Raw genomic sequence first — 230686 nt, forward strand, 5'->3', positions numbered from 1 at the left:
TGGTAGCCCGACGCGTCGGCGCGCTCGCCATGGGACTGTACTCAGCCCCGGATATGGCCCGGCCCATTGAGGAGGGGCAAGCCCGCCTCGTAACGGTGCTCGACGATCAGGCGCATTTGCCGGAGGCCAAATGGCTGCGGGATGCCTTCCCCGATGCGCTTATCGGTTTTCGCTCCAACAGCCGCGAAGTGCAGGTTCACGCGACTCTTGCAGGGGCCGGGGTTGCGGCGCTCGCCCGCTATCGTGCCGATGGGGAGCCCGGGCTAATTCGCCTGTACCCCGACAGACCTGACCTTGTTCGAGACATCTGGATAGGTGTGCATGTGGACATGCGCCACATGCCGAGAGTGCGGGCAGTGACCGATACAGTTGTCGAAGCACTGCGGAAAAACGCCGCGATTCTCAATCCGGGTCACTGAACCCTAGGTGTTGATAGAGCAAGACAGGCTCGAGCACACGCTGGAGCCAGCTTTTCGTCGCAATACCTTGATCAACCGTCGCCGGATCCGCTGCTACCTAGAGAGCTACCTAGCGATCTGCGAGCGGAAATCCGGTTGGCCCAAGGGCCATTTAATACGTTGAAATATATGGAGAAATTGGTGGACGCACTTGGGCTCGAACCAAGGACCCGCTGATTAAGAGTCAGCTGCTCTACCAACTGAGCTATGCGTCCACATTGCCTGGAAAGTCCGCCGCAGACCGGCGGTTCCGTTGGTCAGGGCGCGGCAATTACCATCATGGGCGGGGTTTGCAAGCATCAAATCGCTATGTCCCGCACTTTTTAGGGATCGAGCCGCTCAACCCCAGTTACTGCGGGTCTGGCGGCGCGAACGGTCGATCGCCATTATCATGCCGATGCACAACATCACGGTCAGCATAGACGATCCGCCATAGGACATGAAGGGCAGGGGGATGCCCACGACCGGTGCCAATCCCATCACCATCATCAGGTTGATCGCGAGATAGAAGAATATCGTCGTCGTCAGGCCCGACGCCGCCAGCCGCGCAAACTTGTCCTCCGTGCGCAGCGCCACGCGGATGCCCCAGCGGAACACCAGCATGAACGCGGCGATCAGGCATATTCCGCCCACCAGGCCCCATTCCTCGGCCATGGTGGCAAAGACGAAGTCAGTATGGCCTTCGGGCAGGTAATCGAGATGGCTTTGGGTGCCATTGAGGAAGCCTTTGCCGAAAATACCGCCCGATCCGATGGCGATCTTCGACTGGCTGATATGATAACCCGCGCCCAGCGGATCGCTCTCGGGGTCCATGAAGATAAGGACGCGCTTTTGCTGATATTCGTGCAGAAAGCTGAACGCGACTGGAATGATCGCGGCGCCCGCGATGCCCGTTCCAATGAATAGGCGCAGCGGCAGTCCGGCAAGAAACATGACCGTTACACCACCCGCCAGAATCATCGTAGCAGTGCCTAGATCGGGCTGTACGAGCACCAACGCCCATGGCAGGCCGATGAGCACCAGCGCAGGCCATATCGCGCTCCAGCGGCGCAATTCACCCACTGGAAGCCGCGCATAGAATTGCGCCACGGCCAGCACGATCACCGGCTTCATGAATTCGGAAGGTTGCAACTGCATGAAGCCGAGATTGATCCACCGCTGGCTCCCCCCCGCGACACCGCCGATAAGCTCGACCAGCACCAGCGATACCAGGACGGCGATATAGGCCGGAAAGGCCAGCGTGCTCATAAGTTGCACGGGTATGCGAGCAATCGTCAGCGCCATTGCCATGAAGATTGCGAAGCGCACCGCCTGATTGATCGCCCAGGGCGTGATGCTGCCCCCGGCAGAGCTGTACAGAACGACGCAGCCGAAGAATGCGATGGCCGTCAGCAATCCAATGACGCGCCATGGCAAGGCGGAGATAGGGGCAGGGACTATGCTCAATCGGGTTGCTCCGCTGCGGCATTATCGGTCTGCGCCATCACATTGGCCACGGTGGCGACTGTCGTATTAGCCGCGTCCATTTCCTCGGGGGTTAATGTGGTTTCCAGCCCCTTCGACGCTCGGAAAGCGGCCATTTGCGCGGCCATGCGCTGTGTGGGGGGGCCGCCCCATTCCGCTTCGAGCGTTTCGAGCTTTTCCATCGCTTTCTTGGGATCGAACAGGAACGAGAGCGTGTCGCTGGCAATCGGCCCAGCATCCTGCGCGCGGATCAAATGCCCACCATGCTCTAGGATGCAGGCAACGGCGTAGCGGGGATTGTCATAGGGGGCAAAGCCTTGAAACAGCGAGTGGTCGCGCAATTTGAACGGCAGCGAAGCGTCCCTGCGGACACCGCCTGCACGCTCCGCCATGGTGATGCGCCTGACCTGCGCCGTGCCAGTCTTGCCGGCCAGCAGCACGTCGGGCACCTGCATCCGCGCGGCGCCCCCTGTGCCGCCGCCGTTCACCACTGCGCTCATAGCTTCGTGGATGATCGTCAGATGATCGGGACGCACTTGAATGGAAGGGGCCTCGGGACGCTTTTTATCCATGATGAAATGCGGCATCAGCATCTTGCCGGAGGCAAGACGCGCGGCCATCACCGCCATCTGGATCGGGTTGATCAGCATATAACCCTGTCCGATGGTGGCATTGACCGTGTCGTAGACTTGCCACTCTTCCTTATATTTCTTCAGCTTCCATGCCGGGTCCGGCACCGTGCCATAGCTTTGGCTGGGGAAGGGCATTTCGAATTTCTGCCCCATGCCCAGCCGCCGCGCCATATCCGCGATCACATCCATGCCGACACGCTGCGCCATTTGATAGAAATAGATGTCGCAGCTTTGGGCGATGGCGCGTTCCATGTTGACGCTGCCGTGGCCGCGCCGCTTATGGCAGTGGAACAATGTGTTGCCGACCCGGATCGCGCCGGAACAATTCACGCTGTCATTGGGGCTGATGCCCGTTTCCAGCAGGGCGAGCGCCACCATTGGCTTTACCGTCGAACCGGGCGGATACAGCCCTTTCAGCGTCTTGTTGCGGAGCGGCACATGGTCGTCCTGCGACAGCATGTCCCATTCCAACTGACTGATCCCGTCGGAAAAACTGTTGGGATCGAAACTGGGCATGGATGCCATCGCCAGCACATCGCCATTTTTGCAGTCGATCACCACTACCGATCCGGACTGGGTGGCAAGACGACGGCCCGCATATTCCTGCAACCCGGCGTCGATCGTCAGTTGCACGGTGTGGCCCGGCTCATCAGGCCGCGTAGTCAGTTCGCGCACAACCTTGCCGCGCGCCGTTACTTCGACACGCTTTGCGCCGGGCTTGCCGGTCAGTTGCCGGTCGAAGGATTTCTCCAGCCCGTCCTTGCCCAACTTATATCCGGGCGTGATCAGCAGCGGGTTCTTGTTTTCTTCATAATCCTTGGCCGAAGCGGTGCCGACATAGCCCAGCAGATGCCCAACGGTCGCACCGCCCGGATAGAAGCGGGAGAAGCCCTGCGTCGGTGCAACGCCCGGCATCTCGGGCAAACGCACGCTAATCGCTGCGAACTGATCGTAGGTCAGGCTTTCGGCAACCTGCACGGGCTGAAACCCATGCGCTTTGCCAAGGTCGCCTTCGATCCGCTCGACTTCATCGGCGGGCAGGTCGAGCAGGCGCGCCAGCGTCGCAACCGTACCCTTGGGGTCACGCAGCCGGTCGGGAATGATATCGACACGGAAATCGGTGCGATTATTGGCCAGCGGGCGCCCATGCCGGTCAATGATCCAGCCCCGGCGCGGCGGGATCAGGGTCAGGTTGACGCGATTGCTCTCTGACAGAAGCTGATACTTCTCGTTCTCCGCCACGCTGATCCACGCCATGCGCGTCGCCAACAGCAGCCCTATGCCACCCTGTATGCCACCCAGCACCATCGCGCGGCGCGTAAAGGAAAAGGACTGGCTGGCTTCGGTAACGGTCTTGCGGGTCGGCTTTTGAAACTTCATGCCATGATGCGCCAGCGGTCGAGCCACGCGCATTGTCGCGCGACGAAGGGATACAGAAGGACGGACCACAGGATTTGCGGCGCAACCAGCGCAATGGTGCCGCCACCGCCAGTCAGCCGCGCGAACCATAACCCGCCGGTAAGACAGAAAATAACCGCAATTCCAGCAATTAGCCAGTCCTGCCAGTAATCGCGCCAGATAAGTCGCCGCTCGGCAAAATCGATACCAATCATCGTCAGCGTCCACAGGCACATCGCACTGCCCAGCGGCTGCCCACTCATCATGTCATCGAAGAAACCGAGCGGGAGCGCGATCCACGCAGGCCACAGCTCGGGCCGCAGCAACCGCCATGACAGCAGCAGCAGCAAGCCGACAGGTGGCAGCACCGGCGACTGCGCAATGATCGGCAGCGCCGTCAGCATGGACCCCAGCATGACCGTGATGAGCGGCGTCGCCTTCAACCGAAAGCGTGAGGGGTTCCCGCCCAGCCGTGGTCCCTCGGGGATCATGGCGCTGCCGGGGCGGCGGGTGCGGCCTCATCCGCCGGGGCTGGGGCTGCAGGCCGCGTCACCGTCGCTTCGAAAGGACGCTGCACGATGACAGCCTCCACGCGCGCAGGATTGGCCAGCGGCGCGGCAATCGACTTGTCGCCTTCCACCCGCACGATGATCGCGACCGGAATATTGGGGCGATACAATCCACCCGTGCCGGACGTCACCATGATGTCACCTGGTTTGAACGGGTTGTTCCCGGCATTGAGCGAGCGGATCTCCAGCGATCCATCGTCCAAACCTGTGCAGATCGCCGCAATATTGTCCTTCGCCCGCCGCACCGGCACGATGCTCTGGCTGTCGGTCAGCAACAGCACCTCGGCAGTGTTCGGCCCAGCCGTCTGGATACGCCCGATCAGCCCTTCGGGCGCACGCACCGGCATCCCGGCATAGGCACCTTGCGATTTGCCGGCATTCAGCCGCGCCATCCGTCGCGAACTGCTGGACGAGGAACTGATGAGACGCGCGGCAACGACTTCGCCGTCCTCGTCCTCCACCAGCTTGAGCAACTTTTTGAGGCGCAGGTTCTCTTGCTCGATGGCCGCTGCTTCGATCAGACGCGTGCGATTGGCATCGACTTGCCGCCGCAAACCGACATTCTGCGATCCTGCCCGGAAATAGGCGACGATCTGTTCGTCCACGGTGCCCACGCCGCTGACCAACTGACGCATCGTGGCAGAAATGGGTCGGGTGATTTCGCCCGCAGTGGACCGGATCGCGGCAAACCCCGTCGGGTCGAACATGGCAACGACGATCAGCAACAGGCCGACCGCTGCCCCCGACACCGCTACGACATAGCCGGCGAACAAGCCATATTGCGCTTTCCGGTCATAGCCGGGGCGCCGGCTGGGTGGCCGCGCCATCGCTCAATTCTCCAATCAGCCGGTTTGCAGCACGCCCCGGAACATCGGATCTTCCATCGCGCGACCAGTGCCGATCGCAACGCAGGTAAGCGGATCTTCCGCGATGGTGACGGGCAGGCCGGTTTCGTCGCGCAATTCGTCGTCCAGACCTTTGAGCAGCGCGCCGCCGCCAGTCAGGACGATGCCCTGATCCACGATATCGGCGGCCAGTTCAGGCGCAGTGTTTTCCAGCGCAATACGCACACCTTCGACGATGGTGCTGATCGGCTCGGCCAGCGCATCGGCGATCTGGCCCTGATTGATCGAGATTTCCTTGGGCACGCCGTTCACCAGATCGCGACCCTTGATGTGGATCGTCTCGCCCACGCCATCGGCGGGCGACTGCGCCACGCCATATTCCTTCTTGATCCGCTCTGCGGTGGCTTCACCGATCAGCAGGTTGTGGTGACGACGCACATAGGAAACGATGGCTTCGTCCATCTTGTCCCCGCCGACACGCACCGACGTCGTATAGGCCAGACCGCGCAGCGAAAGCACCGCGACTTCGGTCGTACCGCCGCCAATATCCACAACCATCGAACCGATCGGCTCGGTCACCGGCATGTCGGCACCGATCGCGGCTGCCATCGGCTCTTCGATCAGGAACACCTGAGAGGCACCGGCATTGCTGGCCGCGTCGCGAATGGCGCGCCGCTCGACCTTGGTGGAGCCGCTGGGAACGCAGATCACGATTTCGGGGAAGCGCCATGGGCGTGCTTTGCCGCCATGCACCTTGGTAATGAAATGCTTGATCATCTGCTCGGCGACATCGATGTCGGCGATCACACCGTCGCGCAGGGGGCGAATCGCTTCGATGCTGTCGGGGGTCTTGCCCATCATCAGCTTCGCGTCGTCACCGACCGCCTTCACCCGCTTGATGCCGTTCAGCGTTTCGACCGCCACGACCGAAGGTTCATTCAGAACGATGCCGCGCCCACGGACGTAGACCACCGTATTGGCGGTGCCCAGATCGATGGCCATATCTTGGGAGGAGAATTTGAATAAACGCGAAAAGATCGACATACTTTTCCCTAGTCCTGACGACCCACCCGCAATTGGACAGGCAGCCGCGAAATATCTGTGTCCCCGCCAGCGCCCGGTCGCCTTTCAATATGGAAAAAATGTCAGGCTGCGGGTCGCGGAAGGCGTTCGCTTGGGCTACTCACTAACCAATGTCAATACGCCGCCTCCCCGAACATCTGGTCAATCGCATCGCTGCGGGCGAAGTCGTCGAAAGACCGGCGAGCGCGCTCAAGGAACTGGTGGAGAACGCCGTCGACGCCGGATCACGCCGCATTCACATACGCTTGGCGGCCGGCGGTCTGGACCGGATCGAGGTGCTGGACGACGGATGCGGCATGTCGCGCGACGATATGGCCCTCGCGCTGGAGCGTCACGCCACGTCGAAGCTGCCGGATGACGCGATAGAGAACGTCGCAACGCTCGGTTTTCGCGGCGAAGCGTTGCCCTCTATTGCCAGCGTAGCGACCGTCACCATCGAAAGCCGCACCCGAAAAGGCGACGGCTGGCAACGGATCATCGACAATGGCGCGTTGCTGTCGGAAGGCCCGGCGGCGATTCCCCCCGGCACCCGGATTCGTGTCGAGCAGCTTTTCGGGAAGGTGCCGGCCCGCCGCAAGTTCCTGCGGTCGGCTCGGTCGGAATATGCCGCCTGCCTCGATGTCATCCGCCGCCTCGCCATGGCGCGCCCCGACATTGCCTTCACGCTGGAACATGACGGACGCCGCGCCATATCGGTGCAGGAGGACGAAAGCCGGGAGGACCGCGTCGCCGCGCTCACCGATCGCGCCCTTGCCGACAACCACGTCGTCATCGCGCTGGAGCGGGAAGGGATCAGGCTCACGGGCGTCGCCGGGTTGCCGACCTATCATCGCGGCGTCGCCGATCATCAGTTCCTGTTCGTCAACGGTCGCCCCGTGCGCGACCGCTTGCTGGTCGGCGCTGTGCGCGGCGCTTATGCCGATCTGCTTGCGCGACACAGGCATCCCGTGGTCGCCCTGTTTCTGGATCTGCCGCCGGGCGAAGTCGACGTGAACGTCCACCCCGCCAAGACCGAAGTGCGCTTTCGCGAGCCCGCGATGATCCGCGGCATGATCGTCAGCGGCCTCAAGCGCGCGCTCGATGAAGCGGGCTTCCGCTCGGTCCAGCGCGCCGACCCTTCTGCCTTCGCCGCGTGGCAGCAGGAACCGGTCTCGCCCACGCCCATCGGCGCGATGCCGATCTTCGAGGCGGCAGGCGATCTGCCGCCCACCACCTACGCACCCAGTCTGGGCGACCGCCGCGCGTCCTTCCTCACCCCGCCGCCCATGGCCCGCGCCGAACCGGCGGCGCAGGCACCGCCCCAAGTGCACAGCTTCCCGCTCGGCGTCGCGCGCGGACAAGTCGCCAAAACCTATATCGTCGCTGAAGCCGAAGACGGCCTCGTCATCGTCGATCAGCACGCAGCCCACGAACGCCTCGTGCTGGAACGGATGCGCCGCGCGCTCGACGGGGCAGGGGTCGCGTCGCAAGCACTGCTCCTGCCCGAAGTCGTCGAACTGGACGAACCTGCCTGCGACCGGCTGGAAGCGCGCATCGCGGAACTCTCCGAATTTGGCCTGGACCTCGAACGCTTCGGCCCCTCCGCCATGCTCGTCCGCTCGACACCTGCGATGCTGGGGGCAGGGGACGTGCACGGCCTCGTCACCGATCTGGCCGACGACCTCGCCGCCTATGACAGCGCCTTGTCGCTCAAAGCTCGCCTCGATCTCGTCGCCGCGACGATGGCCTGCCACGGATCGGTGCGGGCAGGGCGGGTGCTCTCCGTCGCGGAAATGAACGCGCTCCTCCGCGAAATGGAAATCACCCCCCACAGCGGCCAATGCAACCACGGCCGCCCGACCTGGGTGAAACTGGGGCATGGCGATATCGAGAAGCTGTTCGGGCGGAAGTGAGAGGGCAGAATCTTACCATTGGCCCTTCGGCATCGACACTTTAGCGAACGCGGGGGGGAGGGGGGCTCATTCGGTGGAGGAATTAGGCTTTAGCAAAGCGCCAATCTCCGCCGTCGTGCGCTTCCGTCAGAGATGCCAGCATTCGCTGGCATGAGGAGATTGCCCCGTCCTTGTAGGTCTGGAGGACATGCTCCCCTTCGCGGGCTGCCCGTTCGCGACAAATTCAAAGCCGATCCTTAAGTGATGTCCATGTTGTTGGTCGCGGAATAACGGGAAATGCGGATGATTTTGGGTTCCCCTCAATCCCGGGATCGGTGAGGTTCGATGCGGGTGAACGTCGTATCCCCGTCTATAGTTGGCAGGTAGCAATCCGGATCATTATCGCTCGCAGCGGCGAAGCTATCAGGGGGAGCCTACTGGTTACCCTTTTTATGCCCGAATTCTGGCCGAGCACCCCGTAAAACTGAACCGCCGCTGACCGATCGCACAAGGCCTCCTCCGGCCCGCAGAATTCGGAGAATCCTCAATGATGGGGCAAAGGAACATCGCGTGCAAAGTCCAGGGGAGATGCAACAGGTTTCAGTCCGGCTGCATCCTCCTCCAGCAGATAGCCTTCTGCCACCGACTGACGTTTCGCTTCTTCAAACTGGCGCGCATAATTATCGTAGCTGCCGTATAGTTGGCGCAAGCGCACGGCCGAATAAGGCCGTTTGCTGTCGTAGATGACACCGCAGCCTGTTTCATAATCGGTCCAGTATTCAGCCGCAGGAACTTGTATCCACGGCGGACGCACACCACCGTCGATGTTCCCGGTCCTCGTATCACGTCGAACGCCTTTATTCAGGCGCTGAACCCGATTGGCTTTGGGCATGGGGACGTTAAGGCGGACCGCGCGATCCATGGCATCCAGAATGGCCGAAAAGGGCAGTTCAGACGGCTCGTCATAAATGAACTGGCATCGCGGATCGTCCGGTTTGCCGGCTTCATTAGGCCACGCCTCGATCTCACCTGTACCCAGGTCGGCTTCGCGAAGGTGCGGCGTGCCCATAACCTCATAATAACGCAGGAGCGGCCTGTCGGTATCGCTTGGGAGAGTGATGCCTTCAATAGCGTCGTGCAACGTCTCGGACTGGCTGTACACCGTAACGAAAGGGGCATCGTCCGGCATATGCGCAGGAACCCTGATCGGGTCTCCCGCTACCTCGCCATAAGCTAGCTTTCCCGTCATATAGGCGTCGATCAAGGGTCTGCCATCGGGCATTCGCCACTGCTGGTGGCGCCCCTGGTCAAGATAATCGAGCCAGACCTGCGCGGTGACCGCCCAACTGTTCACATAGACGCGCTGGACCCGTAGTCCTCTGGCAGGTCCGTCGGGCAGATTGGATTTAAGCACCAGCGCCAGTTGCGCCCCAATCGCTTGCGACTGCGGCACGAACGGGTCTGGCGCGCCGCCCCGTTGAAAGCGTTTCGCGTCGTAATAGCTGCCGAGCGGCGCATAGCGCGCATAGTCGAACCGGCGCATAAAATCGAAATTTACGATTCCGCCGTATTGGCGAATACTATCCTGTTGTTGCTTGGGATTGACGGGTGTTGGCGGAAATTTGGGGTCATCGGCTAGGCCGTTGATATTAAGCGTGTAGCCCACGAAGGCGTAGCCCCGGCGCAGCAGATAGTCCCGCGTGAGAATCCATCCTGCGGCGCGCTCGCCGAACCAACTAAACGGCTCGATTATAACCGTGCCATTGAATCGTGCCGCATCCTTAGGTTTGCGAATTAAAAACCGCGTCACGTAAGGGGCATCGACCACAATAGTCCCTTCCGCATTGATCGCTGGCGCAAGCCCGGAAAGATAATATTCCTCTTCAACATAATGGGCGTCTTCAAGATTAGCGTGCTCGGTGCCCCTGCGGAGTGCGGACGACAGCGGCAACAGGCCGCTTTGCGGCACCAAAGAGATATTGGGCATCCGCGGCGTTTCGGCACATGCCGGGTAAACGATCCCCATTCCCATGACGACCATAACGAAATGGCAGCGCGTCTGCCGGCCAACCTTCCAATGGCACCTGCTCATCGGGAAAGGCCAAGGATGAAGAATGACGGTCCCACCTTATAGAAGGTCGGGAAGCACTGTTGCAATTGTCGAACTATCATTAAGATATGGTAATCTTTGTTGCCAGCAAGGCAATTTAAATGATCTCGCTTCCGCGAGGATTGTGTTGGTGAGAACACCTATCAAATGCGCGGACTGGCGAAAGTTAATGCGTCCGCGAATGCAACGCGATGAGCGTTCTTTTAGCCCTAATGCGCACCAAGTCGTCGTGTAGAGCAAGATTTCGGGTTTTCTTGCAATCTCAGAGCCCGGAATAACGATCGCCGGGTTCCGTGCCCTGAGTACTCCTAGGACGGATCATCGCCGAAACGACGATCCGTCAGCTCGGTTATTGGCGGCCAAAAGGTACCCGCAGCGTAGCGCCGTAGGTGGCCGGTGGCGCATAGATCGACGTGGTGCCCAAAATGCCGAGGTTCAGAGCATAAGCACGAAACGCCTTGTTGAAGACATTTTTGCCCCAGGCCGTTAAGGCGATCCCGGTCCGCTTGTCGGTGTAGGTCAGAGATGCGTTGGTAACGTTGTATGCTTTTTGCAGCGATGAAGGGCCGTTGGTCACTTCCAGATACTGATCATCATACCAGACGCCGTCGACCTGCGCCGCGACATTCCCGGCACCCATATCGAGATTGTAACGCAGCAGGTAATTCAGGCTGAACCGAGGTGCATTCGGGAATTTCGCATTGTCGATCGTCTTTTGCGGAAAATCGCACAGGAAGAAGCCGCCCTGATTCTTGCAATATTGGGTGTCAGGGGCACCGGGGAAGAACTCCGGTCCGATCTGTGTGCCGGTGGCCGGCACGCTCTTGACCTTGGACACTTGCCAAGTCGCACCCACGACCGCATCGAAACGGGGCGATGGTGACCAGAAGCTCTCCAACTCCGCGCCCGTGGACGTCGCGTCACTATTGTAGATATGGGGTACGCCGCCTGCCAGCGAGAAGGCCTGGTAGTCATCGTACATATAGTGGAACAACGTGCCGTTAAGCCGCAGGGTTCGGCCCATCATCGCTGTCTTGAATCCCGCTTCCAGGCTGTTGAGCGTTTCAGGACGATGTTTGAAATCGGCAGGGTTGATGTTGGACGACAAGGACCAGTTTCCGCCCTTGATACCGCGATTCCAGGAGGCGAACAGGAGCGTATCGGATGTTGCCTGGTAATTGAGCGATACGCGCGCGGCCCAATCCCTGTACACTTCCCGATTAACGCCGGGCACGACCTGGGCCAACGCCCCGTCCGTAATCAGGGTCACCGGATTGGGATTAATCGCCGGATCGAGCAATATCGCGGCATAGTTGATCGATTTGTGATCGACGGAATAGCGACCACCCACCGTCAGCGTCAGCTTGTCCGTCATCGTCACATCGCCCTGTGCAAACAGCGACCAGTTGCGCGACGGCGTTCTGTAGGGCTGATCTACGCTGGGTGAATTGAAAGCCCCATTCGCAGCGATGGCCAGATCGATAACCGGCGCGCCGGTCACCTGATGATGCCCGTTATAGAGCATGTTGAGGTAATAGCCGCCAACCTGCCATTTCAGACCGGGCAAGTCGCCGGACAGTCGAACTTCCTGAGAAAACTGATGAAAGCGGATGCCGGTATCCACATTGGCGGTCAGGAAAGGCGTACCATCGCCATCCTCGTCATAATCTTTGTTGAGCGTCAGATAGTTGGTGATGGACGTCAGCGACAGCGAGTCAGACAGTTTCCAGTTCAGTTCGCCCTGATAGCTGTTCACTACGCGATCGAGATTACCTTTGCGCTCACCGAAATGCTCCCACGGGGAAGCGCGTGTGCCGGTAATGCCATTGACGACGCCGCCAGTGCCATCGCTGAGACCAGCAGCATTAGTGTGACAATAGCCATTGGCTTCGAAATCGCAATTTTCAAAGACATAGCCCCCAGTGGCGACGTGATTGTCCTCCGCATGTTTGTACCAGAGGCTGATCGTGGCATCGGGGGATACATCATATTGGATGTTGATGCGCGCGGCCCAGCCGTTGCGGCCACCCAAATCCTGGCCGCTGCCGTTCAATATCGTCCCGTCGGCGAGGGCCGTGTCGCGCGATTTGATATAGCCATCGGCTTTTTCGATTCGGCCTGCGGCGCGCACGCGCAGACCGGGCGCTATCGCGCCACCGATACCGCCTTCCAGCGACCACGCATTGTAGCGGCCATAGTCGCCCTGAGCATAGCCATTGAATTCATTCTCGCTGGCGTCGTTGCTAAGATAATGGATGAGGCCACCCGTGGCGTTGCGACCAAACAGCGTGCCTTGCGGCCCACGCAACACTTCCACCCGCTTGATATCAAAAAGCTGCCCCGACAGCGCATTCATCGACCCCACATAGGCGTTGTCCTGATAAACTGCGACAGGCGCTTCCAGATTGTCAGTGAAGTTGTTCTGCGAAATGCCGCGCAGGCTAAAGATGGTCAGGTTGGGCGACCAGGCGTTGAAATGCAGGGCCGGGATCTGTTGAGTGATCTGCGTGGTTTCGCGGATGCCGAGACGCTGGATCTGCTCTCCCGAAAAAGCGCTGATGGAGATCGGCACCTTTTGAAGACTTTCACCACGCTTCGTCGCGGTAACGACAATCTCACCCAGCATGCTGCTGCTCTACGTCTCGGTGGTGTCCTGCGACGGTGGCGACTCGGTGGACTGCGCCCGGGCTGGTGCCGCGCTCGCCAATGCGACACTACCCAGAGCCAAAGCCAAGAGGCTCACCTTGGCATGATCAAACCCTGTCATATTTATCTCCCCATTTATTGAACGATAGCCAAAGAGGCTGCTTTGCTCCGTTCCTTCCTGCATCGCCCGATTGCCTCTTTTGAGGTCTACTAAATCAAACGATGAAGATGGTATTACTATTATTGTTGCATACGAACAACGAAAATCATTCAACACGTTGCAACCAAACAATTTCATGCTTAAACTAATTTTGGGCCTCAATATATTGCGTTATAGTATTGATTTTAAGAGATAATTTACAAGAATTGGTGATGATCGAAGGTTTATTATTGGGAACAATAAGGTGTATATTGATGTATTGTCACGATATAGTGCACGGCGTATAAGGCTGAACAATCGCTGATGAAATAGGGAGGGTTTATGCCAGAGAAGGTCGCAATGGCTGCCGTGGAGCCCGTCGGGATACCGACGCCGGACACGCTGATTAAACGCGCGCGCGCGCTTGTCCCGGTTCTCCGTGAACGCGAAGCAGCGACTTGTGATGCGGGACAAGTATCCGCTCAGACGATACAGGATTTCACCGACGCTGGCTTTTTCCGCGTCCTCCAGCCCGCTCGGTTTGGCGGCTACGAGATGGCACCGGATCTTTATTGCAGTATCAGTCGCATATTGGCTGAAGGCTGCATGAGCAGCGCATGGGTCTATGGCGTGGTCGCGGTCCATAATTGGCAACTCGCCCTGTTCGACGCGCGAGCGGCAGAGGATGTCTGGGGAACCGATAGCGATGTCCGCATCAGTTCTTCTTACATGCCATGCGGCAAGGTCGTGCGCGTTGAGGGTGGCTATCGACTGAGCGGTCGCTGGGCCTTCTCCAGTGGATCGGCGCATTGTGACTGGGTCATTCTGGGCGTCCACATCCCCTCGCCCGATGGCGGTGCACCCGATCCCTGCAATTTCCTGGTGCCCCGAAGCGATTATACCATTATCGACACCTGGGACGTCATGGGTCTGCGCGGTACCGGCAGCAACGACATCGTCGTTGAAGACGCATTCGTACCAGATCATCGCATCATCCGCGAAATGGACATGTTCGAATTGAACTGCCCGGGGCATGCGGTGCATCAAGCAAGCCTCTATAAAATTCCTTTTGCCCAACTGTTCAACCGCACGGTATCGACCACGTCATTGGGCAGTCTCAAGCGGGCCCTGGATCTATTTATCGAAGGCATGCGCACCAAGCGCGCGACCTATACCGGACTTAAACTGGCCAGCGACAGCACAATCCAGGAAGCGGTCGCCGAAGTCGTGTTGACGCTGGACGATATGGAACTACGACTGGCGCGCGATTTGGCGGAATTATCCGATCGAGCGGCGCGCGACGACTGGAGCGATGAGCGGCGCGCGGCGCTGGGCTTGTCGACTACCACCATGGTGAGCCGATGCGTGAAGGCGATCGACCTGCTGATGCAATTCAGCGGTGGCAAGGCGATCTATCGGGGCAACGTCGTCCAACGCGCGTTCCTCGACATCCACTGCGCCCGCGCCCACGTCGCGAACAATCCCTACCCCTATGCACGTAATTTTGGCGCCATGGCATTCGGCGCACCTAATGATTGCTACGATATCTAGACGGGGGACCTATAGCGGATAGGGACATGTGCATGGCCCTATCCGCATCGGCCGACCTGTAGAAAATCGCCTATAGCACTATCAACGCACCGCTCGCCGGACTGGATATTGGCGCGCGGATAATCGAGCCACACCCGGCGTTGCACTCGATGCGGCCACCCACCGTTAGGACACCTTCACCCAAAGTAACGCTCCAGCCCCTCAGATCGGGCGTGTCCGCCACATCGCGATGGGCATTAACGTCATCACCGGCTCGTCATCCTGATTTAACACCGTTATCTTCGACTTGACGATACCCATTTCCGGGCGGCGCCGCGACGGCGTCTTTTCGACCACTTCCGCTTCGCAGCGCAGGACATCGCCGGGGTAACAGGGGCGCAGCCACCGCAGTTCATCCACGCCCAATGCACCCAGGCTGGCTTCCTGCCGCTCCGGCTGTTGCTGAATATGCGCGACGAACATCGCCATGAACATGCTAGCGGTGTGCCATCCGCTGGCCGCGATACGTTGGAAATGAGTGCGCGCAGCGGCTTCGTCGGACAAGTGGAAGGGTTGCGGATCATATTTCCCCGCAAAGTCGATCACCTCGTCGCGCGCGACCGTGTAACTGCCGAAGCGCTCGACTTCGCCAATTGCGATGTCTTCGAAATAATGGGTCATATCAGTTTCAACCTGCAACGTGATGAGGCAGGTCTATGCGCGCTTTCCGTGCGCGTCAACCCGCCTCGCGCTACACGTTGAACCGGAACATCATGATGTCGCCATCTTGCGTTACATATTCCTTGCCTTCGGACCGCCACTTGCCCGCTTCCTTGGCCCCGGCTTCGCCGCCGAACTTGACGTAGTCGTCAAACGCCATGGTCTCCGCCCGGATGAAGCCCTTCTCGAAGTCACTATGGATCGCGCCTGCAGCCTGCGGTGCCTTCGATCCCCTGTCGACCGTCCACGCACGCGCTTCCTTCGGTCCAACGGTGAAGAAGGTGATGAGGCCCAGCAGCTCATATCCCGCCCGGATGATCCGCGCGAGACCGGCCTCGGCCAGCCCCAGCGCTTCCAGATACTCGCCACGTTCCTCGACCGGCATGGTGATCAGTTCCGCTTCGATGGCCGCCGACACGATGACGGCACTCGCGCCTTCGCTCTTCGCCTTCTCGAACACCCGCGCGCTGAACGCATTGCCCTCGGCGGCACTGGCTTCGTCCACGTTGCAGACATACAGAACCGGCTTGCTGGTCAGCAACTGCGCCTGCGCGAACAGGCGCTCTTCTTCTTCGTCGCGCGGCTTGGTGAGGCGCGCAGGCTTGCCTTCGCGCAGCAGGTCGAGTGCCTGTCCCAGCACGGCTGCTGCGGCCTTGGCTTCCTTGTCGCCTTGCTGCCCTTTCTTGAGCAGCGCCGGAACCCGCTTTTCCAGGCTCTCCAGATCCGACAGCATCAACTCGGTCTCGACTGTCTCCGCGTCGGCGATCGGATCGATCTTTCCTTCGACATGGGTAATGTCGTCATCCTCGAAGCAGCGCAGCACATGAACGATGGCATCGACTTCGCGAATATTGGCGAGGAACTGGTTGCCCAGACCTTCGCCCTTCGATGCGCCGCGCACGAGGCCCGCAATGTCGACGAACGCCAACTGCGTCTCGATGATCTTCCCGCTGCCGCCGATCTTGGCGATCTGGTCGAGCCGCGGGTCGGGGACTGCGACGTTGCCGACATTCGGCTCGATCGTGCAGAACGGATAATTGGCCGCCTGCGCCGCCTGCGTCTCCGTCAGCGCGTTGAACAAAGTGGACTTGCCGACATTGGGCAGCCCGACGATACCGCATTTGAAACCCATATTTCTGGTCCCGCCTTACTTGAAAAATCAATCCGCCAGCCGAACGGCGACGTCATTCATGAACCGCACATCGTCGCCTTCCGCCAGCCAGTGCGATTCTGCGCCGATGGCCCCCAGCATATCCGAAAGCGGGTCCATTTCCGCCTTCGCATAATTGCCCAGCACATAGCCATGGACCCGGTCTTTGTGCCCCGGATGTCCGATGCCGATCCGCACCCGGCGAAACTCCGGCCCGATATGCGCATCCATCGACCGAAGGCCATTATGCCCCGCCGTCCCGCCGCCGCGCTTCACCTTCACCTTGAAAGGCGCAAGGTCCAGCTCGTCGTGGAACACAGTGACGTCCTGTGGCTCCAGCTTGTAGAAGCGCATGGCCTCGCCAACCGCGCGGCCGCTTTCGTTCATGAACGTCGCGGGCTTCAACAGCAGCAGCTTTTCGCTGCCAATCCGGCCTTCGCTGGCCCAACCCTGAAACTTGCGCGATGGGGCGGTGAAGTTGTGCAACTCGGCAATGATGTCCGCCGCCATGAAGCCCACATTATGCCGGTTAAGTGCATATTGCGGACCAGGATTGCCGAGGCCGACCCAGAGCTGCATTGGTTCATTCGCTCCAAAACACAAACCCCGCCCGTTCTCCAAGGAACGAACGGGGCTGGGTTAGCGTCACAAAAGACAAGCAGCTTATGCCGCTGCTTCGCCTTCTTCGCCCTCGGCTGCTTCGCCATCGCTGCTCTTCAGCGCGGAGGGAGCAACGATCGTGGCGATCGTGAAGTCACGGTCGTCAATGGCCGACTTCGCGCCCTTGGGTAGCTTCACGGCGCTGATGTGGATCGAATCGCCCACTTCAAAGCCGGTCAGGTCGACAACGATATCGTCAGGGATGTCCGACGCATCAACGATCAGTTCCAGCTCATGACGGACGACGTTGAGAACGCCGCCACGCTTCAGGCCGGGTGCTGCTTCTTCGTTTTCGAAGCGGACAGGCACGTTCACATGCACTTCTGCGTGTTCGGAAACGCGCAGGAAATCGACATGCAGCGGGCGATCGCTGACGGGATGGAATGCGACGTCCTTGGGAAGCGTGCGGACTTTCTTGCCGTTTGCTTCGACCATGATGACGCTGTTCATGAAGTGGCCGGTGCCCAGCAGCTTGTTCAGCGCCTTTTCTTCAACATGAACCAAAACAGGTTCTTCGTTCATTCCGTATATGACGGCGGGTACGCGGCCCTCGCGGCGGAGAGCGCGGGAGGCTCCCTTGCCTGCCCGATCGCGTGCCTCGGCCGACAGCGTAAGCTGATCGCTCATTGCGTGTCTCCAAAACTGGTAAGTGGTTACAATATTCCCGTCACGCCTCCAGGGATGACCATAACGGGAGCGGGGCCATTAGCAGAAATCGCGCGAAAGGCAAGGGTGCGTGTCGACGCCGCGCGCCTACTGTATCTTCGTAACTTTGTACCCTTGCTGCTCCAACAGGGTCAGTAGATTGTCCGGCCCAGCCAGATGCGCGGCACCCACCGCTATGAAGGGACGTCCGGGCAGCAACGGGATACGCGCCGCCCATTTCCGGTTGCGATCCGTCAGCAGCGGTCCCGCCAGTTCCGGCTCCGGCGCAAGGTCGGCCACGAAATCGCGCGCAATCACCTTCATGTCGCCGGCCAGCCATGCGCGCAGCATCTGGACGTAATCGTCCTTGCCCGCATTCCCCTGTTCCACAGTGTCCCGCAAAAGCCGACGTTGCACCTCTTCGGGCAGGCGGTCGAACAGCGCGAACTGGTCCTCGACCGTTTCCAATCCCAAGATCGGTTTGTCTTCCGCCTTGAATGCCTTGGTCAGCGTCGGCTCCACGCCATCGTCACCCGAAACACCGCTGTCGCTCTGCCCCACAGTTGCGAGCCGCAGAGCCGCAGCCCAGCTTTCATAACGGGACAGATCGTCGGTTCGCATCCCCCCACGCTCAGCCAGTGCTTCCAGCGCAGGTCTGTCGGACGCCGGAACACGGGCCGCAAGCGGCGGCAAGCCAGCGCTCAAACCCATCTCGTCGAAAATCTTCTGTGTTTTCGCTACGTCGTCCAGTCCCGATGCTTCCAGAACCAGTCTGTCGGACGATGCCATTGCCTGCCGCAGCGCCTGCGTTTGCCAGTCTGTATCTCGCGGGAGAACATGGATCGTCCCAAATATAAAGCCCTTCTGTCCGTCCTTCTCGATTTTCCAAAGGGCCGGTCCGGTCTGTCGACTGGCTTCGCGCTCATCGGCTTTACATGCTCCCAGCAGGAGCAGGACTAGCCCGATGACGGTAATGAACGGCTTGCGGATCAAGAGCGGATCACTTCAATCCGAAATCGGCTTTGGTCACCCGCTGCGTCTTTATGCCCAGCGTTTCGAGCTGATCCTGCACATCCTTCGGCCCCGCCAGATGTCCCGCACCCACCGCGATAAACACGGTGCCCGGATTGTCCAGCCGTGCCTTGATCCACTTTGCCCAATTGGCATTGCGATTGAACAGCAGCACCTGCGCCAGCTCTGGCGTGGTCTCCAGCGAGGCATTCATCTCGCGCCCCAGCGCTTCGGTCTCGCCCTTCTTCCAGCTTGCGATCATCTGGTCGAATGTCTTCTGCATGTCGGGCAATTCCGCGACGGTCGCATTCAGGAACGCCACCTGCTGTTCTTCTGGCAGGCCCGCGAAATAGCCAAGCTGCTGATCGACCGTCTCCAGCCCCTCGACCGGCTTGCCTGCCTGCTTCGCAGCCGCAGTCAGTATCTTTTCCACGCCCTGATCGGCGGCGAAGCCCATTTTGCTCAGCGGCGCAACGGCCAGTGTAACGCCCGCCATCCAGGGATAAAACTGCTCCAGCGCCTGCCACGGAATGCCGTTGGCGGTCATCGCGGCGATGTAAGCGGGCCGCTTGTCCGCCGCCAGCTTTTCACTGAGCGGCGGCCCATCAGGGTCTACGCCCAGCGTTGTGACCTTCTGCATCATCGTCGCCTGATCCGGCTCGACCATTTCGAGTACGAGCGTGTCGGCTTTGTCGAAAGCTGCCTTCACTTCGTCGTCGAACCATACCATGCCCGGCTTCAACACATGCACGCTGCCGAACAGATAGATGGTGGTGTCCGCGTCCTTCACCACCCAAAGGGCCGGGTCGGCGCTTGGTTCTGGCGTCTGCGCCGCGACGGGCGCCGAGAGCGCCAGCAGCGCAGAAGAAAGCAGGGTCGACAGCGACCATTTGAAACGAAGGTGCACGCAGGGGATCTTTCCGGTTGGGAATATTGCTGCATAGATGCGGTCGCGCCTCCGCCGGAACAAGGCCTTTTACCATCTTCATGGCGCCGCATCGACTTGACCCATAAGCGCCCATGCGCCAAGGCACCGCCACGCGAATTGCAGCGCAGGTGCGCCAAGGAAATACAGAGGGAACATGGCCGCAAAGCCCGATACGCTCAGCTTTCAGGACTTGATCCTGACCCTCCATGCCTATTGGAGCAAGCAAGGCTGTGTGATCCTGCAACCATATGACATGGAAGTGGGGGCAGGGACGTTCCATCCCGCGACCACGCTCCGCGCGCTTGGCCCCAACCCGTGGAACGCCGCCTATGTGCAGCCTTCGCGCCGCCCGACCGATGGCCGCTATGGCGAAAACCCCAACCGGCTCCAGCATTATTACCAGTATCAGGTCATCATGAAGCCGTCCCCGCCAGACCTTCAGGATTTGTATCTGAACAGCCTGCGCGAAATCGGGATCGACCCGCTGCTCCACGATATCCGTTTTGTCGAGGATGACTGGGAAAGCCCGACGCTCGGCGCTTGGGGGCTGGGCTGGGAAGTGTGGTGCGACGGCATGGAAGTCACGCAGTTCACCTATTTCCAGCAGATGGGCGGTTACGACTGCAAGCCCGTCGCGGGCGAACTGACCTACGGTCTTGAACGTCTCGCCATGTATATTCAGGGTGTCGGCAGCGTCTATGACCTGCGTTTCAATGATGCGGGCGTCACCTATGGCGACGTGTTCCTTGAGAACGAGAAGCAGATGTCGAAATGGAATTTCGAGATCGCCGACACCGAAAAGCTGTTCCGCTGGTTCAAGGATGCCGAGGCCGAATGCCAGGCCAGCATCGCCGCCGACGTCCCCCTCGCGGCCTACGATCAGGCGATCAAGGCCAGCCACGTGTTCAACCTGCTGCAGGCACGCGGCGTCATCTCCGTACAGGAACGCGCCAGCTACATGGGCCGCGTCCGCGACATGGCCAAGGGAAGTTGTGAAGCGTGGATGAAGACCAACGGATGGGCCGCGTGATGACCGATTTCCTGCTCGAACTCCTGTGCGAAGAAATCCCCGCGCGGATGCAGATCAAGGCATCCGAAGACCTTGCGCGCCTATTCGCGGAAAAGCTGGCCGAAGCCGGATTGAAACCCGACAGCATCCAATCCTTCGTCACGCCCCGCCGCCTCGCCCTGATCGCGCGCGGCCTCCCGCTTCAGACTGAAGCGGGGAACGAGGAATTGAAAGGCCCGCGCGCCGATGCGCCGCCACAGGCGCTGGCAGGGTTTCTGGGCAAGACGGGCCTCACCCGCGAACAACTGGTCGAGCGTCCCGACGCCAAGGGCAACGTGATCCTGTTCGCGATCATCGAAAAGCCGGGCCGCGCCACCGCCGACGTGCTGGCCGAAGCGATCCCTGCCATCGTCCGCGCCTTTCCCTGGCCCAAATCCATGCGCTGGGGCACAGCCAGCCAGAGTACTGAAAGCCGGCGCTGGGTCCGCCCGCTGCAGGGGATTGTCGCGATCCTTGGCGAGCAACTGGTCGATATCGACGTCGAGGGCATCCGTTCCGGCTACGCCACGCGCGGCCATCGCTTTCATCATCCCGATGGCATTACCATCGGCGGCGCAAACGACTATGTCGAAAAGCTGCGCGCCTGCCACGTCATCGTCGATCATTCCGAGCGCATGGCGCTTATCGAGGCGAAGGCGCAGGACGCCGCCGCCGCGCTCGGCTTGACGCTGGTCGAGGACGAGGGACTGGTCGCGGAGAATGCCGGATTGACCGAATGGCCGGTGCCGCTGCTGGGCGATTTTGACCCCGATTTCCTTGAGGTGCCACCCGAAGTCATTCAGCTAACCCTGCGCACCAACCAGAAATATTTCGTGCTGCGCGACGCATCCGGCAAACTGGCGCCTGCCTTTATCTGCACCGCCAATATCGACGCCATAGACGGGGGCGCTGCTATCGTCGCGGGTAACCGCAAAGTCCTCGCCGCCCGCCTGAGCGACGCGCGCTTCTTCTGGGAACAGGATAAGAAGACGCGGCTTGAGGATCACGCGAAGAAGCTGGAACGCATCACCTTCCACGAAAAGCTGGGCACCGTCGCCGATAAGGTCGAGCGGGTGGCGAAGCTGGCGCGCTGGCTGGTTGAAGAGGGCATAGTAAAATCCTCTCCCACAACCCAAACCGTCGCCCCAGCGAAAGCTGGGGTCTCAAGCGAAGGCGCTTCAACGCCTGAGATGCCAGCCTACGCTGGCATGACGAAGGGTGAGTTGGCGGACATGGCCGAACAGGCCGCCCGCCTGTGCAAAGCCGACCTCGTCACCGAAATGGTCGGCGAGTTCCCCGAATTGCAAGGCATCATGGGCGGCTACTACGCCCGCGCCGAAGGCCTGCCGGATGCCGTAGCTGACGCCATCCGCGACCACTACAAACCGGTCGGGCAGGGTGATGACGTGCCGACTGCGCCAGTGACGGTGGCGGTGAGTTTGGCGGATAAGCTGGACACGGTCGTATCATTCTTCGGTATCGGCGAGTTTCCAAGTGGAAGCCGTGATCCGTTTGCGCTGAGGCGTGCTGCGTTATCTGTGCTTTCTCTTCTGCAACGCAACGGGCTGGATCTCAATTTGAGAATGGCCTTTGAGAAAGCATTTGAGCCTGTCGGTTGGATATTTCTTCTTCAAGCCACAGATGAGGATGCAGATGATTGGCAATTTTGGATTAGTCGGTTACTGAAAAGTAAATCAGTAAAATTCAAATATGACAACGTCACCAATTTTGAAATACAAGCAGATGGTGAAGTTCTCCTTGGCTCATTCGGCGACCCAATTGAGGTTGTGCCTGCTCCAATCACTGCACAAGATGTATTTCCAGCCTTTCAAACCTTCTTCGCTGACCGCCTCAAAGTCCAGCAACGGGAAGCCGGTGTTCGTCACGACCTAATCGACGCGGTATTTGCCCTCGGCGGAGAGGACAACCTCGTCCGCCTCCTTGCCCGCGTGAAGGCATTGCAGGCGTTTGTTGAAACGCCCGACGGCGTCAATCTCCTTGCTGGATACAAGCGCGCGACGAATATCCTCAAGAAAGAGGTGCCTTCCCCCACAGTCGTCACCCCAGCGAAGGCTGGGGTCTCAGGCGATGGCGCGCCTCCTCATGAGATGCCAGCCTACGCTGGCATGACGGAATTAGGATATCTCCCCGAACCCGCAGAAGCCGCCCTCATCGCCGCACTAGATGCCGCCGAACCGCGTGCCACAGCCGCCATTGCCAGCGAAGACTTCGCCGCCGCAATGGCCGCTCTGGCTACCTTGCGCGAACCCATCGATGCGTTTTTCGAAAGCGTCACCGTGAACGACGCCGATCCCGTCAAACGCGCCGCCCGCCTCGCCCTGCTGGCGCGGATGCGCGACGCGGTGCATGGCGTTGCCGATTTCTCGCGCATCGAAGGTTGATTTGTAATAATATTTCGCGAAATGCGAGGGAATGGCAAGCGAATGGGGTGACCCGATACGATACGGGTTGCAAAACGCGCCAACTCCTGCCTTGAACGAATCTGTGTTGCAGCGCACAATGCGCGAACGTGATAAGACATAATTGCCCAGTGCAGAGGGACGACCATGGCTACCGTTATCGACAAGACCACCGACACTTCCGGCACGGGCGATGCCCGCTATGTCTATCGCTTCGGCGGCGGCGTGGACGATGGCGGCAAGGGTAACAAGAACCTGCTGGGTGGCAAGGGCGCCAATCTGGATGGCATGGCATCTATCGGGCTGCCGGTTCCGCCGGGTTTCACCATTACGACCGAAATGTGCACCCGTTATTATGTCGATGGGCAGAAATTCCCCGACAGCCTGCGCGTCGAAGTTGCCAACGGCATCGCCCATATCGAAGGCGTGACGGGCAAGATCTTCGGCAATGCGGCCGATCCGCTGCTCGTATCGGTCCGTTCGGGCGCGCGCGTGTCGATGCCGGGCATGATGGACACCGTGCTGAACCTTGGCCTCAATGACGAAACGGTCGAGGGGTTGGCCAACACATCGGGCGATGCGCGGTTCGCGTGGGACAGCTATCGCCGCTTCATTCAGATGTATTCCGACGTGGTGCTGGAACTCGATCATGGCGCGTTCGAGGAAGCCCTCGAAATCGCCAAGGAAGATCATGGCTACACGCTCGATACCGAACTGAGCGCTGACGACTGGAAGGCGCTGGTCACTGAATATAAGAAGATCGTTGTCGATCAGTGGAAAAAGCCTTTCCCGCAGGATGTGCACGATCAGCTTTGGGGCGCGATCAGCGCAGTGTTCGGATCATGGCAGGCGGACCGCGCGAAGGTCTATCGGCGCCTAAACGACATCCCCGGTGACTGGGGCACGGCGGTCAATGTGCAGGCGATGGTGTTCGGCAATATGGGCGACACGTCCGCCACCGGCGTCGCTTTCACCCGCGATCCCTCGACCGGCGAGAACGTGTATTACGGCGAATTTCTGATCAACGCGCAGGGTGAGGATGTCGTCGCGGGCATCCGTACCCCGCAATATCTGACGCTCGCCGCGCGCGAACGGGCAGGGGCGAAGGCTGCTTCGATGGAAGAAGCGATGCCCGAAACCTACGCCGAACTGGCGCGAGTGTTCCAGATATTGGAACAGCATTATCGCGACATGCAAGACATTGAGTTCACGGTGCAGCAGGGCAAGCTCTGGATGCTTCAGACGCGCTCGGGCAAGCGTACTGCCAAGGCGGCACTGAAAATGGCCGTCGACATGGCAGGCGAAGGTCTCATCACGGAAGAGGAAGCCGTTGCCCGCGTCGATCCTTCGGCGCTGGATCAGTTGCTGCATCCCACGCTCGATCCGACGGCTGTGCGCGATGTACTCACGAAGGGGCTTCCGGCCTCTCCGGGTGCCGCCTCCGGCATGGTCGTGTTCGACGCCGATACAGCTGAGCGTCGCAACGAAATGGGCGACGCGGTCATCCTCGTCCGCACGGAAACCAGCCCTGAAGACATTCACGGCATGCACGCGGCCAAGGGCATCCTGACGGCGCGTGGCGGCATGACGTCGCACGCTGCCGTGGTAGCGCGCGGCATGGGGCGTCCCTGCGTTTCCGGCGCTGGCAGCATTTCGATCGATGCGAAGGCCAAGATTCTGCGCGTCGCCGGTCGTGAACTGGTCGAAGGCGACATCGTCACCATCGACGGCTCCACCGGCGAAGTCATGTCCGGCGCGGTGCCAACCGTACAGCCTGAACTGGCGGGCGACTTCGGTACGCTGATGGTCTGGGCCGATAAGGTCCGCCGCTTGAAGGTTCGCGCTAACGCCGAAACTCCGCTCGACTGCAAGACGGCGCGTGAATTCGGTGCGGAAGGTGTCGGCTTATGCCGTACCGAACATATGTTCTTCGATGCGGCCCGCATTACCGCTGTACGTCAGATGATTCTGGCCGACAGCGAAAAGGGCCGCCGCGAAGCGCTCGAAAAGCTGCTTCCCGAACAGCGTAGCGATTTCACCGAGATTTTCCTGGTGATGGCAGGCCTGCCTGTCACGATCCGCTTGCTCGATCCGCCGCTGCACGAATTCCTGCCGCATGAGGAAGCTGAGTTCGAGGAAGTGGCCAAGGCAGCAGGCGTCGGCATCGACGTGTTGAAGCGTCGGGCTTCGGAACTGCATGAGTTCAACCCGATGCTGGGCCATCGCGGTTGTCGTCTGGGCGTCACCTATCCTGAGATCTACGAAATGCAGGCGCGTGCCATATTCGAGGCAGCAATCGACGTTGCCGAGCATAGCGGCGCTGCCCCGATTCCTGAAGTCATGATACCGCTCGTCGCCACGGCGAAGGAACTGGAGCTGATGAAGGCGATCGTCGACGCGCAGGCGCAGCTTGTGTTCGCCGAGCGTGGCAAGACCATCGAATATCTGGTCGGCACCATGATCGAACTGCCACGCGCAGCGCTCAAGGCAGGGGAAATCGCGGTGGCCGCCGAATTCTTTTCCTTCGGCACCAACGATCTGACGCAGACCACAATTGGCATCAGCCGTGATGACGCCAGCCGGTTCCTGGGTACGTATGTCGATAAGGGCATCTTCCCGCGCGACCCGTTCGTCAGCATTGATGTGGAAGGCGTGGGCGAACTGATCCAGATCGCTGCCGAGCGCGGTCGAAAGACCCGCCCCGACATCAAGCTGGGCATTTGCGGTGAACATGGCGGCGATCCTGCCTCTATAGCCTTCTGCGAAGCGACAGGTCTCGATTACGTATCTGCCTCGCCATACCGCGTGCCAATCGCCCGTTTGGCGGCGGCGCAGGCGGCATTGAAGGCGCGGGGATAAGGGCTGAATAAATAAAGCGCGCTAAACGGTAAAAGGGGGTTGCCAGAACTCCATCCCCCTTCTATCTGCGCACTTCCCTGACGCACCCGTAGCTCAGCTGGATAGAGCATCAGACTACGAATCTGAGGGCCGGGCGTTCGAATCGCTCCGGGTGCACCAGGGGACTTATACCGCGCAAGCGGAGCAGGGGCTGACCGAAAGGTCGGCCCTTTTGCTTAAGCGGGCCAGCGGCCTCGTACGCATCCTTGCGTCGCGCGATGCGTTAGGCGACATACAGATCTGGAGAAGATGTATGACCAGTGATAAAGACGTTCCTGCCACACCTGCGCCAGCCTCCACAGAGGCCAACAAGGGCTCGACCAAGAAGAATGTCGCGATTGGTGCAGCGGTCGGCATTGGCTCGGCGGCAATCGTGGCAGCGTTGCTCTATACGCGGCGTAAGTAGCTGCATTTGAAGGCGCAGGTTTCTAAACGCTTTGGCAACCATCGCGGTGCTAAGGCTTTGGAGTAATCGCCGGAGCAAACACGTGGTCGAACCGTCTTATTCTCTGCCAGAAGGCACGCCGGGCCAGCAGCCACGGCGGCAAGCGCGTAAACCGCTGTTCCTGCGTATCGCCGATTCGGGTCCGGATACGGCAGTTATCATGGATATTTCTGTGGGCGGTGCATTGCTTCGCGCGTCGCGACCGCTCGCCGTTGGCGATCCGATCACGATCACGCTGCCGCGCGGCGCCGCTACTGAAGCCCGCGTAACGTGGAGCAGCGGCGCGCTTGCAGGTTGTCAGTTCCTGACTCCCATCACCGAAGCCATGGTCAGCGCCGCCCTCCTGAAAAGCGAGCCGACGCCTGCCGACGATCTTGTCGTTGCACCGGGCAATGCGTTCGATCAGGATGCGCCGGACGCCCGCCGCATGGCCTATGGCATCCCCGTCATCGTCGGGGCCTCGCTCATACTGTGGGCGGGGATCGCCGTTGGGATCGTCGCGATCCTCTGATCGCTATAGCCATCCGACTCGCTTGAACCTGACGTACAAGGCGGTGCAAATCGCCGCGATGACTATCAGCACGGCGGGATAGCCATAGACGCTCTTCAATTCGGGCATATGCTCGAAATTCATGCCGTATATGCCCGCAATCGCCGTAGGAACTGCCAGGATGGCCGCCCACGCTGCCAACTGCCGCGTAATAGCGCCCTGTCGCTGCTGCTCCAGCAAGGTGCTGACTTCGAACACCGACGTCAGCACGTCGCGCAAGCCGCCGGTCATGTTCTCTACCCGTCGCACATGGTCCAGCACGTCGCGGAAATAGGGCCGCGTCTCTATATCGACGCACGGCATCTCCAGATTGACCAACTTGCTGCATAGCTCGCCCATGGGCCCCAATATGCGCTGGAACCGGATCAATTCCCGCCGCAGATTGAAGATGCGGGTCACGTCTTCCCGAACCAGAAAAGCATCCATCGCCCGCTGTTCGATCTGCAGGACTTCCTCCTCGATCGACTCGACGATAGGCAGATAGCCGTCGACGATGAAGTCCAGGATCGCGTGCAGCACATAATCCACCCCATGCGCCAGCAATGCGGGGGCTGCCTCCAGATGGCTGCGCAGTTCGGTATGCGCGCGGGCGGAGCCATGACGCACCGATATGATGTGGTTCGTGCCAACGAAGATCGACGTTTCGCCATAATGGATCGTCTCCCCCTCCAGATGCGCAGTGCGGGCGACGACGAACAACTGTTCGCCGTAGATGTCCACCTTGGGAAGCTGATGCGCCTTCAACGCATCCTCGACCGCTAACGGGTGGAGCCTGAACTGCGTCTGGAGCGTGCGCAATTCGCCTTCGGACGGTTCGACAAGCCCGATCCAGACGAATTCGGACGCGCCGCCGTGGCAGGGGTTGATCTCATCGATGGCAATGGGACGTACCTGACGCCCGTCACGGTACAGATAGGCAGCAACGACGGTCACGAGCACCTCTTGGCAGTGGCAGAACTGGCGGCGTAGCAGAACGTATGATCGACGCAAATGTCGCAGCCTCCTTCGATAAAAATCGCTGTGCCCCGTTGAACCGTTACACCTGCGTCCTAGCTATGTCGGGACAGCGTGGCCCACCGCCGCGTATCGAAGGAGCCTCCCCGCGATGATCGATCTGTATTACTGGCCCACCCCCAATGGGCATAAGGTGACTCTTTTCCTGGAGGAAGCGGGCATTCCCTACACCCTCCACGGCATCAACATCGGCAAGGGCGAGCAGTTCACGCCCGAGTTTCTGGCGATCTCCCCCAACAACAAGATGCCCGCGATAGTCGACAACGCGCCGAAGGACGGCAGCGGATCTGTTGCGCTATTCGAATCGGGTGCGATCCTGCTGTATCTGGCGGAAAAGACCGGCCAGTTCCTGCCCACCGACGCGCACGGTCGCAATGAAGTGCTGCAATGGCTGTTCTGGCAAGTCGGCGGACTTGGCCCGATGGCTGGGCAGACCCATCATTTCCGTAACTATGCGCCGGAGAAAATCCCCTACGCTGTTGATCGCTACGTCAACGAAACCAATCGCTTGTACGGCGTTTTGAACAAGCGCCTCGCGGATCGGGCGTTCGTTGCAGGCGAGGCGTATTCGATTGCCGACATGGCGATCTATCCGTGGATCGTTCCGTTTGAAGCGCAGGGACAGGATCTCGCAGAGTTCCCCAATGTGCATCGCTGGTTCGATGCAATCGCGGCGCGGCCTGCGACAACACGCGCCTATGCGCGCGGGCCGGAGATCAATCCCAACCCGTCGGGCATCCGCACGGAGGAAGAACGCAAGATTCTGTTCGGGCAGAGCGCAAAATCGATCGAATCCGCGAAAAACTGACGATTTGGCCTTCGGCTCTGGCCCTTCGCGGGGGCTTGCTCTATGTTTGCGTGCATCCCATCCACCGCAAGGGGCCAGAGCCGGACCATGTTCCAGACGTTTTTCCTCGATCATCCACGCCGGGTCGGCGAGACCTATTGGGGCCATGCGCATACCGCCGGATCATTCGGCGTGCGGATGGTGATCGGGGGCGTCGCGTGCATGATCCACGGGCTGCTCCCTGCTTTCTTCGTCAAGACCGGCAGCACAACTGTCCGCAACCTGTATGGCGAGATGCAGCCGCGTAGCGAACGCGCCAGCCGCGCCGAAATGCCTCCGCTGCAGTTTCTGCCGGAGTATGAGATTTAGGGGCGTAGGGGTGCGGAAGGTGACACAGGTGACGCCAGGTTAGCACTCATAGGTGTTCGGGCGTGGTGTTCGGTGGGCGTGCGCGGTGCCGGTTTAAGGCCGCAGATTTTGCGAAAAGCCTCAAAAGCCTCACTACGTCACCACCCATTTGCGTTTTCCTTGGGGAATGTGCGCTGCCGTTTTCCTGCGAAAACAGGAGTCCATAGTGTTGGGCACGACCTTCGCGATACGCCCTGGGCTCCTGCCTGCGCAGGAGCACGGTGGAGAGTTGGGTTTCGCCAGGAAACGGTGAAATAGGTGCCCATACTTCCACTCTTCCTTCTCCGAAAAAATTCAGACCAGCCGACAGGCTCCCCGCCTGAAACAAACATAGTGGTGCAGCATCAGGCGCTGCGGTCCCGCTGGTGCCGCTTCGTCATCGCCAGTACACATAGTGAAATCGAACTACCGCTCGGCTGTCCTGCCCCAAGGGCGGAAGGGGAGCGCGGCATGGACTTCGTGCAGTGCGTCAGGTTGGGCACGCGCGGGGGTTTAGCGGAGCGGGTGGGGTGTAGGACAGGGTAATGTGGGGGTTGGATGGGGGGGGGGGGCAGCGACCCTCCACCCTTCGTCATTCCCGCAAAAGCGGGAATCCATTTCCGATCATTTCGACCAAATCTGACGGCCGGGATGACGATGACGGGCGGATGGCAGAAGTTTAGCGATGATGCTCCTGACACAGTTTCAGGGCGTTCGGTTCCATCGACAGATCGCCTTCGCTGGCCATCAAGCACCCGCGTCCAGCATGCGCCATCCCCAAGGCAATATCCTCGCCACTATGCTCGAACACGCCAAGGTCGACCTGATCCGAGCGTGACTGTGCTTTCGATTCTGCTATTGCCCGAACGCGGGCGCCGTTCAATCATGACATGGCCCGAGTAGGAGAAGATGCATGCTTTTTCACACGATGGTTGGATCGAACGACATCGAACGGGCAAAGCGCTTTTACGACGCGGTACTTGGCACCCTCGGAGTTGGGGAAGCGATCGTTAACGTAGCCGACAGTGGCCACACGCGCCTGATCTACAACAGTGGGAATGGCGCGAATTTCATTGTTACCCAGCCGATCAACGACGAACCGGCAACCGTCGCGAACGGCAGCACCGTTGCATTCTCCTGCAACTCGCCAGAGCAGGTGAAGCAGTTCCACGATGCCGCAGTCGCCAATGGCGGCGCGTCGATTGAGGCAGCGCCCGGTCCGCGCGAAACAGCGTCTATGGGTACAATCAACCTCGCCTATTTCCGCGATCCAGATGGCAACAAGCTTTGCGGAATCTATCTCCCTAAGTAATCCTGCGTTTCATGGTTAGCTGCCCGCCAGTGCTCTGGTCGGGCAGCTAATATCGTCTGATAAAGATCAAGACAGCGATGAGCCTGTTGTATCTCTCAAGGTGACGTTGGGGTGCATTAGCTCCCTTACTCGGGCCTAGTGAAGACGAGATAGCGGGTTGACGAAAGCGGGTTTCGTGAGGGGGCATCGTCGACCTTGACCCGACTTTTGCCGACGCCCGAAGGTCAACCCTTGCTTTAGAACTGCCACCGCCGCTGCATGTCCACTGCGTCCAGAACCTTGCCGCCTGCCATGAACACCGCGCCGGTGCAGCAGAGTGCCAGCAACCGCCCACCGACGCCGGGATACTGGTCCATATACACCATCCCGCGCTCGGTCGCGCCCAGCGCGAGCGCGTAGATCACGAGGAACGCTTCGAACTTGGTCTTGATCGTGAAAAGGCGTTTGATCTTTTGCATGGCGATCCCGGATCCAGCGAGACAAGCGGGACGATGGAGAGCGATTGCCGCCGCCCGATCAGTCCGTCTCAGCCTCAACACATAGGTCGCGGGAAAGCTGCAAATGGTCAACAAGGGTTAACCACGATTGTTCGACTTTTGCGATCAGATGAGCGTCGGAGAGGTCCGCGGGGGCAATCTTTTCGGGCCAATGGTCTGCGATCACGGCGGCTATGCCGTCCAGCTTTGCGTCAGTGACGAGAAACCGCTCGTCTATGTCGAGCGGATCGGCGACGACGCGCAGGCGCAGGCAGGCGGGGCCGCCGCCATTGGCCATGGATTGCCGCACGTCGACCGGGATCACTTGCCGGATCGGGCCGTTGCCGGTCAGCAGCGTTTCGAGCCATTGCCATACGGCGGGGGTCGCCTGCGCTTCGGTGGGGACGATCAGGGCCATGCCCGCGCCATCGGGCAGGGTCACGAGCTGCGCGTTGAAGAGGTAGCTTTTGATCGCATCGGACAGGCTGACCGCACTGTCGGGCACTTCGACGATCTCGACCGAGGGGAGCAGGCGGCGCAGGTCGGTGAAAAAGCTGTGCTTGTGGGCAAAGGCGCGTTCGTGGGCGAACAGCACCCGCTCGTTGGCGACGGCGACGACATCGTTGTGGAAGGCGCCTGCAGCGATGGCTTCTTCGGACTGTTCGACGAAGAGGGTGCGGGCGAGGTCAAGGCCGTGGATGCGCGCGACGGCCTTGCTCGCCTCGACATGCTGACGCGCGGGGAAGGCGCCGCCTGCACGACCGTATACGAATATCTCGACGCCGGGGGCAGCGTGGGTGTCGCACAGGCGCATGTGATTCGCTGCGCCTTCGTCGCCGAACGGGGCGGGGACGGGGGCGTGGACAGCGAACCGATCCGAGCGGAAGGCGACGCGCAATTGCGCCAGCGTCTGCGGCCATTCGTGGCTGCGGTGGGGCATGGTGACGAGGTTGGCAACAGTCAGGTGGCATCGGCCGTCGCCGGTGTCGGTGGCGGGGGAGACAGTCGCGGCGTTGGCGGCCCACATCGACGAAGCGGAGAAGGCGGCGGCGCGCATATGCGGCTCAGCACTCGCCATGTCGGTGCCGAGGCTGGCAAGCCATGGGTGGTCGGGGCGGCGCTGCGGCAGGAAGATGCCCTGACGCAGGCCGAGCGCGATGTTGGCGCGCATCTTGGCGATGCCCTCCAGCGCGGCACGGCGCGGGAAGGAGGGCGCGCCGGCATTATTGGCGGAAGCAAGATTGCCGAGGCTGAGGCCCGCATAATTGTGGCTGGGGCCGATGATGCCGTCGAAATTGATTTCGGTGACTGCCATGGATCAGCGCCCGACCATCGAAAAGCTGTCACCCGGCGAAAGGCCGAGTAGCGCGATGCTGGCGGCGTCGAGTGCGGCGGTGCCGTCTTCCCCCTCGACCACCTGACCGTAGGCGCAGCGATAGTCAGCGCGTTTGCCGCGGGCGATCAGCACCTTGTCGCCGCGCTCCGTATGCGTGCCGGACAGAGTGACGTTGCGCGCTTCGGCGACGGTGCGCAGGCTGTCGATCTGCCCCACCATCGTCGGGCCGCCATCGAAAATGTCGACATAGCCAGCGTTCTTGAATCCTTCCGCCTCCAGCATTCGCATTGCGGCGCGGCCATTGGGATGGGGCAGGCCGATGACCGAACGCGCGTGATCGGTCAGCATCGCGGTGTAGATCGGCGTCTTGGGCATCAGGTCGGCAATGAACTGATAGCCGTTGATGGCATTGAACTCATCGGCTTCCTGAAAGCTCATGCCGAAAAAGCGACCGGCGAGACCGTCCCAGAAGGGCGAGCCGCCCGCTTCGTCGATCACGCCGCGCAATTCGGCGATTACGCGGTCACCAAAGCGGGCGCGATGCTGGCGGATGTAGAGATAGCGGCTGCGAGCGAGCAAAAGCCCCAGCCCTTCGGCGCGTTCGCGCGGGTGGAGGAACAGGCCGCCGACTTCGGTCGATCCTTCCAGATCGGTCGTGAGGGTGAGCATTTCGGCGCGGAATGTGCGGCCCAATTCCCGGCTGTGCTGGGTCAGGGTGCCGAGGCGGTAGGAATAGAAGGGGTGCTTCTGCCCGACTTCGCTGAAGAGCTGGCAGGTACCGCGTACTTGGCCCGTCTCGCTGTTTTCCAGCACGAGGACGATCATTTCATCGGTCATGCTGTCGTCGGGGCGGGCAAGCGCCTCTGCAGTGCGCTCCAGCTTGGCCGAGAGGGACTTGCGATCGGGCGGCAGATTCGTGAAACCGCCGCCGGTTAGCTTTGCCATTTCGTACAATGTCTGAAGATCGTCCGGTCGCGCCGGTCGCATGAAGAATGTCACTCTATCCCCCCGTTATTATCGAATTGCCCCGCCGCGATCCGCATCAGCGTCAGCGCCGAAAGTCGTGCGCGTTCGGACAGGCTGTCGGTTATCAGAAATTCGTCATGGCTGTGGATGCTGCCGCCGCGCGCGCCCATCGTATCGACGACTGGCACGCCGCAGGCCGCGATGTTGTTGCCATCGCACACGCCGCCGGTATCGCGCCACGCAATCGGCAAGCCAAGATCCGCGCCGCATCGTTTTACCAGGCCGAAGAGCCGCTCCGCTTTGTCGTCCATCGGCTTGGGCGGACGACCGAAGCCGCCATGGCGCTGAATGAGGACGTCATGCTCCAGAGCGACGTCGGCGATCACGCGGTCAATGAGTGCGCTCGCCGCCACTTCGTCAGCCGGGGTGCGGGGGCGGAAATTGACGCGCAGCACCGCCTGATCGGGCACGACGTTGTTCGGTCCACCGCCGTCGATCTTCGCGGGGTTGCAGGAAAAGCCCCGCCCATCGGGTGTCACGCCACTTGCGGCCTTCAGGCGCAGGGCAATGTCGGCGGCGGCGAGCAGGGCATTACGGCCATCCTCCGGATTGCGGCCCGCATGGGCGCTGCGCCCGAAAACGATGATCGAGAAATTGCCGCTACCGGCCCGCGCACCGGCCAGCGTACCGTCGGGCAAAGCGGAGGGTTCATAGGTGAGGGCCGCGACCTTGCCTCGCGCGGCGCGCGCGATCAGCGCGGCGGAGGCGGGGCTGCCCACTTCCTCGTCGCTGTTGATGACGACTTCATAGCCGATGCTAGCCGCAGTCGGGCTGCGTTCCAGCGCGGTCAGCGCCGCCAGCATGATCGCGATCCCGCTTTTCATGTCCGCGACACCGGGGCCGTTCAGCACCCCCGACTCCAGCCATCGCAATCCCTGAAAACTGTCAGAGGCGGCAAAGACCGTATCCATATGCCCGGTCAGCAGTACTTGCACGGGCGCATCGGGGCGGACCTTCAGATGCAGATGCTGGCCATGAAGCAGGGGCACGACCTGCCCATCGGCAGCCACGGCATCCACCGGGGCTGGATCGATCAGCGCGAGATCGCCGGGCAGAATGGCAAAGGCATCGGCCAGCAGCCCGGCCATCGTCGCCAGTCCAGCCAGATTGCGCGACCCGGTGTTCACTGCCGACCACTGTTCGACCTGCGCCAGCATCGGCGCGGCGGCGGCAGCGTCAATCACGATCTGCTCGGATAAGGATATTGCGCTCATCGGCAACACTCTAACAGAGGGGAGCGTGCGCCTCCACCCCCGTCAATTGTCAGAAATCGTAGACGAGCGTCACTTTGCTGAGGGTATCGGTTCGACCGTCGGTCAGCAGCGTTTCCGCTTCGCGTTGCACGTTATATGACAGCCGCGCGGTGACACGCGAAATAAGGCGCGCGTCTAATGATGTGAGCAAAGTCGCGCTCTTCAATTCATCCTCAAGATAGGCGGACCCATTCTGGCGGAAGGTCACTGCGGGGGTCAGCTTCCATGCCAGATCGTAGGAAGATCGGGCACCGACCTTACTTTCCGTCTCATCGAGCGTGTAATCCACGAAGCGCACGGATGGGCCGAGGTTCATTGAGAGATCGAGGGATTTGTTCTGCACCACGCGGTAACCGACGCCGAAGGATGCCGTGTAGCGGCTTTCATAGCCGAGGAAGGGATCGCGTTCGAACTGACCCAGCCCATAAGTATAGCCCTTGGGATCGAACTGATAGCGGGTTTCATAGGAACCCACGAAGCGTTCGCGCGATGTCGCGCCATTGGCGCGGCGATAGTCGGCGCTGCCCTGAATTTTATGGAGCCATTTGAGCCCTTGCCGCTGGATGCTGATCCCAGCGCTGATGCCCACTTCCTCCGCGCTGCCGGTGGACAGGAACCCGCCCAGTTCGCCGCGTCCGTCCCATAAAGCCAGCATATTGGGATCGCTCAGCTTTTCCTGGCGGGCGGTTGCAACGGTCGCACGATGCGCGTTCACCATTGCGGCAATTTCAGCGCTGGCTTCGGGGTTGGTCTGCTGCGCGATTTTCGAAACGGCGGAGATGTCGCCTTCATTGCCGCTGGCAATCGCCGTTTCGAGCATTTTGCGCACCGCTTCGGGAAGGGGCGGCGGGGCAGGGGACTTTGCGGCTGGGGGCGGCCCGTCAACCGTTCCCGCGTTAACGGCAGGCGCCGTCAGTAAGGCAGCACAGAGCAGTACGGGAACGCGAAAACCATGATGCATTGCGGCATAGTACAGTTTTCTGCCGATATTTGAACCCACTTGGTCGGCTGGAACGACCATTCCAGCGCAAAGACGGCGATCAGATAAGGTGGCCGAACTCTTTCAGCAGGTCGCGATACAGCTTCTTCTTGAACGGCACGATCAGTTCGGGAAGCGTTTCAGGCGGCGTCCATTGCCAAGCCCGAAATTCGGGATGGGCCGTCTGAATATTGACGTCGTCGTCGCTCCCGCCGAAGCGTGCGAGATACCACACTTGCCGCTGGCCGCGATATTTCCCGCCCCATATCTTTCCGACCAACTCGTCGGGCAGATCGTAGAAATAGTCTTCTTTCGATTGGGCGATGATGTTGACGTGCGCCGCGTCGATACCGGTTTCCTCGTTCAACTCACGCAGTGCGGTCTCGCGAGGTTCCTCGCCGGGGTCGATCCCGCCCTGCGGCATCTGCCAGGCTTCCACCCTGTTGTCGATCCGCTGGCCCACGAACACATGCCCGTGCATGTTGACCAGCATGATCCCCACGCAGGGCCGATAGGGAAGGTCGGTTTTCTTAGGCATAAGTCCTGATGTCTCTGTCGGATCGGCCAAATCGGTGTGCCACCGGGCCGATGGATAAATGTTGGACGAACGGAGGGAATCGGCGCAAACACCAATGCCCTCCTGTTGCTGGGTAGATAGGCTGCATGTTCCCGCTCGTCCATCATCAGGATTACAGTTTGCGGCAGGATGCCGATCCGTCGCGTGCAATCCGCTTTCCGTGGGACAAATATACGCTGGTGCGCGACATCCTTCGGGCCGATCCCGACCCGCCGACGGAGCATGAGGCCCCGCTGATATCGCAGGGATGGGTCGAGGCGGTGCATGATTCCGGCTATGTCGGAGAAGTGCTGAGTGCCGCTGTCCCTACAGAAAAGGCGCGGCGCATCGGCTTTCCGATCACGCTGTCCCTTGCCCGCCGTGCATTGCGTACCAGCGGGGGGACGTGGATGGCGGCACGGCTGGCGCTTGAGCGCGGCTATGCGGCGAACGGGGCGGGGGGTAGCCATCATGCGCTGTACGATACCGGCGCGGGCTATTGCATTTTCAACGATCTGGCGATTGCCGCCCACCGATTGCTGACGGAAAAGCAGGTGCGGCATGTCCTGATCGTCGATCTCGACGTGCATCAGGGCGATGGAACGGCATCGTTGTTAGCCGGGCGGCATGACGTCACGACCTTCTCCATGCATGCGGAGAAGAACTTCCCGGCGCGCAAGGCGCAATCGACGCTCGATCTGGAATTGCCCGATGGCACGGACGATGACGCCTATCTCGATGCGCTGGAAGACGCGCTGCCGCGCCTGATCGATCGATGCCGTCCCGATATCATTCTGTATCAGGCGGGTGTGGATGCCCATGAAGACGACCGGCTGGGACGGCTTGCTCTGACGGATGTCGGTTTGGCCGCGCGTGACAGTTTCGTCGGTGGGGAAGCAAGGCGGCGCGGCATCCCGCTCGCGTCGGCATTGGGGGGTGGCTATGGCCTCGACCAGCACGCCGTGGCGCGCCGGCATGCCGACGCCATGCGTGTGCTGGCGATGAGCTATTATCGATGACGGCACGTGCTGGAAACTTCCCCATGGGCCGTGCCCACGAAAACTATTTTGTATAGGCCGTCCGTCGGGCGTAGGAAAGCCATACCGGATGGCCGGACATCGAGCACAGGACCGCGTTTATGGCGACCGTCGCACAGATCACGCCCGACATTATACCGATGGCCCCCATCGCGCCCGACGCGGTCGTTGTCCGCTTTGCTGGCGACTCCGGTGACGGGATGCAACTGACCGGGGGGCAATTCACGCTTTCGACGGCGCTGGCCGGGAACGACTTGTCAACCTTTCCCGATTTCCCGGCGGAAATTCGCGCGCCGCAAGGGACGCTGTTCGGCGTCTCGGCGTTTCAGATCAATTTCGGATCGACCGACATTACCACTGCGGGCGATGCACCCGATGTGCTGGTGGCGATGAACCCTGCGGCGCTCAAGACCAATGTGATCGACTTGAAGCCGGGCGGCTTGATCATTGCCGATACGGGAGAGTTCAACGACCGCAATCTGGCCAAGGCAAAGTATACGGCCAACCCGCTGGAAGATGGGAGCCTTGCCAAATGGCAGTTGCTCTCGTTCGACATTTCGCAGCGTACGCTGGAAAGCGTGAAACCCTTCGGTCTGGGCAACAAGGAAGCGTTGCGCTGCAAGAACATGTGGACGCTGGGGCTCGCCCTCTGGATGTTCGATCGCGACCGCCAGCCAATCGTCGACTGGCTCACGAGCAAGTTCGCCAAAAGCCCCGTACTGGCAGACGCCAACATCGCCGCGCTGAATGCGGGTCACGCCTATGGCGAAACGGCGGAAATCGGCGGCGGGGGGCTCGATCTCAAGCAGCTTCATGTGGCCGCGGCGCCTGCGCCTGCTGGCCTGTATCGCACCGTCACGGGCGCGGAAGCGATTTCGCTGGGCTTGGTTGCGGGGACGCAACTTGCCAGCCTGCCGATGTTCTTTGGCGGCTATCCCATCACGCCAGCGTCGGCAATCCTGCACCACCTTTCGCGGCTCAAGGAATATGGGGTCACCACCTTCCAGGCCGAAGATGAGATTGCGGCCATATCGTCGGCCATTGGCGCAAGCTATGCCGGGCAACTGGGCGTCACCTCGTCATCGGGGCCGGGTATCGCGCTGAAAGGCGAAGCGATGGGTTTGGCGATCATGACCGAGCTGCCGCTGGTGATCGTCAATTCGCAGCGCGGTGGGCCGTCGACCGGGCTTCCCACCAAGACCGAGCAGTCCGATCTGTATCAGGCAGTGTACGGGCGCAATGGCGATGCGCCGATGCCCGTCATCGCTGCGCGCTCGCCAGCCGATGCGTTCGATTGCGCCATCGAAGCGGTGCGGATCGCTACGCGCTACATGACGCCGGTCATACTGCTGACCGACGGTTATATCGCCAACGCGGCCGAGCCGTGGAAAGTGCCGGACATGGCCAGCTACACACCGTTTCCCGTGACGTTCATGGAAAAGCCGCAGGAAGGCGGATTCCTGCCTTATGGTCGCGACGAAAAGCTGGCGCGTCCCTGGGTGAAGCCCGGAACGCCGGGTCTGATGCACCGCATTGGCGGCATCGAAAAGCAGGTCGATACCGGCCATATCGAATATTCCCCCGCAAACCATCAGGCGATGACCGAACTCCGCCGGGACAAGGTCTTGGGCATTGCGAACGACATTCCCGATCAGGCGGTGGAAATCGGGCAGGCAGGCGGGAAGCTCGCCATCGTTGGCTGGGGATCGACTTTCGGGCCGATCTATCAGGCGGTGCGCCGCGCGCGGGCAAAGGGGTTGGACGTCAGCCATATCCACCTGCGCTACATATGGCCCATGCCGAGAAATTTGGGCGATCTTCTAAAGTCTTACGATACGATCCTCGTGCCGGAAATGAACACCGGACAATTGAAGACGGTGCTGCGCGACCAGTATCTGGTCGACGCCAGGCCGCTCAACAAAGTGTCCGGCCAACCCTTCCGCATCGCCGAAATAGAGGCCGCTATCGACGCCGCGCTCGCCTGACCGAACCCCGTGCATATGCGCGACCTTAGGGAAGTTTGCCATGAACGACATGACGCCCATCACGCTGACGCCCAAGGATTGGGAAACCGATCAGGAAGTGCGCTGGTGTCCCGGTTGCGGCGATTACGCAATCCTCAAGGCCGTGCAGCGCACCTTGCCGGAGATCGGTGCGACGCCCGCGAACACTGTGTTCGTCAGCGGTATTGGTTGCTCCTCGCGCTTTCCCTACTACATCGAAAGCTACGGCTTCCACACCATTCACGGGCGTGCCCCTGCTTTTGCTACGGGCGTAAAGCTGGCGAACCCTAGCCTCGACGTATGGATTGTCACCGGCGACGGCGACGGGCTGTCCATCGGTGGCAATCACATGATGCACATCCTGCGTCGCAACCTCGATTGCCAGATTCTGCTTTTCAACAATGAGATCTACGGCCTGACCAAGGGGCAATACTCGCCCACCAGCCGCGAAGGCACCAGGAGCCCTTCGACGCCCTTCGGATCGGTCGACCACCCCGCTAAGCCGGCAGCGTTCGCACTGGGTAGCGGCGCGCGGTTCGTGGCGCGGGGCTTCGACGTGTCGAAGAAGCTGCCCGATGTCCTCAAAGCCGCCCACGCCCATAAAGGCGCGGCGTTCGTGGAAATCTTCCAGAACTGCATCGTTTATAACAAGGACGTCTTCGCTGACTTCACCGAGAAGAAGAAAGCGGACGACGGGCAGCTTTGGCTGGAGAATGGCAAGCCGATGCTGTTCGGCAATATGAAGGTCGGCAGTACGAAGGGGATTGCGCTGGACCGGCAGAAGCTGACGCTCAAGGTCGTCGATGTGGTGGATGGCGACTGGCAGGCGGCGGACGTGATCGTCCATGATGTCACGAACCGTTCGCTCGCGCACATGCTGGTGGAAATGCCGTTCGGCCTGTTCCCGATGGCGCTGGGCGTCCTGTATGACGATCCCGCGCCGACTTTCGAAAGCGCTGTGATCGCGCAGAACGCGATGGCAGCGAAGGGGAAGGTGCCGGACATTCAGAAACTGGTGTCGCAGGGTCAGACCTGGACCGTGGCGAAGGCTTAGGGCCGCAATCTCCGATAGAGGTGGAACGTAGCGCCGCATCCGGGCATTGGGCGGTGGATGACGACTCCTGTGTTGCTATGGTTCCGCCGCGATCTGCGCCTTTCCGATCAGGCCGCTTTGCTGGCGGCGGTGGAGGAGGGGCCGGTTATCCCGGTTTACATACTGGACGACGATACGCCCAAGCATCGCAAGATGGGCGGTGCCTCGCGCTGGTGGCTGCACCATAGCCTCGAAAGTCTGGATGCATCGTTGCGGGAGAAGGGGTCGCGGCTGATCCTGCGGCAGGGCAATAGCGTCGAGGTTCTGGCGGCGCTCGCCGAAGAGACTGGCGCCACCCGCGTACATGCCTTGCATCATTACGAACCCTGGTGGCTGAATGCGGAAAAGCAGGTGGGCGAAGCGCTCGACCTGTGCCTGCATGACGGCAATTACCTACTGCCGCCCGGAACGGTGCGGACGGGGAGCGGGGGGCTGTTCAAGATCTATACGCCGTTCTGGCGGGCACTTAGTCAGCACATGCCGCCGCCCGAGCCGCGCGCTGCGCCCAAGGCAATCCCTGCGCCGGCGAAGTGGCCGGAGAGCGATGTGCTTGAGGACTGGGCGTTGCTGCCGAGCAAGCCGGATTGGGCGAAGGGCTTTGCCGATGAATGGTCCCCCGGGGAAGCGGACGCAGCGCGCCGTTTGGAGGACTTTGCGCCTGAGGCGGTGGCCTATGACGAGGCGCGCAATTTGCCGTCGCAGGAAGGGACTTCGCGGCTGTCGCCGCATCTGCATTTCGGTGAAATTTCGCCTGCGGCGGTGTGGCACACGATATCCAAGGTGCGGGGTAACCCCGAGACTTATTTGAAGGAAATCGTTTGGCGGGATTATGCGCAGAACGTGATCGTGCAGCTGCCGACCTATGGCAAGGACAATGGCCGACCGCAGTTCGATGCTATGCCGTGGCGCGATTTGCGCGAGGCAGGCGCGGATTTCAAGGCGTGGACCGAAGGGCGCACAGGCTATCCCATCGTCGATGCCGGGATGCGGCAGCTTTGGGCGACCGGCTGGATGCACAACCGCGTGCGGATGATTACCGCGAGCTTCCTCATCAAGCATCTGCTGATCGATTGGCGACATGGCGAGCAATGGTTCTGGGATACGCTGGTCGATGCCGATTACGGCAGCAACGCCACGAACTGGCAATGGGTGGCGGGCAGCGGTGTAGACGCGAATATGTTCGTGCGGATTATGGCGCCGCTGACCCAGTCGCCAAAATTCGATGCTGGGGACTATATTCGCCAATGGGTTCCAGAGCTTGCGGGCGTAAGCGGAGACGCGGTGCACGATCCTGAGGCGCATGGTTGCCGACCTTCCGCTTATCCCAAGAAGATCATCGGCCATCGTGAAGCGCGCGAAAGAGCGCTTGCCGCGCATGCCCATGTCAAAGCCTGATTGATCCCGACCCTCACCCGGCGCTAGAGAGCCATCATGAACGCACAGCCCCCCAAGCGCGGCCGCCATATGGTCACGGCCGGCGGCGCCATTTTGCCCGGCGGTGGCCCGTTTGCGCGGATGATCGCCGGACGGTTTCAGGGCGTGCTCGACCGGATCGATGCGGGATTGGTTACGGGATCGCTGGAGGCGTATCTGCCCGATGGCACTACGCGGATATTGGGCGGTCGCGCCGATGGGCCATATTGTATCGTCCATCTGCGCGATTGGCGTGCGCTGGTGCGGCTGGGTCTGGGTGGATCGGTCGGATTTTATCGCGCCTGGACGCTGGGGGAATGGAGCAGCCCCGATCCGGTGCCGTTGTTTGCACTGTTCATGGCGAATGGGCGAACGTTGGGAACAACGGCCCGGGCGCGTGGGATCAACCGGTGGATCGGTAAAGCGGTCCAGTTCCTGCGGCGGAACAACCTTACCGGGTCCCGGCGTAATATCGCCTTTCACTATGACTTGGGTAATGACTTCTATCGGTTGTGGCTCGACAAAGAGTTGCATTATTCCAGTGGGTTGTTCGATGATCCCGCCGATACATTGGAGATGGCGCAGCAGCGCAAAGCGCGCGCCATTCTGGACCGACTGACGCTCAAGGATGGCGACGCGCTGCTGGAAATCGGGTGCGGATGGGGCGCGTTGGCGCAGGCGGCGCTGGAGACGGCGGACATCCGATATGACGGGCTGACCTTATCGTCGGAGCAGCAAGTGTTCGCCAGGGATCGGCTGGCCGATGCAGGCTTTGGCGACAAGGCGCAGGTGCATCTGACCGACTATCGGGACGCCATCGGCACATATGACGCGGTTGCGAGCGTCGAGATGGTGGAAGCGGTCGGGCAACGATATTGGCCCGATTATCTTGCTGCGATCCATCGGTTGCTGAAACCGGGCGGGCGGGCGGCGATCCAGTATATCTGCATCGATGATGCCTTGTTCGATCGATATGCGAGCAGCATCGATTTCATTCAGGCCTATGTCTTCCCCGGCGGGCTGCTGTTGTCGGAAAGCCGGTTTCGGGCGCTGGCGGAGGCGCAGGGGTTTGCCTGGCAGGATCAGCGTAATTTCGGGCAGGACTATGCCGAAACGCTGCGCATCTGGCGCGAACGGTTCGATGTGGCGGTGGACTCTGGGCAGCTTCCCGGCAGCTTCGACGCGGAGTTCGTGAACCTGTGGCGATACTATCTGATGTATTGCGAAGGCGGGTTCCGCGGCGGCGGGATCGACGTGGCGCAGGTGACTTTGGTGCGGGGCAGTTAACCTCTAACCCGTTCGGGCTGAGCCTGTCGAAGCCTTCTGCTTAGCGCAAGCGAAGCACATGCTTCACTGTCTTTCAGTAGCACCTTCGACAAGCTCAGGGCGAACGGGTTGAGACTTCAGCGTCACTCTGACGCTTCGGTCGTCGCACCCTCCGCCTCATCCTCGTCGTTATCTTCGATCCGCGCAGCGCTGACGACATGCTCGTTGTCCGCCACGTTGAACAGGCGCACGCCCGCCGAATTGCGGCCGATCACGCGCATCGTGGAAAGGCCCATGCGGATCAGCTTTGCCTGATCGGTGACCAGCATCAGATGATCGTCATGGACGACCGCAAAGCTGGCGACGACCGGTCCGTTGCGGCCGATATTGTCGATGTTGGTAATGCCCTGACCGCCGCGATTGGTGCGGCGATAGTCATAGGCCGAGGATAGCTTGCCATAGCCGTTGGCGCAGACCGTCAGGATGAATTGTTCATGTTCACGCATCATATTGAAGCGTTCCTGATCGCGCATTTCGCCTTCTTTTTCTGGCTTCCAAGGTGCGAAGCGCAGATATTCCTCACGATCTTCCTGTGTCGCGCCGGAGCGGTGCAGGATCGAAAGCGAAATCACTTCATCGCCTTCTTTGAGCACCATGCCGCGCACGCCGGTCGAGGTGCGGCTCTGGAACTCGCGCACGTCTGTCGAGGCAAAGCGGATCGCTTTTCCCTGACGAGTGGCCAGCAGCGCGTCATCGTTTTCTGCCAGCAGCGCGACGCCGATCAGCCGATCCGTGGCGTCTTCGTCGAAACGCATCGCGAATTTACCGTTGCTCGGGATATTCGCGAACGCATCCATGCTGTTGCGGCGAACATTGCCGTGTGCAGTCGCGAATACGACCGACAGGTCTTTCCAGCTTTCCTCGTCTTCAGGCAGCGGCAGGACGGTGCGGATCGTTTCGCCAGTCGCCAACGGCAACAGATTGATCATCGGTCGCCCGCGTGTTGCGGGGCCACCTTCGGGCAGACGCCACACTTTCATGCGGTACACCTTGCCATGGGTGGAGAAGAACAGCACCGGCGTGTGGGTCGAGGTGACGAACAGGTTGGTGACGGCGTCCTCATCCTTGGTCGCCATGCCAGAGCGGCCCTTGCCGCCCTTGTTCTGCGCGCGGAAGCTGTCGAGCGGAGTGCGCTTGATATAGCCTTGGTGCGTGACGGTCACGACCATCTCTTCGCGTTCGATCAGGTCTTCGTCATCGATGCCATCGGCGGCGGCAGTGATCGTCGAACGGCGCGGCGTGGCGAATTCGTCGCGCACGGCGACAAGCTCATCGCGCATGACGGCGTAAAGTTTCGCGCGGTCTTCCAGGATCGAGAGATATTCGGCGATGTTGGTCGCCAAGCCAGCCAGTTCATTGCCGATTTCATCGCGACCCAGTGCGGTCAGGCGATGCAAGCGCAGATCAAGAATGGCGCGGACCTGCAATTCGGACAGGCGATAGATGTCACCCGAAATCTCCGTCTCGATAGCTTCGACCAGACGAATATAGGGCGCAACCTGTTCGGCGGGCCATTCGCGTGTCAGCAGCTTTTCGCGGGCTTCGGCAGGGCTGGACGATGCGCGGATCATCCGCACGACTTCGTCGAGATTGGTCACCGCGACGACGAGGCCGAGCAAAAGATGCGCCCGCTCGCGTGCCTTGTTCAGTTCGAACTTGGTGCGGCGGGTGATGACCTCCTCGCGGAACTTCACGAAGGCTTCGATGATGTCGCGCAGGTTCAGCGTTTCAGGGCGACCACCGCGAATCGCGAGCATGTTCGCGGGGAAGCTCGCCTGCGCAGGCGTGTGACGCCACAACTGGTTAAGCACGACTTCCGCTGTGGCATCGCGCTTAAGCTCGATGACGATGCGTACGCCCAGACGGCTCGATTCGTCGCGAATGTCGCTGACGCCTTCGATCCGCTTGTCCTTGGCAGCTTCGGCGATCTTCTCGACCAGACCGTTCTTGCCGGTCTGATAGGGGATTTCCGTCAGAATGATCGACTGACGGTCGTTGCGGCCTTCCTCGATCACATGGCGCGAGCGCATGATGATCGATCCGCGCCCTTCATGATAGGCGCGGCGCGCACCGGACTGGCCCAGAATCAGCGCACCGGTCGGGAAGTCGGGGCCGGGAACGATCTCGATCAGCTCATCGATAGTGATGCCGCCATTGTCGATATAGGCAAGGCAGGCGTTGATGACTTCGCCGAGGTTATGCGGCGGGATATTGGTGGCCATGCCGACGGCAATGCCGCCCGCGCCGTTGACCAGCAGGTTGGGGAAGCGCGCCGGCAACACCTGCGGCTCGCTTTCCGATGCGTCGTAGTTCGGCGTGAAGTCGACGGTATCCTTGTCGAGATCTTCGAGCAGGCTGTTCGACACCTTGGCCAGTCGCGCTTCGGTGTAACGCATGGCTGCGGGCATGTCCGGGTCCATCGACCCGAAATTGCCCTGGCCGTCGATCAGCATGACGCGCATCGACCAGTCCTGCGCCAGACGGGCCAACGCCATGTAGATCGCGCTGTCGCCATGCGGGTGATATTTACCCATTACGTCGCCGACGATACGGCTGCACTTGCGATAGGGGCGTCCAGCGACATAGCCTGCTTCATGCGCAGCGTAGAGGATGCGGCGGTGAACAGGCTTCAGGCCGTCGCGCACGTCGGGCAGCGCACGGCTCACGATTACCGACATGGCGTAGTCGAGGTAGCTGGTCTTCATCTCGTCGACGATGCTGATCGGGCTGATGTCCGATGGGTCGGCGAGGAGGGTCTCGTCGGTCAATGCGATTCTCTTTTTTGGGTGGTGGATTACATTTCTATGTCGTTCCGACCCTAGCGTAGCGCAAACGCCCTGTCACCCCTCGCGCACGCGCGTACGCGCGCGGAATCATGCGGTGGGACCGCCATAGGCGCGATGAGTGGGTAATTTGTGCCGCCAGATCGCAGCATCACCCATGACAGAGCGCTCTCTGCGCTCTATATCGCCGTTCAACGGGTATTCACGCGCGCCTGCCTAATTCCCAAGGGAACATGGCAAGGCGCGCGGGGTTTTCCCTTTGTAGGTTTAAAACCGATTCTATGCGTCGTTGTTCTTGAGGAGAGTAGTCTTATGGGTTCTGTTTCCAAATTGACCGCAGGTCTGATGCTTGGCGTGGCCGGTCTCGCGATGACCGCTGCTCCTGCGTTCGCTCAAAAGGCAAAGAAGGAAAAGGCAGCGCCCGCCCCGAAGATGAGCAAGGAGTTCGCTGCTCCCGCAGTGGCCGCGCAGGATCTGGTCAAGGCGGGCAATTTTGAAGGTGCAAAGGCGAAGATCGCTGAGGCCGAGCCATTCGCCAAAACGCCGGATGAGTTGTTCAACCTGAATGTCATTCGTCTGAACATTGGACTGGGCGCAAAGGACGCTGCCGTTCAGCGACAGGCTATCGAGGGCATGCTCGCCAGCGGCGGTGCGCCTGCAGAGGAGTTGCCGAAGTACGAGTTCTTCGCAGGCGATTTTGCGATGAAGGCCAAGGATTACGACGCTTCAATCGCCCATTTCCAGAAAGCGGTTGAACTGAACTATCCTGGCAGCAATCCGCATCTCATGCTGGCTGAGGCATATTTTCAAAAGGCTGCTTCACAAGCAACGCCCAATGGCCAGTTGCCCCCGGCAGCAAAGCCGATCGCGGCTCAGGGCTTGCCGCATCTGAAGAAGGCGATTGAAATCGAAAAGGCTGCAGGCGCTGCTGTTCCGGCAGGCTGGTACAACCGCGGGTTCACCATGGCGTACACGAGCGGTTCGCCAGACGCACCCCAATGGGCGCTGTATCAGGTGGACGGCGATCCATCGGGCAAGAACTGGCGTCAGTTGTTGCGCACCTTCCAGGATCGCAACCGCTCCATGACATCGGGTGAAAATCTCGATGTATTGCGCTTGATGTCGCAGACTAGCGCGCTGGAAAGCGAATATGACTACGCCGAATATGCCGATACGGCGTCCAAACTGGCGCTGTTCGGTGAAGTCAAATCGGTCATCGATCAGGGACGCTCAAGCGGAAAGCTCCCTGCTGGCAAGCTGAGTGATTTCTATACGCAGGCTACCGCGAAAATCGCATCCGATAAGGCCTCGCTACCGTCTGCGGCTGCCGAAGCGGCGAAGGCTGCGAATGGCCGCACGGCGGCTTTCACCGCGGGTGCTTATCAGGGCTATGGCGATTACGCCAAGGCTGCTGAACTGTACAAGCTGGCCCTTCAGAAGGGATCGGTCGATGCCGGTGAAGTGAACACGCGTCTGGGCATAGCACTGGCGATGTCTGGTGATCTGGCTGGCGCCAAGTCCGCCTTCGAACAGGTGACGACCGGTACGCGGAAGGAAATTGCGCAATTCTGGTTGTTGTGGCTGAGTAAGAAATCGGCTGCCTGATTGCGAACGTAAAAAAAGGCGCGGCATCGGATATGATGTCGCGCCCTTTTTTTGTCTTGCGGAGGGTAAGGGACTGATCGACAACCACTTGTGCCCGCTGGGGTGAAGGACTAGCACTGCACCATTCGCGTATCGGCTTATGCTGCGCAGGGTTAAGGAGAGTATATGCGGATCGGTCGCATGGGTTACGGACGTAATATTGCAGCAATTTGTTTCGCCCTCGCTGCGGTGGCCATCTCGGCAACGCCGGCGCAAGCCGCGAAGAAGATCAAGGACAAGGAATCCGAGGTCGCCATGGCCGACGCTTTCCGGTCTACGGCAAATGCTGCCAAGTCGGCCCTTGCGTCTGGCGATATGTCCACCGCCAATTCCCAGATCGTGGGGCTGCAGCCCACCAACGCGCTCGAAAAATACGTCACGGCGTCTCTGAAGTTTCAGTATGCCGAACGTCGCAACGATCCACAGGCGATCCGCCGCGCGTTGACCGATATGCTGGAGAGCGGCGCTGCCCCTGAAGCGCAGGTTCCCTATCTGCGTTACCTGGCAGGATATTATTCCTATTATCTGGGCGAACATAACGACGCGATCGCGCAGGTCAATTATGCGCGCCAGTTGGGCTATACCCCGGTCGAGACGACAATCATTCTGGCCGATGCAAATATCAAAAAGAAGAAGCAGGCCGAGGGGCTGGAATTTCTTGAACAGGCCGTCGCCCAGCAGCAGGCGAGCGGGCAGGCGGTTCCTGAAGCATGGTTCGACCGGGCGATATCTCTTTCCTATCAGAACAAGAAATGGGCGGATGTCGCGAAGTGGACCCAGCAGAAGCTGGCATTGTATCCGACGGCAGGTAACTGGCGCTCTGGCCTGATCAATTTTCAGGCAGCTCCGGGGCTTGATCATCAGGCACAACTGGACCTCTATCGGCTGCAGTCCGCGACAGGCGCCATTGCCAGCGAACGCGACGTGCAGGCTTATGCTGCCCTCGCCGCAAAGAGCGGCTATGAAGCGGAAGCAATGTCCGTGATCGAAGCGGCGCGGTCCAATGGGAAGCTGACGGCAACCGAGGGTGTGACCTCAGCGCTGCTGAAGTCGATCAGCGTCAAAGCGAAGAAGGACATTGCCGCGCTTCCCGCCCAGGTGAAGAAAGCGACTGCGGCGAAGGATGGCAGTGCAGCGGCCTCGGCTGGTGATGCCTATTTCTCGCTCAGCCAGTTCCCGCTTGCCGTGGCGCAATATCAATTGGCGCTGAGCAAGGGCGGGGTCGACGCAGCCCGGGTCAATAGCCGTCTGGGGGTAGCGCTTGCGCGTTCCGGCGATTTGCCGGGCGCCAAAGCTGCGCTGGCGCAAACCAGCGGCAACTGGGCGACGGTGGCAAATTTCTGGACCGTGTGGGTCAATCAGCAGGCGCAACGGACAGCTTCGCTCGGTACTCCCGTCACGACAAACCCGACACTTTAAGGCGCAATCCATGGTTCCCCGATCCGGTGTCGGGGAACCTCAGCCTCTGATCCATCAGCCGAAATTGGCCGTGTAGAGCAAGTCTGCTCCGGCCACTGCCGCCGCTCGCAACCCAAGCGCTTCGGGTACGACATGGCCAAGATAATAGGCGGCGGTCGTTTGTTTGGCTTTTAGAAAAGCCGGATCGCCTTCGCCCGACGCCAGCATTTCGGCAGCCATTCGTCCCTGCCGCTCCATCAGCCAGCCGCAGGTTGCCGTCGAGAGCATGGTCAGGAAAGGATAGCTGCCCGCCAGTCGGTCGTTGACCGACGCATCGGCCAGCATCCATGACGCTACGCCTTCCACCGCATCGACGAGCGATAGCAGTACGCCATCCTTTGATTCCGCCCGTATATCGGCAAGCAAGCTGCGCAGCCCGGTGCCGCCATCGCCGCTCAGCTTGCGGCCAACCAGATCGGCGGCCTGGATGCCGTTCGTGCCTTCGTATATCGGTGCGATCCGCGCATCGCGATAATATCGCGCCGCCCCGGTTTCTTCGATGAAGCCCATGCCGCCGTGCACCTGTATGCCCAGTGACGACACCTCGCAGCCGATGTCCGTGCCATGGGCCTTGGCCAACGGCGTGACGAGATCGAGCCGGGTTTTCGCCGCGGGGTCTCCCGTGCGGGCAAGGTCGACCTGTCCGGCCGCGTAGTAGATCAAGGCTCGCGCCGCCTGAGTCTGCGCCATCATACGCAGAAGCATCCGACGCACATCCGGATGCTCGATGATCGGGACGGGCGATCCACCCGAACTACCGTCGGCACGGGGCGTCTGGATGCGGTCGCGAGCATAAGTCAGCGCCATCTGCGTCGCGGCTTCGCCGATCTGCACACCCTGGCTGCCGACATTCAGCCGCGCGTTGTTCATCATCGTAAACATGCCGCGCATTCCGCCCATTTCCGGGCCGACCAGTTCGCCTATGCAATCGTCATTGTCGCCGAAGGACAGAACGCATGTTGGCGAAGCGTGGATGCCCAGCTTATGCTCGATGGAAACGCAGCGTACGTCATTTGTGGCGCCCGGCTTCCCGTCGGCATCCAGCCTGAATTTCGGTACGAGAAAGAGCGATATGCCCTTTGTCCCTGCGGGCGCGCCGGGTGTTCGTGCGAGCACAAGGTGGACGATATTGTCGGAAAGGTCATGCTCACCGAAGGTTATATAAATCTTCTGACCCTTGATCCGATAAGTGCCATCGCCGACCGGGGTTGCGCTCGTGCGCAGCGCCCCAACATCGGACCCAGCTTGCGGCTCGGTCAGGTTCATCGTGGCAGGCCATTCGCCCGTAATGATCCGTGGCAGCCATAAAGCTTGCTGTTCCGGCGTGCCGTGATGGTCGAGCGCTTCGATGGCGCCCATCGACAGCATGTTGATGAGCGAGAAGCCCATGTTGGCGCTGCCCAGATCTTCCATGACCACGGTGGTCAACGCAAAAGGCAGACCCTGTCCACCAAACGCTGTCGGACCGTCGATGGTGCCCCACCCATTGGCCACGAAGGCCTGATAGGCTCCGCGAAAGCCCGCTGGCATGGTCACTACGCCATCCTGCCACTGCGCGCCTACGGTGTCGCCGATCTTCGCCAGCGGCGCATATTCGGATTCAGCGAATTGAGCGATCCCCTCTACGATGGCATCGACCATATCGGCATCGGCTGCGGCATAGCGCGGGTGTTCCGCCAGCGCTTCGATACCGGCGATGTGCTTTAGGACGAATTTTTGCTCGGTCGTGGGGGCGATGTAGGTCAAAACGGCCACTCCTTGGTATGTATCCGGTCCCTCAAAACACAGGATCGAAGCCAAGACAACAACGGTATCGGCAATGATTCAAGCGGTGCGGTGTGCACATCAGGATGCCCTAACGTCAGGCGTGTTCAACTTTACGTTTTCCGCACTTGCTCCAATCGCGACTACTGTTAGGAATGCGCCATGCCTACTGCGCTGACGCTCGATAATTTCCTTCCGTACCGGTTGTCTTATACATCCAATCTGGTCAGCGATGTCGTGGCGCACAGCTATGACGCGCTGTTCGGACTCAAGATACCCGAATGGCGGATGATCGCGGTCGTTGCCGAACATGATGGTGTAACCCAGCAGCAGATCAGTGCGCGAACGCGGATGGACAAAGTGACGGTCAGTCGTGCCGCCATCGCGCTTGCCGAAAGGGGCTTGCTCGACCGCAAACCCAACCCTGCAGACAAGCGCTCGCATATGTTGGTGCTCACAGACGCTGGGCAATCGCTTTATGCGGAGGTGGCGCCACGCGCGCAGGCGCTGGAAAAGGCGTTGTTCGCAGAGTTCGACCCGGAAGACATGGCGCTGTTCGTCGCGACGCTGCGCCGGATAGATGCCGCTGCGCTGGCGATGGAAGAAACGCATGGCCGACCGACAAAGGTCGACCGTTGAAAGCCCTTAAATCCCTGCTCGATCCGTTTGTCCTGCTATTGCTGGCGATGGTGGCGCTCGCATCCGTTTTTCCGGTGCAGGGAGAGGCTGCACGGATCGCCGATGGCATAGCGGACGCCGGGATTATCCTGCTGTTCTTTCTTCACGGAGCCAAGCTGTCGCGCGAAGCGATCATCGCAGGGGCCGCAAACTGGCGGCTGCAGACTGCAACGCTGGCGATTACTTTTGCGCTGTTCCCGCTGTTCGGGTTCGGCTTGTCGCAAGCGATGAACCTTACGCAACTTGGCGACCCTATGCTGGCAAGCGGCATATTGTTTATGACCTTATTGCCCTCGACCGTGCAATCGTCGATTGCATTCACGTCGATCGCTGGCGGCAATGTGGCGGGTGCAGTCTGCGCGGCATCCATTTCCAACATTGTAGGCATCATATTGACGCCCCTTCTTGTCGGCGTTCTGATGCATCTTTCTGCGGCGGGGCAGGGGGATATCTGGGCTTCGGCGCAGACCATTGCCCTCCATCTGTTGCTTCCCTTTGTCGTCGGTCATTTATCCAGACCGCTGGTGGGCGCGTTTGTGGCGCGACATAAAACGATGGTCGGGCGTGTGGATCGCGGTGCGATCCTGCTCATCGTCTACACGGCTTTCAGCGCTGCTGTGGTAGAGGGATTGTGGCAGCGTCTTTCGCTGCTCACCATATTCGCGATCATGGGCATCTGCATCCTTTTGCTCGGCGTGGTGCTGGTGCTTAGCTGGCGGGCGGGGCGGACACTGGGTCTGTCGCGCGAGGACCGGATCGTACTGTTATTCTGCGGATCGAAGAAAAGTCTGGCGTCGGGTGTGCCAATGGCGGGCGCGCTGTTTCCCGCGTCACAAGTCGGCCTGTTGATCCTGCCGCTGATGCTGTTTCATCAGATACAGTTGATAGTCTGCGCTATGATTGCCCGGCATCTCGCGAGCGAATAACGCGGTCCAGATCGTCCGGCGTATTGATGTTGGGTATGACGCTATCCAGAGCAATCCGCCGTGCACCGACAACATCGGCCCAGCGCATGACCGAACGATTGCCGCCAGCGGCCAAGTGCGCGTCTAGGCGATTTGCCAAGGCGACTGGCCAATAGCCGATGATGGGGATGTTCGCGACAATGGCCGCGCCTGGCAGGGCGCCAAGCTGTGCGACAAGGTTGGTTGGCAGCAATGGTGTGTCGCAGCCTGCCGTCACGACGGCATCGAAACCGTTATGCTGCGCGTAGTGCAAGGCAGCGTTCAATCCCCCCAGCGGACCCATATCCCGATCCGGCCGGTCGGGTAGGGCGATTCCTTGCGCCCATTCCCGTCCGCATATGACGACACATGCCGTTTGTGATTCGAGCGCCGCAACAACATGCGACAGCAGGGTTTGCCCATGCAGAGACGCTTCCGCCTTGTCAGATCCGAAACGCTGGGCGCGGCCACCCGCTAATATCGCCCCAAGAACGGAGGGAGGCACCCCGGGATCGGTCATAGGCAAACTCCAAGTCGGGAACACCTGTCGCACATAAACGTCAGGTGAACGACGGTGCAATGTAGACATTTCGCCCTCGCGCCGGAACGTCCTGCCGCGATTGCTGCGGTGCAGTACGACTAAATCTGACTATGCAGCGTTGGTTGGTTGCTATGATGAAACAACCTACCGTTCGCCCGGCGAGGGCCGCGATTGCCGCTGTTCTCGCATTTGCTCCAACCAGCTTGCTGGCGCAGGAATTGGCTCCCGCTGGTCCGCCGCCCGTTACAGTGACGCAGACAGCGCCGCCGCCCGTTGTGGCAGCGCCGCCAGCAGTTGCGCCAACCGCCGCTCCTGCGCCGGTTATGGCCGCACCCGCTCCGGTGGTTCAGTCAACGCCTGCACCTGTGATTGCGGAAGCGGCGCCTGAAGCGCCACAGCCCCGCGCTGAGCGTCCAACGCCTGCACGTGCAGCGCCAGCAGCGTCGCGGGCCGTGGCAGCGCCGCAATCGGTTGCTCCCGTTCCGATTGAAGCGACGCCGGTTGAGGCACCTGCCCCAGCATCTATCGTATCGGCTGAGCCTGTTCAGGATACCGCACCCGTAGACTCTGCACCCGTAACGTCGGCGTCGGCAGAAACCGGTGACGGTCTGGAATGGGGGCTCGCAGGTGGTGCGCTTGTACTGGTCGCAGGCGTAGGCCTAATGGCGATGCGTCGCCGCCGTCGTAAGGATGACACGGCTATGCTAAGCGATCCCATGATATCGACACAGCCGCTTGCGCAAGCCGATGATCAGGTGGCTTACGTACCTGAACGACAGCCCACTTTGGCACTTACGCCAACTATGGGCGGATCGCCGGTCCGTACAAACAGCGCGGAGCATGGTTCGCTGGAATCGATGGCAGCGGCGGCGCCCAGTCGGGAGAACCCGTTCCTTACGCGGAAGAACCGTCTGCGCCGGGCGCATTTCCTGCTTCGTCAGCAGCAAGCGCCTATCGCTAACGCTGCTCCGGCCGAAGTCGTCACCGCGCAAACACAGACGGACCGTCGTCAGTCGGTGACCTATGATTTCGGCAAGACCAGCATGAGCCAGCGTCGCGGATTTCGTCCAGTTACGACCTGATTGCTGAATAGCCTATATTGAGGTCTAAGTTACAAGCCGGAAGCTCTGCAGGGTTTCCGGCTTTTGGCTGTTCACACTTATCCTGCGACCTTCGCCAGCCCTTTGGAAAGTTGCACCGCTGCGTTAAGCCGCGCTGCCGGATCAGCCCATGTGCGCGTGATGACCAATTTGCTGTCTGGGCGTAGTTTTGCGGTTCCGTCCAGCCGCTGCACATAAGCCAGCAGCCCGGTGAGATTGGGGAAGCTGTCACCATGGAAGCTGACCAGCGCGCCTTTACCGCCGACATCCATCTTCGCGATGTTGGCTTTCACGCAATTCTGCTTGATCTCGATGAGCTTGAGCAGGTTTTGCGTTGGCGCGGGTAGCTTGCCGAAACGGTCGATCAGTTCGGCGGCAAAGGCTTCGATACCGTTGCGGTCTTCCAGTTCGTTGATGCGGCGATACAGCCCCATACGCAGATCGAGATCCGGCACATAGTCTTCCGGGATCATGATCGGCGCGTCGATGGTGATCTGCGGCGAGAAGCTGTCGCGCGCCTTTTCTGCGGCGATGCCGCCTGCCTTGGCATCGAGGATCGCTTCCTCCAGCATCGACTGATAAAGTTCGAAGCCGACTTCACGGATATGCCCGGACTGTTCATCGCCTACGAGATTGCCTGCGCCGCGAATGTCGAGATCGTGGCTGGCCAACTGGAACCCTGCGCCGAGCGTGTCGAGGTCGGACAAGACCTTGAGCCGCTTTTCGGCGGTTTCGGTGATGATCCGGTCGGCGGGCGTCGTCATATAGGCATAGGCGCGCGTCTTCGAGCGCCCGACGCGGCCACGCAACTGATAAAGCTGCGCCAGCCCGAAACGGTCGGCGCGATGGATGATGAGTGTGTTGGCGCTCGGGATATCGAGGCCGCTTTCTACGATGGTGGTCGAGAGGAGGACGTCGTAACGCTTGTCGTAGAAGGCCGACATGCGCTCTTCGACTTCGGTTGGTGCCATTTGGCCATGCGCGACGACGGCGCGGACTTCGGGCACTTCCTCGCGGAGAAATTCTTCGATTTCGGTCAGGTCGGAGATGCGCGGGACCACGAAGAAGCTCTGCCCGCCGCGATAATGCTCCCGCAGCAACGCCTCGCGGATCACCACGCCGTCCCACGGCATGATGTAGGTGCGGACGGCAAGGCGGTCGACCGGCGGGGTCTGGATGACCGACAATTCACGCAGGCCGGACATCGCCATCTGCAATGTGCGGGGGATTGGCGTGGCCGTGAGTGTCAGCACATGCACGTCGGCCTTTAGCTGCTTCAGCCGTTCCTTGTGGACGACGCCGAAGCGCTGTTCCTCATCGACTATGACGAGGCCTAGCCGCTTGAACTCCAGCCCCTTGGTCAGCAGCGCATGGGTGCCGACGACGATATCCATTGTTCCGTCGGCCAGCGCAGCCTTGGTCGCTTTCGCTTCGGCGGCGGGGACGAGGCGCGAGAGCCGTCCGACTTTCAGCGGGAAGCCACGGAAGCGTTCCTCGAAATTGTTGTAATGTTGGCGGGCAAGCAAGGTCGTCGGACCGATCAGTGCGACCTGCATTCCTGCCATGGCGGCGACGAATGCGGCGCGCAAGGCGACTTCGGTCTTCCCGAAACCCACATCGCCGCAGACGAGGCGATCCATAGGCGTTCCCGCCGCAAGATCGGCGAGCACATCGGCGATGGCTTTGTCCTGATCGTCGGTTTCCTGATAGGGGAAGCGGTCGACGAATGCGGGGTATCCCGCAGCATCGGGTTCGGCGATGTCGGCAGGGCGCAGCGCGCGGGCCGCTGCCGTCTTGAGCAGTTCGCCTGCAATCTCCCGGATGCGCTCGCGCATCTTCGCCTTGCGCCGCTGCCATGCTTCGCCACCGAGGCGGTCGAGCGGTACGCCGTCTGTCTCCGACCCATAGCGCGAGAGGACGTCGAGATTTTCGACGGGCACATACAGCTTGTCGCCGCCCGCATAGCCCAAGGCCACGCAATCGTGCGGGGCATTGCCGACTGGGATCGACGTCAGGCCGTCATAGCGCCCAATGCCGTGATCGGCATGAACCACCAGATCGCCGGGTGTCAGCGTTGCCAGTTCGGAGAGGAAGGCGTCGGCGCTCTTCTTGCGCTTGGCCCGCCGTACGAGACGGTCGCCGAGCATGTCCTGTTCGGTCAGTACCGCGACATCGGGTGCCGCAAAGCCGTGGTCGAGCGGCAGGACTGTCAGGGCCACCGTGCCGGTTGCGGCCAGTCCCAGCGCTTCCTGCCAACCGTCGGCCATCGCGATGCGCTTGACGCCATGATCGGCCAGCAGGCCCGACAGCCGTTCGCGCGCGCCGACCGAATAGCTGGCGATCACGACCTTGCGGTTCTTGCCCAGCTTGGCGACGTGCTTGCCGACCGCTTCGTAGACATTCGCGTTCTGCGCGCGTTCGGGTGCGAAATCGCGGGGGCCATCGACGCCGAAGTCTACGACGCTAGCGCTTTCCGGCTCGTGGAAGGGGCTGGTGATATGGATCGCACGATCGGTAATGGCCTGCGTCCACTCGTCGGCTTTGAGGTAAAGCTGTGCCGGGTCGAGGGGGCGATAGGAGCCGGGATCGCTCGATCGCGCTTCGATGCGATTGGCGTGGTAATCGCGGATCGCCTCCAGCCGCGATTCGGCGGCGGCGGTGACGCCGTGATCCTGTATGAAGACTGCGTCGTCGCCCAAATGCTCGAACATCGGCACCAGCCGTTCCTCGAACAGCGGCAGCCAATGTTCCATGCCCGCCAGACGCCGCCCGTCGCTCACCGCCTGATAGAGCGGATCGCCGGTTGCAGTCGCGCCGAAGGTTTCGCGATAGCGACCGCGAAAGCGCTTGATCGTGTCTTCGTCCAGCAAGGTTTCGGAGGCGGGGAGGAGGGTGAAGCCCTCCACCGGCCCGGTCGTCCGCTGATCGCCCGGATCGAACCGGCGGAGCGTTTCTATCTCATCGCCGAAGAAGTCGAGCCGCAGGGGCTGGGCTTCGCCGCCGGGATACAGATCGACGATGCCGCCCCGGATCGCAAATTCGCCTGCGTCATGCACGGTGTCGGTGCGGACATAGCCGTTGGATTGAAGCAATTCGGCAAGCTTCGATATCGCGATCCGCTCGCCCGGCGCGAGGCGTGCGACCAACTGACGCACGCGGAACGGCGTCAGCGTGCGTTGCGTGACGGCATTGATCGTCGTGAGGACAAGCTGCGCGGCCTTTGGCTTGGCTTGCAGGGCGTGTAGCCCCGCGAGCCGTTCCGATGCCGTCCGCAGCGACGGCGATGCACGGTCGTAGGGCAGGCAATCCCACGCCGGGATGCGAATGATCTCCAGCTCCGGCGCGAAATAATGCGCGGTGTCCGCCACGGCCTGCATCAGTTGTTCGTCCGGCGCGATGAAGACGGCACGGGTCGATGCGGCGCGGGCCATGTCGGCCAGCAGCCATGGCTGGAACCCCGCCGGCACGCCGGAAAGCGTCAGCGGCGATTTGGCACGGAGGATTTTCTGAAGGTCGGTCACAATGTGGGGAAAGGTCTCACTTGGCGATGGGTACGAAATCAAGCTTGCGCATCGCATCCATCATCGGGCTTTGATACTGCGGCGGGATTGGCTGGGTGCCAAGCGCCCATGCCATGATATCGACATCCTGCTCCTCCAGCAGCGCTTCGAACCAGACGAGCTGTTCCTCGGTCCAGGTTGCGCCATAGGTGTCGAAGAAACCGCCGATCATCAAATCGGCTTCCTTGGTGCCGCGATGCGATGCACGGAAACTCAGACGGCGCAGGCGGGGGTCTTCATGCATGGCGATACTATTTCCGATAAAACGGCGGTGGCACAAATGCGAATAGCGGACGGGGTGTTTGCATCAACCCCCTCCGCTGCGATAGTGGACCGCAGATAGTCATGCGACCCGATATTCTCAATCCGCTGTTTGCCGAAATCTCGGCATTGAAAGGCATTGGCGCTGCGCTCGCCCGTCCGCTCGAACGGCTGGGGCTGGCGCGTGCGGTCGATGTCGCGTTCCATTTGCCGGTGGCTTGGGTCGATCGGCTTATCGTCGATGAGCTGGATATGAGCCAATCCGGGCGGATCGTGGGGACGGTCCTGACCCCGGTGGACTACAAGGCAGGGGGCGGAATGCGTGCGCCGTTCCGCGTACATGCGACGGATAGTCGGGGGAACTACGTCTCGCTGATTTACTTCGGCAAGAATAGCGGCTGGCCCCGCAAGATGCTGCCGCTGGGTGAGCCGAAATTCGTGTCTGGCAAGCTGGAACTGTACGGGCAGGAATTGCAGATGGTCCATCCAGACCATGTGCTGCCGCTGGAGGAAGCCGGGACGCTGCCGGAACGCGAGCCGGTCTATCGCTTGTCCGAAGGGCTGTCGAACAACCGGATGCGCGATTTCGTTGGGCAAGCGCTGGATCGCGCGCCGGACCTTTCGGAATGGATCGAGCCGAGCCTGCTGGCGCAGCGGGCGTGGCCGGGCTGGCGCGTAGCGTTGAGCGATGTGCATCGCGCGCCTGATGCGGCAAAGGCGCGGGAGCGGCTGGCCTATGATGAGATATTCGCGGGGCAACTGGCGCTGATGCTGGTGCGCGCGTCGTCTCGCAGGCGGCGGGGCGTGCCGATCCATGGTGACGGACATTTGCGCGATGCGTTGATGCTGCCCTTTGCGCCGACAGGTGCGCAACGGCGGAGCATCGGCGAGATCGAAGGGGATATGGCGCAGGCGACGCCGATGCTCCGGCTGCTGCAGGGGGATGTGGGGTCGGGCAAGACGCTGGTGGCGCTGATGGCGTTGCTCAATGCGGTCGAGGCGGGGAAGCAGGGGGCGATGCTCGCGCCCACCGAGATATTGGCGCGGCAGCATTTCGCGACATTGCAGAAGATGCTTATCGGCTTGCCCGTGACGATTGCGATCCTGACCGGGCGTGAAAAGGGTCGCGCGCGGGAATCGACGCTGATGGGATTGGCGGATGGGAGCATCGACATATTGGTCGGCACCCATGCCATTTTTCAGGAGGCTGTGCAGTATAAGGCACTGGCACTGGCGGTGATCGACGAGCAGCATCGTTTCGGTGTTGCGCAGCGCATGATGCTGGCGGCGAAAGCCGAGCGGACACCGCATTTGCTGGTGATGACCGCTACGCCGATCCCGCGCACGCTGACGCTCACCTATTACGGCGAGATGGACGTTTCGCGGCTGGATGAGATGCCGCCGGGTCGCCAGCCTATCGAAACGCGCGTGCTGTCGGCCGAGCGGGTGGACGAAGTGATCGAGGCGCTGGGGCGGCATATCGCGGCTGGCGGGCAAGCCTATTGGGTATGTCCGCTGGTCGAGGAAAGTGAACTTAGCGATCAGACGGCAGCGGAAGTGCGGGCCGAGACGCTTCGGATGCGGTTTGGCGATGCGGTCGCATTGGTCCACGGTCGTATGAAGGGGCCGGAAAAAGACGCGGTGATGGACGGCTTTTCCCGCAACCTTACCAAAGTGCTGGTTGCGACGACCGTGATCGAAGTCGGCGTCGACGTCCCAAATGCGACGCTGATGATCATCGAAGGGGCTGATCGCTTCGGTCTGGCCCAGTTACATCAGTTGCGCGGTCGCGTGGGACGGGGGGACAAGGCATCCATATGTCTTCTGCTGCGCGGCAATGCCTTGTCCGAGACATCGCGGGCTCGGCTGGCACTGATGCGGGAAACGAACGACGGCTTTCGGATTGCGGAAGAAGATTTGCGGTTACGCGGGGCAGGTGAGTTGCTGGGCACGCGGCAATCCGGTGAGGCGCAATTGCGATTGGCAACACCGGAGCATCTGGCCGACCTGATAGACTCGGCGCGGGATGATGCCCGCCTGTTGATCGAGAGGGATGGCGGTCTGGATTCTGCTCGCGGGCAAGCGGCGCGCGCGTGCCTTTATCTGTTCGAGCGGGATGCGGCGGTGGGATTGCTGCGCAGCGGATGACGGCAGACCGCGACCTCTCGCGAGGACGGCCGCATATTCCACCTTCGCATTTTTTTAAGATAATTCTCGTATCTCGAAATAATTGTGCTGAATCCGCCGGTATTTGGCGAGGAGTTGAATGATAGCCGACTAACGAGAGAGGACGAACCGTGGATCGAGAGACAAATACAGAGCGGCGCGTGGAAGATCGCCGAATAGCGGATCGCAGGCAGGGCGCGGATCCCCGCTATGCTGGACCGGAGCGTCGTCAAGACGAACGCCGCAGCGGCGACCGCCGTCAGACCGACTAGATCAAGCCAGCTTCAGCTTATCCCACCCGAATACGATGCCCGGTCGGGGCGTCTTCCTGTACGAGCGCCAATATGGCGTCGGCCACGGTTTCCGGGCCTTTAAGCGTCGCGGGGTCTTCCCCGGGATAGGCGCGCGCGCGCATGGCAGTGCGGGTCGCGCCAGGATCGACGATATGCGTCCGAATATTGGAAATGTTCTTCACTTCCGCACCATAAGCCGTCACGAGCACCTCGACCGCCGCCTTCGAAGCCCCATAAGCGCCCCAATAAGGGCGGGCGACCGTTCCCACGGAACTGGTGATTGCCAAAACGCGCGCGTCGCTACTGGCCCGAAGCATTGCGTCGAATGCCGCGATCAGCGCCTGTTGTGCGCCGACGTTCAGAGTCAGCAGTTTGGCAAATTCCTTGGGATCGATTGACTGAACGGCAGCCAGACTGCCCAAAGTCGCGGCGTTGAGAACGAGATAGTCCAGCGCCTTCCATCGGCCGGCAATCGCTGACGCAAGGCGTCCGATGCTATCGCCATCGGTCAGGTCGAGCGGGGCGATAGTCGCGCTTCCGCCCGCCTGATGAATACGATCCTCGACCTCTTCCAATCCGCCAGTGGTGCGCGCCGTCAGCACGACATGCGCCCCGGCTTTACCCAAAGCTTCGGCAGTGGCGGCGCCAATGCCGCGGCTTGCTCCGGTGACGAGCGCGAGCTTGCCGGCGAGGGGGAGAGAAGTCATTTCCATGTCCGTTTGCAAAGCTCTTGCCTAAGTGCCCATCTGAAAGGCGGGCAGTATTAAAAAAGGGTCAAACCACCCGTTCTGCCAAAAGCTCGAACTGATCGCGAACAACCGCCTCATCTTGATCGGTGAGTTTCGTAGGATAATCCCCGGTGAAACATGCGTCGCAATATTGCGGGCGAATATCAGCGCGCTTTGCTTCGCCCAGCGCCTTGTACAGACCGTCTATCGACAGGAACGAAAGGCTGTCGGCGTGGATGAAATCCTGCATCCCCGGCACGTCCAGCTTGTGGGCGAGCAGCTTGGTACGTTCCGGCGTGTCGACACCATAATAGCAGCTATGCTTGGTTGGAGGGCTGGCGATCCGCATATGCACTTCGGCGGCACCGGCTTCGCGCATCATCTGGACGATCTTGAGTGAGGTCGTGCCGCGCACAATGGAGTCGTCGATCAGCACGATCCGCTTGCCTGCGATCAACGCGCGATTGGCGTTATGCTTCAGCTTCACACCCAGATGGCGTACCTTGTCGCTCGGCTGGATGAACGTCCGCCCGACATAGTGCGACCGGATGATCCCCAGTTCGAACGGTATGCCCGATTGCTGCGCGTATCCGATGGCCGCAGGCACACCGCTGTCGGGAACAGGAATGACATAATCGGCATCGACCGGGTTCTCGACAGCAAGCTGCGCGCCGATGGCCTTGCGTACCGAATAGACGCTGTTGCCGTCCACAATGGAGTCGGGACGGGAGAAATAGACATGCTCGAAGATGCAGGGGCGGGGAGATACTTCACCGAAGGGGCGATGGCTGCGTACTTCACCCGTGCCGGTTACGATCACCAGCTCACCGGGATCGATGGAGCGGACATAGTCTGCGCCCACGACATCCAGCGCGACGGTTTCCGATGCGAAGATAGGCGACTCGCCCATCATGCCCATGACAAGAGGGCGAATGCCCAGTGGATCGCGACACGCAATCATGCCTTCCGGCGTCATGCAAATCAGGGAGTAGGCGCCTTCGACTTGCTTCAACGCATCGATGAACTTGTCGAGCAGCGTCCGGTAGGTCGATGTCGCGACCAGATGAATGATCACTTCGGTGTCGGATGTCGACTGGAAGATCGACCCGCGCCGCACCAGTTCGCGGCGCAGCTTGCCCGCGTTCGAGATATTGCCGTTATGCGCAATGGCGAACCCACCCGACGCCAGTTCGGCATAGAGCGGCTGCACGTTGCGGAGCGAGGTTTCCCCAGTGGTCGAATATCGGACATGACCGCAGGCCGCATCGCCGGGCAAAGCGCGAATCACTTCGTCGCGGTCAAAATTCCCGGCCACATGTCCCATTGCCCGATGGGTATGGAAATCATGGCCGTCCCAGCTAGTGATTCCGGCTGCTTCCTGCCCCCGATGCTGGAGCGCATGGAGACCAAGGGCAACGATGGCCGAAGCTGTGTCTGCGCCGGAAATGCCGAAAATACCGCATTCCTCCCGCAACTTGTCGTCATCGAAAGGGTTCGTTGTAAGCATGTGCTATTGGGTCCGCTGCCAATGCTGTGGACACCCCCGCGGGGCATCTGCTGGGGCGGCATATAGGGTGTCGAGTCCGGTTTGTCGCCTCCCTGTAACAAAAATCGTCATCCAACCCGCCAGAAAGTGGCCGTGCTGTGTCTTGTTAACCTGACAGGGAAACTGTCTATCAAATTTGCTTTCTCGTTCTCTAAGCCCACTGGCCTTGATCTGCAGGCGCGGCTAAAGACATCGCAACATGCACGCATTCGCGAATCCTACCCGCTTCCTTTCCATCGCTCGGCCGTTGACGCCTTGGCTCTTTTGGATCGGGTTGGCCCTGTTGATCGCAGGCTGCGTATTCGGATTGATTCTGACACCCGCCGATTATCTTCAGGGTGAGACCGTTCGCATTCTCTACATCCATGTCCCGGCGGCGTGGCTCGGCATGGCGGGGTGGAGCGGGATTGCGATTGCAGCGATCATGCAACTTGTTTGGCGGCATCCGCTGGCTGCGATCGCCGGTCGCGCCGTCGCTGCGCCCGGCGCGTTGTTTACAGCAATCTGCCTGATTACGGGATCCATATGGGGTCGACCGACATGGGGCACCTGGTGGGAATGGGATGGCCGCATGACATCGATGCTTGTGCTGTTCTTCCTGTACCTGGGCTATATCGCGCTCGCCAACGCAAGCGCGGGCAATAATGGCGCCGGTGGCGTCAGCCGGGTTGCGGCAATTTTCGGATTGGTCGGCGCGGTCAATATCCCGATCATCAACCGATCCGTAGTGTGGTGGAACAGCCTGCATCAAGGGCCGAGCATCACCCTGCGTGGATCCACCATCGATGGCTCCATTCTCTGGCCACTGGCGTTTACGCTCATCGGCTTTTCGCTCTGGTTCGCCGCGATCGTGCTTATGCGCATGCGCGCCATTCTGGCCGAAACAAAGGTCGAAGCCCGTATGCAAAGGCTGGCGCGCGGATGAATCCCTGGCCCTTCGTGATCGGTGCTTATGTATTGACGGCTGTCGGAACGCTTGGGTTGTCCATAGCAAGCTGGCGTGCGATGACCGCCGCCGAACGGCGTGCCGACACGTTGAAACGGGATCGCTGAAACAATGGCCGTAGTCATGAAAGCCAAGCATCAACGGCTTGTCCTTGCGCTGGTTGCCCTCGCGGCGTTGATCGGCGCGGGCTTGCTGGCTGCATCGGCTTTGCGCGACGAGGCAGCCTATTTCTACACGCCGCAGGATGCCAAGACGAAGCATATCGAGCCGGGGAAGGCCATCCGGCTAGGCGGGATGGTCGTGAAGGGCAGCCTCAAGCGTGCCCCGGATGGCGTGACGATCAATTTCGATGTTACGGACAACAAGGCTGTTGTCCCTGCGACATTCAACGGTATCGCGCCGGATTTGTTCAAGGAAGGTACCGGCGTGGTGGCTGAAGGGTCTTTCAACCCACAAGGTACGTTTGTGGCAACCAACCTGCTTGCCAAGCATGACGAGCGGTACATGCCTCGGGAACTCAAAGGCATGAAATATGATGAAAAGTCACGTAAGTTGACCGCCAATTCTTCGCCCGTTGCACAGCCATGATCGCAGAGGCAGGACTTGCGGCTCTGTGGCTGGCTGCTGCGCTGGCCTTTTTGCAACTGGGGCTGGTATGGTTCGGTCTGACCACGGACAAGCCTGAGCTGCTTGCCAGCGTGCGCCCGGTTGCCGTGGCGCAGGGGGTGCTTACGGCCCTGTCGTTTGCTCTTCTGGTTACCTTGTTTCTGCGATCCGATATGTCGGTCGCGCTGGTGGCGACGAATAGCCACTCGGCCAAGCCCTGGCTGTACAAGTTCGCCGGTACATGGGGCAATCATGAAGGCTCCATGCTGTTGTGGGTCATGGTGATGGGCATAGCCGGCATGGGCGTGGCGCTGTTCGAGCGCGCCTTGCGTCGGGATACGCATATGGCCACGCTGGGGGCGCAGGCGATGATCAGCCTTGGCTTTTATGCGTTTCTGCTGTTCTCTTCCAATCCGTTTGCCCGCGCCAATCCTGCGCCGCCGGATGGGCAGGGGCTTAACCCGCTGCTGCAAGACCCCGGTTTGGCGTTCCATCCGCCGACCCTGTATCTGGGTTATGTAGGTCTCTCGGTGGCATTTTCCTTTGCTGTCGGCGCGTTGTTGACGCGGAATGTCGATGCAGTGTTTGCGCGTGCCATGCGGCCGTGGATATTGGCGGCGTGGATATTACTGACGCTGGGCATTACGGCGGGGAGTTACTGGGCCTATTATGAACTCGGCTGGGGCGGCTGGTGGTTCTGGGATCCAGTCGAAAATGCCTCGCTGATGCCTTGGCTGGCCGCAACGGCTTTGCTGCATAGCGTTACAGTGCTGGCGACGCGCGATGCGCTGCGGGCATGGACCATCATGCTGGCGGTGGTGGCCTTCTCGATGTCTATGGTCGGCACCTTCCTGGTTCGGTCCGGCATCCTGACGAGCGTGCATGCCTTCGCGGTCGATCCTGAGCGTGGGACATTCATCCTCGGGCTGTTGGCCCTGTATATCGGGGGTGCGCTTGCGCTGTTCGGTTGGCGTATCGGCACGGTGCGCGAAGGTGCGCAGTTCGAACTGGTCAGTCGTGAGACGATGCTGGTGGTCAACAACCTGCTACTTTCCGTCATTCTGGGCCTCGTACTGATCGGTACGCTATATCCGCTGATGACCGAGGCTTTCGGGCATAAGGTATCGGTCGGACCGCCTTATTTCGATCGGATTGCCGGACCCGCTGCGTTGGCACTGGTGATTGCAATGGCGGCAGGGCCGCTGACTCGCTGGCGGAAAGATCACGCGCGGGCTGTTGCGGGAAGACTGCTGGTGCCAGCCATCGTTTTGTTGCTGGCTTTTGCAGTGGTTTCGGTGCTGGCATGGGGCCGTATCGGTGTTTTGCCGTTCTTGGGGCTGGTAATAGCGGCAGGCGTTGCTGTTGGTAGTGTTGCCCCGCTGTGGAAACGCAATCTGCGCCGTACTCCATTGTTCACCTACGGCATGGTGATCGCGCATCTTGGTTGTGCCGTCAGTCTGGCGGGCATGGCTGCGGACTCTGCTTTCACGGTGGAGAAACTGGTCGCTGCGCGTCCAGGGGATGTCATCGAAACGGCCGGATGGAAGGTGCGCTTCGATGCCATCACCCCCATTGCCGGGGACAATTGGACGGCGTTGCAGGGTGACATGACCGCGTCTCGTGGCAGCGGGAGCCCAATCGATATCCATCCGCAAGCACGGTTCTTTACCGCCCCGCCGACCAATACGACCGAAGCGGCCCTGCTGACACGCTGGGATGGCCAGCTCTATGTTGTTCTGGGTCAAGAGGCCGATGATGGCCGGTGGCAAGTAAGGATCTGGTGGAAGCCGTTCGTAACGCTCATCTGGTTGGGTGGGATGATGATCGCTCTGGGCGGCACGTTATCGTTGCTTGGTCGCGAGCGGCGGGGTTGGCTGCAAAAGCTGCGGCGTCGTTCTGCGGTGGCGGCCGCATGAGCCGTTGGGCGATCTGGTTGCCGCTGGGGTTGTTTCTGGCCTTTTTCGCGTTGTTCGCGAGCGGGCTGTTGAAGCCTGACGATAGGGTAATCGCGTCGAAAATGGTCGGAAAGCCGATCCCTGCTTTCACCTTGCCTGCTGCCGCGAGCGACAGGCCCGCTTTATCCAGCGCCGATTTGGCAACGGGCAAGCCGCGCCTTCTCAACATCTTTGCCAGTTGGTGCGTGCCATGCGCTGCCGAAGCGCCGCAGTTAATGGCGCTTAAACAGGCGGGCGCGGAAATCGATGCCGTTGCCATTCGCGATGCGCGTGCCGATGTCGATCAGTTCCTCGGGCGATGGGGCAATCCTTATGCTCGTATCGGCCTGGATGCGCGCAGCAGCTTGCAGATTGCGATGGGGTCGTCGGGCGTTCCGGAGACCTTCGTGATCGACGGCAAAGGGACAATCGTGCACCAGCACATCGGCGATATCCGTGCCGAAGACGTGCCGACGATCCTGGAAAAGCTCAAGGAAGCAGGCCGATGAGAACCCTCATCGCGCTGATCCTGATGCTGTTTGCAGCGCCGGTACTGGCGCAGTCTGCACTGCCGCCTGCGCCCTATGCCGACCGACAACTCGACGATCCGCGGTTGGAAGCAAAGGCGCGTGACTTGATGATGACCATTCGGTGCCTGACCTGCCAAAGCCAGTCGATTGCAGACAGCAACGCCAGCATGGCGGGGGATATGCGATCCCAGATTCGGGAAAGGATTGCCGCCGGGGAAGATCCTGAAGCCATCCGATCCTGGCTGATAGAGCGCTATGGAGATTGGGTGAGCTACGAACCGACCGCGTCGCCTATCCTTTGGCCTCTGTGGGCCGCGCCGGTGATACTACTCGCACTAGGATTTTGGTTGATGCGGGGGCGCATCCGACGGCGGAAGGCATCGTCATGACGGGATGGATAATCGCGGGGCTGCTTGCGATCCTGACTATGGGGGCGCTGCTCTGGCTGGGGCGTGCACCTCGACCGACCTGGGAGCTGCTGGGGGCGGCGGTCCTGTTCGGCATTGCTGGCTATGCGTGGCAGGGTTCCCCCGGATTGGCTGGGTCCCCTCGCTTCGTGAAGGACGAGCCTGCCGAGTTCGATGAAGAGATCGCTTCACAACGTCGGGCATTGGGCGAGCGATTCGGGAAGGCCGGGCAGTGGTTGGTGTTGTCCGACGGATTGGGGCGGCAAGGCAAGACACAGGAAGCCGCCAATGTGCTGGTTGCGGCTGTTCGACAAGATCCAAAGGATCCCAATCTTTGGCTCGGACTTGGTAACGCATTAGTAGCGCACGGCGAGGGTGTGCTTTCGCCATCGGCGGAATTTGCTTTCCGAAAGGCCATGGCCATCGATCCGGCAGGTTTTGCGGCACCCTATTTCTACGGACTGGCCCTCGCACAATCGGGCCAACTGGATGGCGCGCGTAAAATCTGGGCACCTTTGGCGGCGCGGTTGCCGGAAGGCAGCAAATTGCGCACGGAGTTGGAGCAGAATCTCTCGATGATCGATCAGCGTGTTGGTGGATCGTAACGTCTGCGCACTATATTCGTTATATTGCGCTGCATGACAGTGCGTGATAGGCGCACCTCCAACAGTCCGGGATCATTCCGTTGGCGCTGTTTCCGGGGTCGGGCAATCACTATCATGACTTTTGTCGCTGTGTTTCATGACTGATACCGGAGCTGAACCTGCCGCTTCCAATGGCGGATCGCACGACCTTGACGCGCATGTCGGTCATGGGCACGAAAGCGCGACCGTAAAGCTCGTCGTTGGCGCGATTGGCATCGTCTTTGGCGACATCGGCACCAGCCCGCTCTATGCGTTTCGGGAAACCTTTGCCGGTCATCACAAGCTGACGCTGGATCCCGATCATATTCTCAGTGTCGTCAGCCTGATGTTCTGGTCGATGATGCTCGTCGTTACGCTCAAATATGTTTCGATCATTATGCGCGCGGATAACAAGGGAGAGGGCGGCAGCCTTGCCTTGCTCGCACTCATCAGCGGCCAGACGAAAACGCGCCGGTGGTCTTCCGGGATTGTGCTGCTGGGGGTCTTTGCGACCGCTTTGTTCTATGGCGATTCGATGATTACCCCGGCGGTGTCCGTATTGTCGGCGGTCGAGGGTCTGGCCGTTTATAACCATGCTCTTGCTCCCCTGATCTTGCCATGCGCAGTTATTATTCTGGTGGGCCTTTTCTGGATACAAAGCGCAGGCACCAACCGCGTTGCCGCGCTTTTCGGTCCTATTATGCTGCTTTATTTTGTGGTCATTTCCACATTGGGGGTGCTGAGCATTTGGCAGACTCCGGGCATTTTGGTCGCTTTCAACCCTTATTGGGCAGTGATGTTCTTTGTGACGGACCCGCTGCCAGCGTTCCTGGCATTGGGCTCTGTGGTACTCGCAGTGACGGGAGCCGAAGCGCTTTATGCCGACATGGGGCATTTCGGGCGGAATCCTATCCGGATCTCCTGGCTCTTCTTCGTGCTGCCGGCCTTGATGCTCAACTATATGGGGCAGGGCGCCTTGCTGTTTCGCGAAGGGCACGATGCGCTGGCCAGCCCGTTCTACAATCTTGCGCCGCAGTGGTTTCAGTTGCCCCTGATCGGCATTGCTACACTGGCTGCGATCATCGCTTCCCAAGCCGTTATTTCCGGCGCTTTCTCTGTGACGCAACAGGCCATCCAGTTGGGCTTCATGCCACGATTGCGTATCGCACACACCAGCGCTTCGACTGCGGGCCAGATTTACATTCCCCTCGTCAACTGGGGGCTGATGGTGATGGTAATCCTGCTGGTGCTCAGCTTCCGCACCTCGTCCAGCCTTACCTCTGCCTATGGCATCGCGGTGACGGGAGCGATGTTCATCGACAATGTCCTACTCACGGTTCTGATATTCCGTCTTTGGAAGTGGAACCGGATTTGGGCAGTCATGCTGCTGTCCGTGTTCTACATTGTCGATGGCGCCTATCTGGCGGCGAATCTGACCAAAATCCCCGATGGTGGATGGTTCCCGCTGTTGATCGGCTTCATCATCTTCACCCTGCTGACGACCTGGTCGCGGGGCCGCAAGCTGATGATCGAGCGTATGCGGGAGTCTGCAATGCCTATCCCGGTGTTTATTGCGTCTGCGGCTAACAGCGCGGTGCGTGTGCCGGGTACCGCAGTGTTCATGACATCGACGCCCGACGGCGTTCCCCATGCTCTGCTGCATAACCTCAAGCACAACAAGGTGCTGCATGAGCGTGTGGTTCTGTTGACGGTCAAGATTGTAGGTGTGCCGGTCGTCGCCGAGGAAAGCCGCGCGAAGCTTGAGGATTTGGGGCGCGGGTTCTTCCGCCTCGTGCTGCATTATGGCTTTATGCAGGAGCCCGACGTGCCTCTGGCTCTCAAGAACGTTACGCAATGCGGTCAGGCGTTCAAGATGATGGAAACCAGCTTCTTCCTGGCACGTCAGACACTGCTGCCATCGGCTCGCCCAGGCATGCCGATCTGGCGTGAAAAGATCTTCGCATGGATGCTGCGTAACGCAGAAAGCGCGATGGAGTTTTTCCGCTTGCCTACCAACCGGGTGGTCGAATTGGGAAGTCAGGTCGAAATCTAGTCCCCGGTTCGCCACCCAGTTTTGCTGGGTGACGAACCGTAGTGGCGATTTTATCCTTTGCGTGCGGCCAAGCCGTTTGCGGCGGACAGAACAGCCTGTACCGAGGCTGTGGCGACGTCGGCGTCCATCCCGACCCCGAACACCGTCACGCCGTCTGGCGTGCGACATTCGACATAGGCGGCTGCATTGACGTTAGATCCTGCGCCGATGGCGTGTTCGTTATAGTCGACGACGTCGAGTTCAATCCCGAGTTCATCGCGCAACGCCGCGAGGACGCCGGAAATGAGGCCGTTGCCGCGACCGGAAATGCTGCGCTCGCCGCCTTCGTGACCGATCTTGCCCACGAACACACGGTCACCCGATGCGCCGGTCTCGTGGTAATCGAGCAGCTTATAGGGCTGATCCGATCCCAATGCGTAGTGCTTCTCGAACGCTTCCCAAATGTCTGCGGCAACCAGTTCGCGGCTCGTGCTATCTGCGACATTCTGAACGACGCGACTGAAATCGGCCTGCATCCGTTTGGGAAGCTTCAGCCCCTTGTCCTGTTGCAGAACCCAGGCGACACCGCCCTTGCCTGACTGCGAATTGACGCGAATGACAGCTTCATAGCTCCGACCCAGATCGGCGGGGTCGATCGGGAGATAGGGCACGTCCCAGAATTCGTCATTCCGCACTTCCTGTGCGGCAAAGCCCTTCTTGATGGCATCCTGATGGCTGCCGGAAAAGGCCGTGAACACCAGTTCGCCTGCATAGGGATGCCGGGGGTGGACGGGCAGTTGATTGCAATATTCGACCGTCTGAATGACATCGTCGATATCCGAGAAGTCGAGATCAGGGTTCACGCCCTGCGTGTAGAGATTGAGGCCCAAGGTCACCAGATCGACATTGCCGGTCCGCTCCCCATTGCCGAACAGGCAACCTTCGACGCGATCCGCGCCCGCCATCAAACCAAGTTCAGCCGCCGCGACGCCCGTGCCGCGATCGTTATGCGGGTGGAGAGAGATGACGACATGATCCCGCTTGCTGATATGCTTGCTCATCCATTCGATCTGATCGGCATAGATATTGGCGGTTGCCGCCTCAACCGTAGCAGGCAGGTTCAGGATCAATGGCTTGTCAGCGGTGGGCTGAAGAATGTCCATCACCGCCTCGCAACATTCCAGGCTGAAATCGAGCTCGGCGGTTGAGAAGGTTTCCGGGCTGTATTCGAAGCGCCAATCGGTATTCGGCTGCTTGGCAGCTTCGTCGCGCAGAATTTTTGCAGCATCGATGGCGATCTGCTTCACTTGGCTGCGTTCCATGCCAAACACGATGCGGCGCCAGGCAGGGGAGACGGCATTATACACGTGAACGATGGCCGATCGCGCGCCCTGGAGGCTTTCGAAGGTCTTTTCGATGAGGTCGTGGCGGGCCTGCGTCAGCACCTGAATGGTGACATCGTCGGGGATCGTGCCGGACTTCACCAGTCCGCTGATGAAATCGAATTCGGTCGCGCCTGCGGAGGGAAAGCCGACTTCGATTTCCTTGACGCCGACACGCAGGAGCAGGTCAAAGAAACGCTGTTTCTTCTCTGCGTTCATCGGATCGATCAGCGCCTGATTGCCATCGCGCAAGTCGGTGGAAAGCCAGCGGGGCGCGTGGGTGATCGTGCGGGTCGGCCACTGGCGGTCTGGCAAATCGACCTGAGGGAAGGGGCGGTATTTCTGAGAAGGATCTTTCAGCATCATGGGAACGGCATTCCTGGCGATCGGACGCACATATCTGGCATCCGGGTGTCACGACTATTTGCGATTATGCCCTTAGGCGAAATGTGCGACCGCGCAAGGCAGCACAAAAACCACGCCTAAGGGCGTGTAAGTCGTAGCAGGAAAGATAGCGCGCGCTGCATGATGCGGCGCTTGTAACGGCAAACGACAGAGAACGTCCAGCATTTTCATCGAAAGGGGGGGAGAGAAACCCTCTCTCCCCCAAGGTCAACTTAGTCTTTCTGGAATGCGACGGTCATCTTCAGTTCGATTTCGTCGCCCACCATCGGCACGGCATAGCCCATGCCGAAATCGCTACGCTTGATGGCGGTGGTGGCGTTGAAACCGACATTTTCCTTGCCGCCCATTTGCGCGGGGCCTTTGCCTGCGCCATAAAATGCGGCTTCCAGCACCACTGGCTTTGTAATGCCCTTGATCGTCAAATTGCCGCTGATGTCGGCAGTCGTGCCGTCGACCTTCACTGCAGTAGATACGAAAGTGGCCGTCGGGAATTTCGCGCTGTCGAAGAAGTCGGCCTTCATCAGATGCTCGTCCAGCTTGGGAATGCCAGTCGTCAGATTAGCGATGGGAATGGTCACCGAAAGCTTCGCTGCCGTCGGGTTCTTCGGATCGAGCGACAATGTGCCCGTCGGCGCTGAAATCAACCCCATATTGTTGCTGAAGCCCATATGGTCATAGGCAAACAGAATTTGCGTGTGGCTCGATTCGACCGTGTAGTTGCCACCGGTCACCAACGCGGGGTTGGGAGAACCCGGCTTTGCAGGAGCGTTTTGGGCGACGACGGCGGCGCTACCGAGCAGTGCAAGCACGGCAGCGGCGGGGAGCAGAGTCTTGTACATCGGCTATCTCCAGTCAGGGCAATAAAAAGGGACGCCGCCAGAATAGGCGACGTCCCCCAAACATGCCAGATGCTAATGCGAAACGGATCGTTCCGCATTTAAGCGTCGGTCAGTTCTTTTCCTTGTCCACCAGCGCGTTTTTGCCAATCCATGGCATCATGGCGCGGAGTTCGGCACCCGTCTTTTCGATGGGATGGGCGGCAGCAAGCTTGCGCGCTGCCTTCAGTTCCGGCTGACCGGCGCGGTTGTCGAGGATGAAGCGCTTGACGAAGCGGCCAGCCTGAATGTCTTCCAGAACGCGCTTCATTTCCTTCTTCGTTTCATCGGTGATGATGCGCGGACCGGTGTGGATGTCGCCATATTCGGCGGTGTTGCTGATTGAATAGCGCATGTTGGCGATGCCGCCTTCATACATCAGGTCGACGATCAGCTTCACTTCATGCAGACATTCGAAATAGGCCATTTCCGGGGCATAACCTGCTTCGGTCAGTGTTTCGAAACCCGCCTGGATAAGGTGGGTCAGACCACCGCAGAGCACGGCTTGCTCACCGAACAGATCGGTTTCGCACTCTTCGCGGAACGTCGTTTCAATGACGCCCGAACGCCCGCCACCCACAGCCGATGCATAGGACAGCGCCACGTCATGTGCATTGCCGGTCGAATCCTGAGCGATAGCGATCAGGCAGGGAACGCCGCCGCCGCGCACATATTCGCTGCGTACGGTGTGGCCCGGACCTTTGGGTGCGATCATGAATACATCGAGATCGGCGCGAGGCTCGATCAGGCCGAAATGGACGTTGAGACCATGTGCAAATGCCAGCGCGGCACCCTGCTTCATGTTGGCGTGCAGATCATCGGCGTAAATGGCAGCCTGATGCTCATCGGGCGCCAGGATCATGACGATATCGGCCCATGCCGCCGCTTCGGCGTTGCTGAGAACCTTGAACCCTGCGCCTTCGGCTTTCTTCGCGGTGGCCGAACCGGGACGCAGGGCAATCGCGACTTCGGTCACGCCGCTGTCGCGCAGGTTCTGGGCATGGGCATGGCCCTGGCTGCCATAGCCGACGATAGCGATCTTCTTGCCCTTGATCAGGCCGATGTCCGCATCACGATCATAATAAACGCGCATGATAAGTGTCTTCCCTCTGTATCGTACTTGGAGTTGAAATGGATGCCCGAATGGGCGGAAATTCAGATCGGATCTTTGCCGCGGATCAAGCCGACTACGCCCGTGCGTCCGATTTCCACGAGGCCGATCTGACGCATCAATCCGACGAATGTGTCGATCTTTTCGGTCGTGCCGGTAATTTCGAAGATAAAGCTCTCAATGGTCGTGTCGACCACCTTGGCCCGGAAAACCTCAGCAAGACGCAAGGCTTCGATCCGGTGATCGCCGGTGCCAGCCACCTTCACCAGTGCGAGTTCGCGTTCGACATATGGCCCGGCTTCCGTCAGGTCGACAACCCGATGGACGGGTACCAACCGGTCAAGTTGGGCAATGATCTGATCGATTACCCGGGGCGGGCCGTTGGTCACGATCGTGATACGGCTGATCGAATGATCCTGCGTGATGTCAGCCACGGTCAGGCTTTCGATATTATAGCCGCGCGCCGTAAACATGCCTGCGATACGCGCAAGGATGCCCGCTTCGTTAGCAACGGTCAGCGAAAGGACGTGCCGTTCGCTTTGTTCTTCGGTGATATGCATCAGGATGGCGTCTCTTCCTTGGCCTTGTCTTCGGTGTCGCGGCGAACGGACAGCATGCCGGCATACGCATAATGCCAGCCGCCATCGCCGCTGCGATGCGCTATACGGACGGGGAAACCCACGACCGCGTCGAAAATCCTCTCCAGATGTTCCCCAACGTAGCGGGCGCTGACCAACAGGCGTGCGAAACGTCGCCCATTATAGTCAAAGCCTTCGTCTAACGTCACTTCCCACTCCTGGTTGTTGTCATCGGTACCATCCGACGCATGATCGATAGTCCATCCGGTAAGCTCGTCCACGCCTGTGATGCGCTCAAAATCCCACGGCTCCGTGACGTGGATGCGCAGCTTTAGATGAGTGGTCACGATACTCTCCTTATGGACGACCCATGCTGCCGCTTTTGCGGTCAGACCAGGGCTTTCGCTTCGTCGTCCATCGTGCCTGACACCATGCTGGGGTCAAGCAACATATCGGTATGCGCCGCGCCCGATGGTATCATCGGGAAACAGTTGGACAGTTTTGCCACACGGCAGTCGACCAGAACGGGGCCGGGCGTATCGATCATACGCTGAATACCCGATGCCAGATCTGCATGACTTTCGATCCGAATGGCTGTCCAGCCATAGGCTTCAGCCAGCTTCACGAAGTCGGGAAGACTGTCGCTGTAGCTTTCCGAATAACGGCTCTCGTAGGTCAATTCCTGCCATTGCCGGACCATGCCCATATATTCATTGTTCAGGATGAAAATCTTGACCGGCAGTCGGTACTGCGTTGCGGTGCCGAGTTCCTGAATATTCATCTGGATGGAAGCATCACCGGCAATGTCGATGACCAGCGCGTCGGGGTTGCCCAATTGCGCGCCGATAGCAGCAGGAAGGCCATAGCCCATAGTGCCGAGGCCACCGGAGGTGAGCCATTTGTTGGGATCATCGAAATGGAAGTGCTGTGCCGCCCACATCTGATGCTGGCCGACTTCCGTCGTGATGATGACGTTCTTGCCCCGCGTCGCAGTGAACAGGTCCGCAATCGCGCGTTGTGGCATGATCTCCTCGCCACCTTCGACATAGTCGAGGCTGCGACGGGCGCGCCATCCTTCGATCCGCGCCCACCATTCCGAAAAATCGGGCTTGGCATAGCCGCGCTTCTTCAGCATCGCGATCATGTCTGCCATGACGCTGCCAACGTCACCGATGACGGGCAGGTCGACCAGCACGTTCTTGTTCACCGAACTGCGATCGATATCGACGTGGATCTTCTTGCTGTTTGGCGAGAAGGCGTCGAGCCGTCCGGTAACGCGATCGTCGAAGCGCGCGCCGAGGCAGAGGATCAAGTCCGCCTTATTCATAGCGAAATTGGCTTCGTAGGTGCCGTGCATACCCAGCATGCCAAGCCATTGACTGCCTGACGCGGGGTAAGATCCAAGACCCATCAGCGTCGAGGTGACAGGTGCACCCGTCATCTCGGCCAGTTCCCGCAACAACGTGCTGGCTTCCGGCCCCGAGTTGATGATGCCGCCGCCGGTGTAGAGAATGGGGCGTTCGGCAGCCATCAGCATTTCGACGGCGGATTCGATCAGGCGCGGATCAGCTTTGACCTGCGGGCGGTAGCTCGGATGATCGATCGGTTCCGGGCGAGCATAAGGCGCGGTGGCGACCTGAACGTCCTTGGGAATGTCGATGACGACCGGGCCGGGACGACCTGATGTTGCGATATGAAACGCCTCATGGATGACATGCGCGAGTTTGGTCGGCGATTTCACCAGATAATTATGCTTGGTGCAGTGGCGCGTCAGGCCAACTGTGTCGGCTTCCTGAAATGCGTCGGTGCCGATCAGATGCGTGGCAACCTGGCCGGTGATGACGACCATCGGGATCGAGTCCATCAGCGCATCGGTGATGCCGGTGATTGCATTGGTTGCGCCGGGACCGGACGTGACAAGAACGACGCCGGGTTTGCCCGTAGAGCGCGCATAGCCTTCCGCAGCATGGGTGGCCGCCTGTTCATGCCGAACCAGAATATGCTTGATCCTGGGATGCGCGTAGAGCGCATCGTAAATGGGGAGCACCGCGCCGCCGGGATAGCCGAACACCACTTCAACGCCCAGGTCGACCAGGCATTCGCACAAGATGTCGGCACCGCTACGTTCTTTATGGGTGGTCTTCGGGCGATTGCCCGCGCCAGCGTTCCCCTGCGTAACGGCCTGAGAGTCGGCCACGATAAATCTCCTGTCTGCCTGTCAGCGCGCAATGGGCCACTCCCACGCGGATGACAAGTCCGGTCTAGGAGGCGCGCTCTATGTGTTATAATATGCCGTGTCAACCCAATCTATCGCAATAATGTTACGATATCATCGGCATTATTGTTATGGATAATATCGCGATGGCGCGGCCATGTTGCGGGCGGCTGGTTCGAAAACCATGTATATTGGCGCTTTGCATATTGCCGGGTGGCGAGCCGACCGCGTTCGAGCATCTCGGTTCGTTCTATCTCTCCGGCTTCCCATGCCGCGATTTCGCGCACGCCTATGGCGCGCATGACTGGCAGGAGGGGGGGGAGATTACGTGCGACCAGCGTGCGTACCTCCTCGATAGCGCCTTGTTCCACCATCAGGTCAAAACGGGTGTCGCAGCGCGCGATAAGCCAGTCTCGCGGGGGTAGAAGGATGAGTGGACGTAGAGATATCCGATCGCCTATGCCGCCTTCCTTATGGGCCTGCCATTCGGCCAGCGGACGACCCGTTGCGCGGACGACTTCGAGAGCGCGGGCAACGCGCGTCGTGTCTGCGGGTGCCAGGCGCAACGCTGCTGCGGGATCTTCTTTAGCAAGGGCAGCGTGGGCATCGGCGACGGGAAGGGCGCGGACATGAGCACGCACCGCCGCGTCGATTTCCGGAACGGGCGCGATGCCATCCAGAAGCGTGCGGATGTAAAGGCCCGTGCCGCCGACAAGGATGGGGAGTTTCCCGCTGGCATGCGCGGCCGCGATTTCGGCGCGGGCTTCGGCGGCCCAGCGTGGTGCGGAACAGGCCTCCGCACCGTCGATATGGCCGAACAGGCGGTGAGGTGCGCGGGCCATATCGTCGGGTGATGGGCGCGCAGACAGGATCGAGAGGTCTTGGTATACCTGGCTGGCGTCGGCGTTGATGACGATGCCGCCGGTCTCTTCGGCCAAGGCGATGGCAAGCGCACTCTTGCCGCTGGCGGTCGGCCCGGCAATAAGCGCGAGCGGGGGGCGGGATTCGCCGCGATCTGTTTCAGGAGTATCCATGTTCGTTGTAACCTTAGTGGCAAGTGAGGCCATCGGGCAGGGGGATATTGCAGAAGCGCGCGACCGCCTGAACGCGGCGAGTTGTGCGGCGGGCGAATGGCGCTGGATCGATCAGGATAAGGCCGCAGATATCTTCTTCGCAGATAATGCGGTTGCGGCGCGCGCGGCTCTTGTCGAGATAGGGCAAGGGATCGACGTTGTCGTGCAGCCGGTGGCTTCGCGTGAGAAGAAGCTGATCGTGGCGGATATGGATTCGACGATGATTACGGTCGAATGCATCGATGAGCTTGCCGATTATGCGGGGATCAAGGATCAGATCGCGGAGATCACCGAGCGGGCGATGCAAGGCGAACTGGACTTTGCGGAGGCGTTGCGGGCGCGCGTGGCATTGCTCAAGGGGCTGGACGATGCGGTGATCGATCAATGCCGCCTTGAGCGGGTCAAGATCATGCCGGGTGCGAAGGCGCTGATCGGCACTATGCGCTCCCGGGGCGCGCGTGCGATTTTGGTGTCGGGTGGGTTCACGCGGTTCACCGGGCCGGTGGCGGCGGAGATTGGCTTCGATACGGCTTTCGCTAATGTGCTGGATATTGTCGATGGCAAGTTGACGGGAACGGTATGCGATCCCATTGTCGATGCAGCGCGCAAGCGGTTCGAGCTGGGAGCCGCAATGGCGCAGCACCGATTGCCACGGGAGGCTACGTTGGCCGTGGGAGACGGGGCGAACGACATTCCGATGATCGAGGCGGCGGGACTGGGCGTGGCCTATCATGCGAAGGCGAAAGCCCGGGCGGTCGCGGATGCGGAGATCGTGTATGGCGACCTGAGCGTGTTGCTGTATGCACAGGGCATCGGGCGGAGCGATTGGGTGAAACTTCCCTAAGGTCGCGCAACTGGCTTTCCGTTGGCGCCGGGCACGATCTCCACGATCTGGTCTCCGGCCTGTAGGATTTTTGCGCGCTCTTCCCAGTAACCGATGGGCGATTCGTTGCGGTAAATCCGCAGGGCGATGCCCGTCGTGACGCTTTGCAGCGGCTTGCCGACTTCGTCCGGCAGAACGGCGCGTTCGGACAGTTTCACGCCGCCGCCTGCCGCTGCGAGGTCCGCCATATAGTCGGCGATGTGATGTCCCGAACAGCTTCCCGCCAGCAAAAGGCCGGCAAAGCTGACCGGGTTGATAACGGTCGTTGCTCCCGCCTGACGGGCCGGTAACTCATTGTCTTCATTGCGAACGACGATGCTGATGGGAACGTCGGGCGCCAGATGGCGCGCCGTCAGGGTGATGAGAATGGAGGAATCGTCGCGCCCTGCCGACACGATCATCGAACAGGCGCGGTCGATCTGTACATCGGTCAGTGTCCGGTCGCGCGTCGCGTCGCCGCAGAGGATGTTGCAGCCCAGTGCTTCGGCTTCGGCTAGCGCGCTTTCGCTGCCATCAATGACCACGATGGAATGTGGATCGTGGCCACGCGCGATGAGTTCCCGCACAGCCTCGCTATTGCTGGTGCCGAACCCGGCAACGACGATGTGCTTGTCGAGCGCTTTTTGAATGCGGGCCATACGCCACCTGTAAAATGTGTTGCGAAGGAAGAAGTTATAGGCCGTGCCCAGAAAAATAAGCCACACGAACAGCCGGATCGGCGTGACGATGAATGTTTCGAACAGGCGCGTCTGCGGGCTGACCGGCACGATATCGCCATAGCCGACGGTGGTTACCGTGACCGTCGTGAAATACAGCACGTCGATGAAGCTGATGTGATTATCGAGATTGTCTTTCAGGCCGTCGCGGTCGATCCAGTGGATCGCAAGGACGATGGTGATCAGGACGAAGATCGCCCCCACCCGCCACGCAAGATCCATCCATGCCGGAAGCGAAGAACGGCGGCGCAGGAAATGCGCGACGCCGGGACCGACCGGGCGACGGTCAAGACGCATCAAGGAACCGATATCTTTGAAGAACCCAAGGCCATGTCAGCTATGATAGCAGCCCCGTGCCATCATGCTACGTATTTGAAAAGGCCGCTGCAACGGCGTCCATCGACCCGTCATGGGTCAGGTCGTAGTGGAGGGGGGTGACAGTGATATAGCCTTGCGAAATGGCTTCCAGATCGGTCCCCGCAGGCACAGCATCGCTATTGCCCAGGCCGAACCAGTAATAGCGATAGCCGCGTGGGTCGGTGCCTTCGATGATGCGGGTGCGATCGACATCATGGAACCCCTGACGCACCACCCGGACGCCTTTGACTTCGGTCGGTTCGATGGCGGGGAAGTTGACGTTCAGCAGCATCCGCTTGCCTGCGGGCATCGCGATCAGGGGGCGGAGAACCTTTTCGCCCCATGCCTCTGCGCAGGCAAAGGGTACGCTGTCCCCCATGCCTTCGCGCGAATAGACCTGGCTGAGCGCGATGGAGCGAATGCCCGAAATCGCGCCTTCCATGGCTGCTGCCACCGTGCCGCTATAGGTCACGTCCTCGGCCAGATTTGCGCCGCGATTGACGCCTGAAAGGATGAGGTCGGGCGGGCAGTCGTTCATCAACTGCCCCACCGCCATCATCACCGCGTCGGTAGGCGTTCCGGTGACGCTGTAATGTTTATCGGCATGTTTGCGAATGCGGAGCGGGCGCGACAGCGTGAGGCTGTGGCCTGCGCCGGACTGTTCTTCCGATGGCGCGACGATCCAGATGTCGTCGGACAAGGTGCGGGCGATAGCCTCCAATACCTTTAGGCCGGGGGCGTGGACGCCGTCGTCATTGGTCAGGAGGATGCGCATTGGAAACTTTCGAGCAGCGAATGGAATGTCGGCGAATGGACTAACGCGGTTCCAGCTTGGTCACGCCGCCCATATAGCGCGCAAGCACCTCTGGGATGACGACGCTGCCGTCGGCTTGCTGATAGTTTTCCAGCACGGCCACCAGCGTCCGGCCCACGGCAAGGCCGGAACCGTTGAGGGTGTGCAGGAAGCGCGTCGCCTTTTCGCCTTCGGGTTTGAAGCGGGCGTTCATCCGGCGCGCCTGAAAATCGCCGCAGTTGGAGATGCTGGATATTTCGCGATAGGTCTGTTGGCTGGGCAACCAGACTTCCAGATCGAAGGTCTTGCGCGCAGAGAACCCCATGTCGCCGGTGCAGAGCAGCACCTTGCGATAGGGCAGGTCCAGAGCCTGCAATATGCCTTCGGCGGCGGCGACCATGCGTTCATGCTCGGCTTCCGATTGATCGGGCGGGCAGATGGCGACCAGTTCGACCTTCTCGAACTGATGCTGGCGGATATAGCCGCGCGTGTCGCGCCCCGCCGACCCGGCTTCGGAGCGGAAGCAGGGAGTGAGCGCCGTGAAGCGCAACGGCAGGGTGTCGAGCGGGACGATCTGCTCGCGGACGAGATTGGTAAGACTGACTTCAGCTGTCGGGATCAGCCAGCGACCGTCGGTGGTGTGGAAAAGATCTTCCGCGAATTTGGGTAGCTGACCTGTGCCATACAGCGCCTCGTCGCGCACCAGCAGTGGCGGATTGACTTCCTCATAGGCATTGGTGCCGGTTTGCGTGTCCAGCATGAACTGCGCCAGTGCGCGGTGCAGTCGCGCTATCGGACCGCGAAGGGCTGCGAAGCGCGCACCGGCCATTTTGGCGGCACCTTCAAAATCAAGGCCGATAGCCGGTCCGAAATCGGCATGATCGCGCGGGGTAAAGTCGAAGTCACGCGGCCTGCCCCAGCGGGCGACTTCGACATTGTCGGCTTCGTCGGCACCCTGTGGCACATCGTCGGCGGGCAGGTTGGGGATTGCCAACAGCATCGCCTCGACTGCGGCGGTCGTGTCCCGCTCCTCCTGTTCCATTTCCGGCAGGCGCTCTTTCAGCGCGGCGACTTCCGCCTTGATCGCGTCTGCGCGGGCGCTGTCCTTGGCGGCCATGGCCTGGCCGATGGCCTTGCTGGCTTCGTTGCGGCTCGCCTGATTGACTTGCAGCTCGGTCGCAATCGCGCGCCGCTTCTCATCCGCTTGAACAATCTCGGCGGAGAGCGGCGCCAGTCCGCGCTTGGCGAGGGCGGCGTCGAAGGTGGCGGGATTGTCCCGTATGGCGCGAATATCATGCATGGGGTCACCCTATGCCGCCGGGCGATGAGGCGTGCAAGAGCGGTTCGCGCCTGCGGCGCGGTTCATGGAAAAAGGGCGGACCTGTAACACAGGCCCGCACTTGAACTTTCCCCCACGGAAACTTGATCAGGCTGCTTCTTGAGCCTCTTCGTCCGCCTTCGTTGCAAAGCGGCGGCGGGCGACAAGGGCTGCCGCTGCTGCGCCGAACAGAAGAACCATCGGCGGCGCGGGAACGTCGGTCCCGCCGCTGCTGCTCGACGTGCCGCCGCTGCTGCTGGACGAGGATGACGACGAGGAGCTGGAGCTGGACGACGAGGAAGACGAACTGCTGCTGGTCGCGCCGAAGCTGGACGAGGAAGTCGAGGACGACACATTGCCCGAAGAGGACGAGCTTACATTGCCCGATGAAGAGGAGGTCGAGCTGACGCCGCCAGTGGACGTGGATGAAGTCGAACTCACGCCGCCAGTGGATGTCGAAGAGGTAGAGCTGACCCCGCCCGACGTGGAGCTGACCCCGCCGGTCGAAGTCGAGGAGCCGCCAGACGTGGAGCTGACACCCCCTGTGGAGCTGCTCGATCCGCCTGAGCTGGTGGAGCTGGAACCGCCGCTGGTCGATGTGGAGCCGCCGCTGGTGGTGGACGACACAACGACGCTGCCGCCGCCCCCGCCGCTGCCGCCGAAGAACCCACCGAAGAAACCGCCGCCGCTGCCGCCAAAGCCGCCGCTACCGCCGATAATCACGGGCGCGCCGCCGCCGCCGCCAGAAACGAAGCCTGGATCGGAAGCCATGGCCATCGGCATGGGGATGGGCGGGTTCTGGGTGGTGACGGTGACGGTCTGCGGGGCACAATTGGCAGCGGTACGCACAACACGCTTTTTAACCGGGCGCTGTGCATAGTGCTGCCGCGGCTTAGCGTGCTTGACCATCTTGAGGCTTTGAACGTTCGCAGGGCGCGGCTTTTCCGCTACATGCACAGCGCCACCACCTATTATGGCTCCACCGCAAGCGCAGGCGCAGAGTTTGGCGAGGGCCATACGAACGGACATAGCGTAACACTCTTTTTGTTTCTTGCCGATCGCCCCGTTCGCTAATCACGAACAAGCGAGGCGGCAGTCGGTATGTGAATAAACGCAAAAGAAAGCGTTAACTGCAACGCTGTTAACCCCGTTTGTCTGTCCGTAAGCAAGAAAAACGTAAACGGGGAATGAACGAAGCTGGTTAACGTCCCAATTCGATACAGTGTTTTAGGTAAAGGCTGGCCCGATCCGCCTCACGATACATGTGCATGACCTCAGTTGGTGCATGTTGACGCTACGGCAGGGCAGGGGGGATTCGTCGATTTTAAACGCACATGGCGAGCGAGGAATGGCGCTTGTGTCCGCCTTGCCCGCTGGCTATACGCCCGCTCAAACTTTATCAGGCGGTCGGGTTCCCGCCCCGATCAGCCATCCTGTCGGAGAGCCCAATGGCATTGGTCCTGAATTCCGGAAAAGACGACGGCGACTCTGCAAAAGCCGCCGTTCCACTTCCGGCAGATTACCGCCCTTCGGCGGACGAAGATTTCATGAATCCGCAACAACTGGAATATTTCCGTCAGCGTTTGCTCGATTGGAAAAAGCAGATATTGGCGGAAGCGGAAGGTACGCTTGCGGTTCTGCAAAACGAGCCGTTGCGCGAACCCGATCTCAACGATCGTGCGTCCAGCGAGACCGACTGGTCCATTGAACTGCGTACGCGCGACCGGCAACGCAAGCTGATTTCCAAGATCGATGCGGCGCTGCGTCGGATCGACGATGGCGAATATGGCTATTGCGAAGTTACGGGCGAACCGATTTCCCTTGGCCGACTGGAAGCCCGTCCCATCGCAACGATGACTGTCGAAGCGCAGGAACGGCATGAGCGCCAGGAAAAGGTTTCGCGCGACGATTAACTGTTCGTCTACTTTATGGGGTTAAGGCTGCCAGACCGACGTTTTTTCGATCTGGATGCCTGCATATCATGACCATAAATGTAGAAGACGCTGATGACCGTGGCCCCGCTCGCGGTGCGCGGCGCGATAGCCTCTTCCTGTTGACGGTGATAAGCGATCCCGATGGTCGCGCGATGGGCAGCGCACGAGTGCGGAACCTGTCCGCGACGGGGCTCATGGCCGACTGCGAAAAGCCCTTTTCGGTGGGTGACCGCATTTCAACGAAGTTGCGCGGCGTCGGCGAGGTTACTGGCAAAATCACTTGGGTAAAAGACGACCGGGTCGGCGTGAGTTTTGACGCGCCGATAGATCCAAAGCTGGCACGGCGCGCTGTTGCTGCACCGCAAAGCACACTGCCCGGTTATCTGCGTCCGACGATAACATTGTCGCGCAAATAAGTTCTATATTCACGACGACTTATGACTGACCCCATAACTGGGGCCAGCCATGTCGCGACGGCAATGTGACGATGGTGTCTAGTGAGACGAGGAAATCTCTTCTTTCACTCGCAGTTTTCGCTTTTTGAGCGTGGCTAACAGCACTGGATCGGGCATGGGGCGGCTGGTTTCCGCCTTAATACGCGCTTCGATTCCCGCATGCTTGGCTTGCAGGGCAGAGATGTGGCTATTTTCCATATTGGTCTCCTTCACTTCATGTGCCGGATGACGGAATAGATCATGATTCGCGGCGCCTGTCTCGCACGATTTTGTGCGCTGCGACCGAAGCCTTTTCTTTTGCGACGATCTGCATTTGGCATGTCGGGGCGCAAGATGCATTGCGTGGAAAGAACCGATCGGCGATGATGGGCAAATGACCGCTGAAGACACCATGCGCAGGCTGGAACTGCTCCGACTCGAGCACCGCGATATGGACATGGCTATAGGGGCCTTGATCGTCAGCGGAACGGGCGATCAGTTGCAACTCTCGCGGCTGAAGAAACGCAAGCTGCGGCTGCGCGACGAAATCGCGATGCTTGAGGACAGCCTGATACCTGACATCATCGCATGATCCGGATTGATACAGTCGACGCATCGTATTGAAATTTAGGGTTAACGCCCCTGACAAGCCTGAGTGCCTGTGACACAGGAAGCGATGCGCAATGCTCCCTACGTTCTGGATGCCGGACTCCACCGTCGGCTGGTCGATAGTTTGTATGTCGAAGCTATGGTCATGGCGGACGAAGCGCGCGGCTATTTCGACAAGCTGGGCGCCGTCGATCGGGAAAATCTGGAGCCGATGCAGCGCATCCTGTTTTCCTGCGAGTCGCTAAAAGTGACGACGCGGCTGATGCATGTGATCGCGTGGTTGCTGGCACAGCGGGCCTGGCAGCGCGGCGAAATCGATTCCGAGGCTCTGGCAGACGAGCGTTTTCGTTTGGGCGACGCGGCGGCGACGGATGGAGAGAGCATTGCCGCCTTTCCGTTTGCAGCCAAGGCGCTGATCGAAGGAAGCACGGACCTCTACGATCGCGTTGCGCGTTTCGAAACGCAAATGATTGCCGGGCGCAATAGTGCCCATGACGGCCGACAAAGTCCCGCCCAGGACCTGATCGACAGGCTGGTGCGCTCGTTGTGACGCGATCTGCGCGCGCGAATTGTAAAAGCGTTGTTCCTAAGTATCTTGACTGGCGCGGGGCCAAGAACATCGGCTAGAGCGAGACAATGTCGCACGGCACGTTGCCCAATACATCTGAACTACTCTGTCCGCACTCCGCCTGGCTTACGCTTGTCACGCTGGCGTTGCTGCCCGTGGGGGCATGGGCGCAAGAGACGGTCGCGCACCCGCGCGCGGTTATGCCCGCCCAAATATACGCACCGCCGCCCGTGCGAAGCACGCTGGATATCGACCCGAACGCCACCTTGGCGCCGATGCCGGATCTGGGCGTTGACTGGCCCGACATGGACGCGCCGGACACTATGGCACCGCTAATGGCGGAAGTGCCGGATGCGCAGGCACCTGTTGCCACGTCCGAAGTGGACACTCCGACCGTCACTGTCGATGCTGCCGCTACGCCCGCCGATCCGCCGCCTGAACAGGACGTTGAGTTCGACGCCGGTGCCGAGCGCCGGTATCGCGTGACGCTGGCGGGGTTGGAGAATATCTCCGATACTGTTTTCGCCACCCGGTTCGATGAACTGTCCGTGCTGAAGCAGGGCGATGGCAAGCCCGCCAATCTGGCGCAGATCAACCGGCGGATCAAAGAAGATACCGCGCTGCTTGACCGGCTGATGCGTGCCAAAGGCTATTATGACGCGCGCATTCGCGGATCGGTTTCTGCGCCGACAGCGGGCGATCAGCGGTTACAGGTCAGCCTGGATGTCGTGCCGGGGCCGCTATATGTACTCGCGTCCGTCGATCTGGAAGGATTGCAGGACACCGGCCCCAAAGAGCCGGTATTGCGTGACGCCTTTTCGGTGAAGGTCGGCGATCCGATCGATGCGGACAAGATTGTCGGTGCGCAGGCGGCGTTGACAGCGGCGCTTGGCAACAACGGCTTTCCCTTTGCCAAGGTCGAAGAGCCGGTCGTCCGGGTCGATCATGAAGCCGACAAGGGCGATCTGGATCTGATCATCGCGACCGGCGGATATCGTACCTTCGGGCGGATCGTGCTGCCCGATGACGACTTGTTCAGCGCGCGTCATGTCCAGCGGATTGCACGCTTTCGTCCAGGCGACACCTATACCGCGTCCGACGTGGAGGATCTTCGGCGGGCGCTGGTCGCTACGGGGCTGGTATCCTCGGTCAAATTGACGCCCAAGGACGCAGGCGATGGCGAGCATGTTGATCTCGCGGTCGATGTGACTGCCGCGCCGCCGCGGACCATTGCCGGTGAAATCGGCTATGGCACGGGCGAAGGCTATCGCATCGAAGCAAGCTGGCAGCATCGCAATTTCTTCCCGCCCGAAGGCGCGCTGACAGTGCGCGGGGTAGCCGGAACGCAGGAGCAGACCGGATCGGTTACCTACCGTCGCAATAACTTCAGAAAGCGCGATCAGGTTCTGACGGGCCTGCTGTCTGTAAGTAACATTAACCGCAACGCTTTTGACGCGCGGACAGTGCAGTTGTCCGGCACATTGGAACGCCAGACCAATATCATATTCCAGAAGAAGTGGGTTTGGAGTGTCGGCGGGGAGTTGGTGGCGTCCGACGAACGTGACAGCTTCAGTCAGTTACGCGGAGGGCGGCGCACCTTCTTCATCGGTGCATTGCCGACAGGCTTGACCTATGACGGCAGTGATGACCTTCTGAACCCCACCACAGGGTTCCGACTGGGTGGTCGCCTGAGCCCGGAGCTGTCTTTCCAAAACAGCACTTTCGGATACATCCGGGCGCAGATCGACGGCAGCATATATCAGCCCATGTCCGATCGGATCACACTGGCAGGACGCGCGCGGCTGGGCACGATTTTCGGTTCGACCGTCAGCCGGATTGCACCGTCCCGGCGCTTTTATGCGGGCGGTGGCGGATCGGTGCGCGGTTATGGTTATCAGGCCATCGGGCCGCGTGACGCGAATAACGATCCTATCGGCGGCAAGAGCCTGGCGGAATTTTCACTGGAGGCTCGCGTACGGTTCGGTAATTTCGGCGTTGTGCCGTTTGTGGATGCGGGCAACATCTCGACGGCGGCGCTGCCACGTTTCAACGATCTGCGCATCGGTGCGGGTGTCGGTGTGCGCTATTACAGCAATTTCGGTCCGATCCGCATCGACGTAGGCACGCCCATCAATCCGCAGCGCGGCGATTCGAAGATTGCGGTGTATGTTTCGCTTGGGCAGGCCTTCTGATGGACGAGCCTACACCCGAAGCTGAGGTCCAGCCCGTCGCGCGCAAAGCGAAGCGCGGGCGGTGGCAGCGATGGGTGCTGGGCGTACTATTGACGCTGGCCGTGGCGCTTGTCGGGGCGGTCGTCTGGCTCGACACCGACGCAGGCCATCGTTTCGTCATCAGCCGCATAGAGCGCGTCGCGCCCCAATCCGGCTTGCGGATCAAGGTCGGCGGGATCGACGGCAGTATCTATAGCAAGGCCCGGTTGCGCGACCTGCGCCTGTACGATCCCAACGGGCTGTTCTTTTCCGCGCCGGACGTTCAACTCGACTGGTGGCCGGTCGCGTGGATATCGAACCGGCTGGACATCGATCGCCTGTTTATACCGCGCGCAACGCTGCATCAGTTGCCCAAATTGCGGCCGACCAAGGTGCAGGGGCCGATCCTGCCCGATCTCGACATCCGGCTGATGCAGTTCAAGGTGGAGCGGTTGACGCTCGCCCAAAAGGTCACCGGGCGGGAGCAGGTCGCTACCCTGGGTGGGGATGCCGACATCCGTTCCGGCCGTGCCGTGATCGACTTGCAAGCCCGTGTGCTGGGCGGGTCCGATGCCGTCATTCTGTCGCTGGATAGCCGCCCGGACGACAACAGGTTCGATGTAGACGTCACCGTCAATGCGCCCAAGGGTGGCGTGCTGGCGATGATGGCCGGGTTGAAACAGGACGCCAATGTCCGCGTGCAGGGGGATGGCACCTGGGCGAAATGGAACGGGACGGCGATTGCTTCGCTGGATAAGGTTCCGGCGGTTTCGCTGCGGCTGGCGGCGACGAAGGGGCAGTATCAACTGACCGGCGATGTTGAGGGGCAAGCCATAGCGGGCAACGGCCTGATCCAGCGTCTCTCGGCCCCCCGGCTCGATCTGACCGCGACCGGGACGTTGGAAAACCGGGTGCTGGACGGCACCATGAAGCTGCGCTCTGCGGCCATCGATCTGACGGCGGACGGCGCGTTCGATCTGCGCAACAGCAGTCTCGACAACATGCGGATCGACGCGAAGCTGGCACGGCCGCAGGCGTTGCTCAAGACGATGACGGGGCGCGATGTCGTTGCGCGGGTGCGGCTGGATGGGCCGATATCGACGGTGGGTTTCGAATATCTGCTGTCCGCCAAGCAACTGGCGTTCGGCAAGACGATATTGCGCGATGTCCGGGCGCAGGGTGAGGGGCGGCGCGCAAAGGGTGGTCCTGCCATCGTGCCCATCAAATTGTCCGCGCGTCAGCTTGACGGGCAAGGCGATGTGGTGGCGGGCATCGTCCGCAATTTTTCGCTGGCCGGTGCGCTGCAGATCAATGGACAGAAGATCACGTCCACCCCGCTGCAGGTGCGATCCGACAAGTTGAAGGGCGCGCTTATCGTTATCGCGGACCTGAAGACCGGGCGGTATGATATCGGGCTGACGGGTGACATTAACGGATTGCTGATCCCTGGCCTGGGCATTGTGGATGTGCGGTCGAAGGTGCAGGCGGTGCCCGGAGCCAATGGCGCATTTACGCTGAAAGGGCAGGCGCTGGCGACGATGCGGCGGCTGGACAACAGCTTCTTCCGGACATTGGGAGGCGGGTTGCCGCGTCTGCGATCCGGCTTGTCGCTGGGGCCGGATGGTCGATTGATCCTGAGCGGTTTGAAGCTGGATACGCCGCTTTTGTCGCTGTCGGCCAATGGCTACAGGCGGCCCGACAAGACGTTCCATTTCGAAGGGGGCGGGTCTCACAAGACGTACGGGCCGGTCAAACTTGTGATCGACGGGATAATCGACCGGCCGACGGTGGACGTGCTGCTGGCGCGGCCGATGGATGCCGCCGGGCTGGCTAATGTGAAGGTGCACCTTGATCCCAACGTCCTTGGCTATGCTTTCACGACCGAGGGCATGTCGACCCTTGGCATGTTCACGGGCAATGGGACCATTTCGCTGCCGAAGGGTGCGCAGAGCGTGATATTCGTCGACCGGCTGGCCGTGGCCGGATCGGTTGCGCGGGGACGTATCCTGCCGGTGACTGGCGGACTGGACGGAAGGCTGGATGTTAGCGGCGCTCTGGCGGGATTCGTGGCTCTGGCGCCTGTGGGCGGCGATCAACAGATCAAGACCGAGTTGACGGCGACCGATGCAACTTTCGATGGGCCAACCAGCATCCGGGTGCGTCGCGGGAAGTTAACTGCGACGGCTTTGCTGGAACCGACCGGCACGACCATCGACGCGACGGTGACGGCGCGCGGGCTGCAAGTGGGGCCCATGCGGATCAACCGGCTCGATGGAAACGCCAAGCTGGTGGATGGGAGCGGCAAGGTGACTGCCAGCGTTCTGGGGCAGCGCGGAAGGTTGTTCGATCTGAAGTTCGATGCGGACGTTACGCCGGGTCGGGTGTCGATCATGGCGGCGGGAACGCTTGATCGGCGACCGATCACCCTGACGCGCGCTGCGGTGCTGACGAAGACCGATGACGGCTGGCGATTGGCGCCGACGACGGTCAACTATCGCGGCGGCACGTCGCAATTTGCGGGGCGTCTGGGCGGTGAGTCGACGGAGATCGAGGCACGGCTCAACAAGCTGCCGCTGGCATTGCTGGACATTGCTTATGATACGCTGGGCCTTGGCGGGGCCGCGACGGGGACGCTAAGCTATGTGAAACCGCGTGGGGGCGTGCCGACGGGAACGGCGAATTTGCGGATAAGGGGGCTGACACGGTCCGGGCTGGCGTTGACGTCCCGTCCGGTGGATGTGGGCGTCAATGCCGTGCTGTCCGCGACCCGGCTTGCTGCGCGGGCGACGATCAACGCCGATGGCAAGACGATTGGACGGGCGCAGGCGCTGCTGACGCCGCTGGGGTCGGGCGATCTGATGCAGCGGCTTCATGCTGCGCCGTTGTTCGCGCAGATGCGGTATAACGGTACGGCGGATACCTTGTGGCGGCTTACGGGGATCGAGATTATCGATCTGACCGGTCCGGCGGCGGTGGCTGCGGACGTGCGCGGTACGCTGGACAATCCGGTCATCAACGGAACGCTCGCCAGCGACAATGCGACTATCGACAGCCCGATCACGGGAATGCGGCTTTCCGGTGTGAAAGCGCGCGGTCGCTTTGGCGGATCGCAACTGGTCATCTCCAGCTTCTCCGGCAATGCGCGCGGCGGCGGGAGTGTCACCGGCACCGGACGCTTCGACTTTGCAGGGGGCAAGGGCGTCGCGATGGATCTGTCGATGCAGGCGACCAATGCGGCGTTGCTGGAGCGGGACGATATTGGGGCGACGGTGACCGGGCCGATCACGATTACGTCCGATGGCGTGGGCGGCACGATTGCGGGGAATGTCGATCTTATCCGTAGCCGCTTTACGCTGGGGCAGGCCGCTGCGGTGGCCGCTATTCCGGAATTGCGGGTGATCGAAGTCAACCGGCGCGGTGAGGAGTTCGAGAAGGCGACGGCAAGTGCGCCTTGGAAGCTGGATATCAAGGCGAACGCGCGCAATCGGCTGACCGTGACGGGCCTTGGCCTCAACAGCGAGTGGCGCGCCAAGCTGGACATTGGTGGCACGGTGACGGCACCTGCCATTCAGGGGACGGTCGATCTGGTGCGCGGCGGATATGAGTTTGCCGGTCGCCGCTTTGACCTGAGCGAAGGACGTATCCGGTTCGATGGCTCTACGCCTGCTGACCCGACGCTGGATATCGAAGCGGCAGCAAGCCTTAATGGGATCAATGCGACTATCCGGGTGACGGGGAGCAGCCTGAAACCTGTCATCAACTTCACCAGCATACCGGCGCTGCCGGAGGACGAGTTGTTGTCTCGCCTGCTGTTCGGAACGTCGATCACCAATTTGTCTGCGCCCGAAGCGCTGCAATTGGCGACAGCGGTCACATCGTTGCGGGGCGGGGGCGGTGGTCTGGACCCCATCAACGCCGTGCGCAAAGCAGCGGGCCTCGATCGCCTGCGTATCCTGCCCGCCGATCCGACCATCGGTCAGGGGACGTCCGTTGCGGCTGGCAAATATCTCACCCGGAAGACCTATGTCGAGTTGATCACCGATGGGCAGGGCTATTCGGCAACGCGCATAGAATATCAGGTAACACGGTGGTTATCTTTGCTGTCGAGCGTTTCCACCATCGGACGGCAAAGCGCCAATGTTCGCGTATCGAAGGACTATTGATGTGACCACTACCGATGCAGATTCCGTGCTTGCTGAAGCGCGGCCCCGGCAACGGTCGCGCATCGATAGCAGCGCGGCGATCAGCGTGGTCGATCTGTTCACCATCGGCATAGGGCCGTCCAGTTCGCATACTGTAGGTCCGATGCGGGCGGCACTGATGTTCATGGAGGTGCTGCCGGAACAGCCCAAAAATGTGACGTGCGAACTGTTCGGGTCGCTCGCGCTGACGGGGCATGGTCACGCGACCGACACCGCCATCTTGCTGGGACTATCCGGGGAGCGGCCGGAGACAGCCGATCCCGAAACGATAGCCCCACAGATCGCCGAAATCCGCAAGGCACAGGTCATTCGCTTTGGCGACTGGTCGGTCCCTTTCGTGGAAGACCGCGATCTGCTGTTCCACAAGGGCGTGTTTCTGGAGCAGCACAGCAACGGTATGCGCTTCACTGCACAGATGGCCGACGGCAGCGAAATCGTTCGCGAATATTTCTCCGTCGGCGGTGGTGCGGTGTTGGGCGGGGATGCCATCGCCGATGCGTCTTCGGGCGGAGGGAAGATCGGGCATAATCTCGTTCAGCCGCTGCCCTTTTCGTCCGGAGCCGAGATGCTTTCCCAAGGGGAAGAGACCGGACTGTGCATCGCGACATTGGTAATGCGTAATGAGGCGGCGTGGCGTCCGCAGGCGGAGACCGAAGCGTTTCTGGACGATGTGATCGACGCCATGAATGCGTCGATCGATCGGGGCATGAAGCAGGAAGGGATGCTTCCCGGGGGTCTTAAGGTTCGGCGTCGGGCAAAGGCGATCCATGCACGGTTGCGCGCGGGGCAGGAAGGTATGCAGCCTGCGGCGGTATTTGAGTGGGTGAGCCTGTTCGCTCTGGCGGTGAATGAGGAGAACGCTGCGGGGGGCAGAGTTGTTACCGCGCCGACCAATGGCGCAGCGGGGGTCATTCCTGCGGTACTGCGTTACTATCGCAAGTTTGTGCCGGGTGCGGACCGGGAAGGCGAGCGGCAGCTTTTGATGACTGCGGCGGCTATCGGCTTTCTGTACAAGAAGCGCGCCTCCATTTCGGCGGCGGAGATGGGATGTCAGGGCGAAGTGGGCGTCGCGTGCTCCATGGCGGCGGCGGGTTTGGCGGCGGTGCTGGGCGGCACCAATCAGCAAGTCGAGAATGCTGCGGAAATCGGCATGGAGCATAATTTGGGGCTGACCTGCGATCCCATTGGCGGGCTGGTCCAAATTCCTTGTATCGAGCGGAATACGATGGGCGCGGTGAAGGCGATCAACGCGGCCTATCTCGCGCTGCAAGGCGACGGTCGGCATATCGTCAGTCTGGATGCGGTCATCGAAACGATGCGCCAGACGGGCGAGGACATGGCGAGCCGGTACAAGGAAACGAGCCTTGGCGGGCTGGCCGTCAATGTCGTGGAGTGCTGATCGCAGGATATCGCCATTTGCACGGTCGCTCCGGTCGGCTACATCGCGCGCATGACGATGCCCGCTCCCTATGCCGCAAAGCCCGATGACAGCCGCGGACGACTGCACCCTGAACCCGGCGGCGAGACGCGCGGGCCGCGCGACATGTTTCAGCGCGACCGGGACCGGATCATCCATTCGATTTCTTTCCGCCGCCTGCGCCACAAGACGCAGGTGTTCGTGGCACCGGATGGGGACCATTATCGGGTAAGACTGACACACAGTCTGGAAGTCGCGCAGATCGGGCGGACTATTGCGCGGGTGCTGGGCCTCAACGAAGATCTGACCGAAGCCTTGTGCCTTGCGCACGATATCGGCCATCCGCCGTTCGGTCATGCGGGGGAAGATGCGCTGGAGGAAGCGCTGGCGGAGCAGGGTGGGTTCGACCACAACGCCCATACGCTGCGCACGCTGATGCTGTTGGAAAGCCCCTATCCGCGTTTTGCCGGACTGAACCTGAGTTGGGACATGCTGGAGGGGTTGGCCAAGCATAACGGCCCGATCGATCGGCCCAGTTGGGCGATGGCGGAAATCGATGCGATGATGCCGCTCGACCTGCATAGCTGGCCATCGCTGGAGGCGCAGGTCGCCGCGATTGCAGACGACATCGCCTATGACAATCATGACATCGACGATGGATTGCGTGCCGGATTGCTGACGCTCGACCAGTTGCTCGAAGTGCCGATGGTTGCGCGATGCTGGGAACGGGTACGGACGCGGCATCCCGATGTCGCTGAGGCGCGATTACTCCGTGAACTGGTGCGCGACCAGATCGGCCTGATGGTGAACGATGTGCTGGAAACGAGCAGGGCCGCCATTGCTTCGGCGGGCGTGACAAGTGTTGCGGATGTACGCGCAGCGGGACGTGCGCTCATCGGCTTTTCGCCGGAAATGGCCGCCGAGGAACGGGCATTGAAGCGTTTCATGTATGCAGAGCTTTATCATCATCCAGAACAGCTCGCCGCCGCCGAGCGCGCTCGCGCTATCGTCACCGGTCTGTTTGCCGCCTATCGGGAAGACCCGACGCGAATGGCGGATGGATGGTCCGAGGACTGTGGCGCGCATGAGCCGGAACGCAGCCGCCATATCGCCGACTTCATTGCCGGCATGACCGACCGTTATGCAGAAAACTGTTACCAAGCGTTATTCGGGCGGCGCGTACCACTTCTGATGGATTGACGCGCTGACGGAATTGGGGAAAGGACGAATCGTCTCCGCGCCGGATTCGGTGCGGGCATGATACGGGAGAGTGTCGCTGCGGGGTAAAAGCCGGAGCGACCGCCGAAGGAGCAACCGCCCCGGAATCTCTCAGGCGACAAGGACCGTCTCATGTTCAGACACTCTGGAAAGCGAGCGGCGTAAATCCGCTCCACCGAAGGTGTAAGCCGCTGGATACCCTGAGTTTGGGGTCGATGTGGTCAAATCTCTCAGGTTCCGCGACAGAGGGGGTGGTGACATGATGGGCCACGCGTGTTGGTTCGTTATGCCATTACATGGACCCTATTGTTTTGTCGGAGACCAGGATGACCACCCAACCCAGTGAAATTCTGGACGACTCAGCGCCCGAAACGGCGAGTCCCGAACGCCTGCCGCTGGATGCATGGCATCGTTCGCGCGGCGGACGGATGGTCGAATTTGCCAGCTATGAAATGCCGATCCAGTATGAAGGGATCATGGCGGAACATGCCTGGACACGCACCCATGCCGGTCTGTTCGATGTGAGCCATATGGGGCAGTTGGCCTTCAGCGGCGACGATGTGGATGCTGCTCTCGAAACGGTGCTGCCGGGCGATATTCTGGGTCTCAAGACATTCCGCCAGAAATATTCGCTGCTGCTCGATGAGGATGGCGGCATATTGGATGACCTGATGGTGAGCCGTCGCCCCGATGACTTCTACATGGTCGTCAATGGCGCGATGAAGTTCGAGGATATCGGGTGGCTGCGCGAACATCTGCCTGACGATATCACCATGAACCATATGGAAGACCACTCGCTGCTGGCGCTGCAGGGGCCGGAGGCTGGCGCCGCGCTGGCGGAGCTTATCCCTGAGACCGCCGACCTTTATTTCATGCAGTGCAATGCGTTCACCTTTGGTGGCCACGATCTTTGGATTTCCCGGTCCGGTTATACGGGTGAGGACGGGTTCGAGATCAGCGTTCCGGCGGAAGCCGCCGAGGCTTTGGCCGATGCGTTGTGCGCTTTGCCGCAGGTGAAGCCTATCGGCCTTGGCGCACGCGACTCCTTGCGGCTTGAGGCAGGGTTGCCGCTGTACGGGCATGATATCGATACGAAGGTCAGCGCCATCGCCGCCGATCTGGGATTCGCGATTTCGAAGCGTCGCCGGGAGCAGGGCGGTTTTATCGGTCATGGGCGTATAGCCAAGGAACTGACCGATGGTGTGCCGTCTCGCCGCGTCGGCCTTTCGATCGACGGGCGTTTGCCCGCTCGTGAAGGTTCGCTCATTTTTGTTGGCGATGCGCAGGTTGGCATGGTCACTTCCGGTGGTTTTGCCCCTACTGTCGGCGCGCCCATCGCAATGGGTTGGGTTGCGACCCCGCATTGCGCCATCGGCACTGCGCTGGAAATCGAAGTCCGCGGCAAGCGCCTTGCGGCCAAGGTCGCGCCCATGCCATTCGTCCCCCACAATTATCGCCGTCTTAAACCGGGAGCCTGAAAATGAGCCGTTACTTTACTGAAGAGCATGAATGGATCGATGTCGATGGCGACATCGCCACTGTCGGCATCACCGAATATGCGCAGGAACAACTGGGCGACATCGTGTTCGTCGAGTTGCCCGCCGAAGGGGCGAAGTTCGACAAGGGCGATGATGCCGCTGTGGTCGAGTCCGTCAAGGCGGCGTCCGATGTCTATGCGCCAATCTCCGGCGAAGTCGTCGAAGCCAATGGCGCTTTGGAAGAAGAACCTGCGCTGGTGAACAGCGATCCGGAAGAGGATGGCTGGTTCTTCAAACTGCGGGTTGCGGACAGCAGCGAGTTCGAAGGGCTGATGAACGAAGCCGATTATCGCAAGTTCATCGCTGGTCTGTAATTTACGCATAAGGAATTAGAATGCGTTATCTTCCCCTGACCGATGCCGACCGCAGCGAAATGCTGAATGTCATCGGTGTGTCCTCGATCGACGACCTGTTTGTGGATGTGCCTGCCGAGGCGCGACTGACGGCCAAGATCGCCGATCTGCCCGATCACGCTAGCGAGCTTTCGGTGGAGCGGCACATGGGGAAGCTGGCGCGGCAGAATATGGTCGCAGGCGACGTGCCTTTCTTCCTGGGGGCAGGGGCATATCGCCATCATGTTCCCGCCAGCGTCGATCACCTGATCCAGCGCGGCGAGTTCCTGACGGCCTATACTCCCTATCAGCCGGAAATCGCGCAGGGGACGTTGCAGGTCCTGTTCGAGTTCCAGACGCAGGTCGCGCGGCTGTTCGGGTGCGACGTGGCGAATGCTTCGATGTACGACGGTTCGACCGCCTGCTGGGAAGCGATTGGCATGGCGCGGCGGATTACCAAGCGCGGCAAGGCGCTGCTGTCGTCGGGTCTGCACCCGCATTATGTGTCGGTCGCCAAGACGATGGCGAAATTTACCGGCGACCAGTTGGTGTACGATACGCCCACGGCGGAAGCCGCGACGGACATGGAAGCGCTGATGGCCGGGATTGACCGGGACACGAGCTGTGTCGTGGTGCAATATCCCGACATTCTGGGGCGCATTGCGGATCTGTCGGCTCTGGCGGACAAGGTGCATGAGGTCGGCGCGTTGCTGGTCGCCGTGGTGACCGAGCCGGTCGCGTTGGGGGCAATCACGCCTCCGGGCGATATGGGCGCGGACATCGTGGTGGGCGAGGGCCAGTCGATTGGCGTCGGCCTTCAATTCGGTGGGCCGTATCTGGGCCTGTTCGCGTGCAAGCAGAAATATGTGCGGCAGATGCCGGGACGCTTGTGCGGCGAGACTGTCGATGCGGAGGGCAAGCGCGGCTTTGTGCTGACGCTTTCGACGCGCGAGCAGCATATCCGCCGCGAAAAGGCGACGTCGAACATTTGCACCAATTCCGGGCTGTGCGCTCTGGCCTTCTCGATCCACATGACATTGCTGGGTGAGAAGGGGCTGACCGATCTGGCGGCGCTCAACCATGGGCGTGCCGTTCAGACGGCAGAGGCACTGGAGAAGGTGCCCGGTGTGACTGTTGTGAACGACAGCTTCTTCAACGAATTTACCGTGACGCTGAACAAGGATGCGCGCGAAGTAGCGCGGACCTTGGCAGATCGCGGGATACTGGGCGGCGTGTCGCTGGGACGCCTGTTCCCGGAAGCTGCTGATTTGGCAAATGGCCTGATCGTCGCGGTGACCGAGACGACGACCGAGGAAGACATCGACGCTCTGTGCGCGGCGCTCAAGGAGATACTGGCATGACCATGCTCAAGGAAGGTCGCCCGACGCGGCCGGTAGCCGTAGCGCATGAGGGTCGGCCCACGACCACGGGCAACAAGGCGTTGATGCTGGAAGAGGCGCTGATCTTCGAGATCGGGTCGCACGACACGACTGGCGTCGATATTGCGGTCGCGCCTGAAGTTAAGAGCCGTTTGGGCGGGCTGGAACGGCGTAAAGCGCTGGCATTGCCGGGGCTGTCCGAACCGGAGGCGGTGCGGCACTATACGCGGCTGTCGCGGCAGAATTACGGGATCGATCTGGGCTTCTTTCCGCTCGGCTCCTGCACGATGAAGCATAATCCGCGCCTCAATGAGAAGGTCGCGCGGATGCCCGGATTTGCGGATATTCATCCGCTTGCTCCGGTAGCGACTGTGCAGGGTGCGCTGGGCGTTATCCATGAACTGGCCGAATGGCTCAAGACGCTGACGGGCATGGCGGCTGTGGCGATGAGCCCCAAGGCTGGCGCGCATGGCGAGCTATGCGGCTTGCTCGCCATTCGGGCTGCGCTGGAGGCGCGCGGCGATGCGCGTTCGGTCGTGCTGGTGCCGGAAAGTGCCCATGGCACCAATCCGGCTACGGCCGCCTTCTGTGGCTATGCGGTGGAGGACATCCCCGCAACGCCGGAAGGGCGCGTCGATCTGGCTGCGCTTGAGGCGCGGCTGGGGCCAGATGTGGCTGCCGTGATGATTACCAACCCCAATACGTGCGGACTGTTCGAGCGCGATCTCAAGAAGATCGCCGATGCCGTTCATGGGGTTGGCGGATTTGTGTATTGCGACGGCGCGAATTTCAACGCCATCGTCGGTCGGGTGCGCCCGGGCGACCTGGGCGTCGATGCCATGCATATCAACCTGCACAAGACGTTCTCCACCCCCCATGGCGGCGGTGGGCCGGGCAGTGGGCCGGTTGTGTTCAGCGCGGCATTGGCGCCGTTCGCACCGTTGCCATTCGTTGAGAAAACGGACGATGGCTATGTGCTGGTCGAAGAGGAAACGGCTGGCGAGCATCACGCCGGCAGCTTCGGACGCATGGTCGCGTTTCATGGCCAGATGGGCATGTTCACACGCGCGCTGACATATATCATGAGCCATGGGTCCGACGGGCTGCGGCAGGTGAGTGGCGATGCGGTGTTGAACGCCAATTATATCCTGCGCAGTCTGGAAGGCGCATTGGACGCGCCGTTCGCAGGATCGGGGCCGTGTATGCATGAAGCGCTTTTCAGCGATAAGGGCATGGCCGAGGGCTTCACCACGCTGGATATCGCGAAAGGCCTCATCGACGAAGGCTTCCACCCGATGACGGTGTATTTCCCGCTGGTGGTGCATGGTGCCATGCTGGTGGAGCCTACCGAAACCGAAAGCAAGGCAGCGCTCGACCAGTTCATCACGGCGTTCCGCTCGGTTGCGGAGCGGGCCAAGGTGGGAGACGAAGCGTTGAAGGGTGCGCCCTATTTTGCGCCGCGTCGCCGTCTGGATGAGACCCTTGCAGCGCGCAAGCCTGTGCTGGTGTGGACGGAGCCCGCCGCTGCCGTTGCTGAGGCTGCCGAATAAGTCTGTTTTAGAGGGCCAGTTCCTCGCTCGCCGCATCGTGCACAGATGATATGTCTGCTGCATGATGCGGCGAGTCTAATGTCGGAACCGCTTCGGGCGGGGCCATGGATGGCGGAACGGCCGTATCCCGATGCGCCGATTGCGGCATGATGTCCGTAGGCTGTGCGATCATTGTATCGCTGGCCGCATACTCTTGATCGTCGCGATAAATCGAATCGAGTTGGCGGCTATATTCGTCGCCATAATAGCTGGCGTTTTTACGTTCGTCCAAAGTGGGGCCGCACCCCTTTCTGCAGACCGGAATATGATCGGGGGCTAGCATCTCTGCTGTCGTACCGATGGGCGATTTTTGCGCACTGTCGAAACTGTCCGCAGTATCGCTCACGTCCGCTTCCTTGATTGCGCCCGAGCTATGTGGCGTCGTGGCGTATCGGCCCAGAGCGATGCCCGAAATAGACCCGACCGCTATGAACGAGGCAGCGAAGATAGCAAGTTTGCTGTTCAATTCGTGTCTCCTCGGGATGGTCCAACCACAATAACCCGACACGCGCCACGATGTTCCAATCCGCGACAGACACGAAAAAGCCGCCGAGTTCTCACCCGGCGGCTTGTTCATTTTACCCACTGCGCTCCTTGAGAAGCGCGGTCGCTATCCTATCACTCCATGTCGCTCGTGGTGAATTCTTCGCCCTGAACGGCACCCAGCGGATCGTCGCCAATCGCGGCTTCCGGACCCTGCTGCAATTCGGCAGCATGTTCTTCGGCGGCAGTCTGCGGCGCGATCAGATGTGTCTGAAGCCCCTTGATCTGCGCGCGCAGGGCGGCGTCGCGGCTGGAAGCCGCCACGCGCAGGCGGTTCATGCCTGCGCCCGTACCCGCGGGGATCAGACGACCCACGATGACGTTTTCCTTCAGGCCGATCAGCGTGTCCTTCTTTCCCTGAACCGCCGCTTCGGTAAGGACGCGGGTGGTTTCCTGGAAAGACGCTGCCGAGATGAAGCTGCGGGTTTGCAGCGACGCCTTGGTGATGCCGAGCAACACGGGCTTGCCGATGGCGGGCTGTTGCCCTGCGGAAAGCTTCGCATTGATTTCGTGCATCTCTTCGGCATCGACCTGTTCGCCAGCCAGCAACGTGGTCTCGCCGCCATCGGTGATCTCAACCTTCTGCAGCATCTGACGAACGATCGTTTCGATGTGCTTGTCGTTGATCTTCACGCCCTGCAGACGATAGACTTCCTGAATTTCCGACACGAGATATTCAGCCAGCGGCTCGATGCCGAGCACTTCGAGAATATCGTGCGGATCAGGCGAGCCGCCGATCAGGTTATCGCCGCGCTTCACGAAGTCGCCTTCCTGAACGTCGATCACCTTGCTCTTGGGGATCAGATACTCGACTGGCTCACCGCCATCCTCGGGACGAATGGCGATCTTGCGCTTCGCCTTATAGTCCTTGAGGAATTCGACGCGACCGCTGATCTTCGCGATGATCGCATTGTCCTTGGGCTTACGCGCTTCGAACAATTCGGCAACGCGCGGCAGACCACCAGTAATGTCGCGGGTCTTGGCAGCTTCGCGAGACACACGTGCCAGCACGTCACCAGCCGCAACCTGCTGGCCATCTTCGACCGACAGGGTGGCACCGATGGCGAGCATGTAGCGTGCCGCTTCACCCGAACCGTCGTCCAGCAGGGTCAGGCGCGGACGCAGATCCTCCTTCGTACGGGCCGAACCACGATGCTCCGTGACGACGCGCTGGGCGATACCCGTTGCTTCGTCGGTCTGCTCGGTCAGCGTCTTGCCGTCGATCAGGTCGACATACTTCACGATACCCGGACGTTCTGTGATCACCGGCATGGTGAACGGATCCCACTCGGCGATACGATCGCCCAGCTTCACCTTGGCGTTGTTCTCGAACAGGATCGTCGCACCATAAGGCAGACGATGGACCGCACGTTCGCGGCCTTCCTGATCGATGATCGCCAGTTCGCCGTTGCGGGCGAGCGACAGGCGACGGCCACGGCTGTCCGTGATCGTCGGCATGTCACGCAGTTCCAGCGTACCGTCGGCAACCGCTTCGAGGTTGGACGTTTCGTTGAGCTGCGCCGCGCCGCCGATGTGGAAGGTACGCATGGTAAGCTGCGTACCCGGTTCACCGATGGACTGTGCCGCGATGACGCCGACGGCTTCACCGATGTTAACCGGCGTACCACGGGCGAGGTCACGACCGTAGCACTTGCCGCAGACGCCCATCTTGCTTTCGCAGATCAGCGGGCTGCGGATTTTCACGGCCTGCGTGCCGATGCCTTCGATCTGCGTGATCAGGGCTTCGTCAAGCAAGGTGCCTTCGGGGATCGCGATGCTGTTGTCCTTGGGATCGACGATATCCTCTGCGGTCGTACGACCCAGGATACGCTCACCCAGCGACGCGATAACCGTACCGCCCTGAACGATGGCCTTCATTTCCAGAGCGCGGTTGGTACCGCAATCTTCCTCGACGATGGTGCAATCCTGCGACACGTCGACCAGACGGCGGGTCAGGTAACCCGAGTTTGCCGTCTTGAGCGCGGTGTCGGCCAGACCCTTACGGGCGCCGTGGGTGGAGTTGAAGTATTCAAGAACGGTCAAACCTTCCTTGAAGTTCGAGATGATCGGCGTTTCGATGATCTCGCCCGACGGCTTGGCCATGAGGCCACGCATACCGGCAAGCTGTTTCATCTGTGCCTGCGAACCACGCGCACCCGAATGTGCCATCATGTAGATGGAGTTGATCGGGGCCATGCGGCCATTCGCGTCCTTTGGCTGGGCGCGAATTTCGTCCATCATCGCGTTGGCGACGACGTCACCGCAACGCGACCAGGCGTCGATCACCTTGTTGTACTTTTCCTGCTGGGTAATGAGACCATCCTGATACTGCTGCTCATAGTCAGCAACCATCGCCTTGGTTTCATCGACCGTGCCGACCTTCGAGTCTGGAATGACCATGTCATCCTTGCCGAAGGAGATGCCGGCCTGGAACGCGTGGCGGAAGCCCAGCGCCATGATGGCGTCGGCGAACAGCACGGTGTCCTTCTGACCGGTGTGGCGATAGACCTGATCGATCACGTCGCCGATTTCCTTCTTGGTGAGAAGGCGGTTGATGACGTCGAAAGGCACCTTGAAGCTCTTGGGCAGCGTTTCGCCCAGCAGCATACGACCGGGGGTCGTTTCAAAGCGCTTCATGTACTGCTTACCGGCTTCGTCGGTCTGCGGCACGCGGGTGATGATCTTCGAGTGAAGCGTCACGGCCTTTGCGAACAGTGCCTGATGCACTTCCTGCATGTCCGACAGCATCATGCCTTCGCCCGGTTCGCCTTCACGTTCCATCGAAAGATAATAGATACCAAGGACCATGTCCTGCGACGGCACGATGATCGGCTTGCCGTTCGCGGGGGACAGGATGTTGTTGGTGGACATCATCAGCACGCGTGCTTCAAGCTGGGCTTCCAGCGAAAGCGGAACGTGGACGGCCATCTGATCGCCATCGAAGTCGGCGTTGAAGGCCGAGCAGACGAGCGGGTGAAGCTGGATAGCCTTGCCTTCGATCAGGACGGGTTCGAACGCCTGAATGCCAAGACGGTGAAGCGTAGGCGCGCGGTTCAGCATGACCGGGTGCTCACGGATCACTTCGTCCAGGATGTCCCAGACTTCCTTGCGTTCCTTTTCGACCCACTTCTTCGCCTGCTTCAGGGTCATCGAAAGACCCTTGGCATCGAGGCGCGCGTAGATGAACGGCTTGAACAGTTCGAGCGCCATCTTCTTCGGCAGGCCGCACTGATGCAGCTTCAATTCCGGACCGGTGACGATTACGGAACGACCCGAATAGTCGACGCGCTTGCCGAGCAGGTTCTGACGGAAGCGGCCCTGCTTGCCCTTGAGCATGTCGGACAGCGACTTCAATGGACGCTTGTTCGCGCCGGTGATGACGCGACCACGGCGGCCGTTGTCGAACAGGGCATCGACGGCTTCCTGCAACATGCGCTTTTCGTTGCGGACGATGATGTCCGGCGCGCGCAGTTCCATGAGGCGCTTCAAACGGTTGTTACGGTTGATGACGCGGCGATACAGATCGTTGAGATCCGACGTCGCGAAACGACCACCGTCCAGCGGGACCAGCGGGCGCAGTTCTGGCGGAATGACCGGAACGACGTCCAGGATCATCCATTCGGGGCGGTTGCCCGATTCCAGGAAGCTCTCAACCACCTTCAGGCGCTTGATGATCTTCTTTGGCTTCAGTTCCGACTTGGTGACGGCCAGTTCTTCGAGAAGAACCTTCTTTTCGCCTTCCAGATCAAGATCCATCAGCATCTGCTTGACGGCTTCTGCGCCGATGCCGGCCGAGAAGGCGTCTTCGCCATACTCGTCCTGCGCGTCGAGCAGTTCGTCTTCGTTCAAAAGCTGATATTTATCGAGCGGGGTCAGGCCCGGTTCGATAACGATATAGCTTTCGAAATAGAGGACGCGCTCAAGCTGCTTGAGCTGCATGTCGAGCAATAAGCCGATACGCGAAGGCAGCGATTTCAGGAACCAGATGTGCGCGACAGGCGCGGCCAGTTCGATATGGCCCATGCGCTCACGGCGCACCTTCGACACGGTAACTTCAACGCCGCACTTTTCGCAGACGATGCCCTTGTACTTCATGCGCTTGTACTTGCCGCACAGGCATTCGTAATCCTTGATCGGACCGAAGATGCGCGCACAGAACAGGCCGTCGCGCTCAGGCTTGAACGTGCGGTAGTTGATGGTTTCCGGCTTCTTGATCTCACCGAAGGACCACGAACGGATGCGTTCGGGCGAAGCGAGACCGATCTGGATCTGGTCGAAGGTTTCCGGCTTTACGACCGGGTTTGCGAAGTTGGTCAGTTCGTTCATTCTAGTTCTCCAGTTCCCCTCCCGCTTGCGGGAGGGGGTAGGGGAGGGGATATTCGGTTCCGAGATCAGACCTGCTTACAGGCCCTCCCCCGACCCCCTCCCGCATGCGGGAGGGGAGAGAGCTTATTCCGCCGCCAGAGCCGGGCTGTCGTCTTCGGTGAGCTCATCGATCGACGTCAGTTCGACGTTCAGACCCAGCGAGCGCATTTCCTTAACGAGCACGTTGAAGCTTTCCGGGATGCCAGCTTCGAAGGTGTCGTCGCCCTTGACGATCGCTTCGTAAACCTTGGTACGGCCGACAACGTCGTCCGACTTCACGGTCAGCATTTCCTGCAGCGTATAGGCGGCACCATAAGCCTGGAGCGCCCAGACTTCCATTTCCCCGAAGCGCTGGCCACCGAACTGCGCCTTACCACCCAGCGGCTGCTGCGTGACGAGCGAGTAGGGACCGATCGAGCGGGCATGGATCTTGTCGTCGACAAGGTGATGCAGCTTGAGCATGTAGATGTAGCCCACAGTAACCTTACGGTCGAACTTGTCGCCCGTACGGCCATCGAACAGATCGCTCTGACCCGAAGTGTCCAGACCGGCCAGTTCCAGCATCGCCGACACGTCGGCTTCGCGGGCACCGTCGAACACGGGGGTAGCCATCGGCACGCCATGCGTCAGGTTGGAGGCCAGTTCGATGATCTGATCGGCGCTGCGTGCTTCGATCTCGTCATGATACTTTTCGCCATAGACTGTCTTGAGGCGTTCCTTGACCGCTTCGGGCGGCGCCGCGCTCTCAGGGTTGGGGTTCGCTTCACGCCAATCTTCCAGCGCTGCCTTGATCTGCTGACCCAGACCGCGTGCGGCCCAGCCCAGATGCGTTTCGAAGATCTGACCGACGTTCATGCGCGAAGGCACGCCCAGCGGGTTCAGCACGATGTCGACATGCGTACCGTCCGCAAGGAACGGCATGTCTTCGATCAGCAGGATGCGCGAGATGACACCCTTGTTTCCGTGACGACCGGCCATCTTGTCACCCGGCTGCAGCTTACGCTTCACAGCCACGAACACCTTGACCATCTTGAGCACGCCCGGGGGCAGCTCATCGCCGCGCTGCAGCTTCTCTACGCGATCTTCGAACCGGTCGACGATGGTCTTCACCGCTTCGTCATACTGGCCCTTGATGGCTTCGAGCGAAACCTGAACGCTGTCGTCCGCAACCGCGAACTTCCACCATTCATGACGTTCGACTTCATCGAGAAGCGCGTCGTCGATGACGATGCCCTTCTTGATGCCCTTGGGCGCTGCGGTCGCGGTCTGGCCGAGAAGTTGTTCCTTCAGGCGATTGAAGGTCGCACGGTTGAGGATGCCGCGTTCGTCTTCGCGATCCTTTGCGAGACGGTCGATTTCTTCGCGTTCGATGGCCATCGCACGCTCATCCTTGTCGATGCCGTGGCGATTGAACACGCGCACTTCAACGACCGTACCGGCAACGCCCGGCGGGAGACGGAGCGAAGTGTCGCGTACGTCCGAAGCCTTTTCACCGAAGATCGCGCGGAGGAGCTTTTCTTCCGGCGTCATTGGCGATTCACCCTTGGGGGTGATCTTGCCGCACAAGATGTCACCCGGCTCCACTTCGGCGCCGATGTAGACGATGCCTGCTTCGTCGAGGTTGCGAAGGGCTTCTTCACCGACGTTGGGAATGTCGCGGGTGATGTCTTCCGGACCCAGCTTCGTATCGCGGGCCATGACTTCGAATTCCTCGATATGGATCGAGGTGAAGACGTCGTCCTTAACGATCCGCTCGGAGATCAGGATACTATCTTCGTAGTTGTAGCCATTCCACGGCATGAACGCGACGAGGGTGTTGCGACCCAGCGCCAGTTCACCGAATTCCGTCGAAGGACCGTCGGCAATCACGTCGCCGCCGTTGATCAGGTCACCGACCTTCACCAGCGGACGCTGGTTGATGCAGGTGTCCTGGTTGGACCGCTGGAACTTCTGCAGCGTGTAGATATCGACGCCCGACTTGCCGGGTTCGACATCGTCGGTGGCGCGGATCACGATGCGGGTGGCGTCCACCTGATCGACGACGCCCGAACGCTTGGCCGAGATGGCCGCGCCGGAGTCACGTGCGACGGTTTCTTCCATGCCGGTGCCGACGAAGGGCGCTTCGGCACGTACCAGAGGCACGGCCTGACGCTGCATGTTCGATCCCATGAGTGCGCGGTTGGCGTCATCGTTTTCCAGGAACGGAATGAGCGATGCGGCGACCGAGACGAGCTGCTTGGGGCTGACGTCCATCAGCGTGATCTGATCGCGCGGGGCCATCAGGAATTCACCGGCTTCACGCGAGGACACGAGGTCTTCGATGAACTGACCTTCGCCATCGGTGTCGGCGTTAGCCTGCGCGATGGTGTGCTTGGCTTCTTCCATTGCCGACAGGTAAACGACGTCGTCGGTTACCTTGTGGTCGATGACCTTGCGGTACGGCGTTTCGATGAAGCCGTACTTGTTCACGCGGCTGAAGGTCGCGAGGCTGTTGATCAGACCGATGTTTGGGCCTTCCGGCGTTTCAATCGGGCAGATACGGCCATAGTGGGTCGGGTGAACGTCGCGGACTTCGAAGCCTGCGCGCTCACGGGTAAGACCGCCGGGGCCCAAGGCCGAAACGCGGCGCTTATGAGTGACTTCCGACAGCGGGTTGGTCTGATCCATGAACTGCGAAAGCTGCGAGGAGCCGAAGAACTCACGCACGGCAGCCACGGCGGGCTTCGCGTTGATGAGGTCGTTGGGCATGACCGTCGATACGTCGACCGAGGACATACGCTCCTTGACGGCGCGCTCCATGCGGAGAAGACCGACGCGATACTGGTTTTCCAGAAGCTCACCGACCGAACGCACACGACGGTTGCCGAGGTTGTCGATGTCGTCGATTTCACCCTTGCCGTCCTTCAGGTTCACCAGCTCCTTGACGACCGCGAGAATATCTTCGCGGCGCAGGGTGGTGACCGTGTCTTCGGCATCGAGTTCGAGGCGCATGTTGAGCTTCACGCGGCCAACAGCCGAGAGGTCGTAGCGCTCCGGATCGAAGAACAGGCCGTCGAACAGCGACTCTGCGGTTTCGCGCGTTGGCGGTTCGCCGGGGCGCATGACGCGGTAGATGTCGGACAGAGCGTGGTCGCGATCTTCGGCCTTGTCGGCCTTCAGCGTGTTGCGGATCCACGGGCCGGTCGTGACATGATCGATGTCGAGCAGTTCGAGCGTTTCGATGCCAGCCTTGTCGAGCTTTTCGAGGTTCTCGGGGCTGATTTCATCGCCAGCTTCAACATAGATTTCGCCGGTCGCGTCGTTGACGAGATCATAAGCGCTGTAGCGGCCGAAGATTTCTTCGGTCGGGATCAGCAGCGTTTCGAGGCCGTCCTTCTGTGCCTTGTTGGCGGCGCGCGGCGAGATTTTCGCAGCGGCGGGGAACACGACTTCGCCGGACTTTGCGTCAACGATGTCGAACGCAGGCTTCTGACCGCGCCATGCTTCGGGCGTGAACGGGATCTGCCAGCCGCCCTGACCGCGGACGAAGGTGACCTTGCTGTAGAATTCACCCAGAATGTCTTCGGCATTGAGGCCGAGCGCGAACAGCAGCGCCGTGACCGGCAACTTGCGCTTGCGGTCGATACGGACGTTGACGATGTCCTTGGCGTCGAATTCGAAATCGAGCCAGGAACCGCGATACGGAATGACGCGGGCAGCGAAGAGATACTTGCCCGATGCGTGGGTCTTGCCACGGTCATGGTCGAACAGGACGCCCGGCGAACGGTGCATCTGGCTGACGATAACGCGCTCTGTGCCGTTGATGATGAAGGTGCCGTTGCCCGTCATCAGGGGCATGTCGCCCATGTAGACGTCCTGCTCCTTGATATCGAGGACCGAGCGGGTGTCGGTGTCCTGATCGACTTCGAACACGATCAGGCGAAGGGTAACGCGCATCGGCGCCGCGTAGGTGATCCCGCGCTGGCGGCATTCCTCAGTATCGTACTTGGGATCTTCCAGCACATACTGGACGAAATCCATTTCCGCCGTGCCGGCGAAATCGCGGATCGGGAAAACGCTGCGCAACGTCTTTTCCAGGCCCGAAACATAACCGATCGAGGGGTCTGAGCGGAGGAACTGTTCATAGCTCTCACGCTGCACTTCGATGAGGTTCGGCATCTGCACCACTTCGTGGATGTTGCCGAAAACCTTGCGGATGCGCTTCTTTGCGCCCGTCATGGTGCTTGCGGGGGGAGCTGCTTTGGTCGCCATGCTTGGTCCTGCCTTTAATCACGATTTATTTTCGCATTGCAGCGAAAGTTCAGCCGATTCGCGCAGCCATGAGACGCAAAAAAGTGCGGGTCGGGGCTGTCCGATCCGCACTGTCAGCGTCTGGCATTACCTTCCGATTTCTGCCCTATTCGTCTCGGTTCGAGCGCAAATCGAACCGGGTCCCGGGCAGTTGGAAGGTTGGCCCATTTCCACCGGGGAGGCGGAAGCGGGCCGATAACTCTTGAGCGCCATATAGCGACGATGTTGGAGTTTGTTAAGAGGGTAAACGCGGGAACGACCCATATCAGATGAATTGGGCGAAGAACGGCACGACGATCTGCGTCGCCCAAAGCAACAGGAAAGCACAAACCCAATGCTTCACGGTCGGCCTGTGCGCACGTGTCATCCGATCACCGGTTCTTCAGCGCTTCGGTCACCTTCTTCACATTCTGCGACTGTCCACGACGCAGGATCATGATGTCGCCATGCGCGACGACGACGATCAGATCCTCGACACCGACCATCGCCACGCGCGGTCCATCGCTATGGACGAGACAGCGTGCCGTATCGAGCGTCAGCACGTCGCCACGGACGGCATTACCATTGTCGTCTTTATCGCTGATGGCGTGGAGGGAGTCCCAGCTTCCGACGTCCGACCATCCCATGTCTACGGGAACGCACGCGACCTTCGCTGCCTTTTCCATGACGGCGTAGTCGATTGAGTCCGAAGGGCAGGCCTCGAACGATGTCGCGTCGGGATAGAAGCGCTGTCCGTCCTTGCGACCTTTTTCCAGCGATGCCTTCGCAGCGACGAGCATGTCTGGCTGAAACTCTTCGAGAGCGGCAAGGTAGGCGCCAGCCCTGAAAAGGAATATCCCCGCGTTCCAGGCATAGCCCCCTTCGGCAAGCATGTCCGCCGCGCGCACTGCATCGGGCTTTTCCACGAAGCGGGTAACTGCCTTGACGGTCCCCTGCACGGCATCGCCCATCTGAATGTAGCCATAGCCGGTTTCGGGAGCGTCGGGCGTGATACCGAATGTTACCAGCCAGCCTTCCGACACAAGCGGAAGCGCTTGCGCGATGGCGGCGTGAAAGGCGGGAAGATCGAGAATGACGTGATCGCTGGGCATGACCAGCAAAGCGTCGGCAGGATTGTCCGCCACCAATGCGGCGAGGGCGATGGCAGGCGCCGTGTTGCGGCCAAAGGGTTCAAGCAGGATCTGGCTATCGGTAATACCGATTTCCGCCAGTTGCTCCTCGATCACGTCGGCATGGTTGGCGTTGGCCACAAGAATCGGAGCGCCGAAGGAAATGTAGGACGCTGCGGTCGCATCGGTGCGACGAGCGGTCAGTTGCAGCATGGTCTCAGCCGCGGTCAAGGCCAGCAATTGCTTGGGTCGTTCAGGGCGTGAAACAGGCCAAAGGCGCGTTCCCGACCCACCAGAAAGGATAACCGGAACAACAGATGCTGTCATGAAGAGTAGTCCTGCCTTTTCGAAAGTGGCGACCCCTTAGCATGTGCAGCATAATCTAAGAAGCCGCGATTAAAGGGCTGTGAAGGAATTTAGGGCATAACGGCGGGAAACGCTATTAGTTACACATCAGGGGTTTCGATGAAGATATTGTGCGTATTCGGAACCCGGCCCGAAGCGATCAAGCTGTTCCCGGTAATCCATGCGCTGCGCGATGCACCCGGCGTTGACGTTCGTGTTTGCGTCACTGCGCAGCACCGGGGGTTACTCGACCAGGTATTGGAGATCGCAGGAATCTTACCGGATATAGATTTGGACGTCATGACGCCGGACCAGACGCTCGATGGGCTTACGGCGCGACTCATTGTGGAACTGGGCAAGGCATTTGACAGTGAAAAGCCCGACCGGGTGCTGGTACATGGCGATACGTTGACGACGATGGTGGCCAGTCTTGCGGCCTATTATCGCAAAATCCCGGTGGCGCATGTCGAAGCGGGGCTTCGCAGCGGCGATATTCATCACCCCTGGCCTGAGGAAGTGAACCGGCGTGTGGTAGCCTGCATCGCGGATATGAACTTCGCGCCAACGCAGACGGCGGCCGACGCTCTATTGGCGGAAGGGCGCGATCCTGCTGGCATCTATGTGACGGGCAACACCGTGATTGACGCATTGCTCGCGACAAAGGCGCGCATATCTCTGGAGCCTGCGCTAGCCGGCGGCCTTGACGACTTGGCGACACGCTTTGCAGGCAAGCGCATTGTCGCCATCACCAGCCATCGGCGGGAGAATTTCGGCGGAGGTATGGAAGCGATTGCCAAAGCCGTCCGCGACATTGCAGCGCGATCTGATGTCGCCATCATCTTCCCGGTGCATCCCAATCCCAACGTGCGCAAGGTGATGGACGCGGAACTCGCGGGGCTGGCTAACGTCGCCATGATCGATCCGCTGGACTATCCGCATTTCGTCCGCCTTCTCGACATGTGCCACATCGTCCTGACCGATAGCGGCGGCGTACAGGAGGAAGCGCCTTCGCTGGGTAAGCCGGTGCTCGTCATGCGGGAGACCACAGAGCGACCAGAAGGGGTTGCAGCGGGAACGGCGAAGTTGGTCGGTACGGATCGTCACAGGATCGTGGCAGAGGTTTTCGCCTTACTGGACGACGATGCGGCTTATCGCGAAATGTCGCGGGCGCATAATCCGTTCGGGGATGGAGAGGCGAGCGCGCGGATAGCTGGCGTGATCGGAGCGAATGCGCACCAAAGTGCTCAAGGGGATAACATCGCCGCCTGACGCTGGCCTTCCGATGGGCAAATCCGATGCTGGCCCATTACCGAAATATTCAGCTTTTCAAGGCAGGAATGTCCGCAAATCCACCTACCACGGGAATTTGCATTTCATGCCGGTCGACATCGAACAACAGGTTTCCGTTATCGGTCTTGGCTATATCGGGCTGCCAACCGCTGCATTGATTGCACGGTCCGGGGCAAGGGTCCTGGGCATAGACGTGTCGCAGACCGTTGTGGATACGGTCAACAATGGCCGAGTGCATATCGAAGAAGTCGATTTGGACGGGCTGGTACAGGGTGTAGTCGCGCGTGGATTGCTGCGCGCATCCACCCAAGTCGAGCCGAGCGATGTATTCGTGATCGCAGTGCCGACCCCTGTTTCGGAAGATCATGCGCCCGACATCAGCTTTGTCCTGTCGGCAGCAAGGACGATCGCACCGGTATTGAAAGCGGGCGACACAGTCATTCTGGAATCGACCTCGCCGGTTGGCACTACTGAAGCCATGCGGGATTTGCTGGGGACGCTGCGCGCCGATCTCAAGATGCCGGGGCAGGGCGGGGTGCCGGACGTCTCCATCGCCTATTGCCCGGAACGGGTTCTTCCGGGCCGTATTCTGGTCGAGTTGATCGACAACGACCGATGCATCGGGGGCATAACGCCGCGTTGCGCACGAAAGGCGCTGGGCTTCTATCGCCAGTTCGTTCGCGGGCAATGTATCACTACGACTGCGCGGGCGGCGGAGATGGTTAAGCTGGTCGAGAACAGCTTCCGTGACGTGAACATTGCGTTCGCCAACGAACTGTCGGTCATTGCCGAGGGCATGGGGATTGACGTTTGGGAAGTGATACGTCTGGCCAATCGTCATCCACGTGTGAACATATTGTCGCCCGGTCCTGGTGTGGGCGGTCATTGCATTGCCGTCGATCCGTGGTTCATCGTGCATGGCGACCCTGAAAATGCGAAGATCATCCGCACGGCACGGGAAGTGAACGACGCGAAAACCGATTATGTCGTTGCGAAGGCGTCAGACCTGATCGACACCTATCCGGGTGCGGAAATTGCGTGCCTCGGCCTAGCGTTCAAAGCCAACATCGACGACTTCCGTGAAAGCCCTGCGGTCAAGGTCGCAGCCCGATTGGCGCGACGCTATGGTCGGCGGATCAAACTCGTCGAACCTTATGCTGCTGACCTACCTGTGGATTTTGTCGGTACGGGGGCAGAGTTGATCGATATCGATAGTGCGTTGGAACGCTGCGATGTATTCATCGTGCTTGTCGATCACGACATCTTCAAGTCCGTTCCTGTCGAAGAGCGGGCGAGCAAAACGGTCTACGACACGCGGGGCATTTGGCCCGATCAGCCAATGGCCACCACTCAACTCATCCGGATCGCGGGCGCAGCGTAAGTCTGATCGACTTGCCATTCTGACGATTGGAAGGCTGGCGATGCTCTGCTAAAGGGCTGGAATGTTGATGCGTTTCGTGATCGCCCTGTTCTTTGCTTCGCTGGCTGCCAACGTTGCCTTTGTGCTGCGCGATCCCAGTTGGTGGGTGTTTCCCGCCATGCTCGTCGGGTGGTATGGTGCGGATATGCTGTCTGGCGCAGTTCATATGTATATGGACTATCGGCCCTGCGTGACGGGCGTCGGTTTGGATCGGCTATATTTTTATGGCGGATCGCGTGAATCGCAGGAATATCAAACTATGTTTCGCAGCGCGATGAAGCGCATCAATCCGCTCGAACGGTTGGTTTATGATTTCAAGAACCACCATCCACGGCCCGATGCACTGGGCAGGCGCGGGGTCGTGCGCTTGATCGGATCGACGGTTCTTGCTGGGGCGCTGCCACTTTCTCTACTGATGAATGCCGCGGCCGTCATGTTCCCGGTCCCCGGCTGGGCTATCGCAGCTATGGTCGCATTACTGCTAGGCGGCGCTTTCGCCCAATATTTCCACGGCACATTACATCGCGCCGACAATGTCTGGATAGTGCGGGTCATGCGGCAAACAGGACTGCTGATGACGCCCGCAGCGCATCAATTGCATCACGATACCCTGAAACGCGATTTCAGCACCAATTGCGGTTGGAGTAATCCGCTTTTGAACCGGGTTTTCAAGATTGCGTATGAAAAGCAATGGTTGCGGGACGAGGGGCTTGAGCCCGTTGGCTAAGCAACAAGATCGTTCATAGGACGTTTCTGTCCCGAACGGTTGGAAGCCACGCATCTACCTTGGTAAAATGCTCATCCCATGTGGGAGCATGAAACCCCTCCATACGCTCCACCTGTTTGTGTCGCGCCGGACTATATTTCGGCAAGTACGCCTCAATCGTTTGGCGCCAACCGAGACCATCGATCGGACTAAGATATTCGGGGATATCATCGGCCAATTCCCGAAAGACTCCGATGTCGCTGGCGATAACAGGCAGTCCTGTTGCTAACGCTTCGATCAGTGGCATTCCATAACCTTCGGTGAAGGAGGGGAACAGTAAGGCGCGCGCATGATGGAAATAGCGGGCCACTTCCTCGTCCGGACAATGCGGTAGCTCCAGGACATGGCGCGAAAGCCCCGGACATCTTTCAAGCAGATCTACAGCTTGTTCGCTTTCCCAGCCTCGTTTTCCTATGATCACCAGAACAGGCGCATTCTCGCCCCTGTCGGCAACCATGTCGCGCCAGATGTTCAACATGAGGATGTGGTTTTTTCGGCCTTCGATCGTACCCAGCATGACGAAATAGGGGCGGTCGATAGGGCTGGGCGTCTGATCGGGACGTGTCATCAAACGTGTCCCAAGATAGGCAGTCAAGGTGGGCGGCATAGGGTGATCGTGCGCGCCAGCAAACTGCTGCAGTGCTTTTACGGTGTCATTGGAATTGGCTATCACACCGTGACCGCGATTGAGGATCGTTCGGACACGTTCAGTATGACGGACGTCTTCGCCTGCGCGACAATATTCCGGATGGGTTATCGGGATCAGGTCGTGGAGCAGGTAAATCGGGCTAACCTCTAAAGAGGCCGCACTCGATTTTGAGTCCAGCCCGGTGTGGCCGACATTGAGATATGGTCTTCCCATGCCGCGGCTCGCATCACCGAAATTCGAGAGGATCGCACGGATCCCCAATATGGACATGTCCCGCTTAAATCCGCCTATGCCGAAACGAAGGATCGCGAAAAGGCGGTCGGACTGTTCCGGCGACAAGATACGCCGAAAGCGACCGCGCTCTACGACTGCCTGGGCTTGGGGGCCAAAATGTTTGAGATAGGCAAGGCACACATGGTCTACCCCCGTAGGCATTCCGCCAACCCAGATGCGCCAGATCAGGCGGCGTACGTCTAACAATAATGGACGAGAACGCACTCTAACTTCACCTGACGCCGATATTGAATGGCAGTTGCCACATATTGTTTCCGAAAAAAAGCGATACAACTTTGACTAACTGTCAGAAGAAAATACCTGTCATCACAAGATTTCTACGACAAAATTCTTCTGGACACGGATTCTATCAATATGGAAACCGCGGTGTTGCTCGCAAAGCCGCCCCTGACTAGGCAATCATTATGCAGCACTTGGCGAAAGGAACGCCACGTAGCATCGTCCGGCGTTTGTGGATCGGTCCAGAACCGGTCGAGTTCTCCCTGATGCGTAATACCCTGAATATCGTATATCGCATCACCAAGAACAGTAACGGGAATTCTGGATTCAAGCGCAAAAGTACCCGATGTTGAGTTGACCGTGACCATTCCAACGGAATGTTTTGCCAAATAAGCCAAATCGCCGCCCGCAAGGTGAACCACTCGATCGACCAGGTTTTGCCGTGTGGCTTCGCGCTTAACAAACCTGGACCAGATCGTCGTCCCGGCGTCCAGTGGATGCTCCTTGATAAGGAGCATGGCGTCGGCGGTTGCATGGTGCGCAAAACTGTCGAGCACATAGTGCACCGCGCTTGCCATGTCGGGAAAGGGGCTGTGTTCGCGGATCTGATAGTCCGAGCTGAGCTGAAGGGGGAAAAGAAAGTAGCGTTTTCCTTCAACCCGGGCGAGCGCGCGCTTTGTGCGTTGCTCTGCGAGTCTTTTGGTTACGACCAGCTTCCATCCCCACCGCACCCCTTCAATCAATACAGATCCAGGTCGGTGCGAACGATAATGGGGAAAGCGCCAGCATTGCGTGACGACATGATGAAAATAGCGATAGCTGTCTCTGATACGCCTATCGAAGCTCGCCGTTATGGGGGGCAGTTCGGGGACGGGGGGCAGGGTGCGAGCCTGTTCGAGAAACCATTTCGGGTCACGCGGCAATGTAGAGTGACCGTTCACGCCATCCAGTTCCATTGTCACCCAGTCGGGACGAATATAGCCTTCCTCGAACACATGAATATTGATGTCGCGCAGTTTCGCCATTCCGTGTGCGGCGCGATGCATAGGGCGACAGTCGCCGAAGAGCATGACATCGGTAATGCCCTTGTCGCGAAGGAAATGATCGAAAAAACGAGGCCACTTGGCGAAGCGATCGCGAAAATCAACGGCGCCTTCGCCCGGCCAGTCGATCCGGTCGCCGCCATTGAAGTTGATGCGATGCACCGCGGCACCCAACGCGCGCAGCCGCTCACCCAGTAAGCAGAAAAAGGGGCCGGGCGGTCCCTGAAGCATGACAAATACACGGCCGGCTAATGACGGCTGCGCTGCCGGCGGAAGATCGCGACTTACATCGCGAAGATGCGACTTGGCCGTAGGGCTGCTGCGAAAGCCGACGGTGGGCTCATTGCCAATATCAAACTTCTTCAACGGAACCCGCCCGGAATCGCCAGCGATTCACTTTTCCCTGAAGCCTGCGTAGCGGCACGATGAATCGGCTTTCCTTCTTTACCCCTGCAACCAGCCGCCTCACCAGTATCTCAGGGGGGCAGGGCAGGCCAGTGACCGGGTCTAAATAGCGGGGATAAAGCAACAGCACGGCTGCCGCTAGTTCATTGATGACGATGCGTCTTTTACGGCGCGTAGGTGTTGCTGCAAGGTCACGGGTCAAGCCCCAGCCAGCATAAAATGGGGTGCCGTGACACGTGACATCCTTACCCCGCAACAGCGCTTCGAATCCTGCGAGCGATGATAGCACGTGCACAGCATCGACCATATCCAGCAGCGCCGAAATGGCCGTGCCCCGATCTATAGAGTCAGCGTAAGCCAGCGCCGCCTCATCCGAAACATGGCCTTTGCGATGCCCGGCATCCACATCGGGATGCGGGCGATAGATTATGTAGGCGTCGGGTTCCGCAGCACGCGCACGCCGCAAAAGATCAAGATTGCCGCGCACATCGCCCCGCGCTGCCAATACCGAACGGTCGTCCTCAACCTGCCCCGGCACAAGCAGATGCCGCTTGTCTCCACCCGGCCGGTCCAGCGTACCGCTGCCTACGCCATATTTCGACAAGCCTGAAGATACGATCAGTTCGCGTATGGCCGCCGCTCTGGCCAACTGTTCCGGCATAATGTCTGCATCATTCAACAATCGCTCCAGAGCGCTTTCTTGTGCCGGATCGAAGTGAACGCCTATGGAATCGACCGTGATGGAAAGAGGGGGAACGCAGTCAGCGCCAAGGCCGATCGAACGGATGAACCCGTCCTCAACCTCATGCAGCAGGGCAGGGTTACGGGCCGCGCGCTGCTCTATAGCGTTTAGCAGGTCGGGCGGTGTCTTCGCTTTCCACACCGCAACCGCCGCATCCGGGGGCAAGGACTGGAGCGCATCGAGTGACGCAATATGGTGAACGTTCGAACATCCGTTCCAGAGCAGCGGTTCGACCGTCTCGCGCTTCCAGAAAGCCATGCCTGCAGCCGCTGCAATCGTCCGATTGGCATCAATGATGCTGCGCCAATACGCTAATAGTTCAATCGTTTGGGCCATGCCGACAGGTTCGGTGGTGAATGGGTCGATGTGCACCCATTGCTGGCAGTATTCGTGCAGCGTTGCGATGGCATCGGGATAGGGTGTTCCGTCCATCCCCTCGACTGCGCGCCCTGCCAAAGCCGCGATAAGCAAGCGCTCATCGTCGCAATTGCCCCAGAACATCGATGCTCTATCGGTCATGTGCCAAGGGTCAGCGTCGCCGATGACCACCGCGATGTGCGACGTATCGACTTGCTGTACGACAGTCTTATCCTTCGCCCACAGGACGAACGGCTTGTCTATGGTGGTGGCACGTTCAACCATGCTCCTCGCACTGACCGTATCCCACGGGCACCCGACGACAGCGCCAGCGGGTATAGCGGGCTGAGCAGCCCAGAATGTGCCGCCTACTTTTGCATCCCGTAGCAGCGGCAGGATGATTTCGGATTCATCCGTACCTTTACCAGCACGGACTAGCTGCGTGACTTTGCTGCCGGGAAAGGGCGGGATGCGGAGCAACGGTATCATGGCCGATGCACACCCTCTATCGCCCAGTGTTCCGGCAATGGCGGTAGCGGAGTGCCTTCCCCCTTTGCAAGAGCCTCGATGGCTTCGGCCACCCACGGGCCCATTGTCTGCATCACAGGCTTATGCGCCCAGTTTGCAATTGCTATGGCCGTCGCCGGTCCACCGCTGCTTTTTAGAAGAACGGCAGCACTGCTGGGCGCAACGATCCGGTCTTCGGCACCCTGCAGGATAAGGAGTGGCGCAGTAACGCAATGCGCCGTGCGACGATTGTCCCATTGGTCGGGCAAAAAGGACCGCAGGAGCGGCGGGGCGGCTTCGCGGATATCCGAGAACGCGCTGATTGCGATGACGCCTGCCTCGTGCCCGTCCGTGCATGCAGCTTGCAATGCCACCGCGGCGCCCAAAGAATGTCCCACGAACCATAAGCGCGCATCTGGCCCGGCAAGCTGCCGCGCCTTTGCGACAAAGGCAGTCGCGTCTGTCAGTAGTCCTTCGCGCGAAGGATGGCCGGGATTGCCGCCGAAGCCGCGATAAGACGCCACGAGTACGGCATCGCCCCCCGCTGCGAGATACTGCGCATATTTTGCGCCTACGCCTTGGTGCGCGCCGCGACCGTGGAAAAAGATAAATATATCGCGATCATCCGCGCGGGCGGGTGGCCAGTAAAACCCTTCCAGTATCAAGCCATCGGGGGTCGAAACGGTGAGCCTCTCCGGCTGGGCTTTGGTCCATTCGGCGATCGCGATAGGTTCGGTGCGCGGTGCATAAAGGGCATTGCGAGCGATGCTGCATCCCGAGACGGCCAATAAAGCAACAGCCAAAGGCACCGCCAAAATACGCGCCTTCATCGTTCAGCTCACGGAGCGGGGAACCCGCGACAAAGCAAGCAGATCGCTAAGCAACGCCTCCGCCTTGTCCAGTGGCCAGGCATTGGGCCCGTCTGAAAGCGCATTTTCCGGATTTGGATGCGTTTCCATGAAAAGCCCATTTATACCAGCAGCAACCGCTGCGCGCGCCAGCAGTGGCACAAACTCCCGGTCGCCACCCGACCGGTCGCCCAGTCCGCCGGGCCTTTGTACGGAATGGGTGGCATCGAACACTACCGGACAACCCGTTTGCGCCATCGTAGCAAGGCCACGCATATCCACGACCAGATTATTGTAGCCAAAGGTGGTGCCGCGCTCACACACTGCGATGCAATCGGTATCGAGACCGGCGCGGGCAGCAGCAGCGCGCCCCTTTGCGACGACCTGCGTCATGTCGCTGGGCGCCATGAACTGGGCTTTCTTGATGTTCACGGGCTTCCCGGTCGACGATGCCGCTTCTATCAGATCTGTCTGGCGAGCAAGAAACGCCGGGGTCTGGAGCATGTCGACCGCATCAGCGGCAGCGCGGCATTGTTCGGGGGTGTGGATGTCGGTCAGGACCGGCAGGCCGGTTTCTGTGCGAACCTTTTCCAATATCCGCAGGCCTTCGTCCATTCCCGGCCCACGAAAGGTCGCGCCAGAGGAACGGTTGGCTTTGTCGAAGCTGCTTTTGAAGATCAAAACGATGCCCAGCCGGTCGGCAATCGCACGCAACGTTTCCGCAACGGACAGAACAAGACCTTCGGACTCGATTACGCAGGGGCCAGCAATGACGAACAAAGGCGCGTCACCGCCTATCGATTTTCCCGCAATCTTCATGGATCGGCCTATACTATCCCACGCGCGGACAAGATAGCCTCGATTGGTCCGGTATCCGATGGGTTATTAAGTTCGATGGCGTCCCATTCCGGTGGGTCGGCAACGACCACCGCGACAGGGATCCCGTAAAACAGGAACCGCAGTTGCTCCAGCCCTTCAATGGCTTCCAAGTCCGTTGTCGGAAGAGCCGCATAACGCTCCAAAGCCGAACGGCGATAAGCGTAAAGACCTAGATGCAACAGCACGGGAGGCGAGTCTTCATATGTGCTGCCAACGGCAATGTGCGGCAACACGCGCTTCGAGAAATACAGCGCCTCGTTCCTGGCATTGCACACCACTGTCGTGCCGCCCACTCGACCATGTGCCTGATCGTTCACCAGATGGGCATAGACCGTTGGCGAACAGCGCACGGCGACTGTAGCGACTTCGCAGTTCGGATGCTCGTGCATATGCGCGATGAGCATAGATACCAGATCGGGCGGGGTAAGCAGCGCATCACCCTGAAAATTGACGATAACATCGACGTCTTCAGGCAGCGAAGGCAGAGCCGCCCCCACACGTTCTGAGCCATTGGCGCATTCCGGCGGCGTCATTGCGATCTGTGCACCGCATTCCAACGCTACGTTGGCGATGCGCTCATCGTCGGTCGCGACGAACAGGTGATCTACACCTTGAACGGTACGCGCAGCCTCGATGCTCCGCTGGACCAATGGTTTTGAAAGGCCGCTTGCGCCTTTCAACGGCGCCAGAGGTTTTCCCGGAAAGCGCGAAGACGCATATCGCGCAGGAATGATGATCGCCGTAGTCATGGGAATGTTCTGAATCGCTGAGAAGCGGTCAGAGGCTCATTGCCATGCTGTGGATATGGAGCAACCCCAGAGGCTGCCGGGGGTTTTCGCTGCTCATCACGAACACCACCGTAATGGCGGCCTCAGACAACAGCGTCAGTGCATCTTCGATCGGCGTGCCGCTCGGCACCGTGATCGGATTGCACGTCATCACATCGCCTGCCGTCGCAATCAACATCTGATCGAATGAACGCCGCAAATCGCCATCGGTAATGATGCCGATCAGATTGCCATCGTCGTCGACGACCCCCGCCGCCCCTTTGCCGGTCGATGTCATTTCCAGCACGACGTCGCGCATCCCCGTCGTGGGGCGGACGAGCGGAAGCGGGTCTTCACTACGGAGCAGGGTGTCCACCGGCATCAGCTTCCACCCGATGTTTCCGCCGGGGTGGAGCCGCATCAGGTCCGTTCGCGACGTCCCGCGCATCTCCATCACAGCGATCGCCAACGCATCGCCTAGCGCAAGCATCATTGTAGTGGATGTTGTGGGGGCTATTTTGACGGGGCAGGCTTCCGCCATTCGCGGCAGGCAAATGGCTACAGTGGATTGGCGCACTATCGGCGAGTCTGCCTTGGACGCCATCGCAACGATTGGAATCCCGATCTGTCGCGCATGGCCAACGATGGCGCGTAGCTCAACGGTAGCGCCTGAATTCGACAGAACAACGAGGCTATCGACCGATTTGAGCATCCCGAGGTCGCCGTGCGACGCTTCGGCGGGGTGAACGAAGAAAGCCGGTGTTCCTGTCGAGGCCAATGTCGCAGCTATCTTTCGCGCGATGTGGCCTGATTTGCCGATGCCGGTAACGATTACGCGTCCAGCGGTGGCGGCAACGATCCGGACGGCAGCGGAGAAATTCTCATCCAGAGCCGCGCTCAAGGCATTCAAGCCAGATGCTTCTTGCTCTATGACGCGCCGTCCACTTTCGATGGATGAAATCCGAGTGGCTATGTTCATACGCGGGTGTCCCTGCACAAATCACTTTATGTTTTACAATCCCGCCCCGCCCGCGTTTGTAGTTTAGGAAGCCGGTATTGCAAGCACGTTTTCGCGCTGCACAATTTTGTTAACTATAACGAGTAAGTAAATATGCTGTTATGACAATCGCTTGATTAGCGGGATGCTATCAACCATCCGATGGCCGCTTTACGCCGACGTCGGTCCAAGGCTGGCCAATCCAGCGGGCCAGTCGATCGCGGGCCAGCCACATTAACGAGATACGCCGAAACGCAATTCCCGGGAGCGAGAGCGGGTCAAGCCCTGTCCACGGGATAAACGGATTGCGCCGTGCATATGCCCATATCTCCACCCGCGTCGTCGGTCGCACGGAAGCGCCGCGGGCATGAAAACCACATGTGTCCGCAACCACCAGCGTATTTGCTTTGACCGCAAGTTTGACCGGCTCTGGAAGCCCCATTGCGCGCAGTTCATCCCGATCGACGCGCATCGATCCGCGCGCGGAAAGATGATCCACGCCTTCGGGCGCTATCATGCTGCGCGCTTTCTCCCATGCCAGACGCTGCTGGGTCAGGCGATGGGAGCCGGGAACATAAGTGAATGGGCCTTCGTCCTCCGCAACGTCAGTCAGAAAGAACCAGGCTTTCATCGTGGGATGGAAGGTATCCGCGTGCAGCAGCTCCTGCGGATCTGGCGGAGCTTCCGCGCGATGCGAGAGGATGGTCTGAATATAATATAGCGGTTCGCTGGCATAGCTTGCCACATATTGCATCAACCCGTGCCAGCGAGGCGTTGTAAAGAGCTTGGCCAAGCCTGGCACCTCACGCATCAGCTTGGCATCGATCGCGATACGCCGGGTGATCGTATCGCCTTGCAACATTTCCCGCGCAGGATATGCGCGGTCCAGCAATGTGGACCGTAATATCTCGAACTGCGCGGGGCCAAGGAAATTGGGGATAGCAACGTAACCGAGTGCATCGAACTGAATGCGATCTTCCGCCGAAACCCCTCGCGCAAGCTTACGGCGTCGATAGGCTGCTGCCCGGTGAGCAAGCGCCATTCGCTTCACATGCAACCCATAGCCGTTCAAGCGCTTCGATCCGATGAACGGATTGTCCTTGAACGACTTGGCCCCTGTCGCAAGCTGGAGAAGGTGCCATGGGCTTGCTGTTATCGAGCGAAGAGAGGTGCGCATCAATGCCATCGTGACAGATGCAATGCCGCTGGCTCGTCGCGGAGTAAAGATGTGTTACGAATTCTTTCTCGGAAGTGGATGTTGTTTGTGTTCGGAAGCCGCTTCTGTTCCGGAACAATTATCAGCGATATTCCGATACGCCGATAATAGTGCTACGAGCCTGCTCGGCATGATGATTTTAGGGAAGTTCAGGTGAATGCACCTGTCCATCAGATGATAACGCAACAGCGTGGCCCGACACTTTCGGCGTTGCGTGTGCGATTGTATCTGATCAGCTTGATCGCGGACATCGCCATTTTGTTCGCTGCGTTTGCGCTCGCCAACCTGCTCGTCATTGGCGAGTTCGTAGGCGAGCCTGCAAAGCCGCACGGCCTGGTCATGTTCGCCATGATCGCCCCGGTCTATGCCTTGCTGGCTGTGCAGGCGGGCGTATATGGGGTGCGCAGTCTGGCGACGCCGCGCGCTACCGCCATGCGTGCCTGTTGGGCGCTGATGCAGGCAATCATGCTGATGCTCGTGATCATATACTTCGGGAAGATCGCCGAGCAGCTTTCACGCCTGACCTTTCTCGTCGGCGTCGGTTTCAGCATGGCTGGGCTTGTCGCGCTACGGCCTATTCTGGCGCGGGTTGTCCCTGCGCTGATAGGGGAAATGCCTGCGGTCGCAGTTGTGATCGTGGATGGCGTTCCGTTCTCATCTACGGCGCAGGCCAGCGTTTTGGATGCCTCACAACTGGGCATAGACCCCGCACGCCACGATGCCGAGATGGCGGCCCGCCTTGCCGGAGCGATCGGGCATGCTGAACGCGTTATCGTCGCTTGCCCCAGCGCGCGTATCAACGATTGGTCGATAGCCTTGAAATCGCTTGAGGCGCGTGGCGAAATTCTTGTGCCCGAGTTGATGCGTTTCGCACCGGCCAAGCTTGACGAATATGAGCGGCATCCGACATTGGTCGTGGCGGGCGGCCCACTGCAATATCGTGACCGCATCATCAAGCGCCTGTTCGATATGATCGTCGCGAGCGCGGGTACTGTCCTGCTGTCCCCTATTTTTATCGCCGTGGCTATCGCCATCAAGCTGACCAGTCCCGGTCCCGTGCTGTTTCGTCAGCCGCGGCTCGGGCGAGATGCACGGCTTTTTTCGATCTACAAGTTCCGGACGATGCGGGCCGACATGACGGACCATGCCGCCGCGCAGCTTACCCAACGCAGCGATCCGCGTGTCACGCGGATCGGCGGCTTTCTGCGCCGGACCAGCATTGATGAACTGCCGCAGATATTCAATGTCCTGAAAGGCGACATGAGCATCGTCGGGCCGCGCCCCCATGCCGCTGCGGCCAAGGCAGCCGACAAGCTGTATTGGGAAGTCGACGATCGCTATTGGCAACGGCATTGCATCAAGCCGGGCATCACCGGGCTGGCACAAGTGCGCGGCCATCGCGGCGCGACCAATGTGCATCAGGATCTGATCGATCGGCTGCAATCCGATCTGGAATATGTGACCAACTGGTCGATCTGGCGCGATATCCGCATCGTGCTGGCGACGTTGCGTGTGCTGGTCCACGACAAGGCATACTGAGCTGTTCGGCCACCCCATGTCCATTGTTGCACGTCTGGAAGGGTCGGCGCGTATCCTCGCACTGGTCAAGCTCGCCAATGTGGCGCTGGCGATGCTGTGGGGCTTTGCCGTCACCTATGTATTTGTCCGCTTGCTGCCGATTCAGGAATTCCGGGCATTCCTGCTGCTGGTAGCGTTCGGTAATTTTACGGTCTCGGCGGAATTGGGGCTGACGAGCATCGCCTATAACCGGCTGCGGCGGCACTGGCTCGCCGCGCGTGGGGAAGGGGAGGCGAGCGATTTCCGGCCGGAGGAACTGGGCGTTCTGGTCGCGCTGCTTGGCGGACTGACGCTGACCGCGACGCTGGCGATGATCGGCGCGATCCTGCTGGGTATCATCTCGACGCAATACCCATGGCTGTTCGTGCTGTTTTTCCTGACGGCCTGCCTCAATCTGTTCGCGACGCTCGCCAAGCGTGCGTTGGCTGCGGTGGACCGAAATATGCTCTGGGAAGGGCTGGATATGGCGCGGCGGCTGGTGCTGCTTTCGCTGTTGGTGGCAACATTGGTGGGCTTGAACCTCACCGTGTCGGTGCTTCTCCAACTATTGGTCAGTTTCAGCGCTATCGGCATGGCTTTGTTGCTGCTGCATCGTCGGATGGCGCTGCGGGCCGGACACTGGTTTGCGCTTCGCGTGGGGGGAGGACATGTGCGGCGGCATTATCTGGCAGACTTCGGCGCTTCTGCCGCACTCACGGTTTCTGAGGTCGTGGCCTACAACGCGCCGTATTTCCTGATCGCACTGGCGACGCACGATCCGCGCCCGCTTCTGCTGTTCGATTTCCTGTTCAAAGTCAGCCGCTCGATCAGCGCACTGGTGCGCGCAATGATCGAGGCGGCGTTGCCGCGCCTGACTTCGGCCTGGTATCGTGGTGATGCTGCGCGGTTCAGGCAATTGCTACTCCGGGCCGTGATCGCTGGCGGCGGCATGGCGTTGGCCATCGGCATTGCCCTCATCGTCTTCGGCAGGGTGCTGGTGCTTTCCTTGTTCGATGGAAAGCTGATCGTTGATCGGGTCGATCTGGCCGGTATAGCGCTGCTGTTGCTGGGCCTGAGTATCACATGCGTATCGGTTTATGTGCAGGCGGCTCTGGGACGGTTCAGATTGCTGCTGCGCCAGTCTTTGCCTTTTCTGGCGGGATCGGTGCTCTCCGTACCGTTGGCCGCACTCGCCGCGCGCAATGGCGTCTCTTTCACAGAGGCCTTTTCGCTTCTATTGCTTATGACGTTCCTCGGCACCGGGATGCTCCATGCCTTCGCATTGTGCCGTCTTACGCAAAGCGTGAAGGCATGAAGATCGCCATGGTCGATCCATCGCTGTTTACCGGGCGCTATGACGACAGCCTGTGTGCGGCATTGGGCGCGCAAGGGCATGACGTTACGCTGCTTGGACGTCCGCTGAGAACGACCGACGCGATCCTTCCGCAAAACTATCGCTACAGTCCGCGCTACTTCCGCGTCGGCGAAACCGCTCGCCGCTTCGTTGGCGAGGGCCTCCCGTTCCGCGCGATCAAGGCAGCGGAGTATGTCGCCGATTGCCTGATCGGCGCAAAACCGAGCGCCGATGTCGTGCACTATCAATGGCTACCCTTCGCGCCCGCCGACAGACATATCCTGCGTCGCCTAAGCCATACGGGCGTTCCGCTCGTCCACACTGTCCATAATGCCAGCGCCTATCATGGCGACGCGAATTTGCAGGGCAGAGGCTATGCGGAACTTCTGGACCACTTCGACCGGCTGATCGTTCATGGCCAGACCACGAAGGACGCGCTCGTCAGTAAAGGTGTTGCGTCCGAACGTATCGCGATCATCCCGCATCCCCCCATGCAGCTTGCGCCTGCGACCGATGCAAGTCGCGCTGCCATGCCGCCACCGCAATCACCCCGCATACTCTTCTTCGGCACGATCCGGCCCTATAAAGGCCTCGACCTGCTGATCGAAGCCTGCCTCGCCTTGTGGCGGAAGGGTGCACAATTCGAACTCGCGATTGCGGGAAAACCGTTCATGGACATCGCCCCCATGCTGGCCAGCGTCACCGACGCCGGTTTCGCGCAATCGCTCCACACCGACCTTGGCTTCCTGGAAGAAAGCCGCCTGTCGGCATGGATCGAAAGCGCGGACCTGCTGGTCTTCCCGTATCGGCACATCGATTCCAGCGGTGCATTCCTGTCCGCGCTGCATTGTGGCAAAGCGATGGTCTGTACCGATACAGGATTATTTTCTTCGCTACGGGACGAGGATGCGGTCGCACTTGTCCCTTGCGAAAACGCGGACGCATTGGCGCAGAGCCTCTTGCCGATACTCCAGAGCGCTGCCATCAGGCACGAAATGGGCAACCGCGCAGCGGCGCTGGGGCATCGCCTCGGCAATTGGGACAAGGCAGGATCGGCAACGGTGGACATATATCAGCAGGCACAGGCGATCGCCGCCCGCGGCGGGAAGGCCAACGCATGAGTCCCCGCGTCAAACGTGAACTGCGTGACCGCTGGCTGGCCCTGCGCCTTTCGCTGCGCGGCCGGGTGCACGAATATCCCGAAGTTTTGCAATTGCGGCGGCTGGTCGCGGCATTCGATATCGACTGTATCATCGACGTCGGGGCCAATGCCGGTCAGCACGCCACCATGCTACGCCGCGATGTCGGCTTCAAAGGCACAATCCTCTCGTTCGAGCCGAACCCGCAGGTATTTGCCGCACTGGAACGCAACGCCGCGCGCGATCCGTACTGGCATGCCTTCAACGTCGCCTTGTCGAATACAGACGGCACGGCGCAATTCAATGTGATGGCGGCCAATCAGTTCAGTTCGCTGGAAGTCCCAGCCGAACGGATGGACCCGATCTTTGTCGAGCGGAACAAGGTCGCCCAGACCGTCGATGTGCAGTGCCAGAGGCTGGATGGGCTATATCCGCAATTGCAGGCCAAGCATGGCTTCTCCCGCACGCTGCTCAAGATGGATACGCAGGGCCATGACAGCATCGTCTGCGAAGGGGCGGGCAATCTGCTGAGCGACATGATCGCTATCCAGACTGAGTTGGCGATCCAGCCGCTCTATCGCGGAGGGAAAGGCTATCGCGACATGATAGACCTTATGGATGCGCGGGGTTTTGCCCCCAGCGCGTTCTTTGCGAATAATAAGGGGCATTTCCCCTGCTTGATCGAAATGGATGGGCTCTTCGTCAATCGCGAGGCGTTGAAGGGGTAGCCCCTAAAGCGCTCCAATCCGCCCATATTCGCAGGGCGTGTCATCGTTTCGTCATAACGGACACAAATCAGTAACATTACTGTCGCCAAAACGACACGTGAATACAATCAACCTGTCATCAGCAGAGCCTAGTCGCCGCTTCGAGGGCGGCAGGGGGCTTTGCTGATTCGTATTATTCCCCTTGGCGCTCCGCAGCCAATTCACATCCCGGTCAGGGCCGGAGCGGAGACATTATGTCCAGTACTTCACGCATTTCGAAGATCTTGCTTGGCGGTTGTGCCGTCGCCGCGCTGAGCGCATGCGGCGCCAACGACATTGCATCTCCCGGCACCGGCGGATCGGTTACGATCAATAACCCCGCGCCTGCGCCTGCGCCCGCTCCGGCACCTACGCCTACGCCGACCGGTGTAGTGGCAGCCGATAGCTGTCCGGCTGTTGCCGATCCGCAAGGTCTCGGAAATGCAGGCACGATCACGGGCCCAACCGGCACCTATCGCGTATGTAATTTGCCTGCGCGCATCAATAAGAGCATTACGTTGCCGAAGATCGCTGGTCTTTTGTATCAGTTGCCCGGTCGTGTGGACGTGGGTACCGACGGCGGTCCTACTGCATCGGCAAACGATACTAACGTCACGCTTAATATTGATCCCGGCGTGATCGTCATAAGTGGCGGCGGTGTTTCTTGGCTTGCAGTGAACCGCGGTAACAAGATCAGCGCAATTGGAACGGCGACCCAGCCGATAATTTTCACAAGTCGTGAAAATGCTTTGGGGAACGTCAATATCAATTCTTCGGGTCAGTGGGGCGGCGTCGTCCTTATGGGCCGTGCACCGGTCACCGATTGCGAAGCCACCGGTGTAACGCCCGGCACGGCAGCATGCGAACGTCAGACGGAAGGCGCGGCCGATCCTGCTAAGTTTGGTGGTGCAACGCCCGCTGACAGCAGCGGTAGAATGAGCTACGTCCAGATTCGGTATTCGGGATATAATCTTTCGCCGAACTCTGAGCTTCAGGCTCTTACGACCGAAGGCACCGGGTCGGGCACCATCCTTGACCACATCATGTCGTATAACAGCTCGGACGATGCGGCGGAATTCTTCGGCGGCGTCGTAAACATGAAGTACTTCATCGCCGTCGGCGCGGAAGACGACAATCTGGACACCGACACGGGCGTCAAAGCCAACTTCCAGTACGTGATCGCAGTGCAGCGTCAGAACATCGGTGACGCCATCATCGAAGCAGATTCCGACAATGCAGCCGATGGCAACACGCCACGTCAGAACACCCGCGTCGCGAACTTCACGTTCATCGATCGCTCGCCTAACCCCACTTCGGACGTGGCTTCGATCCTGTTGCGTGGTGGCACCGACTACACGCTGGTCAACGGCATCCTCGCCAGCCCGGTCAACCCCTGCCTGCGTATCAGCCGTCCGCAAACTGCATCCACAACAGCCGATGCTGCAATCGACGAAGCTGGCGCACCTGTCTTCAAGTCTGTCGTCATGCAGTGCACTACCAAGTACCTCGGTGTGAATGGCGTTACCGATGCCGTCGTTCAGACGCTGTTCGGTTCCGGATCGAACAACAATAACGATGCCTTCACGCCCAGCCTGACGAGCGTGTTCATCAACGGCGCCAACGAAACGGCTGTCGTTGCAACTGATCCCAAGACCATCAGCGCCTTCTTCGACACCACCACCTACATCGGTGCGGTCAAGGACGCGAACGACAAATGGTATCAGGGCTGGACCTGCAACAGCGACACTGTTGGTTTCGGTACAGGCAACAGCGGCCTCTGCACCTCGCTTCCGACTACGTAAGTCTGGTTAGTGTTTTGGGCGGGGTGTTGCCAATGGCAGCGCCCCGTCCTTGCCGTCTACATTAAAGGGGTTCTCATGACTAAGCCGTTCGGGCTTGCCAGCCTTCTGCTCGTTTCCTCGGCGCTCGTTGCGCCTTCGGTTGCCGTGGCACAAAACACCGCAGGCGACGTTGCCACAGGCACCGTTCCCACAGCCCCGGACAGCACAGCCACGGACGCTGTCGACCCCACGCCCGCGCCGCCACAGGCCGAAGAGCAAGCCGACGTCTCGCTGCCCGGTGTCAGCAACGACATCATCGTCGTGGGACGCCGCACGCGCGATATCGCGCGCACGACCAGCCAGGTGGTGTCGGTGCTTTCTTCCGCCGACATTGCACGAACTGGTGAAGGCAATATTGCTGGCGCACTGGGTCGTGTCACTGGCCTTAGCGTTGTGGGCAACGGCTTTGTTTACGTTCGCGGTCTGGGCGATCGCTATTCGCTGGCGCTTCTCAACGGCTCCCCGCTGCCTAGTCCCGAGCCTTTGAAGCGCGTGGTGCCGCTCGACCTGTTCCCGACCAGCGTGGTTTCATCGTCACTGGTTCAGAAAAGCTATTCTGCGAATTTCCCCGGCGAATTCGGCGGCGGCGTCATTAACCTGACGACAAAGGCCATCCCGAAGGAAACCACGCTCACCTTGTCTGGTAGCCTTGCGGGCGACAGCGAAACCACCGGTCAACTCGGTTACACATATTACGGCAGCAAGAGCGACTGGACGGGCTTCGACAATGGCTCACGCGATCTTCCGCCCGCTCTTGTCGGATATCTCAACAGCGGTCAACGCATCAGTGAGGGGGGAGTCGATACGCAGGCGATTGCCGGCCAACTGGTGAACGGACGCAACGCGCTCATCCAGCGTAACAAGCATCTGCCACCCAACTGGTCGGCGGCCATCACGGGTACGACGTCGCTGGAACTGGGTGACGATGCGAGCCTGGGGATTATCGCTACCGCCGGCTATAGCAACAAGTGGCGTACCCGCGATACGCTTCAGCAGACAGCGAACTCGGTCGACCTGTCGAGCAAGGAGCTCGATTTCCAGCGGGTTATCACCGATGACCGCATCGTTGCCAACGGCCTCCTTGGCTTCGGTCTTGAATTTGGCGACAACAAGGTCCGCTGGACCAACCTCTACATTCGCGACACGTTGAAGCAGGCGCGCCTGGGCGTGGGTACACGCGCCACCAGCGGTAGTGCTACTTTGCAACAACAGGACACGGCCTGGTACGAGCGGCAACTGATCGACACCCAACTGGTCGGCGAGTTGAAGCTGACCGACGCGCTCAGCCTCGATTTGCGTGGCGCCTTTGCCAACTCCAAGCGGCAGGCACCCGATGAGTTCAGCTTCGAATATGCGCGCAGCAACGATCCCAACGATCCTTATGGCGCCTATTTCATCAATACGCTCGGTGCCAACCAGCGCGGCGGCAGTGCCTCGGTCAGCTACTCGGATCTGAACGAAAATCTATGGTCAGGCGCCCTCGATCTTTCGTATAAAGTGACTCCGGACATCAGCGCGACGGTCGGCTATGCCGTGACCGATACAAAGCGCCGTACGGAAGTGCGCGATTTTCAATTTCGGGCGCCGAGCGATTTTCCAACGGCTATCGGGTTGTTCCGACCCGACTATCTGTTGCAGCCGTCGATTATTGATTTCTACAAGATCAATCTGATCGATACCAATGAAGCGAACCCGGTCTTCATCGGTAAATTGCTCACCAACGCGGGCTATGGCCAGGTGCAGGCGGACATTACATCAAAGCTGAACCTCAACCTGGGTGTGCGTTTCGAAAAGGCGAGGCAGACTGTAACCCCGCTTCAGGTGTTTACCACGCCCACGGCTTCGCTCGCCAATGCCAGCTTGCGACGGGATTACTGGTTGCCGGCCGCTACGGTAACGTGGAAGTTCAATCCGGATATGCAGGTGCGTCTGAATGCGTCCAAGACGATCGCACGGCCTCAGTTCCGCGAGTTGATCTATCAGCTCTATTTCGATCCGGACAATAACCGTGAATTCCGCGGCAACCCGTTGCTGACCGACAGCCAGCTGTACAATGCCGAGGCACGGTACGAATGGTATTTCGCGCCGGAACAACGGATTGCCGTGGCGGCATTCTTCAAACGGATCGACAATCCTATCGAAACCTTCGCCAGCTTCAGCGACAACACTGTCATTTCCAGCTTCGCGAATGCGCCAAAGGCTAATCTCTACGGCGTCGAAGTGGAGGCGCAGAAGTTCTTCCCGCTCGATACCATATCGGACGCACCTTTCTGGGCATCGCGCAAGTTCGTCGCGATCGCGAACTACAGCTATACGAAGTCCAAGCTGAAGGTGTCCGCCAACGATCCTGTTGCCGTGTTCGCATCGTCAGCGACTAAGGCGACCGACTATTTCCGCGACGGGGCACCGCTCACCGGGCAGTCCGATCACATCGTTAACCTGCAGCTGGGAATGGAAGACAAGGACACGCTTTCACAGCAAACGATCCTCTTTTCTTACGCGAGCAAGCGCGTGACGAGCCGCGGCGCAGCGCTTCAGCCCGACATCATCGAAGAACCGGGTATTCAGCTCGATTTCGTGGCACGTCAGGGTATCCGCATCCGTGACATCGAAACGGAGCTGAAACTGGAAGTGCGCAACATCACCGGCACGAAGTACAAGGAATATCAGCAGAACGGCGAAAACCGCATCTTCTACAACTTGTACGACCGCGGCACGATTGCGACCCTGGGTCTCAGCGTGAATTTCTAAGGTGCATCCCGAGCGACCTTGGGCTCACGCCCAGGGCCGCTCCCGATACCATTTCGTGATCACATATTTGACCCCGCTACGGACCTTCATACCATGATGGATCGTAGCGGGGTTTAATACGCCATCTGCGTTGCGATTGTCCCACGCCAGCAGCTTGCCCGTCTCCGGCTGCACAGTCTTGCCTACTTTGGTGAACCGCGTCGCGCCGCCTGCTTGGGGCAGGTTCAGGTAGATCATGAACGTCCAGGTGCGGTTGCCTGCGACGGAGCAATATTTGGCAAAGTCGGTGCCATGCGGCTCGAAGTAATCGGTGTGCGCCTTGAATTCCTGTCCCACGGCGTAACGCTGGCCCTGCAATGGCTCGCCGTAGATCGGGTCGATCCCGGCATAGTTGGCGATCAGGCGATCGACGTTCGCAACGAACGGGTCCAGAGGATCGAGATCGCAGGTTTCGCTCGTCCGAAAATACCCGTCTCCATTGGGATCGGCGATGGTCGAGGGGCGGCGATCCTTCTCTATCCGCGCGATCAGTTCTGCACATTGCGTGCCTGACAGAAAGTCGCGCTGGATGAACAGCGTCAGATCGCGGTTGGGAAAGCGCATCGCACCGGGATGGGCGGCGATCCGCGCGGCATCGGCGTCTGCGCGCCATTGGTCGGATGGAGAAGCCATGGGGCTTGCCTAAACAAAATTATTGCCGCCGCCAACGGGTTGATGCACTGCAATAAAACTGTCGCAATTGCGTCATGTAAGCGTAAGAATAGACGCCTAGCACCACGCCGTCGGCGCTTACTGCCAAAGGGATCGCTAAAGCTATGCAGATTGCGATGACCGAAATGCTGCGGACCAGATCGGCGTCTTTGGTCCGGCGTTTGCCGCGACCCGATATGCAGCGCATCAATGGCGTAGCGGCACTCGAATGGCTCATGCTCGCGCTTCTGGCGATTCAGATCGCGCGCCTCGTCTGGGCAATTGTCACGCCCGCGGACAGCTTTGGCAACTGGCAGGGTCGTCAGGCAGTCATTCCATCGACAGCGGAACGGCAAACGCTCTTCACACAGTTCGATCCCTTTTTCCGCACGCCGAACGCTGCCATTGGCACGCCGGTCGTCACGTCCCTTTCGATTACCGTGTATGGAATCCGCGTGAACGAAGGATCGGGGTTGGGCAGCGCAATAATCGCGACGCCCGATGGCGTGCAAAACAGCTTCGCCGTGGGGGACGAAATTCTGCCCGGCGTAAAGCTCAAATCTGTGTCCTTCGATCATATTGTCATCGATCGCGGCGGTGCGGAGGAAACCGTGTTCCTTGACCAGTCGCAGGCAGCGCCAGTGGCCGATCCTGCATCGGTTCCGCCGGCATCCGGCGGAACCGGCCAGGCTGTACCGTCCCCTGTAGCATTGCAGGATCTTACGGCCGCCGCGATCAAATCGGACATCGGTTTCAGCCCGCGGAGCGAAAGCGGCCGTATCACTGGCGTTGTCCTGTCGCCAAAAGGTCCGGCCTTTCAGCGCGCCGGATTTCTGGCGGGTGACATCGTGACGCAAATCAACGGTCGTCCCATAAACAGCGCGTCTGACCTTCAGGTGCTTCAGGGGCAGATATCCCCCGGCGCGCGCCTTTCCCTTATCGTGGAGCGCGGCGCCAGCACCGTTCCCATCGCCCTGACATTGCAAGGTTCATGAAAACACAGCTCTTTCTTCGTGGCGCCGCTCTTGCGCTGGTGCTGTCTGCACCATTCTCGACGCCTGTTCAGGCCCAGCAAACGCTCAACGTTCGCGACGCCGATATCCGGGCCTTCATCCAGGACGCGGCGCGGGTCACCGGCAGAACGTTCATCATCGACAGCCGGGTTCAGGGGAAGGTTTCGGTCGTCACGGATCGCCCGTTAAGCCGTTCTGAATATTTTGAAATCTTCCTTTCGACCCTGCGGGCCAATGGGCTTGTCGCCGTGCCTTCGGCGGGCGGTGCCTATCGCATTCAGCCCGCCGAAGGCGCTGCAGGTCAGCCGAGCAGCGTCGGGCGCGCCGCCAGTCGCAATCAGTTCGTTACGGAAGTGTTCCGATTTCGCTCTATTGACGCAGCGTCGGCTTTGGAAACACTGCGCCCGCTCGTGAGCCGCGATGGATCGGTTACCGCCAATCGCGCCGGAAACAGCATCGTCGTCGCCGATTACGCTGATAACATCCAGCGCATCCGCCAGGTGATCGGTCGGATCGACCGAGATACCGCCGCGACTGAAATGGTCATGCTGAAAAATGCAGGCGCCCGTGAAATCGCAACATCGCTGCAGGCGCTCGTCGGCAATGGCGGGGGCGGTGAAGGCGGGGCCGGGGCAGGGGCAGCAGCCACCGTTGTACCCATCGACAGCAGCAACGCGATTGCCATTCGCGGTGATGCGGGCACTGTCGCCCGCCTCGCTAACATGGCGCGCAGCCTGGATAAGCAAGCGGCCAGTGGCACCGAAATTCGTGTATTCTGGCTCGAACATGCCGATGCAGAAAAGCTGCTGCCCGTATTGCAGCAGCTCGTCGGTCAGGGCGGCGGCACACAGGCCATCGAAGCGGCGAGGTCCAGCGCGTCAGGCGCGAAGGGCGCACCTCCGGCTGCTGCCCCGGCGCCCGTTTCGGTATCGAGCAGTCCGGCATCGGGCGGCGGCATATCCACACGCGGCCCGGCTATCGTAACCCGTTATGAAGGTGCCAACGCCATCATCGTCGCCGCCAACAGCGATGTACAACGGATGTTGGGCGAAACGATCCGCCAGATCGATACGCGCCGCGAACAGGTGCTGGTCGAAGCCATCATCGTGGAAATCGGCGACAGCGCCGCGCGCCAGCTTGGCGTGCAGTTCCTGCTGGGCAGCACCAAAACCGGCTTCGCTGCGACTAACTACAGCAACGCCAATCCCAATATTCTGACTCTGGCCGGGGCATATGCGTCCACGAAACTTGGCCAGACGACGACGACTGTCGTCGCGCCGGACGGTACGCGCACGACCACCAGCACCACCGAAAACGGCGATCTTTCCAGTACACTGCAAAAGGCGGCCGTCGATTCTCTGCTCAACGCCACCGGCGGATTCGGCGGACTCGCGACCAACATCGGTAAAAACGGCCTGTTCGGCGCGATCATCAACGCCGTGCGCAGCGATACGGACAGCAATATCCTGTCGACGCCATCGGTGATGACGCTCGACAATCAGAAGGCCAGCATCCTCGTTGGGCAGGAAGTTCCGGTCACGACCGGCGAAGCGCTGAGCCAGAATTTCGACAATCAGTTCCGCACTGTACAGCGTCAGAATGTCGGTGTGCAGCTCGAGGTGAAGCCTCAGATCAACGCAGGCGGCGCCATCAAGCTGTTCCTGCGGCAGGAAGTCAGCAGCATCGCAGGGCCTGTTTCCAGCAACAGCAGCGACCTCATCATCAACAAGCGCGAGATCGAAACCACCGTCACGGTCGACGATGGCGAAATCCTGGCACTGGGCGGTCTGCTGGACGACAACGAGCGCCGTACGATCGAACGCATCCCCTTCCTCAGCGACATTCCCTTGCTCGGTGAATTGTTCAAGTCGCGCAGCCGGTCGCGCGCCAAAACGAACCTCATGGTCTTCATCCGCCCAACGATCTTGCGTAGCAAGGAAGATGCTCAGCGGCTGACTGCGCAGCGTTATGGCTATATTCGCGGTCAGCAACTGCTTAGCAATCCCGACAGCGAACCTAGCCTCGACGAGTTGCTGCGCGATTACATGGGTACCACGCCGCCCGTACCGGTTCAGGCAGGCGATGTGACGGCTCCGGGCAGCGTTACCGCACCAGAAGTGACGACGCCTGAAGTCAAATCCTCGACCAGCGTGGTCCGCCCCGTCGCCATTCCGCCAAGCGAGCCACCGAAATGATATTGCACGTGTCGACTTATTTCGATGGCGCGCACCTTCAGGAGTGCGGCGCATGAAAATCGGTCGTGGCGGTCCCGACGATGACTCGATCGTATCTGAAAATCCGCTCGCTATCTCGCCGCATATCGCACCGCGTCTGATCGACATTCCTTACGGCTTCGCGCGCAAGTTCGGGGTCGTTTTGCTCGGTGTTGAGGAAGGTGCACGTTTGGCGGTGGCCTTCCGCGAAGGCGGCGATCCCCGTGTTCTCCTTGAGGTGCGTCGTCACCTTGCCCAGAGCTTCGACGTGCGCTTTGTCGATGACGTGCAATTCGACAAGCACCTGTCCCAGCATTATGCGATGGACGGCAGCGCTGCGGCGATGGCCGGGTCGATGGAAGTCGGTGCCGACGAACTGGACCTGATCGCTGGGGACATTCCCACCGCCGACGATCTGCTCGACAGCGCAGACGACGCTCCTGCCATCCGCCTGATCAACGGCATCATTGCCGAAGCCGCGCGGCAGGGTGTGTCTGATATTCATATCGAACCCTATGAAACGGGCCTAGTTGTCCGGATGCGGATCGACGGCGTACTGCGGGAAACGCTCCGCATGCCGCCGCATGTCGCGCCAGTGGTCGTCAGCCGCGTCAAGGTGATGGCGCGCCTCGACATTGCGGAACGTCGCGTGCCGCAGGATGGACGTATTGGCTTAACGCTGGGCGGCAAGCTGCTCGACGTGCGCGTCTCCACCTTGCCAAGCCGCGCGGGCGAGCGCGTGGTGCTGCGTATTCTCGACAAGGAAAATGCCGGTTTGTCGCTCGATGTGTTGGGCATGACCGGCAATGCCGACCGCATTTTCCGCGAGGCGCTGGCCGAACCCAATGGCATCATCCTCGTTACCGGGCCGACCGGTTCGGGCAAGACGACGACGTTGTACGGCGGCCTGCGCCAGTTGAACGACGGTAGCCGGAATATTCTGACCGTCGAAGATCCCGTTGAATATGCCATCGACGGCGTCGGCCAGACGCAGGTGAATCCAAAGGTCGGGCTGACGTTCGCGGCGGGGCTTCGTGCGATCCTGCGCCAGGATCCTGACGTGGTAATGATCGGCGAAATCCGTGACCGTGAGACTGCAGAGATCGCGGTGCAGGCGTCGCTCACTGGCCATCTGGTTTTGTCGACTGTCCATACCAACGATGCCGTGGGCGCCATCACCCGGATGCGCGACATGCGGGTCGAACCGTTTCTGCTGGCCTCCACGCTGCGCGCTGTGATTGCTCAGCGGCTGGTGCGACGCTTGTGCCAGCATTGCCGTGAGCCCGTACAGGCGGACAAGTCGGCTTCTGCATTGCTCGGCTTTGACTTGGGTACCATCGTGTACAAGGCGAAGGGGTGCCCGGAATGCGGCGAGACAGGGTTCAAGGGCCGCATCGGCGTGTTCGAAGCTATCCGCATCGACGACACCATTCGTCGGCTTATCAACGACGGCGGCGATGAATCGCTGATCGCGCGTCACGCCTTCCTCAACGCGCCCAATCTGGGGTCTGCGGCTAGAGCGTTGGTCCGTGACGGTCAGACTACGGCCGAGGAAGCTATCCGGATTTCGCGCCGCGAAGCCGAGCCGGAAGCTGTAAAAGCCGATGCCTGAATTCGATTATCTCGCCATCGACCCTGCCGGTCGCGAGAAGCGAGGGAAGGTGCACGCCGACACGATCGATGACGCAAAGGCGCGACTGGATGCGCGCAAGCTTTTCGTCGTCAAGGTCGATGCGGGCCTGACCGCGACGGCCCCGGCAGGCCGCGCGCTGCTCGCCCGTCGTGGCAAGAAACTGTCGCCCAAGGAACTGACGCTGTTCACCCGTCAGCTTTCGACGCTGGTGCAGGTCAGCCCGCTTGAAGAATCGCTGCGTACCATTTCTCGGCAAAGTGAGCAGGATCACGTTCGCGCTGTCATCGGTCGGGTGCATGCCGGGGTAATGGAAGGCCGCCGTCTGTCGGACGCCCTGGGTGCCGATCCCCGCAGCTTCCCGCCGCTTTACCGCGCGATGATCTCCGCAGGCGAAAGCTCCGGCAGCCTTCCCACGATTATGGAACGTCTCGCCGACCTGATGGAGCGGCAAGCGGTGATCCGGTCGAAGGTGACGACAGCCGTCGCCTATCCGACCGTGCTTGCGGTGTTCGCGGTTACTGTCGTGATTGCTTTGATGGTGTTTGTCGTCCCCAAAATCGTCGAGCAATTTGATACAATTGGTCAACAATTGCCGTTGCTTACGCGCATAGTCATCGGCATATCCAACATGCTGGTAAACTACTGGTATGTGTTTTTAGGTGTCGGCTTATTTGCCGGGGTAGCCGGTTGGTACGCCCTGCGGCAGCCCGCAATCCGCTATCGATTCGATGGCTTTTTGTTGCGCCTGCCAGTCATAGGTCGCCTGATCCGCGATCTTCACGCCGCCCGCCTTGCACGTACGCTGTCCACTATGGTCGCCAGCCGATTGCCCCTGATGGAAGGGCTCGCGCTGACCGCCAACACCGTTCACAATCGCGTCCTGCGCCGTGCCTCTGACGACCTCGTCGTGGCCATTCGCGGCGGCGGCAGCCTGTCAGCGGCGTTGCGTCGTGCAGGGGTCTTCCCACCGCTGCTGGTATATCTCACAGCCAGCGGAGAAGCCGCCGGACGGCTCGACACCATGCTGGAACGCGCGGCAGATTATCTGGAACGGGAGTTCGACAGCTTTACGTCCACTGCGCTAGCCATGCTGGAACCGATCATCATTATCTTGATGGGCGGCCTAGTTGCCGTCATCATCCTCTCCATCCTTCTTCCCATCCTGCAATTGCAAAGCCTTACAGGTGTTTAAGTCCATGAAGTCCCCCTTCACCCATCGCGCCGCAGAACGCGGCTCCGTGTTCTCGCGCCGTTCCGCCGAACACGGCTTCACGCTCGTCGAGCTTCTCGTCGTGATTGTGATCATCGGCTTATTGGCGACCATCGTTGCGATCAACGTCATCCCCGCGACCGACAAGGCCCGCGTCGAAAAGGCCAAGGCCGACGTCGCGACGATCGAGCAGGCGCTTGATCAGTACCGCCTCGACAACCTCAATTATCCAAGCGGCACCGAAGGGTTGCAGTCGCTCCTGTCGCCCCCTGCGACGCTGGCCCAACCGGCCCGCTACCGCCGTGGCGGCTACATCAAGAAGCTGCCGGCCGATCCCTGGGGCCGTCCTTACAGCTATTCCGTACCTGGCAAAAAGGGACCGTTCGACATCTATTCGCTGGGTGCCGACGGCCAGCCGGGCGGCGAGGGTGACAATGCCGACATCTATTCCAGCGAGATCTAAAGCCAGAGAGCAAGGCTTTACGCTGGTAGAGTTGATGGTGGTGATCGCGATCATCGGCCTCACGTCGGCCGCCGTGCTGCTTGCTATCCCGGATCCTCGGGGGCGTGTCATGGACGATGCGGAGCGCTTCGCTGCACGGACACTGGCCGCCCGCGACAACGCCGTCGTGCTGGCACAGCCTATCGCCGTGTGGGTGTCCGCATCGGGCTATGGTTTCGAACGTCGCCGGGAAGGACAATGGGTGCCGGTCGAAGACAAGCCCTTCGTTACGACGAACTGGCGCGAAGGCACGACCGCGCTGGTGGGCGATTCTGGGCGCGTACAAGTCATGTTCGATAGCACCGGGCTCCCTGCCGACCCTCTCAATTTAAGGCTGACCCGCGACGACCAGACGGTGTCCGTGCGAGTCGACATGGCTGGAAAAGTCGATGTCGAAGGTTGATCGGACGATGCAGCAATCGGGCTTCACCCTTCTTGAGATGCTGGTAGCGCTTGCGGTGTTCAGTCTCGCTGCGCTGGCCCTGATCCGCTTGCAGGGCGTCACCATCCGCACTGCCGCCGATCTCGACGGCAAGGTGATGGCGCAGATTGTCGCGCGCAACCTTATGGTCGGATGGCAGACCGATCCCCAGCCGCCAAGCATGGGTAAAGCCGATGGTGAAGTTGAGAACGCCGGGCAACGCTGGCGTTGGACACGTGAAGCGACCGCCTTGGACGACAAACGCCTGATGCGCGTCGATGTAAGGGTCGAGGGCCAAGTGAGCACCGCGCCCGCCGTCCTCACCTTCGTACGACGGGTTGAATGATTACCGTGCGGAACAATGGATTCACTCTGATCGAGCTGCTCGTCGCCCTCACGATCTTCGCCATGCTGGCGGGAGCGGGTGTGTTGCTGCTTGGCAATAGCGTATCGGCACAGGGTGCGATCAAGGCGCATCTCGACGACATGGCGGCGTTGGAACGCATGGATGGCGCACTTTCCGCCGATCTGGGGCAGGCGGTATCGCGGATCAGCCGCACGGAAACCGGCGCACTGGCTCCAGCATTTTTCGCCAATCCGCAAGGCGAGGCGGCACCCATCATGCAATTCATCCGCGCCGGACGCAGCAACTTCAGCGATGCGCCCCGCTCTTCCCTTCAAAAGGTCGAATATTGGTTTCGCCAGGGGAAGCTCGAGCGGCGTACCTACGATCAGGTGGATGGCGGCGTGGCGGTTGACCCTGCCGCTCTACTGGAAGGCGTCCAGTCGGTGACGCTGCGATTCCGTAATGCCCGTGGCGATTGGCTCAATGTCTGGACACCCCAACAACCCGATCTATTACCGCGGGCTGTGGAGATGAACCTGGTGCGAAGCGGTGGTTCCGCGCTCACTATGCTATTTGCGGTTGGCCCAGGACCGGAAGAGCGCGCTTTGCCCGGGGCGGTGTCCGGTGGGTAAGCAGCCGAAAGACCATGAACTCGGTGCGGCGCTCCTCACTGTGCTGCTCCTAGTGGCCGTGATGTCCGTCATTGCTGCGACCGCGCTGGAGCGGGTAACTCTGGCAACCCGGCTGACAGGCAACGCCGGGCTGCAGGCACAGGCGCGCGCCTATGCCGACGCTGCTGAAGACATCGCCAAGTTGCGTATCGCCGATCTTGTGGCGGCGCAGCCCGGCAAGACCACGCTTGCAGGCAACTGGCTCGGCACCCCGCAACAACTGCCGGTACCCGGCGGCAGTGCAACAGCGCGCGTGACCGACAGCGGAAATTGCTTCAATCTCAATAGCGTGGTTACTGGCGATAACCCTGAAAATCTTAAGGTCCGCCCGGTCGGCGTAAGCCAGTTCGAGGCACTGATGCAGGCATTGGCAATCGATCCAAGGCAGGCGCAGATTGTAGCGGCCTCCCTGGCCGACTGGATCGATACCGACGCGGTTCCGCAACCCGGTGGGGGCGAAGACGAAGTCTATCTCGCCCTTGCGCAACCCTATCGCGCCGCAAACCGCTTCATGACCGATCCCAGCGAATTGCGTGCCGTGCAGGGCGTCACCCCAGCGTTGTATGGAATATTGCGGCCGTGGATATGCGCGCTGCCGATCAGCGATCTTTCACCCATCAATGTCAACACGCTCTTGCCGCAGCAGGCGCCGCTGTTCGTCATGCTCCTGCCGGGAAAAGTGACGGTCGAACAAGCGCGACTATGGCTGGCGCAACGCCCGGCGGATGGCTATGGGAGCCCCAACACATTTTGGGCGCTTCCAGGACGGGCAGGGATCATTCCTTCTGGCGAGGTCGGTGCGCAGGTGAAGTTGACCAGCCGATGGTTCCGTGTCGATATTGAGGTAGAATTGGGGGGCATGGACTTGAGCGAGACAGCGTTAATTGACGCGCAGCCCTCTATGCCTGCCAAGCTTGTGTATCGTTACTGGGGCGAAAGCGCATGAGCGGCCGCGATGCTTTGATAATCGTCCTCCCGCAGAAGGCTGATGCCGAGCCGGAATGGATGCGCGTGATCGACCAAACGGTTGTTCAGCGTGGGAAAGGCGCTGACTGGTTGTCCGCTTGTGGCCTCCGAGAGTTGCCCACGAATAGTGTCTCTATGCTGGTGGCGCCTGCTGCGGCGACTACGCTGCATTGGGTGGAGATGCCCGATCTTCCGGCGCGGCAAGGGCGGGCAGCGGCGCGTCTCGCCGCGCTCGATACCAGCATCGGGCAAGCCGACACCATGGCCGCGGCGACCGACGAGCAAAACGATCCTGCCAAGCCCCATCTAGTCGCCGTCACCGCTCGCGCCGATTTGCAGCATTGGTTGCTCTGGTCTCAGCATAATGGGATAGATCCCGACGTCATCATCCCGGCTGCTCTGCTGCTACCCGACCCGTTGGAAAGCTTTGCGCGCGGGACGGTCGGCGATACGACGCTGCTACGCGGCAACGGCATCATCGTGGCGGAAGACGATCCTATTGCCTCGGTTCTGGTGGCTGACGCGGTTGTTCAGGATTTGCCAGCCGATGCCGTTACAACGGCTATGATCGGTGCGCTGGAGCACCCGGCAATCAACCTGCGCCAAGGCGATTTTGCCAAACGGACCCGCATGACTGTCGACCGCGATCAAGTCGTGCGGATCGTCATGTGGAGTGGCTTCGTAGCGTTGGTCAGCCTGCTGATTGCCTTGATAGCGATCATAAAGCTCAACGTTGACGCCGACCGTCTCGATGCCGAAAGCCTCGCCATAGCCCGCAAGGTCGCGCCCAATGCCGTAGATGCCATTGATGCGGCAACCCAAGTCGATCAGCAACTGATCAAGCGCGGCACCGGTGCTTATGGCTTCTCCGGCCCTACGGCGGGCCTTTATGCAGCCATGCGGGGCAGTCCGTCGGTTGGATTGACTTTACTCGACCGCAGTCAGGATGGGACATTGAAAGCGACACTGGCGGCGCCGAAAGCCGACGATATCAATGTCGTGCTGCTGGCATTGCAGGCATCGGGTTTTACGATCACCGCGACATCTTCGCAGGACCCCAGCGGTCGCGTGCTGGCCAACATAACGGTGCGGCCATGAGCGCTCTCAAAAACTGGTGGGCTGACTTGAGCCAGCGCGAACGCATGCTGGTCGGGGTAATGGGCGTCCTGATCTTCGTTGTGTTCCTGTGGCTGGCCATCGCTCGCCCGGTTGAGGCAGGATTGGCCAACGCGCGGGAACGGCAGGCACAGGCACAGGACCGCAACGCCGCTATACGGGCAAAGGTCAAGACGCTGAAGGCTTTGCCAACTCAGCAGGCTGTCGCTGCTGTGGGCTCGCTCGATCAGATGGTCGGCCAAAGCGCAGGTGAAGCGGGCTTCACTCTCGAACGTGCGCAGGCTCAGGGAGAAGACCGGGTCGAACTGGCCATCGCATCTGCGCGTCCTACGGCTCTGTTTGGCTGGATCGCCGCGCTCGAAGCGCAAGGCGTTGTCGTTGAAACGCTGACGGTTCAACCAGCCCCGACTGCCGGGACGATTTCCGTGCGGGCCGTGTTGAAGAGGGCAGGCCAATGATGAGGCCCGTTCTTTCACGGCGTGCAAAGCTTGGCTTGCTTGGTGCCTTCGTTCTGGGCTTGGTCGCATTCTTTCCCCTGCGTTTGGCAATCGGCTTATTTGGCTTGGAAGGGCAGGGGGTTAGCGCGCGCGCCGTTCAGGGCAGCCTTTGGTATGGCCGGATCGACCAGTTGATGGTCGGCGACGTGTCGGTCGGCACGGTGCATGCCGGTTTGTCGCCGATCCAATTGCTGGTCGGTCGGGCGCGACTTGATCTTGGACGAAAGGCAGGATTGCCTGACGATATCGAAGGCGCGCTGACCGTTGGATTTGGGCGTATTGGTCTGGATGATGTGACGGGCAATCTGCCTATCGGTGTCGCCTTGGCGCCGCTGCCGATCAGCGGCGTAACTTTCACCGATATGAGTGCATATTTTTCCGCTGGAGCCTGCGGTCATGCTGAAGGGCGGGTCAAAGCCTCGATTGCCGGTGAACTACCCGGTTTGAATCTGAGCCAAGGTTTGAGCGGGGATGTGCGATGTGATGGGTCTTCCATTCTGCTGCCGCTGGTCAGTCAATCGGGGCTGGAGAAGCTAAACCTGCGTATCAACGCGGATGGCCATTACACCGCTGAAATGCGCGTAACGAGCAGTGATCCCGCCTTGGGGCAGGGATTGGGCGCTATGGGGTTTCAGCAGGCCGGGGATGGTTATATGCTAAGGATCGACGGGACGTTGTGAACGCACTGTGGGCGTTCGGCATCGGTGCTGTTGCGGGTGCGATTATCGGCAGCTTCCTTGCGACCCTCATCCTCCGCTGGCCACAGGAACGCTCGGTGGCACAAGGGCGATCAGCTTGCGATAGTTGCGGTGTTGTCCTCGGGCCAATGGATTTGGTCCCGTTATTAAGTGCGGTGGCGTACCGAGGGCGCTGCCGGCGCTGCGGAGAGCCAATCGACCCATTGCACTTTTCGGTTGAATTGGGATGCGCTTTGATCGGTGGCATCGCGCTTATGCTCGCCCCGACTTTGGAAGGGGCTGGCTGGGCAATGCTCGGATGGGGGCTTTTGACCTTGGCCGTGCTGGACTGGCGTCACTTCTGGCTGCCGGATGCAATAACATTACCTCTGGTTTTCCTTGGCCTGACTTTGGGTATGGGGACGACTGACATTGCCCTAGTCGACAGGGTTATCGGGGCCGCCGCAGGATACGGTGCATTGGTCGCGATCTCATTGGGCTACAAGGCTTGGCGCGGTCGCGAAGGCCTCGGGTTGGGCGATGCCAAGCTGCTGGGCGCTATAGGCGCGTGGTTCGGATGGCAGGCTCTGCCCTTCGTGTTGCTTATGGCCAGCCTTACCGCCTTGGTTGTGGTGGGTGTAAGCCTTATGCGCACACGCAACCTCGATCCCGCTATGCGCATACCGCTTGGGACGTTCCTATGCATCGCTGCTGTACCAGGGTGGTGGGCCCTGAACGCCTTGACCGGAATGAACGCTGGTGCCGGCTGAGGGATTTGAACCCCCGACCTTCGGTTTACAAAACCGCTGCACTACCACTGTGCTAAGCCGGCTCACCGCGTTGGTGCGACGCCCATACTATCAGTAGACGCCAAAGGTCCACCCCTCCGTTTGCGCTATTTTTGGTGTTAGATGTTCGGGATGCCAAAGTGCGGCATCCGCAACCGCCCGCCGCAACCAGGCTGTAGTGAGAATTGCGTCGGTACTGTGGTCGTCATACCTCGCAAGCGGCGCATGAGGGCGCGTGCCAAATGCCGCCAGTGCTTCATCGAGAGACGCGCTGTCACGGATTTTGGACAAGCCTTTGCGCAATCCTGCAGCACGGGCGGCCAGCGCCGTATAAATCTCAACGATTACTGGCCCATGATCCGGCAACGGGTCGAATGGCCAGATCGGCACCAACCCCCTCAACCGATGGAGAACCCGCATCCCGGTCAGGCTGGACTTCCCCACTTGCGCCGCACCCACCAGATTGAAACAGCTATAGGGCGAAAGACGCATGGCCGCCTGTCCATGCTCACACACCCGAAAGCGTCCGCGTCCCGTAGGAAACAGATCGCCGCAATCCCTTAACTGCCGAAAATGGCGGCGCGCTTCCGGATGGAGGAGGAAGCTGTTGGCGGAGAGATGCGGATCGTTAGCACTTAGTGCGTCAATAAACTGCCAAAGCGCCGGAGCATCGGCGGGTGATTGGTCCCAGCTTGGGAAATAACCGCCTGCATCTAGAAAGGGAAAAGCGGGAGAAAGGTCCATGCCCACCAGCATGCGCGTCCCCGCACGCCCATGCTCCGCAAGCCATTGCGCAAGGGCTGGCCGGGTCCATCCCCTTTCGGGACGTAAAAGGGTAGGGGCCGCGTCGCCCCCAGTTGCGTGGGCAAGTGCCAATCCGGCAGGCCGTTCCACGGCTTGCCCGGACCAGTCAATGACGGCGAAATGATCGAAGCGGATGTCGCAGAGCGTCAATTGTCGCGTTGTTCGGCGCGGCGCGCGTCCCACCATGCGAGACGCTCGGCTATGCGCTGTTCGAAGCCGCGATCTGTGGGTTGATAAAATGCCTGTGGGGGCAATTCGTCTGGCCAATAATTTGCAGCGGAGAAACCGTCCGGCGCATCATGATCATAGGCATAGCCCTTGCCGTAGCCGACATCTTTCATCAGCTTGGTAGGAGCGTTCAGGATATTTTGCGGGGGCATCAGCGACCCTGTCTCGCGCGCGGCCTTGAACGCCGCTTTCTGTGCAACATAGGCCGCGTTGGATTTGGGCGCTGTCGCGCAATAGAGGCAGGCTTGGACGATGGCCAATTCACCTTCTGGGGAGCCCAGAAAATCATAGGCTTCCTTAGCAGCTAGGCACTGCACCAGCGCTTGTGGGTCGGCGAGGCCGATGTCCTCACTCGCGAAGCGCACAAGTCGGCGCAGTACATAGAGCGGCTGTTCGCCGGCCGTCAGCATTCTTGCCAGATAATAAAGCGCCGCTTGTGGGTCCGATCCCCGCAGGGATTTGTGAAGCGCAGAGATGAGATTGTAGTGACCTTCTCGATCCTTGTCGTACACAGCAAGCCGCCGGTGGAGCAAAGCGGATAAGCCTGCCGGATCGAGCGGATCAGGGATCGATACCGAATATAATGTCTCGGCTTGGTTGAGCAGAAAGCGGCCATCGCCATCGGCACTGGCGATCAAGGCTTCCCGCGCATCAAGCGTTAAGGGAAGGGGGCATTGGACTAACTCCTCAGCCCGTGTCAGCAATTTTTCCAGCGCATCGCTATCGAGACGCCGCAGGATCAGCACCTGGGTACGCGAAAGAAGAGCAGCGTTCAGTTCAAAGCTGGGGTTCTCCGTCGTAGCTCCGACCAGAGTGACGGTGCCGTCTTCTACATAGGGGAGAAAGCTGTCTTGCTGGGCCCGGTTGAAGCGGTGAATTTCATCGACGAAAAGCAGCGTCTTCTGGCCGATACGAGCATGATCGCGTGCTGCGGCAAAGACCTTCTTTAGATCGGCCACGCCGGAAAACACAGCCGAGATCGGCTCGAAACGGATTCCGACTGCATCGGCCAACAGGCGGGAGATTGTGGTCTTTCCCGTTCCCGGCGGGCCCCAGAAAAGGATGGACGATAGGCGCCCGGCTGCAACCATGCGCCCTATCGCGCCCTCAGGGCCGGTCAGATGATCCTGACCCACGACTTCCTGTAGCGTGCGAGGACGTAAGCGGTCTGCCAGCGGTGAGTCAGCCTGACCCCGTTCAGCGGGCGCGTTATCATCATCGCCAAAGAGATCAGTCATGACAGATCACGGAACGGGGCTGGCAAGCGCCATCGCGCCACGGGTGCGCTGACCGATCACGCGAATATATGTGTCAACCAACTGCTGATTGACCTGATCCCATCCATAGCGTTCCGCTTCCAACCGACCGGCCTCGCCAGCACGATGGCGGCTTTCAGGGTCGACGCAATATTGTTGTAGCGCATCGGCAAACTTGTTGATGGCTCCGGGGCGGATTAGGCGGCCGGTGACGCCGTCACTAACCAGAGACTCGCTACCAGTGGCGCGGGCCGCAACCGTCGGAAGCGCGCATGCCATGGCTTCAAGGGTTACATTTCCGAAGGTTTCGGTCACAGAAGGATTGAAGAGCATATCCATGCTGGCGACACCGCGGCCGAGATTTGCACCACTTTGGAATCCGACGAAGGTCGCATTGGGCAACCTGTTTTCGAACCACCCCCTTGCGGGACCGTCGCCCAGCACCAGAACGTGATGCCGGACGCCACGGGTCTGAAGTTGCGATATCGCATCGGAAAATACGTCCAGGCCCTTTTCCATGACCAAACGCCCGGTGAATCCGATGACGGGGGTGTCGTCGGCTATCCCAAGACTGCGGCGCCATTCCAGATCGCGCCGTCCAGGGTTGAATATCTCTTGATCGATGCCGCGCGTCCAGATGCCAACATCATAGTTCATGCGCTGGTTGCGCAGCAGTTGTGCCATGGAATCGGAAGGTGCCATGATCGCGTCGCACCGGCGATAGAAACGGCGCAACCCCGCTTCGATAATGGGCTCGAGAAAAGCGAGGCCATAATAGCGGGGGTAGGTTTCAAACCTAGTGTGGACGGAGGCTACGGCGGGTAAATTGCGTGCGCGTGCCCAGCTTATGGCACGATGTCCCATCGGATCGGGACTGGCAACATGGACTATGTTCGGCGCAAATCGCTTAAGGTCTTTTCGCAGTTTAGGCGAAAGACCCAACGGTACCCGGTATTCGCCGCGCCCTGGTATAGGTAGGGAAGGCGCGCTGACTAAATCGCCCGTCGCAGGGAAAGCGGGCTCTTTTACCGTAGGCGCATAAATACGCACATGAGCGCCCTGCCGTATCAAATAGCCGACCAGTCTGTTCAGGGCCTGATTAGCTCCGTCTCGTACATAGTTATAGTTACCGCTGAACAGCGCGATACGAAGGGCCGTAGTATCCATTTCCCCGCCCTTAAACCACACCGGCGCAAAGGCCAAGGGAACCGGCTGCGCCTCTTCCGCTTTATATCTTCGAAAGAGAGATTTTCGGTTATGAGTGATCCGGGCCAGACCACGCTTTTTCGCAAGGGCCAGCGCGTTCGTTGGAACTGGGGCACTGGCGTTGGACATGGCAAAGTCACCGACAGGTTTGAGAGGCATGTCGAACGAACCATCGAGAGCGCAAAAGTCTCCCGCAACGGCAGCCAAAGTAATCCTGCTTATCTCATCTCTACCGATGCTGGCGGTCAAGTGCTGAAACTTGGTTCAGAGTTGCAGTCTGTATGAACGCTGGAAATATTAAATAGATTCTGCGAAAACGTGGAATGCCAAAGATGACCATCACTGCCTTGTTGACAGGCCAGCCTGCGCTATTTCGCGATCAGGAATATAGCGCAATCGAGAAAAAGGAAGTTCCAGGCCCCGTACGGATCGGTTGGCTCGGACTGGAAGGGGATGCCGTTGCAGACCCCGTCCATCATGGCGGTTGGGACAAAGCCATCCACCTGTATCCCCAAGATCATTACCCTTTTTGGAATGAGCAACTTTCCGACCATTTCTTATTGAAGAAACCGGGTGCATTCGGGGAAAATATCGCGTCGCGCGGTTTGGTGGAAACGGAAATCTGCATAGGCGATCGTTTTACATTCGGCAGTGCTGTGGTCGAGGTGAGCCATGGACGGCAGCCATGCTCCAAGCTCGATCATCGGTTTGGCAGGCGCGATGTTATGGCGACAGTCGTGAAAACCGGGCGATCCGGAGTTTATTTCCGCGTAATCAAAGAGGGCGATGCGGAGGCGGGGTCTGAAATGACTTTGATAGAGCGTCCGCTTCCCGAATGGAGCGTCGAGCGCGTTTTCAACCTGCTGATAGCCGGCGGCTACAAACGCGATCCGGAAGCTGTACGAACGTTAGCGGCCATGCCGCAATTGGCCGAAGCATGGCGCCAGCGGGCGATTGGCTTCACCCTTAGCTAATTTGTAGGGAAATCCGCTCTCGCCGACAAATTGGTGATATCGTTTATGTTCAGTGACCCCACGCCGAACGCATCGATAATCAGCCGGGCCTTTTGATCGGAAGGCAAGGCCATCACATAAGAAATGAGCTCTGACAGGGTCCCACTCTTCAAGGTTTTGAATTCGACGAACATGTCGGAGCCAGCATCGTCGCGCTCATGCAATTGAGCGTTTGCGCTCCAGTTGACGGCATCCATCGAATCGTTTCCCCTCAAAATCTTAGATAAGACAGTAAACGGCTGCGCTAGCCGCGCAAGACCACCCGCTAGTCCGTTTCATGACCATTGTCATGCTGCGGCGGATGGAGGCGCAATCGACTGACCCTTCGACTGTCGCTTGCCGTAACTTCCAAACGCCAGCCGCTCTCTTCATGCAGCAGAATTTCACCGATTTCCGGAACCCGTCCAGCGATCACGAAAGCCAGGCCTCCTAATGTGTCCACGTCTTCTTCGATATCGGCCAGCTTCTTATCGATTTCTTCTGCGACATCGTCGAGCTCCGCGCGCGCATCCGCATCCCATAGTCCGTCTTCCAAGGGGATGAGGAGAGCTTCCGGCTCGTCGTCATGCTCGTCTTCGACTTCGCCAACGATTTCCTCGACAAGATCTTCGAAGGTCAACAGTCCCTCGGTGCCTGAATATTCATCAAGGACAATGGCGAGGTGCGTGCGCTTGGCGCGCATTTCCGCAAGAAGATCGAGCACGCCCATGCTCTCCGGGACATAGAGAGGCTGGCGGATCAATGGCTCAAGCGTTGCGGGGGGAGGGGCTTTTCCAGCCAGAATGGCAAAGGCATCGCGAATGTGGATCATGCCGATGATAGTGTCGAGCGTATCGCGATAAACGGGGATGCGGCTATGGCCCGCGTCGGCAAACAACGCTGCCAGGTCGTCGAAACTCGCTTTTTCTTCGATGGCAATGATATCGGCCCGCGGTAGCGCGATATCGTCAACGGTATGCTCGCTGAAATGCAGGAGATTTCGAAGCATTTGCCGTTCTATGGCCGACAAATCGCCCTTGGTTCGGGAAGAGCCGTCTTCCTCATTGTCCTCGTCATATTCGTCTATGGCTTCTTCGATCTCCTTGCGCAGACTATGATCGCTGTCTTCGCCGAAGATAAGAGCCTTCAGGCCTTGCCATAAGCCGCCTTCGCCCGAGGATGCATTGCTGCTACTGTCCGCGTCTTTCGAAGGCGCCGGGCTGTCGTCAGCCATGAGAAGTTCTCTTCCTTATGTTGTTGAGCCAGTTGTTCAGCTCGAATATGGGTCAGCAAGTCCCATAGAAGCAAGGGCGCGTATTTCCAATGCTTCCATGGCCTCGGCGTCGATTTCATCCATATGGTCATAGCCCAAAAGGTGAAGCATGCCGTGTACGATCAGATGCGTGGCGTGATCGGCTACGGAGACGCCTTTATCCTGAGCCTCAGAGGTGCAGACGCCAGCGGCTAGCACGATATCGCCAAGAAGGACTTCGCCATCGTCTGTGTTGGCCATCGTTTCGAGCAGGTCGGTTTGCACCATGGGAAATGACAGCACATTCGTCGGCTTGTCTTTCTGCCGATAGTCGCGGTTGAGCGTTTGGACTTCCGTATTGCCGGTCAGCTTTACGGCAACTTCGTAGGATACAGGTTGCGTTTCATAATCGGCATAAAGGCTGTGTCGTATGGCTGAAACGACAGCGCGTTCCGCCAGGCTTTCCCAGTCTACTCCCGTCGGCCATTCATTGCCTTCATTGATAAGCGCAACGTCAAGCATCCGGACCCTCGTAAGCCTGAACAATCCGACCAACGACAGGATGACGCACGACGTCGGATATGCCGAACGGCACGACCGCGATGCCTTCGATACCCTCCAGCTTTCCGACAGCGTCTGCCAAGCCGGAGGCACCAGGCTGCGGCAAGTCAACCTGTTTGGGGTCGCCGCAGATGACCATCCGGCTATTCTCGCCGAAGCGGGTAAGGAACATCTTCATCTGCGCGATAGTAGTGTTCTGCGCTTCATCGAGGATGATAAAGGCGTTCGCGAGGGTGCGCCCGCGCATGAAAGCAAGAGGCGCGATTTCAATTTCACCAGAAGCGATGCGGCGCTCGACCTGTTCGGCAGGTAAGGTGTCGTAGAGCGCATCGTAAAGCGGCCGCAGATAAGGATCGACCTTTTCCTTCATATCGCCGGGAAGGAAACCCAAGCGCTCACCCGCTTCGACGGCCGGACGCGACAGGATGAGGCGATCGACGCTTCCTGAGATGAGCTGACTTACGGCCTGCGCTACTGCAAGATAGGTTTTGCCGGTTCCTGCTGGCCCAAGGGCAAAGATGACATCGTTGCGCGCCAGCGCTTCCATATAGGTAATTTGCGTCGGCGAGCGGGGGACGATTGTCTTCTTGCGCGTCCGGATCATCACTTTGGGCGGTTCGGCAACATCGCGGCGAATGATGCCGTCCAGAGTAGGCTCCGATGACATGGCAATCACTGCCTCCACGGCGCCGGAATCGATGGGCTGTCCCTCGACAATGCGATTGTAGAGGCCGGTCAACACGTCACGGGCACGCGCGGCGGCTTCGGCCTCGCCTTCGATCTGCAGATGGTTGCCGCGTGCGGCGATATATACGCCCAGCCTGTTCTCGATAGCGACGAGGTTTTGGTCGAACTGACCAAAGAGCGTTCCGAGGAGGTAAGGCTTTTCGAATGTGACTTCGAGCCGGACGCGTTCGCCAGGTTCGGCCTTGGGATGATGCTTCTTCGCCATTATCGTTCCCTCCTGGTGATTTCGCTCAAGCAGCTTTCCTCCCTGCAATCTCGCCCGCCAGACTATTAGGTCCGGCGCTGACAATATCGACGTCTATTACATCGCCCAGCGCAGCATGGGGGGCAGTCACATGAACGGATTGCAGCCACGGCGTCTTGCCGATCAATTGACCGGGGTATCGCCCAACCCGTTCCAACAGAATAGGCACACGCTTGCCCACAGTCGCGGAGTTGAACTCAACCTGATGCGCATTGATGCGCGCTTGGAGTCGTTGAAGACGCTCATCCATTACGTCAGGCGAAATCTGGTCACTCATGTCTGCAGCAGGTGTGCCCGGACGAGGACTGTATTTGAAGCTGTAGGCCATGGAATAGCGTACCTGATCCAGCAGGGTCATGGTCGCTTCGAAATCGCTTTCGCTTTCGCCCGGAAACCCCACGATAAAATCGCCAGACACTGCAATATCCGGGCGGACTGCCCGCATTTTGTCAATGATCGTCAGGTAGCTCTCAACCGTGTGGTTGCGGTTCATCGCCTTCAATATGCGATCGCTTCCGGCCTGTACTGGAAGGTGCAAAAAGGGCATTAACTTGGGTACTTCCGCGTGCGCCCTAATCAACCCATCGGTCATGTCGTTGGGATGGCTGGTCATGTAACGAATGCGCGATAAATCAGGTAAGTCGGCCAAGGCACGGATAAGATCGTCAAAACCCATGTGCCGCCCGCGCTCGTCTTCTCCGGTCCAGGCATTCACATTCTGCCCGAGAAGGGTGACTTCGCTTACTCCCCCGTCGATCAGCGCTTTGGCTTCATCGAGAATTGCGGAACAAGGGCGACTGATTTCCGCACCGCGCGTGTAAGGAACGACGCAATAGGTGCAGAATTTGTCGCATCCTTCCTGAATCGTAAGGAAAGCGGTTGGCCGTGCTTGCCTGGGTCGCGCCGGAAGTGCGCCGAATTTCGATGCCGCCGGCATATCCGTATCGAGTGCCGCTTCGCCACGCACAGCTTTGCCGATTAATTCCGGTAAATGGTGGTAGGCTTGCGGACCGACCACGATGTCCACCGTAGGAGCGCGACGCGAAATTTCTCCGCCCTCGGCCTGTGCCACGCAACCGGCCACCGCAATCATCGGTCGGGTTCCATCCTCATAGCGCATCCGGCCGATGTCGGAATAAACCCGGTCAACGGCCTTTTCCCGAATATGGCAGGTGTTGAGCACGACAAGATCGGCTTGCGCGTTTTCCTCCGCGGCATTCATCCCTTGCGCAGTCAGCATTTCAGCCATGCGTTCGCCGTCATAGACGTTCATCTGGCAGCCGAAGGACTTGACCTGGAAAGTTGTCGGCGCACCCGCTCGGCGGGCCGCTGGAAGATGCTTGTTGGGCAGAAGAGGTCGATTCATTAGATCGGCTATACCGCGCTCGGATGTGTGGCGATAGGCGGTAGGCAGGTTGAAATTCTTTTTCTGCATTCCGCCGCCAGCATTTTCCGATCAGGAAAGTCTTCAGGATCGAAGGGAGGCAGAAAGTGCAGTGTGACCAAGAGATTTCCAGGGCGCGTTAGAACGCGAAGCGCGTTTGTTGCCAGACTGGGTTCGTGCCAGGCAATCTCGGAAGCAGCCGTTCCGTAGTCGATGTAAACAGGCTGCACGTTAAGATCGCGGGGCGGGGGAAGCATAACGGATAACAGAGCAGGCTTGAACGGCAGTAGAGTTGCGCCATGCCCTGTGGTTCCTTCTGGGAACAATGTCATTGGCTGATGCTGTTCCAACGCGCGCCTTAGTGCATCGACCTGATCGCTTACCCGATTGCGGCTGTGACGCGCGATAAACAGCGTGTTGTTTTGTGCTGCAAGCCATCCGACCAGCGGCAGGCCTTTCACATCATCCTTTGAGACGAAGGCCGTTCCTGTCGCTCCTCCCATGGCCAGAATATCGATCCAGCTCAGATGATTTGCCACAAAGAACACATCGCGTTCCAGAGGCTTTCCTCTGATTTCTACGCGAGCGCCAACGGCGCGTGCCGCCAGACCGAGAAATATGCGAGGCCATGGCGATCGCCATGGCAATATTCGCCAAAGCACGTGCGGCAACACACACAATAACAACACTGTCAGGAGCGCGGCGAGCCGCTGCGCTCGTCTAATGCGGTCTGCCAGTGGAAAGCGCTTCAAATCAGCTTTTACGGTCTAGAGCTACGCCGTAAAGTTCCATGCGGTGGTCGACCAGGCGAAACCCCAGCTTGGCAGCTATCATTTTTTGTAGCTGTTCCAGCTCTGGGTCTACAAACTCGATCACCATGCCGGTTTCGACGTCGATCAGATGATCGTGATGAGATTCCGGGGCGGCTTCATACCGTGCTCGACCATCGCCGAAATCATGCCGCTCCAATATGCCCGCTTCTTCGAACAGGCGCACGGTGCGGTAAACCGTCGCAATGGAGATGCCCGGATCGATAGCCGCTGCACGCGCGTGGAGCCTTTCCACGTCAGGATGATCTTCAGCGTCCGATAGTACCTGAGCGATAACCCGCCGCTGCTCGGTAATGCGCAAGCCCTTTTCGGCACATAAGGCTTCAACGTCGATCTTGCGGTTCATGAGCGCCCTATTCTGCGAGTCATTACGGGTAAAGTGACTTGCAGCTTATCTAATTTATCGCAGATGCGAAAGGGCTGCGCTGTTTGCTATCAAACGCATCCCTTCCACGACCGACGCTATCTTCAGATTACTTGGCAGCGACGCGGCGGCGCCTTTTAGTCCCCAAGCCAATCTTCTTCGCCAATGTGCGGCGTTGCTCAGCATAGTTGGGGGCCACCATTGGATAGTCGGCTGGAAGGCTCCACTTTGTCCGGTAATCGTCCGGCGTCATCTGATAATGGGTCATAAGGTGACGCTTAAGCATTTTGAGCTTCTTTCCGTCCTCCAAACATACAATGTAGTCCGGTTTGATAGAAGATCGAACAGAAACAGCCGGTTCCAACTTGACTTCAGGTACGACAGGAGCATCCGAAAGGCTGGAAAGTGCACCATATACATTCTTGATGAGAACGGGCAGGTCGGAAACAGCTACGCTATTGTTGGATACATGCGCAGCAACGATGTCGGAGGTTAGCGTTATGAGCATTTCTGACTGGGCATTTTGTTCGTCCATTATGACACTCCTGACATCGGTTATTGAGGCGACCCGTCCGTTACTTATTTTTAGGAGGGTTGTTGACCCACTATGGGCGAACTCAGTAGATTTCAAGCCAATAGTAATAGGGCGCTAAAGATCAATACGGAAAGTCAAAGCGTCACGAACCTGACCGTCACTGCCATGATAGTAATTAGGACGAGTATTTATATGGTTAAAGCCAATGTTTTTGTAGAGATGAATTGCGTCATTGGTTGATCGCACTTCCAAATGCATCGTGAGTATGCCGCGAAATCGTGCAGCGGTCAGGCAGTCCCGAAGCAATGCAGTCCCAATGGAACGGCCGCTCCACCCAGGGTCTACGGCCAACAGAAGCAACTCGGACTCATCGAGTATCGCGCGTACCAGCGCAAATCCAAGCGTTGCAGCGTCAAGTCGCGCCAATGTCAGCCAAGTGCCCGGTAGTGCCACCATCCCAGCGAGTTGAGACGCGGTCCACGCTTCACCAAAAACAGGATTGAACGCGCGCGTCATGATGGTCATCGCGGCGGCCTGCGCATTCCGATCGGCCTTTTCGTGCCGTTGTAGAACAAGCCCGTGGATCATGCTAACGCCGCCATCCCGGCCATTGGCATGGCATCTGCGCCACGACCGTAGAGAGGCGTCGCGGGCAGGGTCCGGTCTATCGAATTCATAAATGCGTAATGGGCCGTGTCGATTTCCACATCGATTGCATCGCCAAAGCCGCGGGCGTCGACCAGCGCCGTTGAGCCACTGCCATAGACCACTGCGTTAGTCAGCGTGACTGCCAATGCGGAAATCGCCGTAGATCGCAATGGCGTGGTGGCACACGCCGTATCGGGGGCAAACATTTGCCAGAATAGCTCGCCATGACCGCCCGTAATGACGACGGGGAAAGCGCCTTCTGGCGAAAACTGCTGCTTCACTGTCGCTGCTATCAATGACAGCGAACTGTATCCGTTGAGCGGTACGCCCCAAGCAAATGCCAAAGCGCGCGCTGCGGCGACGCCAATGCGGACACCGGTGAAGCTGCCTGGCCCGACATCCACAGCTATTGTGTCGGCCAGCCCTCCGTTGGGTAAGGCGGCAATAGCCGGCAGCAGGCGCTCCGCGTGGCCGCGCCCCACGCGCGTACTCGCTTCGGCGACGCACGCGGCATCGTCGAACAATGCCAGTGACAACGCCAGCGTTGCCGTATCGATAACTAAAGTGCGCATTCCCAACCCCGAAAGACTACTCCCGCAGGCGCTAGTCTATACAGTTGAATTTTCCAAATTCGGGACGTGGCAGACGTTCGAAAATCGTGGCGGGATCGCCATAGCCAAGGGTCGAGATAAAGTTGGACTTCACACTGGGCGTATCCGCGAAGAAGGCCGCATCGACGGCAGCATTGTCAAACCCCGACATCGGTCCGGTATCGAGCCCAAGCGCACGCGCGGCAACAATGAAGTATGCCCCTTGCAGTGTGCTATTGCGGAAGGCGCTGATCTTCCGCAGTTCTTCGTTTCCGTCGAACCAGGACTTCGCGTCTGCTGGCGGGAAAAGCTCTGGCAAAAATTCGTGAAAATTTTCGTCCATACCGATGATAGCCGTCACCGGCGCCTTGCTTATCTTCTCGGCATTCGTTCCCGACGACAGTGCCGCAAGCTTATCCTTCGATTCCTGCGATACGCACCATATCAGCCGCGCGGGCAACTGGTTTGCTGAAGTGGGTCCCCATTTCATAAGATCCCAAATCGCATGCAGGTCCGCTTCCGCAACAGGCTTGTCGAGGTAGCCGTTGTAGGACCGTGCCTTTACGAAAATCTGATCAAGGGCATTCTGCGGCAGAGCGTCAGCCATGTCGTAAACTCCAGATAGCAATGAGATTTATTTCGAAAGGATGTCTAAACGGCGCGAACTTCGGTTACCTCAGGCACATAGTGCTTTAGCAAGGACTCTATGCCTTGTTTCAAAGTCGCAGAAGAGGACGGACAGCCAGCGCAAGCGCCCTGCATCTTCAAAAAGACCTTACCCTTGTCGAAGCCACGGTACACGATGTCACCGCCGTCGTTTGCGACAGCGGGGCGGACGCGCGTTTCGATCAATTCTCTGATCTGGGCAACGATTTCGGCATCGGCTGGATCATCTTCGAATGCCTCGTCGTCAGGAACGAATATCCCCGACGCGCTTCCAGAGTGGAATAGCGGCATATTGCCGGAGAAGTGATCAAGGAGAATGGCGATTACGTCTGGTTTAACGTCCGACCAATCGACGCCGGCGCTCAACGTTACCGAGACGAAATCATAGCCAAAAAATACGCCGGTTACGTCGCCCAGTGAAAAGAGCGTCTCTGCAAGAGGTGACGCAGCCGCTTCCTCTTCAGTAGCGAAATCGCGTGTGCCTGACGCCATTACTGCCTGGCCTGGCAGGAATTTGAGAGTGGCGGGGTTCGGGGTAGTTTCGGTCTCGATCAACATATGTGTCATTTGGGGTGTTAGCTGACGCAGATCAAGCAAGCTTTTGTTTGGTGCCTCACAAGGAACCCGCTTTGGCCTTGGGCGCTTTACCCCAATGAACTTCACCAAAGGAGCGTTGGAATGACCCAGGAGCATGATATCAAGGATCGGTTTTGGAAGGAGCTTTCCGACAGTCCCTTTCTAATGGTGGGGCTGGACAATGCTCCGGGGCATAGCATCCCTATGACTGCGCAACTGGACAAGGATGCTAATCATGCATTCTGGTTCTACACGTCGCGAGATAACAGGCTGGCAGCCGGTGGCGCAGCAATGGCCCAGTTTGCTGGCAAGGATCATCATCTGTTTGCGTGCATTTCGGGCACTTTGGTTGAGGAGACCGATCAGGCCGTAGTGGACGCGCATTGGTCCAACGAAGTGGCCGCCTGGTATGAGGGCGGGCGGGAGGACCCCAATTTATTGATGCTCCGTTTTGATCTGGGGGACGCCGAAATATGGTTGGCCGACATGTCCCTCAAAGGCGTTTTCAAAATGCTGATCGGCGGCGACATCCGTTCCGAGATGAAGGGGAAGCACGCCGAGGTTACACTATAAGGCGATCTGCCACCCACTTTCCTGACAGTCGGGAAAGTGGGTGGCTTCTCAAGACTTAAAATTGTTGCTTTTTTAATCGATCACACCTAAAGACCTCCGCAGCGCAGCATCCGGGCCATTTCGGCCCCGTAGCGATTGGTAGCGTGATCGTCCTTATATCCGCCTGGCAGAGCCGCGTGGATGACTGGACCGGCCAATGACCTGCGCTTTGCTTGAGGCTTCCCTTTTCACGCGGGTCGTTTCGTAACCCGCCTTGTGCCGCGATTGCGTCTTGCAATCGTTTCGGCGCAACGCTCCATTGTGAGTATTTAACTTTGACTACATTTAAAGAACTCGGCCTTGCTGAGCCGATCCTGCAAGCGCTTGCTGCGAAGAATTATGAAGTGCCGACGCCGATCCAAGCGCAGGCTATTCCTGCTTTGATGGAAGGCCGCGATTTGTGCGGTATCGCCCAGACAGGAACCGGCAAGACCGCAGCGTTTGCGCTTCCCAGCCTGGATTACTTTCATAACAATCCGAAGCTGACGCCCCAAAAGGGCTGTCGCATGCTCGTCCTGTCGCCGACGCGCGAACTGGCCGCGCAGATTGCGGACAGCTTTCGCGACTATGCACGCTTCATGAAGCTCTCAGTTACAACTGTCTTCGGGGGCGTCCCCATCAACAAGCAGATCAATCAGCTTCGCGGCGGTGTCGATATTCTTGTTGCCACGCCGGGCCGTCTGCTGGACCTCATCGAACAGCGCGCACTGAGCCTTGGGCATGTAGAAATCTTCGTTCTCGATGAAGCCGATCAGATGATGGATCTGGGCTTTATTCAGCCGCTCAAGCGCATCGACAAGATGCTCCCCAAGCAGCGCCAGAGCCTGTTCTTCTCTGCCACTATGCCTAAAACCATTGCCGATCTGGGCAGCCAGTTCCTTGTCGATCCGGTGCATGTCTCTGTCGCGCCGCAGTCAACGACTGCCGAACGTGTGAAGCAATATGCGACATATGTGAATCAGGCCGAAAAGCAGGCGTTGCTGACCATCACAGTCAAGAACGAGCCAATCGAGCGTGCGCTCATCTTTACGCGCACCAAGCATGGCGCGGACCGGGTGGTGCGTTTTCTGGAAGGTGCGGGCATCCCCGCTGCCGCTATTCATGGTAACAAGAGCCAGGGGCAGCGTACCGCCGCTTTGCAGGCATTTCGTGCGGGGCAAGTGAAGTTGCTGGTCGCAACCGACATCGCCGCGCGCGGCATTGACGTTTCCGGTGTCAGCCATGTCATCAACTTTGAACTGCCGAACGTGGCAGAACAATATGTGCACCGCATCGGCCGTACGGCGCGTGCCGGAGCGGAAGGCATTGCCATCAGCTTCGTGGCGGATGACGAGCGGCAGTATCTCAAGGCCATCGAAAAGGTGACCCGCGTACGTTGTGAGTTGCAGGTGCTTCCGGAAAACTTTGCAGAAGCGGTTCGCAACCTGCCGAAGGCGGCGCCGCCCAAAAAGGGCAGCGAAGGTGGCAATGGTCGCGGCGGTCCCGGTCGGGGCAATCCCGATCGCGCACATCGCGGTCGCGATGGAGCGGCAGGCGACGGCGCGGCACCAGCGAAGCGTCCCTTCCGTCCGCGCAACCGCAATGGCGTAGGCGCACATAAGGGTGCGGTTCAGCGGGTCGCTGGACGGTAATTCCTCTTATATTTTATAAAAACGCCCGCTCTTGGTTGTCCAAGGGCGGGCGTTTTTATGTCATGCGCGAACCGTGCTGCCGCTTTGTCAGTGGCCATTCATAAAAATGGCGCTAGGCTGTCGCCATATGACAATTCCCTTCCGGCGCGCAGCCACTTCGCTTTCCGTTATCGCATTCCTGCTGACGGCCAGTCCCATATCGGTTCAGGCGAAGGAGGCTGTATCCACCACGGCGCTGCCCAGCACCGATGTCGCACAAAAGCGCCCCTGGCTTTATGAAAACAGCGATGTGCCAATCGATCCAGAATGGCATTTCGGTGCGCTTCCTAACGGCGTTCGCTACGCCGTCCGGCGCAATGGTGTACCGCCAGGTCAGGTTGCCATTCGCCTGCGGATCGATGCGGGATCGCTGATGGAGAAGCCCGACGAGTTGGGCTTCGCGCATTTCATGGAGCATCTGACGTTTCGTGGGTCGAAATATGTGCCGGATGGTGAGTCCAAGCGGATCTGGCAGCGCCTTGGTGTCACCTTCGGCAGCGACAGTAACGCGCAGACTACGCCGACCGGCACAACCTATGCTCTCGATCTGCCGCAGGCCACGCCGCAGGGTTTGGACGAGAGCATGAAGATCCTCTCGGGCATGATGACCGATCCGAACATTGTCGATGGCGCGGTAACCGCCGAGCGGTCCGTCGTTCTGGCGGAGAAGCGGGAAGGCGAGGGGCCGGGGAGCCGTGTCAGCGACGCGACCCGCGCATTTCTGTTCGCCGGTCAGCGGATGGAAACGCGCTCACCTATTGGGACGAATGCTACTCTGAATGCTGCGACCGCTGCGCGGATGGAGGCTTTCCATCAGCGTTGGTATCGACCCGAAAATGCTGTGATTTCTATTGCTGGCGACATTGACCCCGCAACCGCCGAAGCACTGATTGCGAAATATTTCACGCCCTGGAAAGCCGCCGGTGCCGCGGAAAGCGTTCCGGACTTCGGTGATCCCAATCCAGCAAAGCCGGCGGCGGGGGTGATTGTCGAGGCAGGCGTGCCGACCGGGTTGAGCTACGCGTTTTTGCGGCCTTGGCGGCCTCGGGCGGATACGATCATCTACAATCAGGACAAGCTGACAGACGCGCTGGCGCTACAGATCATCAATCGCCGACTGGAGCAAGCGGCCCGTAGCGGGGGTAGTTTCCTGCAGGCCAATGTGGAGCAACAAGACGTTTCGCGCTCGGTGGATGGCACTTTCATCAGCATTATGCCGGTAGGGGCGGATTGGGCCAAAGCGTTGATGGATGTGCGCGCTGTCATAGAAGATGCCAAGACGACACCGCCCACGCAGGCGGAGATTGCGCGCGAATATGCGCAGTTCGATACTGCGCTGGCGATACAGGTCGAGAATTCCGATACGGAGGCCGGATCGAAACAGGCGTGGGATCTGGTGAACGCCGTCGATATTCGCGAGACGACCGTCAGTCCGCAAGCGGCGCTCGACATATTCCGTGGTGGCAAGGCAGCGATGACGCCTGACAAGTTGCTTCAGTCGACACGCCGCTTGTTCACTGCCGATGTTACCCGCGCTTTGCTGATGCTGCCAACGGCGCAACCCGATGCACAGGCGAAACTCACTGCAGCACTCAAGACGCCGGTGACAGCCGCGACGGGTGTTCGGTTGGCGGACAAGGCCGTGACGATGGCGGACCTGCCCAAGCTAGGCGCGCCGGGCGCGGTGGTTTCGCGCACGCCGCTGGGCGTATTGGGGATTGAGACCGTCACCTTCGCCAACGGCGTGAAGCTGACATTGTTTGCCAATAATGCCGAGACGGAGAAGGTCCGCATCAATGTCCGCTTCGGGCATGGACAGCAGGCCTTTTCTCCCACCAAGGCAGTTCCCAGTTGGGCGGCGAGCTATGCGCTGGTTGCCGGGGGGATTGGCAAGCTGGGGCAGAGGGATCTGGATGAACTGACCAACGGGCGTCGACTGGGTTTCGACTTTTCCGTCGACGATGACGCCTTCGCCATGGCCGCAGTTACCCGTCCGGCGGATTATGCCGACCAGTTGAAGCTGTTTGCCACCAAGCTGGCGTATCCGGGATGGGATCCCGCGCCGATTGCCCGGGTCAAGGCCGGCATGACGGCCGCGTACGATACGCTTTCCACATCGGCGGATGCGGTGTTGAGCCGCGATCTCAACTGGCTGATCCACGCAAAGGACGTGCGTTACCGGACGCCGGATAGGGCAGAGATTGCTGCTCTGACGCCGCAGGCATTTCGCGCCACCTGGGAGCCTATTCTGGCTTCCGGGCCTATCGAGGTCCAGATTTTCGGACAGGTGAAAGCGGACGATGCGATTGCGCAGGTTGCTGCTACTTTCGGGGCTTTGCCTGCGCGACCGGATAAGCCGGTGCCTGCCGCCAATCGGCAGATGCGCTTTCCGGCGCATGTCGCTACCCCGGTCGTGTTGCGTCACCGCGGCGACAAGGATCAGGCTGCTGCTGTGATGGCGTGGCCCACGGCGGGCGGCTTTGCCGGATCGAAGGAAGCGCGGCAGCTTGAGATATTGACGCAGATTTTCAACGATCGACTGTTCGAGAAGCTGCGGTCAACCGATGGCGCGGCCTACTCGCCGAATGTCCAGAACAACTGGCCATTTTCGTCGGAGAGCGGCGGCTATATTCTGGTGAATAGTCAGGTGAAGCCGGAGAAGGTCGGCTACTTCTTCCAACTGATCAAGGATACGGCAGCCGATCTGGCGGCTAAGCCAGTCAGCGACGATGAACTGCAGCGGGCGGTGGCGCCTATGCGGCAGTTGTTGTCGCGGGCCAGTACCGGCAACGCTTTCTGGATGCAGCAGACCGCCGGGGCGGCGCGCGATCCGCGTTATGTCGATGTGGTGAATAATATGGGCAGGGACTTGCTGACGGTGACGTCCGCCGATTTGCAGGCTTTGGCCAAGAAGTATCTGGTCGCAGATAAGAGCTGGTCGGCGGTCGCACTTCCCGAAGGGGTGCAGGCGGGCAAATAAGCTGTGGCGGATCGACCGGATTTGCTCCGGTCGATCCGCCTGCAGAACCCCGCTGGACGTCAATAACCCGACACGTAAAAGCGGGATTCACGCGTCGTGCGCCCAAATAAGTCGACACGTAAAAATGTGTTTCAACGGTCGGCGAGGTGCCTTTACCGAAAAATAAGTCGACACGTGAAAAGCAGATTTTGAAACTACCATTCTATAACATATTGATATTATTATAGAATATACTTGCTCAAGTCGGTGTCGCGGGCGATTGAGTTGAGTTGCTTCGCCACATAGTCGGCATCGACCACCAAGGTTTGCCCAACGCGATCTTCCGCATCGAAGCTGACTTCTTCCAACAGTTTTTCCATCACGGTCTGAAGGCGGCGTGCGCCGATGTTCTCGATCTGCTCATTCACTTCGGCGGCGATTTTCGCCACGGCGCGGATGCCTTCGGGGGTCAGGTCGATGGTCAGGCCTTCGGTCGCCAGCAGGGCTTTATACTGCTCGGCAAGCGACGCCTTGGTGTCGGAAAGGATCGCGACAAAGTCGTCTTCCGTCAGTGCTTTCAGTTCGACACGGATCGGCAAGCGGCCCTGTAGTTCGGGCAGCAAGTCGCTCGGCTTGGCGACGTGAAAGGCGCCTGACGCGATGAAAAGGATGTGGTCGGTCTTGAGCGGACCGTATTTGGTGGCGACGGTGGTGCCTTCGATCAGCGGCAGCAGGTCGCGCTGAACGCCTTCGCGACTGACCGAGCCGCCGCGCACGTCGCTGACCGCGATCTTGTCGATCTCATCGAGGAAAACGATCCCGTTCTGCTCGGCATTGCTGAGCGCCACACGCGCGACATCGTCCTGATCCAGACGTTTGTCCTGTTCTTCCTCGACCAGCTTGTCCCATGCTTCGGGCACGCGCATCTTGCGGCGCTTTTTCTGTTGTTGGCCAAAGGCTTTGCTCATCATGTCGGAAAGGTTGATCATGCCGACCTGACCGCCCATGCCCGGAATTTCCATCGGCATGGAGGGGGCGTCAGAGACTTCGACTTCGACCTCGGCCTCGTTCATCTGATTGGCTTCGATCCGCGAGCGGTACGACAGGCGCGTGGCTTCGCTGGCTTCCTTCCCCGTGAGTGCATCGAGCAAGCGGCCCATGGCGGCTTCGGATGCGGCTTCGCGAACGGACTCGCGGCGGCGATCCCGCTCCAGACGGACAGCTTCTTCGACAAGGTCGCGCGCGATCTGCTCGACGTCGCGCCCGACATAGCCGACTTCGGTGAACTTGGTGGCTTCCACCTTCACGAACGGCGCGTCGGCCAGCTTGGCAAGACGACGGCTGATTTCGGTCTTGCCGCAGCCTGTGGGGCCGATCATCAGGATATTCTTCGGCGTTACTTCGTCGCGAAGGGCAGCGTCGAGCTTTTGGCGGCGCCAACGGTTGCGCAGGGCAACGGCAACCGCGCGCTTGGCGTCAGTCTGTCCGATGATGTGCGCGTCGAGCGCAGCGACAATGGCTTTAGGGGTAAGGGCGTCGTTCATGTCTGTCTTTCTGCCGTCCTGTGACGGAAGGGGGAAGGGCGCACGAGCATATTTGGTCTCGCGCTCTCTGAAGGAGGGAGATTTACGTGGCGCTGACCAACGTTTCCAAGGTCAATTGATCGTTGGTGTAGACGCACAGATCGGCGGCGATAGCCATGGCCTTGCGGCCAAGCGTCTCGGCGTCGGCTTCATAGTCTACCAGCGCGCGGGCTGCGGCCAGGGCGAAGTTGCCACCCGATCCGATGGCTGCCACGCCACCGACGGGTTCCAGCACGTCGCCATTGCCGGTCAGGATCAGCGTTACGTCCTTGTCCGCCACGATCATCATGGCTTCGAGATTGCGCAGATATTTATCGGTCCGCCAATCCTTCGCGAGTTCGACGGCAGCGCGCATCAACTGGCCGTTATGGCGCTCAAGCTTGGATTCAAGCCGTTCGAAGAGGGTGAAGGCGTCCGCAGTTGCGCCTGCAAAGCCGCCTATGACGGAGCCGTCATGCAGGCGGCGGACCTTGCGGGCGTTCGGCTTCATGACGGTTTGCCCCATGCTGACCTGCCCATCGCCAACGACGATGACGTGGCCGTTTCTGCGCACGGATAAGATGGTCGTGCCATGCCATGTCGGCATGCTGTTCTGATTGTCGCTCATATCGCGGATATGGTGCGGATATCGGCTGCTGCAAGACAGTGTCGCATTCGCTGACCGATCTCGACCCAAAATTGAACATTGCGATGGAACTGGATCAATTCATGCGTGTTGACTTTGTGCGGTGCAGCATAAAAATTATCGGTGTCGTGCCGAAGGCTCGACTCGCAGGGAAGACGTGGCATGTCGCTGAAGACCAGAGTTCAGGAAAAGATAGAACGTGCTGGAATAGCGAACTATTCCTTCGATGCCGACACTCTGATCCTGTGCGGCGTACGCTATGCGATTGAGGCCTGCACATGCGGTGCGACCGACTGCGACGGTGTGCAGTTGCAGCGTAAGGCAGGTGACGGTGTCGTGACGCTGCAATAATCTTCTTTCGCAAATATCGCGGCCCATTCTATATGCGTCGCATGAACAGCAATCCTTCTAAGGTGCGGGAAACCGGCCTGATCCTCGATCCGAAATATGGACCCGATGGCCTGATAACGGCGGTGGTGACCGACGCCGCCGATGGCAAGGTCCTGATGCTCGCGCATATGAATGCCGAAGCACTGAGTTTGACCATCGATACAGGCGTCGCGCATTTCTGGTCCCGCAGCCGCAACCGGCTTTGGAAGAAGGGCGAGACGTCCGGGCATATCCTGTCGGTCGAGGATATTCGCATCGATTGCGATCAGGATGCCATATGGATAATCGCGCGCCCCGCGGGTCCGGCATGCCATACGGGGGAAGTGAGTTGCTTTTATCGTCGGGTAACCGCTGCGGGCCTGGAAAGGGTCGATGATTAGGGGAGCGGTACTGATCGTCGCGATGTTGCTATGCGGCTGTCAGTCGAAGGACCTGCCCGCCGGGGACAACCCGGCCATTGCGGGGCTGGAACGCGCGGGCATAGAAACCGGCGTGGTGGCCGACGCGACGAAGATACCACCGGTCGGATTGTTTCAGCGCCGCAGCGACATGGGCAAGGATTCGCTCTGCATCGTTCCGGGCAAGGCCAATGCGTATCGCTTTGGATTGGAAGTGCAGCTTGGGGCGAACGAATATTGCGCCGGGAGCGGGACTGCCCGGCGCACAAATGACAAGCTGATCCTCAATTTCTCGCGTGGCGCGCGCTGCATAGCGGTGGCGCAATATGACGGCGACCGTGTGGTCATGCCGGGCGTGATGGACATGAAGTGCGCCGATATGTGCGCCGGGAAAGGCACTGTCGAAGGCGTCGATCTGCCCAGATTGGCCAGCGGTGTGAGCAGCGCCCGGGCCGCTCGGGATCGGAGCAATGCGCCGCTCTGTCCGTAGCGGCGCGTTACAACGGTCCGCCTGATTCTGCATCCTGCGGTCCATAGGCGTCTATGGCTTCGAATAAATGTACCAGCGCCGCGCGTTCTTCTTCGGTGATTTCAGGGCGCCATATTTCGAAAAGCAGGATGACGCGGGTATCGGCGCTGCGGTTCCAGGCTTCATGTTCTATGCTGTCATCGAAGATCAACGCCTTGCCCGGTTCCCACGAGCGCGTTTCGTTCCCGACGCGCAGTGCGCAATCGGGCGGAACGATCAGCGGGATGTGGCAAATGAGCCGCGTGTTCAGCATCCCGTAATGGGGTGCGATATGCGTGCCGGGTTTAAGCAGCGACCATAAGGCCATGGGCGAGCGGCCCCCGATATGCGGAAGTGGGGCAGCGGTCAGAGCGGCCATCGTCGCCGGAGCGCGGGCTGTATTTTCAGTTACGTGCGTGCCATTCTTCCAGAAATAATGGGCGCCCCATGCCGGATCGTCCCGCAGAGGGTTGTTGGGTGCCGGGCGATCCGGCGCGGTTTCGACATAGGGTCGGAAATCCTGTCCATCGGCAAGAACATCGCGCAGTTCGGACTGCATGTCGGTCGTTGCCGCTTCGACTTCGGCAAGCCAGTCGAACTCTGCACGCTCGTAGAACTGGCGCTGGGGCAGGCCGGGGAAGTAGAACATGCTGGGTTGCTGTTGGTAGAGGGTGGTCTTGCCGGTCAGAAGATCGATCGACTGCGCGATCCTGGCACTTTTCTGGGCAAGGCCCGCTGCCGACAAGCTGTTGCGCAGGTGGCTTTCAAAGGCGGCGTTGGCTTCCATCAGGAAGGCCTGCCCGCGGTCGAGCAGCGGGTGGAGGGCGGCCGGCACCTCCATCACCGACGCCTGCGCGATGGCCGTGCGGTAGAAGGATGTCGCGGCGCGATGGTCCTGCGTGCGTTCCTTCAAGACGGCCATTGCCAGCAGGGCCGGGAGGTTCCGCGCGTCAGCGGCCAGTTGCCCTTTCAGCGCGGCTTCTTCGCCTTCGCTATCGCCCATACGGTTGCAGGCTTGCGCAAGCGGTAGCCATGACGGCGGGGACATGGCTTCAAAATGCCGTCTGGCTGTGACGAAATCGCCGCTGCGCAAGGCAGTCAGGCCGCTGGCGAGTAGCGTGGCGTTTGGCGTGCTTTCCATCGTCCGCGTTCTAGCGAGGCGCGGCGGCGGAGGTAAGGAAAAGTTGCGGGCGGAAAAGGCGGCAATCGTAAGAGATCGTTAACGCTGTCTGTTTACCTTTGGCGCTGTGTAATTGCGAAGGTGCTTATGTCGCTGATTTCGATCCTCTCTACGTTCACAAGCGGATCATCGTCCGCCACGGGCAACAGCGTTATTTCTGCGGCGCAAGCGCGCCTTGTTCTGGCGCAAGCTGCCCAGGAAAAAGCGGACGCCAAATCCAAGCCATCGACAGGCGATGTGCAGATATCGCCCGCCGCCACGCTGGCGCAGGCGAACAAGGCCGATCAGACCAAGAATTTTGGCGTGCTGGCCAAAGAGATGCGGGCCATATTGAACAGCCAGTATAAGGCAGGCAACACATCGCCCGACTTTGCGAAGATTTCCGGTCGTGGCCTTGCGTCCATTGTTCTTAACGAAGGGCATCAGTTTTCGCAGGAAGAACAGGCAGCGGCGCGCGCGGCACTGAAGGGGCGGGAGCGGGACGTGCTGACCACGGCTTTGTCCAGCGGCATGTCGGTCGCTACGCTGGCCAGCTATGGCAAGACGCTGGAGCAGAATTACGACACCAAAAGCCCGGAAGAGCGCAAGGCGCTGGGCTATACCGAGCAGACCCGGATCAACGCTGCGCGCATGGCGGGGACGAAGAACATCTCCCTGTTCGACGAGCTGGACTGAACGGGGTCAGCTTAGGCTGACGAAACTGTCCATCACGCGCTTGCGCCCGGCAGTTTCGAAATCGATTTCCAGCTTGTTGCCTTCAATCTCTGCAACGGTGCCATAGCCGAATTTCTGGTGGAACACGCGCAGGCCGACTTCCATGTCGCTGCGGCCCTTGTTGCCGATGGAAACGGCGGAGGCGCGTGCCTCCACTAGCCGAGTGGGTTCGCGGGTGAACTGGCCGCCAGTCGATGCGCGTTGCCAGCCGGGGCCGCGCCCTGTGCCACGCACGACGTCGGAGAAGGGATCGTCGCGTTCCGACCAGTTGGCGCGCCATAGGGACGCGCCGCCGGTCATGCTGCTTTCCTCAGCGATGTGCGCCTTTGGCAATTCGCCGACGAAGCGGCTGGGTATCGAGCTGGTCCACTGGCCATAGATGCGACGGTTGGCGGCGTGGAGAATGACGCATTTGCGCCGCGCGCGGGTGATTGCGACGTAGGCAAGGCGGCGTTCCTCCTCCAGCGACGCGAGGCCGCCTTCGTCGAGCGCGCGTTGCGAGGGGAAAATGCCTTCTTCCCAGCCGACCAGGAAGACTGTGTCATATTCCAGTCCCTTGGCGGCGTGGATGGTCATGATGGTGACCTTCTGACTGTCCGCCTGGGCCTCATTGTCCATGACGAGGCTGACATGTTCGAGGAACGCGCCGAGCGTTTCATATTCTTCCATCGCGCGGACGAGTTCGGTGAGGTTTTCGAGGCGTCCGGCCGCTTCGGTCGAGCGTTCGGCCTGTAGCGCGGCGGTGTAGCCGCTTTCGTCGAGGATCTGGCGCGCAAGTTCTGGGTGCGGGAGCTGGGTTGCCTTGTCGCGCCAGCGGGCGAGATCGCCGACGAAATTGCCGAGCGCGCGGCGGGCCTGTGGGGTCAGTTCGTCGGTGTCGAGGATGCGGGCAGCGGCGATGGTGAGCGGTGCGCCTTCGGCACGGGCGAGGCGGTGGAGTTTCTCGACGGCCTTGTCGCCCAGGCCTCGCTTGGGAACGTTGACGATGCGTTCGAAGGCGAGATCGTCGGCGGGCTGGTTGACGAGGCGGAGGTATGCGAGCGCATCGCGGATTTCGGCGCGTTCGTAGAAGCGGAAGCCACCCACGATCTTGTACGGCATCCCGATCTGAATGAAGCGGTCTTCGAATTCGCGCGTCTGATGCTGGGCGCGGACGAGGATGGCGACATCGTCCAGCGCGCCGCCCGCGCGCTGATGGTTTTCGATTTCGTCGCCGACGCGGCGCGCCTCTTCCGGGCCGTCCCAGATGCCGAGCACCTGCACCTTTTCGCCTTCGGCTTCGTCGGTCCAGAGCGTCTTGCCGAGCCGTCCGCCATTTTCCGCGATGACGCCCGATGCGGCGGCGAGGATGTGCGGGGTGGAGCGGTAATTCTGTTCCAGCTTGACGATTTTCGCGCCGGGGAAATCCTTTTCGAACTTCAGGATGTTTTCCACTTGCGCGCCGCGCCAGCTATAGATGCTCTGGTCGTCATCGCCCACGCAGCAGATATTCTTGCGCTCCTGCGCCAGCAGGCGAAGCCAGAGATACTGGCTGGAGTTGGTGTCCTGATATTCGTCCACCATGATGTAGCGGAAGCGCTGTTGATACTGGGCGAGTATCTCGCGATCCTTTTTCAGCAGGGTCAGGACGTGGAGCAGCAGGTCGCCGAAGTCGCAGGCGTTGAGCGCGAGCAGCCGCGCCTGATAGGCAGCGTAGAGTTGCTGGCCCTTGCCATTGGCATAGGCTTCGCTCTCGCCTGCATCGATGTCCTGCGGGGTCAGCCCCTTGTTCTTCCATCGGTCGATCAGACCGCCGAGTTGCCGTGCGGGCCAGCGCTTTTCGTCGATCCCTTCGGCCTGAATCAGTTGCTTCATCAGCCGGAGCTGATCGTCGGTATCGAGGATGGTGAAGTTGCTTTGCAGGCCGACCAGTTCAGCATGGCGGCGCAGCATCTTTGCGCCGATGGCGTGGAAAGTGCCGAGCCACGGCAGACCCTCCATCTGACCCTCTGGGCCGCCCATCATGCGCGCGACGCGCTCCTTCATTTCACGAGCCGCCTTATTGGTGAAGGTGACGGCGAGGATTTCCGAAGGATAGGCGCGGCGGGTGGCGATGAGGTGCGCGAGGCGTGCGGTCAGCGCTGCCGTCTTGCCTGTGCCAGCGCCCGCCAACACGAGTAGCGGGCCTTCGGTGGTAAGTACCGCCTCACGCTGGGGGGCGTTGAGGCCGCGCAGATAAGGCGGATCGTTCGGAGACGGCGTATCGGAAATGGGGAGAGACATGATCGAACAATTAGGGAACGTCGCCCACAGGAGCAAGGATAAAGGCGCATTATCCATTCGCGTCACGCGAAGCACGGTCGGTCGCGATTCACGGCGCGAAGGGGAACGGGCAGGCGGCACTCCGGTTGAGCGCCTACCGAATATAACGACAGAGGATGATCTCCATGAAACTCTCGATGCTTATAAGCGCCGCTGCTCTGGCCATTGCTGCCCCCGCCATGGCGCAGGAAGCCGGTCAGATGGCACCGCCGCCGCCGCCGGCCGGAGCGCCCGATGCCCCGATGCCGCCGCCTCCGCCAAACGATATGAGCGCGCAGCAAATGCCGCAGAGCGGCCAGATGCCGCCCGCCGATCCCAACGCAGGTGGAACGGAAAGCGCGCCACAGCCCAATGGTGGTATGATGGCACCGACGCCGCCGGCACCTCCAGGAGCGCAGGCTGGCCGAGCACCCATGCCCGCCGAAGCAGCGCCCGCGCCGAAGACAGATTATCCGATGTGCAGCAAGACTGTGACGGACAGTTGTATGAACCCATCGGAAGCGCGGAAAATGAAGCGCAAGCGCTAAAGTTTGCTGACCCTTTTATGGGTCACGAGGGAGGAAGAGGTCGGATCGTTGATCCGGCCTTTTCTTTTTGCGTCAGGCGCCGGTCATCCTGAGCAAATGGATACGGGCTTTGCCGATGTCGCGGACAGTTTCCGCTTCGAAGCCCTTTACGTCGATCGTTTCGCGCTTGTCGGTTTCGATGCTGACCCAGGTCGCTGGGCCGATCCAGCCGAGGCGCGATAATTTGTCGAGGGCCACGGCACCGGCACCGGTGCCGTAGGGTGGGTCCATCAGAATGAGGTCGAGCGGCACAGGCGCGCTGCCCAAGGCCAGCGCCGATGTCTGGCGGACGTCCGCGCGCAGCCCCAGCTTTTCTGCATTGGCCCGCAGGGCATCTACGGCTGGCTTGTCATGTTCGACGAAGATGCAGCTTGCTGCGCCGCGCGACAGGGCTTCGAGGCCCAGCGCGCCCGATCCTGCGAAAAGATCCGCGACGCTTATGGCTTCGAAGCTGCCGAGGCGGCTGGTGAGCATCGAGAAGAGGGCTTCGCGCGTGCGGTCGGCGGTGGGGCGAGTCACTTCGCCTTTGGGCGCGACCAGCGGACGGCCACGCCATTGCCCGGCAATGATCCTCATTTCTTGAGCGTCTTTCGAAACTGCGCCAGATCATGCTGGCGCACTTCGAATACCTCGCCAACGGGCAGATCGGTCAGTTCGAACACGCCATAGCGCGTACGGATGAGGCGGTTCACTTCGACGCCGAGATATTCCAGAACGCGGCGCACTTCGCGGTTTTTGCCTTCGGTCAGCGTCATTTCGATCCACTGGTTCGTGCCGGTGCGGCGTTCCAGATTGGCGTCGATGCGGCCATACCGCACGCCTTCGATTTCTACCCCCATCGCCAGATCTTCAAGCTGTGCCTGACTGACGGTGCCGTGCGCACGGGCGCGGTAGCTGCGCTCTACGCCGGTGGAAGGCAGTTCCATCTGCCGCTTGAACTCGCCATCGGTGGTGAGGAGGAGCAACCCTTCGGTGTTCATGTCGAGGCGGCCGATGGGCATGACACGCGGCAGACCGGCGGGCAGCCGGTCGTAGATGGTCTTGCGCCCCTTCGGGTCGCGCTCGGTCGTCAGGAAGCCGGCGGGCTTGTGGAAGAGGAAGAGGCGGGTCGGTTCGGGGGCGTCGATGAACTTGCCGTCGACAGTCACGCCTTGCAGGTTGGCGAGCAACGTTGCCGGGGTCGTCAGCACTGTGCCGTTGAGAGAGACGCGGCCTTCCTCTATCATCCGCTCGATCTCGCGGCGCGAGGCGACTCCGGCGCGGGCCAGTAGCTTGGCGATCCGTTGCGGCTCGTCGCTTCCTGCGCTCGCGGCCTGCGCGCGGGCGGGGTGCGGATTGGCCGCAGTCGGGGTCTTGCGCGCGCCCACGACGGGACGTCGCGTGGCGCGAGCAGGGCCGGGAGTTGCGAAGGGTTTCTTGGGCGGGCGCAGACTAAATTTCCTCTTACCGGCTGACCGGCGTACAAATTGGATAAACAGTGCCAGTATGCTGGCAGATTAATAGGGTGTAGCGGGTCCGGCAGGCAACTTGCGGATGATGCCGGGCGTTATACCACACGCGCTAATGCTGCGCGCGTGATGACGGAAATGGGGCGGGACGGCAAATGTTTTTCGGGAAGGGCGTCTCTGGGAGTGCGCGACAGGCAATCCATCGCATATTGGTGGTGGAGGATGAGCCGCTGGTTGCCTTCGATAATGAGAATTTTCTGGTGCATGCCGGGTATACGGTGGTGGGGACAGTCGACAGCTATGATGCGGCCTTTGCGCATATGGAAAGCGACGCCATCGATCTGGTGATTGCCGACGTAAATCTGTCCGGTGACCGCAATGGCGTGGAGGTTGCCGCCGTTGCCGCCGAGCGCGATATTCCGGTGCTGTTCGTGACAGGGGCTTGTCCCGGCGAGGCGCGGCATCTGGCTTATGGGTGCCTTGCCAAACCTTATTCCCAAAAAGATTTGCTGGCGGCGATCAAGGTTGTCGATGCCCTTATCCGCGGGAAACGGCCGCCGCGATCTCCGGGTGGATTGAGCCTGTTCCGGAGCGTGGGGGACAATCCGCCGCAATAGGGGGTGGTGCGCCGTCCATTTTTGGCTAGGGTTCGCGCAATGAGACGGGGACCGCAGCGACCATGACAGTGACGACCGAGACGACAGGCTGGCGCAGGAATGTGCCGGAAATGGTGCGGCCCTATACGCAGCCTGCGCCTGTGGCGGCTTTCTTTCTGGGTGTGTCTTCTGGCTTTCCCTATGCGATGATCGGCGCGACGCTGACGACGCGGCTGGCGCAGGACGGGATCGACAAGAAAGCGGTGACCGCGTTCACGCTGGCGTTTCTGGTCTATAATCTCAAATGGCTTTGGGCCTGGGTGGTCGATGGTGTTCGGTTGCCGCTGATCGGGCATATGGGCAAGCGCGTGTCGTGGTTGTTGCTGGCGGGCGTGCTGGTGATGGCGGCGGTCGCCAATCTGGCGCTGGTCGATCCGCGTGCGAGCCTGCTCGCGACGGCCTATGCCGCTGTGCTGGTCGGTGCGGCGGGGGCTACATTCGATATCGTGATCGATGCCTATCGCATCGAATTGCTCAAGCCCGAGGAACTGGGTGTCGGGTCCGGCATGACGCAATATGGCTGGCGCATCGGATCGGTCGCCGCCGGAGCATTGGCGCTGGTGCTTGCGTCGCGCATCGGGTGGGAAGGGGCGTATCTCGCCTGCGCGGTGTTTGCGCTTCCCGCCATGCTGACCGGGCTTATCATGGGTGAGCCAGAGCGGCATCGCGATCCTACGGCCAAGCGCGCGGTGGGCGAGTTGTGGCAGTCTATCGCAGGCCCGCTGGTGGAGTTTTTTCAGCGGAAAGGCGCGTTTCTCGTCCTGCTGTTCATCCTGCTGCACAAGATTGGGGATACGCTCGCCAATCTCACGTTTCGTTTGTTGTTCGACGATCTGGGGTACAGCAATGACGAGATCGCCATTTACGACGTGGGTATCGGTTTCTGGGCCTATCTGATCGGCATTTTCGTGGGCGGCATCCTCTATGCGCGGATGGGGATGAAGCGGTCGGTGCTGGTCAGTTTGATCCTGATGGGCGTGTCCAATTTCAGCTTTGCGGCGCTTGCGTCGGCGGGGCACAGCAATTGGGGGATGGCGGGGGCCATCGGCTTTGAGAATTTCGCGAGCGGCATTGGGGGCGTGACGGTGATCGCTTACTTCTCGGCCTTGTGCGATCTGCGTTTTACGGCCGCGCAATATGCGTTGATCTCTGCGGCGGCGAGCATTGTCGGACGGTTCCTGACGGGGACAAGCGCAGGAGCGTTGATCGAGCGGTTCGGCTATGTCGACTTTTATCTGCTGACTACGGCGCTGGCCGTGCCGGGGATATTGCTGTTCTGGCTGATGATGCGGGCGGGTCTGATCGATGCCAGCGTGGGGACGGCGGGCACCGTCGAGGCGCCCGATCAGCCTTCGGCATAGAGGTCTATCGGGCAGCCCAGGTCTGCATAGCTTTGTGCGACAGCCTGCGCGCATGTCAGGGCGCCCAATACAGCGGTTTCCATAAACAGCGTCGACAAGTCTTCAAAGGCCTTTGCAGGATCGTTGCGGGAGGTCGTCATTGCGCGGATCATGCGCGCTTCGTCGCCGGTCATGCGATGGCAGCAGCACGGCGCGACGAGAATTTTGCGGTTAGACACGCGCGAGAATTCCAGCATCATTGCGCGCATCAGGATCAGCGGGCGCCGATAGCTCTTGCCGAAGTTCCCCAGCAGCGCGTTTGCGGCGTGCGCATCGTTGACGCCTGCCGACGCCATGCGGCGCATCGCGAAAAGGAAAAGCCGACTGCCGCTGGTATGCGGCATGGGCCTGTCTGCTATGGCCGGGGCGGACGATGGCGTGGATAGCGAAGCGGGGCGCGAGGGAATCTGGGACATGATCGGGGTCTCCTGTAGCGGCAGCACCCACGATATAGATTAGCTATTGCGAGTCAATCGCAATAATGAGAGGCGGTGGATTAGTCCGGTAGTTGGTTGTTTCGCCGGAGCACATCGCCCGCCAGATAGAGCGAACCTGCGATCAGTATGGACACCGGTTTTCCTTCCGCCGCTATGACAGCGACGGCCTCTGCAGCGTTGCTATGGGGGGTGCAGCCGATGTCCCATTGTGCAGCGATGGCTTCGAAACGGTCCGCGCCGTGATGCTCATGGCCGGGAACGGGAAGAGCGTGGATATGCGCCACCTTGCCCTTTAGCGGGGCGATAAAGGCGTCCACATCCTTGTTCGAGAGCATGCCGATGATGAGGTGCAAGCCCCCGTCAGGCAGATTGGGCCCGCTGAAAAACGCACCGAGCATTTCGCCGGCGTCGGCATTATGCCCCCCGTCCAGCCAGACCGAGCTGCCGGTGGGGAGCGGTGCGACGAGCGGGCCGCCGTCCAAACGCTGCAACCTGGCGGGCCACTGCGCCCAAAGCGGTGCAGCTTTGAGCGCCGATTCGCTGATTGGAACGGCGTGCTGGTGACGCAGCATGGCAATTGCGAGCGCGGCATTCATGGGTTGATGCGGGCCGGGGAGGCGGGGCAGCGGCAGGTCCAGTTTTCCGAGCGCGTCGCGATAATGCAAGCGCTCGCGATAGACCGCCGCATCCCAGTCCGATCCCATGGGCAGCCATGGAGCCTGAATGGCGTTGGCCACGCCTGCGATGATGGGTTCTATCGATGAGGCATAGCGTGCCGTCACCAGCGGGACTTCCGCTTTGGCGATGCCTGCCTTTTCCGCTGCAATTTCCGCGAGGCTGTTTCCGAGGAAAGCCTGATGATCGATGCCGAGTTGCGCGATGCCGCACACGGTGGGCGTTGTCAGGACATTGGTCGCGTCGAGCCGTCCGCCCAATCCGACCTCTATGATGCAGGCGTCGGCAGGGTGCCGTGCAAAGGCCATGAACGCCACGGCGGTAGTCACTTCGAAGAAACTGGCGCCGATGTCCGCCGATCGGTCGAGCACATATTCCAGATATTCGGCCAGCATCGCGTCGGTGATGAGTGCGCCGTTTATGCGGATGCGTTCGTTGAAGCGGACCAGATGCGGCGACGTGAAGACATGGACGCTCTTGCCATCCGCCTCCAGCGCGGCGCGCAGGAAGGCGCAGGTCGAGCCTTTGCCATTGGTGCCAGCGACGTGAAAGATCGGCGGCAAGGACAGGTGCGGGTCGCCAAGGCGCGCCAATATCTGCGTGATGCGTTCGAGGCCAAGGATGTCGGCACCGGGCGACAATGACCACAGGCGATCAAGCTGAGCCTGTACGGCGGGATCGGTGGAGGTCGCGTTATCGGGCATTAGGCCTCACGAGCCTCTCAAGGGAGGAGAAATATAAGAACTAGGCTGCTTCTTTAGCTGTCAGATAGCCGACCACCTGGGCAAGCGTCGCCTTCAGATCGCGGCGGTGCACGACCATGTCGATCATGCCGTGATCGAGCAGATATTCGGCGCGCTGGAAGCCTTCAGGCAGTTTTTCGCGAATGGTGTTTTCGATCACGCGCTGTCCGGCAAAGCCGATGAGGGCATTGGGTTCGGCAATCTGTACGTCGCCCAGCATCGCATAGCTGGCGGTCACGCCACCCGTGGTCGGATCGGTCAGCACGACGATATAAGGAAGGCCCGCCGCATGAAGTTTCTGGATCGCGGCCGTAGCGCGCGGCATCTGCATCAGCGAAAGGATACCCTCTTGCATCCGCGCGCCGCCTGCTGCGGTGAAGATGATGTAGGGCGCGCGATGGGCGATGGCTTCCTCGACGCCCTGAACGAAAGCTGCGCCCACACCCATGCCCATGGAACCGCCCATATAGGCGAAATCCTGTATGCCCAGTACGACAGTGCTGCCGTCGATGGCGCCCCGTGCGTTGATCAGCGCGTCGGTTTCACCCGTTGCGGTGCGCGCCGCCTTGATGCGGTCGACATATTTCTTGGAATCGCGGAATTTCAGCGGATCTTCGCGGACGGTGGGCGTGGAAAGCACCACAAAACCAGCATCGAGCAACTGATTGAAGCGCGCCTTTGGACCGATGCGGCCATGATGATCGCATTTGGGGCAGACCGACAGATTCTCTTCCCACTCCCGCGTGAAGATCATCTGACCGCAATTGCCGCACTTGTGCCAGAGCGTGTCCGTGTTTTCATTCTTCTTCGCGATGAAGGGAATGACGTTGCGAACGCGGTTGATCCAGCTCATGTGACAGGCTCTTTGACGGTAAGGGCTGCGCGGAGGGAGGCGACATAGTCTGTGACGTAGGCCGCAGACTGATTGCCATGGGTTCCCACGATGTCGATGATCGCCGAACCCACGACCACACCATCGGCCACCCGACCGATGGCAGCGGCCTGCTCCGGCGTGCGGATGCCGAAACCTACGGCGATTGGGATATCGGTGGCAGCCTTGAGCTTGCCGACCGCATTTTCGATGCTGGCCTGCTGCGCTTGTTGCTTGCCGGTTATGCCTGCGACAGACACATAATAGAGGAAGCCGCTGGCGCCATTGAGAACCGTAGGCAAGCGCGCATCATCCGTGGTCGGTGTCGCGAGGCGCACGAGATGCAGTCCGGCGTTGCGGAGCGCGGGGCCAAGTTCGCCGTCTTCTTCGGGCGGTATATCCACGCAGATGACGCCATCGACACCGGCGTTGCGCGCTGCGGTCGCGAACCACTCGCCACCGCGTCGAACCAACGGGTTGGCATATCCCATCAGGATCAGCGGCGTTTCAGGGTGACGTTCACGAAAGGCCGTGGCGATTGCGAGGATGTCTGCGGTCTTTGTGCCTGCGCCGAGGCTGCGCAAATTGGCAAGCTGGATGGCTTGGCCGTCGGCCATCGGGTCGGTGAAGGGCATGCCCAGTTCGATAATGTCAGCGCCGCCCGCGACGAGCGCGTCGAGGATCGCAGCGGTATCGCCCGGTGTCGGATCGCCGGCGGTAACGAAGGTGATGAGCGCAGCGCGCCCTTCCGCACGGCATTTGGTGAAGCGGGTGGAGAGACGGTCGTTCATGTCAGATATCCACGCCGAGTGCTTCGGCCACGGTAAAGATGTCCTTGTCCCCGCGACCGCACAGATTGGCGATGATGATCTGGTCGCGATCCATTTCTCGAGCCTTGCGGGCGACAGCGGCGATGGCATGGCTGGGTTCGAGCGCGGGGATGATCCCTTCGGTCCGGCAGAGAAGCTGGAACCCCTCCAGCGCTTCCTTGTCAGTCACCGATTCATATTGCACGCGGCCGATATCCTTCAGCCAGCTATGCTCCGGGCCGATGCCGGGATAATCCAGACCGGCGGAAATGCTGTGTGCCTCGGCGATCTGGCCGTCTTCGTCCTGCAGCAAGAAGGTCTTGTTGCCGTGGAGGATGCCGGGGGTGCCGCCTGCAAGGCTGGCGGCATGTTCTCCGCTCTCGATCCCGTGACCGGCCGCTTCGATGCCCAGCATGGCAACATCGGGATCGTCGAGGAAGGGATGGAAGAGGCCGATGGCGTTGGAGCCGCCGCCGATGGCTGCGATCAGCAGGTCGGGCAGGCGTCCGGCCAGTTCCTGAATCTGTTCGCGGGCTTCACGGCCAATGACCGATTGAAATTCGCGGACGAGTTCGGGGTAGGGATGTGGCCCCGCCGCCGTGCCGATGATGTAGAAGGTGTCGTGAACGTTGGCGACCCAATCGCGGAGCGCTTCATTCATGGCGTCCTTCAGCGTGCGCGCGCCGCTCTGCACGGCAACGACTTCGGCGCCGAGCAGCTTCATGCGGAACACATTGGGCTGCTGCCGCTCTATATCGCGGGCACCCATATAGATGACGCAAGGGAGGCCAAAGCGCGCAGCGACGGTCGCGGTGGCCACGCCATGCTGGCCTGCGCCAGTTTCCGCGATGATCCGCGTCTTGCCCATGCGCTTGGCGAGCAGGATCTGGCCGATGCAGTTGTTGATCTTGTGCGCGCCGGTGTGGTTCAGCTCGTCGCGCTTGAACCAGACTTGTGCGCCCTTGCCCTCCGGTGCACTTTCTCGCAGCGTTTCGGTCAGGCGTTCGGCGTAATAAAGCGGGCTGGGGCGGCCCACATAATGCTTCATCAGCCAGTCAAATTCCTCATGGAATTTCGGATCGGCCATCGCCGCGCGATAATGGCGGTCAAGGTCGAGGACGAGCGGCATCAGCGTTTCGGCGACATAGCGTCCGCCGAATTGGCCGAAATGCCCGTTCTCGTCGGGCTGTGCGCGGAAGCTGTTAGCGAGGGGTGTTTGCTGGGTCATGATCGGGAAACCGCTTTGCAGAAGGCAGCGATCTTGTCCACATCCTTGATGCCCGGCGAACTTTCTACGCCGGAGGATACGTCCACAAGAGGGGTGCGGGTGACGGTGACTGCTTCGGCCACATTGTCGGGGTCGAGGCCGCCTGACAGGCCCCAGGGGAGCGGCGGGGTGAAGCCGACGAGCAGCGTCCAGTCGAATCGCAGGCCCATGCCGCCGGGAAGCGATGCACCATCCGGGGTTTTTGCGTCATAGAGGAGGAAATCGGCGGCGCCTGTATAAGCGCGGCCTTGGTCGAGGTCGGCGCGGGTCTTGACGGAGATGGCTTTCCACAGGGGCAGGCCGAAGCGCGCGCGGATCGCGGCGGTTCTTTCAGGGGTTTCGTGGCCGTGAAGCTGGATAGCGGTGACGCCGGCCTGTTTGGCCTGGGTTATGGTGTCGTCGTCCGGATCGACCATGACGCCTACACTAACGACATGCGGGGGGACGCGCGCCGTAAGGCCGGCGGCGCGGTCGAAATCGACATGGCGCGGGCTTTTGGGAAAAAAGACGAAGCCGACATGGCTGGCCCCGGCTTTCAGGGCAGCATCGAGCGTTTCCGGCGTGGAAAGGCCGCAGATTTTGGTGGCGATTCGGGACATGGGGCGGGTTTAGACGGGTTGGGGCATCATACCAACTGGAGATGGATTTCCACCTTCGTGGGCATCACGGATGATATCAGAGCGTTGCTTCGATCTCGCGAGCGGCCAGATCGGGGTCCTGCGCCATGGTGATCGGGCGGCCCACGACCAACATGGATGCCCCGCGATCCAGTGCCTGTCGGGGCGTAACGGCGCGCTTTTGGTCGCCCATCGCGCCGCCAGTGGGGCGGACGCCGGGGACGACGAAATAGCCATCGTGCCATGCGCGCTTTGCGATGGCGACTTCTTCGCCGGAACAGACGATGCCGTCGCAACCTGCACTTTTGGCGAGTTCCGCCAGCCGCGCGACCTGATCCTCTGCGCGGGCACTGACGCCGATATCATTGAGGTCGCTATCGTCGAGGCTGGTGAGGACAGTTACGGCGACGACCTTCGTGTTGAGGCCGGCGGCGGCTTTCGCATTCTCCAGCATCGCGCGGCCACCCGCGGCATGGACGGTGATGACCGCCGGTTCGAGAACGTGAAGCGCCTGCACTGCCTTCGCGACGGTGTTGGGAATGTCATGCAGTTTAAGGTCGAGGAAGATGGGCAGGCCGATCTTCGCCATTTCGTGCACGCCATGATGACCGTTGGCGCAGAAAAATTCGAGACCCAGCTTCAGTCCGCCGACATGGCGTCGCACTTTGGTCGCCAAGGCCTGCGCCTTGAGCAGGTCGGGCGTGTCGAGTGCGAGGTAGATCGGGCTGGTCATGATGCGTTCGGTACTATGGTAATGTCTTCAGGCGGAAGCATGGGGGCAGGGGGCGGGGGCGGTACGGCTGTGGCATTGGCCAGCGCCTTTTCCATCGATTCCAACCGTTTACGCATGCTCCATCGCGTAGCGCGCAAGGCGATCCACAAGGGCACCGCGCCCAACAGGAACGCTGCCATCATCAGGATCGGCAGCTTGATATCCGCGACCAGATCGCCCCAGAGTTTTACGGGAACCGACGCCCAGTTCGCCTTGCAGAACAAGGCAATAGCGACGGCGATCACCACCCAGAACGCGGTTTTCAGAAACTGCATCGGAAGCCCTCTTGCTGTTGCCCGATGCAGTCTAGGGGATTTCGCATGGTCGTTCCAGCCCTACCGCCGCAGCGGTCAGGCTTGCCCGAAGACGCGGGTGAAGATCGTGTCGACCTGCTTGAAGTGATAATCGAGATTGAACTTGTCTTCGATCTCCTGCGCCGACAGCGCAGCGGCAACATCGGCGTCGGCCTTGAGCAATTCGAGCAGCGAAAGCGCGCCGTCCGATTCCCACACCTTCATGGCGTTGCGCTGGACATAGCGATAGCTGTCCTCCCGGCTCACTCCGGCCTGCGTCAGTGCCAACAGCACGCGCTGCGAGTGGACGAGGCCGCCCATCTTGTCGAGATTCTTCATCATCCGCTCAGGGTAGACGAGCAGCTTGTCGATGACTCCGGTCAAGCGACCCAGCGCGAAATCGAGGGTGATCGTGGCATCGGGGGCGATGTAGCGTTCGACCGAGGAGTGGCTGATATCGCGCTCATGCCAGAGCGCGACGTTCTCCATAGCGGGCAGAGCGTAGGCGCGGACCATGCGCGCGAGGCCGGTCAGGTTCTCGGTCAGCACGGGGTTGCGCTTGTGCGGCATGGCCGAGGAGCCTTTCTGGCCCGGCGAGAAATATTCTTCTGCTTCCAGAACTTCTGTGCGCTGAAGATGGCGCACTTCGATCGACAGGCGTTCGATGGAAGACGCAACCACGCCCAGCACAGCAAAGAACATGGCGTGCCGGTCGCGGGGTATGACCTGCGTCGAGACGGGTTCGACGGCGAGGCCGAGCTTCGCGGCAACATGCTCTTCGACTTTCGGATCGATATTGGCGAAGGTGCCGACCGCGCCGGAGATTGCGCAGGTGGCAATTTCCTCGCGTGCGGCGACGAGGCGCGCGCGGCAGCGGGAAAATTCGGCATAGGCTTCGGCCATCTTTAGGCCGAAGGTAACGGGTTCGGCATGGATGCCATGGCTGCGGCCGATGGTGGGCGTCAGCTTATGTTCGAAGGCGCGGCGCTTGATGACGGCCAGCAGGGCGTCGATGTCAGCGATCAATATGTCGCTGGCGCGGGCAAGCTGTACCGCCAGACAGGTGTCGAGTACGTCGCTGGAGGTCATGCCCTGATGCATGAAGCGCGCCTCGTCGCCCACATTTTCCGCCACCCAGGTGAGGAAGGCGATGACGTCGTGCTTGGTCACGGCTTCGATAGCGTCGATGGCCGCAACGTCGATGGTCGGGTTGGTCGCCCACCAGTCCCACAGCGCCTTGGCCGCCGATTGGGGCACTACGCCCAGATCGGCCAAAGCTTCCGTCGCATGCGCCTCAATCTCAAACCATATACGGAAACGGCTTTCCGGTTCCCAGATGGCAGTCATTTCGGGGCGGGCATAACGCGGGATCATTGGCGAATCCTGTCTGGAGAGGTCGCGTGCCGCCTAGCAGGCGTGAACAGGAGGGGCAATCTGTGAGGTTTAGATCACGGCTCGTCCCACTATGGGCGGGAGTCAGGGGCGAAACGCATATTTCCGGCGATGGGTCGAAGTTCCATTGCAACCGGAAGTGGAACGAAGGGAGGCGTCGCCCCGTTTATTCAGGGCAAGTCGGATGCTTAGACGGCGCCATCGCCGGAGCGTCCAGACCGCTTGAAAATTTGGAGAGACGACATGATCCGTACCCTTCTTTGCTCGACGGCACTGCTGATTGCAGCGCCTGCCATGGCTCAGACTGCAACGCCCGCGCAGCAGCCAATGCCAGCCGCTCCTGCGGCGCCCGCAGCACCGATGCCTGCCGCACCGGCTCAGGCACAACCTGCACCTGCGCAAGATCCTGCGCAAACGACGACCGAAGCGCAGCCTGCTCAGCCTGCGGCTGGCGCAACCACAGTTGCGGCCATCGTGGACAGCGAGTTCCCGGCCTATGACGCCGACAAGTCCGGCCAGTTGGAAAAGGCAGAATTTTCCAAGTGGGTTGTTGCCCTGAAGGATCAGGAAATGAAATCTACGGGCAAGACGCTTCAACCTGCCGAAGTGACGGCTTGGGCAGACGGTGCGTTCGTGACGGCGGATGCCGACAAGAACGGTACGATTACCAAGGAGGAGCTGGTCAGCTATCTCAGCGGTGGCGCAGCCTAATCTGACGGTCGCGAAGGTGTCATGATAGCTGGCTGAAAAACTGGCGCATGGCGAAGAATGTGGGCGGTCTGGACATTCCGGGCCGCCCCTTTCTTATGCGTCGATGGCTTCCTCATCGACGGCGGCAGCGTTTTCTTGAATGAAGGCAAACCGATGCGCGGGGTTGGTTCCCATCAGGCGATCCACCAGATCGCGCACGCCCGCACGTTCCTCATAATCCTGAGGCAGCGTAATCCGGATCATACCCCGCGTCTTGGGGTCCATGGTCGTTTCGCGAAGCTGCATCGGGTTCATTTCTCCCAGCCCTTTGAAGCGGCTGATCTCAACCTTCTTGTTCTTGAATTCTTTCTCCATCAATTCCAGCCGATGCACGTCATCGCGCGCGTAAAGGCTCTTTCCGCCCGAGACGATGCGATACAGCGGCGGCTGGGCCAGATAGAGATGACCCCGGCGCACGAGTTCGGGCATTTCCTGAAAGAAAAAGGTCATCAGCAAGGTTGCGATATGCGCGCCGTCCACATCGGCGTCGGTCATGATGACGATGCGGTCGTACCGGAGGTGATCGGGGTTGCAATCCTTGCGGGTGCCGCATCCCAGTGCCTGAATAAGATCGGCGATTTCCTGATTGGCCAGAATCTTGGCGCTGGTCGCGGAGGCCACGTTGAGAATCTTGCCACGGATGGGCAGGATGGCCTGCGTCTTGCGGTCGCGCGCCTGTTTCGCGGAACCGCCGGCGCTGTCGCCTTCGACGATGAAGATTTCGGTGCCTTCGGGCGAATCCGCCGAACAGTCGGTCAGCTTGCCGGGCAGGCGCAGCTTACGGGCGGAAGTCGCCGTCTTGCGCTTGACGTCCTTTTCCTGCTTGCGCCGCAGCCGCTCGTCCATGCGATCGAGCACATAAGCGAGGAGCGCCTTGCCGCGATCCATATGATCGGAAAGAAAATGATCGAAGTGATCGCGCACGGCGTTCTCGACGAGGCGCGCGGCTTCGGGAGATGTCAGCCGGTCCTTGGTCTGGCTCTGAAACTGCGGATCGCGGATAAACACCGACAGCATGACTTCGCAGCAGGACATGATGTCTTCTGCCTGGATGTCCTTGGCCTTTTTCTGCCCGACCAGATCGCCGAACGCCCGGATGCCCTTGACGATGGCCGTGCGCAGCCCGGCTTCATGCGTTCCCCCATCGGGTGTCGGGATAGTGTTGCAATACCAGCTATAGCTGCCGTCCGACCAGAGCGGCCAGGCAATTGCCCACTCGACGCGACCGGCGGTGGCGGGGAAATCCTGATTGCCGGTAAAGAAGCTCGTCGTTGCACATTCGCGGTCGCCAATCTGTTCGCGCAGATGGTCCGAAAGGCCGCCGGGAAACTGAAACGCGGCTTCGGCGGGCGTGTCGTCGGTGATGAGCGACGGGTCGCATTTCCAGCGAATTTCGACGCCCGCGAAGAGATACGCCTTGGACCGTGCCAGCCGGTGCAGGCGGGCAGGCTTGAACTTCATTTCTCCGAAAATTTCGGTGTCGGGAATGAAGCTGACGGCGGTGCCGCGGCGATTGGGTGCTGCGCCGATCTTTTCGAGCGGCCCCTGCGCCAGTCCTTGCGAGAAAGTTTGCCGGAACAGTTCCTTGTTGCGTGCAACCTCCACCACCGTTTCGACGGAAAGCGCGTTCACGACACTGATGCCCACGCCATGCAGGCCGCCGGAGGTCGCATACGCCTTGTCGCTGAATTTTCCGCCCGAATGCAGCGTCGTCAGAATCACTTCCAACGCCGACTTGCCGGGAAATTTGGGATGCGGATCGACCGGGATGCCGCGTCCGTTGTCCGTGATCGTCAGCTTATTGCCGGGTTCAAGCTGGATTTCGATGCGGGTCGCAAAGCCCGCCACGGCTTCGTCCATGGCGTTGTCGAGCACTTCGGACGCAAGATGGTGAAAGGCGCGTTCGTCGGTGCCGCCGATATACATGCCGGGTCGACGACGAACCGGCTCCAGTCCTTCGAGAACTTCGATTGCGGAAGCGTCGTAGCTGCCGGACGGGGAAGGTGCGCCACCGGCGAAAAGGTCATCTGCCATGCTAAATCTATAGGGCGTGCGCCTTGGCGTAAGCAAGGGGCGGGATCAACTGGGTTCCAGCGGTCTGTTGCTGCGATGCAACAGTCTGCCCCGTTTATCGTAGGTTAATGAAACCAAGCATCAATGCCATTCGTATCTGTCGCGTTCCTACCCCCAAAGGAACGCTGAAAAAGGACAGTTTTATGAAGACTTTGATGACCATTTCCCTTGGCGCGCTTGCCATGGCTGCGGCCACGCCTGCCTTTGCGCAGTCGGACGATGCTGCGCGGAACTGGACTGGCCCGTATATCGGTGGGTCGCTGGGATTGGGCTGGCAGCCGAATTTCGACCGCGACACGCAGGAGACCCTGGCGTTCGATACCAATCTGGACGGCACCTATGGCGATACCGTGCGTACGGCCACCGGTGGCAACGCATTCTCACCGGGCTTTTGCCGCGGCGTCGCGGGCAACTCGCTGCCGGTAAGCTGCGGTAGCGACAAGGACAAGCGTACTGCGTGGAAGGTTCATGCCGGTTACGACATGCAAATGGGGAACTTCCTGGTCGGCGCGGTAGTCGAAGGTGGCAAGAGCAACTTCAGCAACAGCGTGTCGGGTTACAGCACGACGCCTGCGAACTATGTGTTCACGCGCAAGCTGGACTGGGACGGCGCAGCGCGCCTTCGTGCAGGCTACATCCTGCCGACCAACACCTTGCTCTATGGCACGGGCGGTCTCGCCTATGGGAAGATCAAGAACAGCTTTACGACCACTAATGGCTTCAACAGCTTCACCGAAGAAAACCGTACCGACAAGGATTGGGGTTGGACGGCCGGCGGCGGCATCGAGCAGAAGGTTTCGCGGAACTTCTCGGTTGGCGTCCTCTACAAATATACCCGCTTTAACGACAGCGGCTACACCGTGAACGCGGGTCAAGGCACGCCGCCTTCGCTCACCAATCCGTTCGTGAACCCCACGCAGACTGCCGGTTCCACCGACATTCAGCGCACCAGCGATCGTTTTGAAAATCATAGCGTGCAGGCAACCGCCAGCTTCCGCTTCTGATCGTATAGCGGACATAGAGAAGGGGCGCCGGAATCGGTGCCCCTTCTCATGGCATCACGATCCCAAAAAAAAAGACCGCCTCGTTTGGGGCGGTCTTTTTTTGCAGTTTGAGGTTTTAGCGAACGCGAGGCCCGCCGAACGGTAGGGGCGGAGGCGGACGGCGCGTGCCGCGGGGAAGCTGTGCCTGATAAGCCCGACCGCAATGCTCGACGCAATAAGGGAAGCCTGGGTTCACCTTTTCACCGCAGAAGTGGAAATCCGGTTCACCCGGGTGACCCATTGGCCATTTGCAAATCCGCTCGGTCAAATCCAGCAAGGATGTCTTGTCAGCGATCTCCGCGCTGGGCTTGGCTGGAACAAGGCGGCGGGGCGGGGCAGGCGGGATCGGTGCTTGCTGATCGCCGGGGCCTTGGCGCAAGAACCCGCCGGGGCCGACCGACACGATGCGGGGCGGCGGAGGCGGTGCAGGCGTGTCGTCCTCGATGCTTTCAACCGGTTCGGCTGCAACGGGCTTGACCGTCATGACGGGCGCCGGGGCAGGAGCCACAGGTGCGGCCGCAACCGGTGCTTCGGCAGGCTTCACTTCAGGCTTCTTCACGACCGGCTTTTTGCGCGCAGCGTCGTTCGCCTTTACGGGCGAAGGCCGCGACTGCAGGCCAAGGCGATGTGCTTTCCCGATGACCGCATTACGGCTCACACCGCCGAGTTCCTCGGCGATCTGGCTTGCAGTCATACCTTTTTCCCACATCGCTTTAAGTTGGTCGATGCGCTCGTCGGTCCAGGACAATAGACACTCCTTGCTATAATATCGTGTTGGCCAACATATGGGGAGCGCGAGCGCTTCCTTCAATTCACCAAAACAGGCCTTGCGGCGTCAAGCCGCACCCGATAGGCGATCCAGCGATGAACAACCAGTCCCAAAATGGCGACTCCGTTGCCAATGCCCCCCTCATAACGTCATCAATCCGTGTCGAGCCGGGTGTAACCGTTATCCGCAACGTCAATTGGCCGGGTACGAAAGCGCTGTATCTCAAAGAGGTGCGCCGCTTCATGAAGGTGCAGTTGCAGACGGTATGGGCGCCGTCGGTCACGACATTGCTGTATCTCGTGATCTTCACCGTTGCACTTGGCGGCGGGAATCGCATGGTGCTGGGCGTGCCGTTTGCCGATTTCATCGCGCCGGGACTGATCGTGATGGGAATGCTGAATGCGTCCTTCGCGAACAGCAGCTTTTCCCTGTTGGTCGGCAAGATTCAGGGAACGCTGATCGATTATTTGATGCCGCCTATTTCAACGGGGGAGCTCCTGTTCGCGCTGGTGGCATCGTCGGTCACGCGCGCCTGCATGCTGGGTTTCGCGGTGTGGCTGGCCATGGCACTATGGCCCGGCGTCCATGTCACGCCGGTGCATCTCTGGGCGATACTCTGGTTCGGGTTGCTCGGTGCAAGCCTGTTGGCTTTCATGGGCGTTATGACATCGATCTGGGCGGAAAAGTTCGACCATGCCGCCGCAGTCACCAATTTCCTGATCGCACCGCTGACTTTGCTGTCGGGAACATTCTATTCGATCGACCGCCTGTTGCCGGCGTTTCAGGTCATCAGTCATGCCAACCCGTTCTTCTATATCATCTCCGGCTTCCGCTATGGATTTCTGGCGGCGGCGGATACGGACATAGCGGTCGGGAGCGTCGTTCTGCTCGTGCTGAACGTCGTTTTCGGCGCAGCGACGTATCGGTTGTTGCGGACAGGTTGGAAACTTAAAGCCTGAGCCGCGCTGCTAAGCCTTAATGCCGGTGCACCGCGCGCAGGCTATATTTACCAGCAACGAAATCGCCGAAAATGCCTGAGATCGCCGGATGGTCGATGGGCTCTTCGCTATCGTCCATAACGATATTCTGCTGGCTGACATACGCGACATAGCTCGCCTCGCCATTTTCGGCGAGAAGATGATAAAATGGCTGATCGCGATCCGGGCGGATGTCCTCAGGAATGGCATCATACCATTCCTCCGTGTTGGCGAACACCGGATCCACATCGAATATCACGCCGCGAAAACCGAACAGACGATGCTGGACGACATCGCCGATGCTGAAACGGGCATGCATGATCGGGGGTGCGTTGCGCGCTGCCCGGGCGCCAAGGGGAGTCGTGTTCTTCATATAGCCTATGTAGGGTCACCTTTCGGTCACACAAGAAAAATGGCAAAACCTGCTCTTGGCAAAGCGCTTTTCATTCGCTAATGCCCGCCCCTCGACCCGTTCCGGGGCAAGGGAACAGCATCGGCTGGTCCCTCCGGAAACCTCGCGGAGAGGTGGCAGAGTGGTCGAATGCACCGCACTCGAAATGCGGCGTGCCCGCGAGGGTACCCAGGGTTCGAATCCCTGCCTCTCCGCCAATACTCTGTTTTCCTGCATCCACCGCGATTCACAAAAGGCCAGCTTTTCTGCGGCTTTGAGTCTGATTCGCGTCCGCTCCCATCCCCGCTCGTCCACCGGTGACTGATTGGCAATGTGGGAGATTAGGAGCGATGGGAAAGCTCTCTGCGACCTCGGTAAAGGCGGCCACGCGGCCAGGACGACATGGCGATGGCGATGGCTTTTTCCTGGTCATTCAAGCCAGCGGCGCAAAAAGCTGGGTCTGCCACGTTCAGAAAAACGGCAGCCGCCGTGACTTCGGCCTCGGCAGCGCCACAAAGGTAGCGCTCGCGTTAGCCCGGGAGCGGGCTCGAGAAATTCGGACTTGGGTCGAGATGGGTCTCGATCCCCTGTTCGAGCGCCGCAAACTGCAAGGTATCCCGCCCTTCAGGCAGGCAGCCGCGAAGGTGATCGCATCTCACGGCAAAAACTGGCGAAACGAGAAGCACGCGAAACAATGGCTCCAGACGCTCGATAGCTATGTATTCCCCGAGATCAGTGACTTGCAGGTCCATGACGTCACCGGGCCCATGATCCGTAATGTCCTCTCGGAGATCTGGTTGTCCAAGCCGGAAACGGCACGCAGGGTGCGACAGAGGATCGGCACCGTTTTGGACTGGGTCTACGCCTCTGGATACCGTGATAGCGAAGCTCCAGTGCGTGCGGTGACCAAAGGCTTGCCCCGCGATGGATGCGACTTCACCGCATTGCGACTTTAGTCTTGCTGCACCGTCCCGCATTGTAGCTCCCGACCGTTCGGATGATTTCACCCTGATCCGGTTCCACCCGACGTCCCGACACGATACTGGCCAAAACGCGGGCGATTAGCTGGTCGAGACGGGTTACCACATAGCACGCCACGGTAGGCTCCGCATGCGCATTGCCGATGCCGCTATCGTCAGTCAGGAATATGTATCTGCCCTGCGTCAGGACGGCCATTGTCCGCATTACATATTGGGCGCTGTCTTCTACACCGCTCGCTGCGACCGGAACAATCCGCACACCCTGTGCCCGCAAGCGCTCCGTGGCATCAAGGGTAGATTTGAGCGCTTCCTCATGCGGGGGCGCATCGGCGACAAGCAGAAGTGTCTTTGTCGCACCGCTGCGCCACTGCATTTTTTCTGCGGCTATCATGGCGCGGTCTACAGCTTCGGGCGTGTCTCCGCCGCCATCGGCATCCTGCTGCCCCAGTGCCTCCCGCATTGCTCCGATATCGCCAGATAGAGGAAAGGACCGAGTCACATATACGTCCCCGTCGTCCCGGTAGACGATCAGACCGATGCGCAGATCGACATTGCCAGCATCACTCCTCACTCGAGCGATAATCGAGCCCAGTTCCGACTGAAGATAATTCATCTCGTCACTCATGCTACCCGTGGCATCCAGAACGAGGACGAGGTCGAGAGCGCTAACGGGGCGTGCCAAGCCGGAGACCTTTAGCGTGACAGTCTGTTCGCCGCGTCCACTCAGTTGCAGCTTTCGGCCGATCGAACCCGCCTGCGACGCAACGGATATCTGCGCTCCACTAGCGATATGATCAAAGCGGGGGTAAAATGAGGCGATACCATCTGCACCGGAAATCAACAGCAGCGCCCCGCCTTGTCGGGCAACTTCGATACGCGCCTGCGGCACCGGTCGCCCCACTCCATCGACAACCTTCACCGCGACCCGTGTGCGGGTATCCACAAATGGTAATTCTGCACGCGTCTGCTGGATCACTGCGCCTGCATATTGCGCGTAAAATTCTGGGTTCAAAACATCATCATAGTCGCCCGCAGTAAGGTTGCCTAAATGGGGGCGCTGCGGTTGAGGCAATGGTGCCGCTCCGATTTCAGTCGTTCGCGTTTCCGTTCGCATTTTGACGATGCCGCCCACATTGAGTTCCCGTTTCGTGACGCTGACGGTTTCCTCCGCGCCGCTGCCAGAAGGGCCGGAGCACGCCGCCAGCGGAACGCAGACAGCCAGCACGCTGATCAGAGAAAATCGTTTAGAGATTGGCAAACGCATTATGCTCTCCTGAGAACTCGGCGACCGGCACAGTCTACTTGCACCGTTGAGAATGCCAAGGCGGCTACACCCATGTTTTCTGCGCCGATTGCCGATGCATCGAAAGACCTTTTGGGAGAAATGCCGAATTTCCGCCAATTTCCTCGCCTGCGAGGGATGGTCTGCACAGCTTCTGCACGGAAAACACGCCGCAATCGCAAGCGCTGGCACCTCGGTTCTGCATCGGCTGCTGCGATGGATAGTCCTCCATGAGGGAGGTCATCATGCATCGCTTGCCGTTTTTTGCCACATACAGGTGGAAGCTCTACCTCAGCTTAGCCATCGCTTTTCTGGGTGACTATCTTTTCTATCACAATGCACTCTTTGGAGGGCATCTCGGGCTTTTCGCCTTCGCTCTCCTGCTTTGCCTGATGGTGGGGCGCCCGAACATATTGCGGCGGTGGGAAGGTCGCCTTGCTGCTATCTCTGCCGGGATTTTCGGCTGCGCGTTGATTGTCGATCCAGGCATATTGTCATGGACGATGTTCTGGATTGCGATCAGCCTGGCTGCGCTTTTTGGAATGACGATGCAGTACGACGATGGCTGGTTGTGGTTCCAGCGCCTGCTATTGCATGCGCTGCGTTCACCCGTTGCGCCGTTCATGGACTTCTCCAAAGTTCGACGGGCAGCGCGAAGAGTCCGCCGCAGGTGCTTTAGCCTTCGGGCAATTTTGCGAGTAATTGGGCTGCCGCTTCTTGGCGGCGCGATAATTCTCACTTTGTTCGCAACCGCCAATCCGATCATTGCGCGAGTTCTGGCAATGATCGAATGGCCGGACTTGTCAGCGATCACGCCCTGGCGGATGATCTTATGGCTGATGTTCTTTGTTTTGGGATGGAGCGTCCTTCGACCGCGCGTCGCCAAACGACTGATTCCCACCTTCGACGGCAGGGGGGATTTGGACCTGCCGGGGGTGTCGGTCGCATCGGTGATGCTGTCCCTGCTCCTCTTCAACGCCATGTTCGCGGTCGAGAATGCTCTTGATGTCGCCTATCTGTCACGCGCCTTGCTGCTGCCAACGGGGATGTCGATGACGGAATATGTGCATCGCGGTGCCTATCCCCTGATCGTCACAGCCCTTCTAGCCGGACTGTTTGTCCTGATCACATTGCGTCCCGGCTCATCGACAGCCGCCGTGCCAATGATCAGGTGGCTCGTGGTACTCTGGATCGTTCAGAACATCATGCTGGTCACATCCAGCGTCCAGCGCACCCTGGAGTATATCGAAGCGAGCATGCTCACGACGCTGCGGATTCAGGCTCTCGCTTGGATGGCTCTCGTCGCGGCGGGCTTGGTGCTCATCTGCTGGCGCATGCTTCGGGGAAAAAGCTCGTCCTGGCTTATCAATACCAACGTGGGCGCTGCAGCAGCGGTACTGACCTTGTTCTGCTTCATCGACGCCGGTGAGATCGCTGCACGATGGAATGTTCGCCATGCGCGCGAAATAACCGGTTCTGGCCCGAGCGTTGATCTTTGCTACCTTAATCGCCTCGGGCCGTCTGCGCTGCTGCCACTGATTGCCCTCGAAAGTCAGACTAGCGATCCATCCTTCAGGGATCGCGTCCAGGCAATCCGAACGGGCATTTACAATGGCATGGTCAATGATGTCCGACAGGGCGGATGGACGTGGCGCAACGAGCGGCGGCTCCAAGCAGCCGACGCAATGCTCAAGGGCACAAAGCCGGTCCGTCCCGATTCCTTCCTGCGCAACTGCGACGGCTCAAGGGAACAGCCACAGTCGGATGTCTCTGCGAAAGCAGTGCCAGCAAACCCCGCGCTTCAGCCATTTGCAAGGCCTGACCCGTTGACACGGAAGGATGAACAATGATCATGTGTTCCATGCCGCGCACGATCCTCATTGTCGATGACGATCCCCACATCCGTCAGCTTCTAGTATTTGCTTTCAGCAAGGCGGGCCTTGATACGAAGGAAGCAAGCGATGGCGAAGAGGCTCTCGCCGCCGTAGAGCAACATCAGCCTGACCTTGTGATACTCGACATCAACATGCCCAAGATGGATGGACTGGAAGTGTGTCGGCGCCTGCGCACCCAGGGCGAGATACCCATTCTCTTTCTCTCGTCACGCGATGACGAGATCGATCGTGTTCTGGGCATAGAGCTTGGTGCCGACGACTATGTCGTCAAGCCCTTCTCGCCCAGAGAAGTAGTCGCGCGATCCATGGCAATCCTGCGCCGCACGGCGGGTCGGCCGCCAGCCGCAGAGACTAATGGCAGGCTTCTGCACGGCGCTCTTATGCTTGACGCGGACGCGTGGGCGGCGACATGGGGAACGAGTCCCGTAGTGCTGACAGTTACGGAGTTCACGATCCTGCGCACCTTGGTGTCGATGCCGGCCCGCATCTTCTCGCGCGACATGATCATAGACCGCCTGCACGGCCCCGGCTTTGCCATAACCGACCGCACGATCGACAGCCACGTCCGTAACCTGCGCCGCAAGTTTGCGGAGGTCGGCTGTCCCGACATCGTTGAGACGCGTGCGGGGGTCGGCTATCGCCTTGGGAGTTGCGCGGAACCACCTGCATGATTGCTGCCTTCAAGCAGCTGGTAGCGCGCCACTGGCCGGTGCTTCGGTTTCGCAGCATCATCTTCGGAACGCTACTATTCGTGGCGGCGCTCCCCGGCTTAGGTGCGGTCTTCCTGCGCGTGTACGAGAACGCGTTGGTCAGGCGAACGGAGGCGGAGCTTATCGCGCAAAGCACTGCGCTTGCCGCTAGCGCTTCGATCATCTGGCCCGGTGCAATCGAACAGCCGACTCCGAGTAATGTTCGGTTTGAGGAGCCGGTCACAGAAGTCGATCTCCAGAGTGCTACGGTCCTGCCGGAGCGCCCAGCGCCAGTCCGTGCCAGAATGCCGATCGACCAAGGTGCCGCAGGGGTTCTTCAAAGGCTCAAGCCCGTTATCACCCAAACCAAAGCTGTCACGCTGGCATCGATCCAGCTGCTCGACCGCAACGCCATTATCCTCAACGGCTATGGAATGGGAGGCAGTCTCATCCATGCCCCCGAAGTCGCGGCAGCTCTTCGTGGAAAGGCTACAACGGTTTTTCGCGATAATGCCAGCTATCGGCAAACCTATCCGCTCGAATGGCTAAGCCGAGCGTCAAGTCTGCGTCTCCATCATGCCCGCCCGATCCGTGTAAATGGACAGGTAGTGGGCGCGGTGCTGGTCTCACGGTCTCCGCGTGCGTTGTTCAAGGGCATGTATGAGGATCGTGGCAAGATCGCACTGGGCGTCATCGTCATCTTCGGCACACTCGTGCTTATTTCGGCGATCCTTGCGCGCGCCATTGTTCGCCCGATTGAAAATCTCAGCCGGGCTACACACACGATGGCGACCGGACGTGCCATCACGCTGCAGCGACCGTCGCTGCAAGTCGTCGAAGTCCGTGCACTCTATGACGACTTTGAAAAAATGGCCGAAGCCATTGCGCAACGCTCCCGCTATCTCCGCGACTTCGCAGCGGCACTCAGTCACGAGTTCAAGACGCCGCTGGCGAGCATAAGTGGTGCTATCGAATTGCTGGAGGATCATGCCGACACGATGTCCGACGCCGACAGGCAGAAATTTCTGGGGAACATGGCGGTCGATGCCGATCGGCTTTCCCGGCTCGTGCGCCGCATGATGGAGCTTGCCAAGGCAGATATGCAGCTGCCGAATGGCACCGAGCGTATTGATGTGATGCCTGTGTTGGCCAAGATCGCGGATAGCTATCGATCGCCCTCCTTCGTTGTACAGGTGCAGGCCGCGAGCCCCCGCTCAGGCGCCCTGATCGACCACATAAGTCTTGAAAGGATTGCCGCCACTCTGGTCGAGAACAGCAAACAAGCTGGCGCGACGAAGGTACTGATCTACATCCGGTATATGGACGGGCAGATGACGATAGCATTCGAGGATGACGGCGATGGCATCTCCGAGGCGGACCGCGCAAGGATCTTTGAACCGTTTTTCACAAGCAAGCGCCATAAGGGCGGAACAGGTATGGGCCTGTCCATTGCCCGATCCCTCGCGGAAGCGCATGGTGGCACTCTGGGTTTGGCGCACTCCAACCAGGGCGCGCGCTTCAAACTGGCTCTGACGTCAGGCTGATGGGCCAATCAGAGCGTTGGGGCGGATGATCAAGTGGCGGGCGCGAGCCTCAAATTCTGCGTTCGACCAGAAATCGACGCTCGAGCCTTTGAGATCGGAGCTAGAAGGGGACGTTTCGCGCCTTTAATTATGTTGTTCAACGGACGGTTTGCGATTTGGCAATATGGCGGATTGCATGACAGCTTTACTCGCTATTATGCTCGGTATTTTCGCTCATTCCAATGTGTCGAATGAGATCCCGCTCGTGGCGGTCGGGTTCGGACTCCGCTATTCTCCCGACACGCCGGTGCCAGTCTCGCCCGATCATCCGCTTTACAGCCGCGTTTTGATCGACCCGATTGAGGAAATGCCTAGCTCGGTCCGTTTGAGCATTGCTCGCCCCTCAAGCATAAACGAAGGATTAAAGCTGACGTTGGAGCATCTGCACATGCTCGCACCGACCAGTACTGATGCAAAAGTCCTTGCCCTCCGCGAGCAGGTCGCGGGCTTCATCGCGCATTTTGCGGGCGTCCCGCAAGGTTACCTGCGGGTACGAGCCAAAGCTCAGTTTCTTTTCCGCGCCGCTGCGACGAAACTTCATTCGCGGGAACCAGATGGGGAGATCACCAGAAAGAGTCCCAGCTCATCATAGAGTTTGTAGGGCTTACCACGCGTCTTAGCTCGACGAATTGCTATATCACTCAATGACATAGTTCAGGCCTTTCATGGCGAGGCCCCCACCCTTGGGGGCCTCGTGCATTTTCCGGCACGCTTTTTTTAGAAAAGGCCCCACTTCTGCCTGGGCTTCCATGGCATGAAGCGAGATTTCTCGAGCTGGATGACCATTAAAATACCGCAGATTTCCGCGGGTTGTAAAGCTATCGGGGATGTTCTGAGATCGAGAATTGGAGCGGTGAAGGGAACCGCGAAATGGGCCAAAAACCCTTGTTTTCCTGATTATCTGCGGACAGCATTTTACTACATACCCCCAATCATACCCCCAGATGCTTTGGGTAGGGCGATTAATTCTGCTTCGACACGAATTTATCAGTCGCGCGAAACCGGCAAATTTTGCATCGCGGCCACCACCTTGGCTACGAATGCGGCATCTACCGCCGGTGCAAGTTGATCCGTTGAATCCAAGCCCATACCCCGGATCAGTTCTGCCTGTCGGTGCGGTGCGACCGTGCCATAACTCGTGAGTGTCGTCATCACCCGTTCGTGGCCCAGATTCTGCGACCACGCTTTGAAAGCCTCAATGGTCGGGCAAACCTTCTCGCCGTGATGCACTAGCGTGTCGCGGAATGAATGCGGATTGAAATAAGGCAGGCCAGCCGCCTCAAATGCTTTACGGAATATGTCGCGGATTGGCCCGGCCCCCTGCCAGCATTCACCGCGGCGCAGGCCCACTGGCACAAATCCGCCATTTTCCCCTAAGCCTATCTGTGTCGGCGGAAACAGCGGGTCATCATCACCCCAAAGCAATGTGGTACGCAAATAAGCACACCAGTCCTGAACAATTTGAAGCGCTTCGCCGCCAACTGGAAAGAACCATGTCGAGAATGTCTTGCTTGCCTTGGTGCGCACATCGCGCGCATCTTGATCTACGCGGCCCTGCAAAAGATCGACGTGCTTCAGTCGAAATGAAGCCAGCGCCCCATCGCGCGCGCCTGTCAGTAGGGCAAAAGCGACCAACGCCCGGTTGCGCATTTCAATGGCGGTGCAGGTCGGCATGGATGCGATGACGTGGTGGACCTGATCCAGTGAAGGAAACACCTTGTGCCGCACTGCCTTGGCGATCCGGACATCCTTTTCAGACAGGTTGAAATAGTCGGCATCAGCATAGGACAGCCGGGATTTGTAACCTGGCTGGCCTGCTAGCCAAATAAAGAAACCGCGAAGGGCGGACAGGGTCGAATTAACCGTGGCTCGGCTCAATGGCTTGCCGGTGCGGATCGCGGGTTGCTTGTCCAATTTATGCTTAAATGCCACCGCCTGCGCACGGTGGAAAGTTTTGAAATCCTTGTGCCCGTTCGCCTCTTCGAAGCGCGCCAGTGCCTTTGCAACGGCATCTATCGATGTTTCGTCGCGGCGCTGTGCTTCCTTGAGATAGGTAAAATATTCGCGCTTGATCCGGGCGTTCGCGCCACTGTGCTTTGCCATTGGCTTTTAGTCCTTTTGATTGTCACAATTTAGGGAAGGTGATGCGCACTCACATAATGGCGGTGCAGGTCGGCATGGATGCGATGACGTGGTGGACCTGATCCAGTGAAGGAAACACCTTGTGCCGCACTGCCTTGGCGATCCGGACATCCTTTTCAGACAGGTTGAAATAGTCGGCATCAGCATAGGACAGCCGGGATTTGTAACCTGGCTGNATCGATGTTTCGTCGCGGCGCTGTGCTTCCTTGAGATAGGTAAAATATTCGCGCTTGATCCGGGCGTTCGCGCCACTGTGCTTTGCCATTGGCTTTTAGTCCTTTTGATTGTCACAATTTAGGGAAGGTGATGCGCACTCACATATGCGTGGGCTTGCCTCCCTGATTTGGACATCCAGATTGGGCATAATTGTAGCGATGGCGTCCAAACGGGTGCGCCGGTGCATCATCGAGCCGCAGGTTTCGCAAATGGCGCTGAGGTTGCCTGTGTCGGCATTCTGGCGAGTGGCTTCAATCATCCCCATGGCGGGCGCGCGCGGCTGGCGGCACTTGAGACAATAGAGCATTCCCGGTGGGCAGGGCCGTTTCGCCTCCTTGCGCTTTCGTTCAAGGTAGTCGCGGAGTTCATGGCCTAGCATCAGCACTGGGCGGGATCGGTCCACTGTTGGTAAACCGTTTTTGATCCAATTACGGATTGAGTTTTTGTGCGTCCCTAAAACAAGGGCTGCCTCTTCGACACTGTAGGATCGATGTAGTTTGATCAGGCGGGGATTGATCCGACGGGTAGACATGAATGTCGCGCCCGCCGTTTATTCAGTACCGCCATTGCCAGCGTATGGCTTTTCACCTGCGAGTGCTTTGATCGACGCAACCTTGATTAGTGTGCGACGACCGATTTTGACCTTTTCCAATCGTCCTTCATCCATGAGGCGATAAGCGGTTGAGCGGCCAATTCCGAGCGCACGCTGCGCTTCAAGAATAGATGCAAGATACTGGTCCATGTGATGTCTCCGCAATTCGAAGGCACCATGCCGTCGAGAAGCGGTGAGACATATGAACGTATGTTCGCGGATTGACAAAAACATCCGACATTATTCAAAAGGCTTGAGGTTTCTGAGATTTCCTGAACATGGTCCACCATGATGCGACGGCTCTCGGTGAAACTTCAATGCCATACTGCCATTCAATTTTAAGGACATGCCACTGGATTATGCCTTCGCGCGTGCGATAAGCCCGAATGTCGCTACCATAATGGCTTTGGAGCCAGTCGCGCTCGCAGGCCGCGCCAATCTGCAATCGCTGCCTCAGTGAGAGTGTAGCCGGTCGGCCCGCCCCATGCCGTGATCCGCCGCGTGGCATTCAGGCGTAAAGCACGCGGGCGTATCCATCCATGGTGCTGTCGCTCAATCCAGCGGCAATTCGATTGTGCGCATAATGCGGTCGGTTTCGGACAGGATTTTGACGATGCGTTGATAGTGGCGAATGTCATCATAGGATAAGGCGCGGCCCCTACGATCCTTCAACCACTTTTGCGCAGGCTGATAGCCGCCGATGTACAAGTCCCAAGCGATGGCAGGTACACCGTCAAAATACTGAGTGGAATTGATCCAGACTTGGTCGTGCTCATGGCGGGGCTTCTCCACGACGCTGTCTCCGTCGCCATGGAAGGGATAGGGCGTTGAGCCGATGGCGGCATCTTCTATCAAGTGCAGGCGGCGGAGCGCCTCGCCCTTTTCACTCACGGCGCGAAAGTTATCTGGGCTTGCAGGGAACGGTATGCGGGGGAAGTCAATTTTCAAAAATTCGGCATAGGTGGCGCGATATGCAGGGCAATGCAGAACGCCATAAAAATAGTCGAAAACCTTCACCTCATTCGGGCGTGCATCGCCGGTCGCGATTCGGAAATCAGCGCCGCCATCGGGCCCAAGAAGCCCCCTAGGGAGGCCTGCCGCCCTTAGAATTTCAGCATATATAGTAGGATCGAAATTGATGCGAATGCTTTGGTCTAGAGTATCCACATCCGGGTAAATATAGAGAGGGGCTAAATAATTCACTTCCTTAATGCTCAGCGTATGATGAGTTATTGGTAGGTCGTGAACTAAAAAGTCAGCGAAACTGCGGCCCCCCTCAATGGTGCGAGTGAATGACGCGGCTAAGTTCGGCCCCGATTGGAAATTCCGCATGAACTCGACTCGCCCCCAATCAACCATATCTGGCCGTGACAAAATCACGCGGGTGTCAAATGGGCGATATGCAATCGAATGGATGTCGTTGCACCATTCTGCTGATTGAAGCGCTTTGCGAGCGGACGGCAACTTCCAGCCTCTTGAATCGCCTGGCAAATATTTGCCAGGCTTCTTACCCCCAAAGAATCGTTCCCGAATTTCCGCATCGGAGGTGGCAGTATCTGCAAACGTAGTTATGCGGTCATTCAGTTCTTCCGCATCAAAAGCGATGACCAACCCATCGCGCGCAGTTACTATGCCAGCAACATTAGTAGGCATTAGATCCGCGACTGAAAAGCCTTTGGCGTAATCGGCTTCCAAATCATAATCGCGATTTACGAAAGGATATTGGGGCGCTTTGTTGGGCAACGGTGCTGAAGCAAGACTGGCCGAAGTTCCATCCCAAAGTTGACTATATTTATTGTCGCGCGTTCCCCAAAGTTCGCCGTGAGATACTTTTGCAAGAGCCTTAGGTCCTTTACCAACGCGCCGCTTTTTCACCGCAATGATGATCGCCACGCCCTGCATGATGTCGAACACATTCTTGTCTGGTGAACCGTCAGGACTGATTTCTTTTTTATTGGAATTTCCGTGAAGATCTAACACGTGGATGCTGTCAAAGGTGTTCATCAGGTGCCAGCGCATCCCGCGGAATGTCGGGTTGTCGAGGTAGCCATGGTTGGTGATAAAACCTAAAACACCCTCCCCGGTTTGCTCAATCATGTGTTCCGCAAGGCGAAGAAACTTTACATAATCGTCCTGCAACCAGTGCTTTCGCTCGCCGAAGTGAACGCCATCGACGTATTTGTAATCCTCTATCTTACTGGTGATCCATTCGCCGTTGTTTTGGCTGATGCCAGAATAAGGAGGGTTGCCAATTACGCACATGATAGGGGTCTGGCGCTTAATGTTGTTGGCTTGTTTGGACTCCTCAGCGATGGCGCGCTGAATACCAAAATCAAGGGTTTGCAGCACTCGCTCTCCACCTTCCAGTGAGTTGGTGAGGTAAACGCCAAGGCGCGGAGGGTTGGCTGATGGTTTGTAGCCCAGCCGCGTTAGGATCATGTCGAGTTTCATATGACACATGGCATAACTGGCCATCAGTAGTTCGAAGCCATGCAGGCGCGGGATCAGATCGCGTTCTATGTAGGCTGACAGTTGACCGGGGGCTACGCCTCTGATCCTTTCGGACACCAGTTTCACCACCTCAGCCAGAAAAGTGCCGGTGCCGGTGGCCGGGTCAAGTATCTGGACGCGGTGAACTTCCTTCTTGATATATGCAGGCTTGCCAGTCTTCAGGTCGTTCTGGCCCGTATCCCAATCGATTGTGATCTTTGAGGTGTCGGCCAAGCCATCGGACAGACCAAATTCTCTTTTCACCACATCGTCTACTGCGCGCACAATGAAGTTTACCACGGGTTCGGGCGTATACCATACACCCCGCGCTTTCCGCTTTGCCGGGTTATATTCGGTTAGGAAGTCCTCGTAGAAATGCAGAAATGGGTCTTGTCGAGCGGTGATCTTGCCGAAATTGCGCAGCACTTTGTCCATGTTGGTGGCGCAGAATACGTCGCAAAGTTCGTCAATCACTCGGCGTAGTCGTTCGTCCAGATTAGGACCAGCAATGTAGATAAACAGTTCGCGCAAAAACGGGTTGGTCTTGGGCAGCAGGTCCAGCGCCTCGGCGCGGCTGAAGTTATCCGGCGTTACATCATGCAGCCGGGCGGCGAACAGCCCATAGGCAATGGTTTCCGCGTAAATGTCCGCAAACTCTTCGACCGTGATATCGTGGATCAGGCTACTTTTGAACGCCTCGTATTGGCCGATCAGGTCGGTTGCACCGGTGCTATGATTTCGGGTTTTGAAATCCGCCACTAGTGCCCGGCCCATGATGTCCTTGATGATAGCCGCCTTGCCCGCCATCATTTCAGCCAGCCGCTTGGACGATGTTATGCTAAGAGGCGTGACATGGGCGAAGTCGCGCAGCCGGTTGTCCAGCAGAGAAAAATTGTCTGGTCGCGAGGGCAGGGTCGGGATCAGGTCTGCAATCGTGATGAAATCCACCATGTCACCATCTCGGATGAACTCGAAGTCCAGTCCGTTGGTATAGATCAGGTTGGGCAAACCCTTTCTGTAGCGATCCTTTTGCCCTTTGCTGTAATCGTTGGCCGCGAATTTACGAATATCCTTGCCGATGTCCTTTGCCTCGCACCAGCCGATTGCCACGTCACCGCGTTGAAACACAAAGTCGGGCGCGCCAACATCGGTGATATGCTTCGGTTCGTTAATCACGGTAAGCGCGGAATCGATAGAGCCAAACAACTTGGCTAATGCAGGCCGAAAACTATGTTCCGTGGTCTGGCCGCTGGCATAGAGGGATCGGATTTCAGATAGATACCCGTCGATGTTCATCTGCGTCGTGGCCCCAACTCGTTCTTTCCGAAGGGCTTAACGACACTCTCCCCGATCGCCAAGCGGTTCAACCTGCCTCACGTTCGGGGAAAGGCACAATGTCTGCCCCCTTGCGCAACTGATCGAGATAGTCCGACCACCATTGCGCCATTTCAACGCGCTCCTTCCAATGCGCGCCCCGATGATAAGCCGCGCGAACCTTGTCGGTATCGCCGTGGGCAAGCGCGCGTTCGATAGCGTCTGGATGCCATTTGCCGCTTTCATTCAGCAACGTTGACGCCATAGCGCGGAAACCATGCGCGGTCATTTCATCGCTGGCATAGCCTAGCCGTCTTAAGCCAGCATTGACGGTGTTTTCGCTCATCGGACGGGTTCGGGTACGGATCGAAGGGAACACGAACCCGGCTGGCCCGGTGACGGCTTTAACTTCCCGGAATAAGTCTATTGATTGCTGCGATAGAGGGACGTGGTGCGCCTTGCGCATCTTCATCTTTCCCGCAGGAATGATCCATAGCGCGCTGTCGAAATCGAATTCGCTCCAATCGGCATGACGCAACTCGCCGGGTCGGACGAACACATGGGGGGCAATCTGCAAAGCCAACTTGGTTATGCCGCTGCCTTCATAATCATCGATAGCGCGGAGCAACTGGCCTACCTTCGTCGCTTCGGTGATAGCCCCGTAGTGGGTGACCGTAGGCGCAGTCAGCGCGCCCCGCAGATCGCGGGTTGGGTCCGATGCCAACCTTGCTGTCGCCACGGCATAACGGAACACCGCGCTAGCCAATTGAAGGCTGCGCCGTGCGCTTTCAAGTTTTCCTTTGCCTTCAATGCGACGGATGGCAGTCAGCACGTCGGCGGGTTCAATCTCGGCAATTGGCAGTTTGCCGATTGACCCACAGACTAACGAAAGCAGATATTCACTACGAACGGCGGTGGCAGGCGCCCAACCCTTAGCGCCGTCGCGCCTGCGCTTTTGGCAATACTCGTTACAAATTGCCGTAAAGGTGTCCGCTGCCTGTATGCGGGCGCGCACCTTCTCGCGCTGCTTCTCGCGAGAAGGGTCTTTTCCTAGCGCTATCAGTTCACGCGCCTCTTCCCTGCGCCTTCGGGCTTCGCCAAGCCCAATCTCGGGATATGATCCCATGGCCAGTAACTTCTCGCGCCCATCAACACGATATTTGAGCCTCCAGAGTTTTCCACCGGCTGGAGTGATAAGCAGGAACAACCCGCCGCCGTCCGACAACTTGACCGCTTTCGTGCCGGGCTTGGCGTTACGAATTGCTACATCAGTCAAAGCCATGAATTTCCGAGCCTCTCTAAGGGTATACCCCCAATATACCCCCAGACGTGGGGGTATCGAGTAAGCCGTTTTGCATATACCCCCCAATCATACCCCCAGCGACTAGCAACTGGAGGCAGACACGCAGGGACGCTGGCGGTCCACTATGCTCTTAATACCTTGGATTTTCTGGGTTTGTCTAGACGTTGGCGAACATCGACGAACAGGAAAATGGAGCGGGTGAAGGGAATCGAACCCTCGTCGTAAGCTTGGGAAGCTTCTGCTCTGCCATTGAGCTACACCCGCGAACTGGCTTTAATCAGTCATTTCCGATCGCCTAAGTCAGTCCGGTTTACAATCCGGTTTACGCCTCTTGCGATACGTCGGCCTACTGCCACGATTGTTGCATTCTGGTCAACACAGACCTTTCGACTGCGACCTACTTCATTGGGCGACCATCCGAGAATATCTGCAATCTCGAAGCTGCCGGGGCATACTACCCATTTTATGTCTTTCTCGGTCGCTTTTCCATTCCCCGGAAGCGGACATAGGGCAATGTGCGGTCGCTGTTTTTTCAACGTCCGGGATGTTGGACACCGCGTAATTGATTTAGCCACCCTCCTGGATGCTACGAAGTCGCCATGGCGCTTCAATGCAGGAGGGTGACCGATGACAATGTATGCAGGATTAGATGTGAGCGACAAGTCCACGCATATTTGCGTGGTTGATGGTGATGGCACGGTATTACGCCGCGATGTGGTGGCCAGTGATCCAGAGGTTTTAGCGAAGTGGCTCGTCAAGCATTGTGCTGATTTGGCTCGTGTGGTGCTGGAGACCGGACCGCTTTCCACCTTCCTCTATCACGGCCTTGTCGAGCGTGCGGTGCCCATCGACTGCATCTGCGCCCGTCACGCCAAGGGCGTTCTTGCCGCACGGGTAAACAAGAGTGATGTGCATGACGCCGAAGGACACGCCCAGCTCGCGAGGACCGGTTGGTTCAAGCGTGTTCACATGAAGGCGTCAGCCACGCACATCGACCGGGCCGCTCTCCGCATTCGTGCGCAGCTGATTACCACGCGCGTGGCGATGGGCAACCAGTTGCGTGGGCTCTTGAAGCTGTTTGGTTTGCGTCTGGGTGCTGCCCGAACACCGGGTAAGCGCCGTGAACGCCTCATCGCCCTGTACCAGCAGCGGCCAGATCTCGAGCCGCTGTTTGCCCCACTGGTGGCATCCATGGAGGTGATTGAAGAGCAACTGCGCGCTTCCAATCGCCTGCTGGAAAGCCGTGCGGAAGAGGATCCGGTGTGCAGTCGGCTGATGAGCGTTCCTGGCGTCGGTCCCATCACTGCTCTGACATTCACCGCCAGCGTTGAGGATCCGCATCGTTTTGCTCGAAGCGAAGACGTGGGCGCATACGCTGGCCTGGTCCCGCGACGTAGCCAGTCCGGCGAACGCGATGTCCGCGGGAATATCTCCAAAGCGGGGGATGCTATGTTACGGAGATCGCTCTACGAAGCCGCGAACATCATGCTGTGTCGGGTGCAGCGACCCTTTGCACTCCAGCAATGGGGTCAGAGGATCGCAGAATCTAAAGGCAACAAACGCGCTAGGATTGCGGTTGCCCGTAAACTAGCCGTGCTGCTGCATTCGCTTTGGTTGAACGAGACAGAGTTTCGCTGGCAATGACACCAGTGATCCTCTTTCCGGTCAGCCATGCCAGGGTGATCTCGCCCGGACTGTAGAGGCGAAAACCTCGAGTTGGACACAGAGACACCCACCCTATCTCGCCCGGCCGCGATCATGAAGGCTCGGACTGACCGCTACCAAACGCCGTCCGATGACCTCGAAGACAACCATTGGCACCGGGAAAAGGAATGAAAATGAGAATATCAATTAGACAACACTCCGGAAAGGCAGCTTCGGAATCCCGAGGGTGATATGCAGCCCATTACTTCACCCGCGCTCATGCGCAACAACGCGGTTCGGCTCCAATCCCAGCTGTGGGAAAGCTGGGGGTCACGTCAGTGGCACCAAAGCGTCCAAACTATCTTCGGCCTAGAATCTCACCGAGGCAGAATCGCTCGACGAAGACAAGCTGTCCTGGCGGGGCCGGGTATCCGACATGCGTCAGTTAGGCAGATGCGTCGTCCCATGCGGTTGACAGCATTATTCGCATCAACAGCCCTCGATTTCTTGCTGCGCGACGAAAAGCGCTCTGCCACCTGATTAAAGCCGGACACGGACGCCGACAGAGACATACCTGCCAATCACGTCATAAAGCGCCTTGTTGGTCGAATAATAAATGCCGAAAGGCGCGCTTGGCGCGACTGGCGGTTCGCGATTGAACAGGTTGTTAACCGTTGCGATGAGCTCGAAACGTCGACTTCCCGAAGCCACCTTGAGCCGGGCGGTGACATCAGTGTAGAAAACGCTGCCGACCCGGTTGTTGTCGAGCGCGCCTTCTCGGTTGCCCGACGGTGGTTCTGCCGAAGTTCGATGCGGGCGTCGCGCTCGACATGATCGAACGCGAGCAGGTCACGGTGCTGTGCTGCGTCAGCACCCAGTTCATCATGCTGCTCAATGAACAGGCCGAACGGCCGCGCGACCTGTCGTCCCTGCGCTCGATGTTCACCGGCGGCGAAGCGGTGCCCTATCGCCGCGCCGCCGAGTTCGAGGAAGTGACCGGCGCCGTGGTCCTGCAATTCTATGGATCCAACGAGACCGGCGCGCTCAGCCGCACGACAGCCAGCGACAGCCGCGACCGGCGGCTGACGACGGCGGGAAAAATCATTCCCGAGATGGACGTGCGCCTGTTCGATCCGGCGACCGGCGCGGAAGTCGTTGGGCGGGGGCAGCCCGCCTGCCGTGGTCCGGCGACCTGCCTTGGCTATTGGGACGATGACGCAGCGAACGGAAAATTATTCACGCCAGACGGATGGATGTTGATGGGCGATATCATTGAAATCGATGACGAGGACTATCTGCGTGTCGTCGGCCGTACATCGGAATTTATCATCCGCGGCGGCAAGAATCTCTCTGCGCCCGCTATCGAGGCCGAAGTCGCGACTCACCCCGGCGTCGCGCTGGTCGCTGCCGTACCGGCCCCCGATCCAGTCTTCGGTGAACGGGTGTGCATCTATGTATCGCCGCGTGCCAATCATGCGCTGACGCTGGAAGCTATCATCGCGCATCTCCACGATCGTGGCGTATCGCGCGAATGGTTTCCCGAATATCTCGTGTTGATGGACGATCTGCCCCGGTCTTCGGGGGGCAAGGTCGCCAAGGGCGAACTCACTGCGGACGCCAAGCGGCGCTGGGCTGTGCCGGCATGACGTACAACAACATTACGCTCGTCTATGAAGACCGCACCGCGTATCTTACCCTGGCGCGCCCGGACAAGCTCAATCCGCTCGACTGGTCGACTGTCAAGGAGTTGAAGGCGGCGGTCGCCGAGATCGAGGCGAGGCCAGCGATCAATTTCGTGCTGCTGACGGGCGAGGGGCGCAGTTTCTCGGCCGGTGGCGATCTCGATGGCTATATCCGGCTTTATCAGAAGCCCGCTGAATTTCAGGCATTTCTCGACGATTTCTACGTGATGCTGACAAGCATCGAACGGGCGCGGGCGATCTGGATCGCAGCAGTCAACGGCGTCTGCGTCGCAGGCGGCATCGAACTGCTGCTTGCCTGCGACATGGGAATCGCCTCGGAAAGTGCGAAGATCGGCGACGGGCATCTCAATTTCGGACAGCTTCCGGGCGCGGGCGGGTCGCAACGTCTGCCGCGCGCGATTGGCCTGCTGCGCGCCAAGCATCTGATGCTGACGGGCGAACTGCTGGATGCAAAGGCGGCGGAGCAGTGGGGCTTGGTGACGAAGGTCGTGCCCGATGCAGAGCTAGTCAAAGCGGCGAAGGACTGGATCACAGCCATGGCGGCCAAGAGCGCGGTTGGCCTTGCCGGGGCAAAGCGGCTCGCCAACATGACGCTCGACACGCCCTATGAAGAAGGACTGCGGCAAGAGATCGCGTTCGTGCACCGCTACGCCACCACTGAAGCTGACGCCACCGAAGGCCTGCTGGCCTTCAAGGAGAAGCGCGCTCCGCGCTTCGGCCAGGAAAACCGCACGCCGCACTCTGGTGCGCCCAGGAAAGACTGACAGCCATGTTCAAGCTACGCGACAAATATGCGATCGCTGGAATCGGAACGACCGACTACAGCAAATTCTCCGGCCGGACCGTCCGCAGCCTCGCGACCGAGGCTTGCCTGAAGGCGATTGAGGATGCAGGCCTCACCGTTGCCGATATCGACGGCATCGTCAGTTTCAACTTCAACGACAGCGCCCCGGCGATGGGCGTTGCGACGGAGATGGGCATAGCAAATGCCGGCTATGCGGTCGACTATGCGGCGGGCGGCAATGGCGCGAACCTGATCACTCTGGCGGCGACTGCGGCGATCGAGGCGGGGCTGGCGAAGAACGTCGTCTGCTTCCGCGCCATGAACGGTCGCTCGGGATTTCGCCTGGGCGGCGGGCGCGACATGTCGGCTTATGGCGTCACCCAATATACAGCGCCGCTGGGCTGGATCACCTATCCGCAAGCGATGGCGATGTGGGCACGCCGCCACATGATCGACTTCGGCACGACTGAAGAGCATTGGGCGGAAATCGCGACCACCTTCCGCGACAATGCCGTGATCAATCCGCGCGCGATGCAGCGTACGCCGATGACGAAGGACGACTATTACAACTCGCGCTTCATCGTCGATCCCTTCCGCATGTACGACATCTGCCTGGAAAGCGACGGCGCTTGTGCGGTCGTCATCACCGCCGCCGAACATGCCCGCGACCTCAAGCAGAAGCCGGTCTACATAATGGGCGGCGCCTATGGCGGCGGCCCCAGCCAGGGCGACGACCTGTTCGATGCGATCCGCTGGCCCAGCCATTCCCACAATTGCTTCAAATATCTGGCCGACGACTTGTGGGGCAGCGCGGGCATAAAGCCCGAGGATGTCGACGTCGCCGAAATCTATGACTGCTTCACCTACAGCGTGTTGATGGCGCTGGAGGGGCTCGGCTTCTGCAAGGATGGCGAGGGCGGTCCGTTCGTGATGGATGGCCGGATCGCGCGCGCTGGCGCGCTGCCGGTCAACACCCACGGCGGCCTCTTGTCCGAGGCCTACATCCACGGCTTCAACCATGTGATCGAAGCGGTCGAGCAATTGCGCGGCCAGTCGGGTGCGCGCCAGATCGAGGGTGCGGAGATCGCCCTCACCACGGCGGGCGCCATGACCTGCGGCAGCGCCATGATCCTGAGGAACTGAAAAATGGCCAGCAAACCTTATGCAAAGCCCCTGCCGGTCCCCGATTCGGAAAGCACGCCTTTCTGGGACGGGATGCGCGAGGGCAAGCTGATGCTCCAGCGTTGCGCGTCGAGCGGCGAATATCTGTTCCCGGCCGTCACTTTCTGCCCCGGCTCGCTGGAACGACCCGAATGGACGCAAGCGAGCGGCAAGGGGACGGTGTTCAGTTGGATCGTTGTGCGCCATCCGGTGCCGCGCGACATCTATGCCGATCTTGTGCCCTATGTCGTCGCGCTGATCGACCTTGAGGAGGGCTGCCGGATGACCGGCAATCTGGTCGATTGCGCGCCTGAGGATGTGCGCGCGGGCATGCCCGTAGAGATCGGGTTCAACCGGGTCACGGCGGAGATCACGCTGCCAGCGTTCCGGCCTGCGGAGGGCTAAGCATGGCCGCCCCGTCGATCGTACCAGCCCTGCACGATCCGTTCGCCGCTTCCCCATTGCTGCGCCGCTTTGCCGCTGTCACGCGGGAAGAACTGGAGGCGCATCAGTTGCGCAAGGTGCAGGCGCTATGCGCGCGGCTTTACGCCAAAAGCGGCTATTATCGAGACAGAATGGACAAGGCGGGGCTGGTAGGCGGCGTCATCGACAGTCTTGATAGGTACACGAAAGCCTTTCCTTCCTCAGCCAAGGCTGATTTCCTGGAGGACCAGAAGGACGCGCCGCCGTTCGGCCGCCGTCTGGGTGTCGATCGCGACGAGGTCGTCCATATCAGCATGACCAGCGGCACATCGGGGCAGGGGCAGGAGATATACGGTCGCACCCAGCGCGACGTGCATATGCTCGGCTATTTGCATGCGCTGCCCTGGTATATGGCGGGACTGCGAAAGGGCGACACCGCAATCAACTGCGTGCCCGCCGGCGGCATGACTACAGGCGGCTGGGGACCGGGCGAGGCGATCCGTATCCTGGGCGCGACCCCCTTTCATGTCGGCGGCAACCTATCGACCGACGCCAAGATCGATCTGATGCTGAAACTGGGCGGCATTCACTTCATCTATGCCTCGACCAACTATCTCCACACGCTGACCGAAACGCTGCTGGCACGTGGTATTGTCCCGCGCGAAGCCTTTCCAGACATGCACGGCTTGTTCATTGCTGCGGAGGGCTATCCGCTCGAATGGGCGGAAAAGATCGAGGAACATTGGGGCTGCCGGTTGCAGGAGGGCTATGGCAGCACCCAGCTCAATGGTTTTGGCGGATCGACTGCAGCGGCCGGCGTGTTCGGCGACAAGGGCGCGCGCGGCCTGATCCGTCTGTTCGAATGGGAGCATTTGATCGAGATCGTCGATCCGGTAACAGGCGCTCCTGTCCGGCCCGGCGAACAGGGCGAGATGGTCGTGACGAACCTGTCGGTCGAGGGCAGCCCCGCCGTACGCTTCCGCACCGGTGACGCTGCGGTCTTCGTGCCCTGGCAGGAATGCGGCGGCGCAGCCTGGAATGCGATCGAATGCGGCACGATCGGTCGCTTCGACGACATGATGAAAATCCGCGGCAACAATATCTGGCCGTCGATGTTCGACGCCGCCGTCTTCGCCCACCCGCAGGTCGGCGAGTATAAGGGCCGGGTCTATACGCGCGACGGGAAGACCGAGGTCGAGGTGAAGATCGCGGTCGCTGAGCATCAGTCGGGTCTCGGCGCAGAGGACCGCGCGCAACTGGTCCAGTCGGTGCGCGCCGCAATCAAGGAACGCAGCAATATGTGGGTCGACGTGTGCGAAGTGCCGCGCTCAGAGTTTCAGGGCTTCGCTTATAAGGCGCGGCGCTGGACCGATGAGCGGCAGGACGGATACCGGCTATGAAGGACAAGGATATGGCGCAGGCCGACGAAGGCCATGAGAGCCGCCTGCTGGCGGAGATGCTGACGCTGGCCCATAGGCTCAAGGAGAGCGAGGATGCCTTGCTGGCCGGGCAATATGCGCATCTCCATGCGCGCGTCGCCGCGCTGATCGAACTGCGGTCGCTCGCGGGCATGACGCTATGACGTTGAGCGGCCTGCAGCGTTTTTCGCTAGACGGTCAGGTCGCGGTTGTGACTGGCGGGGGCGGCGGACTCGGATCGGCCGGTGCCCTGGCGCTGGCGGAGGCAGGAGCCGATATCGTGCTTGTGGGTCGCAATCGCACGAAGCTGGACGCGGCAGCGGCAGCGATCGACACTACAGGCCGCCGGGCCTGCATCGTCGAAGCGGACGTTAGCGACGCCACCTCGATGGAGGATGCCGCTGCGCAGGCCGTCGATGCGTTCGGCCGGATCGACATATTGTTCAACAATGCGGGCATCACCAATCCGCAGGCCTTGCTGGATATCGCGCCGGAGGATTTTCGCCAGGTGCTCGACGTCAATGTCGTCGGAGCCTTCCACACCATCCGGACCTTTGTGCGGCCAATGATCGGTCGCGGTTATGGCCGGATAATCAACATGGGGTCGATTCTGTCTGGCCGCGGAATGGCCAATCGCGCCGCCTATTGCGCATCGAAGGCGGGGCTCGCCAATCTCGGCGCAGCCTGCGCGTTTGAATTCGGCGCGGACGGCGTAACCGTCAACACGCTGGGCGCGACTGTCATTGTCACGGATCTCAACCGCGAACTGGTCCGTACCCAGCCCGCGCTCTACGAACAGATCGTGCGCCGCACGCCGCTGGGTCGCCTTGGTGAGACTGAGGATCTGATGGGCGCGCTGCTGTTCCTTGCCTCCCCCGCATCCGCCTTCGTCACCGGCCAGACTGTATTCGTCGATGGCGGCTACACAGCCGGCTGATCCGGCCCCGACAAAAGGGTTTTGCATGTCTACATCGTTGAAGACCTTGTTCGATCTCACAGGCCGCACGGCGCTCGTCACCGGAGGGTCGCGTGGCCTCGGTCTTACAATGGCGGAGGCGCTGGGCGAATTTGGTGCAAAGATTATCCTGACGGCGCGCAAGCAGCATGAGCTTGACGCTGCGACGGCGCATCTGGCGGCCCTGGGCATTACCGCGCGGGCGATCGCCGCGGATGTCGGCGATCCCCAAGCCCCGGCCCAGATCGTCGCGGATCTTCAGGCGAAAGGCGACCATATCGACATACTGGTCAACAATGCAGGCACATCCTGGGGCGCCAAGACGGAGGAAATGCCTCTCGACGGCTGGAACAAGCTGATGGCCGTCAACCTGACCGGCCCGTTTCTCATGGCACAGGCAATCGCGCGCGATTATATGATCCCGGCGGCCTGGGGGCGCATCGTCAACATCGCCTCGGTCGAGGGGCTGCTCGGTCATCATCCTCGCATGATCGGTACCATCGCCTACAATGCCAGCAAGGGCGGACTCGTCAATTTTACGCGCGCGCTTGCCGCAGAATGGGGGGCGCTTGGTATCACCGTCAATGCGCTCGCGCCCGGCTATTTCCCGTCCAAGCTCACCGGCTATGTGATCGACACCCATGGCGCTGAACTGGTTGCCGACACACCGCGCGGCAAGCTTGGCTGCGACGACGACCTGAAGGGTGCGACATTGCTGCTGGCGTCGGACGCCGGCGCGCATATCACCGGGCAAATCCTGGCGGTGGACGGCGGCGCGTCGATCATCTGATTGTATGCGGCAGCGCGTCAGGCGGGGCCGAGTTTCTTGACCACGGCCGCAAAAAGGTCACCTGCGGGCGCGCAGTTATGACCCCAGCCGGGCCAATCCTTCCCCGACGCACGCCGCGACCGCCATGCCGCTACCGGCAGTCTGTAGCGCCAGCGCCCGCCCGATCCCCGACACGGCCCCGCTGATGACCGCCGTGCGGCCGCCAAGAGTCACGGGATCGCGCACGATGCTCATCGCTTGCCTACCCTGGCTTCAGCGAAAATGCGGGATGACGTGCGTGCCGATTTTGCGGATCGTCTCCAGTTGCGCCCATTGCGGCACGGTGCCCATGTTGGTCATGAACAGAATTTCGTCCGCCCCTGCGTCGGCGAGTTGACTGACATAGTCGATACAGTCGGCAACGTTGCCATAGGCGCTTTTCGCGCTCAGGATGCCCCCGCTCGGCCGACGACCGTCCTCGTCGGGCCGCAAGTCCATCGTGATCGTCTCCGACGCCAGCTTGGTCGTGATGATTGTATCGGTGCCCTCTTCCAGCAGCTTGTCGTCCCAGGTTTCGGGTTCGGGCTTGGGTCCACCGCCATACCAGTAATTGAGAGATTCGTAGAAGTATCGCTGGCCCTTGATGCCGATCTGGCGCGCCCGGTCGGCGTCGTCCAGGACAATGGTAGGGCAGAGCGCGGCCAGATGCTGGATCGGGCGATAGCCGACCTGATCTTCGGGCAGGCGCGATGCCCAGGCATCGCGATAGATTTTATTTTTCTTCGCCACTTCCTCCGGCCCGCCGAAACCGAGCACCAGCGCGCCCAACCCGCGCTGCCCGGCCCGCGCGAGCGTGTCGAGATTGGTGCACGCCATGTACATGGGCGGATGCGGGTCCTGATAAGGTTTGGGGTGAATTGGCCGCGCCGGGATCGTCAGGTGTGGGCCGTTATGCTCGACTTCCTCCTGCACAAACATTTTGGGGACCAGATACATGGCTTCGTCGATCAGTGGCTGCAGTTCCTTGAGGTCATAGCCATAGGCGCCCGCTTCCTGCTGGCTACCGCCCTTGCCGACGCCAAAATGCACCCGTCCCTTCGAAAGCAGGTCGAGCGTAGCGATGCGCTCGGCGACCTTGATCGGATGGTTCATCGCCGGCATCAAGCAGACGACGCCATGGCCGATGCCGATGCGTGAGGTCTTGCCGGCGATAAACGCCAGGAAGGTTTCGGGTGCGCTCATATGGGCATAGTGGGTGAGCGATGTGTGCTCTACGCTCCAAATGACGTCGAAGCCCAGTTGCTCGGCAAGCAGCGCCTGCTCGACAAGCTCGTCAAATACCTGTCGTTCGCCGCGCGGCGATGCGTCGGTGATCTGAGCCTCGAAAATCAGGGAAAAACGCATCACTATCTCTCAAAAAAATGGGTGTAGCTTGTCGTTTCGACAGTCCACGCCGCCGCCATTTGTTTCAAATGCCGTTTGAGCGGTGGAGTGTTAGCGTGCGAGCATCGCTCCCTTGCCGTCCCCGCTGCCCTATTCCGATCGCTCCGATCCGGCTTCGACACTCGACCACATTCGCGCGTGTCACATAGGGGACACGGGCGCGCACCCGCGTGCTTAAGCTCAAGGAGGTTGCGCTGTTTGACGGCCCGTTCATTGCCGCCCTGCCGATGTATAATCCGGACCGGGCCGAGCGCACCGATGCCGAGATCTGTTTCATAGATACGATACGCCAGTGCGATGGCGTGATCGTCGGGTCGCCCGGTTATCATGGCAGCCTGTCGGGGCCGATGAAGAACATCCTGGACCTGCTGGAGGATATGGCGCGCGACGACAGTCCCTATCTGGAGGGGCGGGCATTCGGATCGATCGTCACGGCTTTCGGCTGGCAGGCTTGCGGCGCCACATTGGTCGCGATGAGATCGATCGCCCATGCTTTGCGTGCCTAGCCCACGCCCTTCGGGCTCGCCGTCAACGCGTCGGCGCCGCTGTTTGACGGTGACGGCATCTGCCTAGATCCAAAGGTCGCCGCGCGGGCCCAATTGATGGCGCAGCAAGTCGTGGACTTCGCACGCTGGCGTAAGGCGGGCCTCGCCGCCTGACCTGCCCCATTCATCGCCAGGGATGGTGATGCTGGCTTGTGACGGTGCTGATCGCCCAATGGCAATGGCAGGGGGCGGGGCGGCGGCGCTAGACGCTGGCGAAGCTGCGGCAATCCTGCCGCCATTACAGGATACATCATGCGCGAAGCTGTCATCGTCTCTACCGCCCGCACTCCGATCGGCAAGGCCTATCGCGGCGCTTTCAATGACAGCGAAGCGCCGTTGCTGTCAGGTCATGCCGTGGCGGAGGCGATCCGCCGCGCTGGGATCGATCCGGCGCGGGTCGAGGATGTGGTGATGGGCTGCGCAGCGCAGCAGGGCACGCAGGGATACAATATCGGGCGGTTGACCGCAGCGGCAGCGGGCCTGCCGGAGAGCGTCGCTGGCATGTCGCTTGATCGCCAGTGCGCGTCGGGTTTGATGGCCATCGCAACCGCCGCGAAGCAGATTATCCATGACGGCATGGAAGTCGCCGTCGGCGGAGGCGTCGAATCGATCAGCCTCACCCAGAATGCGCACAAGAATGACTATCGCGCGGTGTCGCAGGCCGTGCTGGCGAATAGCCCCCATATGTATGTGCCAATGATCGAAACTGCCGAGCTTGTCGCGCAACGCTATGGTGTGAGCCGGGAGGCTCAGGACGCCTATGCGCTGCAAAGCCAGCAGCGCACCGCCGCCGCCTACGCCGCTGGGCGCTATGATGCCGAGCTCGCGCCGTTAACGACGCGGATGCTGGTGACGGACAAGGCGACGGGCACGGTCAGCGAGCGCGAAATCACATTGGATCGCGACGAGGGGCCGCGAGCGGACACCGCTATCGAGGGGCTTTCTGCGCTGAAACCAGTCTGGTCGGGTGGCGATCTTGTTACGCAGGGCCAATATGTTACCGCGGGCAATGCCAGCCAGTTGTCCGACGGCGCGGCCGCCTGTGTGCTTCTGGAAGCCGGTGTCGCGGCGCGCGAAGGGCTGTCTCCGCTGGGCGTCTATCGCGGAATGGCCGTGGTCGGATGCCCCCCCGAAGAAATGGGGATCGGACCGCTCTATGCGATCCCCCGCCTGCTCGAACGGCAGGGGCTGAAGATCAGCGACATCGGCCTATGGGAACTCAACGAAGCCTTTGCCGCACAGGTTCTGCCATGCCGCGACCGGCTAGGCATTCCGGACGAACTGCTCAATGTCGATGGCGGCGCGATCGCGATCGGCCACCCGTTCGGCATGTCGGGCGCGCGTATGGTGGGTCACGCGTTGATAGAGGGCAAGCGGCGCGGTGTGCGCCATGTGGTCGTGACGATGTGCATCGGCGGCGGCATGGGCGCGGCCGGCCTGTTCGAGGTGCTGTGATGGGCGCGTTGCCAGCGGCCCTACCGCACTCCTTCCTCGCCAGTCCGCAGGAGATCATCGACGAGGCACGGAATGGCCGCATGTTCATCCTGGTCGATGACGAAGATCGTGAGAATGAAGGCGATCTGGTCATCCCGGCGCAGATGGCGACGCCCGATGCAATCAATTTCATGGCGACGCACGGACGCGGACTGATCTGCCTGGCGCTGGCGCAGGAGCGGGTTGAACAACTGGGCCTTGGCCTGATGAGTCCGGCCAACGAGACGCGACACGAAACCGCGTTCACCTTATCGATAGAGGCCCGCGAAGGCGTGACCACTGGAATCAGCGCCGCCGATCGCGCCCGTACCATCTCCGTTGCGATCGATGCGTCGAAAGGGCCGGACTGCATCGTGACGCCGGGCCATGTGTTCCCCCTGGTTGCGCGTAATGGTGGCGTACTGGTGCGCACCGGGCATACCGAGGCGGCGGTCGATGTTGCGCGCCTCGCCGGACTCAACCCGTCCGGGGTGATCTGCGAGATCATGAAAAACGACGGCGCGATGGCCCGTCTCGACGACCTTATTCCGTTTGCGCAGAAGCATCTTATGAAGATCGGCACTATCCGTGACCTGATCGCCTACCGCCGCCGCAACGACCATCTGGTCGCACGGGGGGAAGAGATGACATTTTCCAGCCGCTGGGGCGGGGAATGGCGCGTCATCAGCTATCGCAACAAAGTGACGGGCGGCGAGATCGCCGTGCTGGTGAAGGGCGCGATCGATCCCGCTGGCCCGACCCTGGTGCGCATGCATGTCCATTCCCCGATGGGCGACCTGTTCGCCGAGCAGGATGCCCGCGGCGGCATGCTGGATCGCGCGATGGCTGCGATTGCTGAGGAAGGCAGCGGGGTCATCGTGATCCTCAGTTCGCCAGCGCCCGACATCGTCGCCTGCGTCATTCGCGCGCGCCAGCAGGGCCGCGAAGAAAGTGGCGGACGGACGGTCGCCTTGCGCGAATTTGGTATCGGTGCCCAGATCCTCAACGACCTCGATATCCACCGCATTGTGCTGTTGACCAACAGCGACACGAATTTCGTCGGACTGGAAGGGCATGGCATCGAGATCGAGCGAGTCCGGAACTTGCCAAACATCTAACATTGTAATCTTATAAATAATGTGGACTATTCGCATCATCAGGAGATAGGAGAGCTCATGACAAATATTCTCATTCGCAACGGCACCGTAGTTGATGGCACAGGCGCGCCGTCCTACGCGGCCGATGTCCGTGTACGCGATGGATTGATCGCCGAAATTGGCCAGAACCTGGACCCTGCCGGCGAGCGGATCGTCGACGCGACCGATTGCATCGTGACGCCCGGCTTTATCGAAGCCCATACCCATATGGACGCGGTGATGTGGTGGCAGCCCAGTCTTGATCCGCTGCCTGGCTTCGGCGTTACCACTGCGGTTATCGGCAATTGTGGTTTCACCGCCGCCCCAGTGTCGGATGATCCCGATGTGCGGATGGAGATGGTCAAGATCTTCACCTTTTTCGAAGAAGTGCCGATCAAGCCGTTCCTCGACCGGTTGCCCTGGGACTGGCGCACCTGGTCGGAATATAAGGATTCGCTGGATCGCAATGCCAGGACTGCGTGTAATATCGCCGGTTATGTCGGTCATATCGCGATCCGGCTGGCCGTGATGGGGATGGCCGCCTGGGATCGCGCAGCGACGCCGGATGAGATCAAGCAGATGTGCGCTCATTTAGAGGACGCGCTGCAGGCTGGTGCGCTCGGCATGTCCTCCAACTTGCTCGACGACGACAGCGAGGGGCGACCGATCCCCAGCAAGATGGCCGACGATGCCGAATGGACCGCGCTGTTCGGCGTGCTCGCTCGCTATAAGGGCACGCAGCTCCAGGTCATTCTTGATACCTTCTTCCATCTGGAAGCGCCCGAGCAGATGGAACGGCTGGGCCGCCTTGCGCGCGGCACCGGCGTCCGGGTGCAGATGGCCGGCGCTGGCGCACTGCTGCGCTTTCAGGACGATATCCGTGAAAAGACCTGGGCGATCACCCAGCGCCAGAAAACCGAGGACTTGGATTTCTGGCCCAGCTTCGGCCATGTGCCCCCCACGACCGCGCTCAATTTCTTCTCCTCCTCATCCTTCGCGCAGGCGAACGAATATGTCTGGCACGAAGTCGTTCAGGCCCCGACCGTGGACGCGAAGCTCGCTCTGCTCAACGATTCCGATTTCCGCGCCCGCGCCCGCGACAGCTGGGACAACAAGGCCTATAAGCAGTCGCTGGTCGCCAATCCGGGCATGATGCTGCTCAACGACAGCGAAACTGGTGCGGGGCCGACCGGGCTCAGCCTCGGGGATTTGGCTACCCAGCGCGGCGTCCATCCGGCCGATGCGCTGGCCGACTGGGTGATCGCCAACGGCGTCCAGTCGATTGTCAGCCGTACGCCGCACCCAATGATGCATGAAAAGACGGTCGAGATGCTGAAGGACCCCAAGACCGTCGGCGGCATTTCCGATGCTGGCGCACATGGCCAGATGCTGTGTGGCGGTGGCGAAAATATTCTGCTGTTTACGCAATTCTACAAGAATAAGGAGCTGACGCTGGAGGAAGCGGTGGCGGTGATGACCGGCAAGGTCGCCGATCATTTCAACTTCGCTGATCGAGGCGTCTTGAAGACCGGGTATCGCGCCGACATCGCTGTGTTCAATCTCGATGAGATCAGTGAACAGCCGTTGAAGCGCGTGTTCGACGTGCCCGATGGCGAGGGCGGTAATACTTGGCGCTTTACCCGCGACGCCGCACCGATGCGGCTGACGCTAGTGAACGGGGTGCCGACCTTTGAAAACGGCGCGTTCACCGGCGCATTGCCGGGCGCGATGGTCGGCCCCGTTGTCCAGCGGCAGGCGGTCGAGGCAGCCTGATCGTCGCCGTGCACTACAATGACAGGAGAGACGCCATGAAGGACGAGGATCTTCCATATCTGCAGCGCGGCCGACAAATAATCGAGACGCCGAGTAGCATTCTCATCAGCTCGTCGAAATATCTGAACGACTATCGCATCCGCGAGTGGGTCACGAACCAGTGCCTCAAACGCAACGGCCGCGATTGTCCTAACACCTATGGCATCCCGCCTCTGATCGAGGCGGTGCGCGAGGTGCAGGACCACACGCGCATCGAAGCCCTGTTCGACGAGGCCCGCCGCGACTGGCCTGAATTCGATCGCTGGCTCGATGACCGCTGGCTGTCGCGCATAACGCGCGACGACATGAAATCCTGTCCCGAAGGCTCGGTGGGCGGGATCTGGTATGCGTGGCTGTCCAGCGGCAACATGCAGGTCGACATCATACCGACCTTTGAGCCACGCTCCAGCTTCGAGTATTTCTTCCTTCGCGGTGTGCAGATCCACGACATCATGCACATATTGAGTGGCGGCGGTTTCGACGGAATAGGGGAGGTCATGCCCGCATTCCTTAAATATGGGAATCTCTTCCGCCACTTCACGCCCGAGCTGGCCGGGCTACTCAACGTGCAGAACACGCTGCTCACCATTCCGATGTTCATGCGCGGACCGCTCCATTATCCCGAGCTGTTCACGACCATGTGGGATCTGGCGAATTATGCGATGAATGTCGGTCGCGATTCTGACGCGCTGTTTCTGCCGCGCTACGAGGAATTTATGGATCTGCCGCTGGAGGAAGCGCGCCGCAAGTTCGGGGTGCGCGGTGCGCGGTCGATCGATACGGGCCGCGAGTCGGCCTATTGGGACGAACGATCGGCTACGCTGGAACCGCCTCCCGTGCAGCCCGACGCAGTCGCCGCTGAATAGCGCTGCGCGTCGGTTACGCCGGACTGCAAGAAAAACGTCACCAGCCTTCGATCTCGGCCAGGCCGATCTCCACCACCACCGTCAGCGCGTTGGTCAGTGCCTCGGGTTCGGACGGCAGGCGTGGCGAGCGGGGATAGCCACCGGCGAGTCCCTGATGCTCCAGCACTGCCTTGGTCACGCGGATGCCGCCATTCCCGTATAGCGCCATGAACAGTCGCATCAGCTTCCCCCACCGCTCCAGGAAGAGCGCATTGTCGCCGGCATGCGCCGCGTCGATCACACTGCGGCACAAGCGCGGCGCCAGATTACCCTCCGACGTCAGGAACCCATGCCCGCCCAGCGCCAGCGCCAGCGGCGCGAGATGCGGCCCGCCTACGCAGATGTCGGCCCGCTCGCCCAGCGCGTCGATCAGCGTGCGTAGATAGCCCGGATCCTGATGGCTGATGTTGAGGCCGATCAGCTGGTCGTAACGATTGAACAGATCAATGATCGCCGACGCAGGAATCGTATAGCCAACCGACTGGTGGGTCGAAAGGATTGCGGGAATGTCGCTGTTCGACAGCACTTCGTCGAAATAGGCGTCAAGCTCGCGCGGTGTCGGCACATGCCCATGGCCGACGTCGAGCGAATAGACCTGCGCCGCGTCGACCCCTGCGTGCTTCGCCAGATCGAGAAAGTCGATCATCTGGCGTGCCGTCCGCGGCTCCACACCCATTGCGCGGATCGACGTCCTACCCTTCAGTTCCTCGACTGCAATTGCGAGCAGCCGCGCTGTCTCGTCGCGCGAGAGTGTATACCCTTCCCCGCTGCCCCCGCCGCCGACATAGACCCCGACGCCCGACCCGGCGAATTTCGCCAGATGCCGTCGCAGCGCCACCTCATCGATCGACCCATCCTGAGCAAAGGGCGTGATGCTAATCGTGAAGACCTGATAGCGGTCCGTGTCGGCGGTCATATGTCTCTCCTGACTGGTTTTTGGGTCTTGGGCGCTTGAACTTGCAAAGATTGCAGTAGGGCCTATTGCAAAGGGGTGAGCCTACAGGGAATTTTCATGCTTTTTCGATTGGTATCGATGGACGTTATGCACGCAGCCGATGGGGGGCAGCGGTATGAAGGCCCCCAAGAAAAGACTGCGCCAGCCGCGCGTGGCCGAAATTGTGGCGTCCAGCCTGCGCGCGCGTATCCTGTCGGGCGCCCTGGCGGACGGCGACATGCTGCCCAAGCAGGAAGAGCTGCTGACCGAATTTGGCGTCAGCCCGCCCGCCATCCGCGAAGCCTTCCGCATACTGGAGACTGAGGGGCTCATCACCGTGTTGCGCGGCAATGTAGGCGGCGCGATCATCCATGTCCCCCATCCGGGCACCGCCGCCTACATGCTCGGACTCGTGCTTCAGGCGCGCTCGGTCAGCCTGATGGACCTGTCCGATGGCATGCGTCAGCTCGAACCCGCCTGCGCGGCCCAGGCGGCGTTGCGTCCTGATCGAGAGACGACGGTGCTGCCGCAGCTGCGCGCCAATATCGACGCCTGCATGGCTGCTATTGACGATCCCAACACCTTCATCGGTCTGGCACGCGCCTTCCATACCGAGCTGGTCAGCAATTGCGGCAATGAGACGATGAGCCTCGTCGTCGGCGCGCTCGAAAATCTCTGGTCGGCTCAGGTCGATGTGCTTGCCCGCAGCAAGTTGGTGCATGGCTCGTTCGCAGACCGCTCCGTGCGGCTGTCCCTCGCGCGCGAACATGAACGCATCTATCGCGCGATCGAAGAGGGCGACGCACAAAGCGTCGAGCGCGCGATCCGTGAGCATTATACCGCAGGTGGCGACGAGCGTCGGCACGGTTTTGACACGGCGGCCACTGTCATGGCGGACGCCCTGCGGCATTGACGGGACCATGCCGGAGATCCGCATGGTCAGATGTCCAGCCAGCGGGCCACGCTATCTGCGCTTGCGCGTTGGCGTTCGGGCGCGGCCTCGGCGATCGTGCCGATCAGGATGACGCCGGCAACTTTCTGCCCCTCGTCCAGCCCCAGCATGGACGTCGCCTGCGGGTCATAGGCATGCCAGCCGGTTAGCCACTGCCCGCCATAGCCCATTGCATGCGCGCCATTGAGGATGTTCATGCAGACCGCGCCCGCCGAAAGCCATTGCTCCCATTCGGGCACTTTATGCCCCGCGATAGCCGCCGACACCACCACGACCGCCAGCGGCGCGGACGAGAGCTTGCGCGTGCTGACGCGGACCTTGGCCGTGTCCTCACGCGCCTCAGCAAGCGTCATCAGCCGGTCGACCCAACGCTTCTTGGCGTCTCCCGCGATCAAAATCAGTCGCCAGGGTCCCAGTCGGCCATGGTCGGGCACGCGCAAGGCTATTTCGACTAGGCTGTCTATCTCTGCGCGGCCAGGGCCGGGCGCGACCAGCGCATCGGGCATGGGCGAACGTCGCGCCGCAAGACTGGCGGCGAAACTCTGTGCATTGGTGGACGAAGGTTCGTTCAATGTTGCCATGCGAAATCTCCTGATAGGCCGCCTCTCTGCTATAACTATCTTTAATAGTAAAGAGCGGCTTTTTTTAGGGAGGTATGAGCCCCCCTAACGCAAAAATCGGCCATTAGGTTGACAGCAGAAGTTGTCTGATAACCACGCGATTGACTCTGGCGTTGCCTTGCTCTTATGATATAAAAGATAGATATAAAATGGAGACATGGATGTCGTTGGCCCAGACCCGCTTTGCCCATAATATTGAGGCGCGCTCGCACGTCCGATTTTCCGATATCCGTCTTGGCCAGCCCGTCAGCCTGACGCAATCAGTCGATGGTGCCGGTGCGATCGGCGATTGCATGTGCGATCTTGTCCGCCAATGGTCGGGTTCGCCCCGGGCATCGCTCGTCTCGCTGCACCAGCCCGCCGGCGGGCTCACGCCGGACACCGTTGCCGGGCATGTTCTTGCTCGGCATCTGGACGGCAGCAACCAAGCTGATGTCGAGATATTGGGGCGCGCTCAGGACATCATCTGCCTGCGCGCCGTTGTGCGCGTTGCGCTGGCGTAACGTGTGATGATCTGTGAAATTGATGCGACGCTGACCGGCTGCCCGCAAGCAAAGCTGAACCGCGCCATGTCCACCCCGTCTGAGCCTGCCGTCCCTCGCGAAGTCGCCACGCTCCGAACGCTACGAATTGCTAAGCACTTCCCCTATTTCCTGGCGGTAGCCGAGGAGCAAAATCTCCACCGTGCCGCCGACAGGCTGAATATCGCGCAGTCCGCGCTATCGCGACGGATTGCCGACCTTGAACGCGAACTGGGGAATGTCGAACTGTTCGAACGGCAGGCACGCGGCGTCGCGATCACCGCCGCCGGCCGGGCGCTGGCCGAAGACGTGCGGCGCATCCTGCTCTCGATTGAGGATGCCGGCCGTCACGTCCGGCGCGTGGCACGGGGCGACCTCGGCACGTTGCGCGTCGCCTTTTCCGAAGCCATGTTGCGGCGGCCCGTGCTGCCAATCGTTCTTCGCGAATTCCGCGCGCTCTATCCTGAGGTAGAACTACGTGCCTTTCCGCTCCCCTCCGACACCCAACGCACGCGAATGGTGGCGGATGAGATCGACGTCGCCTTCGTTATCGACGAGGCGACCGACAGCGAGCATTTCTCCTCACTGTATATTGGCCATGACAAGTTTGTCGTAGCTTTACCGGATACGCATCCGCTTGCCGCAAAGTCGGTGCTGACGTTGCGGGACATCGGCGGCGAACCCTTGCTGTGGCCCGCGCGCCATATATCGCCGCGCCTGTATGATCGGCTGATCGCCGCGTTCGACGCACAGGGGGTTTCGCCCGACATAGCGGTAGAGGTGATGGCGGTCGACATCGCTTATGAATTGGCGGCAGCCGGCATCGGTCTCGGCATCATCACTGCAGCCGATCCACGACGCACACCGCCGGGTATTGTGCTGCGCGACCTCGTCGATCTCGACCTGCCGCTGCTGATCAGCATGTTGTGGCCAAAGCAGCGAAGTTCACCGTTGATCGATCATTTCGTCTCGCTCGTGACCGATCGGATCAACGCGCCTCCGGCTGAATGACGGCTGTGCTGGCGAACTGAGTCCTGATTAGCGTACCGACCGCCGAGACTTCTTCGTCCGCACGCTTGAGCAGTCCGACCAACGTGAAGAAGCCGTGGGCCATGTCAGCATGATCGCGCAGCGTGACTGTGACCCCGGCTTCGTCCAGCGCCCGCGCATAGGCTTCGCCTTCGTCGTGCAGGGGGTCGCATCCGGCAAGCACCATGATCGCCGGCGGCAGGTTCTGTAACCCGGCCGCCGCAAGCGGCGCGGCATAGGGGTTCGTGCGCTGATCGCCGGGCACATAATGGTCCCAGAACCAAGCGAGGTCTGCGCGTGAGATAAAATGGTCGCCCGCGCCGTAGCGCGTCACCGACTCGCGCTCGAAATCAGGCGACAACGCCGGATAAAGCAATATCTGCAGGTCAATGCTCAGCCCGCCCGTGTCGCGTGCGCGCAGGGCGAGCGCCGCGGCGATGTTGCCGCCCGCGCTGTCACCCATCACCGCCAGCGGACGCACATCGCTGTACGCCAACAGAGCGGCCCAGCCATCGTCGATCGCTGCGGGAAAGCGATGCTCGGGCGCGAGGCGGTAATCCACGCTGATGATTTCGGCACCTGTGGCGTGGGCCAGATCGCGGCAGACCGCATCGAACCCATCGAGCGTGCCGAACACCCATCCACCTCCGTGGAAATAGAGGATGCGGCCCCGCACTGCCCCCGGTCGAGCGATATAGCGCCGCCCTGCTATCGTCCCATGCGACGCGGGAATCGCGATATCCTCGACCAGCGCTATGCGCGCGCCCCGGTCGGGCGGCAACGCTGCCTGCGACTGAGCGAAGGTGCGTCGCGCGTCATCGGGCGACCCGGCGGCAAAACCGGGCAGGCCGAGCGCCGCGCGCCGGTCGAGCATTGCCTGCATATCGGGGTGAAGCATCCCTCCGCCCTTGTCGGCCATCGTCGTTAATCCTCCTGTGTCGGTGACAGGCTGTGGGGGAACGTGCGCGTATCGCAAATGCCGTTTTTCGATGCCTTCGATATGGCTTTGATATTCGACGGCATTGCCCCCACTTCTTATTGCCGCATGATTGGAAGACACCGTGGAGTGCGTTTAGCGCGGCCGTTGGGAGAATGATGAGCGACATACTGATATCGCGCGACGAACTGAATTTCCTGCTGTGGGACTGGCTCAGGCTTGACGATATGTTCGAAGGGACGTGCGAAGGGATCGACCGCGTCATGGCGGAGGAGATACTCGACCTGTCGGAACGGCTCGCAGCGGAAGCCTTCCTTTCTCATTACAAGGAGTCCGACAGGCAGGAACCCTATATGGACGCCGACGGCGCGCATGCGCTGCCCGCCATCGGCGCGGCCTTGCGGCGCTATGCCGAACTTGGCCTCTTCTCAGCGAGCTTTTCCCCCGATTTCGGAGGCATGGGACTGCCAAGATTGCTCGCAAACGCCTCCTTCGCGCAATTCCTCGCGGCCAATGTCGCTACGGCCGCTTATCCGATGCTGACCACCGCCAACGCGCGGCTGATCGCAACATTCGGTAGCGCGGCGCAGATCGAAACTTTCGCACTGCCGCAGATCGCCGGCCGCTGGTTCGGCACCATGTGTCTGTCCGAACCGCAGGCCGGATCCAACCTTGCCGACATTGCTACCCGGGCGGTCCCTGATGGTAGTGAGGAACTTGGTGCGCGCTATCGCCTGACTGGTCACAAAATGTGGATATCGGGCGGTGATCACGACCTCGCCGACAATATCGTCCATCTCGTCCTCGCCAAGGTGCCCGACGCGCAGGGGCGGCCGGTGCCCGGCACGAAGGGGATATCGCTGTTTATCGTCCCGCGCGCCCTGCCCAATGGCGACCGTAACGACATCGTCATCGCTGGCCTCAATCACAAGATGGGCTATCGCGGTACCACCAACTGCTTGATGAATTTGGGCGAGGGCGTCCACCGGCCCGGCGGCGCGGCAGGCGCGATCGGCTGGATGGTTGGCGAGCCGGGGCAGGGCCTTCCGCAGATGTTCCGGATGATGAACGAAGCGCGGATCGGCGTCGGTCTCGGCGCGGCGGCGCTCGGCTACCGCGGATACCGGCTTGCGGTGCGCTATGCGCAGGAGCGCGTGCAGGGCCGCCCGCCCGGCGCAACCGACCCCGCCGCGCCGATCATGGAACATCCTGACGTCAAGGATATGCTGCTTGCCGCCAAATGCTATGCCGAAGGCGCGCTCGCACTGGTGCTGTATTGCGCGCGGCTGAGCGACGAGGCGGCGCGCGGGGACGAGGATGCTGAAGCGCTACTGGGCCTGCTCACGCCGATCGCCAAGACCTGGGCGTCGGAATGGGGGCTGGCGGCGAATGACATCGCGATTCAGGTCCATGGCGGATACGGCTATACCCGCGACTTCGACGTTGAGCAGCTGTGGCGCGACAATCGGCTCAATCCGATCCACGAGGGCACGACCGGCATACAGAGCCTCGATTTTGTGGGTCGCAAATTGCTGCGCGACCATGGCGCAGCGCTGGCGCTGCTGCGCGCCCGCGTCGCCGATACTTGCTGTCGGGCGCAAAGCTCCTTGCCTGAACAGGCCGTCATGCTCGCCGCCTGGTGGGACCGTCTTAGCGACGCCTATGACGTTCTCGCGGCCTACGGCCCAGAAGCGGCCGCAGTCCACGCGACGTCAGTATTACGCGCCTTCGGCCACGGCGTGTCGGGCTGGCTCTGGCTGGATCGAGCACTGCTATGCACCGGCACCCCGGACGATCCCTTTCGCGGCGGCAAGCTATGGGCCAGCCGCTATTTCATGGAGCGCGAATTGCCCCGGATCGACGCTTGGTTGCGGCCAGTCGAATCCGGCAGCGATCTTCTCGCTACCCTTCCTTCCTCCTTCATCTGACCATCGGAGCAGACAGCATGACAATAGACTTGACGGGCCGTGTGGCGATCGTGACCGGCGCGGGCGGTGGTCTCGGCCGCGCCCACGCGCTGCTTCTGGCGAAGCGCGGTGCGAAGGTGCTGGTCAATGACCTTGGTGCAGCGCGCGACGGCAGCGGTGGCAGCAGCGCAATGGCCGAAGCGGTCGTGGAGGATATACGCGCGGCAGGTGGGGAAGCGTTGTCCAACGGCGCCAGTGTTACCGACGCAGAACAGGCGATGGCGATGGTCACCCAGGCAATCGACCAGTGGGGCCGGGTCGACATACTGATCAACAATGCCGGCATCCTGCGTGACCGCAGCTTCGCCAAAATGGACCTTGCCGACTTCCGCACGGTGATCGACGTGCATCTGATGGGATCGGTCAATTGCACCAAGGCGGCATGGGAACCGATGCGTGCGCAGGGCCATGGCCGCATCCTGATGACGACGTCCTCATCGGGTCTTTACGGCAATTTTGGCCAGTCCAACTATGGCGCAGCCAAGCTGGCATTGGTCGGCTTCATGAAGACGCTGTCGCAGGAGGGGGCGAAATATGGCGTCCATGTCAATTGCCTCGCGCCGTCGGCAGCGACGCGCATGACCGCGGAGGTTATGAGCGAGGCAGATCTGGCCGCGCTCGATCCCGCCTTCGTCGCACCGGCGATGCTGGCACTCGTATGCGACGATGCGCCCAACGGTATGATCATGTGCGCGGGTGCGGGCAGTTTCGAATGTGCCCATATCACGCTGACGCAGGGGCTCTATGTCGGCGGCGGCGATTATGCGGCGGAGCAAGTGCTCGCTGGCCTTGACCGCATCAGGGACCGCACCGGCGAAATTGTCCCAGCCACCGGGCTCGAACAGCCGCACTTCGAGATGTCGCGCGCCTTCGATAAGGACAGGGTCGCCGCGCATGGTTGACGCTGCGCTTGCTCCGGTCCGCGCAGCGCATCGCTTCGACGAGGCGGCGCTGGCCAACTGGATGGCGGACACCGTACCGGGCTTTGCCGGGCCGCTCGACGTGCAACAATTTTCGGGCGGACAGTCCAATCCCACCTATCGGCTCGGCACGCCGGGGCGCAATTATGTGCTGCGCCGCAAGCCTCCCGGTGTGCTGCTGAAGGGCGCGCATGCAGTCGATCGCGAGTATCGGGTGATCTCGGCGCTGCACGGCGCGGGCTTTCCCGTCCCCGCGACCTTTGGCCTGTGCATGGATGACAGCATCATCGGTACCGCCTTCTACGTCATGGAACTGGTCGAAGGCCGCAATTTCTGGGACACCGCTTTTCCCGAAGTGCCTGACGCCGACCGGCCCGCTTATTTCGACGCGATGAACGACACGATCGCGCGTCTGCATAATTTAGACCCTGCCGCCATCGGGCTGGACGACTATGGCCGTCCGGGCAATTATTTCGAGCGGCAGATCGGCCGTTGGTCCGGGCAATATCGGGACGACGCCGACGCGGGCCGCCTCCCTGCGATGGATGCACTGATAGAATGGCTGCCCGCCAATATCCCGCCCGGCGAGGAAGCGAGCATCGTCCATGGCGACTTCCGCTGTGACAATATGCTGTTCCATCCCACTGAGCCACGTGTGATCGCGGTGCTCGACTGGGAATTGTCGACACTCGGCCATCCCCTCGCCGATTTCGGCTATCATCTGATGGTCTATCGTATGCCGCCGGGATATTCGACCGGCCTTGCCGGGCTTGATCTGCGGGCCTGCAATATTCCGAGCGAGGGCGATTATATCGCTGCCTATTGCCGTCGCACCGGTCGCGACGGGATCGATGGCCTCAATTTCTATGTCGCGTTCAGCCTGTTCCGGCTGGCGGCGATCATCCACGGCATCAAGGGGCGGCTTATCCGCGGCACGGCCTCCTCGCCGCAGGCGGCTCAGGCAGTTGAGCAAATGGAGCGCATTGCCGCGCTCGCCCTCGCACAGACAAGGAGCTGATCGGCCCATGGATTTCTCCTTTTCGGACACACAGACCCATTGGTCCGGCCGCGTCCGCGCCTTCATGACCGAGCATGTCGCCCCCGCGCAGGCGCGCTACCGTGCTGAGATTGACGAGGGGCCGACCCGTTGGCGCGTGCTGCCTGTGATCGAGGAGCTGAAGGAGAAAGCAAAAGCGGAAGGGCTATGGAATCTGTTCCTGCCCCCGTCGACGCATGACAGCGACGACTATCATGGCGCTGGCTTGAGCAATCTCGACTACGCGCCTTGCGCCGAGGAAATGGGCCGCATTCCCTGGGCGTCGGAGATATTCAACTGTTCGGCGCCCGATACCGGCAATATGGAGGTACTGCACCGTTACGGTACGCCCGAACAAAAGGCGCGCTGGCTGCGCCCGCTGATGGACGGTACGATCCGCTCCGCCTTTGCGATGACCGAACCCGCGGTCGCCAGTTCTGACGCAACCAACATCGCGACCCGGATTGAGCGGCAGCGCGACGATTATGTGATCAACGGCAGGAAATGGTGGATTTCGGGCGTGGGAGACCCACGCTGCCAATTGCTGATCGTACTTGGTGTCAGCGATCCTGACGCCCCGCGCCATGCGCGACACAGCCAGATTTTCGTCCCTGTCGACACGCCGGGCGTCACGATCGGCCGGGCGCTGACGGTGATGGGCTATGACGACGCGCCGCATGGCCATTGTGAAGTGACGTTCGACAATACACGCGTCCCCGCGGCCAATATCGTGCTGGGCGAGGGGCGGGGGTTCGAAGTCGCGCAAGGTCGGCTCGGCCCAGGGCGCATCCACCATTGTATGCGCGCGATAGGCCTTGCCGAAATGGCTCTCGACGCGATGGTGGCGCGGTTGCTCGCGCGCGAGGCGTTCGGTAAGCGGATCGCCGACCAATCGATCTGGGAACAGCGCGTCGCCGAGGCGCGCACCGATATCGAGATGACCCGGCTGCTCTGCCTGAAGGCCGCCGACATGATGGACAAGGTCGGCAACAAAGTGGCGCAGGCCGAGATCGCGATGATCAAGGTCGCTGGTCCCCGGTTGGCGCTCAAGATCATCGATGATGCAATTCAGGCACACGGCGGCGGTGGCGTGTGCCAGGATTTCCCGCTTGCCGCGGCCTACGCGCTCGCGCGTTCGCTGCGCCTCGCAGATGGGCCGGACGAGGTGCATAACCGCGCTATCGCCCGAATCGAATATCGCCGCATGGCAAACGGTGGCGCGCATGCCTGAGATCATCCGCTTGCAGAGCAATCCGCGCACGAGCGGTGCGGTCGTCCATGGCGGCGTCGTAAACTTGTCCGGTCAGGTCGCGATCGACCATCGCAGCAGTCCCGTGTGCGATCAGGTGCGCGAGATACTCGAACGGATCGACGCGCTGCTGGCCGAGGCGGGCACCGACCGGTCGCGCCTGCTCACTGCCAACCTGTATCTTGCCGATATCGCCTCTCTGGGCGACGTCAACGCGGTCTGGGACCGCTGGATCGTGCCGGGCTGCGCGCCTACGCGCACGACGATCCAGACTGTCCTCGCCAACCCCGCCTATGCGCTGGAGATCGCGGTCAGCGCGGCGTTGCCTGCATAACCCCGGGTGCGCGGGAGCATCGTCATTGCGAGTGCCAATTGCCCCGGCCGTGCAATGCCTTTGCTGCGCGTTCGGTCTGGCGCAGGATGGCGCCCCGCAATCCTGCATCCGGCGGATGGTACGCGCCCTGCTGGCCGCCTGACCGTTGAGATATGCCGCGACGCGACCGCTGATCTACTGCAACGGCAATGGTCGTCAGCCCGGCACAATGCATAGCGCAAGCAGGCTATGGAGGAGAATTTATGGTCAGCGCACTCACGGCAGAGGAACGGCAAGGCTTGGCTACCGCGTTGCCGCTTTGGACAGCAACACCCGACCGCGACGCTCTAACGCGCACATTGCTGTTCGCCAATTTCCCGGAAGCCTTCGGTTTCATGGCCACCGTCGCCCTGATCGCTGAAAAGGCTGATCATCATCCTGAGTGGTCGAATGTCTATAATCGGGTAGAGATCGTGCTGACCACACATGACGCCAACGGCCTCTCACATCGCGACGTAGCTCTCGCCCAGGCGATCGACGCGGTTGCGCCATGGTCCATTACTGAGGGGCATCTCATATGACCCAGTCACCCATGTCGCTGGACGCTTTCAAGGCAATGGCTGGGGAGGCGTCTCACTTGTCGCGTTGGTTCATCGTGGATCAAACGCGGATTGACGCCTTTGCCGATGTGACCGAGGATCGTCAGTTCATCCATGTCGATCCGCAGCAAGCGGTCGCTACGCCTTTCGGCGGCACGATCTCGCACGGCTTCCTCAGCCTGTCGCTACTTTCGGCAATGTTCTACGATGCCGTCCCGCCTGTCGAAGGCGAAGGCATGAGCCTCAACTATGGCTTCGACAAAATCCGTTTTCTGTCACCGGTTCCTTCGGGCGACCGCGTACGGGGGCGGTTCGCGCTAAACCTGCTCGAAGAAAAGGCCCCCGGACAGTGGCAGGCGTATTGGGATGTTGTAGTGGAAATCGAACATGGCGCCAAGCCAGCGCTGATCGCCAAGTGGATAACCCGCAAAAGCATATCCGAACCTGTAGTGCACTGGGGGGCAGATGCTGGTGCGGCCGGGGAGGATTGAACTCCCGACTTACCTTACCAAGCTTGAGCGAGTGTTTCGAATAGTCGCTGCGAATCTAAGTCGATCGCTGGCGAGGCTTGGTGGCCAACCACCCTTTGTCCGAGGACCTGTGATCCTAGGGGCGGGGGACGGATACAGGGTGAAAAGCGTTGGCCGTCCAGAGCGGTTCTGCGGGCATCGTCAAGGAAGCGCAGCCCTTTCCGCATCTCCTTGCTCGATAGGTACATCCGGCGCCCGGGAGATATAGCCAGATGGCTCGCCTCATTGCTCTATATGCTGGGACTGATCGACAAACCAACCCCGGGTCAACTGCTGTACGACGATACGAACGTCGTCGGCCTACGCTTGTGCACGGTTGCGACTGGCGAACATCGCGCCAATTCCGGCATTGTTGACCAATATGTCGATCGGGCCGAGATCCCGGGTGACAGCAGCTACGCCCGCGGCGCAGGCGTCGTGGTCGGCGACCGAGAAGGAATAGGTTTTGATTCCGGTTCGCGTGGTAAAGGCTGCGGTGCGTTCGGCATTTCCGGCATATGTGGCCGCCACTCGGGAGCCCATTGCCTGAAGCGCTTCGCATATGGCCGCCCCGATGCCAGTCGTTACGCA

Annotated in this window: 209 protein-coding genes, 5 tRNA genes, 2 pseudogenes and 1 riboswitch (1 of these 217 running past the window's edge); of the genes and pseudogenes, 115 read left to right on the forward strand and 101 right to left on the reverse strand. The window is 60.2% G+C overall.

All coding sequences use genetic code 11. The features are described from left to right. On the forward strand, positions 1-419 hold the final stretch of the coding sequence (locus QMG56_RS10530) for a LysR family transcriptional regulator (protein WP_281822509.1). The gene continues 454 nt to the left of window position 1, outside the view; 419 of the gene's 873 nt are visible here — the last part of the coding sequence; its start codon lies off the left edge, out of view; its stop codon occupies positions 417-419. A 178-nt stretch (positions 420-597) separates the two neighbouring features. Here QMG56_RS10530 and QMG56_RS10535 read toward each other — a convergent pair. The 6 genes from QMG56_RS10535 to QMG56_RS10560 all read right to left on the reverse strand — a co-directional run bounded on the left by QMG56_RS10535 (position 598) and on the right by QMG56_RS10560 (position 6410). Beyond that, positions 598-673 (reverse strand) — tRNA-Lys (locus QMG56_RS10535). Positions 674-797: 124 nt separating this feature from the next. Further along, entirely contained in the window at positions 798-1904 is a 1107-nt protein-coding gene (rodA, locus tag QMG56_RS10540; RefSeq protein WP_281822511.1) for a rod shape-determining protein RodA, read from the reverse strand. After that, positions 1901-3934 carry a penicillin-binding protein 2 gene (gene mrdA / locus QMG56_RS10545; protein WP_281822513.1) on the reverse strand — a complete coding sequence of 678 codons (2034 nt, stop codon included), beginning with the start codon at positions 3932-3934 and terminating at the stop codon, positions 1901-1903. The genes rodA and mrdA overlap by 4 nt, the downstream gene beginning before the upstream one ends. Next, on the reverse strand, positions 3931-4443 hold the full coding sequence (locus QMG56_RS10550; RefSeq protein WP_281822514.1) for a rod shape-determining protein MreD: 513 nt from the start codon (positions 4441-4443) through the stop codon (positions 3931-3933). Before QMG56_RS10550 ends, mrdA begins: the two co-directional genes overlap by 4 nt. Next, positions 4440-5348, reverse strand: coding sequence for a rod shape-determining protein MreC (mreC, locus tag QMG56_RS10555; RefSeq protein ID WP_281822516.1), 909 nt, complete (start codon positions 5346-5348; stop codon positions 4440-4442). Before mreC ends, QMG56_RS10550 begins: the two co-directional genes overlap by 4 nt. Positions 5349-5363: 15 nt before the next feature. Then, positions 5364-6410 (reverse strand): rod shape-determining protein, encoded by a 1047-nt coding sequence (locus QMG56_RS10560; protein ID WP_104953246.1) that lies wholly within the window; start codon positions 6408-6410, stop codon positions 5364-5366. 149 nt (positions 6411-6559) lie between these two features. Between QMG56_RS10560 and mutL the strand changes: the two genes are divergently transcribed. Beyond that, on the forward strand, positions 6560-8341 hold the full coding sequence (gene mutL, locus QMG56_RS10565) for a DNA mismatch repair endonuclease MutL (protein ID WP_281822518.1): 1782 nt from the start codon (positions 6560-6562) through the stop codon (positions 8339-8341). A gap of 523 nt (positions 8342-8864) precedes the next feature. Here the strand turns inward: mutL and QMG56_RS10570 are convergent. The 3 genes from QMG56_RS10570 to QMG56_RS10580 form a co-directional block, all read right to left on the reverse strand. Beyond that, entirely contained in the window at positions 8865-10361 is a 1497-nt protein-coding gene (locus tag QMG56_RS10570) for an alpha/beta hydrolase domain-containing protein (RefSeq protein ID WP_281822519.1), read from the reverse strand. A gap of 418 nt (positions 10362-10779) precedes the next feature. After that, positions 10780-13056, reverse strand: a complete 2277-nt coding sequence (locus QMG56_RS10575; protein ID WP_281822520.1) for a TonB-dependent receptor — start codon at positions 13054-13056, stop codon at positions 10780-10782. Between the two features lie 9 nt (positions 13057-13065). Continuing rightward, entirely contained in the window at positions 13066-13197 is a 132-nt protein-coding gene (locus QMG56_RS10580; protein ID WP_281822521.1) for a hypothetical protein, read from the reverse strand. 360 nt (positions 13198-13557) lie between these two features. Here QMG56_RS10580 and QMG56_RS10585 point away from each other — a divergent pair, with 360 nt between their 5' ends. After that, a complete protein-coding gene (locus tag QMG56_RS10585) occupies positions 13558-14766 on the forward strand; it encodes an acyl-CoA dehydrogenase family protein (protein ID WP_281822523.1) in 1209 nt (402 codons plus the stop codon). 201 nt (positions 14767-14967) lie between these two features. Here the strand turns inward: QMG56_RS10585 and QMG56_RS10590 are convergent, their stop codons facing one another. The 6 genes from QMG56_RS10590 to QMG56_RS10615 form a co-directional block, all read right to left on the reverse strand. Continuing rightward, on the reverse strand, positions 14968-15426 hold the full coding sequence (locus tag QMG56_RS10590) for a MaoC family dehydratase (RefSeq protein ID WP_281822524.1): 459 nt from the start codon (positions 15424-15426) through the stop codon (positions 14968-14970). 70 nt (positions 15427-15496) lie between these two features. Then, positions 15497-16597 carry a redox-regulated ATPase YchF gene (gene ychF / locus QMG56_RS10595; protein ID WP_281822525.1) on the reverse strand — a complete coding sequence of 367 codons (1101 nt, stop codon included), beginning with the start codon at positions 16595-16597 and terminating at the stop codon, positions 15497-15499. 27 nt (positions 16598-16624) lie between these two features. Continuing rightward, a complete protein-coding gene (pth, locus tag QMG56_RS10600; RefSeq protein ID WP_230187360.1) occupies positions 16625-17194 on the reverse strand; it encodes an aminoacyl-tRNA hydrolase in 570 nt (189 codons plus the stop codon). An 84-nt stretch (positions 17195-17278) separates the two neighbouring features. Next, entirely contained in the window at positions 17279-17902 is a 624-nt protein-coding gene (locus QMG56_RS10605) for a 50S ribosomal protein L25/general stress protein Ctc (RefSeq protein WP_230187361.1), read from the reverse strand. A gap of 126 nt (positions 17903-18028) precedes the next feature. Beyond that, positions 18029-18913, reverse strand: a complete 885-nt coding sequence (locus tag QMG56_RS10610) for a TraB/GumN family protein (protein WP_281822526.1) — start codon at positions 18911-18913, stop codon at positions 18029-18031. A gap of 7 nt (positions 18914-18920) precedes the next feature. Next, the gene (locus QMG56_RS10615; protein WP_375713679.1) at positions 18921-19838 is read right to left on the reverse strand and encodes a TraB/GumN family protein; all 918 of its coding nucleotides are present in this window, start codon (positions 19836-19838) and stop codon (positions 18921-18923) included. Positions 19839-20013: 175 nt separating this feature from the next. Here QMG56_RS10615 and QMG56_RS10620 point away from each other — a divergent pair, with 175 nt between their 5' ends. From QMG56_RS10620 to QMG56_RS10645, 6 genes are all read left to right on the forward strand, one after another. Then, positions 20014-20889 carry a glycine--tRNA ligase subunit alpha gene (locus QMG56_RS10620; RefSeq protein WP_281822527.1) on the forward strand — a complete coding sequence of 292 codons (876 nt, stop codon included), beginning with the start codon at positions 20014-20016 and terminating at the stop codon, positions 20887-20889. Continuing rightward, entirely contained in the window at positions 20889-23309 is a 2421-nt protein-coding gene (gene glyS, locus QMG56_RS10625) for a glycine--tRNA ligase subunit beta (RefSeq protein WP_281822675.1), read from the forward strand. Before QMG56_RS10620 ends, glyS begins: the two co-directional genes overlap by 1 nt. Positions 23310-23474: 165 nt before the next feature. After that, on the forward strand, positions 23475-26186 hold the full coding sequence (ppdK, locus tag QMG56_RS10630; RefSeq protein WP_281822528.1) for a pyruvate, phosphate dikinase: 2712 nt from the start codon (positions 23475-23477) through the stop codon (positions 26184-26186). Positions 26187-26268: 82 nt separating this feature from the next. Beyond that, positions 26269-26345, forward strand: a tRNA-Arg gene (locus QMG56_RS10635). A 133-nt stretch (positions 26346-26478) separates the two neighbouring features. Then, positions 26479-26631 carry a hypothetical protein gene (locus QMG56_RS10640; protein ID WP_281822529.1) on the forward strand — a complete coding sequence of 51 codons (153 nt, stop codon included), beginning with the start codon at positions 26479-26481 and terminating at the stop codon, positions 26629-26631. An 82-nt stretch (positions 26632-26713) separates the two neighbouring features. Then, on the forward strand, positions 26714-27181 hold the full coding sequence (locus tag QMG56_RS10645) for a PilZ domain-containing protein (protein ID WP_230187366.1): 468 nt from the start codon (positions 26714-26716) through the stop codon (positions 27179-27181). Positions 27182-27184: 3 nt separating this feature from the next. Here QMG56_RS10645 and corA read toward each other — a convergent pair whose 3' ends face one another. After that, positions 27185-28153, reverse strand: a complete 969-nt coding sequence (gene corA, locus QMG56_RS10650; protein ID WP_230187367.1) for a magnesium/cobalt transporter CorA — start codon at positions 28151-28153, stop codon at positions 27185-27187. A 172-nt stretch (positions 28154-28325) separates the two neighbouring features. Here corA and QMG56_RS10655 point away from each other — a divergent pair, with 172 nt between their 5' ends. From QMG56_RS10655 to QMG56_RS10670, 4 genes are all read left to right on the forward strand, one after another. Further along, positions 28326-29042, forward strand: coding sequence for a glutathione binding-like protein (locus QMG56_RS10655; protein WP_281822530.1), 717 nt, complete (start codon positions 28326-28328; stop codon positions 29040-29042). 87 nt (positions 29043-29129) lie between these two features. Next, the gene (locus tag QMG56_RS10660; RefSeq protein ID WP_230187369.1) at positions 29130-29390 is read left to right on the forward strand and encodes a DUF6356 family protein; all 261 of its coding nucleotides are present in this window, start codon (positions 29130-29132) and stop codon (positions 29388-29390) included. Positions 29391-30093: 703 nt separating this feature from the next. After that, a complete protein-coding gene (locus tag QMG56_RS10665; protein WP_230187370.1) occupies positions 30094-30246 on the forward strand; it encodes a hypothetical protein in 153 nt (50 codons plus the stop codon). Between the two features lie 75 nt (positions 30247-30321). Beyond that, positions 30322-30720, forward strand: coding sequence for a VOC family protein (locus tag QMG56_RS10670; protein ID WP_230187371.1), 399 nt, complete (start codon positions 30322-30324; stop codon positions 30718-30720). Positions 30721-30956: 236 nt separating this feature from the next. Here QMG56_RS10670 and QMG56_RS10675 read toward each other — a convergent pair whose 3' ends face one another. The 6 genes from QMG56_RS10675 to QMG56_RS10700 are packed head-to-tail and all read right to left on the reverse strand — an operon-like array spanning position 30957 to position 36328. Next, positions 30957-31178: a hypothetical protein gene (locus QMG56_RS10675; protein ID WP_281822531.1), complete on the reverse strand. Its 222-nt coding sequence runs from the start codon at positions 31176-31178 to the stop codon at positions 30957-30959. Between the two features lie 58 nt (positions 31179-31236). Beyond that, a complete protein-coding gene (locus tag QMG56_RS10680; RefSeq protein ID WP_281822532.1) occupies positions 31237-32511 on the reverse strand; it encodes an N-succinylarginine dihydrolase in 1275 nt (424 codons plus the stop codon). Positions 32512-32514: 3 nt separating this feature from the next. Further along, positions 32515-33531 (reverse strand): arginine N-succinyltransferase, encoded by a 1017-nt coding sequence (locus QMG56_RS10685; protein ID WP_230187374.1) that lies wholly within the window; start codon positions 33529-33531, stop codon positions 32515-32517. Further along, positions 33528-34772, reverse strand: a complete 1245-nt coding sequence (locus tag QMG56_RS10690) for a hydrolase (protein WP_281822534.1) — start codon at positions 34770-34772, stop codon at positions 33528-33530. The genes QMG56_RS10685 and QMG56_RS10690 overlap by 4 nt, the downstream gene beginning before the upstream one ends. 49 nt (positions 34773-34821) lie before the next feature. Beyond that, positions 34822-35832 carry a YdiY family protein gene (locus QMG56_RS10695; RefSeq protein WP_281822535.1) on the reverse strand — a complete coding sequence of 337 codons (1011 nt, stop codon included), beginning with the start codon at positions 35830-35832 and terminating at the stop codon, positions 34822-34824. 19 nt (positions 35833-35851) lie between these two features. Continuing rightward, positions 35852-36328 (reverse strand): RNA pyrophosphohydrolase, encoded by a 477-nt coding sequence (locus tag QMG56_RS10700; protein WP_230187377.1) that lies wholly within the window; start codon positions 36326-36328, stop codon positions 35852-35854. Positions 36329-36453: 125 nt separating this feature from the next. On the opposite strand from QMG56_RS10700, the gene QMG56_RS10705 reads away from it, so the two are divergent. The 5 genes from QMG56_RS10705 (at position 36454) to QMG56_RS10725 (ending at position 43179) form a co-directional block, all read left to right on the forward strand. Then, positions 36454-37365 carry a histone deacetylase gene (locus QMG56_RS10705; protein ID WP_281822536.1) on the forward strand — a complete coding sequence of 304 codons (912 nt, stop codon included), beginning with the start codon at positions 36454-36456 and terminating at the stop codon, positions 37363-37365. 119 nt (positions 37366-37484) lie between these two features. Next, positions 37485-39368, forward strand: coding sequence for a 2-oxoacid:acceptor oxidoreductase subunit alpha (locus QMG56_RS10710; RefSeq protein WP_281822537.1), 1884 nt, complete (start codon positions 37485-37487; stop codon positions 39366-39368). 40 nt (positions 39369-39408) lie between these two features. Continuing rightward, positions 39409-40440, forward strand: a complete 1032-nt coding sequence (locus QMG56_RS10715) for a 2-oxoacid:ferredoxin oxidoreductase subunit beta (RefSeq protein ID WP_281822538.1) — start codon at positions 39409-39411, stop codon at positions 40438-40440. Between the two features lie 57 nt (positions 40441-40497). After that, positions 40498-41874 (forward strand): deoxyribodipyrimidine photo-lyase, encoded by a 1377-nt coding sequence (locus QMG56_RS10720; protein WP_281822539.1) that lies wholly within the window; start codon positions 40498-40500, stop codon positions 41872-41874. A 36-nt stretch (positions 41875-41910) separates the two neighbouring features. Then, positions 41911-43179, forward strand: coding sequence for a cyclopropane-fatty-acyl-phospholipid synthase family protein (locus QMG56_RS10725; protein ID WP_281822540.1), 1269 nt, complete (start codon positions 41911-41913; stop codon positions 43177-43179). A gap of 122 nt (positions 43180-43301) precedes the next feature. Here QMG56_RS10725 and gyrA read toward each other — a convergent pair whose 3' ends face one another. Beyond that, positions 43302-45986 carry a DNA gyrase subunit A gene (gene gyrA / locus QMG56_RS10730; RefSeq protein ID WP_281822542.1) on the reverse strand — a complete coding sequence of 895 codons (2685 nt, stop codon included), beginning with the start codon at positions 45984-45986 and terminating at the stop codon, positions 43302-43304. Positions 45987-46313: 327 nt separating this feature from the next. On the opposite strand from gyrA, the gene QMG56_RS10735 reads away from it, so the two are divergent. After that, a complete protein-coding gene (locus QMG56_RS10735) occupies positions 46314-47606 on the forward strand; it encodes a hypothetical protein (protein ID WP_230187384.1) in 1293 nt (430 codons plus the stop codon). A 165-nt stretch (positions 47607-47771) separates the two neighbouring features. Then, the gene (locus QMG56_RS10740) at positions 47772-49064 is read left to right on the forward strand and encodes a hypothetical protein (protein ID WP_281822544.1); all 1293 of its coding nucleotides are present in this window, start codon (positions 47772-47774) and stop codon (positions 49062-49064) included. A gap of 54 nt (positions 49065-49118) precedes the next feature. Here the strand turns inward: QMG56_RS10740 and QMG56_RS10745 are convergent, their stop codons facing one another. Beyond that, a complete protein-coding gene (locus QMG56_RS10745; protein ID WP_281822546.1) occupies positions 49119-50849 on the reverse strand; it encodes an acyl-CoA dehydrogenase in 1731 nt (576 codons plus the stop codon). A gap of 180 nt (positions 50850-51029) precedes the next feature. Between QMG56_RS10745 and QMG56_RS10750 the strand changes: the two genes are divergently transcribed. Then, positions 51030-51506 (forward strand): MarR family winged helix-turn-helix transcriptional regulator, encoded by a 477-nt coding sequence (locus QMG56_RS10750; RefSeq protein ID WP_230187387.1) that lies wholly within the window; start codon positions 51030-51032, stop codon positions 51504-51506. Beyond that, positions 51503-52471 carry a bile acid:sodium symporter family protein gene (locus QMG56_RS10755; protein ID WP_230187388.1) on the forward strand — a complete coding sequence of 323 codons (969 nt, stop codon included), beginning with the start codon at positions 51503-51505 and terminating at the stop codon, positions 52469-52471. Before QMG56_RS10750 ends, QMG56_RS10755 begins: the two co-directional genes overlap by 4 nt. Here QMG56_RS10755 and QMG56_RS10760 read toward each other — a convergent pair. Then, positions 52440-53009 (reverse strand): molybdenum cofactor guanylyltransferase, encoded by a 570-nt coding sequence (locus QMG56_RS10760; protein WP_281822547.1) that lies wholly within the window; start codon positions 53007-53009, stop codon positions 52440-52442. The genes QMG56_RS10755 and QMG56_RS10760 overlap by 32 nt on opposite strands. Positions 53010-53161: 152 nt before the next feature. Between QMG56_RS10760 and QMG56_RS10765 the strand changes: the two genes are divergently transcribed. After that, entirely contained in the window at positions 53162-54112 is a 951-nt protein-coding gene (locus QMG56_RS10765) for an LPXTG cell wall anchor domain-containing protein (protein ID WP_281822549.1), read from the forward strand. A 77-nt stretch (positions 54113-54189) separates the two neighbouring features. Here the strand turns inward: QMG56_RS10765 and mfd are convergent, their stop codons facing one another. Then, positions 54190-57651, reverse strand: a complete 3462-nt coding sequence (mfd, locus tag QMG56_RS10770) for a transcription-repair coupling factor (RefSeq protein ID WP_281822550.1) — start codon at positions 57649-57651, stop codon at positions 54190-54192. A 16-nt stretch (positions 57652-57667) separates the two neighbouring features. Next, positions 57668-57934, reverse strand: a complete 267-nt coding sequence (locus QMG56_RS10775; protein ID WP_281822552.1) for a succinate dehydrogenase assembly factor 2 — start codon at positions 57932-57934, stop codon at positions 57668-57670. Positions 57935-58035: 101 nt separating this feature from the next. Between QMG56_RS10775 and recG the strand changes: the two genes are divergently transcribed. Beyond that, positions 58036-60099 (forward strand): ATP-dependent DNA helicase RecG, encoded by a 2064-nt coding sequence (gene recG, locus QMG56_RS10780; RefSeq protein ID WP_281822553.1) that lies wholly within the window; start codon positions 58036-58038, stop codon positions 60097-60099. Between the two features lie 307 nt (positions 60100-60406). Here recG and QMG56_RS10785 read toward each other — a convergent pair whose 3' ends face one another. Continuing rightward, positions 60407-61117, reverse strand: a complete 711-nt coding sequence (locus QMG56_RS10785; protein ID WP_281822554.1) for an SDR family NAD(P)-dependent oxidoreductase — start codon at positions 61115-61117, stop codon at positions 60407-60409. Between the two features lie 67 nt (positions 61118-61184). Beyond that, complete coding sequence (purF, locus tag QMG56_RS10790; protein WP_230187395.1) at positions 61185-62645, reverse strand: amidophosphoribosyltransferase; 1461 nt, start codon at positions 62643-62645, stop codon at positions 61185-61187. A gap of 238 nt (positions 62646-62883) precedes the next feature. On the opposite strand from purF, the gene ccmC reads away from it, so the two are divergent. The 8 genes from ccmC (at position 62884) to QMG56_RS10830 (ending at position 69783) form a co-directional block, all read left to right on the forward strand. After that, entirely contained in the window at positions 62884-63609 is a 726-nt protein-coding gene (gene ccmC, locus QMG56_RS10795; protein ID WP_230187396.1) for a heme ABC transporter permease CcmC, read from the forward strand. Further along, positions 63606-63737, forward strand: a complete 132-nt coding sequence (locus QMG56_RS10800; protein WP_281822555.1) for a hypothetical protein — start codon at positions 63606-63608, stop codon at positions 63735-63737. The genes ccmC and QMG56_RS10800 overlap by 4 nt, the downstream gene beginning before the upstream one ends. 16 nt (positions 63738-63753) lie before the next feature. Continuing rightward, the gene (ccmE, locus tag QMG56_RS10805; RefSeq protein WP_281822676.1) at positions 63754-64218 is read left to right on the forward strand and encodes a cytochrome c maturation protein CcmE; all 465 of its coding nucleotides are present in this window, start codon (positions 63754-63756) and stop codon (positions 64216-64218) included. Next, a complete protein-coding gene (locus QMG56_RS10810) occupies positions 64215-66152 on the forward strand; it encodes a heme lyase CcmF/NrfE family subunit (protein WP_281822556.1) in 1938 nt (645 codons plus the stop codon). The genes ccmE and QMG56_RS10810 overlap by 4 nt, the downstream gene beginning before the upstream one ends. Next, positions 66149-66679 (forward strand): DsbE family thiol:disulfide interchange protein, encoded by a 531-nt coding sequence (locus tag QMG56_RS10815; RefSeq protein WP_230187398.1) that lies wholly within the window; start codon positions 66149-66151, stop codon positions 66677-66679. Before QMG56_RS10810 ends, QMG56_RS10815 begins: the two co-directional genes overlap by 4 nt. Further along, entirely contained in the window at positions 66676-67089 is a 414-nt protein-coding gene (locus QMG56_RS10820; RefSeq protein WP_230187399.1) for a cytochrome c-type biogenesis protein, read from the forward strand. The genes QMG56_RS10815 and QMG56_RS10820 overlap by 4 nt, the downstream gene beginning before the upstream one ends. Further along, the gene (locus QMG56_RS10825) at positions 67086-67712 is read left to right on the forward strand and encodes a tetratricopeptide repeat protein (RefSeq protein ID WP_281822557.1); all 627 of its coding nucleotides are present in this window, start codon (positions 67086-67088) and stop codon (positions 67710-67712) included. Before QMG56_RS10820 ends, QMG56_RS10825 begins: the two co-directional genes overlap by 4 nt. A 136-nt stretch (positions 67713-67848) precedes the next feature. Continuing rightward, positions 67849-69783: a potassium transporter Kup gene (locus tag QMG56_RS10830; RefSeq protein WP_230187401.1), complete on the forward strand. Its 1935-nt coding sequence runs from the start codon at positions 67849-67851 to the stop codon at positions 69781-69783. A 50-nt stretch (positions 69784-69833) separates the two neighbouring features. Here the strand turns inward: QMG56_RS10830 and leuA are convergent, their stop codons facing one another. From leuA to miaA, 7 genes are all read right to left on the reverse strand, one after another. Next, positions 69834-71510: a 2-isopropylmalate synthase gene (leuA, locus tag QMG56_RS10835; protein ID WP_281822558.1), complete on the reverse strand. Its 1677-nt coding sequence runs from the start codon at positions 71508-71510 to the stop codon at positions 69834-69836. A gap of 251 nt (positions 71511-71761) precedes the next feature. Then, positions 71762-72388, reverse strand: a complete 627-nt coding sequence (locus QMG56_RS10840) for a YceI family protein (RefSeq protein ID WP_281822559.1) — start codon at positions 72386-72388, stop codon at positions 71762-71764. A 109-nt stretch (positions 72389-72497) separates the two neighbouring features. Continuing rightward, positions 72498-73517, reverse strand: coding sequence for a ketol-acid reductoisomerase (ilvC, locus tag QMG56_RS10845; protein ID WP_230187404.1), 1020 nt, complete (start codon positions 73515-73517; stop codon positions 72498-72500). 62 nt (positions 73518-73579) lie between these two features. Beyond that, on the reverse strand, positions 73580-74095 hold the full coding sequence (gene ilvN, locus QMG56_RS10850; RefSeq protein WP_230187405.1) for an acetolactate synthase small subunit: 516 nt from the start codon (positions 74093-74095) through the stop codon (positions 73580-73582). Then, on the reverse strand, positions 74095-74460 hold the full coding sequence (locus QMG56_RS10855; RefSeq protein WP_230187406.1) for a hypothetical protein: 366 nt from the start codon (positions 74458-74460) through the stop codon (positions 74095-74097). Before QMG56_RS10855 ends, ilvN begins: the two co-directional genes overlap by 1 nt. A 41-nt stretch (positions 74461-74501) precedes the next feature. After that, a complete protein-coding gene (locus QMG56_RS10860; protein ID WP_281822560.1) occupies positions 74502-76310 on the reverse strand; it encodes an acetolactate synthase 3 large subunit in 1809 nt (602 codons plus the stop codon). Between the two features lie 110 nt (positions 76311-76420). Beyond that, a complete protein-coding gene (miaA, locus tag QMG56_RS10865; protein WP_281822561.1) occupies positions 76421-77362 on the reverse strand; it encodes a tRNA (adenosine(37)-N6)-dimethylallyltransferase MiaA in 942 nt (313 codons plus the stop codon). Here miaA and serB point away from each other — a divergent pair. Next, a complete protein-coding gene (gene serB, locus QMG56_RS10870; protein WP_281822562.1) occupies positions 77361-78245 on the forward strand; it encodes a phosphoserine phosphatase SerB in 885 nt (294 codons plus the stop codon). The genes miaA and serB overlap by 2 nt on opposite strands. Here serB and QMG56_RS10875 read toward each other — a convergent pair. From QMG56_RS10875 to serS, 3 genes are all read right to left on the reverse strand, one after another. Further along, complete coding sequence (locus QMG56_RS10875) at positions 78242-79297, reverse strand: TrkA family potassium uptake protein (RefSeq protein WP_281822677.1); 1056 nt, start codon at positions 79295-79297, stop codon at positions 78242-78244. The genes serB and QMG56_RS10875 overlap by 4 nt on opposite strands. A gap of 67 nt (positions 79298-79364) precedes the next feature. Continuing rightward, on the reverse strand, positions 79365-80132 hold the full coding sequence (gene surE, locus QMG56_RS10880) for a 5'/3'-nucleotidase SurE (protein ID WP_281822563.1): 768 nt from the start codon (positions 80130-80132) through the stop codon (positions 79365-79367). Positions 80133-80172: 40 nt separating this feature from the next. After that, positions 80173-81450: a serine--tRNA ligase gene (gene serS / locus QMG56_RS10885; protein WP_281822564.1), complete on the reverse strand. Its 1278-nt coding sequence runs from the start codon at positions 81448-81450 to the stop codon at positions 80173-80175. A 259-nt stretch (positions 81451-81709) separates the two neighbouring features. Here serS and QMG56_RS10890 point away from each other — a divergent pair, with 259 nt between their 5' ends. The 4 genes from QMG56_RS10890 to QMG56_RS10905 all read left to right on the forward strand — a co-directional run bounded on the left by QMG56_RS10890 (position 81710) and on the right by QMG56_RS10905 (position 83818). Beyond that, entirely contained in the window at positions 81710-82348 is a 639-nt protein-coding gene (locus tag QMG56_RS10890; RefSeq protein WP_281822565.1) for a hypothetical protein, read from the forward strand. A 38-nt stretch (positions 82349-82386) separates the two neighbouring features. Then, positions 82387-82542, forward strand: a complete 156-nt coding sequence (locus tag QMG56_RS10895; RefSeq protein WP_281822566.1) for a hypothetical protein — start codon at positions 82387-82389, stop codon at positions 82540-82542. Positions 82543-82916: 374 nt separating this feature from the next. Beyond that, on the forward strand, positions 82917-83381 hold the full coding sequence (gene dksA, locus QMG56_RS10900; protein WP_230187412.1) for an RNA polymerase-binding protein DksA: 465 nt from the start codon (positions 82917-82919) through the stop codon (positions 83379-83381). A gap of 68 nt (positions 83382-83449) precedes the next feature. Beyond that, complete coding sequence (locus QMG56_RS10905) at positions 83450-83818, forward strand: PilZ domain-containing protein (RefSeq protein WP_230187413.1); 369 nt, start codon at positions 83450-83452, stop codon at positions 83816-83818. Between the two features lie 78 nt (positions 83819-83896). On the opposite strand, the gene QMG56_RS10910 is transcribed toward QMG56_RS10905, so the two are convergent. After that, a complete protein-coding gene (locus QMG56_RS10910) occupies positions 83897-84055 on the reverse strand; it encodes a YdcH family protein (protein ID WP_230187414.1) in 159 nt (52 codons plus the stop codon). A gap of 175 nt (positions 84056-84230) precedes the next feature. Between QMG56_RS10910 and QMG56_RS10915 the strand changes: the two genes are divergently transcribed. From QMG56_RS10915 to gcvPB, 10 genes are all read left to right on the forward strand, one after another. Beyond that, a complete protein-coding gene (locus tag QMG56_RS10915) occupies positions 84231-84428 on the forward strand; it encodes a YdcH family protein (RefSeq protein WP_281822567.1) in 198 nt (65 codons plus the stop codon). A gap of 84 nt (positions 84429-84512) precedes the next feature. After that, complete coding sequence (locus QMG56_RS10920) at positions 84513-84995, forward strand: DUF1465 family protein (protein ID WP_281822678.1); 483 nt, start codon at positions 84513-84515, stop codon at positions 84993-84995. Between the two features lie 86 nt (positions 84996-85081). Next, on the forward strand, positions 85082-87205 hold the full coding sequence (locus QMG56_RS10925; RefSeq protein ID WP_375713680.1) for an autotransporter assembly complex family protein: 2124 nt from the start codon (positions 85082-85084) through the stop codon (positions 87203-87205). Continuing rightward, the gene (locus QMG56_RS10930; RefSeq protein WP_281822568.1) at positions 87205-91386 is read left to right on the forward strand and encodes a translocation/assembly module TamB domain-containing protein; all 4182 of its coding nucleotides are present in this window, start codon (positions 87205-87207) and stop codon (positions 91384-91386) included. Before QMG56_RS10925 ends, QMG56_RS10930 begins: the two co-directional genes overlap by 1 nt. Positions 91387-91411: 25 nt before the next feature. Further along, positions 91412-92824 carry an L-serine ammonia-lyase gene (locus QMG56_RS10935; protein ID WP_281822680.1) on the forward strand — a complete coding sequence of 471 codons (1413 nt, stop codon included), beginning with the start codon at positions 91412-91414 and terminating at the stop codon, positions 92822-92824. A 51-nt stretch (positions 92825-92875) separates the two neighbouring features. Beyond that, a complete protein-coding gene (locus QMG56_RS10940) occupies positions 92876-94042 on the forward strand; it encodes a deoxyguanosinetriphosphate triphosphohydrolase (protein WP_281822569.1) in 1167 nt (388 codons plus the stop codon). A gap of 53 nt (positions 94043-94095) precedes the next feature. Further along, positions 94096-94198: riboswitch (glycine riboswitch) on the forward strand. Positions 94199-94386: 188 nt separating this feature from the next. Next, positions 94387-95538, forward strand: a complete 1152-nt coding sequence (gcvT, locus tag QMG56_RS10945) for a glycine cleavage system aminomethyltransferase GcvT (RefSeq protein ID WP_281822570.1) — start codon at positions 94387-94389, stop codon at positions 95536-95538. 2 nt (positions 95539-95540) lie between these two features. Further along, entirely contained in the window at positions 95541-95912 is a 372-nt protein-coding gene (gene gcvH / locus QMG56_RS10950) for a glycine cleavage system protein GcvH (protein ID WP_230187420.1), read from the forward strand. Positions 95913-95932: 20 nt separating this feature from the next. Continuing rightward, on the forward strand, positions 95933-97291 hold the full coding sequence (gene gcvPA, locus QMG56_RS10955; RefSeq protein ID WP_281822571.1) for an aminomethyl-transferring glycine dehydrogenase subunit GcvPA: 1359 nt from the start codon (positions 95933-95935) through the stop codon (positions 97289-97291). Beyond that, positions 97288-98859 (forward strand): aminomethyl-transferring glycine dehydrogenase subunit GcvPB, encoded by a 1572-nt coding sequence (gene gcvPB / locus QMG56_RS10960; protein WP_281822572.1) that lies wholly within the window; start codon positions 97288-97290, stop codon positions 98857-98859. Before gcvPA ends, gcvPB begins: the two co-directional genes overlap by 4 nt. A gap of 7 nt (positions 98860-98866) precedes the next feature. Here the strand turns inward: gcvPB and QMG56_RS10965 are convergent, their stop codons facing one another. From QMG56_RS10965 to QMG56_RS10980, 4 genes are all read right to left on the reverse strand, one after another. Beyond that, the gene (locus QMG56_RS10965) at positions 98867-99364 is read right to left on the reverse strand and encodes a hypothetical protein (RefSeq protein ID WP_281822573.1); all 498 of its coding nucleotides are present in this window, start codon (positions 99362-99364) and stop codon (positions 98867-98869) included. A gap of 152 nt (positions 99365-99516) precedes the next feature. Further along, the gene (rpoC, locus tag QMG56_RS10970; RefSeq protein WP_281822574.1) at positions 99517-103767 is read right to left on the reverse strand and encodes a DNA-directed RNA polymerase subunit beta'; all 4251 of its coding nucleotides are present in this window, start codon (positions 103765-103767) and stop codon (positions 99517-99519) included. A gap of 123 nt (positions 103768-103890) precedes the next feature. Then, positions 103891-108057 carry a DNA-directed RNA polymerase subunit beta gene (rpoB, locus tag QMG56_RS10975; RefSeq protein WP_281822575.1) on the reverse strand — a complete coding sequence of 1389 codons (4167 nt, stop codon included), beginning with the start codon at positions 108055-108057 and terminating at the stop codon, positions 103891-103893. Between the two features lie 410 nt (positions 108058-108467). Beyond that, positions 108468-109532 carry a mannose-1-phosphate guanylyltransferase/mannose-6-phosphate isomerase gene (locus QMG56_RS10980; RefSeq protein WP_281822576.1) on the reverse strand — a complete coding sequence of 355 codons (1065 nt, stop codon included), beginning with the start codon at positions 109530-109532 and terminating at the stop codon, positions 108468-108470. 138 nt (positions 109533-109670) lie between these two features. On the opposite strand from QMG56_RS10980, the gene wecB reads away from it, so the two are divergent. The 3 genes from wecB (at position 109671) to QMG56_RS10995 (ending at position 112987) form a co-directional block, all read left to right on the forward strand. After that, a complete protein-coding gene (wecB, locus tag QMG56_RS10985) occupies positions 109671-110819 on the forward strand; it encodes a non-hydrolyzing UDP-N-acetylglucosamine 2-epimerase (protein ID WP_281822577.1) in 1149 nt (382 codons plus the stop codon). Between the two features lie 106 nt (positions 110820-110925). Next, complete coding sequence (wecC, locus tag QMG56_RS10990) at positions 110926-112221, forward strand: UDP-N-acetyl-D-mannosamine dehydrogenase (RefSeq protein WP_281822578.1); 1296 nt, start codon at positions 110926-110928, stop codon at positions 112219-112221. 61 nt (positions 112222-112282) lie between these two features. Continuing rightward, the gene (locus tag QMG56_RS10995) at positions 112283-112987 is read left to right on the forward strand and encodes a fatty acid desaturase CarF family protein (RefSeq protein WP_281822579.1); all 705 of its coding nucleotides are present in this window, start codon (positions 112283-112285) and stop codon (positions 112985-112987) included. 13 nt (positions 112988-113000) lie between these two features. On the opposite strand, the gene QMG56_RS11000 is transcribed toward QMG56_RS10995, so the two are convergent. The 8 genes from QMG56_RS11000 to QMG56_RS11035 form a co-directional block, all read right to left on the reverse strand. Beyond that, positions 113001-114014: a glycosyltransferase family 1 protein gene (locus tag QMG56_RS11000; RefSeq protein ID WP_281822580.1), complete on the reverse strand. Its 1014-nt coding sequence runs from the start codon at positions 114012-114014 to the stop codon at positions 113001-113003. Positions 114015-114286: 272 nt separating this feature from the next. Beyond that, entirely contained in the window at positions 114287-115597 is a 1311-nt protein-coding gene (locus QMG56_RS11005; RefSeq protein ID WP_281822581.1) for a capsule biosynthesis protein, read from the reverse strand. Further along, complete coding sequence (locus QMG56_RS11010) at positions 115584-117224, reverse strand: capsule biosynthesis protein (protein WP_281822582.1); 1641 nt, start codon at positions 117222-117224, stop codon at positions 115584-115586. The genes QMG56_RS11005 and QMG56_RS11010 overlap by 14 nt, the downstream gene beginning before the upstream one ends. Next, positions 117221-118072 carry an alpha/beta hydrolase gene (locus QMG56_RS11015; protein ID WP_281822583.1) on the reverse strand — a complete coding sequence of 284 codons (852 nt, stop codon included), beginning with the start codon at positions 118070-118072 and terminating at the stop codon, positions 117221-117223. Before QMG56_RS11015 ends, QMG56_RS11010 begins: the two co-directional genes overlap by 4 nt. Before the next feature lie 3 nt (positions 118073-118075). Continuing rightward, positions 118076-118909 carry a 3-deoxy-8-phosphooctulonate synthase gene (kdsA, locus tag QMG56_RS11020; protein ID WP_230187434.1) on the reverse strand — a complete coding sequence of 278 codons (834 nt, stop codon included), beginning with the start codon at positions 118907-118909 and terminating at the stop codon, positions 118076-118078. A gap of 8 nt (positions 118910-118917) precedes the next feature. Beyond that, positions 118918-119718 (reverse strand): 3-deoxy-manno-octulosonate cytidylyltransferase, encoded by an 801-nt coding sequence (locus QMG56_RS11025; protein ID WP_281822584.1) that lies wholly within the window; start codon positions 119716-119718, stop codon positions 118918-118920. A gap of 28 nt (positions 119719-119746) precedes the next feature. Next, the gene (locus QMG56_RS11030; protein ID WP_281822585.1) at positions 119747-120715 is read right to left on the reverse strand and encodes an SIS domain-containing protein; all 969 of its coding nucleotides are present in this window, start codon (positions 120713-120715) and stop codon (positions 119747-119749) included. A 169-nt stretch (positions 120716-120884) separates the two neighbouring features. After that, complete coding sequence (locus tag QMG56_RS11035) at positions 120885-121919, reverse strand: phytanoyl-CoA dioxygenase family protein (protein WP_281822586.1); 1035 nt, start codon at positions 121917-121919, stop codon at positions 120885-120887. Positions 121920-122123: 204 nt separating this feature from the next. Here QMG56_RS11035 and QMG56_RS11040 point away from each other — a divergent pair, with 204 nt between their 5' ends. The 6 genes from QMG56_RS11040 to QMG56_RS11065 all read left to right on the forward strand — a co-directional run bounded on the left by QMG56_RS11040 (position 122124) and on the right by QMG56_RS11065 (position 131337). Continuing rightward, on the forward strand, positions 122124-123488 hold the full coding sequence (locus QMG56_RS11040) for an exopolysaccharide biosynthesis polyprenyl glycosylphosphotransferase (RefSeq protein ID WP_281822587.1): 1365 nt from the start codon (positions 122124-122126) through the stop codon (positions 123486-123488). A 16-nt stretch (positions 123489-123504) separates the two neighbouring features. Beyond that, positions 123505-124821 carry a hypothetical protein gene (locus QMG56_RS11045; RefSeq protein WP_230187438.1) on the forward strand — a complete coding sequence of 439 codons (1317 nt, stop codon included), beginning with the start codon at positions 123505-123507 and terminating at the stop codon, positions 124819-124821. Continuing rightward, on the forward strand, positions 124818-125981 hold the full coding sequence (locus tag QMG56_RS11050; RefSeq protein ID WP_281822588.1) for a glycosyltransferase: 1164 nt from the start codon (positions 124818-124820) through the stop codon (positions 125979-125981). Before QMG56_RS11045 ends, QMG56_RS11050 begins: the two co-directional genes overlap by 4 nt. Continuing rightward, positions 125978-126727: an FkbM family methyltransferase gene (locus QMG56_RS11055; RefSeq protein WP_281822589.1), complete on the forward strand. Its 750-nt coding sequence runs from the start codon at positions 125978-125980 to the stop codon at positions 126725-126727. Before QMG56_RS11050 ends, QMG56_RS11055 begins: the two co-directional genes overlap by 4 nt. A gap of 233 nt (positions 126728-126960) precedes the next feature. Next, positions 126961-128547 (forward strand): hypothetical protein, encoded by a 1587-nt coding sequence (locus QMG56_RS11060; RefSeq protein WP_281822590.1) that lies wholly within the window; start codon positions 126961-126963, stop codon positions 128545-128547. Positions 128548-128622: 75 nt separating this feature from the next. Beyond that, the gene (locus QMG56_RS11065) at positions 128623-131337 is read left to right on the forward strand and encodes a TonB-dependent receptor domain-containing protein (protein ID WP_281822591.1); all 2715 of its coding nucleotides are present in this window, start codon (positions 128623-128625) and stop codon (positions 131335-131337) included. A gap of 24 nt (positions 131338-131361) precedes the next feature. Here the strand turns inward: QMG56_RS11065 and QMG56_RS11070 are convergent, their stop codons facing one another. Next, the gene (locus tag QMG56_RS11070) at positions 131362-132009 is read right to left on the reverse strand and encodes a 2OG-Fe(II) oxygenase (protein ID WP_281822592.1); all 648 of its coding nucleotides are present in this window, start codon (positions 132007-132009) and stop codon (positions 131362-131364) included. Positions 132010-132152: 143 nt separating this feature from the next. Here QMG56_RS11070 and QMG56_RS11075 point away from each other — a divergent pair, with 143 nt between their 5' ends. From QMG56_RS11075 to QMG56_RS11135, 13 genes are read left to right on the forward strand one after another with little or no spacing between them, the layout of a single operon-like run. Next, on the forward strand, positions 132153-133022 hold the full coding sequence (locus QMG56_RS11075; RefSeq protein ID WP_375713681.1) for a type II secretion system protein N: 870 nt from the start codon (positions 132153-132155) through the stop codon (positions 133020-133022). Next, on the forward strand, positions 133019-135235 hold the full coding sequence (gspD, locus tag QMG56_RS11080) for a type II secretion system secretin GspD (protein ID WP_281822593.1): 2217 nt from the start codon (positions 133019-133021) through the stop codon (positions 135233-135235). Before QMG56_RS11075 ends, gspD begins: the two co-directional genes overlap by 4 nt. A 52-nt stretch (positions 135236-135287) precedes the next feature. Continuing rightward, on the forward strand, positions 135288-136865 hold the full coding sequence (gspE, locus tag QMG56_RS11085; protein WP_281822594.1) for a type II secretion system ATPase GspE: 1578 nt from the start codon (positions 135288-135290) through the stop codon (positions 136863-136865). Continuing rightward, positions 136858-138078, forward strand: a complete 1221-nt coding sequence (gspF, locus tag QMG56_RS11090; protein ID WP_281822595.1) for a type II secretion system inner membrane protein GspF — start codon at positions 136858-136860, stop codon at positions 138076-138078. The genes gspE and gspF overlap by 8 nt, the downstream gene beginning before the upstream one ends. Before the next feature lie 4 nt (positions 138079-138082). Next, on the forward strand, positions 138083-138559 hold the full coding sequence (gene gspG, locus QMG56_RS11095) for a type II secretion system major pseudopilin GspG (RefSeq protein WP_281822682.1): 477 nt from the start codon (positions 138083-138085) through the stop codon (positions 138557-138559). Next, entirely contained in the window at positions 138531-139001 is a 471-nt protein-coding gene (locus tag QMG56_RS11100) for a GspH/FimT family pseudopilin (RefSeq protein ID WP_281822596.1), read from the forward strand. The genes gspG and QMG56_RS11100 overlap by 29 nt, the downstream gene beginning before the upstream one ends. Continuing rightward, positions 138988-139365, forward strand: a complete 378-nt coding sequence (gspI, locus tag QMG56_RS11105; protein ID WP_230187448.1) for a type II secretion system minor pseudopilin GspI — start codon at positions 138988-138990, stop codon at positions 139363-139365. Before QMG56_RS11100 ends, gspI begins: the two co-directional genes overlap by 14 nt. Beyond that, on the forward strand, positions 139362-139997 hold the full coding sequence (gene gspJ / locus QMG56_RS11110; protein WP_230187449.1) for a type II secretion system minor pseudopilin GspJ: 636 nt from the start codon (positions 139362-139364) through the stop codon (positions 139995-139997). The genes gspI and gspJ overlap by 4 nt, the downstream gene beginning before the upstream one ends. After that, positions 139990-140982, forward strand: a complete 993-nt coding sequence (gene gspK / locus QMG56_RS11115) for a type II secretion system minor pseudopilin GspK (RefSeq protein ID WP_281822597.1) — start codon at positions 139990-139992, stop codon at positions 140980-140982. Before gspJ ends, gspK begins: the two co-directional genes overlap by 8 nt. Next, positions 140979-142100: a type II secretion system protein GspL gene (gene gspL / locus QMG56_RS11120; protein WP_281822598.1), complete on the forward strand. Its 1122-nt coding sequence runs from the start codon at positions 140979-140981 to the stop codon at positions 142098-142100. Before gspK ends, gspL begins: the two co-directional genes overlap by 4 nt. After that, positions 142097-142576, forward strand: a complete 480-nt coding sequence (locus QMG56_RS11125; protein WP_281822599.1) for a type II secretion system protein M — start codon at positions 142097-142099, stop codon at positions 142574-142576. The genes gspL and QMG56_RS11125 overlap by 4 nt, the downstream gene beginning before the upstream one ends. Continuing rightward, positions 142573-143295 carry a type II secretion system protein N gene (gspN, locus tag QMG56_RS11130; protein WP_281822600.1) on the forward strand — a complete coding sequence of 241 codons (723 nt, stop codon included), beginning with the start codon at positions 142573-142575 and terminating at the stop codon, positions 143293-143295. The genes QMG56_RS11125 and gspN overlap by 4 nt, the downstream gene beginning before the upstream one ends. Beyond that, positions 143292-144062 (forward strand): A24 family peptidase, encoded by a 771-nt coding sequence (locus QMG56_RS11135; RefSeq protein WP_281822601.1) that lies wholly within the window; start codon positions 143292-143294, stop codon positions 144060-144062. The genes gspN and QMG56_RS11135 overlap by 4 nt, the downstream gene beginning before the upstream one ends. On the opposite strand, the gene QMG56_RS11140 is transcribed toward QMG56_RS11135, so the two are convergent. The 4 genes from QMG56_RS11140 to QMG56_RS11155 form a co-directional block, all read right to left on the reverse strand. After that, positions 144050-144124 (reverse strand) — tRNA-Thr (locus tag QMG56_RS11140). The genes QMG56_RS11135 and QMG56_RS11140 overlap by 13 nt on opposite strands. A gap of 28 nt (positions 144125-144152) precedes the next feature. Continuing rightward, the gene (locus QMG56_RS11145; RefSeq protein WP_281822602.1) at positions 144153-145070 is read right to left on the reverse strand and encodes a hypothetical protein; all 918 of its coding nucleotides are present in this window, start codon (positions 145068-145070) and stop codon (positions 144153-144155) included. Next, complete coding sequence (locus tag QMG56_RS11150; RefSeq protein ID WP_281822603.1) at positions 145031-146350, reverse strand: replication-associated recombination protein A; 1320 nt, start codon at positions 146348-146350, stop codon at positions 145031-145033. The genes QMG56_RS11145 and QMG56_RS11150 overlap by 40 nt, the downstream gene beginning before the upstream one ends. Positions 146351-146356: 6 nt before the next feature. After that, on the reverse strand, positions 146357-147535 hold the full coding sequence (locus QMG56_RS11155) for a glycosyltransferase family 1 protein (RefSeq protein WP_281822604.1): 1179 nt from the start codon (positions 147533-147535) through the stop codon (positions 146357-146359). Here QMG56_RS11155 and QMG56_RS23355 point away from each other — a divergent pair. Next, positions 147419-147859 carry a DUF2945 domain-containing protein gene (locus QMG56_RS23355; protein WP_309298555.1) on the forward strand — a complete coding sequence of 147 codons (441 nt, stop codon included), beginning with the start codon at positions 147419-147421 and terminating at the stop codon, positions 147857-147859. The two genes, QMG56_RS11155 and QMG56_RS23355, sit on opposite strands and share 117 nt — an antisense overlap. Positions 147860-147906: 47 nt before the next feature. Beyond that, complete coding sequence (locus QMG56_RS11165) at positions 147907-148548, forward strand: MOSC domain-containing protein (RefSeq protein WP_375713682.1); 642 nt, start codon at positions 147907-147909, stop codon at positions 148546-148548. Here QMG56_RS11165 and QMG56_RS11170 read toward each other — a convergent pair. The 12 genes from QMG56_RS11170 to QMG56_RS11225 form a co-directional block, all read right to left on the reverse strand. Then, positions 148545-148784: a hypothetical protein gene (locus QMG56_RS11170; protein ID WP_230187459.1), complete on the reverse strand. Its 240-nt coding sequence runs from the start codon at positions 148782-148784 to the stop codon at positions 148545-148547. The two genes, QMG56_RS11165 and QMG56_RS11170, sit on opposite strands and share 4 nt — an antisense overlap. 68 nt (positions 148785-148852) lie before the next feature. Further along, positions 148853-149800 carry a hemolysin family protein gene (locus QMG56_RS11175; protein ID WP_281822606.1) on the reverse strand — a complete coding sequence of 316 codons (948 nt, stop codon included), beginning with the start codon at positions 149798-149800 and terminating at the stop codon, positions 148853-148855. Between the two features lie 36 nt (positions 149801-149836). Beyond that, positions 149837-150340, reverse strand: coding sequence for an rRNA maturation RNase YbeY (gene ybeY, locus QMG56_RS11180; RefSeq protein WP_281822607.1), 504 nt, complete (start codon positions 150338-150340; stop codon positions 149837-149839). Then, positions 150333-151331, reverse strand: coding sequence for a PhoH family protein (locus QMG56_RS11185; protein WP_230187462.1), 999 nt, complete (start codon positions 151329-151331; stop codon positions 150333-150335). Before QMG56_RS11185 ends, ybeY begins: the two co-directional genes overlap by 8 nt. Before the next feature lie 25 nt (positions 151332-151356). Beyond that, positions 151357-152736 (reverse strand): tRNA (N6-isopentenyl adenosine(37)-C2)-methylthiotransferase MiaB, encoded by a 1380-nt coding sequence (gene miaB / locus QMG56_RS11190; RefSeq protein ID WP_281822608.1) that lies wholly within the window; start codon positions 152734-152736, stop codon positions 151357-151359. Positions 152737-152744: 8 nt separating this feature from the next. After that, on the reverse strand, positions 152745-153506 hold the full coding sequence (locus QMG56_RS11195) for a 1-acyl-sn-glycerol-3-phosphate acyltransferase (RefSeq protein WP_281822609.1): 762 nt from the start codon (positions 153504-153506) through the stop codon (positions 152745-152747). A 1-nt stretch (position 153507) separates the two neighbouring features. Next, complete coding sequence (locus QMG56_RS11200) at positions 153508-153930, reverse strand: Fur family transcriptional regulator (RefSeq protein WP_281822610.1); 423 nt, start codon at positions 153928-153930, stop codon at positions 153508-153510. Positions 153931-154057: 127 nt separating this feature from the next. Further along, entirely contained in the window at positions 154058-154483 is a 426-nt protein-coding gene (locus QMG56_RS11205) for a MucR family transcriptional regulator (protein WP_230187464.1), read from the reverse strand. Between the two features lie 114 nt (positions 154484-154597). Further along, the gene (locus QMG56_RS11210) at positions 154598-155071 is read right to left on the reverse strand and encodes a GNAT family N-acetyltransferase (protein WP_230187465.1); all 474 of its coding nucleotides are present in this window, start codon (positions 155069-155071) and stop codon (positions 154598-154600) included. Further along, entirely contained in the window at positions 155068-155703 is a 636-nt protein-coding gene (gene tsaB, locus QMG56_RS11215) for a tRNA (adenosine(37)-N6)-threonylcarbamoyltransferase complex dimerization subunit type 1 TsaB (protein ID WP_281822611.1), read from the reverse strand. The genes QMG56_RS11210 and tsaB overlap by 4 nt, the downstream gene beginning before the upstream one ends. 31 nt (positions 155704-155734) lie before the next feature. Next, positions 155735-156328, reverse strand: coding sequence for a malonic semialdehyde reductase (locus tag QMG56_RS11220; protein ID WP_281822612.1), 594 nt, complete (start codon positions 156326-156328; stop codon positions 155735-155737). 44 nt (positions 156329-156372) lie between these two features. After that, positions 156373-156945 carry a NifU family protein gene (locus tag QMG56_RS11225; protein ID WP_230187530.1) on the reverse strand — a complete coding sequence of 191 codons (573 nt, stop codon included), beginning with the start codon at positions 156943-156945 and terminating at the stop codon, positions 156373-156375. A 120-nt stretch (positions 156946-157065) separates the two neighbouring features. Here QMG56_RS11225 and QMG56_RS11230 point away from each other — a divergent pair, with 120 nt between their 5' ends. The 3 genes from QMG56_RS11230 to QMG56_RS11240 all read left to right on the forward strand — a co-directional run bounded on the left by QMG56_RS11230 (position 157066) and on the right by QMG56_RS11240 (position 162225). Next, on the forward strand, positions 157066-157536 hold the full coding sequence (locus QMG56_RS11230) for a pyridoxamine 5'-phosphate oxidase family protein (RefSeq protein ID WP_281822613.1): 471 nt from the start codon (positions 157066-157068) through the stop codon (positions 157534-157536). Positions 157537-157850: 314 nt separating this feature from the next. Further along, positions 157851-159206, forward strand: a complete 1356-nt coding sequence (locus QMG56_RS11235) for a DEAD/DEAH box helicase (RefSeq protein ID WP_281822614.1) — start codon at positions 157851-157853, stop codon at positions 159204-159206. A 127-nt stretch (positions 159207-159333) separates the two neighbouring features. Then, a complete protein-coding gene (locus QMG56_RS11240; RefSeq protein WP_281822615.1) occupies positions 159334-162225 on the forward strand; it encodes a pitrilysin family protein in 2892 nt (963 codons plus the stop codon). Positions 162226-162446: 221 nt separating this feature from the next. Here the strand turns inward: QMG56_RS11240 and hslU are convergent, their stop codons facing one another. Next, positions 162447-163748, reverse strand: coding sequence for an ATP-dependent protease ATPase subunit HslU (hslU, locus tag QMG56_RS11245; protein ID WP_230187471.1), 1302 nt, complete (start codon positions 163746-163748; stop codon positions 162447-162449). A gap of 82 nt (positions 163749-163830) precedes the next feature. Further along, positions 163831-164394, reverse strand: coding sequence for an ATP-dependent protease subunit HslV (hslV, locus tag QMG56_RS11250; protein WP_281822616.1), 564 nt, complete (start codon positions 164392-164394; stop codon positions 163831-163833). A 180-nt stretch (positions 164395-164574) separates the two neighbouring features. Between hslV and QMG56_RS11255 the strand changes: the two genes are divergently transcribed. The 3 genes from QMG56_RS11255 to QMG56_RS11265 are packed head-to-tail and all read left to right on the forward strand — an operon-like array spanning position 164575 to position 165690. Further along, complete coding sequence (locus QMG56_RS11255) at positions 164575-164763, forward strand: hypothetical protein (RefSeq protein WP_281822617.1); 189 nt, start codon at positions 164575-164577, stop codon at positions 164761-164763. 41 nt (positions 164764-164804) lie between these two features. Continuing rightward, positions 164805-165182 carry a phosphoribosyl-AMP cyclohydrolase gene (gene hisI, locus QMG56_RS11260; protein WP_281822618.1) on the forward strand — a complete coding sequence of 126 codons (378 nt, stop codon included), beginning with the start codon at positions 164805-164807 and terminating at the stop codon, positions 165180-165182. Then, positions 165175-165690, forward strand: a complete 516-nt coding sequence (locus tag QMG56_RS11265) for a hypothetical protein (protein WP_281822619.1) — start codon at positions 165175-165177, stop codon at positions 165688-165690. The genes hisI and QMG56_RS11265 overlap by 8 nt, the downstream gene beginning before the upstream one ends. A gap of 7 nt (positions 165691-165697) precedes the next feature. Here the strand turns inward: QMG56_RS11265 and QMG56_RS11270 are convergent, their stop codons facing one another. After that, entirely contained in the window at positions 165698-166849 is a 1152-nt protein-coding gene (locus tag QMG56_RS11270; RefSeq protein WP_281822620.1) for an aspartyl/asparaginyl beta-hydroxylase domain-containing protein, read from the reverse strand. Positions 166850-166975: 126 nt separating this feature from the next. Here QMG56_RS11270 and QMG56_RS11275 point away from each other — a divergent pair, with 126 nt between their 5' ends. Beyond that, positions 166976-167563 (forward strand): hypothetical protein, encoded by a 588-nt coding sequence (locus QMG56_RS11275; protein ID WP_281822621.1) that lies wholly within the window; start codon positions 166976-166978, stop codon positions 167561-167563. 6 nt (positions 167564-167569) lie between these two features. Here QMG56_RS11275 and QMG56_RS11280 read toward each other — a convergent pair whose 3' ends face one another. Further along, entirely contained in the window at positions 167570-169864 is a 2295-nt protein-coding gene (locus QMG56_RS11280; protein ID WP_281822622.1) for an ATP-dependent helicase, read from the reverse strand. Between the two features lie 164 nt (positions 169865-170028). Here QMG56_RS11280 and QMG56_RS11285 point away from each other — a divergent pair, with 164 nt between their 5' ends. After that, on the forward strand, positions 170029-170430 hold the full coding sequence (locus QMG56_RS11285) for a Fe-S oxidoreductase (protein WP_281822623.1): 402 nt from the start codon (positions 170029-170031) through the stop codon (positions 170428-170430). Positions 170431-170502: 72 nt separating this feature from the next. Here the strand turns inward: QMG56_RS11285 and rsmD are convergent, their stop codons facing one another. Both rsmD and QMG56_RS11295 read right to left on the reverse strand, forming a co-directional pair. Then, positions 170503-171045, reverse strand: coding sequence for a 16S rRNA (guanine(966)-N(2))-methyltransferase RsmD (gene rsmD, locus QMG56_RS11290; protein ID WP_281822624.1), 543 nt, complete (start codon positions 171043-171045; stop codon positions 170503-170505). Further along, positions 171042-171899, reverse strand: coding sequence for a pseudouridine synthase (locus QMG56_RS11295; RefSeq protein WP_375713685.1), 858 nt, complete (start codon positions 171897-171899; stop codon positions 171042-171044). Before QMG56_RS11295 ends, rsmD begins: the two co-directional genes overlap by 4 nt. A 173-nt stretch (positions 171900-172072) precedes the next feature. Between QMG56_RS11295 and QMG56_RS11300 the strand changes: the two genes are divergently transcribed. Together QMG56_RS11300 and QMG56_RS11305 are read left to right on the forward strand one after the other, a co-directional pair. Next, positions 172073-172534, forward strand: a complete 462-nt coding sequence (locus tag QMG56_RS11300) for a response regulator (RefSeq protein WP_281822625.1) — start codon at positions 172073-172075, stop codon at positions 172532-172534. Positions 172535-172596: 62 nt separating this feature from the next. Further along, positions 172597-173934, forward strand: coding sequence for an MFS transporter (locus QMG56_RS11305; protein WP_230187482.1), 1338 nt, complete (start codon positions 172597-172599; stop codon positions 173932-173934). Here the strand turns inward: QMG56_RS11305 and QMG56_RS11310 are convergent. The 9 genes from QMG56_RS11310 to purB form a co-directional block, all read right to left on the reverse strand. Beyond that, a complete protein-coding gene (locus QMG56_RS11310; protein WP_230187532.1) occupies positions 173919-174317 on the reverse strand; it encodes a DUF6628 family protein in 399 nt (132 codons plus the stop codon). The two genes, QMG56_RS11305 and QMG56_RS11310, sit on opposite strands and share 16 nt — an antisense overlap. Before the next feature lie 152 nt (positions 174318-174469). Further along, positions 174470-175789 (reverse strand): folylpolyglutamate synthase/dihydrofolate synthase family protein, encoded by a 1320-nt coding sequence (locus QMG56_RS11315; RefSeq protein ID WP_281822626.1) that lies wholly within the window; start codon positions 175787-175789, stop codon positions 174470-174472. A 40-nt stretch (positions 175790-175829) separates the two neighbouring features. After that, positions 175830-176681, reverse strand: a complete 852-nt coding sequence (gene accD / locus QMG56_RS11320; protein WP_230187484.1) for an acetyl-CoA carboxylase, carboxyltransferase subunit beta — start codon at positions 176679-176681, stop codon at positions 175830-175832. Continuing rightward, complete coding sequence (gene trpA, locus QMG56_RS11325; RefSeq protein WP_281822627.1) at positions 176678-177490, reverse strand: tryptophan synthase subunit alpha; 813 nt, start codon at positions 177488-177490, stop codon at positions 176678-176680. Before trpA ends, accD begins: the two co-directional genes overlap by 4 nt. Before the next feature lies 1 nt (position 177491). Continuing rightward, positions 177492-178736, reverse strand: a complete 1245-nt coding sequence (trpB, locus tag QMG56_RS11330) for a tryptophan synthase subunit beta (protein WP_281822628.1) — start codon at positions 178734-178736, stop codon at positions 177492-177494. Further along, positions 178733-179374 carry a phosphoribosylanthranilate isomerase gene (locus tag QMG56_RS11335; RefSeq protein WP_281822629.1) on the reverse strand — a complete coding sequence of 214 codons (642 nt, stop codon included), beginning with the start codon at positions 179372-179374 and terminating at the stop codon, positions 178733-178735. The genes trpB and QMG56_RS11335 overlap by 4 nt, the downstream gene beginning before the upstream one ends. A 76-nt stretch (positions 179375-179450) precedes the next feature. Then, the gene (pyrF, locus tag QMG56_RS11340) at positions 179451-180125 is read right to left on the reverse strand and encodes an orotidine-5'-phosphate decarboxylase (RefSeq protein ID WP_281822630.1); all 675 of its coding nucleotides are present in this window, start codon (positions 180123-180125) and stop codon (positions 179451-179453) included. Then, a complete protein-coding gene (locus QMG56_RS11345) occupies positions 180122-180439 on the reverse strand; it encodes a hypothetical protein (RefSeq protein WP_230187489.1) in 318 nt (105 codons plus the stop codon). The genes pyrF and QMG56_RS11345 overlap by 4 nt, the downstream gene beginning before the upstream one ends. A gap of 75 nt (positions 180440-180514) precedes the next feature. Further along, positions 180515-181831 carry an adenylosuccinate lyase gene (gene purB / locus QMG56_RS11350; protein ID WP_230187490.1) on the reverse strand — a complete coding sequence of 439 codons (1317 nt, stop codon included), beginning with the start codon at positions 181829-181831 and terminating at the stop codon, positions 180515-180517. A 261-nt stretch (positions 181832-182092) separates the two neighbouring features. On the opposite strand from purB, the gene QMG56_RS11355 reads away from it, so the two are divergent. Then, on the forward strand, positions 182093-182560 hold the full coding sequence (locus QMG56_RS11355; RefSeq protein WP_281822631.1) for an EF-hand domain-containing protein: 468 nt from the start codon (positions 182093-182095) through the stop codon (positions 182558-182560). Between the two features lie 93 nt (positions 182561-182653). Here the strand turns inward: QMG56_RS11355 and parE are convergent, their stop codons facing one another. Continuing rightward, positions 182654-184633: a DNA topoisomerase IV subunit B gene (gene parE / locus QMG56_RS11360; protein WP_230187492.1), complete on the reverse strand. Its 1980-nt coding sequence runs from the start codon at positions 184631-184633 to the stop codon at positions 182654-182656. Positions 184634-184815: 182 nt separating this feature from the next. Between parE and QMG56_RS11365 the strand changes: the two genes are divergently transcribed. Further along, positions 184816-185676, forward strand: coding sequence for an outer membrane protein (locus QMG56_RS11365; RefSeq protein WP_230187493.1), 861 nt, complete (start codon positions 184816-184818; stop codon positions 185674-185676). Between the two features lie 115 nt (positions 185677-185791). Here QMG56_RS11365 and QMG56_RS11370 read toward each other — a convergent pair whose 3' ends face one another. After that, on the reverse strand, positions 185792-186463 hold the full coding sequence (locus tag QMG56_RS11370; RefSeq protein WP_281822632.1) for a GcrA family cell cycle regulator: 672 nt from the start codon (positions 186461-186463) through the stop codon (positions 185792-185794). Between the two features lie 116 nt (positions 186464-186579). Here QMG56_RS11370 and QMG56_RS11375 point away from each other — a divergent pair, with 116 nt between their 5' ends. Then, complete coding sequence (locus QMG56_RS11375; protein ID WP_281822633.1) at positions 186580-187443, forward strand: ABC transporter permease; 864 nt, start codon at positions 186580-186582, stop codon at positions 187441-187443. A gap of 16 nt (positions 187444-187459) precedes the next feature. Here QMG56_RS11375 and hspQ read toward each other — a convergent pair whose 3' ends face one another. Next, the gene (gene hspQ / locus QMG56_RS11380; RefSeq protein ID WP_281822634.1) at positions 187460-187834 is read right to left on the reverse strand and encodes a heat shock protein HspQ; all 375 of its coding nucleotides are present in this window, start codon (positions 187832-187834) and stop codon (positions 187460-187462) included. A 146-nt stretch (positions 187835-187980) separates the two neighbouring features. Between hspQ and QMG56_RS11385 the strand changes: the two genes are divergently transcribed. Then, positions 187981-188070: transfer RNA gene (locus QMG56_RS11385), tRNA-Ser, on the forward strand. Between the two features lie 132 nt (positions 188071-188202). Beyond that, positions 188203-188808 carry an integrase arm-type DNA-binding domain-containing protein gene (locus QMG56_RS11390; RefSeq protein ID WP_281822635.1) on the forward strand — a complete coding sequence of 202 codons (606 nt, stop codon included), beginning with the start codon at positions 188203-188205 and terminating at the stop codon, positions 188806-188808. Here the strand turns inward: QMG56_RS11390 and QMG56_RS11395 are convergent. Beyond that, complete coding sequence (locus QMG56_RS11395) at positions 188789-190096, reverse strand: VWA domain-containing protein (protein WP_281822636.1); 1308 nt, start codon at positions 190094-190096, stop codon at positions 188789-188791. The genes QMG56_RS11390 and QMG56_RS11395 overlap by 20 nt on opposite strands. A gap of 248 nt (positions 190097-190344) precedes the next feature. On the opposite strand from QMG56_RS11395, the gene QMG56_RS11400 reads away from it, so the two are divergent. Genes QMG56_RS11400 through QMG56_RS11410 form a run of 3 tightly spaced genes read left to right on the forward strand, consistent with a single transcriptional unit; the run spans position 190345 to position 194242 of the window. Further along, on the forward strand, positions 190345-191964 hold the full coding sequence (locus QMG56_RS11400) for a DUF4153 domain-containing protein (RefSeq protein WP_281822637.1): 1620 nt from the start codon (positions 190345-190347) through the stop codon (positions 191962-191964). Continuing rightward, the gene (locus QMG56_RS11405; RefSeq protein ID WP_281822638.1) at positions 191961-192680 is read left to right on the forward strand and encodes a response regulator transcription factor; all 720 of its coding nucleotides are present in this window, start codon (positions 191961-191963) and stop codon (positions 192678-192680) included. The genes QMG56_RS11400 and QMG56_RS11405 overlap by 4 nt, the downstream gene beginning before the upstream one ends. Next, entirely contained in the window at positions 192677-194242 is a 1566-nt protein-coding gene (locus tag QMG56_RS11410) for a HAMP domain-containing sensor histidine kinase (protein ID WP_281822639.1), read from the forward strand. The genes QMG56_RS11405 and QMG56_RS11410 overlap by 4 nt, the downstream gene beginning before the upstream one ends. Before the next feature lie 400 nt (positions 194243-194642). On the opposite strand, the gene QMG56_RS11415 is transcribed toward QMG56_RS11410, so the two are convergent. Together QMG56_RS11415 and QMG56_RS11420 are read right to left on the reverse strand one after the other, a co-directional pair. Beyond that, complete coding sequence (locus QMG56_RS11415; protein WP_281822640.1) at positions 194643-194822, reverse strand: Arm DNA-binding domain-containing protein; 180 nt, start codon at positions 194820-194822, stop codon at positions 194643-194645. A 446-nt stretch (positions 194823-195268) separates the two neighbouring features. Further along, positions 195269-196384 carry a site-specific integrase gene (locus QMG56_RS11420; protein WP_281822641.1) on the reverse strand — a complete coding sequence of 372 codons (1116 nt, stop codon included), beginning with the start codon at positions 196382-196384 and terminating at the stop codon, positions 195269-195271. A gap of 382 nt (positions 196385-196766) precedes the next feature. Between QMG56_RS11420 and QMG56_RS11425 the strand changes: the two genes are divergently transcribed. Beyond that, complete coding sequence (locus tag QMG56_RS11425; RefSeq protein ID WP_281822642.1) at positions 196767-197015, forward strand: hypothetical protein; 249 nt, start codon at positions 196767-196769, stop codon at positions 197013-197015. 21 nt (positions 197016-197036) lie between these two features. On the opposite strand, the pseudogene QMG56_RS23450 reads toward QMG56_RS11425, so the two are convergent. The 5 genes and pseudogenes from QMG56_RS23450 to QMG56_RS11445 all read right to left on the reverse strand — a co-directional run. Further along, positions 197037-197171, reverse strand: a pseudogene (locus tag QMG56_RS23450) (hypothetical protein); the annotation flags it as partial. A gap of 18 nt (positions 197172-197189) precedes the next feature. After that, entirely contained in the window at positions 197190-197381 is a 192-nt protein-coding gene (locus QMG56_RS11430) for a helix-turn-helix domain-containing protein (protein WP_281822643.1), read from the reverse strand. 402 nt (positions 197382-197783) lie between these two features. After that, positions 197784-201017: a type ISP restriction/modification enzyme gene (locus QMG56_RS11435; RefSeq protein WP_281822644.1), complete on the reverse strand. Its 3234-nt coding sequence runs from the start codon at positions 201015-201017 to the stop codon at positions 197784-197786. Between the two features lie 67 nt (positions 201018-201084). Beyond that, positions 201085-202317: an integrase arm-type DNA-binding domain-containing protein gene (locus QMG56_RS11440; RefSeq protein ID WP_281822645.1), complete on the reverse strand. Its 1233-nt coding sequence runs from the start codon at positions 202315-202317 to the stop codon at positions 201085-201087. A 211-nt stretch (positions 202318-202528) separates the two neighbouring features. After that, positions 202529-202602: transfer RNA gene (locus tag QMG56_RS11445), tRNA-Gly, on the reverse strand. A gap of 363 nt (positions 202603-202965) precedes the next feature. On the opposite strand from QMG56_RS11445, the gene QMG56_RS11450 reads away from it, so the two are divergent. The 10 genes and pseudogenes from QMG56_RS11450 to QMG56_RS11495 all read left to right on the forward strand — a co-directional run bounded on the left by QMG56_RS11450 (position 202966) and on the right by QMG56_RS11495 (position 211216). Then, the gene (locus QMG56_RS11450) at positions 202966-203982 is read left to right on the forward strand and encodes an IS110 family transposase (protein ID WP_281822646.1); all 1017 of its coding nucleotides are present in this window, start codon (positions 202966-202968) and stop codon (positions 203980-203982) included. A gap of 785 nt (positions 203983-204767) precedes the next feature. Continuing rightward, positions 204768-205178: pseudogene (locus tag QMG56_RS11455) on the forward strand (AMP-binding protein); the annotation flags it as partial. 63 nt (positions 205179-205241) lie between these two features. Next, positions 205242-205628, forward strand: a complete 387-nt coding sequence (locus QMG56_RS11460; protein ID WP_375713686.1) for a hypothetical protein — start codon at positions 205242-205244, stop codon at positions 205626-205628. Next, positions 205625-206449, forward strand: a complete 825-nt coding sequence (locus QMG56_RS11465) for an enoyl-CoA hydratase/isomerase family protein (protein ID WP_281822647.1) — start codon at positions 205625-205627, stop codon at positions 206447-206449. Before QMG56_RS11460 ends, QMG56_RS11465 begins: the two co-directional genes overlap by 4 nt. A 5-nt stretch (positions 206450-206454) precedes the next feature. Continuing rightward, positions 206455-207612: an acetyl-CoA acetyltransferase gene (locus QMG56_RS11470; protein WP_281822648.1), complete on the forward strand. Its 1158-nt coding sequence runs from the start codon at positions 206455-206457 to the stop codon at positions 207610-207612. A 3-nt stretch (positions 207613-207615) separates the two neighbouring features. Further along, on the forward strand, positions 207616-208035 hold the full coding sequence (locus QMG56_RS11475) for a Zn-ribbon domain-containing OB-fold protein (RefSeq protein ID WP_230187698.1): 420 nt from the start codon (positions 207616-207618) through the stop codon (positions 208033-208035). Between the two features lie 2 nt (positions 208036-208037). After that, positions 208038-209453 carry a phenylacetate--CoA ligase family protein gene (locus QMG56_RS11480; protein ID WP_281822649.1) on the forward strand — a complete coding sequence of 472 codons (1416 nt, stop codon included), beginning with the start codon at positions 208038-208040 and terminating at the stop codon, positions 209451-209453. Next, positions 209450-209635 carry a hypothetical protein gene (locus QMG56_RS11485; protein WP_230187700.1) on the forward strand — a complete coding sequence of 62 codons (186 nt, stop codon included), beginning with the start codon at positions 209450-209452 and terminating at the stop codon, positions 209633-209635. Before QMG56_RS11480 ends, QMG56_RS11485 begins: the two co-directional genes overlap by 4 nt. Next, on the forward strand, positions 209632-210408 hold the full coding sequence (locus QMG56_RS11490) for an SDR family NAD(P)-dependent oxidoreductase (RefSeq protein ID WP_281822650.1): 777 nt from the start codon (positions 209632-209634) through the stop codon (positions 210406-210408). Before QMG56_RS11485 ends, QMG56_RS11490 begins: the two co-directional genes overlap by 4 nt. 25 nt (positions 210409-210433) lie before the next feature. Beyond that, the gene (locus QMG56_RS11495) at positions 210434-211216 is read left to right on the forward strand and encodes an SDR family oxidoreductase (protein WP_230187702.1); all 783 of its coding nucleotides are present in this window, start codon (positions 210434-210436) and stop codon (positions 211214-211216) included. 75 nt (positions 211217-211291) lie between these two features. Here the strand turns inward: QMG56_RS11495 and QMG56_RS11500 are convergent, their stop codons facing one another. Next, positions 211292-211450 carry a hypothetical protein gene (locus QMG56_RS11500; RefSeq protein ID WP_281822651.1) on the reverse strand — a complete coding sequence of 53 codons (159 nt, stop codon included), beginning with the start codon at positions 211448-211450 and terminating at the stop codon, positions 211292-211294. Between the two features lie 18 nt (positions 211451-211468). Further along, positions 211469-212599 carry an LLM class flavin-dependent oxidoreductase gene (locus QMG56_RS11505; RefSeq protein ID WP_281822652.1) on the reverse strand — a complete coding sequence of 377 codons (1131 nt, stop codon included), beginning with the start codon at positions 212597-212599 and terminating at the stop codon, positions 211469-211471. A gap of 209 nt (positions 212600-212808) precedes the next feature. Here QMG56_RS11505 and QMG56_RS11510 point away from each other — a divergent pair, with 209 nt between their 5' ends. From QMG56_RS11510 to QMG56_RS11530, 5 genes are all read left to right on the forward strand, one after another. Then, positions 212809-213144, forward strand: a complete 336-nt coding sequence (locus QMG56_RS11510) for an NADPH-dependent FMN reductase (protein ID WP_281822653.1) — start codon at positions 212809-212811, stop codon at positions 213142-213144. A 291-nt stretch (positions 213145-213435) separates the two neighbouring features. After that, positions 213436-214638: an acetyl-CoA C-acyltransferase gene (locus QMG56_RS11515; RefSeq protein WP_281822654.1), complete on the forward strand. Its 1203-nt coding sequence runs from the start codon at positions 213436-213438 to the stop codon at positions 214636-214638. Further along, the gene (gene ribB, locus QMG56_RS11520; protein WP_281822655.1) at positions 214638-215774 is read left to right on the forward strand and encodes a 3,4-dihydroxy-2-butanone-4-phosphate synthase; all 1137 of its coding nucleotides are present in this window, start codon (positions 214638-214640) and stop codon (positions 215772-215774) included. The genes QMG56_RS11515 and ribB overlap by 1 nt, the downstream gene beginning before the upstream one ends. 57 nt (positions 215775-215831) lie before the next feature. Continuing rightward, a complete protein-coding gene (locus QMG56_RS11525) occupies positions 215832-217565 on the forward strand; it encodes an amidohydrolase family protein (RefSeq protein WP_281822656.1) in 1734 nt (577 codons plus the stop codon). A 35-nt stretch (positions 217566-217600) separates the two neighbouring features. Beyond that, positions 217601-218470: a Coq4 family protein gene (locus QMG56_RS11530; protein ID WP_281822657.1), complete on the forward strand. Its 870-nt coding sequence runs from the start codon at positions 217601-217603 to the stop codon at positions 218468-218470. A 37-nt stretch (positions 218471-218507) separates the two neighbouring features. Here QMG56_RS11530 and QMG56_RS11535 read toward each other — a convergent pair whose 3' ends face one another. Further along, positions 218508-219425, reverse strand: a complete 918-nt coding sequence (locus QMG56_RS11535; protein ID WP_281822658.1) for a dihydrodipicolinate synthase family protein — start codon at positions 219423-219425, stop codon at positions 218508-218510. A gap of 154 nt (positions 219426-219579) precedes the next feature. Here QMG56_RS11535 and QMG56_RS11540 point away from each other — a divergent pair, with 154 nt between their 5' ends. Next, complete coding sequence (locus tag QMG56_RS11540; protein WP_230187711.1) at positions 219580-220356, forward strand: FadR/GntR family transcriptional regulator; 777 nt, start codon at positions 219580-219582, stop codon at positions 220354-220356. Between the two features lie 26 nt (positions 220357-220382). Here the strand turns inward: QMG56_RS11540 and QMG56_RS11545 are convergent, their stop codons facing one another. Further along, positions 220383-220976 (reverse strand): nitroreductase, encoded by a 594-nt coding sequence (locus QMG56_RS11545; protein WP_230187712.1) that lies wholly within the window; start codon positions 220974-220976, stop codon positions 220383-220385. Positions 220977-221176: 200 nt separating this feature from the next. Between QMG56_RS11545 and QMG56_RS11550 the strand changes: the two genes are divergently transcribed. Both QMG56_RS11550 and QMG56_RS11555 read left to right on the forward strand, forming a co-directional pair. After that, positions 221177-221518 (forward strand): hypothetical protein, encoded by a 342-nt coding sequence (locus tag QMG56_RS11550; protein WP_281822659.1) that lies wholly within the window; start codon positions 221177-221179, stop codon positions 221516-221518. Positions 221519-221524: 6 nt separating this feature from the next. After that, a complete protein-coding gene (locus QMG56_RS11555; RefSeq protein ID WP_281822660.1) occupies positions 221525-222547 on the forward strand; it encodes a LysR family transcriptional regulator in 1023 nt (340 codons plus the stop codon). On the opposite strand, the gene QMG56_RS11560 is transcribed toward QMG56_RS11555, so the two are convergent. Beyond that, entirely contained in the window at positions 222525-223484 is a 960-nt protein-coding gene (locus QMG56_RS11560) for an alpha/beta hydrolase (protein WP_281822661.1), read from the reverse strand. The genes QMG56_RS11555 and QMG56_RS11560 overlap by 23 nt on opposite strands. 173 nt (positions 223485-223657) lie before the next feature. Here QMG56_RS11560 and QMG56_RS11565 point away from each other — a divergent pair, with 173 nt between their 5' ends. The 7 genes from QMG56_RS11565 (at position 223658) to QMG56_RS11595 (ending at position 230077) form a co-directional block, all read left to right on the forward strand. Beyond that, complete coding sequence (locus tag QMG56_RS11565; protein WP_281822662.1) at positions 223658-225430, forward strand: acyl-CoA dehydrogenase; 1773 nt, start codon at positions 223658-223660, stop codon at positions 225428-225430. A 17-nt stretch (positions 225431-225447) separates the two neighbouring features. Continuing rightward, positions 225448-226371: an SDR family NAD(P)-dependent oxidoreductase gene (locus QMG56_RS11570; protein ID WP_281822663.1), complete on the forward strand. Its 924-nt coding sequence runs from the start codon at positions 225448-225450 to the stop codon at positions 226369-226371. Next, entirely contained in the window at positions 226364-227407 is a 1044-nt protein-coding gene (locus tag QMG56_RS11575) for a phosphotransferase (RefSeq protein WP_281822664.1), read from the forward strand. Before QMG56_RS11570 ends, QMG56_RS11575 begins: the two co-directional genes overlap by 8 nt. A gap of 7 nt (positions 227408-227414) precedes the next feature. Continuing rightward, the gene (locus QMG56_RS11580) at positions 227415-228656 is read left to right on the forward strand and encodes an acyl-CoA dehydrogenase family protein (protein ID WP_230187719.1); all 1242 of its coding nucleotides are present in this window, start codon (positions 227415-227417) and stop codon (positions 228654-228656) included. After that, positions 228649-229008, forward strand: coding sequence for a RidA family protein (locus tag QMG56_RS11585; RefSeq protein WP_281822665.1), 360 nt, complete (start codon positions 228649-228651; stop codon positions 229006-229008). The genes QMG56_RS11580 and QMG56_RS11585 overlap by 8 nt, the downstream gene beginning before the upstream one ends. A gap of 242 nt (positions 229009-229250) precedes the next feature. Then, positions 229251-229568, forward strand: a complete 318-nt coding sequence (locus QMG56_RS11590; protein ID WP_281822666.1) for a 4a-hydroxytetrahydrobiopterin dehydratase — start codon at positions 229251-229253, stop codon at positions 229566-229568. Then, a complete protein-coding gene (locus QMG56_RS11595; protein WP_281822667.1) occupies positions 229565-230077 on the forward strand; it encodes a MaoC family dehydratase in 513 nt (170 codons plus the stop codon). Before QMG56_RS11590 ends, QMG56_RS11595 begins: the two co-directional genes overlap by 4 nt. A 339-nt stretch (positions 230078-230416) precedes the next feature. Here the strand turns inward: QMG56_RS11595 and QMG56_RS11600 are convergent, their stop codons facing one another. Next, a complete protein-coding gene (locus QMG56_RS11600) occupies positions 230417-230638 on the reverse strand; it encodes an SDR family oxidoreductase (RefSeq protein ID WP_230187722.1) in 222 nt (73 codons plus the stop codon). Between the last annotated feature and the right edge of the window lie 48 nt (positions 230639-230686).

Origin of the sequence: Sphingobium sp. BS19, from assembly GCF_027925545.1 — a bacterium.
Lineage (GTDB): Bacteria > Pseudomonadota > Alphaproteobacteria > Sphingomonadales > Sphingomonadaceae > Sphingobium.

Excerpts from the sequence above, each read along its gene's own strand:
- purB (WP_230187490.1), bottom strand. The coding sequence starts at position 181,831 with ATGATCCCGCGTTATGCCCGCCCCGAAATGACTGCCATCTGGGAACCG.
- gspD (WP_281822593.1), top strand. The coding sequence starts at position 133,019 with ATGAAAACACAGCTCTTTCTTCGTGGCGCCGCTCTTGCGCTGGTGCTG.
- QMG56_RS10560 (WP_104953246.1), bottom strand. The coding sequence starts at position 6,410 with ATGTCGATCTTTTCGCGTTTATTCAAATTCTCCTCCCAAGATATGGCC.
- glyS (WP_281822675.1), top strand. The coding sequence starts at position 20,889 with ATGACCGATTTCCTGCTCGAACTCCTGTGCGAAGAAATCCCCGCGCGG.
- QMG56_RS11465 (WP_281822647.1), top strand. The coding sequence starts at position 205,625 with ATGACGTACAACAACATTACGCTCGTCTATGAAGACCGCACCGCGTAT.
- QMG56_RS11010 (WP_281822582.1), bottom strand. The coding sequence starts at position 117,224 with ATGATACCGTTGCTCCGCATCCCGCCCTTTCCCGGCAGCAAAGTCACG.
- QMG56_RS11305 (WP_230187482.1), top strand. The coding sequence starts at position 172,597 with ATGACAGTGACGACCGAGACGACAGGCTGGCGCAGGAATGTGCCGGAA.
- QMG56_RS11550 (WP_281822659.1), top strand. The coding sequence starts at position 221,177 with ATGTCGTTGGCCCAGACCCGCTTTGCCCATAATATTGAGGCGCGCTCG.
- rpoC (WP_281822574.1), bottom strand. The coding sequence starts at position 103,767 with ATGAACGAACTGACCAACTTCGCAAACCCGGTCGTAAAGCCGGAAACC.
- QMG56_RS11555 (WP_281822660.1), top strand. The coding sequence starts at position 221,525 with ATGATCTGTGAAATTGATGCGACGCTGACCGGCTGCCCGCAAGCAAAG.
- QMG56_RS11230 (WP_281822613.1), top strand. The coding sequence starts at position 157,066 with ATGACCCAGGAGCATGATATCAAGGATCGGTTTTGGAAGGAGCTTTCC.
- QMG56_RS10550 (WP_281822514.1), bottom strand. The coding sequence starts at position 4,443 with ATGATCCCCGAGGGACCACGGCTGGGCGGGAACCCCTCACGCTTTCGG.
- gspF (WP_281822595.1), top strand. The coding sequence starts at position 136,858 with ATGCCTGAATTCGATTATCTCGCCATCGACCCTGCCGGTCGCGAGAAG.
- QMG56_RS10760 (WP_281822547.1), bottom strand. The coding sequence starts at position 53,009 with ATGACCGATCCCGGGGTGCCTCCCTCCGTTCTTGGGGCGATATTAGCG.
- QMG56_RS11240 (WP_281822615.1), top strand. The coding sequence starts at position 159,334 with ATGACAATTCCCTTCCGGCGCGCAGCCACTTCGCTTTCCGTTATCGCA.
- gspJ (WP_230187449.1), top strand. The coding sequence starts at position 139,362 with ATGATTACCGTGCGGAACAATGGATTCACTCTGATCGAGCTGCTCGTC.
- QMG56_RS10715 (WP_281822538.1), top strand. The coding sequence starts at position 39,409 with ATGAACGACATGACGCCCATCACGCTGACGCCCAAGGATTGGGAAACC.
- QMG56_RS11285 (WP_281822623.1), top strand. The coding sequence starts at position 170,029 with ATGAAACTCTCGATGCTTATAAGCGCCGCTGCTCTGGCCATTGCTGCC.
- QMG56_RS11365 (WP_230187493.1), top strand. The coding sequence starts at position 184,816 with ATGAAGACTTTGATGACCATTTCCCTTGGCGCGCTTGCCATGGCTGCG.
- QMG56_RS10605 (WP_230187361.1), bottom strand. The coding sequence starts at position 17,902 with ATGAGCGATCAGCTTACGCTGTCGGCCGAGGCACGCGATCGGGCAGGC.
- QMG56_RS10680 (WP_281822532.1), bottom strand. The coding sequence starts at position 32,511 with ATGGCAGTCACCGAAATCAATTTCGACGGCATCATCGGCCCCAGCCAC.
- QMG56_RS10590 (WP_281822524.1), bottom strand. The coding sequence starts at position 15,426 with ATGACCCATTATTTCGAAGACATCGCAATTGGCGAAGTCGAGCGCTTC.
- QMG56_RS11075 (WP_375713681.1), top strand. The coding sequence starts at position 132,153 with ATGCAGATTGCGATGACCGAAATGCTGCGGACCAGATCGGCGTCTTTG.
- accD (WP_230187484.1), bottom strand. The coding sequence starts at position 176,681 with ATGAGCTGGATCAACCGCGTTCGCAACGTCATTCCCTTCATCGCGAAG.
- gspG (WP_281822682.1), top strand. The coding sequence starts at position 138,083 with ATGAAGTCCCCCTTCACCCATCGCGCCGCAGAACGCGGCTCCGTGTTC.
- mrdA (WP_281822513.1), bottom strand. The coding sequence starts at position 3,934 with ATGAAGTTTCAAAAGCCGACCCGCAAGACCGTTACCGAAGCCAGCCAG.
- gcvPA (WP_281822571.1), top strand. The coding sequence starts at position 95,933 with ATGCGTTATCTTCCCCTGACCGATGCCGACCGCAGCGAAATGCTGAAT.
- ilvC (WP_230187404.1), bottom strand. The coding sequence starts at position 73,517 with ATGCGCGTTTATTATGATCGTGATGCGGACATCGGCCTGATCAAGGGC.
- QMG56_RS11125 (WP_281822599.1), top strand. The coding sequence starts at position 142,097 with ATGAGCGCTCTCAAAAACTGGTGGGCTGACTTGAGCCAGCGCGAACGC.
- trpB (WP_281822628.1), bottom strand. The coding sequence starts at position 178,736 with ATGACCCAGCAAACACCCCTCGCTAACAGCTTCCGCGCACAGCCCGAC.
- QMG56_RS10915 (WP_281822567.1), top strand. The coding sequence starts at position 84,231 with ATGACCGCTGAAGACACCATGCGCAGGCTGGAACTGCTCCGACTCGAG.
- QMG56_RS10765 (WP_281822549.1), top strand. The coding sequence starts at position 53,162 with ATGATGAAACAACCTACCGTTCGCCCGGCGAGGGCCGCGATTGCCGCT.
- purF (WP_230187395.1), bottom strand. The coding sequence starts at position 62,645 with ATGCTTACAACGAACCCTTTCGATGACGACAAGTTGCGGGAGGAATGC.
- QMG56_RS23355 (WP_309298555.1), top strand. The coding sequence starts at position 147,419 with ATGAGCGCCCTGCCGTATCAAATAGCCGACCAGTCTGTTCAGGGCCTG.
- QMG56_RS10620 (WP_281822527.1), top strand. The coding sequence starts at position 20,014 with ATGGCCGCAAAGCCCGATACGCTCAGCTTTCAGGACTTGATCCTGACC.
- gspE (WP_281822594.1), top strand. The coding sequence starts at position 135,288 with ATGAAAATCGGTCGTGGCGGTCCCGACGATGACTCGATCGTATCTGAA.
- QMG56_RS10695 (WP_281822535.1), bottom strand. The coding sequence starts at position 35,832 with ATGGTCGTTCCAGCCGACCAAGTGGGTTCAAATATCGGCAGAAAACTG.
- mutL (WP_281822518.1), top strand. The coding sequence starts at position 6,560 with ATGTCAATACGCCGCCTCCCCGAACATCTGGTCAATCGCATCGCTGCG.
- QMG56_RS11585 (WP_281822665.1), top strand. The coding sequence starts at position 228,649 with ATGCCTGAGATCATCCGCTTGCAGAGCAATCCGCGCACGAGCGGTGCG.
- QMG56_RS11575 (WP_281822664.1), top strand. The coding sequence starts at position 226,364 with ATGGTTGACGCTGCGCTTGCTCCGGTCCGCGCAGCGCATCGCTTCGAC.
- QMG56_RS11420 (WP_281822641.1), bottom strand. The coding sequence starts at position 196,384 with ATGGCAAAGCACAGTGGCGCGAACGCCCGGATCAAGCGCGAATATTTT.
- QMG56_RS11300 (WP_281822625.1), top strand. The coding sequence starts at position 172,073 with ATGTTTTTCGGGAAGGGCGTCTCTGGGAGTGCGCGACAGGCAATCCAT.
- QMG56_RS11480 (WP_281822649.1), top strand. The coding sequence starts at position 208,038 with ATGGCCGCCCCGTCGATCGTACCAGCCCTGCACGATCCGTTCGCCGCT.
- QMG56_RS11055 (WP_281822589.1), top strand. The coding sequence starts at position 125,978 with ATGAGTCCCCGCGTCAAACGTGAACTGCGTGACCGCTGGCTGGCCCTG.
- QMG56_RS11185 (WP_230187462.1), bottom strand. The coding sequence starts at position 151,331 with ATGGCGAAGAAGCATCATCCCAAGGCCGAACCTGGCGAACGCGTCCGG.
- QMG56_RS11355 (WP_281822631.1), top strand. The coding sequence starts at position 182,093 with ATGATCCGTACCCTTCTTTGCTCGACGGCACTGCTGATTGCAGCGCCT.
- QMG56_RS11570 (WP_281822663.1), top strand. The coding sequence starts at position 225,448 with ATGACAATAGACTTGACGGGCCGTGTGGCGATCGTGACCGGCGCGGGC.
- QMG56_RS10720 (WP_281822539.1), top strand. The coding sequence starts at position 40,498 with ATGACGACTCCTGTGTTGCTATGGTTCCGCCGCGATCTGCGCCTTTCC.
- hslV (WP_281822616.1), bottom strand. The coding sequence starts at position 164,394 with ATGAGCGACAATCAGAACAGCATGCCGACATGGCATGGCACGACCATC.
- QMG56_RS10740 (WP_281822544.1), top strand. The coding sequence starts at position 47,772 with ATGCGGATCGGTCGCATGGGTTACGGACGTAATATTGCAGCAATTTGT.
- wecB (WP_281822577.1), top strand. The coding sequence starts at position 109,671 with ATGAAGATATTGTGCGTATTCGGAACCCGGCCCGAAGCGATCAAGCTG.
- QMG56_RS11280 (WP_281822622.1), bottom strand. The coding sequence starts at position 169,864 with ATGTCTCTCCCCATTTCCGATACGCCGTCTCCGAACGATCCGCCTTAT.
- QMG56_RS10735 (WP_230187384.1), top strand. The coding sequence starts at position 46,314 with ATGGGTTCTGTTTCCAAATTGACCGCAGGTCTGATGCTTGGCGTGGCC.
- QMG56_RS11150 (WP_281822603.1), bottom strand. The coding sequence starts at position 146,350 with ATGACTGATCTCTTTGGCGATGATGATAACGCGCCCGCTGAACGGGGT.
- QMG56_RS10940 (WP_281822569.1), top strand. The coding sequence starts at position 92,876 with ATGACGATGCCCGCTCCCTATGCCGCAAAGCCCGATGACAGCCGCGGA.
- ybeY (WP_281822607.1), bottom strand. The coding sequence starts at position 150,340 with ATGCTTGACGTTGCGCTTATCAATGAAGGCAATGAATGGCCGACGGGA.
- rpoB (WP_281822575.1), bottom strand. The coding sequence starts at position 108,057 with ATGGCGACCAAAGCAGCTCCCCCCGCAAGCACCATGACGGGCGCAAAG.
- QMG56_RS10690 (WP_281822534.1), bottom strand. The coding sequence starts at position 34,772 with ATGAGCGCAATATCCTTATCCGAGCAGATCGTGATTGACGCTGCCGCC.
- parE (WP_230187492.1), bottom strand. The coding sequence starts at position 184,633 with ATGGCAGATGACCTTTTCGCCGGTGGCGCACCTTCCCCGTCCGGCAGC.
- tsaB (WP_281822611.1), bottom strand. The coding sequence starts at position 155,703 with ATGCGCACTTTAGTTATCGATACGGCAACGCTGGCGTTGTCACTGGCA.
- QMG56_RS11560 (WP_281822661.1), bottom strand. The coding sequence starts at position 223,484 with ATGGCCGACAAGGGCGGAGGGATGCTTCACCCCGATATGCAGGCAATG.
- QMG56_RS11505 (WP_281822652.1), bottom strand. The coding sequence starts at position 212,599 with ATGCGTTTTTCCCTGATTTTCGAGGCTCAGATCACCGACGCATCGCCG.
- QMG56_RS11490 (WP_281822650.1), top strand. The coding sequence starts at position 209,632 with ATGACGTTGAGCGGCCTGCAGCGTTTTTCGCTAGACGGTCAGGTCGCG.
- QMG56_RS11595 (WP_281822667.1), top strand. The coding sequence starts at position 229,565 with ATGACCCAGTCACCCATGTCGCTGGACGCTTTCAAGGCAATGGCTGGG.
- surE (WP_281822563.1), bottom strand. The coding sequence starts at position 80,132 with ATGCGCATCCTCCTGACCAATGACGACGGCGTCCACGCCCCCGGCCTA.
- gspL (WP_281822598.1), top strand. The coding sequence starts at position 140,979 with ATGAGCGGCCGCGATGCTTTGATAATCGTCCTCCCGCAGAAGGCTGAT.
- QMG56_RS11500 (WP_281822651.1), bottom strand. The coding sequence starts at position 211,450 with ATGAGCATCGTGCGCGATCCCGTGACTCTTGGCGGCCGCACGGCGGTC.
- QMG56_RS10920 (WP_281822678.1), top strand. The coding sequence starts at position 84,513 with ATGCGCAATGCTCCCTACGTTCTGGATGCCGGACTCCACCGTCGGCTG.
- QMG56_RS11060 (WP_281822590.1), top strand. The coding sequence starts at position 126,961 with ATGTCCAGTACTTCACGCATTTCGAAGATCTTGCTTGGCGGTTGTGCC.
- ribB (WP_281822655.1), top strand. The coding sequence starts at position 214,638 with ATGGGCGCGTTGCCAGCGGCCCTACCGCACTCCTTCCTCGCCAGTCCG.
- QMG56_RS11430 (WP_281822643.1), bottom strand. The coding sequence starts at position 197,381 with ATGGACCAGTATCTTGCATCTATTCTTGAAGCGCAGCGTGCGCTCGGA.
- QMG56_RS10710 (WP_281822537.1), top strand. The coding sequence starts at position 37,485 with ATGGCGACCGTCGCACAGATCACGCCCGACATTATACCGATGGCCCCC.
- QMG56_RS11450 (WP_281822646.1), top strand. The coding sequence starts at position 202,966 with ATGACAATGTATGCAGGATTAGATGTGAGCGACAAGTCCACGCATATT.
- QMG56_RS10820 (WP_230187399.1), top strand. The coding sequence starts at position 66,676 with ATGAGAACCCTCATCGCGCTGATCCTGATGCTGTTTGCAGCGCCGGTA.
- QMG56_RS11565 (WP_281822662.1), top strand. The coding sequence starts at position 223,658 with ATGATGAGCGACATACTGATATCGCGCGACGAACTGAATTTCCTGCTG.
- QMG56_RS11220 (WP_281822612.1), bottom strand. The coding sequence starts at position 156,328 with ATGGCTGACGCTCTGCCGCAGAATGCCCTTGATCAGATTTTCGTAAAG.
- kdsA (WP_230187434.1), bottom strand. The coding sequence starts at position 118,909 with ATGAAGATTGCGGGAAAATCGATAGGCGGTGACGCGCCTTTGTTCGTC.
- leuA (WP_281822558.1), bottom strand. The coding sequence starts at position 71,510 with ATGATGCTGAAAGATCCTTCTCAGAAATACCGCCCCTTCCCTCAGGTC.
- QMG56_RS11310 (WP_230187532.1), bottom strand. The coding sequence starts at position 174,317 with ATGCCGCATACCAGCGGCAGTCGGCTTTTCCTTTTCGCGATGCGCCGC.
- QMG56_RS11065 (WP_281822591.1), top strand. The coding sequence starts at position 128,623 with ATGACTAAGCCGTTCGGGCTTGCCAGCCTTCTGCTCGTTTCCTCGGCG.
- wecC (WP_281822578.1), top strand. The coding sequence starts at position 110,926 with ATGCCGGTCGACATCGAACAACAGGTTTCCGTTATCGGTCTTGGCTAT.
- QMG56_RS10810 (WP_281822556.1), top strand. The coding sequence starts at position 64,215 with ATGATCGCAGAGGCAGGACTTGCGGCTCTGTGGCTGGCTGCTGCGCTG.
- QMG56_RS10575 (WP_281822520.1), bottom strand. The coding sequence starts at position 13,056 with ATGCTGGGTGAGATTGTCGTTACCGCGACGAAGCGTGGTGAAAGTCTT.
- QMG56_RS10665 (WP_230187370.1), top strand. The coding sequence starts at position 30,094 with ATGATGCTCCTGACACAGTTTCAGGGCGTTCGGTTCCATCGACAGATC.
- QMG56_RS11530 (WP_281822657.1), top strand. The coding sequence starts at position 217,601 with ATGAAGGACGAGGATCTTCCATATCTGCAGCGCGGCCGACAAATAATC.
- QMG56_RS11460 (WP_375713686.1), top strand. The coding sequence starts at position 205,242 with ATGGGCGATATCATTGAAATCGATGACGAGGACTATCTGCGTGTCGTC.
- QMG56_RS10910 (WP_230187414.1), bottom strand. The coding sequence starts at position 84,055 with ATGGAAAATAGCCACATCTCTGCCCTGCAAGCCAAGCATGCGGGAATC.
- QMG56_RS11540 (WP_230187711.1), top strand. The coding sequence starts at position 219,580 with ATGAAGGCCCCCAAGAAAAGACTGCGCCAGCCGCGCGTGGCCGAAATT.
- gcvPB (WP_281822572.1), top strand. The coding sequence starts at position 97,288 with ATGACCATGCTCAAGGAAGGTCGCCCGACGCGGCCGGTAGCCGTAGCG.
- QMG56_RS11410 (WP_281822639.1), top strand. The coding sequence starts at position 192,677 with ATGATTGCTGCCTTCAAGCAGCTGGTAGCGCGCCACTGGCCGGTGCTT.
- QMG56_RS10785 (WP_281822554.1), bottom strand. The coding sequence starts at position 61,117 with ATGACTTCTCTCCCCCTCGCCGGCAAGCTCGCGCTCGTCACCGGAGCA.
- QMG56_RS11270 (WP_281822620.1), bottom strand. The coding sequence starts at position 166,849 with ATGGAAAGCACGCCAAACGCCACGCTACTCGCCAGCGGCCTGACTGCC.
- QMG56_RS11390 (WP_281822635.1), top strand. The coding sequence starts at position 188,203 with ATGGGAAAGCTCTCTGCGACCTCGGTAAAGGCGGCCACGCGGCCAGGA.
- QMG56_RS11165 (WP_375713682.1), top strand. The coding sequence starts at position 147,907 with ATGACCATCACTGCCTTGTTGACAGGCCAGCCTGCGCTATTTCGCGAT.
- QMG56_RS11535 (WP_281822658.1), bottom strand. The coding sequence starts at position 219,425 with ATGACCGCCGACACGGACCGCTATCAGGTCTTCACGATTAGCATCACG.
- QMG56_RS10570 (WP_281822519.1), bottom strand. The coding sequence starts at position 10,361 with ATGGTCGTCATGGGAATGGGGATCGTTTACCCGGCATGTGCCGAAACG.
- miaA (WP_281822561.1), bottom strand. The coding sequence starts at position 77,362 with ATGGATACTCCTGAAACAGATCGCGGCGAATCCCGCCCCCCGCTCGCG.
- QMG56_RS11045 (WP_230187438.1), top strand. The coding sequence starts at position 123,505 with ATGTCCATTGTTGCACGTCTGGAAGGGTCGGCGCGTATCCTCGCACTG.
- QMG56_RS11590 (WP_281822666.1), top strand. The coding sequence starts at position 229,251 with ATGGTCAGCGCACTCACGGCAGAGGAACGGCAAGGCTTGGCTACCGCG.
- QMG56_RS11040 (WP_281822587.1), top strand. The coding sequence starts at position 122,124 with ATGATAACGCAACAGCGTGGCCCGACACTTTCGGCGTTGCGTGTGCGA.
- miaB (WP_281822608.1), bottom strand. The coding sequence starts at position 152,736 with ATGAATCGACCTCTTCTGCCCAACAAGCATCTTCCAGCGGCCCGCCGA.
- QMG56_RS10800 (WP_281822555.1), top strand. The coding sequence starts at position 63,606 with ATGAATCCCTGGCCCTTCGTGATCGGTGCTTATGTATTGACGGCTGTC.
- hslU (WP_230187471.1), bottom strand. The coding sequence starts at position 163,748 with ATGAACGACGCCCTTACCCCTAAAGCCATTGTCGCTGCGCTCGACGCG.
- QMG56_RS11545 (WP_230187712.1), bottom strand. The coding sequence starts at position 220,976 with ATGGCAACATTGAACGAACCTTCGTCCACCAATGCACAGAGTTTCGCC.
- QMG56_RS11375 (WP_281822633.1), top strand. The coding sequence starts at position 186,580 with ATGAACAACCAGTCCCAAAATGGCGACTCCGTTGCCAATGCCCCCCTC.
- rsmD (WP_281822624.1), bottom strand. The coding sequence starts at position 171,045 with ATGAGGATCATTGCCGGGCAATGGCGTGGCCGTCCGCTGGTCGCGCCC.
- QMG56_RS10980 (WP_281822576.1), bottom strand. The coding sequence starts at position 109,532 with ATGACAGCATCTGTTGTTCCGGTTATCCTTTCTGGTGGGTCGGGAACG.
- QMG56_RS11030 (WP_281822585.1), bottom strand. The coding sequence starts at position 120,715 with ATGAACATAGCCACTCGGATTTCATCCATCGAAAGTGGACGGCGCGTC.
- QMG56_RS11050 (WP_281822588.1), top strand. The coding sequence starts at position 124,818 with ATGAAGATCGCCATGGTCGATCCATCGCTGTTTACCGGGCGCTATGAC.
- QMG56_RS11405 (WP_281822638.1), top strand. The coding sequence starts at position 191,961 with ATGATCATGTGTTCCATGCCGCGCACGATCCTCATTGTCGATGACGAT.
- hspQ (WP_281822634.1), bottom strand. The coding sequence starts at position 187,834 with ATGAAGAACACGACTCCCCTTGGCGCCCGGGCAGCGCGCAACGCACCC.
- pth (WP_230187360.1), bottom strand. The coding sequence starts at position 17,194 with ATGCAGCTCTGGGTCGGCCTCGGCAATCCTGGTCCGCAATATGCACTT.
- QMG56_RS11205 (WP_230187464.1), bottom strand. The coding sequence starts at position 154,483 with ATGGACGAACAAAATGCCCAGTCAGAAATGCTCATAACGCTAACCTCC.
- QMG56_RS11600 (WP_230187722.1), bottom strand. The coding sequence starts at position 230,638 with ATGGGCTCCCGAGTGGCGGCCACATATGCCGGAAATGCCGAACGCACC.
- QMG56_RS11070 (WP_281822592.1), bottom strand. The coding sequence starts at position 132,009 with ATGGCTTCTCCATCCGACCAATGGCGCGCAGACGCCGATGCCGCGCGG.
- QMG56_RS11170 (WP_230187459.1), bottom strand. The coding sequence starts at position 148,784 with ATGGATGCCGTCAACTGGAGCGCAAACGCTCAATTGCATGAGCGCGAC.
- QMG56_RS10580 (WP_281822521.1), bottom strand. The coding sequence starts at position 13,197 with ATGACAGGGTTTGATCATGCCAAGGTGAGCCTCTTGGCTTTGGCTCTG.
- serB (WP_281822562.1), top strand. The coding sequence starts at position 77,361 with ATGTTCGTTGTAACCTTAGTGGCAAGTGAGGCCATCGGGCAGGGGGAT.
- ychF (WP_281822525.1), bottom strand. The coding sequence starts at position 16,597 with ATGGGTTTCAAATGCGGTATCGTCGGGCTGCCCAATGTCGGCAAGTCC.
- gcvH (WP_230187420.1), top strand. The coding sequence starts at position 95,541 with ATGAGCCGTTACTTTACTGAAGAGCATGAATGGATCGATGTCGATGGC.
- QMG56_RS10655 (WP_281822530.1), top strand. The coding sequence starts at position 28,326 with ATGATCGATCTGTATTACTGGCCCACCCCCAATGGGCATAAGGTGACT.
- QMG56_RS11265 (WP_281822619.1), top strand. The coding sequence starts at position 165,175 with ATGATTAGGGGAGCGGTACTGATCGTCGCGATGTTGCTATGCGGCTGT.
- QMG56_RS11415 (WP_281822640.1), bottom strand. The coding sequence starts at position 194,822 with ATGAAGTTTCGTCGCAGCGGCGCGGAAAAGAAACTGAGCTTTGGCTCG.
- QMG56_RS11025 (WP_281822584.1), bottom strand. The coding sequence starts at position 119,718 with ATGACTACGGCGATCATCATTCCTGCGCGATATGCGTCTTCGCGCTTT.
- QMG56_RS11145 (WP_281822602.1), bottom strand. The coding sequence starts at position 145,070 with ATGGTGGGACGCGCGCCGCGCCGAACAACGCGACAATTGACGCTCTGC.
- QMG56_RS11275 (WP_281822621.1), top strand. The coding sequence starts at position 166,976 with ATGTCGCTGATTTCGATCCTCTCTACGTTCACAAGCGGATCATCGTCC.
- QMG56_RS10905 (WP_230187413.1), top strand. The coding sequence starts at position 83,450 with ATGACCATAAATGTAGAAGACGCTGATGACCGTGGCCCCGCTCGCGGT.
- QMG56_RS11035 (WP_281822586.1), bottom strand. The coding sequence starts at position 121,919 with ATGGCATTGATGCGCACCTCTCTTCGCTCGATAACAGCAAGCCCATGG.
- QMG56_RS11100 (WP_281822596.1), top strand. The coding sequence starts at position 138,531 with ATGCCGACATCTATTCCAGCGAGATCTAAAGCCAGAGAGCAAGGCTTT.
- QMG56_RS10640 (WP_281822529.1), top strand. The coding sequence starts at position 26,479 with ATGACCAGTGATAAAGACGTTCCTGCCACACCTGCGCCAGCCTCCACA.
- QMG56_RS10725 (WP_281822540.1), top strand. The coding sequence starts at position 41,911 with ATGAACGCACAGCCCCCCAAGCGCGGCCGCCATATGGTCACGGCCGGC.
- QMG56_RS11225 (WP_230187530.1), bottom strand. The coding sequence starts at position 156,945 with ATGTTGATCGAGACCGAAACTACCCCGAACCCCGCCACTCTCAAATTC.
- QMG56_RS10825 (WP_281822557.1), top strand. The coding sequence starts at position 67,086 with ATGACGGGATGGATAATCGCGGGGCTGCTTGCGATCCTGACTATGGGG.
- serS (WP_281822564.1), bottom strand. The coding sequence starts at position 81,450 with ATGCATGATATTCGCGCCATACGGGACAATCCCGCCACCTTCGACGCC.
- QMG56_RS10750 (WP_230187387.1), top strand. The coding sequence starts at position 51,030 with ATGCCTACTGCGCTGACGCTCGATAATTTCCTTCCGTACCGGTTGTCT.
- gcvT (WP_281822570.1), top strand. The coding sequence starts at position 94,387 with ATGACCACCCAACCCAGTGAAATTCTGGACGACTCAGCGCCCGAAACG.
- recG (WP_281822553.1), top strand. The coding sequence starts at position 58,036 with ATGCGACCCGATATTCTCAATCCGCTGTTTGCCGAAATCTCGGCATTG.
- mreC (WP_281822516.1), bottom strand. The coding sequence starts at position 5,348 with ATGGCGCGGCCACCCAGCCGGCGCCCCGGCTATGACCGGAAAGCGCAA.
- QMG56_RS11440 (WP_281822645.1), bottom strand. The coding sequence starts at position 202,317 with ATGGCTTTGACTGATGTAGCAATTCGTAACGCCAAGCCCGGCACGAAA.
- QMG56_RS10675 (WP_281822531.1), bottom strand. The coding sequence starts at position 31,178 with ATGCAAAAGATCAAACGCCTTTTCACGATCAAGACCAAGTTCGAAGCG.
- ccmC (WP_230187396.1), top strand. The coding sequence starts at position 62,884 with ATGCACGCATTCGCGAATCCTACCCGCTTCCTTTCCATCGCTCGGCCG.
- QMG56_RS11495 (WP_230187702.1), top strand. The coding sequence starts at position 210,434 with ATGTCTACATCGTTGAAGACCTTGTTCGATCTCACAGGCCGCACGGCG.
- ccmE (WP_281822676.1), top strand. The coding sequence starts at position 63,754 with ATGAAAGCCAAGCATCAACGGCTTGTCCTTGCGCTGGTTGCCCTCGCG.
- dksA (WP_230187412.1), top strand. The coding sequence starts at position 82,917 with ATGGCATTGGTCCTGAATTCCGGAAAAGACGACGGCGACTCTGCAAAA.
- QMG56_RS11400 (WP_281822637.1), top strand. The coding sequence starts at position 190,345 with ATGAGGGAGGTCATCATGCATCGCTTGCCGTTTTTTGCCACATACAGG.
- QMG56_RS10775 (WP_281822552.1), bottom strand. The coding sequence starts at position 57,934 with ATGCATGAAGACCCCCGCCTGCGCCGTCTGAGTTTCCGTGCATCGCAT.
- QMG56_RS11435 (WP_281822644.1), bottom strand. The coding sequence starts at position 201,017 with ATGAACATCGACGGGTATCTATCTGAAATCCGATCCCTCTATGCCAGC.
- QMG56_RS10660 (WP_230187369.1), top strand. The coding sequence starts at position 29,130 with ATGTTCCAGACGTTTTTCCTCGATCATCCACGCCGGGTCGGCGAGACC.
- gspI (WP_230187448.1), top strand. The coding sequence starts at position 138,988 with ATGTCGAAGGTTGATCGGACGATGCAGCAATCGGGCTTCACCCTTCTT.
- QMG56_RS11395 (WP_281822636.1), bottom strand. The coding sequence starts at position 190,096 with ATGCGTTTGCCAATCTCTAAACGATTTTCTCTGATCAGCGTGCTGGCT.
- QMG56_RS11315 (WP_281822626.1), bottom strand. The coding sequence starts at position 175,789 with ATGCCCGATAACGCGACCTCCACCGATCCCGCCGTACAGGCTCAGCTT.
- QMG56_RS10815 (WP_230187398.1), top strand. The coding sequence starts at position 66,149 with ATGAGCCGTTGGGCGATCTGGTTGCCGCTGGGGTTGTTTCTGGCCTTT.
- gspN (WP_281822600.1), top strand. The coding sequence starts at position 142,573 with ATGATGAGGCCCGTTCTTTCACGGCGTGCAAAGCTTGGCTTGCTTGGT.
- QMG56_RS11525 (WP_281822656.1), top strand. The coding sequence starts at position 215,832 with ATGACAAATATTCTCATTCGCAACGGCACCGTAGTTGATGGCACAGGC.
- QMG56_RS11485 (WP_230187700.1), top strand. The coding sequence starts at position 209,450 with ATGAAGGACAAGGATATGGCGCAGGCCGACGAAGGCCATGAGAGCCGC.
- QMG56_RS11155 (WP_281822604.1), bottom strand. The coding sequence starts at position 147,535 with ATGGATACTACGGCCCTTCGTATCGCGCTGTTCAGCGGTAACTATAAC.
- QMG56_RS10930 (WP_281822568.1), top strand. The coding sequence starts at position 87,205 with ATGGACGAGCCTACACCCGAAGCTGAGGTCCAGCCCGTCGCGCGCAAA.
- QMG56_RS10700 (WP_230187377.1), bottom strand. The coding sequence starts at position 36,328 with ATGCCTAAGAAAACCGACCTTCCCTATCGGCCCTGCGTGGGGATCATG.
- QMG56_RS11345 (WP_230187489.1), bottom strand. The coding sequence starts at position 180,439 with ATGCAGTTTCTGAAAACCGCGTTCTGGGTGGTGATCGCCGTCGCTATT.
- QMG56_RS11255 (WP_281822617.1), top strand. The coding sequence starts at position 164,575 with ATGTCGCTGAAGACCAGAGTTCAGGAAAAGATAGAACGTGCTGGAATA.
- hisI (WP_281822618.1), top strand. The coding sequence starts at position 164,805 with ATGAACAGCAATCCTTCTAAGGTGCGGGAAACCGGCCTGATCCTCGAT.
- QMG56_RS10585 (WP_281822523.1), top strand. The coding sequence starts at position 13,558 with ATGCCAGAGAAGGTCGCAATGGCTGCCGTGGAGCCCGTCGGGATACCG.
- QMG56_RS11015 (WP_281822583.1), bottom strand. The coding sequence starts at position 118,072 with ATGAAGGCGCGTATTTTGGCGGTGCCTTTGGCTGTTGCTTTATTGGCC.
- QMG56_RS10995 (WP_281822579.1), top strand. The coding sequence starts at position 112,283 with ATGTTGATGCGTTTCGTGATCGCCCTGTTCTTTGCTTCGCTGGCTGCC.
- QMG56_RS11335 (WP_281822629.1), bottom strand. The coding sequence starts at position 179,374 with ATGTCCCGAATCGCCACCAAAATCTGCGGCCTTTCCACGCCGGAAACG.
- ilvN (WP_230187405.1), bottom strand. The coding sequence starts at position 74,095 with ATGCATATCACCGAAGAACAAAGCGAACGGCACGTCCTTTCGCTGACC.
- QMG56_RS11175 (WP_281822606.1), bottom strand. The coding sequence starts at position 149,800 with ATGGCTGACGACAGCCCGGCGCCTTCGAAAGACGCGGACAGTAGCAGC.
- QMG56_RS11470 (WP_281822648.1), top strand. The coding sequence starts at position 206,455 with ATGTTCAAGCTACGCGACAAATATGCGATCGCTGGAATCGGAACGACC.
- QMG56_RS10840 (WP_281822559.1), bottom strand. The coding sequence starts at position 72,388 with ATGTACAAGACTCTGCTCCCCGCCGCTGCCGTGCTTGCACTGCTCGGT.
- QMG56_RS10925 (WP_375713680.1), top strand. The coding sequence starts at position 85,082 with ATGTCGCACGGCACGTTGCCCAATACATCTGAACTACTCTGTCCGCAC.
- QMG56_RS11580 (WP_230187719.1), top strand. The coding sequence starts at position 227,415 with ATGGATTTCTCCTTTTCGGACACACAGACCCATTGGTCCGGCCGCGTC.
- QMG56_RS11515 (WP_281822654.1), top strand. The coding sequence starts at position 213,436 with ATGCGCGAAGCTGTCATCGTCTCTACCGCCCGCACTCCGATCGGCAAG.
- QMG56_RS10830 (WP_230187401.1), top strand. The coding sequence starts at position 67,849 with ATGACTGATACCGGAGCTGAACCTGCCGCTTCCAATGGCGGATCGCAC.
- QMG56_RS11200 (WP_281822610.1), bottom strand. The coding sequence starts at position 153,930 with ATGAACCGCAAGATCGACGTTGAAGCCTTATGTGCCGAAAAGGGCTTG.
- QMG56_RS10705 (WP_281822536.1), top strand. The coding sequence starts at position 36,454 with ATGTTCCCGCTCGTCCATCATCAGGATTACAGTTTGCGGCAGGATGCC.
- QMG56_RS11475 (WP_230187698.1), top strand. The coding sequence starts at position 207,616 with ATGGCCAGCAAACCTTATGCAAAGCCCCTGCCGGTCCCCGATTCGGAA.
- QMG56_RS10670 (WP_230187371.1), top strand. The coding sequence starts at position 30,322 with ATGCTTTTTCACACGATGGTTGGATCGAACGACATCGAACGGGCAAAG.
- trpA (WP_281822627.1), bottom strand. The coding sequence starts at position 177,490 with ATGAACGACCGTCTCTCCACCCGCTTCACCAAATGCCGTGCGGAAGGG.
- pyrF (WP_281822630.1), bottom strand. The coding sequence starts at position 180,125 with ATGACCAGCCCGATCTACCTCGCACTCGACACGCCCGACCTGCTCAAG.
- QMG56_RS10875 (WP_281822677.1), bottom strand. The coding sequence starts at position 79,297 with ATGCGTCTTGACCGTCGCCCGGTCGGTCCCGGCGTCGCGCATTTCCTG.
- ppdK (WP_281822528.1), top strand. The coding sequence starts at position 23,475 with ATGGCTACCGTTATCGACAAGACCACCGACACTTCCGGCACGGGCGAT.
- QMG56_RS11210 (WP_230187465.1), bottom strand. The coding sequence starts at position 155,071 with ATGATCCACGGGCTTGTTCTACAACGGCACGAAAAGGCCGATCGGAAT.